Source organism: Pseudomonas sp. PA-1-6B, assembly GCF_021609545.1.
In the GTDB taxonomy this organism is placed as follows: domain Bacteria; phylum Pseudomonadota; class Gammaproteobacteria; order Pseudomonadales; family Pseudomonadaceae; genus Aquipseudomonas; species Aquipseudomonas fluorescens_BV.
The window spans coordinates 172386-370634 of the sequence record NZ_WJZM01000001.1; the positions used below are offsets into that span (position 1 = coordinate 172386).

General features: G+C 61.0%; 157 protein-coding genes, 2 tRNA genes, 1 pseudogene and 1 riboswitch (1 of these 161 cut by a window edge). Of the genes and pseudogenes, 92 read left to right on the plus strand and 68 right to left on the minus strand.

Features of this window, described 5'->3' with window-relative positions:
• From aroB to hemE, 5 genes are all read left to right on the plus strand, one after another.
• Positions 1 to 401, plus strand: the 3' portion of a protein-coding gene (gene aroB, locus GIV35_RS00780; protein WP_236264144.1) for a 3-dehydroquinate synthase. The gene continues 700 nt to the left of window position 1, outside the view; the window shows 401 of its 1101 coding nt (coding positions 701–1101); its start codon lies beyond the left edge, outside the window; its stop codon occupies positions 399 to 401.
• Between the two features lie 9 nt (positions 402 to 410).
• Complete coding sequence (locus tag GIV35_RS00785; protein ID WP_105225483.1) at positions 411 to 1982, plus strand: SPOR domain-containing protein; 1572 nt, start codon at positions 411 to 413, stop codon at positions 1980 to 1982.
• Positions 1983 to 2334: 352 nt separating this feature from the next.
• Positions 2335 to 6780, plus strand: a complete 4446-nt coding sequence (gltB, locus tag GIV35_RS00790) for a glutamate synthase large subunit (protein ID WP_186526760.1) — start codon at positions 2335 to 2337, stop codon at positions 6778 to 6780.
• Positions 6781 to 6812: 32 nt separating this feature from the next.
• Positions 6813 to 8231 (plus strand): FAD-dependent oxidoreductase, encoded by a 1419-nt coding sequence (locus tag GIV35_RS00795; protein ID WP_046070563.1) that lies wholly within the window; start codon positions 6813 to 6815, stop codon positions 8229 to 8231.
• A 226-nt stretch (positions 8232 to 8457) separates the two neighbouring features.
• Positions 8458 to 9525 carry a uroporphyrinogen decarboxylase gene (gene hemE / locus GIV35_RS00800; RefSeq protein WP_003187922.1) on the plus strand — a complete coding sequence of 356 codons (1068 nt, stop codon included), beginning with the start codon at positions 8458 to 8460 and terminating at the stop codon, positions 9523 to 9525.
• A 52-nt stretch (positions 9526 to 9577) separates the two neighbouring features.
• Here hemE and GIV35_RS00805 read toward each other — a convergent pair whose 3' ends face one another.
• From GIV35_RS00805 to GIV35_RS00815, 3 genes are all read right to left on the minus strand, one after another.
• Positions 9578 to 10222: a retron system putative HNH endonuclease gene (locus tag GIV35_RS00805; RefSeq protein WP_213153549.1), complete on the minus strand. Its 645-nt coding sequence runs from the start codon at positions 10220 to 10222 to the stop codon at positions 9578 to 9580.
• Entirely contained in the window at positions 10219 to 11487 is a 1269-nt protein-coding gene (locus tag GIV35_RS00810) for an AAA family ATPase (protein WP_054896208.1), read from the minus strand. Before GIV35_RS00810 ends, GIV35_RS00805 begins: the two co-directional genes overlap by 4 nt.
• 79 nt (positions 11488 to 11566) lie before the next feature.
• Positions 11567 to 12784: an MFS transporter gene (locus GIV35_RS00815; protein WP_419789581.1), complete on the minus strand. Its 1218-nt coding sequence runs from the start codon at positions 12782 to 12784 to the stop codon at positions 11567 to 11569.
• Between the two features lie 180 nt (positions 12785 to 12964).
• Between GIV35_RS00815 and GIV35_RS00820 the strand changes: the two genes are divergently transcribed.
• Positions 12965 to 13858 carry a LysR family transcriptional regulator gene (locus GIV35_RS00820; RefSeq protein WP_236264140.1) on the plus strand — a complete coding sequence of 298 codons (894 nt, stop codon included), beginning with the start codon at positions 12965 to 12967 and terminating at the stop codon, positions 13856 to 13858.
• Between the two features lie 102 nt (positions 13859 to 13960).
• Here GIV35_RS00820 and GIV35_RS00825 read toward each other — a convergent pair whose 3' ends face one another.
• The 20 genes from GIV35_RS00825 to GIV35_RS00920 form a co-directional block, all read right to left on the minus strand.
• Positions 13961 to 14380 (minus strand): hypothetical protein, encoded by a 420-nt coding sequence (locus GIV35_RS00825; RefSeq protein WP_105225496.1) that lies wholly within the window; start codon positions 14378 to 14380, stop codon positions 13961 to 13963.
• A gap of 26 nt (positions 14381 to 14406) precedes the next feature.
• A complete protein-coding gene (locus GIV35_RS00830; RefSeq protein WP_032893933.1) occupies positions 14407 to 15633 on the minus strand; it encodes a beta-ketoacyl-ACP synthase in 1227 nt (408 codons plus the stop codon).
• Positions 15633 to 16361 (minus strand): 3-oxoacyl-ACP reductase FabG, encoded by a 729-nt coding sequence (fabG, locus tag GIV35_RS00835; RefSeq protein WP_105225497.1) that lies wholly within the window; start codon positions 16359 to 16361, stop codon positions 15633 to 15635. The genes GIV35_RS00830 and fabG overlap by 1 nt, the downstream gene beginning before the upstream one ends.
• Positions 16358 to 16819, minus strand: a complete 462-nt coding sequence (locus GIV35_RS00840; protein ID WP_213153551.1) for a hotdog family protein — start codon at positions 16817 to 16819, stop codon at positions 16358 to 16360. Before GIV35_RS00840 ends, fabG begins: the two co-directional genes overlap by 4 nt.
• Positions 16816 to 17982: a beta-ketoacyl-[acyl-carrier-protein] synthase family protein gene (locus tag GIV35_RS00845; RefSeq protein WP_213153552.1), complete on the minus strand. Its 1167-nt coding sequence runs from the start codon at positions 17980 to 17982 to the stop codon at positions 16816 to 16818. The genes GIV35_RS00840 and GIV35_RS00845 overlap by 4 nt, the downstream gene beginning before the upstream one ends.
• On the minus strand, positions 17979 to 18461 hold the full coding sequence (locus GIV35_RS00850; RefSeq protein ID WP_223023726.1) for a hypothetical protein: 483 nt from the start codon (positions 18459 to 18461) through the stop codon (positions 17979 to 17981). Before GIV35_RS00850 ends, GIV35_RS00845 begins: the two co-directional genes overlap by 4 nt.
• Positions 18458 to 19207: a class I SAM-dependent methyltransferase gene (locus tag GIV35_RS00855; protein WP_236264139.1), complete on the minus strand. Its 750-nt coding sequence runs from the start codon at positions 19205 to 19207 to the stop codon at positions 18458 to 18460. Before GIV35_RS00855 ends, GIV35_RS00850 begins: the two co-directional genes overlap by 4 nt.
• Positions 19204 to 20451, minus strand: a complete 1248-nt coding sequence (locus GIV35_RS00860) for an NAD(P)/FAD-dependent oxidoreductase (protein ID WP_236264137.1) — start codon at positions 20449 to 20451, stop codon at positions 19204 to 19206. Before GIV35_RS00860 ends, GIV35_RS00855 begins: the two co-directional genes overlap by 4 nt.
• A gap of 33 nt (positions 20452 to 20484) precedes the next feature.
• On the minus strand, positions 20485 to 22815 hold the full coding sequence (locus GIV35_RS00865) for an MMPL family transporter (protein WP_223023728.1): 2331 nt from the start codon (positions 22813 to 22815) through the stop codon (positions 20485 to 20487).
• A complete protein-coding gene (locus GIV35_RS00870) occupies positions 22787 to 23470 on the minus strand; it encodes an outer membrane lipoprotein carrier protein LolA (RefSeq protein WP_232914379.1) in 684 nt (227 codons plus the stop codon). Before GIV35_RS00870 ends, GIV35_RS00865 begins: the two co-directional genes overlap by 29 nt.
• Positions 23467 to 23892, minus strand: a complete 426-nt coding sequence (locus GIV35_RS00875) for an acyl-CoA thioesterase (RefSeq protein WP_003187940.1) — start codon at positions 23890 to 23892, stop codon at positions 23467 to 23469. Before GIV35_RS00875 ends, GIV35_RS00870 begins: the two co-directional genes overlap by 4 nt.
• Positions 23885 to 25426, minus strand: a complete 1542-nt coding sequence (locus GIV35_RS00880; RefSeq protein WP_236264135.1) for an HAL/PAL/TAL family ammonia-lyase — start codon at positions 25424 to 25426, stop codon at positions 23885 to 23887. The genes GIV35_RS00875 and GIV35_RS00880 overlap by 8 nt, the downstream gene beginning before the upstream one ends.
• Positions 25410 to 26345 carry an LpxL/LpxP family acyltransferase gene (locus tag GIV35_RS00885; protein ID WP_236264133.1) on the minus strand — a complete coding sequence of 312 codons (936 nt, stop codon included), beginning with the start codon at positions 26343 to 26345 and terminating at the stop codon, positions 25410 to 25412. The genes GIV35_RS00880 and GIV35_RS00885 overlap by 17 nt, the downstream gene beginning before the upstream one ends.
• On the minus strand, positions 26342 to 27076 hold the full coding sequence (locus GIV35_RS00890; protein ID WP_236264131.1) for a glycosyltransferase family 2 protein: 735 nt from the start codon (positions 27074 to 27076) through the stop codon (positions 26342 to 26344). The genes GIV35_RS00885 and GIV35_RS00890 overlap by 4 nt, the downstream gene beginning before the upstream one ends.
• A 161-nt stretch (positions 27077 to 27237) precedes the next feature.
• Positions 27238 to 28908 carry an ApeI family dehydratase gene (locus GIV35_RS00895; RefSeq protein WP_236264130.1) on the minus strand — a complete coding sequence of 557 codons (1671 nt, stop codon included), beginning with the start codon at positions 28906 to 28908 and terminating at the stop codon, positions 27238 to 27240.
• Positions 28905 to 29450, minus strand: a complete 546-nt coding sequence (locus GIV35_RS00900; RefSeq protein ID WP_200648108.1) for a hypothetical protein — start codon at positions 29448 to 29450, stop codon at positions 28905 to 28907. Before GIV35_RS00900 ends, GIV35_RS00895 begins: the two co-directional genes overlap by 4 nt.
• Positions 29447 to 29701 (minus strand): acyl carrier protein, encoded by a 255-nt coding sequence (locus GIV35_RS00905; RefSeq protein ID WP_003187949.1) that lies wholly within the window; start codon positions 29699 to 29701, stop codon positions 29447 to 29449. Before GIV35_RS00905 ends, GIV35_RS00900 begins: the two co-directional genes overlap by 4 nt.
• Positions 29702 to 29710: 9 nt before the next feature.
• Positions 29711 to 29980 (minus strand): phosphopantetheine-binding protein, encoded by a 270-nt coding sequence (locus tag GIV35_RS00910; protein WP_105225508.1) that lies wholly within the window; start codon positions 29978 to 29980, stop codon positions 29711 to 29713.
• Positions 29958 to 30770, minus strand: a complete 813-nt coding sequence (locus tag GIV35_RS00915; RefSeq protein WP_223023731.1) for a lysophospholipid acyltransferase family protein — start codon at positions 30768 to 30770, stop codon at positions 29958 to 29960. Before GIV35_RS00915 ends, GIV35_RS00910 begins: the two co-directional genes overlap by 23 nt.
• Positions 30746 to 31465, minus strand: a complete 720-nt coding sequence (locus GIV35_RS00920) for a beta-ketoacyl synthase chain length factor (RefSeq protein WP_223023732.1) — start codon at positions 31463 to 31465, stop codon at positions 30746 to 30748. The genes GIV35_RS00915 and GIV35_RS00920 overlap by 25 nt, the downstream gene beginning before the upstream one ends.
• A gap of 316 nt (positions 31466 to 31781) precedes the next feature.
• Between GIV35_RS00920 and GIV35_RS00925 the strand changes: the two genes are divergently transcribed.
• Together GIV35_RS00925 and GIV35_RS00930 are read left to right on the plus strand one after the other, a co-directional pair.
• A complete protein-coding gene (locus tag GIV35_RS00925; RefSeq protein WP_020301660.1) occupies positions 31782 to 32552 on the plus strand; it encodes a ParA family protein in 771 nt (256 codons plus the stop codon).
• Positions 32553 to 32950: 398 nt separating this feature from the next.
• The gene (locus tag GIV35_RS00930) at positions 32951 to 33163 is read left to right on the plus strand and encodes a DUF6124 family protein (RefSeq protein WP_223023733.1); all 213 of its coding nucleotides are present in this window, start codon (positions 32951 to 32953) and stop codon (positions 33161 to 33163) included.
• 82 nt (positions 33164 to 33245) lie between these two features.
• Here the strand turns inward: GIV35_RS00930 and trxC are convergent, their stop codons facing one another.
• The gene (trxC, locus tag GIV35_RS00935; protein ID WP_105225511.1) at positions 33246 to 33680 is read right to left on the minus strand and encodes a thioredoxin TrxC; all 435 of its coding nucleotides are present in this window, start codon (positions 33678 to 33680) and stop codon (positions 33246 to 33248) included.
• 218 nt (positions 33681 to 33898) lie between these two features.
• Between trxC and GIV35_RS00940 the strand changes: the two genes are divergently transcribed.
• Both GIV35_RS00940 and GIV35_RS00945 read left to right on the plus strand, forming a co-directional pair.
• Entirely contained in the window at positions 33899 to 34195 is a 297-nt protein-coding gene (locus GIV35_RS00940) for a type II toxin-antitoxin system HigB family toxin (protein ID WP_003187960.1), read from the plus strand.
• Positions 34192 to 34593, plus strand: a complete 402-nt coding sequence (locus GIV35_RS00945) for a helix-turn-helix domain-containing protein (RefSeq protein ID WP_003187963.1) — start codon at positions 34192 to 34194, stop codon at positions 34591 to 34593. The genes GIV35_RS00940 and GIV35_RS00945 overlap by 4 nt, the downstream gene beginning before the upstream one ends.
• 4 nt (positions 34594 to 34597) lie before the next feature.
• On the opposite strand, the gene selO is transcribed toward GIV35_RS00945, so the two are convergent.
• The 5 genes and pseudogenes from selO to GIV35_RS27415 all read right to left on the minus strand — a co-directional run.
• A complete protein-coding gene (gene selO / locus GIV35_RS00950; RefSeq protein ID WP_236264128.1) occupies positions 34598 to 36061 on the minus strand; it encodes a protein adenylyltransferase SelO in 1464 nt (487 codons plus the stop codon).
• 48 nt (positions 36062 to 36109) lie between these two features.
• On the minus strand, positions 36110 to 39493 hold the full coding sequence (gene mscK, locus GIV35_RS00955) for a mechanosensitive channel MscK (protein WP_105225514.1): 3384 nt from the start codon (positions 39491 to 39493) through the stop codon (positions 36110 to 36112).
• Between the two features lie 50 nt (positions 39494 to 39543).
• Positions 39544 to 41286, minus strand: coding sequence for a potassium/proton antiporter (locus GIV35_RS00960; RefSeq protein WP_044270843.1), 1743 nt, complete (start codon positions 41284 to 41286; stop codon positions 39544 to 39546).
• 242 nt (positions 41287 to 41528) lie between these two features.
• Entirely contained in the window at positions 41529 to 42401 is an 873-nt protein-coding gene (locus GIV35_RS27410) for a methyl-accepting chemotaxis protein (RefSeq protein WP_371920465.1), read from the minus strand.
• Positions 42402 to 42431: 30 nt separating this feature from the next.
• A pseudogene (locus GIV35_RS27415) lies at positions 42432 to 43154 on the minus strand (MCP four helix bundle domain-containing protein); the annotation flags it as partial.
• 277 nt (positions 43155 to 43431) lie between these two features.
• Between GIV35_RS27415 and GIV35_RS00970 the strand changes: the two are divergent.
• Complete coding sequence (locus GIV35_RS00970; protein ID WP_003187970.1) at positions 43432 to 43662, plus strand: hypothetical protein; 231 nt, start codon at positions 43432 to 43434, stop codon at positions 43660 to 43662.
• Entirely contained in the window at positions 43659 to 43952 is a 294-nt protein-coding gene (locus GIV35_RS00975) for a cell division protein ZapA (RefSeq protein WP_003187971.1), read from the plus strand. The genes GIV35_RS00970 and GIV35_RS00975 overlap by 4 nt, the downstream gene beginning before the upstream one ends.
• Here GIV35_RS00975 and GIV35_RS00980 read toward each other — a convergent pair.
• Together GIV35_RS00980 and putA are read right to left on the minus strand one after the other, a co-directional pair.
• Positions 43949 to 45751 (minus strand): acyl-CoA dehydrogenase, encoded by a 1803-nt coding sequence (locus GIV35_RS00980; protein WP_223023736.1) that lies wholly within the window; start codon positions 45749 to 45751, stop codon positions 43949 to 43951. The two genes, GIV35_RS00975 and GIV35_RS00980, sit on opposite strands and share 4 nt — an antisense overlap.
• 226 nt (positions 45752 to 45977) lie before the next feature.
• On the minus strand, positions 45978 to 49931 hold the full coding sequence (gene putA, locus GIV35_RS00985; protein WP_105225517.1) for a trifunctional transcriptional regulator/proline dehydrogenase/L-glutamate gamma-semialdehyde dehydrogenase: 3954 nt from the start codon (positions 49929 to 49931) through the stop codon (positions 45978 to 45980).
• A 461-nt stretch (positions 49932 to 50392) separates the two neighbouring features.
• On the opposite strand from putA, the gene putP reads away from it, so the two are divergent.
• The 4 genes from putP (at position 50393) to GIV35_RS01005 (ending at position 55775) form a co-directional block, all read left to right on the plus strand.
• Positions 50393 to 51877 carry a sodium/proline symporter PutP gene (gene putP, locus GIV35_RS00990; protein WP_105225518.1) on the plus strand — a complete coding sequence of 495 codons (1485 nt, stop codon included), beginning with the start codon at positions 50393 to 50395 and terminating at the stop codon, positions 51875 to 51877.
• Between the two features lie 217 nt (positions 51878 to 52094).
• Entirely contained in the window at positions 52095 to 54116 is a 2022-nt protein-coding gene (locus GIV35_RS00995) for a type VI secretion system Vgr family protein (protein ID WP_223023737.1), read from the plus strand.
• Positions 54116 to 54841 (plus strand): DUF4123 domain-containing protein, encoded by a 726-nt coding sequence (locus GIV35_RS01000; RefSeq protein WP_236264126.1) that lies wholly within the window; start codon positions 54116 to 54118, stop codon positions 54839 to 54841. Before GIV35_RS00995 ends, GIV35_RS01000 begins: the two co-directional genes overlap by 1 nt.
• Positions 54842 to 54938: 97 nt before the next feature.
• Positions 54939 to 55775 carry a 23S rRNA (adenine(2030)-N(6))-methyltransferase RlmJ gene (locus GIV35_RS01005; RefSeq protein WP_032893901.1) on the plus strand — a complete coding sequence of 279 codons (837 nt, stop codon included), beginning with the start codon at positions 54939 to 54941 and terminating at the stop codon, positions 55773 to 55775.
• 133 nt (positions 55776 to 55908) lie between these two features.
• Here the strand turns inward: GIV35_RS01005 and msrA are convergent, their stop codons facing one another.
• The 4 genes from msrA to aceE form a co-directional block, all read right to left on the minus strand.
• Positions 55909 to 56556 (minus strand): peptide-methionine (S)-S-oxide reductase MsrA, encoded by a 648-nt coding sequence (gene msrA, locus GIV35_RS01010; protein ID WP_014716620.1) that lies wholly within the window; start codon positions 56554 to 56556, stop codon positions 55909 to 55911.
• A 72-nt stretch (positions 56557 to 56628) separates the two neighbouring features.
• Entirely contained in the window at positions 56629 to 59322 is a 2694-nt protein-coding gene (locus tag GIV35_RS01015; protein WP_236264125.1) for a putative bifunctional diguanylate cyclase/phosphodiesterase, read from the minus strand.
• Between the two features lie 416 nt (positions 59323 to 59738).
• Positions 59739 to 61379: a dihydrolipoyllysine-residue acetyltransferase gene (aceF, locus tag GIV35_RS01020; RefSeq protein WP_223023739.1), complete on the minus strand. Its 1641-nt coding sequence runs from the start codon at positions 61377 to 61379 to the stop codon at positions 59739 to 59741.
• Positions 61380 to 61390: 11 nt separating this feature from the next.
• A complete protein-coding gene (gene aceE, locus GIV35_RS01025; protein WP_003187985.1) occupies positions 61391 to 64036 on the minus strand; it encodes a pyruvate dehydrogenase (acetyl-transferring), homodimeric type in 2646 nt (881 codons plus the stop codon).
• A gap of 383 nt (positions 64037 to 64419) precedes the next feature.
• On the opposite strand from aceE, the gene glnE reads away from it, so the two are divergent.
• From glnE to GIV35_RS01065, 8 genes are all read left to right on the plus strand, one after another.
• A complete protein-coding gene (glnE, locus tag GIV35_RS01030; RefSeq protein WP_223023740.1) occupies positions 64420 to 67359 on the plus strand; it encodes a bifunctional [glutamate--ammonia ligase]-adenylyl-L-tyrosine phosphorylase/[glutamate--ammonia-ligase] adenylyltransferase in 2940 nt (979 codons plus the stop codon).
• 221 nt (positions 67360 to 67580) lie between these two features.
• A complete protein-coding gene (gene waaF, locus GIV35_RS01035) occupies positions 67581 to 68615 on the plus strand; it encodes a lipopolysaccharide heptosyltransferase II (RefSeq protein WP_060764898.1) in 1035 nt (344 codons plus the stop codon).
• A gap of 1 nt (position 68616) precedes the next feature.
• On the plus strand, positions 68617 to 69678 hold the full coding sequence (gene waaC / locus GIV35_RS01040) for a lipopolysaccharide heptosyltransferase I (protein WP_105225523.1): 1062 nt from the start codon (positions 68617 to 68619) through the stop codon (positions 69676 to 69678).
• The gene (locus GIV35_RS01045) at positions 69678 to 70802 is read left to right on the plus strand and encodes a glycosyltransferase family 4 protein (protein ID WP_105225524.1); all 1125 of its coding nucleotides are present in this window, start codon (positions 69678 to 69680) and stop codon (positions 70800 to 70802) included. Before waaC ends, GIV35_RS01045 begins: the two co-directional genes overlap by 1 nt.
• Positions 70799 to 71605, plus strand: coding sequence for a lipopolysaccharide core heptose(I) kinase RfaP (gene rfaP / locus GIV35_RS01050; RefSeq protein WP_200648118.1), 807 nt, complete (start codon positions 70799 to 70801; stop codon positions 71603 to 71605). Before GIV35_RS01045 ends, rfaP begins: the two co-directional genes overlap by 4 nt.
• A complete protein-coding gene (locus GIV35_RS01055; RefSeq protein WP_003187993.1) occupies positions 71605 to 72339 on the plus strand; it encodes a lipopolysaccharide kinase InaA family protein in 735 nt (244 codons plus the stop codon). Before rfaP ends, GIV35_RS01055 begins: the two co-directional genes overlap by 1 nt.
• A complete protein-coding gene (locus GIV35_RS01060) occupies positions 72336 to 73088 on the plus strand; it encodes a lipopolysaccharide kinase InaA family protein (protein ID WP_213153569.1) in 753 nt (250 codons plus the stop codon). Before GIV35_RS01055 ends, GIV35_RS01060 begins: the two co-directional genes overlap by 4 nt.
• Complete coding sequence (locus GIV35_RS01065; RefSeq protein WP_223023741.1) at positions 73088 to 74539, plus strand: lipopolysaccharide kinase InaA family protein; 1452 nt, start codon at positions 73088 to 73090, stop codon at positions 74537 to 74539. The genes GIV35_RS01060 and GIV35_RS01065 overlap by 1 nt, the downstream gene beginning before the upstream one ends.
• Before the next feature lie 98 nt (positions 74540 to 74637).
• On the opposite strand, the gene GIV35_RS01070 is transcribed toward GIV35_RS01065, so the two are convergent.
• On the minus strand, positions 74638 to 76719 hold the full coding sequence (locus GIV35_RS01070) for a TonB-dependent receptor family protein (RefSeq protein WP_105225527.1): 2082 nt from the start codon (positions 76717 to 76719) through the stop codon (positions 74638 to 74640).
• Positions 76720 to 76934: 215 nt separating this feature from the next.
• On the opposite strand from GIV35_RS01070, the gene GIV35_RS01075 reads away from it, so the two are divergent.
• The 6 genes from GIV35_RS01075 to GIV35_RS01100 all read left to right on the plus strand — a co-directional run bounded on the left by GIV35_RS01075 (position 76935) and on the right by GIV35_RS01100 (position 83579).
• On the plus strand, positions 76935 to 77270 hold the full coding sequence (locus tag GIV35_RS01075) for a YceK/YidQ family lipoprotein (protein ID WP_105225528.1): 336 nt from the start codon (positions 76935 to 76937) through the stop codon (positions 77268 to 77270).
• Between the two features lie 139 nt (positions 77271 to 77409).
• A complete protein-coding gene (locus GIV35_RS01080) occupies positions 77410 to 79167 on the plus strand; it encodes a carbamoyltransferase family protein (RefSeq protein ID WP_014716634.1) in 1758 nt (585 codons plus the stop codon).
• Positions 79168 to 80064, plus strand: a complete 897-nt coding sequence (locus GIV35_RS01085) for a GNAT family N-acetyltransferase (protein ID WP_105225529.1) — start codon at positions 79168 to 79170, stop codon at positions 80062 to 80064.
• Positions 80061 to 81467, plus strand: a complete 1407-nt coding sequence (locus GIV35_RS01090; RefSeq protein ID WP_223023743.1) for a PIG-L family deacetylase — start codon at positions 80061 to 80063, stop codon at positions 81465 to 81467. The genes GIV35_RS01085 and GIV35_RS01090 overlap by 4 nt, the downstream gene beginning before the upstream one ends.
• An 85-nt stretch (positions 81468 to 81552) precedes the next feature.
• Entirely contained in the window at positions 81553 to 82701 is a 1149-nt protein-coding gene (locus GIV35_RS01095; protein ID WP_197881077.1) for a glycosyltransferase family 4 protein, read from the plus strand.
• Positions 82698 to 83579, plus strand: a complete 882-nt coding sequence (locus tag GIV35_RS01100; RefSeq protein ID WP_034125626.1) for a glycosyltransferase — start codon at positions 82698 to 82700, stop codon at positions 83577 to 83579. Before GIV35_RS01095 ends, GIV35_RS01100 begins: the two co-directional genes overlap by 4 nt.
• 48 nt (positions 83580 to 83627) lie before the next feature.
• Here the strand turns inward: GIV35_RS01100 and GIV35_RS01105 are convergent, their stop codons facing one another.
• A complete protein-coding gene (locus GIV35_RS01105) occupies positions 83628 to 85469 on the minus strand; it encodes an O-antigen ligase family protein (RefSeq protein ID WP_202691004.1) in 1842 nt (613 codons plus the stop codon).
• Between the two features lie 158 nt (positions 85470 to 85627).
• Between GIV35_RS01105 and msbA the strand changes: the two genes are divergently transcribed.
• Together msbA and hldE are read left to right on the plus strand one after the other, a co-directional pair.
• Positions 85628 to 87433 (plus strand): lipid A export permease/ATP-binding protein MsbA, encoded by a 1806-nt coding sequence (gene msbA / locus GIV35_RS01110; RefSeq protein WP_014716640.1) that lies wholly within the window; start codon positions 85628 to 85630, stop codon positions 87431 to 87433.
• Between the two features lie 645 nt (positions 87434 to 88078).
• Positions 88079 to 89503: a bifunctional D-glycero-beta-D-manno-heptose-7-phosphate kinase/D-glycero-beta-D-manno-heptose 1-phosphate adenylyltransferase HldE gene (hldE, locus tag GIV35_RS01115; protein WP_198714734.1), complete on the plus strand. Its 1425-nt coding sequence runs from the start codon at positions 88079 to 88081 to the stop codon at positions 89501 to 89503.
• Between the two features lie 27 nt (positions 89504 to 89530).
• Here the strand turns inward: hldE and GIV35_RS01120 are convergent, their stop codons facing one another.
• The 4 genes from GIV35_RS01120 to GIV35_RS01135 are packed head-to-tail and all read right to left on the minus strand — an operon-like array spanning position 89531 to position 92907.
• Positions 89531 to 90490 (minus strand): metal ABC transporter ATPase, encoded by a 960-nt coding sequence (locus GIV35_RS01120; protein ID WP_198714733.1) that lies wholly within the window; start codon positions 90488 to 90490, stop codon positions 89531 to 89533.
• A gap of 41 nt (positions 90491 to 90531) precedes the next feature.
• Positions 90532 to 91344, minus strand: a complete 813-nt coding sequence (locus GIV35_RS01125) for an aldo/keto reductase (RefSeq protein ID WP_223023747.1) — start codon at positions 91342 to 91344, stop codon at positions 90532 to 90534.
• Entirely contained in the window at positions 91341 to 92516 is a 1176-nt protein-coding gene (locus GIV35_RS01130; protein ID WP_236264124.1) for an NAD(P)/FAD-dependent oxidoreductase, read from the minus strand. The genes GIV35_RS01125 and GIV35_RS01130 overlap by 4 nt, the downstream gene beginning before the upstream one ends.
• 55 nt (positions 92517 to 92571) lie before the next feature.
• The gene (locus GIV35_RS01135) at positions 92572 to 92907 is read right to left on the minus strand and encodes a DMT family transporter (protein WP_003188013.1); all 336 of its coding nucleotides are present in this window, start codon (positions 92905 to 92907) and stop codon (positions 92572 to 92574) included.
• A gap of 103 nt (positions 92908 to 93010) precedes the next feature.
• Between GIV35_RS01135 and GIV35_RS01140 the strand changes: the two genes are divergently transcribed.
• Both GIV35_RS01140 and waaA read left to right on the plus strand, forming a co-directional pair.
• Complete coding sequence (locus GIV35_RS01140; RefSeq protein WP_032893879.1) at positions 93011 to 93901, plus strand: LysR family transcriptional regulator; 891 nt, start codon at positions 93011 to 93013, stop codon at positions 93899 to 93901.
• Between the two features lie 23 nt (positions 93902 to 93924).
• On the plus strand, positions 93925 to 95202 hold the full coding sequence (waaA, locus tag GIV35_RS01145) for a lipid IV(A) 3-deoxy-D-manno-octulosonic acid transferase (RefSeq protein WP_213153576.1): 1278 nt from the start codon (positions 93925 to 93927) through the stop codon (positions 95200 to 95202).
• 118 nt (positions 95203 to 95320) lie between these two features.
• Here waaA and GIV35_RS01150 read toward each other — a convergent pair whose 3' ends face one another.
• A complete protein-coding gene (locus tag GIV35_RS01150) occupies positions 95321 to 96760 on the minus strand; it encodes a TolC family outer membrane protein (protein ID WP_032893875.1) in 1440 nt (479 codons plus the stop codon).
• Positions 96761 to 96956: 196 nt separating this feature from the next.
• Positions 96957 to 97062, plus strand: a riboswitch (TPP riboswitch).
• A 149-nt stretch (positions 97063 to 97211) separates the two neighbouring features.
• Between GIV35_RS01150 and thiC the strand changes: the two genes are divergently transcribed.
• Positions 97212 to 99101: a phosphomethylpyrimidine synthase ThiC gene (gene thiC, locus GIV35_RS01155; RefSeq protein WP_034125634.1), complete on the plus strand. Its 1890-nt coding sequence runs from the start codon at positions 97212 to 97214 to the stop codon at positions 99099 to 99101.
• Positions 99102 to 99283: 182 nt separating this feature from the next.
• On the opposite strand, the gene GIV35_RS01160 is transcribed toward thiC, so the two are convergent.
• Positions 99284 to 100030, minus strand: coding sequence for an RsiV family protein (locus GIV35_RS01160; RefSeq protein ID WP_054896254.1), 747 nt, complete (start codon positions 100028 to 100030; stop codon positions 99284 to 99286).
• Between the two features lie 193 nt (positions 100031 to 100223).
• Here GIV35_RS01160 and GIV35_RS01165 point away from each other — a divergent pair, with 193 nt between their 5' ends.
• The 9 genes from GIV35_RS01165 to GIV35_RS01205 all read left to right on the plus strand — a co-directional run bounded on the left by GIV35_RS01165 (position 100224) and on the right by GIV35_RS01205 (position 111879).
• A complete protein-coding gene (locus tag GIV35_RS01165) occupies positions 100224 to 100841 on the plus strand; it encodes an NUDIX domain-containing protein (protein WP_198714728.1) in 618 nt (205 codons plus the stop codon).
• Positions 100832 to 101281 (plus strand): DUF1249 domain-containing protein, encoded by a 450-nt coding sequence (locus GIV35_RS01170; protein ID WP_073524857.1) that lies wholly within the window; start codon positions 100832 to 100834, stop codon positions 101279 to 101281. The genes GIV35_RS01165 and GIV35_RS01170 overlap by 10 nt, the downstream gene beginning before the upstream one ends.
• Before the next feature lie 97 nt (positions 101282 to 101378).
• Entirely contained in the window at positions 101379 to 102191 is an 813-nt protein-coding gene (gene cpdA / locus GIV35_RS01175) for a 3',5'-cyclic-AMP phosphodiesterase (RefSeq protein ID WP_105225540.1), read from the plus strand.
• 178 nt (positions 102192 to 102369) lie between these two features.
• Positions 102370 to 102978 carry a YqiA/YcfP family alpha/beta fold hydrolase gene (locus tag GIV35_RS01180; protein ID WP_014716651.1) on the plus strand — a complete coding sequence of 203 codons (609 nt, stop codon included), beginning with the start codon at positions 102370 to 102372 and terminating at the stop codon, positions 102976 to 102978.
• Between the two features lie 46 nt (positions 102979 to 103024).
• Positions 103025 to 104929, plus strand: coding sequence for a DNA topoisomerase IV subunit B (parE, locus tag GIV35_RS01185; RefSeq protein ID WP_003188026.1), 1905 nt, complete (start codon positions 103025 to 103027; stop codon positions 104927 to 104929).
• A complete protein-coding gene (locus GIV35_RS01190; RefSeq protein ID WP_198714725.1) occupies positions 104929 to 105924 on the plus strand; it encodes an esterase-like activity of phytase family protein in 996 nt (331 codons plus the stop codon). The genes parE and GIV35_RS01190 overlap by 1 nt, the downstream gene beginning before the upstream one ends.
• 70 nt (positions 105925 to 105994) lie before the next feature.
• Positions 105995 to 108259, plus strand: coding sequence for a DNA topoisomerase IV subunit A (gene parC, locus GIV35_RS01195; RefSeq protein ID WP_020301636.1), 2265 nt, complete (start codon positions 105995 to 105997; stop codon positions 108257 to 108259).
• Positions 108260 to 108432: 173 nt separating this feature from the next.
• Positions 108433 to 109146, plus strand: a complete 714-nt coding sequence (locus GIV35_RS01200) for a PqiC family protein (RefSeq protein WP_032873461.1) — start codon at positions 108433 to 108435, stop codon at positions 109144 to 109146.
• Between the two features lie 162 nt (positions 109147 to 109308).
• Complete coding sequence (locus GIV35_RS01205; RefSeq protein WP_236264123.1) at positions 109309 to 111879, plus strand: hypothetical protein; 2571 nt, start codon at positions 109309 to 109311, stop codon at positions 111877 to 111879.
• A gap of 53 nt (positions 111880 to 111932) precedes the next feature.
• Here the strand turns inward: GIV35_RS01205 and GIV35_RS01210 are convergent, their stop codons facing one another.
• On the minus strand, positions 111933 to 113480 hold the full coding sequence (locus GIV35_RS01210; RefSeq protein ID WP_236264122.1) for a histidine kinase: 1548 nt from the start codon (positions 113478 to 113480) through the stop codon (positions 111933 to 111935).
• A 133-nt stretch (positions 113481 to 113613) separates the two neighbouring features.
• On the opposite strand from GIV35_RS01210, the gene serB reads away from it, so the two are divergent.
• Complete coding sequence (gene serB, locus GIV35_RS01215; protein WP_003188034.1) at positions 113614 to 114828, plus strand: phosphoserine phosphatase SerB; 1215 nt, start codon at positions 113614 to 113616, stop codon at positions 114826 to 114828.
• Positions 114829 to 114969: 141 nt separating this feature from the next.
• On the opposite strand, the gene asd is transcribed toward serB, so the two are convergent.
• The 3 genes from asd to GIV35_RS01230 are packed head-to-tail and all read right to left on the minus strand — an operon-like array spanning position 114970 to position 118254.
• Positions 114970 to 115830 carry an archaetidylserine decarboxylase gene (gene asd, locus GIV35_RS01220; protein ID WP_054896259.1) on the minus strand — a complete coding sequence of 287 codons (861 nt, stop codon included), beginning with the start codon at positions 115828 to 115830 and terminating at the stop codon, positions 114970 to 114972.
• Between the two features lie 15 nt (positions 115831 to 115845).
• Positions 115846 to 116661 carry a rhodanese-like domain-containing protein gene (locus GIV35_RS01225; protein ID WP_236264121.1) on the minus strand — a complete coding sequence of 272 codons (816 nt, stop codon included), beginning with the start codon at positions 116659 to 116661 and terminating at the stop codon, positions 115846 to 115848.
• A 57-nt stretch (positions 116662 to 116718) separates the two neighbouring features.
• Positions 116719 to 118254, minus strand: coding sequence for an HDOD domain-containing protein (locus GIV35_RS01230; protein WP_105225546.1), 1536 nt, complete (start codon positions 118252 to 118254; stop codon positions 116719 to 116721).
• A gap of 166 nt (positions 118255 to 118420) precedes the next feature.
• Here GIV35_RS01230 and motA point away from each other — a divergent pair, with 166 nt between their 5' ends.
• Together motA and motB are read left to right on the plus strand one after the other, a co-directional pair.
• Positions 118421 to 119272 (plus strand): flagellar motor stator protein MotA, encoded by an 852-nt coding sequence (motA, locus tag GIV35_RS01235; RefSeq protein ID WP_003188041.1) that lies wholly within the window; start codon positions 118421 to 118423, stop codon positions 119270 to 119272.
• Between the two features lie 3 nt (positions 119273 to 119275).
• Entirely contained in the window at positions 119276 to 120295 is a 1020-nt protein-coding gene (gene motB / locus GIV35_RS01240) for a flagellar motor protein MotB (protein ID WP_034134753.1), read from the plus strand.
• A gap of 58 nt (positions 120296 to 120353) precedes the next feature.
• Here motB and GIV35_RS01245 read toward each other — a convergent pair whose 3' ends face one another.
• Both GIV35_RS01245 and rsgA read right to left on the minus strand, forming a co-directional pair.
• Complete coding sequence (locus GIV35_RS01245; RefSeq protein WP_236264534.1) at positions 120354 to 120749, minus strand: type II toxin-antitoxin system PemK/MazF family toxin; 396 nt, start codon at positions 120747 to 120749, stop codon at positions 120354 to 120356.
• A gap of 286 nt (positions 120750 to 121035) precedes the next feature.
• Positions 121036 to 122067 carry a small ribosomal subunit biogenesis GTPase RsgA gene (gene rsgA, locus GIV35_RS01250; RefSeq protein ID WP_072434863.1) on the minus strand — a complete coding sequence of 344 codons (1032 nt, stop codon included), beginning with the start codon at positions 122065 to 122067 and terminating at the stop codon, positions 121036 to 121038.
• 108 nt (positions 122068 to 122175) lie between these two features.
• Between rsgA and orn the strand changes: the two genes are divergently transcribed.
• Entirely contained in the window at positions 122176 to 122718 is a 543-nt protein-coding gene (gene orn / locus GIV35_RS01255) for an oligoribonuclease (RefSeq protein ID WP_105225549.1), read from the plus strand.
• Between the two features lie 178 nt (positions 122719 to 122896).
• Positions 122897 to 123514: a trimeric intracellular cation channel family protein gene (locus tag GIV35_RS01260; RefSeq protein WP_169913170.1), complete on the plus strand. Its 618-nt coding sequence runs from the start codon at positions 122897 to 122899 to the stop codon at positions 123512 to 123514.
• On the opposite strand, the gene queG is transcribed toward GIV35_RS01260, so the two are convergent.
• On the minus strand, positions 123511 to 124575 hold the full coding sequence (gene queG, locus GIV35_RS01265; protein ID WP_105225550.1) for a tRNA epoxyqueuosine(34) reductase QueG: 1065 nt from the start codon (positions 124573 to 124575) through the stop codon (positions 123511 to 123513). The two genes, GIV35_RS01260 and queG, sit on opposite strands and share 4 nt — an antisense overlap.
• Positions 124576 to 124638: 63 nt before the next feature.
• Between queG and GIV35_RS01270 the strand changes: the two genes are divergently transcribed.
• The 12 genes from GIV35_RS01270 to GIV35_RS01325 all read left to right on the plus strand — a co-directional run bounded on the left by GIV35_RS01270 (position 124639) and on the right by GIV35_RS01325 (position 138987).
• On the plus strand, positions 124639 to 125499 hold the full coding sequence (locus GIV35_RS01270; protein WP_236264533.1) for an NAD(P)H-hydrate dehydratase: 861 nt from the start codon (positions 124639 to 124641) through the stop codon (positions 125497 to 125499).
• Positions 125487 to 125957: a tRNA (adenosine(37)-N6)-threonylcarbamoyltransferase complex ATPase subunit type 1 TsaE gene (gene tsaE, locus GIV35_RS01275; protein WP_014716665.1), complete on the plus strand. Its 471-nt coding sequence runs from the start codon at positions 125487 to 125489 to the stop codon at positions 125955 to 125957. The genes GIV35_RS01270 and tsaE overlap by 13 nt, the downstream gene beginning before the upstream one ends.
• A gap of 15 nt (positions 125958 to 125972) precedes the next feature.
• The gene (locus tag GIV35_RS01280) at positions 125973 to 127394 is read left to right on the plus strand and encodes an N-acetylmuramoyl-L-alanine amidase (RefSeq protein WP_003188054.1); all 1422 of its coding nucleotides are present in this window, start codon (positions 125973 to 125975) and stop codon (positions 127392 to 127394) included.
• Positions 127394 to 129310, plus strand: a complete 1917-nt coding sequence (mutL, locus tag GIV35_RS01285) for a DNA mismatch repair endonuclease MutL (RefSeq protein WP_105225552.1) — start codon at positions 127394 to 127396, stop codon at positions 129308 to 129310. The genes GIV35_RS01280 and mutL overlap by 1 nt, the downstream gene beginning before the upstream one ends.
• Positions 129310 to 130281 (plus strand): tRNA (adenosine(37)-N6)-dimethylallyltransferase MiaA, encoded by a 972-nt coding sequence (miaA, locus tag GIV35_RS01290; protein ID WP_054896266.1) that lies wholly within the window; start codon positions 129310 to 129312, stop codon positions 130279 to 130281. The genes mutL and miaA overlap by 1 nt, the downstream gene beginning before the upstream one ends.
• Positions 130282 to 130375: 94 nt before the next feature.
• Positions 130376 to 130636 carry an RNA chaperone Hfq gene (gene hfq, locus GIV35_RS01295; protein WP_003188059.1) on the plus strand — a complete coding sequence of 87 codons (261 nt, stop codon included), beginning with the start codon at positions 130376 to 130378 and terminating at the stop codon, positions 130634 to 130636.
• A 12-nt stretch (positions 130637 to 130648) separates the two neighbouring features.
• Positions 130649 to 131950, plus strand: a complete 1302-nt coding sequence (gene hflX, locus GIV35_RS01300; protein WP_003188061.1) for a ribosome rescue GTPase HflX — start codon at positions 130649 to 130651, stop codon at positions 131948 to 131950.
• A 96-nt stretch (positions 131951 to 132046) separates the two neighbouring features.
• The gene (gene hflK / locus GIV35_RS01305) at positions 132047 to 133222 is read left to right on the plus strand and encodes an FtsH protease activity modulator HflK (protein ID WP_213153583.1); all 1176 of its coding nucleotides are present in this window, start codon (positions 132047 to 132049) and stop codon (positions 133220 to 133222) included.
• Positions 133222 to 134088 carry a protease modulator HflC gene (gene hflC / locus GIV35_RS01310; protein ID WP_003188064.1) on the plus strand — a complete coding sequence of 289 codons (867 nt, stop codon included), beginning with the start codon at positions 133222 to 133224 and terminating at the stop codon, positions 134086 to 134088. Before hflK ends, hflC begins: the two co-directional genes overlap by 1 nt.
• Positions 134089 to 134381: 293 nt before the next feature.
• Positions 134382 to 135569 carry an ATP phosphoribosyltransferase regulatory subunit gene (locus tag GIV35_RS01315; RefSeq protein WP_034125649.1) on the plus strand — a complete coding sequence of 396 codons (1188 nt, stop codon included), beginning with the start codon at positions 134382 to 134384 and terminating at the stop codon, positions 135567 to 135569.
• 54 nt (positions 135570 to 135623) lie between these two features.
• Entirely contained in the window at positions 135624 to 136913 is a 1290-nt protein-coding gene (locus tag GIV35_RS01320; protein WP_014716669.1) for an adenylosuccinate synthase, read from the plus strand.
• A 139-nt stretch (positions 136914 to 137052) separates the two neighbouring features.
• Complete coding sequence (locus tag GIV35_RS01325) at positions 137053 to 138987, plus strand: methyl-accepting chemotaxis protein (protein ID WP_236264532.1); 1935 nt, start codon at positions 137053 to 137055, stop codon at positions 138985 to 138987.
• 108 nt (positions 138988 to 139095) lie between these two features.
• Here GIV35_RS01325 and GIV35_RS01330 read toward each other — a convergent pair whose 3' ends face one another.
• From GIV35_RS01330 to GIV35_RS01345, 4 genes are all read right to left on the minus strand, one after another.
• Complete coding sequence (locus GIV35_RS01330) at positions 139096 to 140649, minus strand: ABC transporter permease (RefSeq protein ID WP_236264531.1); 1554 nt, start codon at positions 140647 to 140649, stop codon at positions 139096 to 139098.
• Positions 140649 to 141674: an extracellular solute-binding protein gene (locus tag GIV35_RS01335; RefSeq protein WP_105225557.1), complete on the minus strand. Its 1026-nt coding sequence runs from the start codon at positions 141672 to 141674 to the stop codon at positions 140649 to 140651. Before GIV35_RS01335 ends, GIV35_RS01330 begins: the two co-directional genes overlap by 1 nt.
• A 143-nt stretch (positions 141675 to 141817) precedes the next feature.
• A tRNA-Leu gene (locus GIV35_RS01340) sits at positions 141818 to 141904 on the minus strand.
• Between the two features lie 154 nt (positions 141905 to 142058).
• Positions 142059 to 142145: transfer RNA gene (locus GIV35_RS01345), tRNA-Leu, on the minus strand.
• 224 nt (positions 142146 to 142369) lie between these two features.
• Here GIV35_RS01345 and rnr point away from each other — a divergent pair.
• The 15 genes from rnr to GIV35_RS01420 all read left to right on the plus strand — a co-directional run bounded on the left by rnr (position 142370) and on the right by GIV35_RS01420 (position 162283).
• Positions 142370 to 144997 (plus strand): ribonuclease R, encoded by a 2628-nt coding sequence (gene rnr / locus GIV35_RS01350; protein ID WP_060764587.1) that lies wholly within the window; start codon positions 142370 to 142372, stop codon positions 144995 to 144997.
• Positions 144994 to 145755, plus strand: coding sequence for a 23S rRNA (guanosine(2251)-2'-O)-methyltransferase RlmB (gene rlmB / locus GIV35_RS01355; protein ID WP_003188074.1), 762 nt, complete (start codon positions 144994 to 144996; stop codon positions 145753 to 145755). Before rnr ends, rlmB begins: the two co-directional genes overlap by 4 nt.
• A gap of 294 nt (positions 145756 to 146049) precedes the next feature.
• Positions 146050 to 146472 (plus strand): 30S ribosomal protein S6, encoded by a 423-nt coding sequence (gene rpsF / locus GIV35_RS01360; RefSeq protein ID WP_003236224.1) that lies wholly within the window; start codon positions 146050 to 146052, stop codon positions 146470 to 146472.
• Positions 146473 to 146500: 28 nt separating this feature from the next.
• Complete coding sequence (gene rpsR, locus GIV35_RS01365) at positions 146501 to 146731, plus strand: 30S ribosomal protein S18 (RefSeq protein ID WP_002551829.1); 231 nt, start codon at positions 146501 to 146503, stop codon at positions 146729 to 146731.
• 36 nt (positions 146732 to 146767) lie between these two features.
• Positions 146768 to 147661, plus strand: a complete 894-nt coding sequence (locus GIV35_RS01370; RefSeq protein WP_034125655.1) for a hypothetical protein — start codon at positions 146768 to 146770, stop codon at positions 147659 to 147661.
• An 18-nt stretch (positions 147662 to 147679) separates the two neighbouring features.
• The gene (rplI, locus tag GIV35_RS01375; RefSeq protein ID WP_003171376.1) at positions 147680 to 148126 is read left to right on the plus strand and encodes a 50S ribosomal protein L9; all 447 of its coding nucleotides are present in this window, start codon (positions 147680 to 147682) and stop codon (positions 148124 to 148126) included.
• Positions 148127 to 148236: 110 nt separating this feature from the next.
• Positions 148237 to 149634: a replicative DNA helicase gene (gene dnaB, locus GIV35_RS01380; protein WP_003188079.1), complete on the plus strand. Its 1398-nt coding sequence runs from the start codon at positions 148237 to 148239 to the stop codon at positions 149632 to 149634.
• Positions 149635 to 149818: 184 nt separating this feature from the next.
• Positions 149819 to 152122 carry a YgiQ family radical SAM protein gene (locus GIV35_RS01385; protein ID WP_200648741.1) on the plus strand — a complete coding sequence of 768 codons (2304 nt, stop codon included), beginning with the start codon at positions 149819 to 149821 and terminating at the stop codon, positions 152120 to 152122.
• A 201-nt stretch (positions 152123 to 152323) separates the two neighbouring features.
• Positions 152324 to 153256 (plus strand): hypothetical protein, encoded by a 933-nt coding sequence (locus tag GIV35_RS01390; protein WP_014716676.1) that lies wholly within the window; start codon positions 152324 to 152326, stop codon positions 153254 to 153256.
• On the plus strand, positions 153253 to 153702 hold the full coding sequence (locus GIV35_RS01395; RefSeq protein ID WP_213153585.1) for a hypothetical protein: 450 nt from the start codon (positions 153253 to 153255) through the stop codon (positions 153700 to 153702). The genes GIV35_RS01390 and GIV35_RS01395 overlap by 4 nt, the downstream gene beginning before the upstream one ends.
• A gap of 166 nt (positions 153703 to 153868) precedes the next feature.
• Complete coding sequence (locus GIV35_RS01400) at positions 153869 to 154789, plus strand: NAD synthetase (protein WP_105225562.1); 921 nt, start codon at positions 153869 to 153871, stop codon at positions 154787 to 154789.
• Positions 154786 to 155235 (plus strand): hypothetical protein, encoded by a 450-nt coding sequence (locus GIV35_RS01405; protein WP_105225563.1) that lies wholly within the window; start codon positions 154786 to 154788, stop codon positions 155233 to 155235. The genes GIV35_RS01400 and GIV35_RS01405 overlap by 4 nt, the downstream gene beginning before the upstream one ends.
• A gap of 187 nt (positions 155236 to 155422) precedes the next feature.
• On the plus strand, positions 155423 to 158713 hold the full coding sequence (locus GIV35_RS01410; RefSeq protein ID WP_236264530.1) for a transglutaminase family protein: 3291 nt from the start codon (positions 155423 to 155425) through the stop codon (positions 158711 to 158713).
• Between the two features lie 193 nt (positions 158714 to 158906).
• Positions 158907 to 161393: a circularly permuted type 2 ATP-grasp protein gene (locus GIV35_RS01415; RefSeq protein WP_105225565.1), complete on the plus strand. Its 2487-nt coding sequence runs from the start codon at positions 158907 to 158909 to the stop codon at positions 161391 to 161393.
• Positions 161393 to 162283 (plus strand): transglutaminase family protein, encoded by an 891-nt coding sequence (locus GIV35_RS01420; RefSeq protein WP_020301622.1) that lies wholly within the window; start codon positions 161393 to 161395, stop codon positions 162281 to 162283. Before GIV35_RS01415 ends, GIV35_RS01420 begins: the two co-directional genes overlap by 1 nt.
• A 127-nt stretch (positions 162284 to 162410) precedes the next feature.
• On the opposite strand, the gene GIV35_RS01425 is transcribed toward GIV35_RS01420, so the two are convergent.
• Positions 162411 to 162596 carry a hypothetical protein gene (locus tag GIV35_RS01425; protein ID WP_198714712.1) on the minus strand — a complete coding sequence of 62 codons (186 nt, stop codon included), beginning with the start codon at positions 162594 to 162596 and terminating at the stop codon, positions 162411 to 162413.
• 333 nt (positions 162597 to 162929) lie between these two features.
• Between GIV35_RS01425 and azu the strand changes: the two genes are divergently transcribed.
• On the plus strand, positions 162930 to 163376 hold the full coding sequence (gene azu / locus GIV35_RS01430) for an azurin (RefSeq protein WP_003188091.1): 447 nt from the start codon (positions 162930 to 162932) through the stop codon (positions 163374 to 163376).
• 121 nt (positions 163377 to 163497) lie between these two features.
• On the opposite strand, the gene nadE is transcribed toward azu, so the two are convergent.
• The 3 genes from nadE to GIV35_RS01445 form a co-directional block, all read right to left on the minus strand.
• Positions 163498 to 164325 (minus strand): ammonia-dependent NAD(+) synthetase, encoded by an 828-nt coding sequence (nadE, locus tag GIV35_RS01435; RefSeq protein ID WP_105225567.1) that lies wholly within the window; start codon positions 164323 to 164325, stop codon positions 163498 to 163500.
• A 3-nt stretch (positions 164326 to 164328) separates the two neighbouring features.
• Positions 164329 to 165543, minus strand: coding sequence for a nicotinate phosphoribosyltransferase (gene pncB / locus GIV35_RS01440; RefSeq protein WP_003188094.1), 1215 nt, complete (start codon positions 165541 to 165543; stop codon positions 164329 to 164331).
• A 208-nt stretch (positions 165544 to 165751) separates the two neighbouring features.
• On the minus strand, positions 165752 to 166642 hold the full coding sequence (locus GIV35_RS01445) for a LysR family transcriptional regulator (RefSeq protein WP_014716686.1): 891 nt from the start codon (positions 166640 to 166642) through the stop codon (positions 165752 to 165754).
• A gap of 152 nt (positions 166643 to 166794) precedes the next feature.
• Between GIV35_RS01445 and amaB the strand changes: the two genes are divergently transcribed.
• The 9 genes from amaB (at position 166795) to GIV35_RS01490 (ending at position 177947) form a co-directional block, all read left to right on the plus strand.
• Positions 166795 to 168285: an L-piperidine-6-carboxylate dehydrogenase gene (gene amaB / locus GIV35_RS01450; protein ID WP_073524902.1), complete on the plus strand. Its 1491-nt coding sequence runs from the start codon at positions 166795 to 166797 to the stop codon at positions 168283 to 168285.
• A 164-nt stretch (positions 168286 to 168449) separates the two neighbouring features.
• A complete protein-coding gene (amaA, locus tag GIV35_RS01455) occupies positions 168450 to 169733 on the plus strand; it encodes an L-pipecolate oxidase (protein WP_236264543.1) in 1284 nt (427 codons plus the stop codon).
• Positions 169734 to 170107: 374 nt separating this feature from the next.
• Positions 170108 to 171244: a branched-chain amino acid ABC transporter substrate-binding protein gene (locus tag GIV35_RS01460; RefSeq protein ID WP_236264544.1), complete on the plus strand. Its 1137-nt coding sequence runs from the start codon at positions 170108 to 170110 to the stop codon at positions 171242 to 171244.
• Between the two features lie 220 nt (positions 171245 to 171464).
• Positions 171465 to 172379 carry an ABC transporter permease subunit gene (locus tag GIV35_RS01465; RefSeq protein ID WP_034125666.1) on the plus strand — a complete coding sequence of 305 codons (915 nt, stop codon included), beginning with the start codon at positions 171465 to 171467 and terminating at the stop codon, positions 172377 to 172379.
• Positions 172380 to 172381: 2 nt separating this feature from the next.
• On the plus strand, positions 172382 to 173680 hold the full coding sequence (gene livM / locus GIV35_RS01470) for a high-affinity branched-chain amino acid ABC transporter permease LivM (RefSeq protein WP_197881814.1): 1299 nt from the start codon (positions 172382 to 172384) through the stop codon (positions 173678 to 173680).
• Positions 173673 to 174548 carry an ABC transporter ATP-binding protein gene (locus GIV35_RS01475; RefSeq protein ID WP_197881815.1) on the plus strand — a complete coding sequence of 292 codons (876 nt, stop codon included), beginning with the start codon at positions 173673 to 173675 and terminating at the stop codon, positions 174546 to 174548. The genes livM and GIV35_RS01475 overlap by 8 nt, the downstream gene beginning before the upstream one ends.
• The gene (locus tag GIV35_RS01480) at positions 174545 to 175261 is read left to right on the plus strand and encodes an ABC transporter ATP-binding protein (protein ID WP_005784287.1); all 717 of its coding nucleotides are present in this window, start codon (positions 174545 to 174547) and stop codon (positions 175259 to 175261) included. The genes GIV35_RS01475 and GIV35_RS01480 overlap by 4 nt, the downstream gene beginning before the upstream one ends.
• Positions 175262 to 176083: 822 nt before the next feature.
• Positions 176084 to 176851, plus strand: coding sequence for an SDR family oxidoreductase (locus tag GIV35_RS01485; protein ID WP_034125868.1), 768 nt, complete (start codon positions 176084 to 176086; stop codon positions 176849 to 176851).
• Between the two features lie 190 nt (positions 176852 to 177041).
• Positions 177042 to 177947 (plus strand): cation diffusion facilitator family transporter, encoded by a 906-nt coding sequence (locus GIV35_RS01490; protein ID WP_003188105.1) that lies wholly within the window; start codon positions 177042 to 177044, stop codon positions 177945 to 177947.
• Positions 177948 to 178056: 109 nt separating this feature from the next.
• On the opposite strand, the gene GIV35_RS01495 is transcribed toward GIV35_RS01490, so the two are convergent.
• The 5 genes from GIV35_RS01495 to ureE form a co-directional block, all read right to left on the minus strand.
• A complete protein-coding gene (locus tag GIV35_RS01495; protein WP_213153592.1) occupies positions 178057 to 179166 on the minus strand; it encodes an AGE family epimerase/isomerase in 1110 nt (369 codons plus the stop codon).
• 173 nt (positions 179167 to 179339) lie between these two features.
• Positions 179340 to 179912, minus strand: coding sequence for a HupE/UreJ family protein (locus GIV35_RS01500; protein ID WP_202691024.1), 573 nt, complete (start codon positions 179910 to 179912; stop codon positions 179340 to 179342).
• Between the two features lie 22 nt (positions 179913 to 179934).
• On the minus strand, positions 179935 to 180549 hold the full coding sequence (gene ureG, locus GIV35_RS01505) for an urease accessory protein UreG (RefSeq protein ID WP_003188109.1): 615 nt from the start codon (positions 180547 to 180549) through the stop codon (positions 179935 to 179937).
• 14 nt (positions 180550 to 180563) lie between these two features.
• A complete protein-coding gene (locus GIV35_RS01510; RefSeq protein ID WP_105225574.1) occupies positions 180564 to 181238 on the minus strand; it encodes an urease accessory protein UreF in 675 nt (224 codons plus the stop codon).
• A complete protein-coding gene (gene ureE, locus GIV35_RS01515) occupies positions 181235 to 181735 on the minus strand; it encodes an urease accessory protein UreE (protein ID WP_054896372.1) in 501 nt (166 codons plus the stop codon). Before ureE ends, GIV35_RS01510 begins: the two co-directional genes overlap by 4 nt.
• Before the next feature lie 340 nt (positions 181736 to 182075).
• On the opposite strand from ureE, the gene GIV35_RS01520 reads away from it, so the two are divergent.
• Entirely contained in the window at positions 182076 to 182582 is a 507-nt protein-coding gene (locus tag GIV35_RS01520) for a C40 family peptidase (RefSeq protein WP_034125672.1), read from the plus strand.
• A gap of 5 nt (positions 182583 to 182587) precedes the next feature.
• Here GIV35_RS01520 and GIV35_RS01525 read toward each other — a convergent pair whose 3' ends face one another.
• Complete coding sequence (locus GIV35_RS01525; RefSeq protein WP_003188114.1) at positions 182588 to 183220, minus strand: TetR family transcriptional regulator; 633 nt, start codon at positions 183218 to 183220, stop codon at positions 182588 to 182590.
• Positions 183221 to 183371: 151 nt separating this feature from the next.
• Positions 183372 to 183692 carry a hypothetical protein gene (locus tag GIV35_RS01530; protein WP_236264545.1) on the minus strand — a complete coding sequence of 107 codons (321 nt, stop codon included), beginning with the start codon at positions 183690 to 183692 and terminating at the stop codon, positions 183372 to 183374.
• Between the two features lie 357 nt (positions 183693 to 184049).
• Between GIV35_RS01530 and GIV35_RS01535 the strand changes: the two genes are divergently transcribed.
• Entirely contained in the window at positions 184050 to 186116 is a 2067-nt protein-coding gene (locus tag GIV35_RS01535; protein WP_034125673.1) for an AsmA family protein, read from the plus strand.
• Positions 186117 to 186229: 113 nt separating this feature from the next.
• On the opposite strand, the gene GIV35_RS01540 is transcribed toward GIV35_RS01535, so the two are convergent.
• Together GIV35_RS01540 and GIV35_RS01545 are read right to left on the minus strand one after the other, a co-directional pair.
• Positions 186230 to 186760 carry a ferritin-like domain-containing protein gene (locus GIV35_RS01540; protein ID WP_034125674.1) on the minus strand — a complete coding sequence of 177 codons (531 nt, stop codon included), beginning with the start codon at positions 186758 to 186760 and terminating at the stop codon, positions 186230 to 186232.
• A gap of 97 nt (positions 186761 to 186857) precedes the next feature.
• Complete coding sequence (locus GIV35_RS01545) at positions 186858 to 187748, minus strand: DMT family transporter (protein WP_034125675.1); 891 nt, start codon at positions 187746 to 187748, stop codon at positions 186858 to 186860.
• 98 nt (positions 187749 to 187846) lie between these two features.
• On the opposite strand from GIV35_RS01545, the gene GIV35_RS01550 reads away from it, so the two are divergent.
• The 3 genes from GIV35_RS01550 (at position 187847) to GIV35_RS01560 (ending at position 190225) form a co-directional block, all read left to right on the plus strand.
• A complete protein-coding gene (locus tag GIV35_RS01550; protein WP_105225576.1) occupies positions 187847 to 188635 on the plus strand; it encodes an AraC family transcriptional regulator in 789 nt (262 codons plus the stop codon).
• A gap of 71 nt (positions 188636 to 188706) precedes the next feature.
• Positions 188707 to 189006, plus strand: coding sequence for a PsiF family protein (locus GIV35_RS01555; protein WP_014716700.1), 300 nt, complete (start codon positions 188707 to 188709; stop codon positions 189004 to 189006).
• A 205-nt stretch (positions 189007 to 189211) separates the two neighbouring features.
• Complete coding sequence (locus tag GIV35_RS01560) at positions 189212 to 190225, plus strand: AI-2E family transporter (RefSeq protein WP_032893793.1); 1014 nt, start codon at positions 189212 to 189214, stop codon at positions 190223 to 190225.
• Between the two features lie 501 nt (positions 190226 to 190726).
• On the opposite strand, the gene GIV35_RS01565 is transcribed toward GIV35_RS01560, so the two are convergent.
• Positions 190727 to 191995, minus strand: coding sequence for an Hsp70 family protein (locus tag GIV35_RS01565; RefSeq protein ID WP_105225578.1), 1269 nt, complete (start codon positions 191993 to 191995; stop codon positions 190727 to 190729).
• Between the two features lie 158 nt (positions 191996 to 192153).
• On the opposite strand from GIV35_RS01565, the gene GIV35_RS01570 reads away from it, so the two are divergent.
• On the plus strand, positions 192154 to 198249 hold a 6096-nt coding region (locus tag GIV35_RS01570; protein WP_236491360.1), incomplete at its 3' end, for a dermonecrotic toxin domain-containing protein.

The following is a 198249-nucleotide window of genomic DNA, read 5'->3' on the forward strand; positions in this document are numbered from 1 at the left end:
AGTCCGGCGTGCGGGCCACGCTGAACCTGGGCCACACCTTCGGCCATGCGATCGAAACGCACATGGGCTATGGTGTGTGGTTGCATGGGGAGGCCGTGGCGGCTGGTACGGTGATGGCATTGGATATGTCGCAGCGCCTGGGCTGGATCAGCGCCCGAGAGCGCGATCGCGGTATCCGCCTGTTCCAGCGTGCCGGTTTGCCGGTCGTTCCGCCCACGGAGATGGCCGAGGCGGATTTCCTTGAACATATGGCGATAGACAAGAAAGTGATCGACGGTCGACTTCGACTGGTACTGCTGCGCCACATCGGCGAAGCCGTGGTGACCGACGATTATCCAAAAGAGATTCTACAGGCCACGCTGGGAGCGGATTACCGCGCCCTGGCCCAGCTCAAAGGTTAATAAGACCCGATGACTAGTTTGCATGCCGACGAGGCGTTCCTCGGCCATTATCACTTGAGCCACGACCCCTTCGCTCCACGGGTGCCGGGTTTCAAGTTCTTCCCCGCCCAGCGCAAGCCGGTACTGGGGCAGTTGCATCACCTCGCGCGCTACAGCCAGTTGCTGCTGGTGGTGACCGGCCCTCTGGGCAGCGGCAAGACCTTGCTGCGCCAGGCGCTGGTGGCCAGCACCAACAAACAATCGGTGCAGAGCGTGGTGGTATCGGCCCGCGGTGCCGGTGATGCGGCCGGCGTACTGCGCGAGGTGGCGCAAGCGTTGAACGTCTCCAACGCCGAGCCGAACGCGATTCTCAAGCAGGTGGTGCAATTGGGCCTGACCGGCCAGGAAGTCTACCTGCTGGTAGACGACGCCGAGCAGCTCGACGAATCGGCCCTGGAAGCCTTGCTGGCGCTGGCAGCGGGTACGCCGGAAGGTCGCCCGCATGTGTTCCTGTTCGGTGAGTCGTCGTTGATCGCCGATCTGGAGCAGATCAGCGGTGAGCAGGAGCTGTTTCACGTCATCGAGTTGCAGCCGTACGAAGAGGAAGAAACCCGCGAATACCTGGCACAACGTCTTGAAGGCGCCGGGGCGGGTATCGAACTTTTCACCGCTGCGCAGATCTCTGATATTCACGAAAGCTCCGATGGCTGGCCTGGAAACATCAACCAGGTTGCCCGCGATGCCATGATCGAAGCCATGATTGCCAGCCGCTCTGCGGTCAAGCGTCCAAAGATGGGGTTCACTATGCCTAAGAAGCACGTATTGGCTATTTCCGCCGTTGTCGTGGTCGCTGTTGCCGCCGCCTGGTTGATCCCGGGCCGCAACAAAGCACCGACAACCACTGGCGCGCCAACCGAACAGGCGCAGTTGCCACTGGGCAAGCCCACGCCAAACGTCGAATTTGCCAACTCCGGCCAACCGACCAACCTGCCGATGGTCGGCCAACCTGTGATGCGCGGCCCTCTGGCTGAAGAAGCCGGTGGCATCTCCGAAGGCGACGACGGTGTGCCGGTGGAAGGCTCCAGCGCCACGCCGCCGACCGTGACCACCACCGCGCCACCTGCAGGCGTACCGGCCGGTGTGCCAGCGACGCCGGTTGCTCCGGTCGCCAAGCCGACGCCGGCGCCCACCGTTGCTACCGCCAAGCCTGCTCCGGTGACCAAGCCTGTCGCACCAGCGCCAGCCGCCAAACCAGCCCCGGCCGCCAAGCCTGCGGAAAAACCAGCCGCCACCGTTGCCAAGGCCGGCGCTGCTGGCAGCAGCTGGTACAGCAGCCAGCCTACCGGTAACTTTGTGGTGCAGATCCTGGGCACCAGCTCCGAAGCCAACGCCCAGGCGTTCGTCAAAGAGCAGGGCGGCCAGTACCGTTATTTCAAGAAAGTGCTCAACGGCAAGCCTCTCTACGTGATCACCTACGGCAGCTTCCCAAGCCGCGCCGCAGCCGATTCTGCCATCAAGGCCTTGCCAGCGAAGGTTCAGGCTGGTAAACCTTGGCCTCGCACTGTTGCCAGCGTTCAACAAGAACTGGCAGCAACTCGCTGAAGATCCGGCGGCCTTACCCAGGCCGCCCTCCCGGCACCTCAAAAAAATCCGCAAGTGCGTGCAGTCTCCCGAGACCGCGCGCTTTGTGGTGTCTGCGTCACAGTGGCTTTTGAGTCGTAGCGGTCAGAATTAAAAAAGTTTTGACTAGCACAGCATATCGCTTTAAACCTTTCATAAATGCGACATAGATTTGCGACATTTCGTCGCTAAATTTGTGAGCGTCTGTGTCGGTGTGTACAATGACCTCCCTTTTGCCCCCGCTAAGCCGGCGTACGTTCGGCGTGGAAGGTAACCGGTTGAATTGAAAAGAAATTTGCCTCGGTAAAAGAGGCAGCCTGGTGAGAAAGTGTCTATGAAAGCAGGTCTGTACCAACCCGATGAATTCAAGGATAACTGCGGTTTCGGCCTGATAGCCCACATGCAGGGCGAACCCAGTCATACCCTTTTGCAAACGGCCATCGAGGCCCTGACCTGCATGACCCACCGCGGTGGGATCAACGCCGACGGCAAGACCGGTGACGGCTGTGGCTTGCTGATTCAAAAGCCCGACCAGTTCCTGCGCGCTGTCGCCAAAGAGCAATTCGCGGTCGAACTGCCCAAGCAGTACGCCGTGGGCATGGTGTTTTTCAACCAGGACCCGGTAAAAGCCGAAGCCGCCCGCGAGAACATGAACCGCGAGATCGCCGCCGCCGGCCTGCAAATCGTCGGATGGCGCAAAGTGCCCATCGACACCAGCGTACTCGGCCGCCTGGCCCTGGAGCGCCTGCCGCAGATCGAACAAGTGTTCATCGCAGGCGATGGCCTGAGCGACCAGGACATGGCGATCAAGCTGTTCACGTCCCGTCGTCGTTCGTCGGTGCTCAACGCCGCCGACACCGACCATTACATCTGCAGCTTTTCCCACAAGACCATCATTTATAAAGGCCTGATGATGCCGGCGGACCTCACCGCCTTCTATCCAGACCTGAGCGATGAGCGCCTGCAAACCGCAATCTGCGTGTTCCACCAGCGCTTCTCCACCAATACCCTGCCGAAATGGCCGCTGGCCCAGCCATTCCGCTTCCTCGCCCACAACGGCGAGATCAATACCATCACCGGCAACCGCAACTGGGCCCAGGCCCGTCGCACCAAGTTCGCCAACGATTTGATGGACCTCGAAGAGCTCGGCCCACTGGTCAATCGCGTGGGTTCCGACTCCTCCAGCATGGACAACATGCTCGAACTGATGGTCACCGGCGGCATCGACCTGTTCCGTGGCGTGCGCATGATCATTCCGCCAGCGTGGCAGAACGTCGAGACGATGGACCCGGACCTGCGTGCGTTCTACGAGTACAACTCGATGCACATGGAGCCGTGGGACGGCCCGGCCGGCGTGGTCATGACCGACGGCCGCTACGCGGTGTGCCTGCTCGACCGTAACGGCCTGCGCCCGGCGCGTTGGGTGACCACCACCAACGGTTTCATCACCCTCGCCTCGGAAATCGGCGTGTGGGACTACAAGCCTGAAGACGTGATTGCCAAAGGCCGTGTGGGCCCTGGCCAGATCCTGGCCGTGGACACCGAGACCGGGCAGATCCTCGACACCGACGCCATCGACAACCGCTTGAAGTCCCGTCACCCGTACAAGCAATGGCTGCGCAAGAACGCCCTGCGCATCCAGGCGACCATGGAAGACAACGACCACGGTTCGGCTTTCTATGACGTCGACCAGCTCAAGCAGTACATGAAGATGTACCAGGTCACGTTCGAAGAGCGCGACCAGGTGCTGCGTCCGCTCGGTGAGCAAGGCTACGAGGCCGTCGGCTCCATGGGCGATGACACGCCAATGGCCGTGCTGTCCCAGCGCGTGCGCACGCCGTACGACTATTTCCGCCAGCAGTTCGCCCAGGTGACCAACCCGCCGATCGACCCGCTGCGTGAAGCCATCGTGATGTCCCTGGAAGTGTGCCTCGGCGCCGAGCGCAACATCTTCCAGGAATCGCCTGAGCATGCCTCCCGCGTGATCCTCAGCTCGCCGGTCATTTCCCCGGCCAAGTGGCGCTCGCTGATGACCCTGGAGCGTCCGGGCTTCGATCGCCAGATCATCGACCTGAACTACGACGAGAGCCTGGGCCTTGAAGCCGCAGTGCGTAACGTTGCTGACCAGGCTGAAGAAGCCGTGCGTGCCGGTCGTACCCAGATCGTACTGACCGACCGCCATATCGCGCCTGGCAAGTTGCCGATCCACGCGTCCCTGGCGACCGGTGCGGTGCACCACCGCCTGACCGAAAAAGGCCTGCGCTGCGACTCCAACATCCTCGTGGAAACCGCCACCGCCCGCGACCCGCATCACTTTGCGGTGCTGATCGGTTTCGGCGCTTCGGCGGTGTACCCGTTCCTCGCGTACGAAGTGCTGGGTGACCTGATCCGTACCGGTGAAGTGCTGGGCGACCTCTATGAGGTGTTCAAGAACTACCGCAAGGGCATCACCAAGGGCTTGCTGAAGATTCTGTCGAAGATGGGTATCTCCACGGTCACCTCGTACCGTGGTGCTCAGTTGTTCGAAGCCATCGGTCTGTCCGAAGAAGTCTGCGAGCTGAGTTTCCGTGGCGTACCGAGCCGCATCAAGGGTGCGCGTTTCGTCGACATCGAAGCCGAGCAAAAAGCCCTGGCCGCCGAAGCCTGGAGCGCGCGTAAGCCGATCCAGCAAGGTGGCCTGCTCAAGTTCGTGCACGGTGGCGAATACCATGCCTACAACCCGGACGTGGTCAACACCCTGCAAGCCGCTGTGCAGCAGGGCGACTACGCCAAGTTCAAGGAGTACACGAGCCTGGTGGATAACCGCCCGGTGTCGATGATCCGCGACCTGTTCAAGGTGAAGACCCTGGACACGCCGATGGACATCGCCGAAGTCGAGCCGCTGGAGTCGATCCTCAAGCGCTTCGACTCCGCCGGTATTTCCCTGGGCGCCTTGTCGCCCGAGGCTCACGAAGCCCTGGCCGAAGCCATGAACCGCCTGGGTGCGCGTTCCAACTCCGGCGAAGGCGGTGAAGACCCGGCGCGCTACGGCACGCTCAAAAGCTCGAAGATCAAGCAGGTGGCCACCGGCCGTTTCGGGGTGACCCCGGAGTACCTGGTGAATGCCGAGGTGCTGCAGATCAAGGTGGCCCAAGGCGCCAAGCCGGGTGAGGGTGGGCAATTGCCAGGCGGCAAGGTCAACGGTCTGATCGCCAAGCTGCGTTACGCCGTACCGGGCGTGACCTTGATTTCGCCACCGCCGCACCACGACATCTACTCGATTGAAGACTTGTCGCAGTTGATCTTCGACCTCAAACAAGTCAACCCGCAGGCCCTGGTCTCGGTGAAACTGGTTGCGGAAGCCGGCGTCGGCACCATCGCCGCCGGTGTGGCCAAGGCCTATGCCGACCTGATCACCATCTCCGGCTACGACGGCGGCACCGGCGCTTCGCCGCTGACCTCGATCAAGTACGCCGGTGCGCCGTGGGAGCTCGGCCTGGCCGAAACCCACCAGACCCTGCGCGGCAACGACCTGCGCGGCAAGGTGCGAGTACAGACCGACGGCGGCCTGAAAACCGGCCTCGATGTGATCAAGGCCGCGATCCTCGGCGCCGAAAGTTTCGGCTTCGGCACTGCGCCCATGATCGCCCTGGGCTGCAAATACCTGCGTATCTGCCACCTGAACAACTGCGCCACCGGCGTGGCGACTCAGAACGAGAAACTGCGCAAGGATCACTACATCGGCACCGTCGACATGGTGGTGAATTTCTTCACCTACGTCGCCGAAGAAACCCGTGAGTGGCTGGCCAAATTGGGCGTGCGTTCGCTGGAAGAGCTGATCGGTCGCACCGACCTGTTGGACATCCTCGAAGGCCAGACCGCCAAGCAACAACATCTGGACCTCACCCCTCTGTTGGGCAGCGATCACATCCCGGCAGACAAGCCACAGTTCTGCCAGGTGGACCGCAACCCACCGTTCGACAAAGGCCTGTTGGCCGAGAAAATGGTCGAAATGGCCGGCTCCTCGATCAACGACGCCAGCGGTGGCGAATTCGCCTTGGATATCTGCAACTGCGACCGTTCCATCGGCGCACGCATCTCCGGCGAAATCGCGCGCAAGCACGGCAACCAGGGCATGGCGAAAGCGCCGATCACCTTCCGCTTCAAGGGCACTGCGGGCCAGAGCTTCGGCGTGTGGAACGCCGGCGGCCTGCACATGTACCTGGAAGGCGACGCCAACGACTACGTGGGCAAGGGCATGACTGGCGGCAAACTGGTCATCGTTCCGCCGGCTGGCAGCGTGTACAAGACCCAGGACAGTGCCATCATCGGCAACACCTGCCTGTACGGCGCCACCGGTGGCAAGCTGTTTGCCGCAGGTACTGCCGGTGAGCGTTTCGCCGTGCGTAACTCCGGTGCCCACACCGTGGTGGAAGGCACTGGCGATCATTGCTGCGAGTACATGACCGGAGGCTTTGTCGCGGTACTGGGCAAGACCGGTTACAACTTCGGTTCGGGCATGACCGGCGGTTTCGCCTACGTGCTCGACCAGGACAACACCTTCGTCGACAAGGTCAACCACGAGTTGGTCGAGATCCAGCGGATCAGCGGCGAAGCCATGGAATCCTACCGGAACCACTTGCAGCACGTGCTGGACGAGTACGTCGAGGAAACCGGCAGCGAATGGGGTCGTAACCTCGCCGAAAACCTCGATGATTACCTGCGTCGTTTCTGGCTGGTCAAGCCCAAGGCTGCCAACCTGAAATCGTTGCTTTCCAGCATCCGTGCCAACCCGCAGTGATATGCGCCTGAACAGTTTGATGAGGTTTTAACATGGCTGAACGTCTGAATAACGACTTCCAGTTCATCGATGTCGGGCGCAAAGATCCGAAGAAGAAACTGTTGCGTCAACGCAAGAAAGAGTTCGTGGAAATCTACGAACCCTTCAAACCCCAGCACTCGGCCGACCAGGCCCACCGCTGCCTGGGGTGCGGTAACCCGTATTGCGAATGGAAGTGCCCGGTGCACAACTTCATTCCCAACTGGCTCAAACTGGTGGCCGAGGGCAACATCCTCGCCGCCGCCGAGCTGTCGCACCAGACCAACACCCTGCCGGAAGTCTGCGGCCGGGTGTGCCCGCAAGACCGCTTGTGTGAAGGTGCCTGCACCCTCAACGACGGCTTCGGCGCGGTGACCATCGGTTCGGTGGAGAAGTACATCACCGACACCGCGTTCGCCATGGGCTGGCGCCCGGACATGTCCAAGGTCAAGCCGACCGGCAAGCGCGTCGCGATCATCGGCGCGGGCCCGGCGGGCCTGGGGTGTGCCGACGTGTTGGTGCGCGGCGGCGTGACCCCGGTGGTGTTCGACAAGAACCCGGAAATCGGTGGCCTGCTGACCTTCGGTATCCCCGAGTTCAAGCTGGAAAAAACCGTACTGAGCCACCGTCGTGAAGTGTTCACCGGCATGGGTATCGAGTTCCGCCTCAATACCGAAATCGGCAAAGACATCACCATGGAGCAACTGCTCGCCGAATACGATGCGGTGTTCATGGGCATGGGCACCTACACCTACATGAAGGGCGGCTTTGCCGGTGAGGACTTGCCCGGCGTGTATGACGCGCTCGACTTCCTGATCGCCAACGTCAACCGCAACCTGGGCTTTGAAAAGTCGCCGGAAGATTTCGTCGACATGAAGGGCAAGAAGGTCGTGGTGCTGGGCGGTGGTGACACCGCGATGGACTGCAACCGTACTTCGATCCGCCAGGGCGCCAAGTCGGTGACCTGCGCTTATCGCCGTGACGAAGCCAACATGCCCGGCTCGCGCAAAGAGGTGAAGAACGCCAAGGAAGAAGGCGTGAAATTCCTCTACAACCGCCAGCCGATCGCCATCGTCGGTGAAGACCGTGTGGAAGGTGTGAAGGTGGTCGAGACCCGTCTCGGCGAACCGGACGCCCGTGGCCGTCGCAGCCCCGAGCCGATCCCGGGTTCCGAAGAAATCATCCCGGCCGACGCCGTGGTCATCGCCTTCGGTTTCCGTCCAAGCCCGGCGTCGTGGTTCGAGCAGTTCGAAATCCAGACCGACAGTCAGGGCCGTGTCGTGGCCCCGGAACAAGGCCAGTACAAGCATCAGACCAGCAATCCGAAGATCTTCGCCGGTGGCGACATGGTGCGCGGGTCGGACCTGGTGGTCACCGCGATCTTCGAAGGCCGTAACGCCGCCGAAGGCATCCTGGACTACCTGCAAGTCTGATTTGAAACAGGGTCAACTGTGGGAGCTGGCTTGCCTGCGATGGCGGCGGTGAATTCACTATTGCTATCGCAGGCAAGCCAGCTCCCACATAAACCTCGTTTCACATTGAGATGTGTAATGCCAGCCGCCGCGACAAATTGACCCGATAGACAAAAGGCACGGTGCATTCCGTGCCTTTTGCGTCGCGCTCTGAGAAAATGCCCGCACTTTTTTTGCGGATGCCGACATGACTGCCCTCAAGAACGACCGTTTCCTTCGTGCCCTGCTCAAGCAACCCGTAGACGTCACTCCGGTGTGGATGATGCGTCAAGCCGGTCGCTATCTGCCGGAATACCGCGCCAGTCGCGCCAACGCCGGTGATTTCATGAGCCTGTGCATGAACCCGGAGTTCGCCTGCGAAGTCACGATGCAGCCGCTGGACCGCTACCCACAACTGGATGCGGCCATCCTCTTCTCCGATATCCTCACTATCCCGGACGCCATGGGCCAAGGCCTGTACTTCGAAACCGGCGAAGGCCCGCGCTTCAAGAAAGTCGTCAGCACCTTGGCCGATATCGAAGCCCTGCCGATCCCTGACCCACACAAAGACCTGGGCTACGTGATGGATGCTGTGAGCACCATCCGCCGCGAGCTCAACGGCCGCGTGCCGCTGATCGGTTTCTCCGGCAGCCCCTGGACCCTGGCCACCTACATGGTTGAAGGCGGCTCGTCGAAAGACTTCCGCAAGACCAAAGCCATGCTCTACGACAACCCGCAAGCCATGCACCTGTTGCTGGACAAGCTGGCGCAGTCGGTCACGTCCTACCTCAACGGCCAGATCATGGCGGGTGCCCAAGCGGTACAGATTTTCGACACCTGGGGTGGCAACCTGTCGGCGGCGGCGTACCAGGAGTTCTCCCTGGCCTACATGCGCAAGATCGTCAGCGGCCTGATCCGTGAGCACGAAGGCCGCAAGGTTCCGGTGATCATGTTCACCAAAGGCGGCGGCCTGTGGCTGGAAAGCATCGCTGACGCGGGCGCCGATGCATTGGGCCTGGACTGGACCTGCGACCTCGGCGAAGCGCGCCGTCGCGTCGGCAACCAGGTTGCCCTGCAAGGCAATATGGACCCGACCGTGCTCTACGCCAAGCCAGAAGCGATCCGCGCCGAAGTTGGACGCATCCTGGCCAGCTATGGCAAGGGCAGTGGCCATGTGTTCAACCTCGGCCACGGCATCACCCCGGAAGTGAACCCGGAGCACGCGGGTGCGTTCTTGCGCGCAGTGCACGAACTGTCGGCGCAGTACCACGAATGAACGCCACCAAATAAAAAACGCCCGGTTTATGCCGGGCGTTTTTACATTTGGATCATGTGTCTATTAATTGTTCTGCAAACCGAGCTATTACATGGTCGAATGCTTGTTGTTCACCTAAGGGTGTATAACGCAAAACCGCCATGAGAGTCTTGAAGTCTTCTACATTGGCTGCCTCAATGAATGAGGGGTCAAAGACGCGTTCAATCGCATCTTGGCGTCTGTTGTTTAAATAGGCGATATCTAGGGCGAGAACTTCGATCATTTTAGTCGCTGCTGAATCAGAGGTGCTCGCCGCCTGTATTTGTCCTGTGAGAAGATATCGAAAGCGCTGTTCACAATTTTCCTCTAAGGGAGAAATATGTTCGGCTTCGTCGAACCAGTTTTCTTTCGCGTGCCCACAGTGTAAGGGGGAGCCGGGTTTGGTTTCCCTGATACAAGAAGCATGAAGGTTTTGGTATGCCAGAGCGAGGTCGTCAAAAGTTTCTTGTGGTCGAAAGTGCTCGATATGACTGGATGTCGCATCAATGTCTCGGCCACAGTAGCAACAGAAATAACCTTGCTCCAGTAGTAGGCTATTGTGCAGGTCGCGTTTCTGAGGGTTCTGAAGAGTGGAATAGGTAGGCTCCCACTCTTCGTTGGTTGACGCCTTCCATTGGGTAAATGACGCTGGCTCGGATCCTTTGAATATTTGTTTCATTTTCCGAGGATCTCCTTGCGACGGATCAACGCTTGTGCTCCTGCGAACTCAGGAAGATCGGGCGCAACTTTCCTGAGCGCTTTGAGCTGGGCTTTGGCTTCTACCAGGTTGTTGTCTTCAATGGTGCTGAATAGTTCGCTGAGGAGCGTTTCCACTTCTGGCTCGCGCTCGGATACGCCCATGATCTCCTCGAGCACTCGGCTGGAATCTAGTCCGTAGGATACGCGCGGGTGTGAAGCATCTCCGTCGTTCAGAAGCATGATTTCATTTGGCATCAATCCACCGATTATCTGTGGAGAGTGACTTGCAGCTATGAACTGTATCTTTGGAAAAGCTTTTTTTAATGTCGAAACGATACTGCGCTGCCAACCTGGGTGTAAATGAATGTCCAGTTCGTCAATTACGATGATGCCGTTAGTCTTCTCTAAGACTTTGCTACCCATGTGGGGGTTAATAAGACACATCCGGCGTGCAATGTCGGCGATCAAAGAAAATAAACCACGCTGCCCATCACTCAAACTTGAAAATGGCAGGGTTTTGTTTTGATTTAGTTGAACTAGCAGAGTGCGAAGTCCGAGGTCGTATTCGATACCTTTTGAATCGGGTAATACGGATTTAAGTGCCAGATTGACCCAGAGCAACTCATCGTCGAAAGAGTTTTTAGCTTCTGATCGCGACATCCGTTGTAGGCGCTCCAGCGTTTTTCCAATAAACCAACTTTCAAAATTTGTAAGATTTATTGCGGCATCGGACCAGTTTGCGTAGGCATCCAGACGTGATGACTTTTGTGTGGCCGCGAACTCAGCGGTCACGTTCGGAGAAGCCCAACGGCGGTTGGCACGATAAAAAGCTATTATGGGAAGGTCCATCTGACCTTTGGAGTCTAAATTGTCGAGCTGCGTAGATACAGTTGTATGGACTACGTGATTGTAAGATTGCCCTTGGTCTTTTCGCTCTTTAAATATTTCCCAATTGTCAAGGCCGAAAGCTGAGCCTTTGGCATTAAGTTTTAAAGGGTATAAATGCTCGAATCTGTAGCGATCATCGTACTGCTGGATGGTAAATCGAACATCTTGATCAGTAATTTGAGCGTCTCTATTTCCCATTGCTGTGGAAAAGTTATAGAGGCTAGACGCAACTGCCTGCAATAATGAAGTTTTTCCACTCCCATTAACTCCCACCACCAGGTTAAATCCCGGCTGAAAGTCAAAAGTGGCATCCTCGTAACAACGAAAATTCTGAATATGAAGCTGGTCCAGGCGCATTCTGGCTTTCCTTTACCAAGACTGACGAATGCCAACAGTGTACCTTGGCCCGTCAGAACCGCCAGGGGCGTAGGTGTTACTAGCTTTGGAGCTGTCCTAGTGGCGGCAACTTCGCCAGCTTCAACGCCACCAGCAACGCGCCAATCAGCAGCGCGACGATAAAGCCGCCAATCCCGTTCCACCCGGCAAAGTGCCAGAAAAACCCACCCGCCGTCCCGGCAATGCTCGACCCCACGTAATAGCAGAACAGGTACAGCGACGACGCCTGCCCCTTGGCTTTCACTGCGCGGCGGCCGATCCAGCTGCTGGCCACGGAGTGGGCGCCAAAGAAGCCGAAGGTGAAGATCAGCATGCCCGGTACCACCAGCCACAAAGGCGTGAGCAGCGTCAGGGCCATGCCGGCGAGCATCAGCACGATGGTGCCCCATAGCACGCGGCGGCGGCCGAGGCGGTCGGCCAGTGAGCCGATCTTGGCCGAGCTGTAGATGCCCGAGAGGTACACCACTGACAGCAAACCGACCACCGCCTGGCTCAGATCGTAGGGGGAGGCCAGCAGGCGATAGCCGATGTAGTTGAACATCGTCACGAACGCGCCCATCAGCAGGAAGGCTTCGAGAAACAGCCACGGCAGGCCGGCGTCCTTGAAGTGCATGACAAAGCCGTCCACCAGGCTGCGTGGCTTGAGGCTGCTGGCGCGGAAGTTGCGCGATTCGGGGAGGATTTTCCAGAACACCGTGGCAGCGATCAACGCCAGGGCGCCGATGATCAGCATTGCGGTGTGCCAGCTGACGAAGTCGATCAACACGCCGATGATCAGGCGCCCGCTCATGCCCCCAATCGCGTTGCCGCCGATGTACAGGCCCATGGCCAAGCCGATGTGCTGCGGGTGGATCTCTTCGCTGAGGTAGGTCATGGCCACGGCGGCCAGGCCGCTCAAGGACAAGCCCACCAGTGCGCGCATCAACAGGATGCCCTCCCAGCTCGGCATCAGGCCGCTGGCGATGGTGGCCAGCGCCGCACAGAACAGCGCAGCGACCATCACCGGCTTGCGCCCCAGCCTGTCGGATATCGGCCCGGTGATCAGCAGGCCGCAGGCGAGCATCGCGGTCGCGACGGACAGAATCAGGCTGCTTTGCGCCGCATTGATGGAAAACTCGTGGGACAGCGCCGGCATCATCGGCTGCACGCAATACAACAGCGCAAAGGTGGCGAACCCGCCGGAGAACAGCGCCAGCACGGTGCGCATGAACATCGGCGTGCCTTTTTCGATGTACGCGTCGTTGAGCTGCGCCACCACATCATCAAGGGCGGTCGGCGCAGGTTGTTGGGCGAGTGGAGCAACAGCAGGATTCACGGGAACCTCGGGGGAGCAAGACTGCCAGGACCGACAATGCAAAAAAGAATATAGCTGGCTAATGATTCTTTCCAATATATTGTTCGACCTGTTTGATAGCTTTTACGACCTAATGAGGCTTGCATGGAATTCCGCCATTTGCGCTACTTCATCGCCGTTGCCGAAGAGCTGCACTTCGGCCGCGCCGCGCAGGTGCTGGGCATCTCGCAGCCGCCCCTGAGCCAGCAGATCCAGGCGCTGGAACACGAGCTGGGCGCACGCTTGTTCGAGCGCACCAATCGTCGGGTCGAGCTGAGCGAGGCCGGGCGCTTGTTCTTGCAAGAGGCACGGCTGGTGCTGGCCCAGGTCGACAAGGCGGCAGATGTGGCGCGGCGTGCGCAGTTGGGGGAACTGGGTGAATTGAAGATCGGTTTCACCTCGTCTGCGCCGTTCAACGCCAGCATTCCCCAGGCGATCTTTGCCTTCCGCCAGGCATTCCCGGCGGTGCATCTGAACCTGCAAGAAATGAGCAGCACCCAAGTAGCCGAGTCGCTGGTGGACGAGTCGATTCAGGTTGGGCTGATGCGGCCTTTGCCCTTGCCCGACTCACTGAACGTGATCGAGTTGATGCGCGAGCCATTAGTCGCGGTACTGAGCGCCGGCCACCCATTGGCCCAAGGCAGCGAGCGCGGCTTGCACCTGGAGCAATTGGCCGAGGAGCCTTTCGTGTTCTTCCCGCGCAGTTACGGCAGCGGCTTGTACGCGCAGTTGCTCAACCTGGCCCGCGACGCCGGGTTCAGCCCGCACTTTGCCCAGGAAGCAGGAGAGGCGATGACCATCATCGGGCTGGTGGCAGCGGGGTTGGGAGTGTCGGTGCTGCCGGCGTCTTACCAGCGCATCCGCATTGATGGCGTGGTCTATCGCACCTTGCTCGACCCACAGGCGGTGACGGCGGTGTGGCTGGTGCAGCGCCAGGGCGCGCAAACGCCGATGGCGAAGGGGTTTGTGGAGTTGTTGACGCGTAAGGCCGCTCAATAACCTGTGGCGAGGGAGCTTGCTCCCGCTGGGTCGCGTAGCGGCCCTAAAAAATGGGCCTGCTGCGCAGTCCAGCGGGAGCAAGCTCCCTCGCCACAAGGGGGGTCAGTTTTGGGGCGGAGTATTTGCTGCATTCACGCTGTAAGTACGCAACCCCGCCAGAATATCCCGATCCAGCATGCTCACCCAACGGTTGTAGTTGCGATGGATTTTGCCGTCCTTGTAGCCCAGGTCGCGGCTGTCGCGGTAGGTGATGGCGTAGCTGTTGCGGGTGTAGCGGATGTCGATGGCGGCGTAGAACTGGCCGCGCACGGTGATCTCCGCCTGCACCAGTTGCGGGCTCAGGCGTTGTACCGTCCACTCGCGTTTTTGCAGAGCGGCGACGATCACTTGCTTCATTTTTTCTTCGCTGACCTGGCTTGTGGCCGGCAACTCGTGCTGGGTGTTGAGCACCGGTTTGCTGGTGCATCCGGCAGTAGTCAGCAGGGCCAGGGTGATCAGGGTAGCGCGCAGCAGGGAAGACATTCCGTTTTCTCCAGTCGATTAAAAAGTCAGCTCCAGCGGCGGAAGATCAACGAGGTGTTGACGCCGCCGAAGGCAAAGTTGTTGTTCATCACGTAGTCGTTGTGCATCTGGCGAAAGCCACCTTGCAGGTAGTCCAGCTCGCCGCATTGCGGGTCGACCGCGTCCAGGTTGAAGGTGTGCACGTACTGGTCGCGGTTCATCATCTCGATGCTGAACCACGATTCCAGCGCGCCACAGGCACCCAGGGTGTGGCCGAGGAAACTCTTTTGCGAACTGATCGGCATGCGGCTGCCAAACAGGCTGCTGGTGGCCAGGGTTTCGGCGATGTCGCCCTGGTCGGTGGCCGTGCCGTGGCCGTTCACGTAGCCGATGGCGGACGGTTCAAGACCCGCGTCTTCCAGGGCCAGCTCCATGGCGCGGCGCATGGTTTTCTGTTCCGGGCGGGTGGTGTGCTGGCCGTCGGCGTTGCTGCCGAAGCCGACCAGCTCCGCATGAATATGCGCGCCTCGCGCGAGTGCGTGTTCCAACTCTTCGAGCACCAGCATGCCGCCACCTTCACCGATCACCAGGCCGTCGCGGCCGCTGTCATAGGGGCGCGGGCTGGTTTGCGGCGCATCGTTCTTCAGGCTGGTGGCGTAGAGCGCATCGAAGACCATGGCTTCGGTGGGGCACAGCTCTTCTGCGCCGCCCGCGAGCATCAACGGCAGGCGCCCGAACTTGATTGCCTCATAGGCGTAGCCGATGCCCTGGCTGCCGCTGGTGCAGGCGCTGGAGGTAGGAATCAGCCGGCCCGTGAGGCCAAAGAAGATACTGATATTTGCCGCCGTGGTGTGGGGCATCATGCGCACATAGGAATTGGCATTGAGCCCCTCGGCCACCGAATTGAGCAGCATATTGCCGAACGCCTTGATCTCATCGGTACTGCCGGTGGACGAGCCACAGGCCACGCCCATGCGTCCGTCCTTGATCGACTCGTCACCGAGCAAGCCGGCGTCCTGCAAGGCCTGCTCCGCCGCCCAAACCGCCAGGCGCGAGACGCGGCCCATGCTGCGCAGTTGCTTGCGGGTCCAGTGAGCGGGCACGACGAAATCATCGATAGGGCCGGCCAAGCGGGTGTTCAGTTCGGTGAAACGGTCCCACTCATCCATGCGCCGGATGCCGCTGCGGTTGGCGCGAAAGTTGGCGGCGATGGTGTCCCAGTCGCTGCCCAGGGAGGTCACGCCGGCCATGCCGGTGACGACAACGCGCTTCATCAGCACAGGCCCCCGTTCACGGCCAGCACCTGGCGCGTGATATAGCCGGCTTCGGCCGACATCAGGAAGTTCACTGCGCCGGCGACTTCTTCCGGCGTGCCCATGCGTTGGGCCGGGATCATTTTCATCAGTTCTTCTACCGGCACGTTTTCATCCAGCATCGCGGTGTCGATCAGGCCCGGCGCCACGCAGTTGACGGTGATCTTGCGCTTGCCCAGCTCGATGGCCAGCGCCTTGGCCGCGCCGATCAAGCCGGCTTTGGAGGCGCTGTAGTTGACCTGGCCGCGGTTGCCGATCAGCCCGGACACCGAGGTGATGCACACGATACGCCCGGCGGCGCGGCGCCGAATCATCGGCATCATCACCGGGTGCAGCACGTTGTAGAAACCATCCAGGTTGGTGCGCATCACCACATCCCAATCGTCTTCCGACAGCGCAGGAAAGGCGCCGTCGCGGGTCAGGCCGGCATTGAGCACCACGCCGTAGTAGGCGCCATGCTGCTCCACATCGGCCTCAAGGATCTCTTTGCACGCAGCGCGATCTGCCACGTCGAACTGCAGCACACGTGCCTCGCGCCCCAGGGCTTGGACCTCGAGCTGTACCGCGTTGGCTTCGGCACGACCGCTGCGGCAATGCAGCACAATGTCATGGCCGGCCTGGGCCAGGCGCAGGGCAATGGCGCGGCCGATGCCACGGCTGGAGCCGGTGACCAGTACGGATTCAGTCATGGCGTTTCGTCCTTCGATTCATCTAAATAGTTGGCCGCCTGGGGCGGTCGAAATACGTTCAAGCGCGCGCTGGCCTGGATACCATCGCCGGTGAGGTGGCATTCGAACACACCCATGCCGTTGTCGTCTTCCAGGGAGCGCAGGCCGTGGATATGCAGCTCGGCACCGGCCGGGAAGTGCTCCACGTTGCACTCGAACTTACGTGTACCCAACAGGAAACCGAGTTCCACGGCCTTGCCTTGCTGGCGTGCATGGCAACCGGCATACGCGGCGACGCTTTGCGCCATCAGCTCAATACCGACCCAGGCCGGCAGGCTGCCGTCAGCACGGTTGAACAGGCCGCCGGGCTTGACGGTGACGCGGGTGTGGATCTGCTCTTCATTGAACGACAGCACCTGGTCGATCAGGATCATGTCGCCCGCATGGGGCAGCAGTTCGGCAAGTGGCCAATCGATCATGGGGCCTCTGCGATTATCAGGCTGACATTGTTACCGCCGAAGGCAAACGAGTTGCTCATCAGGCAGGGTTTTTTCAAGCTGTCGCCGCTGCGCACCCACTGCAACGCGGGCAGCGCCGGGTCGGGGTGGCCGTCCCATACGTGGGGTGGCAGCAGGCGATGGGTCAGGCTCAGCCAGCAGAACGCGGCTTCCAGGGCCCCGGCAGCGCCGAGGGTGTGGCCGGTCATGGGTTTGGTCGATGAGCAGGCGACGCCGCCTGGAAACAGGCTGGCGACCGCCAGGCTTTCCATGGCGTCGTTGTGTTGGGTCGCGGTGCCGTGCAGGTTCAGGTAGCCGATCTGCTCGGGGGAAAGCTTTGCACTGGCCAGTGCCTTGCGCATGGCCAGCAACGCGCCCTTGCCGCTGGGCTCGGGCGCGGAGATATGGTGCGCGTCGCAACTGGCGCCGCTGCCCAGCAAGGCGATAGGGGCCGGCTCACGGCTCATCAGGAACAGCACCGCCGCTTCACCAATATTGATGCCGTTGCGGTTCACCGAGAACGGATTACAGCGCTCGGCAGACACTGCTTCCAGCGCGGTAAACCCGTTCAGCGTCAGCTTGCACAGGCTGTCTACGCCGCCGCAGATCACCGCATCGCACACCCTCAGGTCCAACAGGCGCTGGGCACTCATCAATGCACGGGCGCTGGAGGTGCAGGCGGTGGAAATCACATAGGCCGGGCCGCTCACGTTCAACCAGTCGGCGAGGAAGTTGGCCGGGGCGCTGAGTTCCTGTTGCTGGTAATCGTAGTCAGCGGGGAACTGCGTGTTCTGCAGGTAATGGGCAATACCACGGCTAGCTTCGTCAATGCCTGAGGTGCTGGTGCCCAGCACAACCCCGACCCGGCCAGGGCCGTAGGTCTGGATGGCCTGACGAATCTCATCTTCGATCTGCAGCGCCGCTTCCAGCAGCAACTGGTTATTGCGACTGCTTTGCTGGGCCAGTTCCGGGGGCAGGCTCGCCAGTTCACCGTGTACGGCGGCCACCGGCACTACGCGTTCCGGCACCCAGCCGCTTTCGGCACGCATGCCCGAGCAGTCGCCGGCAAACAGGTTGCGGCTGACTTGCGCCTGGCCACGGCCAAGGGCGCAGATCACGCCAAGGGCATTCAGGTAGGCGGTCATCGGCTCACACCCAGGGGGGTGATGCGATAACTCAACGGCGGGTCGGCCATGTTCACGCTGAACACCTCGGAAGACTGATAGACGATCTGCCAGTGGCCCGGCAGCGTGCGCGTCAGGTCCATGGCCTGGGCCGTGGGATACAGCGCCGGTACGTCACCGGGCGTGGTCAGGGCAAACAGCAGCGCGGCAAATAGCGTGCGCGCCTGAGGGTTGGGTGGCAGCAAGCCGTCTGCCTGCCACTGCCCATCAAGCAGTTTTTGCCGGGCCAGGGGAATGCCCAGCGGGTCCATCATCGACCAGCGAATCGCGCGGCCTTCGCGCTGGATCACCAGCAGCCAGTCCTGGCTCTGGCTGTCCGCCAGGCGCTGCACATGCAATTGCATCGGCAAGGCCAGGGCCGGCATTTTTTCCGGCAGCGGCGCCTGGCTGGCACAGGCGCCGAGCAGCAACAGGCAACTTATCAACAGCAGGCGCATCATGGGGCCGCATTCTCCACAGGTTTACGAGCCACGCAGTTGACCAGGGTTTCCTCGCGCTGGCCCACGGGCGGTGCCTTGCGCAGGCCCCAGCGTTCCAGCAGGCCGAAGTCACTGGAACGGCTCCACCACAAGTAAGGGTACGAAATGTTCTGTGCAGCGAACTCAAATCCCTGCGCGCGCAGCATCTCCAGGTACTCTTCGGCGCTCTTTTGCACATGCATCGGGTGGCGGAACAGCCAGCGAATCACCCAGGTGTCGATGTAGGCTTCGGTGGATTCGGCAAACAGCAAATAGCCGCCCGGCTTGAGCACCCGATAGAACTCCTTGAGTGCGCGATGTTGTTCCACCAGATGATGGAAGGTCTGGTGGCAGAACAGGATATCGACGCTGGCATCCGCTAGGTTGAGGGTCGCGCAGTCGCTGCCGATCAGCTCGACGTCCAGGCCCAGCCGCGCGGCTTCTTCGCGGCTCAGTGCCAGGCTGTGAGGGTCGGCATCCAGGCCGATCAGGCGCGAAGGCGCGAATACCTGATGCAGCAACTGGAAGGATTTGCCCTGGCCGCAACCGGCATCCAGCAACACCGGCGCCACCGGCAGCGGTTCGCTGAACAGGCTGCGCAGGTCATTGATCGCCACGCGCAATACGTGATGCTGCCAGGTATGGCTGCGCAGGAACCAGAAGCCGAACTTGGTTTCTTCGACGTAGTTTTGACTCAGGTAGTTTTTTTCAACGCCAGGGCTGCTCATACCTCTTCACTCGCACAAATATCCGACAACATCCGCAACCGCCGTTTCGGCTCGCTGACAAACGGGTTGCGTTCATCCCAGGCGTAACCGGCCAGGATCGAACTGATCATGCGGCGAATCTCCGGTGAACTGCCGTGGTGGAAAATCACATCCTGGAATGTGCCGGCATACCAGCCTTCGACGTAGCAGCGGAAGGTATCGACACCGCGCTTGAGCGGTGCGGCAAACTCGGTTTGCCAGTCCACCGTCTCGCCGCTTAATTGGCGGTGCAGCACCCCTGCGGCCATGCTGGCTGAGCGCATGGCGATGGTCACGCCGGAAGAAAACACCGGGTCGAGGAATTCCGCCGCATTGCCCAGTAGCGCAAAGCCTGGGCCGTGCAGGGTTTTGACGTTGGCCGAGTAGCCGCCGATGGTGCGCGCCGGGGTGTCCCAGACGGCATTTTGCAGCACGCCGGACAGGCTTGGGGTTTGCTCGATAAAGCCGCGCAGGCAGGCGTCGAGGTCGCTGTCGGCGCCCTCGAAATGCTCTTTGGCTGCGACCACGCCCACCGAGCAACGGCCGTTACTGAACGGGATGGTCCAGAACCAGATGTCGCGCTTGGTCGGGTGAGTGGTCACCAGGATTTTGCTGCGGTCAAAGCCTGGGTGTTCGATACGGTCTTCGACGTGGGTGAATACGGCCTGGCGCAGTGGGAAATTCGACGGTGCTTCCAGGTCCAGCAGGCGTGGCAACACACGGCCATAGCCACTGGCATCGAGCACGAACCTGGCCTTGAGGTGGTACTCGCTGCCATTCTGGCGGCGCACATGCAAATACCGGCTCTCGGCAGAAAAATCCACGCCGACAATGGTTTGGCCGTAGCGGATTTCCACGCCTTGCAACGCCGCCTGGTCGGCCAGCAATTTGTCGAACTCGCCGCGCTGCACCTGGAAGGTGGTGGGCTTGCCGTTGCTGAAGGTGTCGCTGAAATCAAAGGCACTGTAGCGCTCGCCCCAAGCGAATGCGGCGCCGGTTTTTACCTGGAAGCCTGCAGCTTGCACAGCGTCGAGCATGCCGGCTTCTTCGATAAAGTCGATGCAGTGCGACAGCAGGCTTTCGCCAATCGAGAAACGCGGGAAATGCTCGCGCTCGATGATCAATACATCATGCCCTTTGCGCTTTAACAGCGCGGCCGCGATAGCACCGGAAGGCCCGGCACCGATCACCACCACCTGGCGACGTTCCATTTCAACTGTGGGCACGAGGGCTCCTTGCCGCATGGGCGCTAATCACATTCATAAGGCGTGTTTCTGCCGGCCGGCCCAGGGCGCCAGCATAAAGCTGAACGCCAGGCCCAGGCTGACCGACAAGCCGAAATTGCTCACGGCCGGTGTACTGGAGACCGCCAGCAGGCCGAACGACAACCAAGTCGTCAGCGCCGCCAGCAGTGTTCCCAACAGGCTGACGGCAGGGCCGCCGATCTGCTCGCGCATCAAAATCGCATAGTCGACGCTGATGGCCGTGACCAGCAGCAGGCCAAACAGGCTGAACAAAGTCAGCGGCTGGCCCAGCCAACCGAGGCTGGCCAGGCTGCACAACGCCGCCAGCAGCGGCAGGGCGACGATACGCAAGGCGCCGCCAAAGCCGAAGGGCGCAATCAGCAATAGCACGATCAGCACGCAAGACAGCAACTTCAATTCGGCAGCGCTGATCTGCGTGTCGGCAAACACCCGGTTCAAGTCACCCAAGCGGTCCACCAACTGCACGCCGGGCAAGTCCAGTGCCTGCACCCGCAGCAGCGCCGGGTTGTTCAAGCCTTGCAGGCTGACCATGGCCGCCACGCCACCGTCCACCGGGCCCAGCCACAGCGTGCGCCAGGGCTCGGCCAGCGGGCCTTGCAGTGCGGCGTCGATGTCTGCGGTAGGCAGGGCCTGCAACTGCGCCACTTCGGCTTGCAGGGCGCTGAGGGGCACGCCGAGGTCCAGTAGTGGTTGCCAGTGTGGCGCCAGGTTGTTCAGCGCCTCGCGCAGCTGTTGTTGCTCGCCGGGGAGGTTGACCAGTTGATTGAGCGCCAGGTAGCCCTGGAGCTTGTCCATCTGCACCAACTGATCCAAGCGCTTGCCCAGGGCGGCCTGGCGCTCCAGCAACTGCTGCTGATTGTCTGCTCGCACCAGGAAAAACTGGCTGGTGGGCTGGAACCCGGTGATGCGCGCCACGGCCTGGGCTTCGTGCAGCAACTGCGGCGGCGCACCGATCCATTGGCGGATATCATTTTTAGTGTTCAGTTGCCACAGGCCCGCAGCGCAGAACAGCAGCACCCACACCAGCAGTACCGAACTGGGTACGCGTTTGAGCAGGGCCGTGCGCAGCTGCCATAGGCTTTGGGCGACACGCAGCGGCCATTGCGCCGGGCGCAGTTCCACGCCCTTGAGCAGCGCGGGCAACAGGCACACGGCACACAAATAGGCACCGACCAAACCGGCAGCCGAGAACACCGCAATCTGGGTCAGCGCCGGGAACGGCGTCCAGGCCAACGCCAGGTAGCCAATCGCGCTGGTGGCCAGGCTCAGGCTCAGCCCTGGCAGGGTCAGGCGCAACGCCGGCCAACTGCGCCACGGCTGCAGGCTCCAGCTTTTGGACAGGTAATGCAGCGGGTAATCCACTGCCACGCCGATCAGGCTGGAACCCAGCACCAGGGTCATCACATGCATATGCCCAAATAGCGCCACACATGCCACCGCGCCAAACAGCATGCCCACCAGTACCGGCACGAACGCCAGCAACACCCGCCAGCGTCGGAACGCCAGCAGCAGCAATAACAGGATGCCCAGGGTGGCGCCGCCGCCGACCCAGGTCATTTCCCGAGTGGCCTGCTGTTGCCCGTTGGCCGCATAGAGCAAACCGCTGGCGGCGAGCAGTTGCGCGCCGTGTGCGCTGGCTTGCTCGCGGCTGGCCTTCAGCAAGTCCGCCACTTGCAGCGGCAACTTCATGTCGAAGGCGTTGCCGGTAGTGCGGGCCCGCAGCAGCACCCAGCTTTTGCCGTCGGCATCGGCGATCAAGGCGCCGCTGCCGATGTCAATTTGCACCGCGCCCTGTTGCGGCTGGCTGTTCTGGATGCGCCCGGTCAGGCCGAGCCAATCGTCCTGGCTTGGCACCAGGCTGAAACCTGTGAAGGGGTCGAACAGCGATTGCACACGTTGCTGGATGAACGCCTCAGGCTGCTGGATCAGTTGTTCGCGGTCCTTGGCCGACAGCATCGACAGACGCCCACGCAGCAGTTGCTCGCGCAATGCTGGCAAGTCGGCTTGCAGGTTCCACTGCACCTTTTCAAACAGGCCGCTGGCCTGCCAGCGCTCACCCAGTTGCTGCGCCACGGCCACCGCTTGCTGGCGGTCGACATGCCCCACCAGTACCAGCATTTCGCGGTTGAGCGGCTCTTGCATGCGCTGTTCGGCTTGCAGTTCCAAGGCGTCCGGCGTGCTGCCGGGCACCAGTTCCATCAGGTTGGCCGACAACGGCGCGCCATTACGCCACTGCCAGCCTGCCAGGGCCAGCACGGCCACCAGCAAGGTCAGGAACAGGCGCGGCAGCAGGCGCTCACTGGGCAAAGTCGTGTTGCTCCGCATTGCTCAACGGCTGCTCGGCGGTACTGTCCTGCATGCGCAACAGCGTGCTGTCGCCTTGGGTTTCCAGCAGTTCAATGGTGTGCACCAGCGCGCCGCCGTCGATATTGATCTGGGTGAACACTTGCTTGAGCAGCAGCGAACGCGGGGTCAGCGTGAGCTTCCACTGTTGGGCCTCGCCTTGCAGTTGCAGGTCGAAGTCGCGCTGCAGGCCACTGCTGTCGCCCTGCAGTACTGCCAGGAACAAACGATTCTGTTCGGCGCCGGCACTCTTGTTTGGCAATAGTTGCCAGCCATTGGCATCGCGGCGGGCAATGCCTTGGGAGGTGATGCGGTAGTCCTGTTGCAGAGGGGTTTTCAACAGCCACAGCAGGCCGTGATCCTTGGCGAGCACGAAGGTGCCTTTGCTCACCAATGGCTGGGGCAGGGCACGCAGGTGTTTTTCCTGGGTGAAGTTGCCGTGGATCACGGAGGGTTTGGCAAGCTGATCGCTCAACTGCTGCAGGTCGAAGGCATGGGCGCTGAAGCTCAGCAACAACGCGATCAATGTGGGAGCGGGCTTGCCCGCGAAGAACCTGAGGGCGCTGCGCAGCGTCAGGCGACCTGCGTTATCGTTAACGTCCATCGCGGGCAAGCCCGCTCCCACAGGGGATCTCATTTCAAGGCTCTCTCTACGGCGTCGGTGAAGACTTTGGGCGAGGCCAGCTGCATCTCGCGGCTGGCGATTTCCACCGCCACTTGCACGGTGCTGGCGCGGGTCAAGCGCTCGCCGCTGGCCAGGTCGGTAATCAGGTAGTTCACCTTCAAACGGTTCTCCCATTCCACCAGGCTGGCGCGCACATTGATGGTCTGGCCGAAGGTCGCGCCGCGCACATAGCGTAGCTGCATGTCGATCACTGGCCAGGCGTAGCCGGCTTCGAGCATCGCCGTATAGTTATGGCCGATCTTGTCCAGCAACGCACAGCGCGCCACTTCCAGGTACTTCACGTAATGCCCGTGCCACACCACGTTCATGGTGTCGATGTCGAAAAACGGCACAAGGATTTCAGTGTCGCTGTGCAACACGCCGGGGCTACGCATGCAGCCTCCAGTGTTGCGCGGCGATACGTTGCAGGCACAGGCGCAGTTCGCCTTCCAGGGCGCGGTCTTCGATGACCGGCGCAAAGTCCTGGGCCAGTTCCGCGTGCATCGCGGCCAGTGCCGGTGGCAGTGGGCGGGCATCCTCGGCCTGGGCGCGCAGCCACACGCCCTGGTTGGCGGCGAGCAGGGACGCGGCGGCGACCTGTTCGGTCAACTCCAGCACGCGGATCGCATCGCGGGCAGCGATGGTGCCCATGCTCACCTTGTCCTGGTTATGGCACTCGGTGGAGCGCGAGAACACGCTGGCCGGCATGGTGTTTTTCAGCGCTTCGGCGGTCCAGGCGCTGGTGCCGATCTGCACGGCCTTGAAGCCGTGGTTGATCATGGCGCGGTCAGCCGGGGCGCCTGAGAGGTTGCTCGGCAGGCCATGGTTGTAACGCACGTCCACCAACAGTGCGAGCTGGCGGTCGAGCAGGTCGGCAACGTTGGCGACCAGGGTCTTGAGGCTGTCCATGGCGAAGGCGATATGCCCGCCGTAGAAGTGCCCGCCATGCAGCACACGTTCTTCTTCGGCGTCGATGATCGGGTTGTCGTTGGCGCTGTTCAGTTCGATCTCGATGAACGAGCGCAGCCAGTTCAGGCTGTCAGCCAATACGCCGAGCACGTGGGGCGCGCAGCGCAGCGAATAACGGTCTTGCAGGCGATGCAGGGGGGCGGTGGGCGCGTCGATGGCCAGGTCCTTGCGCAGCCACGCGGCGACTTGCATCTGCCCAGGGTGCGGCTTGGCGGCGAACAGGCGCTCGTCGAAGTGTTCCGGGTTGCCTTGCAGCGCCACCACGTTGAGCGCGGTGATGCGCGTGGCCAGTTGCAACAGGTAGTCGGCGCGGGCAAAGGCCAGGCAGGCCAGGCCCGTCATCACTGCGGTGCCGTTCATCAGTGCCAGGGCTTCCTTGGGCCGCAGTACCAGCGGCTCCCAGCCCAGCTCGCGGTGTGCGTCGGCCGCCGGGCGGCGTTCGCCACGGAACAGCACTTCACGTTCGCCGGACAAGGTCGCAGCCACATAGGACAGCGGCGTCAGATCACCACTGGCGCCCACCGAGCCTTCTTCCGGGATCAATGGCAACACATCGTTTTCGAGGAAGGCATGCAGGCGTTCCAGCAGTTCCACACGCACCCCGGACACGCCATGGCACAGCGACTGCAAACGCGCCGCCAGTACGGCGCGGGTGGCCTGGGCATCAAGCAATTTGCCCAGGCCGCAGCCGTGAAAGGTGTACAGATGACGCGGCAAGGCTTCGACGTGCTCCAGCGGCACCGGCACTACGCAGGAGTCGCCGTAGCCGGTGGTCACGCCGTAGATCACGCCTTCCTTGTCCAGCAGCGAGTCGAGGAACTGCGCGCCCTTGGCGATGCGTTGGCGGTACGCGGCATCGTCCTGCAGGCGAGTGGGCACCTGGCGGTTGGCCAGGGCCAGCACGTCTTCGATGCGCAGGGGGCGTTCACCAAAGGTGATGGGCTCAAGAGGCGTCGTCATCGGTCTTCCAGAAAGGGTAAAAGTTGAACCATTGTTGGGGCGCTTGCAGGCAGAACTGGCCCAGGCGTGCGGCGTAGCGGGCGGTCCACAGGGCGATGACCTGCTCGCGGGTGCTGCGCTTCCATTCGATCAAATCGGCAAAGGGCTCGATAGTCAGGCGATAGCGACTCTGGTGCTTGAGACACATCAGCAGATTGACCGGGCACTTGAGCAAGCCCGCCAGCAGCCATGGGCCTTGGGGAAATGCCGCCGTGTGTCCGAGGAAGTCCACGCGCACCGTGCGCCCGCCGTGCAGCGGGATGCGGTCGCCGGCAATCGCGAGCCACTCGCCATCGTCCAGGCGCTGGCTGAGTAGCAGCATGGTGGCCGGGTCCAGTTCGCTGACCTGGATCAGGCGCAAATGGGTCGCGCCGGCCTCGCCCAGCAGACGGTTGAAACGCTCGGCGTGCTTGGTGTGCACCAGCACATTCATGGTGACCTGCTCACCAATCTCCGCGAGGGCGCGGCACACTTCCAGGTTACCCAGGTGCGCACCCACCAGCATCTGCCCGCGCTCGCCACGCAGTTGACTGCGCAACTGCGCCGGGTCGTTGATCTCGATTTGCTCCAGGCGCAGCTTGCCGTTCCACACGTCCAGCTTGTCCAGCAGCGAATCGGCGAAGGCCATGAACTGGGCAAAGACTGTGCGGTGGCTCGGCAGCAAGTCATCGCGCCCGCTCCATTGCGCCAGCCGCTGCTGGTATTGCCAGGCGCTGTGGCGTGCGGTGCGGCCGAACAGGAAGAAGTAAAAGACGATGCTGTAGAGCAACGGGCTCAATAGGCGACGGCCGAGGACTTTGACCGCGACCGCGGTGAATTTCATCAGCCAGAAGCTGCCGCGTTCCTCGCGGTCGGCCCAATGCTTGGTGCTGTCGTTCATGCTTGCCACCGTCGCCACAGGATCATCGGCGCACGCACGAGCATGCCGAAGAACAACCGCGTGTGCATGGCGCTGATGCGCAGGTTGTCGCGCAACAAACGAAAGTGCGACAGGCCGTCGGCGGGGTAGTGCACCTGAGTGGGCAGCCAGCGCATAGGCTGGTTGCGCCAGGCCAGGCGCACCAGGATGTCCGAGTCGAAATCCATGTGCGTGCCGATGTAGGCCGAGTCCATCAGCGCCAGCGTCGGCGCCAGCGGGTACACGCGAAAGCCGCACATCGAGTCGCGAATCTCAAGCGACAGGGTGTTGATCCACACCCACACGTGGGTCAGGTAACGTGCGTACAGGCGACCCTTGGGCACGCTGTCGTCGTATTGGGGGTAGCCGCAGATGACGGCCTCGGGGTGCTGGCGTGAGGTGTGGATAAAGGTCTGGACTTCGCGCAGGTCGTGCTGGCCATCGGCGTCCACTTGCAGGGCGTGGGTATAGCCCAGGCGCGCTGCTTCGCGAAAACCGGCCATCACGGCGGCGCCCTTGCCCTGGTTGCAGGGCAGGGTCAGCAGGGTGACGTTGTCCAGCGTCGCCAACTGCGCCAGCACGGCTGCGCACGCGGCGCTGCTGCCATCGTCCACCAAGAGGCAGGGCAGGCCGCTCTTCAGCACACTGTGGACCACGGCCGGCACGGCGGCTTCGTGGTTGTACACCGGAATCAAAGCGCAGGGGTTATGCATATTCAACGCCTGCGCAAACCCCGTGGCGAGGGAGCTTGCTCCCGCTGGGCTGCGAAGCAGCCCCAATGGAGGCGACCGAGATCATCCTGGGAGTGGGTGATGCCTGGGTTGGGAGCGCTTCGCACTCCAGCGGGAGCAAGCTCCCTCGCCACGAGAACAGGTCATGCATGCGCGGCCTCCAGCACTATCCGCCCGCTTGAGCACGCCGCAACCCCATTGCGATAGGCGAAGTACAGCTTGCTACGCTCCCGATCAAAGCGCAGATGCAATTCGATGTGATCGCCCGGGCGCACCAGTTGCTGGAACTTGAGCACTTCCATGCCGGCGAACCGGGTTGGCAGGTCGAGCAATTGCTGGCCCAGGTTGAACGCCCATTCCACCTGCACCACCCCCGGCAATACCGGGGTGACCGGGAAGTGCCCGCTGAAATAGGCCAGGTCCGGCGGGATGCTCAGTTGCAAGGTCCATTCACCTTCGGTTTCGACTTGTGCCAACACCTCAGGCCCCTTGGGGCGAGGCGCCAGCAACAAGGCTTCGATATCGGCCTGGGGCAACTTGCCCTGGCTGTTCAGCGGCAGTTGGCGCAACAAGCGCCAGCGGCGTGGCAAGGCCAGGGCTTCGCAATGTTGGCTCAGGTGCTGGCGCAGGGTCTGGGTGAGCGTGCGGCGGCCCTGGTTGCGCAGGGCATGCAGCCCCGCGTCGGTGAGCACCACCACGGCACCCAGGGACGCACGGTTTTCCTGCACCACGCCCAGGCGGGTGTCGGCCACCCATTCATGGGTGATCAGCGCTTGTTCCAACATCGGCAGGGAGATGCGTTTTTCTTCCAGCTTGACGATACGGTCCAGGCGGCCCAGCAACTCAAAACGGCCATCGGCATGAATGCGTGCAGCGTCGGCAGTCTGTTCGATGTGCCCTTCGGGCAGGTATTTTGATGCGATACGCAGAGCGCCGTCGGCATCCTGGCTCAGTTGCACATCGGCAAACGGCTGCCAGGGTTGCGCGCCCTGGCGCCAGGCGATGCCACCGGTTTCCGAGCTGCCGAGGATTTCTGTCGGCCATTGCTGCAAACGGTCGTAGAGGCTGCCGGCCGCATCAACCGGCAACGCGCCACCGGAGGAAAATACCCGTGCAACCTGGCTCAGTGCCGGCCAGTCGAGGTTGCCGCCCATACGTTTGAGCAGCGCCGGGCTGGCCACCCAGGCGAATTGCGGGTGCTCACGGCTGGCGCGCTGCATGTCTTCGGGGAACGCCAGTTGCTTGCGCACAAAGGTGCGGCCGGCACACAGCGGCCACAGCACGCGAAACAACAAGCCGTAGATATGCTGGGTGGCGACACTGCCGATGATGCAGGCGTCCTTGAGGTCTTTGCCCCACAGGGCTTCCAGCGCCTCCACCTCATTGGCCAGCTGGCGCAGGGACTTGTCGATGCGCTTGGGCTCGCCGCTGGAGCCGGAGGTGCACAGGCTCAGTTGGCAGTTGTCCAGGTCGAGGGGGGCGGCGCTCAAGGGCGCTTGATACAGCGCGTCCAGGTCGCTGGCATCGACCAGCCAGGCGTCCACGGCAGTGGCCCAGCGTTGGCGCGTCTGGGGTTGCAGGTCGGCGGGCAGCAGCACGCTCGCACCGGCGCGCCAGGCGCCCAGCAGTGCAATCGCCAGCAGGCCGGCGTCTTCCAGGTGCACGGCCAGGCGCCGGATACCCCGGGCCTTGAGGCCTGCGGCGAGGCTCAGGGAGTGCTCGCACAGTTGCGCGTGATTCATGAGGGGCTCGGCGGTCACCCCGCGATCTTGCAGTGGCTCAAGCAGCAAGTGCTCAAGTTTCAACCCTTTCATACGCGGCCTCGAACCCTTTGTCGTACCAGCCATTCCACGGCAAACAACAGGCCCATCAACCCGTAGGCGATCAGGCCGTTGTACAACGTCCACCAGCTCAGCGGCGCCCACAGGGTGAGCGCGGCGGCGAGCAGGCCATTACAGAGAAAAAACACACTCCACACCAGGGTGACCCGGCGGGTATACACCACCGCGTGGGGCGGCAGGTACGGGTCGGTCATGCGTGCCAGGCGCTCGACTATCGGCGGGCCGTACTTCAGGCTCAGGCCGAACAGCGCCAGCATGAACCCGCTGACCAGGCTCGGGTACCAACGCAGCCACTGGGCGTTATCGAACCATGCCAGTGCCAGGCAAAACACGATCACCACCACCGCCATCCAACGGCTGCCCGGGCGCCGCGCAGCGGTGAGCGCGCGCAACAGCCACAGGCTGCCCAGCAGCAAGCCGAACTGCCAAGGTGCAAAGTGCTCGGTGCCGTAATACACCGCGAAGGGGTACAGCAGCCCCGCCAATAACAGGCCAAGGCCGATCAGCCGGCTCATGCGGCGGGCTGGACCAGACGGTACACCGCCTCTACCACGTCGTTCACCGTGCGTACCGCCTTGAACTCTTCGGCGGCGATTTTCTTGCCGGTCTGGCGCTTGATGTGGTCGATCAGGTCCACGGCGTCGATGCTGTCGATTTCCAGGTCCTGGTACAGATTGGCGTCGAGGGTGACGCGTTCCGGGGGCAGTTCAAACAGTTCCACCAAGGCGTCGCGCAGGGTGTTGAAGATATCGTCACGAGTTTGCATGGTACGGTCTCAAGCTGCCTGTCGGGCCGTGACGAATGCCGCAAGGCTGGCCACGTTGGTGAAGTGATTGCGGGTGTCCTTGGCGTCGGCATCGATTTTGATGCCGTAGGTTTTCTGGATCGCCAGGCCCAATTCCAGCGCATCGACCGAATCCAGGCCCAGGCCTTCGCCAAACAGGGTCTGGTCACTGCCAATGTCGTCGGGGCTGATGTCTTCCAGGCCCAGGGCCTCGATGATCAGCGTCTTTATGTCGTGCTCAAGGCGGTGTTGGTCGCTCATCTTCGGCGAGCTCCTTAATGAAATAGTGATGCAGGTGATCGTTGAGCTTGCGTGAAGCCTGGGGCGCGGGCCCGACTGCGGCAAACGCTTGTAGCTCTATATCGGCGCCCACGCGCAAACTGAAGTGAAATCGACGGTGGGGGATGCGATACCAGGGTTCGGCCTTGGTCAGGGTGGTGGGGCTGACCTTGATCACCACTGGCGTGATGATTGTCGCACCGCGCAGCGCAATGGCCGCACCGCCGCGATGAAAGGCCGGCGCCGCGCCCGGCGTGGTGCGGGTGCCTTCGGGAAAGATGATCAGCGTCTGGCCGGCGCGCAGAGCATCGGCTGCAGCATCGAGCATATCGGCACTGCCGTCGTTGCTGATATAGCCGGCATCGCGTACCGGGCTGCGGGTGAACGGGTTCTGGAACAGGCTCTGCTTGACCACGCAGTTGGTCTGGCGCATCAGGCCGATCAGGAACACCACGTCGATCAGCGACGGGTGGTTGGCGACGATCATCTGGCCAGGGCGGCCAAGCTTTTCGGCACCCTCGACGCTGAAGGTGAGAATGCCCAGGCCCTTCATCAGGCGAATGAAAAACCAGAACAGGCAACTGATGGTGTGGCGTGCGCGCCGTTGGTGCTGGCTGGCGTCGCCCGGCAGGCAACTGAGCAGCGGAAACACCAGCAAACGCAGGCACAGCCCGCCGATGCCGAACAGGCAAAAGCTGAGGGCCGTGGCGAACAGGCGCCAGTAGTAGGCCTGCCGTGGCTTGTGGGTCAGGGCTTGCGTTGCCAGTTCCATACTCGGTTCTTCCAGGCATGTTGGCAGGCGCCCTGTTCGGCCAGCAGGGTGCGCAGCAGGTTCAGGGCGTGGGGCCACTGGGTTTGAGTGAGTTGGACAGTGCCGGTGGTGAGTTCCAGTTGCCACTCGTCGCCCGGCGTGAGCAACAGGCCGAGGGCATAGGGGAAGGGCACATCCGTAATCCAGCTGGCGTAGGCGTGGGGCGGTTGTTCTTCGGTGATCACCAGCAATACGGCGGCGGCGCCTTCGTTGAGCAACGCGGCGGCTTCGAGCAGGCCATGTTCGAGGCCATCGCCAGCGGCGGCGAGGGCGGTCATCTCGCTGGTTTCATTGCGCAGGATCGACCACAGGCCAATTACCGCGTTATGCACCGACAGACTGAACTGAGTCGGCGACAGCGGCTGCTCGTTGGCCAGGTCGCTGAGGATGTCCAAGGTGCGCGGGGTTTCACCGTGGCGGGAAATAAACACCAGTGGCAGGTCTTCAAGGCCCTCGGCCAGCGGCCAGCCGACGCTGAACGCCATGCGCGCCAGCCGGCTCAGACGGCGGCGCTGCATGGCTGGCAAAAATGACACATCGGGGGACGCTTCGCTGACAGGCGGCAACACCGGGTCCCGGCACCAGGCGTACCAGTCGTCCGCACTCGCAAGGCCAGGAGCCCAGGCGCGCCATTGGGCGATGTTGAAGTTGATCACTGAGAAGTTATCCCGCCCCTGCGGGCTTCCATGTGCGGCCAATGGCCCCGGATTCCGGGACAGGGAGCAATGGCCGTATGGCGCGCATTATCCCGGTGCCGTGGGGTTCTAGCAAATAGTGGTGAAAGTTTGTTCACTATTGATCACAAATAAGTTGGAAGAATTTACAGATTAGCGGCGAGCGAAGGCCGGACTCGATCGGTGCGCGGTTTCCATTCATTTGTGAGCCAGGCAGCGCGTAAGGATGAACGAGGTAGCTAACCGGCGCTTTTGCGCTCTACACTCGGGGGATTCATTGATACACGGAGGTTTTTCCATGCGGCGCGTGGTGTTCAATCAAAAAGGCGGTGTGGGCAAGTCCAGCATCGCCTGCAACCTGGCGGCGGTCAGCGCCAGCGAAGGTTATCGAACCCTGTTGGTGGACCTCGATGCACAGGCCAACTCAACCCAGTACCTTACCGGGCTGACGGGCGACGACATCCCCATGGGAATCGCGGATTTTTTCAAGCAAACGTTGTCTTCCGGGCCGTTTTCGAAGAAGAACAAGGTGGATATCTACGAAACGCCGTTCGACAACCTGCACGTGATCACCGCCACCGCCGAGCTGGCAGACCTGCAGCCCAAACTTGAAGCCAAGCACAAGATCAACAAGCTGCGAAAGCTGCTGGATGAGTTGAGCGAGGATTACGACCGGATTTACCTCGACACCCCACCCGCGTTGAATTTTTACGCGGTTTCGGCGCTGATTGCCGCCGATCGCGTACTGATCCCCTTCGATTGCGACAGCTTTTCCCGCCAGGCCCTGTATGGCCTGCTGGCTGAGATCGAAGAATTGAAGGACGACCATAACGAAGGCCTGGAAGTGGAAGGCATCGTGGTCAACCAATTCCAGGCACGGGCGAGCCTGCCGCAACAGATTCTCGATGAGTTGATTGCCGAAGGGCTGCCGGTACTGCCGGTGTACCTGGCCAGCTCCGTGCGTATGCGCGAGTCGCACCAGGAGAGCAAGCCGCTGATCCACCTGGACCCACGGCATAAGCTGACGCAGCAGTTTGTGGAGTTGCATAACTTGCTGGAAAACGCCTGACCCAACAGGCAAGCCAGCTCCCACAGTTTTGATTGCATTTCGGCGGGTGAGTTGGATTTGTCTCACAGAGTCTGTAGGACTCCTCTGGTAATTGGGCTTGTGCCTTGTAACCTTGCCTACAGCTACGCCAGAATCCGCCGGCTTGTGCGTCTGGATGGGCGTCTCTAAGGTTTGCCGGTCGCTGAATGTTCAGTGATCGGGTTTAGTAGCCCACTCAGACGAAAGCATGTGCATCGCTCCAAAGCATGGCGTTTTTTGCCTATCTTATGGTGGCTGTGCGCAGGGCGCCTTAGGGTGCGCCGGGTTTTGCTTTCGTTCTACCGGTCTACTAACCTGCGTACAGCTGCCGCCCCTTGTTTAGTAGCAAGAAGGCGATGGCCCTGGCAGAGAACGAAAATATGAATTTATTCACCGTTACACCCAACCTCCCCACCGAAACCCTCGTGCTCAACAGCTACGAAACCTTCTCCTCGGTGCGCACCTTGCTGCTCAACCTGTCCAACGACCTCACCGGCGAACACCGCGACGTAGCGCTGGCCATCCACCAGCTAAGCGAACTGGGCGTCATGCTGGTCAGCCAGATGATGGACCGCGAAGCCCCGCTGTCCTGAAGCTGAAATGCATTCAATGTGGGAGCTGGCTTGAACTGTTCAAGCCAGCTCCCACATTGACCGAGTTGATTGAGGGGGACGTTTACACCCCCTGGCTGCTCAACCAACTCATCAACTGCGGCAACGGGAATGCCCCGCTCTGGCGCGCTACTTCGCGGCCGTTCTTGAACAGAATCAAACTGGGAATCGAGCGAATCCCCAATTGCGCCGACAGCTGCTGGTTAGCCTCGCTGTCCAGCTTCGCCAGCCGGCACTTGCCTTCCAACTGCCCGGCTGCTTGTTCGAATACCGGCGCAAACGACTTGCACGGCCCACACCAGTCGGCCCACACATCGACCAAAAGCGGCAGGTCGCCCTTGATCTGGCTGGCATAGTCGCCCTGTTTCAAATCAAAGGGTTTGTTCAGCAACACCGACTGCTTGCAGCGCCCGCACTTGGGCGCGTCACCCAGGCGTTCGCCGGGGATACGGTTGAGGCCGTTGCAATGAGGGCAGGGGATTACAAGAGGTTCGGACATTGGAGGCTCCTGGGGTTTGGCCAGTTGGGTATTTGGTGTCGAGACAGAGGTTTATCAAGGATATAGATACTTATTCGCTCACATTTTCGTCGCTCGCCAGCGTGAACGGTGTGGCTAGGCTTTTTGTTGTGCGCCACCGGTCTGTTTGCGGCTATAGCAAATTGCGATAGTTCGAATTCAGGTTTAACCTTCATAGCAAGATGCGATAAGGACGTTGCATGCGAGTCATCAGTGAAAGCAGGATCTGGGAAGCAAAAGGAAAATGGCCGCGCTCTGCAACAGCTCTGGATCAGTGGTATCGCGTGATCAAGCGCAACGCCCCCAAGGACTTTGCCGCAATGAAAGCCATGTTTCCCGCCACCGACAAGGTCGGTGAATTTCATGTATTTGATATTGGCGGTAACAAGCTGAGGTTGATTGCGTCGGTGCAGTATCGAATGCAGCGCGTTTACATCAAACACCTGCTTGACCACCGTGATTATGAGAAAAACAAATGGAAGGAAAAAATCAGATGAGCGCACTTATGCGAGTGGCGGCAGAGCACTGGCAGTTCGTTTCGCCTGTGCTGCGCAAGCCGGAAAACGACGCAGACTACGACGCACTGGTGTGCGGCTTGGATGAACTATTGAGTCTGGTGGGTGAAGACGAGGACAGCCCGCTAATGAGCCTGGTCGACATTCTGAGCGACTGGATCGAAGCTTATGATCGTGAGCATCGCCCAATGCCCGTCGCTAGCGGGGTCGATGTGCTGCGCTACATGATGCGCGAGCACAATCTTACCCAGAGTGACCTTCCTGGCGTTGGGGCGCAATCAGTTGTCTCGGAGATATTGAGCGGAAAGCGCCAGCTCAACGTGCGCCAGATTCGTTGGCTGGCCGAGCGTTTCGGGGTGTCGGTGGAGACCTTTATCTAAGGGGTCACGACGAACAACTAATCTCCAAATGCTTACCCCAATCCGGCGGCCGTTGCGCGTACTGCTCCATGCCCGCTTGTTCCTCAAACGGCCTGGTCAGCACGTCATGCAGCCGCCGCACTTCGCTGTAGTCGCCTGATTCGGCGGCGGTGATGGCGTTTTGGGCCAGGTAGTTGCGCAGGATGTACAGCGGGTTGACCGCATGCATGCGCTCACGGCGCTGTTCCTGGGTGTAATCCCCATCCCGTGCAACACGGGCCTTGTACCGCTCGGCCCAGGCATCAAACCCGGCCATGTCGACAAAGTCATCACGCAACCGCGCCACGGCTAACGTCGCCGATTCGTCGCCCAGGCGGCGCAAGAACAGCGTGTAGTCCACACCGCTGTTCTGCATCAGCTTGAGCAAACCCTCCACCAGCGTCTGGTCGTCTTCTTCGGCGGTGGTCAGCCCCAGCCGGCGGCGCATCAGGTCCAGGTAGTGCGCTTGATACAGCGGCAGGTACAGGCCGAGGGCTTCTTTCAGTGCCTCAACGCTGATGAACGGTGTAAGCGCCTGGGCCAAGGCGCTGAGGTTCCACTGCCCGATCGGCACCTGGTTGCTGAAGGAGTAGCGCCCTTCATGATCGGAATGGTTGCAGATGAAGTGCGCGTCAAAATCGTCGAGAAACGCGAAGGGCCCGAAGTCGAAGGTAATGCCCAGGATCGACATGTTGTCGGTGTTCATCACGCCGTGGCAAAAACCATAAGCCTGCCATTTAGCGATCATTTCGGCGTTGCGCTCGACGATCTCGCGGAACATCGCCAGGTAAGGCTCGGGTTGCTCGCGGCATTCGGGGTAGTGCAGGTTCAGCACGTGCTCGGCCAGTTCGGCCTGTTGCTCAGGCTTCTTGGTGTAATAGAAATATTCGAAGTGCCCGAAGCGAATATGGCTGTGGGCCAGGCGTAAAACCATCGCCCCGCGTTCCTGTTTCTCCCGCCATACCGGCGTGCTGGAGCCGATCACGCACAGGGCGCGGCTGGTGGGGATGCCTAGCGCATGCAGGGCCTCGGAGGCGAGGAATTCACGAATCGAAGAGCGCAACACGGCACGCCCGTCACCCATGCGCGAGTAAGGCGTCATCCCGGCGCCCTTGAGGTGTAAATCCCAATGCTCGCCGGCCTCGTTATAGGCCTCGCCCAACAATAACCCGCGGCCATCGCCCAACTGCGGGGTGTAGCCGCCGAATTGATGCCCGGAATACACCATCGCCCGTGGTTCTGCCTCGGCCCACAGCTTGTGGCCGCCGAACAGCTCGGCAAATACCGGGGTTTCGGCCACGGCCGGGTCGAGGTCAAGCAGGGCCATGGCGGCCTTGCTCGCGACCACCAGGCGCGGCTCGTCGAGGGGCTCGGGCAGTACGTGGGTCGAGAATGCGTCGCCCAGGCGTGCGAAGCGGTTGTCGAAGGTCAGTTCGTCGAGGGCTTTCACCGGCCATCTCCAGCAGAATGTCCGAGCATTCTGCTGGGGATAGGGCGTTTAGTCGAGTTTGCTGGGTGGCGGCTCCGGCGCATCCGCCACTTTGCCTGCGGGAGGCTCGGGGGCGTCGGGCTTGTCGAGGGGCTCGGCGATGGTCTTGCGCTCGTCTTCGGCCGGCACCAATTTGTATTCCTGGCCGTGAAGATTCTTCAGGTAGATTTCCATCTGCCGGAACGAGATGTTGATGTGCTGTTTCTTGAACTCACGATTGATGTAGCGGTTGACCTCGTCCAACACCGGGTTACGGTCGCCCAGGTCGCGAACATGCATGCGCAGTTCGTGGTCGAGGGTGCTTTCGCCGAAGTTGAGGAAGTACACATGAGGTTCCGGCTCTTTGAGTACCCGTGGGTTTTCTCGCGCCGCCTTGAGCAGCAATTCCTTCACCAGGTCCAGGTCGGAGCCATAGTCCACGCCCAGTTTCAGGGTGACACGGGTGATGGTGTCGGTCAGCGACCAGTTGATCAGTTGCCCGGTGATGAAGGTCTTGTTGGGGACGATGATGTCCTTGTTGTCGAAGTCGGTGATGGTGGTGGCACGAATGCGGATCTTGCTTACCGTACCCGACAGGTTGCCGATGGTAATGGTGTCGCCAATGCGCACCGGGCGTTCGAACAAAATCATGATGCCGGAGATGAAGTTGGCGAAGATCTCCTGCATGCCGAAACCCAGGCCCACCGACAGCGCGGCCACCAGCCATTGCAGTTTGTCCCAGCTCACACCGAGTGTGGAAAGGGTGGTGACAAAGCCCACGCCGGCAATGATATAGGACAGCAAGGTGGTGGTAGCGTAGGCGCTGCCCTGGGCCAGGTCGAGCTTGGACAGCACCAGGACTTCGAGCAGGCCGGGCAGGTTGCGCGCCAGGGCGAAGGTGATACCGATGATGATCGACGCACCCAGCAGGTCGCCGATGCTGATGGGCACCATGCTGATATTCGTACCTGTGCCGCTGGTGTATTCGTACAGGGTGACGTTGTCCAGGTAGGAAAATACCGAGATCAGGTCCGACCACACCCAATACAACGCCGCGATAAAGCCGCCGAGCAAGGCCAGGCGGATCAGGCGCATGGACTGTTCGTTGACCTGCTCGATGTCCAGGGTCGGCTCTTCGATCACCGCTTCGCCGTCACCGGCCTCCTTGGCTGCCTGGCGTTTGGCCAGGGCCCGGGCGTAGGCCAGGCGCCTTGCGGCAACACCCAGGCCGCGCACGAAGGTGGCTTCGATCACCAGCCAGAACATCAGCAGGTACAGGGTATTGATCAGCCGGTCGCTGAGTTTCAGCGCGGTGTAGTAATAGCCAAAGCACACGGCAATAAACAGTGCGATGGGCAGGGCGGTGAACACCACCCCGATAGCTTTGCGAAACAACGAGGCCTTTTCGTGGGTAGGGCTGTTCAGCAGCAGACGGCCCAGCAGCCAGGCCATCAGCCCGTAGCAGGTCAGTACCACGGCGATACCCAACACGTCGTCAGCCAGCGCCGCCGGTTGATGTTCGGCAATCGCGACCACGGCCACCAACGCCAGTACCACCAGCCCGAGCTTGCGTATCCAGCCTTGCAGGAATTCGACCTGGGGCCTTTCCCAGCGAAAGTGCAACTCCGCCACGCCGCCCGGCGCGAGGATGCGGTAGGCGGTGTAGAACACCAGCCAGGCCTGGGCGATCTGCAACAAGGCCGCGCCCAGGTTGGCGTTCTGCCCGCGGGCGTCGATCTGCAACGCGTAGCCGCACAGCGCCAGGCCCAGAGCCACGGGCATCGCCAGCAGAATGTTGATCAGGATGGCCTGCGGCGTATGCCACTGGCTGTCGCGCTTGAAGTGGCCGATGTCCTGGTGAACCTTTTTCAGGCGCACATACAGCGCATTGCGTCGCCACAACAGCGCGCCGATCAGCAACAGCAGCGGCAGGAACAGCAGTGGGCGTTGGGTCAGGCCGTCATACAGCTCGCTGACGCTGGACGCCCAGGGCAGGGTGGTGACCTGTTTGCTCAGATGCGCCGGTACGGTTTCCAGCCATTCGGTGTCCAGCGGCTTGTTGCTGGGGATCCAGAACATTTGCTCGTCGAGCGTGGCGCGCAGGGTGCTGGCGGTGCTGAGCAGTTGTTTCTGGTTCAGTTGCAGGGTGATGGATTCGTTCAGCAGCGCACTCAGCTCGCGGCTCAGGCGTTCCAGCAGATCGCTGCGGGTGAGCGCCACTTCCAGCAAGGTGCGGCGCAGTTGCGGGGTGACCTCATCCGGCGGCTGGTTGGCCAGCAGGTTGTCCACATAAGCGCTGGGAGAGGTGATCAGCTCACGCTGTTGGTTGACCTCGAACTGGTACAGGCGAATGTTGGCGATGTCGTCGGCCAGGTCTTTGTCCACGGTGAGACGCGGCAGGGCCTGCTTTTGTTTATAGAGAATCTTGGACAGCAGCAGGCTGCCCTTGAGCACGTTGATCTGCTCGTCCAGGGCCGAATCGCTTTGGGTCACGGTGTCCAGTTGCTGCTTGGTCTGCAGGTTTTTCTGGGTCAGGTCGTTGAGGCGGTCGGTGCTCTTGAGCAGGTAGTCGGACAGCTTCAGGTTGTCTGCGCTTTCCTTGGCCAGGATGCTACTGCCGCCGGCTTTCTGCGCTTCGATGGACTGTTGGGTCACCGTCTGCTGGGACTGGGCCAGGCGTTTCTGGTTGATCAGGGTTTGCAGGTCCTGGATTTCTTGCTCCAGGCGTGCGGTTTTTTCCTGGATCAGGTCGTGCTGGCTGTTGCCCAGGTCTTGCAGCTGACTGTTGCCGGCCAATTCCTGGCGGCGCAGGGGAATCAAGGCATTCAGGGCCGCCAGTTCGGCGTTGAGCTGGTTGCGCTGGTCGCCGCTGAGGGGTTTGCCATTGTCTTTGCCGAGCTTGAGCGTCGCGTTGATTTGCTGGATGCGTGTCTGGCTGCTGCTGATCTCGGTCTGGGCGCGCTCGGGGCGGGTCTGGGCGGCGATAGTCAGGCTGTTGGCGTCGGCCAGTTCTTTTTGCAGGTCGCCTTGCTGGGTGCTGCGTTGCACCAATAACTGCTCAAGCTGCGGCACCGGCAGGCTGGCGTAGCGTTGGGCCACCGGGATGATTTTGGTGGCCTTGAGGCGCGCCAGCTCACGCTGGTTCTCATTGGTCTGGCGCGGGGCCTCTTCCAGCTGGCGCTTGAGGTCGGCCAGGCGCTGCTCGTAGTCCTGCTGATTGCCCAGGTAGGTCAGGGTCTGTTGCAGGGTCGCCTGCAGTGCCTTCATGTCGGCGTCAGGCAGCTTGCGGTCGGGCAGTTTATCCAGGCTTTGCTGGACGGCTTCGGCGCTGGGCGGGTCGGCGGCGTATACGCTGCCAACACAAAGGGTCAGGCCCAGCAGGGCAGTGGCGAGAAAAGTACGCAGGGTTGGCATAGAGACCGGTCTTGCAAAGTGAAGAATCGGGGGCGTCGTTGTCCCGCAGTTTAGAGGAAGAGTCCGGGGCCCGGGCGACTTCCTTCGGGGAATCTGACGCCAACTTTGCCAATCTTGTTCCCGTCCATGACGGCGACAGTCCAGATGGTGTTGTTCCATTCCACCTGGTCGCCGACTACCGGTGCACCGCCAACCTTCTGGGTAATGAAGCGGCTCAATGGCATGTCCGGGTCGATACCTTCAAGTTTGAGCCCGTACAAGGCGGAAACCGCGCCCAGCTGGGCGTCGCCTTCGAGTACGAAGTCACCGAAGAAGCGCAAATCGAGGCCCCGTTGCGGTGCCTGGCTGAACAGTTTGCCCAGGGCCGGCAGGTTGTGTTCGTGGCCGATCACACAGAGCAGATCGCCGACTTCCAGCACCGTACTACCCGACGGATGGAGCAGTTGCTGGCCACGAAACAGCGCGGCGATGCGCGTGCCTTCGGGCATTTTCAGCTCGCGCAGGGCCGCGCCGATGCACCATTTTTCGGCGCCGAGGCGGTAGACGAACAACTCCCACTCGCTGGTAACGTGCACTTCCAGGGCCGCGCGGGAGATCGGCGCTGGGTCTGGCGGTACGGTGACTTTGAGCAACTTGGCCACCCACGGCAGGCTGGTGCCCTGCACCAACAGCGAGACCAGCACGATAAAGAATGCCAGGTTGAAGTACAGCTGCGCATGGGGCAGGCCGGCCATCAGCGGAAACACCGCGAGGATGATCGGTACCGCGCCGCGCAGGCCGACCCAGGCGATAAAGGCCTTTTCGCGCCCGTGGAACGCCTTGAATGGCAGCAGGCCAACCATCACCGACAGCGGCCGGGCAAACAGGATCATCCACAGCGCCAGGCCCAGGGCGGGCACGGCGATGGGCAGCAAATCGTGAGGCGTGACCAGCAGGCCCAGCACCAAAAACATCCCGATCTGCGCCAGCCAGGCCATGCCGTCAAGCATATGCAAAATGCCATGGCGGCTGCGCACCGGGCGGTTGCCGATCACCAGCCCGCACAGGTACACGGCGAGGAAGCCGCTGCCGTGCAGGGCGTTGGTCAGGGCGAAAACGAACAGGCCGCCGGCGATCACCAGGATCGGGTACAGGCCGTTGGCCAGGTTGATGCGGTTGACCAGTTGCAGCATCAGCCAGCCGCCGCCCAGGCCTACCAGGCCACCGATGCCGAATTCGCGGATCAGGTGCGTGAGCAAGCTCCAGTGCAGGCCGGTCTGGCCGCTGGCGAGCATGTCGATCAGGGTGACGGTGAGGAACACCGCCATCGGGTCGTTGCTGCCGGATTCGATTTCCAGGCTGGCGCTGACCCGTTCGTTGAGGCCCTTGCCACCCAGCAGCGAGAACACCGCTGCGGCATCCGTTGAGCCAACAATGGCGCCGATCAGCAAGCCTTGGATGATGTTGAGGTCGAACAGCCAGGCCGCCGCCATGCCCGTGAGGCCGGTGGTAATCAACACCCCCACCGTGGCCAGGGACAAGGCCGGCCACAGCGCCACGCGGAAACTCGCCACCCGGGTACGCAAACCGCCGTCGAGCAGGATCACGGCGAGGGCGAGGTTGCCCACCAGATAGGCGGTCGGGTAGTTATCGAAAATGATGCCACCGCCATCGACCCCGGCGGTCATGCCCACGGCCAGGATAATCACCAGGATAGGGATACCCAGGCGTGACGAAAGCGAACTCACCAGAATGCTCGCAGTCACCAGCAACGCGCCGATCAAGAACAGGCTGTTGATGGTCGTCGCATTCAAAGGCAGTACTCCAGGGCAGGGGGAAGACAGGACGCAAACTGACCATGCAGTCTGCGTGCCAGGGATTCTAACCTGTTGAATTGCTGCGCTGTCAAAAAGCTTTTGTGGCTGCACATCGCTCAAATGTGGGAGCTGGCTTGCCTGCGATTGCGGTGTGCCAGGCGCCATGGGCGTTAGCTGACAGATTGCTATCGCAGGCAAGCCAGCTTCCACAAGGTATGCGGTGTGAGCAAAGGCTTATTTCAGAGGCGGAACCTTCCGACCATCCCATTCAGATCCACCGCCAAGCGCGACAACTCACCGCTCGCCGCACTGGTCTGGCTGGCGCCGGTGGCCGATTGCACCGACAGGTCACGGATATTCACCAGGTTGCGGTCCACTTCCCGCGCCACCTGGGCCTGTTCTTCCGCCGCGCTGGCGATCACCAGGTTGCGCTCGTTGATCTCCACAATCGCCGTGTTGATGGTGTCCAGCGACAGGCCCGCGCCTCGGGCGATGTTGAGTGTCGATTCGGCGCGCTCGGTGCTGTTGCGCATCGAGTCCACCGCGTGTTCAGTGCCTGTCTGGATGCTGCCGATCATGCGCTCGATTTCGCTGGTGGACTGCTGGGTGCGATGGGCCAGCGCCCGCACTTCATCCGCCACCACGGCGAAACCACGCCCGGCTTCCCCGGCTCTAGCTGCTTCGATCGCGGCGTTCAGGGCCAGCAGGTTGGTCTGGTCAGCCAGGCCACGGATCACGTCCAGTACTTTGCCGATATCCCTCGATTCATTGGCCAGGTCGCCAATCAGGGAAGCGGTGGCCTGCACGTCGGTACTCATGCGTTCGATAGCGCTAACGGTTTCCTGCACCAGGTCGCGACCGTCACCGGCAGAGGTGGTGGCATTGCGCGAGGCTTCGGAGGTGCTCACCGCGTTGCGTGCGACTTCTTCCACCGCACTGGTCATCTCGTTGACGGCAGTGGCGGCCTGTTCGATTTCGTTGTTCTGCTGGGTCAGGCCACGGGCGCTTTCCTCGGTGACCGCATTCAGCTCTTCAGCGGCAGACGCCAGCTGGGTAGCGGAACCGGCGATCCGTTGCAGTGTGTCGCGCAGTTTGTGTTGCATCTTGGCCATGGCCGCGAGCAGGCGCCCGGCTTCGTCGTTGCCGTCCACGGTGATCGGGCGCGTCAGGTTGCCTTCGGCCACTTCTTCGGCGGCTTCTAGCGCCTGGGCGATGGGCAGGGTGATGCTGCGGGTCAGCAACCAGGCAAACAGCAAGGTCAGCGCCGTGGCAATCACCAGCAGGCCTACCACCAGGTCAAAGGCCATGTCGTATTGGTCTTTGGCGCGCTGGTTGGTGGCGTTGGCGTCGTCGTTATTGATATCCAGCAAGCGGGTCAAGACCGCATTGACCTGCTCGGAGTTGTCCAGCAACTCGGTGTTGAGCAGGCTGCGCAGCTCGTTGACCTGATTGGCGCGAGACAGGCTCTTCATGCGCTCTTCAATCTGGCGGTACTGGCCTAGCAAGCGGACGTACTCGTTATAAGCGTTGCGCTCTTCGGTGCTGGTGATCAGTTTTTCGTAGATGTCCTGGGCTGTGCGAATCTGCTGATTGCGCAGTTCAAAGGCTTCCAGGGTCTTTTGCTGTACATCCGGCTCGCGGTTGGTCAGCAAGCGGTACGACAGCACGCGCAGGCGCAGGGTCAGTTGAGTGAGTTCATCCACAGCGCGAATGCTGGGGACGCTGGCTGAGGTAATGTCTTCGGTGGCTGCACGAATTTTGCTCATCTGGTTCAGGGCGAACACACCGAGCAACAACATCAAGGCGCCAATAAATGCGAAGCCGAGGAAGGCCCTCGGGGCGATATTCATATTACGAAGAGACATGCTGGAGTCCTGGGGGAGGCGCTATCCATGCGGCCATGAGACGAGGTGTGCCCGCCTTATCGGCCATGCGACTAAAGTCTTAAAGGGGCGCGCGCTTTTGTCGCATCGGACCAGGGGGTGGGTGAGTTCAGGAACCAGATCGGGTAAATGCAGTCACTAAGGCTCGAAAGTGCGGCCCGGCCTTGCATCATCGGGCGGCGCGGCCAGGGATAACCCTGGCATCCGAGGTGAATTTTCTTTATCGTCACCGCCCTTTTTAAAAGCCCGAGAAATCAAAATGTTAGAAGCATCCCTCAGCCAATTGGAACAACTGGTCAGCGACCTCGTACAGCAGAATCAAGAATTGCTGGGCAGCAACGAATCCCTCAAGGCCGAGCTGGCCCGCGCCAAGGACGAAAACGACAGCCTGCAACTGAACCTGATGGAACAGGAAGAAAAGCACGGCGCCACCGCCGCCCGCATCCAGGCGCTGGTTGAGCGTGTAAGTGCAGGGCCCGTCAGCGCATGAGTGAGGGCATAAAGGTCGTTTCGATTCTCGGAGAGGATTACTCGATCAAGGCACCGGCCGGCGAAGATCAGACCCTGATGCATGCCGTGACCATGCTCAAGGCCTCACTGGCGGTTACCAAGAAAAAGTACCCGACCCTGATCGGTGACAAGCTATTGGTACTGGCCGCGCTGAACCTGTGCGCCGAGCAGATTGAAATGCAACAGGCTCACCAGCAGGAACTCGACCGTTACCAAGAGCAAGTCAGCGCCACGGTCGATGTGATTTCCAAGGTGATCGGTCAGCCTTAGAACCACTCGTCTTGCATGCCCAGGCACGTATCGTCGCGTGCCTCCAGAATCGCCAGTTCATGATGGCAGCTTGGTACTTCCCAGGTCAGGAAGTACCGGGCGGCCTGGAGCTTGCCCTTATAAAAGGCCGCGTCAGCCTCGTCACCCTTGGCCAGCCCTTCTTCGGCGCGGATCGCCTGTTCCAGCCAGCGCCAGCCAATCACCGTGTGCCCGAACACTTTCAAGTACAGCGCCGAGTTCGCCAGGCTGCTGTTGACCTTGCCTTGGGCGAGATCGGTCAGCAGGCCAATCGTGACGCTTTGCAGCCGGTTTACCAGTTGCTCCAGAGGCTCTCGCAGTGCCGTGAGTGAAGGGTGCTTTTGCGCCCGGGCTCCGGTTTCGGCGATCAGGCGGATCAATTGCTTCAAGCCGGCGCCGCCGTTCTGCGCCAATTTGCGCCCGAGCAGGTCCAGGGACTGGATGCCGTGGGTGCCTTCATGGATGGGGTTCAGACGGTTGTCGCGGTAGTACTGCTCCACCGGGTATTCGCGGGTGTAGCCGTGGCCGCCAAGAATCTGGATCGCCAGCTCGTTGGCCTTGAGGCAGAACTCCGACGGCCAGGATTTGACGATCGGCGTAAGCAGGTCCAGCAGTTCGTGGGCTTGCTTGCGCTCAGTGTCGGTTGCCAGGGTGGTGGTGTCGTCGAATAGCCGCGCCGCGTACAGGCCGAGGTCAAAGGCGCCTTCCACATAGGCTTTCTGGGTCAGTAGCATGCGCTTGATGTCGGCGTGCTGGATGATCGCCACCGGTGCGGTGCTCGGGTCTTTGCTATCAGGCAGGCGCCCCTGGGGCCGTTCGCGGGCGTAGTCCAGGGAGTAAAGGTAGCCGGCGTAACCGAGCATCACCGCGCCCATGCCCACGCCGATGCGTGCCTCGTTCATCATCTGGAACATGCAGCTCAGCCCCTGGTGCGGCTTGCCCACCAGATAGCCGACACAGTTGCCGTTATCGCCGAAGTTAAGCGCCGTGGACGTGGTGCCGCGCCAGCCCATCTTGTGGAACAGCCCCGCCAGCAGCACATCGTTGCGAGCGCCCAGGCTGCCGTCATCGTTGACCAGGAACTTGGGCACGATAAACAGCGAAATGCCCTTCACGCCTGCGGGAGCGTCCGGCAATTTGGCCAGCACCATGTGCACGATATTTTCCGACAGCGAATGGTCGCCACCGGAGATAAAGATCTTGTTGCCCTTGAGCCGATAACTGCCGTCAGCCGCGGGTTCTGCACGGGTCCGAATGTCCGACAGGGAGGAACCGGCATGGGGCTCGGTCAGGGCCATGGTGCCGAAGAAGCGCCCGTCGATCATTGGCTGCAGGAAGCGTTGTTTCTGCTCCTCGGTGCCGAAGCTCTCAATGAGGTTGGCGGCGCCCATGGTCAGGAACGGGTAGGACGTCGAGGCGGCGTTGGCCGATTGGAAGTGCGCGAAACAAGCTTGGGACAACAGGGTCGGCAGTTGCATGCCGCCTGCTTCAAAGCTGCGTGCTGCGTTGAGGAAGCCGGCTTCAAGGAAGGCGTCCACGGCGGGTTTGACCTCCGGAATCAGGATCGCCTGGCCGTTTTCATAGCGCGGTTCGTTTTCGTCGTTCTTGCGGTTGTGAGGGGCGAAGTACTTTTCTGCGATGTTACGCGCCGTGCTGATCGCGGCATCGAAGGTTTCGCGGTTGTGTTCGGCAAACCGCTCGCGCTGGGTCAGGCCCTCGGCATCGAGGACTTCGTACAGCTCGAAAGCCAGATTGCGGGAACTGAGCAGCGTCTCGGACATGGCGGCGTACCTTTGAAGGAATTGGCCTGAGTCTAAGTGCGCGAATGGAGAGTGGATAGCAAGATTGATTTAAGTGATAGAAGGGCAGAACGCTGGCGCGAGGTGGAGCGCGATCAGTGTGGGAGCTGGCTTGCCTGCGATGAGGCCGTGCCAGTCGACATCTATGTCACTGGCTCACCGCTATCGCAGGCAAGCCAGCTCCCACACTTTTGCCGCGTTGTATCAGTTAGCCGATGGTCATCAGGCTGGCGTTACCACCCGCTGCAGCAGTGTTAACGCTCAAAGCACGCTCGATCACCAGACGCTCCAGCGCAATCGCCGTTTCGCCTTGCGACATGCCATGTACCCCGACAATTGCCCCACCGCGCTGCGCCACTTGCTGGCACACCGCACGCAGTTGGTCGGAATCACCGTGATGCAGCACGGCGTCAAACACCACGTCGTCCTTGGTCCAGTCGGCCACGCGCTTGATCTTCGCCTGAATTTCTTTAGGCAGGCGTGGGAACAAGGTCTTGGTCAACTCGGTTTCCGGCCATACCGCCGAACCGCCGACGGCCAATACCGCCGCCAGTTGGGTCAGCAGGTCGCCTTCCACTTCGGCCAGGCACAGCACGTGCTCGCGCGGCAGGATGGCGTAGCTGTTGCGCTCGCCGGTCGGGCCGGCCAGTTGGCGGGTGATACCGCTTTGCGATTGCGCTGCGAACTGCGTGCACAGGGCGCTCAGTTCACTGAACTTATTGCCGTCGGCCCAGGTTTTCAGGGCGGTCAGCGATTGGCTCATGGCATCACGCAGGCGCACATCCGGCGCGGCCAGCTTGTCGCCCCGTACGAAGGATTGCTCGATCGCATCGGTAGGACGAGTCGACAACAAGCGATACAGGTACAGCGGGCCACCGGCTTTCGGGCCAGTGCCCGACAGGCCTTCGCCACCGAACGGCTGCACGCCGACCACGGCGCCAACAATGTTGCGGTTGACGTAGACGTTACCGGCATTGACGTTGTCGATCACCTTGGCGATGGTCTCGTCAATGCGCGTGTGCACGCCCAGGGTCAGGCCGTAACCGGAAGCGTTGATCTGGCCGATGAGCTGGTCGATCTCTTTGCGCTTGTAGCGCACCACGTGCAGCACCGGGCCGAAGATTTCGCGTTGCAGTTCGTCGAAGCTTTCCAGCTCGATCAGGGTCGGCATCACGAAGGTGCCGCGCTTGATCTCTTCACCGTCGGCAATCGCCACCTGGTAAACGTTGCGGCCTTTGTCGCGCATGGCCTGGATGTGTTTCTCGATGCCGGCCTTGGCTTCGGCGTCGATTACCGGGCCGATGTCGACCGACAGGCGTTCCGGGTTACCCAGGCGGCATTCAGCCATGGCGCCCTTGAGCATTTCGACCACACGGTCTGCCGAATCTTCCTGCAGGCACAGCACGCGCAGGGCCGAACAACGTTGACCGGCGCTGTCGAAGGCCGACGATACGACGTCGATCACCACTTGTTCGGTCAGCGCCGAGGAATCGACGATCATCGCGTTCTGGCCACCGGTTTCGGCGATCAGCGGAATCGGGCGACCCTGGGCATCCAGGCGACCGGCGACATTGCGTTGCAGCAGGCGCGCCACTTCGGTGGAACCGGTGAACATCACGCCTTTGACGCGATCATCACCCACCAGGCGGGCACCGACGCTTTCGCCCTGGCCTGGCAGCAATTGCAGCACACCTTCCGGAATACCGGCTTCAAGCAGGATGCGTACGGCCTGGGCAGCCACCAGCGGCGTCTGCTCGGCAGGCTTGGCCAGCACCGGGTTACCGGCAGCCAGCGCTGCAGCTACCTGGCCGCTGAAGATGGCGAGCGGGAAGTTCCACGGGCTGATGCACACCACCGGGCCCAATGGGCGGTGGGCGTCATTGGTAAAGTCGTTGCGCGCCTGCACTGCGTAGTAGCGCAGGAAGTCCACGGCTTCACGCACTTCCGCGATGGCGTTGGCGAAGGTCTTGCCGGCTTCACGGGCCAGCAGGCCCATCAGCGGCTGGATCTCGCCTTCCATCAGGTCGGCGGCGCGTTCCAGGATGGCAGCGCGTTCGGCGGGCGGCGTGGCCTGCCAGATCGGCGCGGCGCTGATGGCGCACTGGATGGCGTTGTCGACGTCTTCGACGGTGGCCTCCTGTACCTGGCCGACCACGTCACGCAGGTCGGATGGGTTCAGCACTGGTTGTGCCGCTTCATTGCTGGCGGCGCAACCGAGCATCGGTGCGGCCTTCCAGTTGTTGTGAGCGGTGGCCAGCAGGGCGCAGGACAGCGAGGCCAGGCGATGTTCGTTGGCCAGGTCGATACCCGCCGAGTTGGCGCGGTCGCTGCCGTACAGGTCACGCGGCAAAGGGATGCGCGGGTGCGGCAGGCCGAAACCGCCTTCCTGGGTTGCCATTTGCTCGATGCTGGCCACCGGGTCGGCTACCAATTCCTGGATCGAGATGGACTGGTCAGCGATACGGTTGACGAACGAGGTGTTGGCGCCGTTTTCCAGCAGGCGGCGTACCAGATAGGCCAGCAGTGTTTCGTGGGTACCAACCGGCGCGTATACACGGCACGGACGGTTCAACTTACCTTCGGAAACCTTGCCTACAACCTGTTCGTACAGCGGTTCACCCATGCCGTGCAGGCACTGGAACTCGTACTGGCCGGGGTAATAGTTCTGACCGGCAATATGGTAGATAGCCGACAAGGTGTGGGCGTTGTGCGTGGCGAACTGCGGGTAGATGACTTCCGGCACCGACAGCAGTTTGCGTGCGCAGGCAATGTAGGAAACGTCGGTGTACACCTTGCGGGTGTAGACCGGGTAGCCTTCCAGGCCTTCGACCTGGGCGCGCTTGATTTCGCTGTCCCAGTACGCGCCTTTTACCAGGCGGATCATCAGGCGATGGCGGCTGCGGCGGGCCAGGTCGATGACGTAGTCGATCACATACGGGCAACGCTTCTGGTACGCCTGGATCACAAAGCCGATGCCGTTCCAGCCGGTCAATTGCGGCTCGAAGCACAGGCGCTCGAGGAGGTCCAGGGACAGCTCCAGGCGGTCGGCTTCTTCGGCGTCGATGTTCAGGCCGATGTCGTACTGCTTGGCCAGCAAGGTCAGCGACAGCAGGCGCGGGTACAGCTCGTCCATTACACGCTCGTACTGCGCACGGCTGTAGCGCGGGTGCAGGGCGGAGAGCTTGATGGAGATGCCCGGGCCTTCATAGATCCCACGGCCATGGGAAGCTTTGCCGATGGAATGAATGGCTTGTTCGTACGAGGCCAGGTACTTCTGGGCGTCATGTTCGGTGAGTGCGGCTTCACCGAGCATGTCGTAGGAATAGCGGAAGCCCTTGGCTTCGAATTTGCTCGCATTGGCCAAGGCTTCGGCGATGGTTTCGCCGGTGACGAACTGCTCGCCCATCAGGCGCATGGCCATGTCGACGCCCTTGCGGATCATCGGCTCGCCGCTCTTGCCGATGATGCGGCTCAGGGACGAGGTCAGGCCTGCTTCGTTGTGGGTCGACACCAGCTTGCCAGTCAGCAGCAGGCCCCAGGTAGCGGCGTTGACGAACAGCGATGGGCTGTTGCCCAGGTGCGGCTGCCAGTTGCCGGTGCTGATCTTGTCGCGGATCAACGCATCGCGGGTGCCTTTGTCCGGGATACGCAGCAGCGCTTCGGCCAGGCACATCAGCGCCACGCCTTCCTGGGACGACAGGGAGAACTCTTGCAGCAGGCCCTGAACAATACCGGCACGGCCGCCGGCACTCTTCTGATTGCGCAGTTTTTCGGCAATGCTCGCGGCCAGCTTGTTGGTGGCTTCGGCCATCGGGGCCGGCAGGCGCGCCTGTTCGATCAGCATCGGTACCACTTCCGGCTCGGGGCGGCGGTAAGCGGCGGTGATTGCGGCACGCAATACCGATTGCGGCAGGATGCTCTCGGCGAACTCAAGGAAGCACTGGTGGGCGTGGTCGGCCTGGACCTCGCCGGCATCATCGGCCTCCTTGGTGCTCAAGCCATTGAGCTCGGACAGGGTTGCACCACCCTCAAGTTTCTCCAGGTAATTGAAAATCGCCTGCTTGATCAGCCAGTGCGGCGTGCGATCAATGGAGGTCGCGGCGGCCTTCAGGCGTTCGCGGGTCGGGTCGTCGAGTTTGACCCCAAGGGTGGTCGTTGCCATTTTTTTATCCTCATGGGTGCCACTACCGAGTGGCATCTGCTGGCGGCAAGATTAGCTTTGCCCATCCTGAGGTGCAACCGGGTGCAACCCTTTTGTTGGTTAAATGTTCGACGCTTGATCGGAAAAAAATAAACACACGACCGAATTAGCTCCACGCTGGTGCATTTGCTTCTGAGATCGGCTGTTCTTGCTCCGAAAAGGAGCAAAAAAAGCGCGTTTGTCCTAAAACATACTTGGGTGCAACTTAATCGGCAGAAACTGGTTGCACCTTATTTGCTTTGTTGAATAGCATTCGCGCACCAAGGTGCAACCAACCCTCAGGGTGGGTTCATCGGCTGGCGGCTTTCCTGGGGAAACGCCAGTCATAAATGCGCGGCATGCAGGTTCGTCTATCCGGTTATCCACGGGTGGCCGTCCCCATGACCGTCGCTACATAAAAACAAAGCCAGGGCGTCACTCCTATGAGCGTTAGTAATCCAACCCTGATCACGTTCGTGATCTACATCGCAGCAATGGTGCTGATCGGCCTGATGGCCTATCGCTCCACCAACAACCTTTCCGATTACATCCTGGGCGGCCGCAGCCTCGGTAGCGTGGTGACAGCCTTGTCCGCCGGTGCTTCCGACATGAGCGGCTGGCTGTTGATGGGCTTGCCGGGCGCGATCTACATGTCTGGTCTGTCGGAAAGCTGGATTGCCATCGGCCTGATCGTCGGTGCTTACCTCAACTGGTTGTTCGTGGCCGGCCGCCTGCGCGTGCAGACCGAACACAACGGCGACGCCCTGACCCTGCCGGATTACTTCTCCAGCCGCTTCGAAGATAAAAGCGGCCTGCTGCGGATCATCTCCGCCGTGGTGATCCTGGTGTTCTTCACCATCTACTGCGCCTCCGGCATCGTCGCCGGCGCCCGCCTGTTCGAAAGCACCTTCGGCATGTCCTACGAGACCGCGCTGTGGGCCGGTGCTGCAGCGACTATTGCCTACACCTTCATCGGTGGTTTCCTGGCAGTCAGCTGGACCGACACCGTGCAAGCCACGCTGATGATCTTCGCGCTGATCCTCACGCCGATCATCGTGCTGCTGGCCACCGGCGGCGTAGACACCACCTTCCTGGCCATTGAAGCCAAGGACCCGACCAGCTTCGACATGCTGAAAAACACCACCTTCATCGGCGTTATCTCGTTGATGGGCTGGGGCCTGGGCTATTTCGGCCAGCCGCACATCCTCGCGCGTTTCATGGCGGCGGACTCGGTTAAGTCGATCGCCAAGGCGCGTCGCATTTCCATGACCTGGATGATCCTGTGCCTGGGCGGCACCGTGGCGGTAGGCTTCTTCGGTATCGCTTACTTCTCGGCACACCCGGAAGTGGCAGGCCCGGTGACTGAAAACCCAGAGCGGGTGTTTATCGAACTGGCCAAAATCCTGTTCAACCCATGGGTTGCCGGTGTGTTGCTGTCGGCCATTCTGGCGGCTGTGATGAGCACCCTGAGCTGCCAACTGTTGGTGTGCTCCAGCGCCCTGACCGAAGACTTCTACAAGGCGTTCCTGCGCAAAGGCGCTTCCCAGCTTGAATTGGTATGGGTCGGGCGGCTGATGGTGCTGGTCGTGGCCTTGATCGCCATCGCCATGGCCGCCAACCCGGAAAACCGCGTTCTGGGCCTGGTCAGCTACGCCTGGGCCGGTTTCGGTGCAGCCTTCGGCCCTGTGGTACTGATCTCGGTCATCTGGAAACACATGACCCGCAACGGCGCACTGGCCGGCATCCTGGTCGGCGCGATCACCGTGATCGTGTGGAAGCACTTCGAATTGCTGGGCCTGTACGAAATCATCCCAGGCTTCATCTTCGCCAGCCTGGCGATCTACTTCGTGAGCAAGATGGGCGCACCGACGGTGGGCATGGTCGAGCGTTTTGATGCTGCGGAAAAAGATTACAACTTGAACAAGTAATTCGCTGGGCGTTTAACGCCTGCTGAACGAACAAGAAAGGCCCACGTCCGAAGGACGCTGGGCCTTTTTTTGTGTGGGCTGATTGGTGCAATTGCCGTCGATGCCTGTGGGTTCCAGCGGTGCTCACGTAGGACCTTACTTATTTGCCGAGGCAGCGCTCGGCCAGGCGAACGGCTGGTGCAGAATCGGCCGCCCACCCTTCGCAGAGAAACACCGGATGTTCGCTCCTGCCAACCAACCTGCATTTACCCTGGCCCTGGATGGGGCGCCGAGTGATTTCGAGGTGTTCGCGTTCGACGGCACCGAGGCCATCAGCCAGCCCTATCGTTTTGAACTTGAGCTGGTCAGCGAGCAGCCGGATATCGACCTGGAGGGCTTGCTGCATCGCCAGGTGTACTTGGGCTTCGACGATCAGGGGCATGGCGTTCACGGCCTGGTGTATCGGGTTGCCCAGGGCGACTCGGGCCGGCGCTTGACGCGTTACCAGCTCAGCCTTGCGCCGCATCTGGCGTATCTGGCGCACAGCAGTCACCAGCGTATTTTCCAGCATAAGACGGTGCCGCAGATTGTTGCCCAAGTGCTGGCCGGGCAGGGGATTCACAGTGACCGCTTCGAGTTCCGGTTGAGCGGTGATTACCCTGAGCGTGAATATTGCGTGCAGTTCGGCGAGAGCGACCTGGCGTTCATCCAGCGCCTGTGTGCCGAGCTGGGTATTCACTATCACTTCCAGCATTCCTCCGAAGGGCACCTGCTGGTGTTTGGCGATGATCAGACCGTATTTGCCCAGGCAGATCAGCCCACGCCGTACCGGCCTGGTTCGGGAATGGTCGCCGCTAGCCCTGCGATCAAGCGCTTCACCTTGCAATTGGCGACCTGCACCACAGCGTTGAATCTTCGCGATTACGACTTTCGCAAACCCCATGTCGAGCTGGAAAGCGCAGCCGTCGATGAGTCATTGCCCAAGCTTGAAGCACAGCGCTACCCCGGCAACTTTTCCGACCGAGCCCATGGCCGATACCTCGCCCAGCGTGGCTTGGAGCGGCACCGCAGCGACTATCGCAGTGCCCATGGCCAGGGCGATGAGCTGGCGTTGGCCAGTGGTCGGTTTTTACAGTTGCGCGAGCACCCCCGCGAGGACTGGAATGACTTGTGGTTAGTGACGCAGGTGCGCCATGAAGGCAAACAACCGCAGGTGCTGGAGGAGGCGGTTACCGAGGAGGAGGGTGGGGAGCTGCGCCAGGGGTATCGCAACACATTTGTCGCCGCGCCATGGGATGCGGTGTTTCGTCCGCCTTTGCCGGAGCAGCCGCGCCCGACGGTATCGGGGTATCAAAGCGCGGTGGTTACCGGCCCGGTTGACAGTGAGGTCCACTGTGACGAGTACGGCCGGGTCAAGGTGCAACTGGCCTGGGATCGTGTCGGTGAGCACAACGACCATTCCAGTTGCTGGCTGCGGGTAGCCAGCGGCTGGGCCCATGACCGTTATGGCGTGGTGCTGATCCCCCGGGTCGGTATGGAGGTGCTGGTGGGGTTCGTCAATGGCGACATGGACATGCCGCTGGTGGTGGGGTGCCTGCCCAACGCCGCCACGCCAGTGCCCCTCGACCTGCCCGCGGACAAGACCCGTAGTCTCTGGCGTAGCCAGAGCAGCCCTGGCGGTGGTGGCTACAATGAACTGCGTATCGAGGACCGCAAGGGTGCCGAGGAAATCTACTTGCGCGCCCAGCGGGACTGGACCCAACATGTGTTGCACGACCAGCAGGTACAGGTCGATAACCAGCGTCGCGTGCAGGTGGGCGGCGAGTCGCGCCATGAGCTGCGGGGCGAAGAGCAGCGCATCACCCACGGCAACCGTTTGACGCAGCTCGAGCAGGATGACCATCTAGTGGTTGGCGGTTCGCAGCACATGCGTGCCGGGCAAATCATTGCGCTGGGGGCCGGGCAAAGCATCATCATTGATGCGGGTGCCAGCGTGACGATCCAGGCGGGCGGGCAGTCGATCACGTTGTCAGGGGGCGGGATATTCAGCAGCGTGCCGATCCAGCTCGGCAGCGCGCCTGCCCCGACGCCGGCGCCGTTAATGCCCGGGTTGAAAGAGGCTGTATTGACAGCGATTCCCGCGCCGTTAAGCCGTGCACAAGTGGTCAGCCTGAAACGCAGCGCGCCGTTCTGCGAAGAATGCGAGCGCTGCAAGAACGGCCAGTGCGACATCGACGCCCATAGGCGGAGTGCGTCCTGATGCCCGCGCTCTTGACGCCCAATGCCTGGCTGGCGCACTACCCGTTGCAGCCTGATGAACAGCTGTACGCCGTGCTGGGCAATGCCAGCGACGCCAAGCCGCTCGCCGCCTGGCAAGCCACGGCCGCTGCAAAGATGCCGCATCCGATCTGGGCGGGCACGGCCTACGCTGACTGGGATGAGGTCATGCCCTACGTTGGCATCGTTGAGCCGAGCAGTGCTTTTCTCGATTGGATAGCCACCACCCAAGCGTCGGATTGGGGCTGGCTGGCGGTCTCATCCAGCCCGCTGGAGGTGGTGATCGCGCATTTGAAGGGTTTGACCCAGGTGTACCTGCCGGAAAGCCAACCGGTGTTTTTGCGTTTCTGGGACGGCGCGCACCTTTTGCCGATGTTGCAGCTATTAGGCGACGAGGCCGGGCGCGTATTGCCAGTGTTCCAGCGCTACTTGATCAACGGCCAGCCGCTGTCGGTGGCGGCCAAACCCGTCACTGCGGCCCCGGCCAGCCCCTGGTGGCAGGTACCGGCATCGTTGCTCAAGCATATGGCGCAACATTCACCAAAGGTGCTGGTCGACAATCTGCTGCAATGGCTCCAGAAGCAGCGCCCTGACCTCTATACCGCGTTTACGCCAGCGATCTTGCAGCACAAGATCATCTATTTCGCACGCAGGCCGCAAATCAGCCATGGGGCATTGGCTGATTACCTTGCCTCGCAGCTCAGTTGAGCCCCTGGCGATAGCGTGACGTCCGTGCCGCCCGCCATGCGGCCCTGCACCTTTGCGCCGGTAGAAGGTAAACTTCGCCCCCTGCGCAGGAGCAACCATGAATTATCGTCACGCCTTTCACGCCGGCAACCATGCCGATGTCTTCAAACACCTGACCTTGACCCGCCTCATCGCCCTGATGTCGCGCAAGGAACAGCCGTTCGCCTACCTCGACACTCACGCAGGCATTGGCTTGTACGACTTGCAGGGCGACCAGGCCAACCGCACCGGTGAGTACCTGGAAGGCATCGCCCGCCTGTGGGGCGCAAGCGACCTGCCGCCGCTTACCGCCGACTATATGCGCGTGTTGCACGAGATGAACCCGGACGGCCAGTTGCGCTACTACCCGGGCTCGCCGGAACTGGCGCGCCGCCTCACGCGGCCCCAGGACCGTGTGCTGCTCAACGAGAAGCACCCTGAAGATGGCGTGCTGCTCAAGGACAACATGAAGGGTGATCGCCGCGTCAAAGTGCACCTGGGCGAAGGCTGGCACGTGCCACGGGCCTTGCTGCCAGTGCCGGAAAAGCGCGCGCTGATGCTGATCGACCCACCGTTTGAAAAACTCGACGAAATGCAGCGTTGTGCGGCATCCCTCAAGGAGGCCGTCAGCCGTATGCGCCAGACGGTCGCGGCGATCTGGTACCCGGTGAAAGACCAGCGCATGTTGCGCCGTTTCTATCAGGACCTGGCCGGTACCGGTGCGCCGAAGCTGCTGCGTGTGGAGTTGCTGGTGCATCCGCTGGATACGCCCAATACCCTCACCGGCTCGGGCCTGGCGATTGCCAACCCGCCGTGGGGCCTGGAAGAGGAATTGCGTGAGTTGCTGCCGTGGTTGTCCAAGCAACTGGGCCAGACCCAGGGTGGCTGGCAGATGGATTGGTTGATCGCCGAGTAACCGCCTTTCCAGCCAAACACAACCCAATGTGGGAGGGGGCTTGCCCCCGATTGCTGAGTATCAGCCACTACATCCGTAACTGACACTCCGCTATCGGGGGCAAGCCCCCTCCCACATTTGGTTTATGTTGACCCTAGATCGGGCAGGTCACGCCTGTGCCGCCGATCCCGCAGTAACCCTGGGGATTCTTCGCCAGGTACTGCTGGTGATACGCCTCGGCGAAGTACACCGTCGGGGCCTCTTCGATTTCCGTGGTGATCTCACCCAGGCCGGCCTTGCTCAGCTCTTGCTGATACGCCTCAGCACTGGCCTTGGCCGCCGCCAGTTGCTCAGGCGTGGTGGCGTAGATCACCGAACGGTACTGGCTGCCGATGTCGTTGCCCTGGCGCATGCCCTGGGTCGGGTTGTGCAGTTCCCAGAACATTTTCAGCAGGTCTTCGTATTTCACCTTGGCCTGGTCATACACCACCAGCACCACTTCGCTATGGCCGGTCAGGCCCGAGCAGACTTCTTCATAAGTCGGGTTGGGCGTAAAGCCGCCGGCGTAGCCAACCACGGTGCTGACCACGCCGTCGCGCTGCCAGAACTTGCGTTCTGCGCCCCAGAAGCAGCCCAGGCCGAAGATCGCAAAGCCGACATCATCCAGGAACGGGCCCAGCAGTGGGTTGCCGTTGACGAAGTGCGTTTCGGGCAACTTCATCGGGGTTTCACGACCAGGCAACGCTTGTTCTTGAGTAGGCAGCACGTTTTTGTTCACCAGAATTTCCGAGCGCAAGACCATGATCAGTCCTCTCGTCAGGTTGAGTAACAGTAAATTGTCAGGCAGCCAGTGTGCCCGAGTGTTACAGCGCTGTCAGGCGATTGGCCCGCGCGGGTAGCGTTTAAGCCTCTGCATCAGCTCGGCACCCGGGATCGGGCGGTCGAACAGGTAGCCCTGGCCCACGTCGCAACGGTGCCGGCGCAGGAACGCCAACTGCTCAGCGGTTTCGACGCCTTCGGCCACGACCTTGAGTTTGAGGTTGTGGGCCATGGCGATCACCGCCGAGGTGATTTCCATGTCGTCCTGGTTGTCCGGGATTTCATGGATAAAGCTGCGATCAATCTTAATGATGTCGATGGGGAATTTTTTCAAGTAGCTCAGCGACGAGTAACCGGTACCGAAGTCGTCCATCGCCAGGGTCAGGCCGAAGCTCTTGAGCTGGTCCAGTTGCAGGCGCGTATCTTCAGTGGCTTCCAGCAGCAAACCTTCGGTCAGCTCCAGCTCCAGCAGGTTGGCCGGCAGCTGTTCCTCCTTGAGGATGGTGGCAATCGAGGCCACCAGGTCCGGATCGGAGAATTGCTTGGGCGACAGGTTGATGGCCACCTGCAAGTTGCCCAGGCCTGCGGCCGTCAATTGCCGGCTCATGCGGCAGGCCTGGCGCGCGATCCATTTGCCGATGGGGATAATCAGCCCGGTTTCTTCAGCCACGCTGATGAACTGATCGGGACGGATCATGCCTTTTTCCGGGTGGTTCCAGCGCAACAGCGCTTCCATGCCCAGCAGGCGGCCGCTGCGCAGGCATAGCTTGGGCTGGTAGAACACGTCCAGCTCGTTCTGGGTCAGGGCACGGCGCAGGTTGTTTTCCACGAATAGCTTGTAGCTGGCCTCGGCATTCAGCGCTTCGGTAAACACTTGCACCTGGTGCTTACCGTTGGCTTTGGCCTTGTGCAGGGCCAGGCCGGCGTTGCGCATCAGGGTCTGCGGGTCGCGGCCATGTAGCGGCGCGCAGGCCAGGCCCACGGAACCGGTGACGCTGATCAACTGGTTGTCGACGAACATCGGCTTGTCGAGGGTGGTCAGTAACTGGCTGGCCACCTGCTGGCCGGTCTCAAGGTCGGCATCGTCCAACAGCACCGCGAATTCGTTACTGGCAAAACGCGCCAGGCTGCCGCCGCTGCTCAAGCTGTTGCGCAGGCGGCGCGCCAGGCTGATCAGCAACTTGTCGCCAGTCTGGTGGCCGAGGCTGTCGTTGATGCGCTTGAAGTTGTCGATGTCCACCAACAGCAGGCTGATCGGGCTGTCGCTGTCGCGGGCAAAGCGCTCGTCGAGGTTGCGAATGAACGCCGGGCGATTGCCCAGGTTGGTCAGGTTGTCGGTGTAGGCCAGGCGTTCGATGCGCTGCTGCGCCAGCTTGGTCTGGGTGATGTCTTCGTAGATGCCGATGTAGTGGGTCAGCTCGCGGTTGTCGCCATACACCTTGGAAATCGACAGCTGGCCCCAGTAGGGTTCCAGGTTTTTGCGGCGGCTCTTGAACTCGCCTTGCCAGCTGTTGCTTTTGGCCAAGGCCGAAGGCGCGTCGAACAGCAATTCGCTGAGGTTCTCCAGAGCTGGCAGTTGGGCCAGGCGATGGCCGTGGACTTCTTCGGCGCTGTATTGGGTAATCGCGGTGAAGCTGGGGTTGACGTACTCCACCACGCCGTCGCAATTGACCAGCAAAAACGCGTTGGCGCTTTGCTCCACGGCGCGCTGGAACAAGTGCAGGGCGCTGGTGGCAGTGCGGCGGTTGTGGTTGTTGATGACTTGGGCGAACTGGTCTGCCAGCTCGCCGGCGAATGCGATCTCATCGGACTGCCAGGCGCGCGGGCTGCCACCTTGCTCCAGGCACAGCACGCCGACGACCTGGCCGTCGACACGGATGCTGGCGTCGAGCATCGCGTGGATGTCCTTGGCGCGCAGGCTTTCGGCCATTTCCCGGGTGCGTGGGTCGCGCAGGGCGTGGGTGGCGTCGATGGCGCGGCTGGAGTGCAGGGCCTCCAGATAATCCGGGAAGCCGCTGGCATCAATGGCTTCAGGCAGATGGTGTTGTTGATCGGCGCGGTGATAGGCGGAGATCGGTACCAGATGATGGCCTTCGAGGTTCCAGATGCTGGCGCAGTCGATCTGGTAGATGTCGCAGGCGCTGCGCGTGATCAGTTCAGCGGCTTCTTGCAGGGAGTTGGGCGTGGTATAGCGTTGGCGCGCCAGCAGCAGGATCAGTTCTTGCTGGGCGCGCACCCGTTCCAGGTGCTGCAACTGTTCCTGCTGCGCCCGCTGGTTGAGCTCCAGGGCGATCTGCAGGCGGCTGTTCTGGTTTTCCAGGTCGACGGTTGGGGCGGGCGCGCTGGTCTCGCTGAACAGTCCCTCAACCACCATCAGGTAGCCGCGCACCAAGTGGCGGTTATGTTGTTTGTAGGCCTCGCCCATCTCCAGCACGCTCAGCGGGCCATCATGGGTGTGCAGGTTGTAGCGCACCAGATAATGGGGGCTGTGGGCCAGTTGTTGCTGAATCGCATCGTGCAACTGGTAACGCGCCTGGGGTTCCATCAGGCTGGCGTAGGGCGTGCCGATCAAGGCGCAGAGTTCTACCGCCGGCAGGCCGAACTGGCGTTCGCAATTGGGATCGAGGTAGAGCAGGGCCCAGCTTGCCTCATTAAGCCGCTCGAAACGCAGCATACCGAGGCGCGAAGGCACCGGTAATTGCGTCACTACCTCGGCCGCCATACGGGCGACATCGGGTTGGCTTTTCATGGGGAAACTCGCTTGGGAAAATGCGCACTGCGCTGGGCTCACGCCCTCTTGACTGTCGACTGCGGCAAGGTTGCATCATGCAGGACGCAGTGACAAGAGAGGATGAAGGCTAAGTGCTATAAGCCTGTTATCGGCCGCGCGAGGGATTTCTGTAATTGGGGTGATCGGTGGTGCGTTGACGCAGGTAGGGTGCTTGCGTGTGGCGAGCAAGCTTGCTTGCGCTGGGCTGCGCAGCGGCCCCAAAATCTTGGGAGCGCTTCGCACTCCAGCGGGAGCAAGCTCCCTCGCCACAGCAAGCTCGCTCCTACAAAATACAGGCAAAAAAAGCCCCGCCAAGTGGCGGGGTTGAGGTGCGAGCGTGGCGCTCGGAAATCGGTGTGGCAAGGGCCTTCCAGGTAACGGGAAGGCCCTGCGACTTACAGCAGGATGGTGCGGATGTCGTTCAGCAACTGGCTCAGGCGCTGGGTGAAGCGCGCAGCCGCGGCGCCGTTGATCACACGGTGATCGTAGGACAGCGACAGTGGCAGCATCAGCTTGGGTTGGAACGCTTTACCGTCCCACACAGGCTGGATGGTGGCCTTGGACACACCCAGGATCGCCACTTCCGGCGCGTTGACGATTGGCGTGAAGCCAGTGCCGCCAATGTGGCCCAGGCTGGAGATGGTGAAGCAGGCGCCCTGCATGTCGTCCGGGGTGAGCTTCTTGTCGCGGGCCTTGGCAGCCAGCGCAGCCGCTTCGCCAGCGAGTTGCAGGAGGCTCTTCTGATCGACGTTCTTGATGACCGGTACCAGCAGGCCATCCGGGGTGTCGACCGCAAAGCCGATGTGCACGTACTTCTTGCGAATGATCGCTTTGCCGCTTGGCGCCAGCGAGCTGTTGAAGTCCGGCAGTTCCTTGAGCAGGTGTGCGCAGGCCTTGAGCAGCAGTGGCAGCACGGTCAGCTTTACGCCGGCCTTCTCGGCCACGGCTTTCTGCGCAACGCGGAACGCTTCCAGGTCGGTGATATCGGCCTGGTCGAATTGAGTCACGTGCGGAATGTTCAGCCAGCTGGCGTGCAGGCCTGCCGCGCCGATTTGCATCAGGCGGGTCATCGGCACTTCTTCGATTTCGCCGAAGCGGCTGAAATCTACGGTACGGATCGGCGGAATGCCCGAACCACCGGTAGCGCCGCCGGCAGCCGGAGCTTCCTTGGCTTTTTGCATCATGGCTTTGACGTAAACCTGCACGTCTTCCTTCAGCACACGGCCGTGAGGGCCGCTGGCCGCAACAGCGCTCAGCTCGACGCCAAATTCACGGGCCAGCTGACGCACGGCTGGGCCGGCGTGAACCTTGGCACCGCTTGGCGCAGGTGCGGCAGCCGCAGGGGCGGGCGCAGCTTCGGCTTTTGCGGCCGGTGCAGGGGCAGCAGCGGCAGGTGCCGCTTCAGCCTTGGCAGCCGGAGCAGCAGCCGGTGCTGGTGCGGCGGCTGGCGCAGCACCTTGTACTTTGAGCTTGAGGATGAAATCACCGGTGCCGACTTCGTCTTCCAGCTTGACCGCAATGCTTTCCACTACGCCTGCAGCCGGCGATGGGATCTCCATGGAGGCCTTGTCGGACTCCAGGGTGATCAGCGACTGGTCGGCTTCGACGGTGTCGCCGACCTTGACCAGCAGCTCGATGATCTTGGCCTTGCCCGACGAGCCGATGTCCGGGACGTGAATGTCCTGGACGGTCGCGGCGGCAGGTGCAGCGGCCGGGGCTGGAGCAGCCTCGGCAGCGGCAGGCTTTTCAGCAGCAGGTGCAGCGGCGGCCGGAGCCGCGGCCGCAGGGGCTGCATCAGCAGCGCCTTCGATTTCCAGCTCCAGCAGTTCGTCGCCTTCCTTCAGGCGGTCGCCCAGCTTCACTTTCAGGCTCTTGACCACGCCGGCCTTGGGAGCAGGGATTTCCATGCTCGCCTTGTCCGACTCCAGGGTCAGGATGCTCTGGTCGGCTTCGACGGTGTCGCCGACCTTCACAAACAGCTCGATTACTTCACCTTCACCGCTGCCGATGTCAGGTACGCGAATGAGTTCGCTCACAAAAAATCTCCTCAGCAGTCCAGTGGGTTGCGTTTTTCCGGGTTGATCCCGAACTTGACGATGGCGTCAGCCACCACCTTGGGTTCGATCTCACCACGGTCAGCCAAGGCTTCCAGGGCTGCCAACACCACGAAGTGACGGTCGACTTCGAAGAAGTGACGCAGCTTCTTGCGGCTGTCACTGCGGCCGAAACCATCGGTGCCCAGGACTTTGAATTCCTTGGACGGGACCCACTGGCGAATTTGTTCTGCAAACAGTTTCATGTAGTCGGTAGAGGCAATGACTGGACCCTTACGGCCGGCCAGGCACTCTTCGACGTAGCTCTTGGCTGGTTTCTGGCCAGGGTGCAGGCGGTTGCTGCGCTCCACGGCCAGGCCGTCGCGGCGCAGTTCGTTGAAGCTGGTAACGCTCCACACGTCGGCGCCGACGTTGAACTCGTCACGCAGGATCTTCGCCGCTTCACGTACTTCACGCAGGATGGTGCCGGAGCCCATCAGCTGTACGTGGTGCGCCGCTTCCTTGGTGTCTTCTTCGAGCAGGTACATGCCCTTGATGATGCCTTCTTCCACACCGGCCGGCATGGCTGGCTGCTGGTAGGACTCGTTCATCACGGTGATGTAGTAGAAAACGTCCTGCTGCTCTTCGGTCATCTTCTTCATGCCGTCCTGGATGATCACCGCCAGCTCATAGCCGTAGGTTGGATCAAAGGTGCGGCAGTTCGGGATGGTGGCAGCCAGGATGTGGCTGTGACCGTCTTCGTGTTGCAGGCCTTCGCCGTTCAGCGTGGTGCGGCCGGCGGTGCCGCCGATCAGGAAGCCACGGGTGCGGCTGTCGCCAGCGGCCCAGGCCAGGTCGCCGATACGCTGGAAGCCGAACATCGAGTAGAAGATGTAGAACGGCAGCATTGGCTGGTTGTGGCTGGAGTACGAAGTACCGGCAGCGATGAAGGAGCTCATGGCGCCCGCTTCGTTGATGCCTTCTTCGAGGATCTGGCCCTTCTTGTCTTCCTTGTAGAACATCACCTGGTCTTTATCGACTGGCTCGTAGAGCTGGCCGACGGAGGAGTAGATGCCCAACTGACGGAACATGCCTTCCATACCGAAGGTACGGGCTTCGTCCGGGATGATCGGGACGATGCGCGGGCCGATGTCCTTGTCCTTGACCAGCTGCGCCAGGATGCGCACGAAGGCCATGGTGGTGGAGATTTCACGGTCGCCCGAGCCGTCAAGGATAGCCTTGAGGGTGCTCAGGTCTGGCGTCGGTACGCTAAAGCTGTTGGCGCGGCGCTGTGGCACGAAACCGCCCAGTGCGCTGCGACGCTCGCTCAGGTAGCGGGCTTCGGCGCTGTTTGGCTCCGGCTTGAAGAACGGCAGGTTCTCCAGCTCTTCGTCCTTGACTGGGATGTCGAAGCGGTCGCGGAACAACTTCAGGCTGTCGACATCGACTTTCTTGGTGTTGTGCGCGGTGTTCTTCGCTTCGCCGGCACCGGTGCCATAACCCTTGATGGTCTTGGCCAGGATGACGGTGGGTTGTTCTTTGTGGTTGACCGCTTCGTGGTACGCCGCGTAGACCTTGTACGGGTCGTGGCCGCCACGGTTGAGCTTCCAGATCTCGTCGTCGGACAGGTCGGCAACCATGGCCTTGAGTTCAGGCGTGTTGAAGAAGTGCTCGCGGACGAACGCGCCGTCCTTGGCTTTGTAGTTCTGGTACTCGCCGTCGATGACTTCGTCCATGCGACGTTGCAGGATACCGTCGACGTCCTTGGCCAGCAGTGGGTCCCAGAAACGGCCCCAGATGACTTTGGTCACATTCCACTGAGCACCGCGGAACACGCCTTCGAGTTCCTGGATGATCTTGCCGTTGCCGCGAACCGGGCCGTCGAGGCGCTGCAGGTTGCAGTTGATGACGAAGATCAGGTTGTCGAGCTTCTCGCGGCCGGCCAGGGAGATGGCGCCCAGGGATTCCGGCTCGTCGCACTCGCCGTCGCCCAGGAAGCACCAGACTTTCTGCTTGCCTTCCGGAATGAAGCCGCGGGCTTCCAGGTACTTCATGAAACGTGCCTGGTAGATCGCCTGGATCGGGCCCAGACCCATGGAAACGGTCGGGAACTGCCAGAAATCAGGCATCAGCCAAGGGTGCGGGTAGGACGACAGGCCCTGACCGTCGACTTCCTGGCGGAAGTTGTTCATTTGTTCTTCGCTGATGCGACCTTCCATGAACGCACGGGCGTAGACGCCTGGCGAGGTGTGGCCCTGGAAGTAGATCAGGTCGCCGCCGTGTTCGTCGGTCGGGGCCTGGAAGAAGTAGTTGAAGCCGATGTCATACAGGGTTGCGCTGGAAGCGAAGCTGGAGATGTGACCGCCCAGGTCCGAATCTTTCAAGTTCGTGCGCATTACCATCGCCATGGCGTTCCAGCGTACCAGCGAGCGAATGCGGCGTTCCATGAACAGGTCGCCAGGCATGCGTGCTTCGTGGGTAACGGGGATGGTGTTGCGGTACGGCGTAGTGATGGCGTAAGGCAGTTGCGAGCCGCTGCGGGTCGCGAGTTCGCCCATACGGGTCATCAGGTAGTGAGCACGGTCTTCGCCTTCTTTGTCGAGAACCGATTCCAGGGCGTCCAGCCATTCCTGGGTTTCGACGGGATCGAGGTCTTGCATGGCTTGCTCCAGGGCGGAAAGGCTACCAGAATCGGTTGCCTGAAGTTTGCGACTGGCCTTGTGGGCAGACGACATAAATTCTTGGATGGCCGAAGGTTGCTTCGGCGTCCTGTAGTTTTACTACAAATCGTCGGCCATTTCAGCCTTTCGAATGTATATACGAGTAGTAAAACTACACAAGACTGAGCGTATGGCTCGGTCTTGCTGGTGAGCATAATCGTTATTGTTGGTCTATTGCGAACAAGAAAAGGTGAAACTTTGATGTTGCCTGCCAAGATTAATTTAATTTCAGCTATTTCTAACCTTTGTTCGACAGTCCTTCACCGAGCATGGCTCTTGCCTTCACAACTACACGCCATTTACACGCCGATCAAGGATAGACCATGAGCCTTCCAACGCTGGCCGAACTGCCGGCCATTCTGTTGCCTTACGCCAACCGGGCCGAGCAGTCATTTCGTGACGCGGTGGCCGCGCTGGATGACGATCATGGCCTTTCTGCGTGGACGCCGCAACGGTGGGCCGACTTCGCCCGCGTGTGCGCCGCCAGTGATTTCGTCATTGAACAGAGTGTTCGTGACCCTTTGATGTTGCTGGAGCTGGTGGCCTGGGGCGAGCTGGACCGCGGCTTTGCGCCTGGCGAGCTATGCAGCCAGATAGCCGGTGCCGTGCAACAGGCCGAAACAGAAGATGAACTAGGCCGTGTGCTGCGCCGCCAACGCACGCGCCAGCAGGTGCGCATCATCTGGCGCGACATCACACGCCAGGCCGACCTGGTGCAAACCTGTCGCGACCTGTCCGACATGGCCGACGCCTGCATCGACCAGGCCTATCAATGGCTGTACCAGCGCCACTGCGCCCAGTTCGGCACGCCGACCGGCGCACGCAGCGGCGAGGCACAGCACATGGTCATCCTCGGCATGGGCAAGCTCGGTGCAGTGGAGCTGAACCTGTCGTCGGATATCGACCTGATCTTCGCCTACCCCGAGGGCGGCGAGACGGTGGGCGTGAAGCGCGCCCTGGATAATCAGGAGTTCTTTATTCGCCTGGGTCAAAAACTGATCAAGGCCCTGGACCCGATGACCGTCGACGGTTTTGTCTTCCGCGTCGACATGCGCCTGCGTCCCTACGGTTCGGCCGGCGCCCTGGTGCTCAGCTTCAACGCGCTGGAGCAGTACTACCAGGACCAGGGCCGGGACTGGGAGCGCTACGCCATGATCAAGGCGCGGGTGGTGGCCGGCGACCAGGCGGCTGGCGCGCAACTGCTCGACATGCTGCGCCCGTTTGTCTATCGCCGTTATCTGGACTTCTCGGCCATCGAAGCGCTGCGCACCATGAAGCAACTGATCCAGCAGGAAGTACGGCGAAAGGGCATGGCCGACAATATCAAGCTGGGCGCGGGCGGCATTCGTGAGGTGGAATTTATCGCCCAGGCATTCCAACTGATCCATGGCGGCCGCGACCTCAGCCTGCAGCAACGCCCGCTGTTGAACGTGCTGGGCACGCTGGAAGGCCAGGGGTATTTGCCCGCGGCGGTGATCAGCGAGCTGCGCAGCGGTTACGAGTTCCTGCGCTACACCGAACATGCGATCCAGGCGATTGCCGACCGCCAGACGCAAATGCTGCCGGACAGCCCCGAAGACCAGGCACGCATTGCCTTTATGTTGGGCTTCAGTGACTGGGCCGTGTTCCATGAGCGCCTGATGTACTGGCGTGGCCGTGTGGACTGGCACTTTCGCCAAGTGATTGCCGACCCTGATGAAGAAGAGGGCGAAGAAAGCGAATTGGTGGTCGGTGGTGAATGGCTGCCGTTGTGGGAGGAGTCCCAGGATGACGACGCCGCGTGCCGCCAGTTGAGTGAAGGCGGTTTCACCGATGCCCCCAAGGCCCTCAAGGCCTTGGCCAGCCTGCGTGCCAGCCCGCAGTTGCGCGCCATGCAGCGCCTGGGGCGCGAGCGCCTGGATGCGTTCATCCCGCGCCTGCTGGCCCAGGCCGTTGAACATGCCAACCCCGACCTGGTGCTGGAACGCGTATTGCCGCTGGTAGAAGCCGTGGCCCGGCGTTCGGCCTACCTGGTGTTGCTGACCGAGAACCCCGACGCCTTGCGCCGCCTGTTGACCTTGTGCGCAGCCAGCCCGTGGATCGCCGAGCAGATCACCCGTTTCCCGCTGTTGCTGGATGAATTGCTCAACGAAGGCCGCTTGTTCAAGCCGCCGCTGGCGCCGGAACTGGCCGCTGAGTTGCGCGAGCGCCTCACGCGCATTCCCGAAGATGACCTTGAGCAACAAATGGAAGCCTTGCGCCATTTCAAGCTGGCGCACCGCCTGCGGGTGGCCGCCTCGGAAATCGCCGGCAGCCTGCCGTTGATGAAGGTCAGCGACTACCTCACCTGGCTGGCCGAAGCGATTCTTGAACAAGTGCTGGCCCTGGCCTGGCGCCAGACGGTCGCCCGTCACGGCTCGCCGCAGCGACTGGACGGCACCCTGTGCGATCCTGGGTTCATCATTGTCGGTTATGGAAAAGTGGGCGGCATCGAACTGGGGCATGGTTCGGACCTGGACCTGGTGTTTATCCATGACGGCGACCCCCAGGCCGAGACGGACGGTGCCAAGCCGATCGATGGCGCGCAATTCTTTACACGCCTGGGCCAGCGCATCATTCACCTGCTGACCACCCAGACCAACTCCGGCCAGTTGTATGAAGTGGACATGCGCCTGCGACCTTCCGGCGCATCCGGCTTGTTGGTGAGTTCCCTGGGGGCGTTTGATCGCTATCAACAAAATGAAGCCTGGACCTGGGAACATCAGGCCCTGATCCGCGCGCGGGTGCTGGTGGGCAGCCAGGACGTGGGCCAGGCGTTCGAGCAGGTACGGGCTAACGTGTTGGGGCGTGAGCGGGACTTGGAGAAGCTGCGCCAGGAGGTCAGCGAGATGCGTGCCAAGATGCGTGACAACCTGGGCACCAAGGCCACGACGGCCGGCAGGGGCGCCAATGCCTTCGAGGCCACGGCGCTGTTCGACCTCAAGCAGGACGCCGGAGGTATCGTCGATATTGAATTTATGGTGCAATACGCGGCTTTGGCGTGGTCTGCGCAACATCCATCGTTGCTGCGCTACACCGACAATATCCGCATTCTGGAGGGCCTGGAGCAGGTCGGGCTGATGCCCGCCGCCGATGCCCATTTGCTGCGTGAAGTGTACAAGGCCTACCGCTCAGCCGCGCACCGCCAGGCTTTGCAGAACGAGGCCGGTACGGTAGCCGGGGACCAGTTCGCCGACGAGCGGCGACAGGTGATGCGAATCTGGCAGGTGCTGGGCTTAAATTGAAATTCGACTGATTGGCGACGCCAATTTTTATATGGGGTGCGGATTAATGTGGGAGCCGGGCTTGCCCGCGATGCAGGCGCCTCGGTTTATCAGGGATACCGAGGTGATGCGATCGCAGGCAAGCCAACTCCCACATAAAGATGCTCCCTGGCGCACCGCGATCTACAGTCATTATCGAGGCGGGGAGGCATAGGCCTCCCCGCATCGTTTGTGGAAACTACATGAATATTCTGATCGTTGGGCCCAGTTGGGTCGGTGACATGGTGATGGCACAGACACTGTTTCAGTGCCTGCGCCTGCGCTATCCAGACTGCCAGATCGACGTGCTCGCCCCTGAGTGGAGCCGGCCGATCCTTGAGCGCATGCCCGAGGTGCGCAAGGCCTTGAGCTTCCCGCTCGGCCACGGTGCCCTGGAGTTGGCGACCCGCCGACGCATCGGCAAGTCCATGGCGGGCCAGTACGACCAGGCGATCCTGCTGCCTAACTCGCTGAAGTCGGCGCTGGTGCCGTACTTTGCCGGTATCCCCAAGCGCACCGGCTGGCGCGGCGAGTTTCGCTATGTGCTGCTCAATGACGTGCGCACCCTGGATAAAGCCCGTTACCCGTTGATGATCGAACGCTTTATGGCTTTGGCCTACGAGCCGGGCGCTGAACTGCCCAAGCCGTACCCGCGCCCCAGCTTGCAGATCGACCCGGTGACCCGTGACGCGGCGCTGGCCAAGTTCGGCCTCACTCTGGATCGGCCCGTATTGGCCTTGTGCCCGGGCGCCGAGTTTGGCGAGTCCAAGCGCTGGCCGTCGGAGCATTACGCCAAAGTCGCTGAAACCAAGATCCGCGAAGGCTGGCAGGTGTGGTTGTTCGGTTCCAAGAACGATCATTCGGTGGGTGAAGACATTCGCCAGCGCCTTATCCCCGGCCTGCGTGAAGAAGCGGTGAACCTCAGTGGCGACACGTCCCTGGCTGAGGCCATTGACCTGTTGTCGTGCGCCGACTCGGTGGTGTCAAACGACTCCGGCCTGATGCATGTGGCGGCGGCGCTGAACCGTCCGCTGGTGGCCGTGTACGGCTCCACATCCCCAGGCTTCACTCCGCCGTTGGCCGACAAGGTCGAAGTGGTGCGCCTGGGTCTGGATTGCAGCCCCTGTTTTGACCGCACCTGCCGCTTCGGCCACTACAACTGCCTGCGCCAGTTGCTGCCCCAGCCGGTAACCGATGCCTTGCAGCGTTTGCAGGGCGACGTGGTCGAGGTTCATTGAGTTGCGGGTTCTGGTAATCAAGACCTCATCCCTGGGCGACGTGATCCATGCCTTGCCGGCCCTCACCGACGCAGCGCGAGCAGTTCCCGGTATTCGGTTCGACTGGGTGGTGGAAGAAGGCTTTGCCGAAATCCCAACCTGGCACCCGGCGGTCGACAAGGTCATCCCGGTAGCGATTCGCCGCTGGCGCAAGAACCTCTGGCAAACCGTCAAGAGCGGCGAATGGCGGCGCTTCAAGCAGGCGGTGCAGTCGACCAAATATGACCTGGTGATCGACGCCCAGGGCTTGCTCAAAAGCGCCTGGCTGACCCGCTATGTGCGGGCGCCCATCGCTGGCTTCGACAAAGATTCTGCGCGTGAACCTCTGGCTGCGCGCTTTTATTCGCGGCGCCTGGCCGTGGCCCGTGGGCAGCATGCGGTGGAGCGTTTGCGCCAGCTGTTCGCCGTGGCGCTGGGCTACGACCTGCCCCAACGCCTGGGCGACTACGGCCTGAGCGTTGAAAAGCTGCTCGGCCTGCCGCCGAAAAAACCGTTCGTATTGCTGCTGCACGGTACTACCTGGGACACCAAGCACTGGCCCGAAGCCTATTGGCGCGAGCTGGCCGAACGCATGGGCCGCCTGGGCGTGGACGTAAAGCTGCCGTGGGGCAACGCCGCCGAAAAGGCGCGGGCCGAACGCCTGGCCCTCGGCCTGCCCAACGCCGAAGTGTTGCCCAAGCTCAACCTGGCGGGCGTTGCCCGTGTCTTGGCGAGCGCCCGTGCCTGCGTGGCCGTCGACACCGGCCTTGGCCACTTGGCGGCGGCATTGGACGTGCCGACCATTTCCCTGTTCGGCCCCACCAACCCAGGCCTCACCGGTGCCTACGGCAAGGGCCAGATTCACTTGGCCAGCGACTGGCCGTGTGCGCCTTGCCTGCAAAAACAGTGCACTTATCAACCCACTGCCGACGACCTGCGGCGGTTCGACATCGCACGCGAGTCGCCCCTGTGCTTCACGCGTCTGAACCCGGAGCGTGTCGCAAGCCGGCTGAGCACGTTGTTACTGGCCGAGGAGCAGCACTGATGCAACTGGCTTTTGTTCTGTACAAGTACTTTCCTTTCGGTGGCCTGCAGCGCGACTTCATGCGCATCGCCCTGGAATGCCAGCAGCGCGGCCACAGCATTCGGGTGTACACCCTGATCTGGGAAGGCGATATCCCGCCAGGCTTTGAGGTGCTGGTGGCGCCGGTCAAGGCCTTGGTCAACCACCGTCGCAACGAAAAGCTCTACGCCTGGATCCAGGCCGACCTGGCCAAGCGCCCGGTGGACCGCGTGGTGGGCTTCAACAAGATGCCGGGGTTGGACCTGTATTTTGCCGCCGACGGTGTGTTCGAGGACAAGGCCCAGACCCTGCGCAACCCGATGTATCGCTGGTTCGGGCGCTACAAGCACTTTGCCGAATACGAGCGCGCCGTGTTCGATAAAAACGCCAAGACGCAGATCATGGTGTTGTCCGAGCATCAGCAACAGTTGTTTACCCAGTATTACGGCACCCAGGCCGAGCGTTTTCACCTGTTGCCACCGGGTATTGCCCGCGACCGCCGCGCGCCGCCGAACGCCGCCGAGATCCGCGCCGATTTCCGCGCTGAATTCGGCTTGGCCGAGGATGATCTGCTGTTGGTGCAGATCGGTTCGGGGTTCAAGACCAAGGGGGTCGACCGCAGCCTCAAGGCGCTGGCCGCCCTGCCTTCGCGGCTGAAGAAACGCACCCGGCTATTTGTAATCGGCCAGGACGACCCCAAAGTATTCCAATTGCAGAGCGCGGCGCTGGGCCTGGGCGACCAGGTGCAGTTCTTCAAGGGCCGCAATGATATTCCGCGTTTCCTGCTGGGGGCGGACCTGTTGATTCACCCCGCGTACAACGAGGCGGCCGGCATGGTGCTGGTCGAAGCGGTGGTCGCCGGCCTCCCGGTACTGGTGAGCCAGGTGTGCGGCTACGCGTTCTACATCGACAAGGCCCAGAGCGGCCGGGTGTTGGACGAGCCGTTCGAGCAAACCCAGCTCAACCAGTATCTGGTCGATATGCTCGACGACCCACAAGCGCGTGCGACCTGGAGTCGCAATGGTCTGGCCTTCGCCGAGACGGCCGACCTCTTTAGCATGCCGCAGTACGCTGCGGACCTGATTCTGGCGGAGCCAAACCGATGAAGTTGATTCTAGCCGAACCCTTCAAGACCCTCTGGGCCGGACGCGATGCGTTTGCCGAGGTCGAGAAGCTGGAAGGCCAGGTGTTCCGCGAGCTGGCCGCTCGCCGTACGTTGCGTACGGTGGTCGAGGGCCAGCCTTATTTTGTGAAGATCCACCGTGGGATCGGCTGGGGCGAAATCCTCAAGAACCTGGTTACTGCCAAATTACCGGTGTTGGGCGCGGGCCAGGAGTGGGTGGCGATCCAGCGCTTGCAGGCGCTTGGCGTACCGACCATGACCGCCGTGGCGTTCGGTGAAAAAGGCAGCAACCCGGCCGACCAGCACTCGTTCATCATCACCCAGGAACTGACCCCCATCATCAGCCTGGAAGACCTGACCCTGGACTGGGTCAAGCAACCGCCCGTGCCGGCGATCAAGCATGCCTTGACCCTTGAGCTGGCGCGTACCGTGGGCGCGATGCACCGGGGCGGCGTCAACCACCGTGACTGCTACCTCTGCCATTTCCTGCTGCACACCGACCGGCCTATCAGCGTCGACAACCTCAAGCTGTCGGTGATCGACCTGCACCGTGCCCAGGTGCGTGCGACGATCCCCGTGCGCTGGCGCAACAAAGACTTGGCCGGCCTGTATTACTCCGCGTTGGAGATCGGCTTGACCCAGCGCGACAAGCTGCGTTTTCTCAAGGCCTACTTCCAGCAGCCGCTGCGCCAGATCCTGGCGGAGCAAACCGCGCTGTTGTCTGCGCTGCAACGCATGGCAGCAAAGCTGTATGCGCGTAAACAACGATACGGGGATGCGATCTGATGGCGGGTTGGAATCTGGAACCTGCCTACGCCGCCCTGGCGGATGACTTTGGAAGCCTGGACGCGGTGTTCGCCTTGCAAGGCGAGCGGCTGACCCGCGACCCGTTGTCGGAAGTGATTCGGGTGGAGCGTGGCGGGGTCAATTATTACGTCAAGCGCTACGTAGGTGCCGGCAAGGGCCTGCGTCGTTACCTGGGCAGGCCGCGGGTGAAATCCGAATGGCAGAACCTCAAGCGTTTCGCCAAGTGGGGCATCCCCACCGCCGACGTGGTGGCCTGGGGCCTGGACCGCAAGGGCCTGGCCTATAACCGTGGCGCCATGATCACCCGTGAGCTGCCCAAGACCGAAGATCTGTCGGTGCTGGCCGAGCGTCACGATGAGCGCCTCAAAGACCCCCGGTGGGTCGATGGCATCAGCCGCCAGCTCGCCGAATACACGCGCACCATGCACGATCACCGCTTCACCCATAACGACTTGAAGTGGCGCAACTTGCTGGTGGACGATCAGCGCACCCTGTACCTGATCGACTGCCCCAACGGTGATTTCTGGCGCGGCTTCTGGCTCAAGTACCGCATCACCAAGGACCTGGCCTGCCTGGACAAAGTCGCCAAGTATCACTTGTCGGCCACCCAGCGGCTGCGGTTCTACCTGCAATATCGCCAGCGCGCGCACCTGACCGCGTCGGACAAACAGCGAATTCGCCATGTGGTGAAGTTTTTCGAGGGACGCGAATGAGTGACTTCCTGGCGGCTGAAGACCGTGCTCTGCTTGAGCGCAACGGCCTGGCGACCTTCGACGCCCTGTGGGCCAAGCAACTGGATGCGGTGGATGAGCCGAACACCAGCGGCGACGGTTGGAGCAGCGTCTATCGCCTGGAGCTTGAGGGGCAGGGTTACTATCTCAAGCGCCAGAGCAACTACCTCACGCGCACCTTGCACCGCCCGTTTGGCGAGCCGAGTTTTGCCCGCGAGTTTCGCAACATCAGCCTGTATCGAAAGCTCGGCATCCCGGCCCTGCAAGCGGCGTTCTTCGGTGAGCGCAAGGTCAAGGGTGAGCGCCGGGCGATGCTGCTCACCCGTGCGCTGGATGGCTGGAATGACCTGGATTCGTTGCTGGAGCAGTGGGCGCAATTGAGCGCAGCCCAGCACAGTGCGATCCTGTTGGCGTGCGGCAAGCTGGCGCGTCATCTGCACAGCGTCGGGCAGGTGCATGGCTGTTTTTACCCCAAGCATATTTTCCTGCAGCCTGTCGGTGAGGGGTATGCCGCACAGTTGATCGACCTGGAGAAAACCCGCCCGCTGTTGTTCGGCTGGCGTGACCGGGTCAAGGACCTGGAACCTTTGCTGCGCCGCGCGCCGCAATGGTCGGATGCGCAGGTGCGCCAACTGCTGGCGGCGTACCTTGAGCAGCCCGAGGACAGTGCCCTGGTGTCGACTTGGCACCAGCGCCTGACCGCACGGCGCAGCCACAAGGAGAACCGCTGATGCGTTTATCCGAGCTGAAAACGGCTGGGCGTACCCCCAGCCTGCCACTGACCCTCGACCTGGCGGATGCCGCCGGCCCTGGGCAATTGCAATTGCTGAGCCTGCTACGGGTGTTGCCGGGGCAGCGCTACGTGGGTGCCGCTGTGTGGCGTGGGCGCCCGGTGTTGGCCAAGTTGTTGGTGGGCAGCAAGGCGGCGCGGCATTTTCAGCGTGAGCTCACGGGTGTGCGTCTGTTGGCTGAGCAAGGCCTGACCACGCCGTTGCTGCTGGCCGATGGCTTGCAGGACGGCGAGGGTGGTTGGCTGCTGTTTGAATTTATCGAGGGGGCCCAAAGCCTGTCCGACGCTTGGCTCGCCGTCGAAAACCTGCCGCCGTTGGCGGACGAACAAACCGCTGTGCTCGCCGAAGCGCTGGGCGCGATCGCCCAGATGCATGCCAAGGGTCTGTGGCAAGAAGACCTGCACCTGGACAACTTGTTGCGCAAGGATGGCAAGCTGTATCTGATCGATGGCGCCGGCATTCGTGTCGAAGAGGCGGGCAAGGCGCTGTCGCGCAATCGAGTGCTGGAGAACCTCGGTGTGTTCTTCGCCCAACTGCCGAAAAACCTCGAGCCTTTTACCGAAGAGTTGCTGGTGTATTACTTGCTGGCCAACGGCGAACACGCCTTGCCAATGCAAGCCCTGGAAAAACAGGTGCGTAAAGTCAGCGCCTGGCGCTTGAGAGACTACCTGGACAAGACCGGCCGCGAATGCACGCTGTTCAGTGTGGTGCGCGGCGCTTTTGGCTTGCGTGCGATCCGCCGCGAAGAAGAAGCCGCGATGGTGCCGGTGCTTGAGCAGGCCGATGCGTTGCTCGACCAGGGTCACCTGTACAAGACCGGTGGCGCGGCGAGCGTGGCCAAGGTCGACGTGGCCGGCCGGCCGCTGGTGATCAAGCGCTACAACATCAAGGGTTTTGCCCATTGGCTCAAGCGCTTCTGGCGCCCGAGCCGCGCCTGGCACTCCTGGCGCGAAGGCAACCGCCTGGCCTTCCTGGGCTTCGCCACACCCAAGCCGCTGGCGGTGCTGGAGAAACGATTCCTGTGGTTGCGCAGCCGCGCCTACCTGGTCACCGAATACCTGCCTGGGCCGGACATCATCGAGCGCTTTGCGCCGTATGTGGAGAGCGGCGAGGCGCCCGAGAGCGAGTTGCAGGCGCTGGACCAGTTGTTTGCCGACTTGATCCGCGAGCGCATCAGCCATGGGGATTTCAAAGGCCATAACCTGTTCTGGAACGACGGGCACTGGGCGATGATTGATCTGGATGCGATGTGTCAGCACTCTTCCGCTGCCAGCTTTGCGCCGGCCTATGCCAAAGACCGTGCAAGGTTTATGCGTAACTGGCCGCAAGACAGTGCGTTGTACCAAGTGATTGACCAGCGCTTGCCCAAAGAGGCGGGTGTCGGCAGTTAAACCTATCGCGGGCAAGCCCGCTCCCACACTTGATCTGTGAACGCGGTCAAAATGTGGGAGCGGGCTTGCCCGCGATGGCGCCCGTCCAGGCGCTGCATTCAGAACTGGTACTGCGCCCCAGCCCCCGCATACCACGAGCGCCCCGGCGCCGCTTCGTAGTAGCGGTTATTGCCATCCCCCACAATCACCGACCCTACGTACTGACGATCCAGCAGATTATCCAGGCGCAGGGTCTGGTGAAAGGTCCAGTGCTCTACCTTCTGCTCAAACCGTGCGCGCCAGTTGAAGACGCTGTAGGCCGGCGCGGCGTGTTGTTGGTTGGTGTCTTCTACGTAGACCTTGCTGCGGTACATGCCTTCGATGGCGGTGCTGACCCAGTCCCGTGGTTTCCAGTTCAGTTCGGCGAACAGGGTGGTTTGTGGCACGCCGGGGAGGTAGTTGCCTTTGTCGATGGTGTTGGTGCCGCTGGCAAAGTCGCTGTCGTAGGTTGCGTGCAGGCGTGTGTAGGCCAGGCTGGTGCTCCAGTGGTCGCTCAGCTGGCTTTCAACACCCAGTTCGAAGCCGCGGCGCAATGTGCGACCGGCGTTCTGGTAGCTGGTACGGCCACCGATGGATTGCTGCACCACCAGTTCGTCCTCGGTGGTGATCTGGAAAATGGCGGCGTTGATCCGCGTGTTGTTCAGTTGCGCTTTCACGCCCATTTCATATTGCGTGCTTTCAGACGGCTTCAAGCCGAAGTTGAAGCCCTCGGCGTTGCCCGGTGCATAGGCCAGCTCGGCCTGAGTCGGGGTTTCAAAGCCTTTGCCTGCGCTGATGTAGGCGTGCAAGTCGGGGGTGAACGCGTACATCACGCTCATCGAAGGGGTGTTTTTCTGGTAGGTCTTGTTGCCGCTGGCGTCGCCATTGCTCAGGAACTGATCGTCAACGTCCATCTGCATCGTGCTGTGGCGCACGCCGGCTTGCAGGGTCCAGCGGTCGAGGGCCCAGTTGGCTTGGATATACGGGTCGAGGCTGCGAGCCGTGTCGATTTCGTCGCGGCGTAGTTGGCCTTTCACGCCGAGGGCATTGCCGCTGTAGTTCTGATAGCCATGGCGGCTGTCTTCGCTTTGGTCGAAGTCCAGGCCGGTAATGATCATCAGCTCGCCAGGCGCGCTTTCGATGGGCTGCAGCCAGCGCACGCTGCCGCCGTAGAACTTTCGATCAAATTGCACCACGCCACCGCCGCGTTCGTTGGCGGGCGTGCCTTTGGGGATCGACAGGTACTGAATCACACTGCGCCGCCCGGTGTAGGCATTGACCTGCAAGGTCGCGCCACCGAAATACCGCTCGTAATTCATCCCCAATTGCTGATGATCGATACTTTTACGCGTGTTGTAGTTCAGCGCATTGGCGCTTACCGAGCGCGGGTCGGCCTTGTACGCTGCCCAGGTCTGCCCCAGTGGATCTTGCGTACCGTTCTGCTCCAGGCTGCTGTAGATCAATGCCAGCTTGCTGTCGTCATCGGGCTCGACATTGAGCTTGGCGAAGGTCTGGTCGCGGCGCGCGCTGCTGTGATCGCGGTAGCCGTTGGTGTCCATGCGCGAGGCGTCGAGCACAAACCCGGCGCCATTCGCCGTGCCCTCGGCGCTGAGGTGGTTCTTGTTCAGGCCGTCGCTGCCCACCAGGGTTTCGGCGCCGATACGCGGCGGGCCTTCACCGTCGCGGGAGAACATCTGGATCACGCCCCCGGCGTTGCTGCCATACAGCGTCGCCGCGGGGCCGCGCAGCACTTCGATGCGCTCGGCCGTGTCGAGGTTGAACGTCGCGGCCTGGCCCTGGCCATCCGGGGTACTGGCGGGGATGCCGTCGGCGATCAGCTTGATGCCGCGCACGCCGAATGCTGAACGGGCGCCGAAGCCTCGGGAAGAAATTTGCAGGTCCTGCGCATAGTTCTGGCGGTTCTGCACCACCAGGCCGGGCACGCGGGACAGGGCTTCGGAGGCGTTGATGCCGAGCTGGCCGTCACTGATCTGCTCGCGGTTGATGCCGTCCACGGAATAGGGCAAATCGAACGTCGGGCTGGCGCTGCGCGAGCCGGTGACCACGCTGGGGTCAAGTATCAGCGGCGTATCGTCGGCCTGGGCATTACTGCACAGGCCCAGCAAGAGCAGGGCAAGGCGGCAGGGAGTGGATGATGTCATGAGGGGGCCGGGTCTGTGGCGCAGCGCAACTGAATGGCGTAGGCGCAAATGCCGCCAGTTTAACGGCTCCCCTGGATTTTTTCCGAATTCACAACACTGGGCGGAACAGGAAGTTTCCCACGCGTTGCGACGGCGCCTGTAGGCTCCTGATTCGTTGGGTTAGCGAAGCGGGAGCTGCTAGATTTCGGTTCCTCCAAAAAAGAAGAGCCGAAAACATGCGCACAACGAGCATGAAGTTACTGGTGCTGGGGAGCATCGCATTAACCATGGCTGGCTGCGGAACTGTTACTACCGCGTTTCGCGAGGATGCCGCCACAGTTCGATCACTCAAGGCCAATAAAACCTATTGTCAGTCCGTTCCCCGTATTTACAGCGGGGTGACTTATAACCTGTGTATCTTGAATGGCCCGCCGAACTCCCGCGGCGATGTGGTAGTGAACAATGTGCCATGGACGCTCATTGATATCCCGCTCTCGGGCATCACGGACACGCTCCTGCTGCCCTACACGGTCTACCGGCAAAGCGCCGACGGTAGCATTGAACTCCAATAATCCGCTGAGCTTGCCGCTAACAGCTTCCCCCTGCTTTTAAGCTATAATCCCGCCCTTTAGCTGTTTCCCGCCCCGGCGGGAAACACACTTTTTTCAGGCGCGATGCGCCTGCATGCAGACTAAAAGAGGCTAGACCCCAGTGGCATTGACGATTCTTGGCCTGTCCGGCGCCCTTAGCCATGATCCTTCCGCAGCCCTGTATATCGACGGCAAGCTGATTGCGGCCGCCGAAGAAGAGCGCTTCGTACGCGACAAACATGCAAAGAACCGCATGCCCTACGAGTCGGCGAAGTTCTGCCTGGAGCAGGCTGGCATCAAGCCTTCGGACGTTGACGTGGTGGCGATCCCGTTCGCCCCGATCAGCCTGTTCGGCGAGGCGCGCTGGCACTACGCCAAGCGTTACTGGTACGCCCCGGACCGCGCCCTTGACGCGATCCTGATGGGCAACCGTCGCTACAAGCGCTATCGCAACAAGATCGTCTGGTGCCTGGAGCAACTGGGCTTCGATCCGAAGAAAATCAAGATTGAACCGGTAGAACACCACCTGGCTCACGCATCCAGCGCCTACCATTGCTCGGGCTTCCAGGAAAAAACCGCGATCCTGGGCATTGACGGCAAGGGCGAGTACGCCACTACCTTCTTTGGCTACGGCGAAAACGGCAAGATCCACAAGATCAAGGAATTCTACGATCCGGACTCCCTCGGCGGCCTGTACGGCGCAATCACCGAGTTCCTCGGTTTCGAAATGCTCGACGGTGAGTTCAAGGTCATGGGCATGGCGCCGTACGGCGATGCCAGCAAATACGACTTTTCGCGCCTGGCCTCCTTTGAAAACGGCGAACTGGTGATCAACACCGACTACGCCAACGTCATCGGCCTGCGCCGCTACAAAGAGAAGGGCAAGGGTTTCTACTTCTCGCCAAAACTGATCGAGTGGCTGGGGCCGAAACGCGAAGGCGACATCGCCGACGAACCGTACATCCACTATGCAGCCAGCATGCAGGCGCTGTTCGAAAAACTGGCCTTGCAGATGATCGACCACTACCTGGGCGACATCCTCAAGGACACCGGCAAGCTGGCCTTCGCCGGCGGCTGTGCGCTGAACGTCAAGCTGAACCAGAAAATCATTGCCCGTGACGACGTCAAAGAGCTGTTCGTACAGCCGGCTTCCGGCGATGCCGGCACCGCCGTCGGTGCGGCGGCCTACGTGTCCCATGCTCGTGGTGTACCGGTCGAGAAGATGGAACACGTCTACCTCGGCCCGTCCTACAGCAACGAAGACGTGATCGCCGCGTGCGCCAAGCACGAGAGCAAGCCGAACTGGCGCAAGATCGAGAACATGCCTAAGCGCATTGCCAAGATCATGGTCGACGGCAATCCGGTCGCCTGGTTCCAGGGCCGCATGGAGTTTGGCCCGCGTGCCTTGGGCGGTCGTTCGATCATCGGTTGCCCGAGTGCGACCGGCGTGGCGGATCGCATCAACCACCAGATCAAGTTCCGCGAGCGTTGGAGGCCTTTCTGCCCGTCGATGCTCGACACCGTTGCCCCGCAGATGATCAAGGTCGATCATCCGGCGCCGTTCATGACCTTCACCTTCGAAGTCGCCGAAGAGTGGAAGACTCGCGTACCGGAAGTGGTGCACGAAGACGGTACTTCCCGCGCCCAGGTGCTCAAGCGCGAATACAACCCGCGCTACTACGACATGATGAAAGAGCTGGAAGTGCTGACCGGTAACGGCGTGTCCCTGAACACCTCGCTCAACCGTCGTGGCGAAGCGATGATCTGCTCGCCGACCGACGCGCTGAACATGTTTTTCGGCTCGGACCTGCAGTACCTGATCATGGAAGACATCCTGGTGGTCAAGGATGGCGTGGACCCTTATGACGCCGTGGTTTAAATGCTGAACCGCTTCCAGGGCTGGCGTGAACGTGGCTGGGCGCCTGTCGAGGCCGAGGTTTACGCCCAGGCCTGGCAGCGTTACGGCGGCAGTGTGGCGACCCATCCCCAGGTGATCGAGCGGTTGGCCGGGCTGGCGCAGATACCTGTGCGCTACCTGGGCTGGGAGCACGGTGGTGAACTCAAGGGGGCGATCGCCACCTGGGGGCGCGACCTGGCGCTGTCCAAGGATGTGCTCAAGCGCAGTGGCAAGAAAGGCCTGTTTGACCTGGGCAACGCCGAGATCATCCTGCCGATTGCTGCCGATGCGCAGGTGCCGTTGCGGCATCGTGCGCGCTACCTGTCGACGCTCAATCAAGGGCGCGTGAGCACCCTCAAGCCCCAGGCCGAGCAATTGGCCATGGCGCGTACTCCCGAGGACCTGTCGAAGAAGTTTCGCTACAACCAGCGGCGTGAACTGCGCCTGTTGGAAGAGGCGGGCGGCGTGGTAAGGGCGGTCAGTGAGTTTTCCAGCGTAGAACTGGCGGCGATCTATTGCGACCTGTTCCAGCGTCGTTGGGGCTTCCCGGCGGCGGGCGCGGCGCGTCTGGCCGAGGTGCTGGAGTTGCTCAAGGAATTCCTGTTCGGCTCGGTGCTGTTTCTGAACGACGCGCCGATTGCAGTGCAATTGGTGTATCAGGTGCAGTCCAACGAGTGGTTCAGTGCCGAGTATGTCAATGGCGGCGTCGATCCTGAAACCCGTGCATTCAGCCCCGGCAGCGTGCTGAGTTTTCTCAATACCCAAAGTGCCTGGGAGCAGGCGCGGGCGGCGAACAAGTCGCTGCGCTTCTCCTTCGGGCGTTCCGACCGTGAATACAAGGAGCGCTGGTGCAACCCGGTGCCGGTCTTCAGTGTATGAGCCGTAAACAGCAACTGCTCAAGCGCCATCGGCGTAACAAGCGTATTGCGCTATTGATCGGCGTGCTGGTGTTGGTCGCCACCGGCGTACTGGTGGCCTGGTGGTTGCCGCTGATCCTTGCGGTGCTGCTGTGGGCCGCCCATGAAGCCTGGTTTGCCGATCACCTGTTTTACTCGCCCAAAGACAGCTATGAGTATGCCTTCCCGGCTGGCAGCGAACAGCCCGGCTTGCGCCTGGAGGCGGGCCGGCTGTTGCTGGATGCGCCGTTGGCGGCGGATGAAACCCTGATCGTCGGCATTGAGTTGAAAAGTACCTGGCTGGGGCGTTTCTTCGATCCTGCGGTAGACCTGTTGGGCCTGCAAAGTCCGGACCGGCAAGCCTTCGAGCGCGGCGTCGCTGGGCGGCGTTATCTGAACCTGACCGGCGCCGCCGAAGCCTTGGCCGCGGGCAAGCTCAAATTGAGCGGGCGTTTTTGCCGGATAAAGGGGCAGCCGACGCTGTGGCGCTTTCGCCAGCCGGACTATCGCCAGCAACGTGTGATGGTGATCGCACCCCATGCCGACGATGCCGAGCTGGCTGCGTTCAGCCTTTACAGCCAGGCGACTGAAAGCTGGATCGTCACGCTGACGGCCGGTGAAATCGAAGCTGAGCATTATCAGCACATGGGCCTGCCCAAGGCTGAAGCTGCGCGCCTCAAGGGCCGTTTGCGAGCCTGGGACAGCGTCGCCGTGCCCCGCTGGGCGGGCGTGCCCGAGGCGCAGTGCGTGCAGTTGGGGTACTTCTGCATGCAGTTGCAAGCCATGCAGGCCGCGCCGGATCAGCCTCAAGCCTCCCGCGAAGCCGATTTGGCCGATACGCGGCTGTTTCGCCAGTTCAATGGTTTTATCCTGCCTGGCGATGCTGATGGTGCCCCGACCTGGCATAACCTGATCGCCGACCTGCGGGCGCTGCTGCTCAAGGCGCGGCCCCAGGTCATCGTCTTGCCCACGCCGTTGCTGGACCCTCACGCCGACCATATCTGCGCCCACGCGGCAGTGCTGGAAGCTTTGCAGGGCCTGGAGTGGCAGCCCGACACATTGCTCGGCTACGCCAATCACCTGCATGATAACGACCGCTGGCCAATGGGCGATTCCGGCGCTGGCGTGGCGCTGCCGCCACGTTTCGATGGTGCTGTGGAACTGGTGCCGTGCAGTTTCGCTCTCGCCTTGAGCCAGCAGCAGGACAAGGCCATGGCCCTGGGCATGATGCACGACCTGCAGCCGCCAGCGCCGTTCAAGCGTCGAGTGCGTAGGTGGTTGCAGCAACTGCTGGCGGGCCGTAGTCCATCGCCCTATGGCGAGAACGAATTCTTCCGCAAGGCCGTGCGCCGTCACGAGCTGTTGTGGGTCCTGAAGCAGGACTGAGAGCCGATTGAAGGCAGGCCGTTATGCGCCTGTCGCCCTTTTTACCGGGCTGCGTGCCCGTAGCCAGATCGCTGCATGGAGAGTTATGAAGCCTCGTTTCAAGGTTTTGCAGTTACAGCCGGACTACAACGTCAAGACCCATGACTTCGCGGACTTGGGTGAGCAAATCGTCAAATCCCTGCCGGCTGAGCGCTTCGAGGTGACCTCCGGATTTCTCAGTGGGCGCCCGCTGCCCGGCCAGCCCCTGAGCGTGGCCGAGCACTCCCATTATTTCGAGCTGCCGGAGAAGTCCCTCAAGGGCATTCGCTTTGGCGCCATGTGGCAGATCTACAAGTACTGCCGCGAGCAGAAGTTCGACGTGGTCATCTGTAACCGCTTCAAGTCGGTGAACATGATGCTGTCGCTCAACCGCTGGTTGAAGATCCCGCTGTGCATCGGCATCTCCCACGGCTTTGGCGAGTACGCCCGTGGTTACCGTCGGCGTCAAACCCAGCGCTGGGTCAGCCCGGCGTGGCGCTTTGTCGGGGTGTCCGAAGCGGTCAAGGACTACCTGGTAGACCTCAACTGCGGATTCACCCGTGAGAACACCACGTACGTCACCAACGCTATCGACATTCCCCAGGCCGAGGCTTTGCAGCTGTCTCGTGAGGACGCGCGCAAGGCCCTGGGCCTGCCAATGGATGCACGGATGATCGGCGCCCTGGGCCGCCTCGTGCCGATCAAAGGCCATACCCATCTGCTGCAAGCCTTCGCCACGCTCAAGGACAAATACCCTGAGGCGCAGGTGGGGATTATTGGTTCTGGCCGTGCCGAAGCCGACCTGCGTGCCGACATCGAGCGCCTCGGCCTGACCGGCCGTGCGCATTTGCTGGGCTTTCGCGAAGACGGCATGAAGTACGTGCGCGGCTTCGATATCTGGACCATGCCGTCGCTGTTCGAAGGCCTGGGCCTGGCCTTGCTGGAAGGCATGAGCGGCCACCTTCCGGTGATCGCCTCCAACGGCCCGGCGATGCTGCCACTGGTGCAGGGCGCGGGCGGCTTGTCCCATGATCCGGGTAATGTCGAACAATTGGCTGCGGCCCTGGACACTTACCTGGCCATGAGCGATGAACAATTGCGCGCCAAGGGTGAGGAGGTGTTCCGCTATCTGGAGGCCAACCACACCCTCGACGAGTTCAAGCACAAGTATCTGACCCTGATTGAAACCGGTTTGCGTGAAGTAGGTAGAGCATGAATCAGCAACAACCCTTGGTCTCGGTGATCATCGCTTCCTACAACCATGGCCAGTACATCGAGCAAAGCATTCTTAGCGTGCTGGGGCAGACCTACCCCAATATCGAGCTGTTGGTAGTCGACGACGGCTCCAAGGATGACAGCGTCGAACGCATCCAGCGCTTGCAGGCCGAGCACGGCTTTGATTTCCAGGTGCAGCAGAACCAAGGGCTCAGCGCGACCTTGAACGGTGCGATTGCTCGCGCCAAGGGTAGCCTGATCGCACCGTTCGGTTCGGATGACATCATGTTGCCGGACCGTATTGCCACCCAGGTGGCGTATATGGACGGCAAGCCGAAGGTGGGCATGTGTGCTGGCAATATCGAGCTGATCGACGGGGATGGCAACCTGCACCCGGAGAAGAAACAGCGTCGCGACGTGCCGTTTCGACGTCTGGACTTCGATGACCTGTTCCTGGACCGCAAGCCGTTTCCACCGGCGCCTACCATGCTGATTCGCCGCGAAGTGCTGGAGGAGGTCGGTGGTTTCGACCCGCAGATTCCCCTGGAAGACTTGCTGATCCAACTGAAGATTACGGCGGCGGGCTACACCATTGACGCCCTTGACGTGGTGATGGCCAAGTATCGCCAGCACGCCAGCAACACCTACAAGAACCACCGCTACATGATCCAGAACATCCTCAAGACCTACGCCAAGTTCAGCGAGCATCCGGCCTATGACGCGGTTCGCTACAACTTCCTGAACTCGATGTTCCTCAAGACCGCCGACCGCGACCGCCCGTTGGCGCGGGAGGTTCTCAAGCAGATCCCTTTGAAGTTCTGGGGGCGCAAGACCTTGCGCGGGCTGGTGCGGTTGTATCTGGCGCCGCTCAAAAACTGAATCGCCACCGCACCCTGTAGGAGCGAGCAAGCTCGCTCCTACAGGTGTTTACAGGCTCTGGACCTGCTCGCGGATTTTCGCAGTGGCGGCTGGGCTCGCCTCCGAGGCGTAACCCTTGAGCAGTTGTTCGAAGTGCGTTTCGAACAGCCAGTTGCGATCCTGAGGATAACGTTGCATGTGGCGCAGGTTACGTTGGCGCAAGGCGTAGCGCAGTGAAGACGGGTAAATGCGCAGGTCAGCCACGTCGATCAGGGCGAACTCACCGTCGTCCATCAACAACACGTTACCCAAGTGCAGCGAGCGGAAGTACACGCCGCGCTCGTGCAGTTGCGCCATGAACCGTCCAAAGCGCTCAACCAGTGATTCACGCAGGCTGCTGTCCAGGCTTTGCAGCGCTTGGCGCAACGTCAGGCCGGGCAACGGCGTGTAGCGCACTGCGCTGCTGGCATCGCTCAGGCGGTAGAGCCCGAGGATGTGCGGCGTAGGAATGCCCAGGGTGCGCAGTTGCTCGCTGTTGCTGGCAAAGCGCTCGGAGTACGGGTTGAAGCTTCCGGAGGTGTACCAGCGGCGTGGGCGGAACAGCTTGAGGAAACTGCCGTCCTCCAGGCGCAGGACTTTGGGACCCAGGCCATCGGCCTCAATCACATGGGCGTTGCTGCACAGCTGTTCAAACGCTGCGGGCTTGAGGTTCTGCACCGGCATGCGCAGTAGGCTGCGATGGCGCTGGGCGAGGCTCAGGCCGGTGATAATTGCCAATGGAATCCACAGCAGGAACCAGTGTTCCTTAGGGCGCGACAGAATGCCTCCGCCTTCGGTCAGGCCCGCGCCGATGCCGTAGGCCAGCAGTGACGAAGCCAGGATGAACAGCGGCTGGGCGCGTTGCTGCAGGCCTTTGTATAAGCCCCAAACGAGCATGAAGGCCCATGGGATGAAACCGATGATGCCGACGTAATAGAGCACGCCGAGGGCGAAGCTGTGGGTTTCGCGTAGTTGAAGGCCATCCGACACTGTGAGAAACAGCTCCGAGTCGTAGCTATGCCCGATCCATGGGTGTTCGGCGATAAGCTGCAGAGACATGTTCCACAGTTCGAAGCGAAACGAGCTGCCGCGTGTGGTGATCAATTCGGGGTGGAACAACAGGAGTCCGGCAGCACCCAGGGCCATGCCGATAATGAGCAGTGCCGCACGGCGGTTGCGGCTTACGAAACTCATCCACAGGATGGCCAGCGTCAGCGCCACCAGTGGCGTGCGTGAGCCGGTCGCCAGCACCGCAGTGGTCATGACCGCCAGGGCCGGAACGCTGAACCACAGCACCTTGAGACGCTGGGTAGTCATGCAGACATACAGCCAGTACACCGTGAAAAAGCCAAACAGGTGCGAGCTGAGCAGTGGGTTGTCGAGGGCGCCCAGGCCGCCGATCATGCGCATGCCGGGCGAATAACCCTTGGCGAACGCCACCAGATTACCCAGGCTCACCACCAGCGCAATCACCGCAGCGCTGAAGAAGACTGGCTTGAAAAGTTCATTGCGATAATGAAGCAGCAGTGCGCAGCCACCAAACAGCATGAAGGTATTCAACGGCCGCTTGAACAGGTCGGTATCGGAACTGGGTTCAGGGCTCCAGAGCAGGCTGGTCAACGCCCAGGCGGAGAACGCCAGGAACGCGATCGCCAGGGGCTCGCGCAGCAGGTCCTTGAACTCCCGAGGGCGCATGCACAACAGAAACAAGGTCGGTACGCTGAACAGGATGTAGACAATGCGGTGCAGTACATTGCGATTGCCGACAAAGAACAGTGCACTCAGGAGCAGCAGCAAGCCAACAGGCAAAATCCATAGGACCAGGAAGTCGAAAACGCGATTTGAGCCATAGGTAAGGCGCTTGGAGTGCATACAGTAAAGCCATTCCAGAAAGAGAAAGCCGACCATCTTAAGCTAGTGGCTATGTAATGTCGCCGGTAGGATCCAACCGGGCCGCGGCTTACGCCGGGTGCAAGTACAACAGAGAAGCTGTGCTAAAGTCAGCCTCCTTTTTCAAAACGCCGCGTGATATGACCGACTCCAGTCCGAGCGCAAGCCCTTCGAGCTTGAAAATATACTTCCGCCTGCTCAGTTACGTTAAGCCCTATATGGGCTTGTTCGCGTTGAGTATCCTTGGATTTCTGATTTTCGCGTCGACCCAACCGATGCTGGGTTACATCCTCAAGTACTTTGTCGACGGTCTCTCCAATCCGGAAGCCGTGCTGTTCCCGACCGTGCCCTTCCTGCGCGACCTGCAATTGCTGCAGGCGGTACCGCTGCTGATCATCTTGATCGCGGCCTGGCAGGGCCTGGGCTCATTCCTGGGCAACTACCTGTTGGCCAAGGTCTCCCTGGGTCTGGTCCACGACTTGCGGGTGCAACTGTTCAACAACCTGCTGACGCTGCCCAACCGCTACTTCGATAATCACAACTCCGGGCATCTGATTTCCCGCATCACCTTCAACGTGACCATGGTCACGGGGGCTGCGACCGATGCTATCAAGGTGGTGATCCGTGAAGGCATGACGGTGATCTTCCTGTTCGCTTCCTTGCTGTACATGAACTGGCGCCTCACGTTGGTAATGATCGCGATCCTGCCGTTGATTGCCGTGATGGTCAGTACCGCCAGCAAGAAATTCCGCAAGCAGAGCAAGAAGATTCAGGTGGCCATGGGCGACGTGACCCACGTGGCCTCGGAGACCATCCAGGGCTACCGCGTGGTGCGCAGCTTCGGCGGCGAAGTCTACGAACAGAAGCGCTTCTTCAAGGCCAGCCAGAGCAACACCAACAAGCAACTGCGCATGACCCGCACTGGGGCGATCTACACCCCGGCGCTGCAATTGGTGATCTACTCCGCCATGGCCGTGTTGATGTTCCTGGTGCTGTACCTGCGTGGCGACGCCTCGGCGGGTGACATGGTGGCCTACATCACCCTGGCGGGCTTGCTGCCCAAGCCGATCCGCCAGCTCTCGGAGGTCAGTTCGACCATCCAGAAAGGTGTGGCAGGCGCCGAAAGTATCTTCGAACAGCTGGACGAAGACGTTGAGGTCGACCACGGCACTCTTGAACGCGACAAGGTCAGCGGTCGCCTGGAAGTGCGTCACCTGAATTTCACCTACCCTGGCACCGATCGCCATGTGCTCAAGGACATCAGCTTTACCGCCGAGCCTGGGCAGATGATTGCGCTGGTGGGGCGTTCGGGCAGTGGCAAGTCGACCCTGGCCAGCCTGATCCCGCGCTTTTACCATCATGAAAGCGGTGAAATCCTGCTCGATGGCATCGAAATTGAAGACTACAAGTTGCTCAACCTGCGCAAACACATTGCCCAGGTCACCCAGCATGTGACCCTGTTCAGCGACACTGTGACCAACAACATCGCCTACGGCGACCTGGCCGGTGCACCTCGTGCCGATGTGGAAGCGGCGGCGGCGGATGCCAACGCCAAGGACTTCATCGATCAGTTGCCCAAGGGCTTTGATACTCAGGTTGGCGAGAACGGTGTGTTGTTGTCCGGTGGCCAGCGTCAGCGTTTGGCGATTGCGCGTGCATTGCTCAAGAACGCGCCGTTGCTGATCCTCGACGAGGCCACCTCGGCCCTCGATACCGAGTCCGAGCGGCATATCCAGGCGGCACTCGATAAGGTCATGCAAGGCCGCACGACCCTGGTGATCGCGCACCGTTTGTCCACCATCGAGAAGGCTGACCTGATCCTGGTGATGGACGACGGGCGGATTGTCGAGCGTGGTACCCATGGCGAGTTGTTGGCGCAGAACGGTTACTACGCCCGCCTGCATGCCATGGGTCTGGATGCACCGGTGCAGGCTGATATCACCTGATCCAACAGGTGTACACAGCGCTGCTGTGGGGAGGGGGCTCTCTACCTGACCCCCCTCGATTCCAACTGTGGGAGCTGGCTTGCCTGCGATGGCGGCCTCCCAGCCGACACTTCTCTACCTGGCACCCCGCGATCCAACTGTGGGAGCGGGCTGGCAGTCAACGCCGTTGGATTGTGTACTTATCCATTCCTGCGGTAACGGCCACCTAGGGTTCCGCCCTGAGGGCGGCTCACTTTGCAAAAGCCGGGATGCCGGCCCAGGCCAAAGTAAGCAAAACGCTCTTGCCCCACCACTCGGCACCTCGCTTGGGCTCGGTGTGCCCGTAATCCGCCAGCGTGGTTCAACGGGGCGCCTAAGATCAAGAGCGGCTCGCTTCGCATCGTGGTTACCTTCGGTTATTACAAAACTGTTTGCATACCTATGGCCATCGCAGGCAAGCCAGCTCCCACATTTTGAGCTCGGTGCGTCAGGTAGATAAGCGTTGGCTGGAAGTCCGTGACCGGAGCAAGCTCCCTCGCCACAGGTCAGTTTCGCAAGCCCCTTCCATATTTGGTCTGTGGTGGATTCCGCGTCGTGCCAGTCGCAAGCCATCGCAAACCCTGTGCTAATATCGCGCCCCTGTTCATTTTGTATGTGGGTTGCTCCATGAAGTTGTCCATGCCGCGATTCAATCAAGCCGCTGTCTTGGTGGTCGGCGATGTCATGCTCGACCGTTACTGGCATGGTGGTACCTCACGGATTTCCCCTGAGGCTCCGGTGCCGGTCGTCAAGGTCGAGCAAATCGAAGACCGCCCAGGTGGCGCTGCCAACGTCGCGCTCAATATTGCCGCCCTCGGCGCCCCGGCCTCCCTGGTGGGTGTGACCGGCGACGACGAAGCGGCCGAAAGTCTGGCCAACAGCCTGCAGGGTGCCGGCGTGCATGCGTTGTTCCAGCGCATCGCTCATCAGCCGACGATCGTCAAGCTGCGGGTCATGAGCCGTCACCAGCAGTTGCTGCGTATCGATTTCGAAGAACCCTTCGCCACCGACGCTCTGGCCCTCGGCGACCAGGTCGAGGCGCTGCTCGAAGGTATCAAGGTGCTGGTGTTGTCCGACTACGGCAAAGGCGCCTTGCAGAATCACCAGGTATTGATCCAGGCCGCCAAGGCCCGCAACATTCCGGTGCTGGCCGATCCCAAGGGCAAGGACTTCTCGGTTTACCGAGGCGCCAGCCTGCTCACGCCCAACCTCAGTGAGTTCGAAACCATCGTCGGCGGTTGCGCTGATGAACACGAACTGGTGAGCAAGGGCGCGGCGCTGATGGCCGATCTCGACCTGGGCGCCTTGCTGGTGACCCGTGGCGAGCACGGCATGACCCTGTTGCGTCCGGGCCACCCGGCCATGCACCTGCCGGCGCGTGCCCGTGAAGTGTTTGACGTTACGGGCGCCGGTGACACGGTAATCTCTACTCTGGCTGCGTCTATCGCGGCTGGCGAGGAACTGCCCCACGCCGTGGCCCTGGCTAACCTGGCCGCGGGCATTGTGGTGGGCAAGCTGGGTACTGCAGCCATCAGCGCACCTGAGTTGCGCCGTGCGATCCAGCGTTCCGAAGGCTCGGAGCGTGGTGTGCTGGGCCTGGAGCAGTTGCTGCTGGCAATTGACGATGCCCGGGCTCATAACGAAAGCATTGTGTTCACCAACGGCTGCTTTGACATCCTGCACGCCGGGCACGTGACGTACCTGGAGCAGGCAAGCGCCCAAGGCGATCGCTTGATCGTTGCGGTCAACGATGACGCTTCGGTCAGCCGCTTGAAAGGTCCTGGCCGCCCGATCAACAGCGTTGACCGGCGCATGGCGGTACTCGCGGGCCTGGGCGCGGTGGACTGGGTGATCAGCTTCTCCGAAGGCACCCCGGAAAACCTGTTGGCCCAGGTCAAGCCCGACGTGCTGGTCAAGGGTGGTGACTACACTGTCGATCAGGTAGTCGGTGCGGACATCGTCAGCGCCTACGGCGGCACGGTCAAAGTGCTGGGGCTGGTTGAAAACAGCTCCACCACCGCGATTGTCGAGAAGATCCGCAACAACGAGTGATACCCCGTGGGGCGAGCCTGCTCGCCCCTAGCTTTTCTTCGGCACGATCTTGCGCAGCATCTGCCGTGCCTTGCCGGTCAAGCGCTTGAGCTTCGAGTCTTTTTCCGGTTCTGCCAGGCCCTGCTGCCTGAGCCAATCCTTCCAGCGTATCCGCTCATCGCGCACCAGCCAGCCCTCTTGCTGGGCAAAACTTTCCGCCAGATAGAGGCCGCGCGTGCTGGCCGGGTACAGCTGGTCTTTCTTGACCGTGTACAACTCTGCCAGTGGCTCGCCATCTTTGAGCGGCATCAAGTACAGGTCCGGGCGCTGACGGTCCAGGCGCGCCACCAGTTGGTCACCCTCCAAACGCTCATCCACATGAAACAAGCTGAGGGACTTGGCTTCCTTCGGCACTTCCAGGCGCAGGTCATAAATCAATTGCAGCGAGGCGGTCGGCAGGTGCACGTAGGCCCGTGGGCGCTCGATCAGTTGCATGGTGGCGCAGCGTACCGGGCGTGCGGCCCCAGACAAAGGGCTCAGGCGAAACGGCAGGGCTTCGCGGTAATGCAGGGCGGCGGAGTAGGGCGCCGGCAGCCAGGTGTCGTTGAAGCGCCCGCCGAGCCAGCCTTCGGGGGTTTCGAGCAGGCACTCTTCGGCAATTTCCTGGATGGCGGTGTGCAGCGGCAGGTTCAGTTCATGAGCTGGGACGTAGCCGGAGATCAGCTTGAGCACAACATCGCCACGGTCCTGGCGGCGTTGGCGCACCAGCACCCAGTAGTCCTTGTTTTGCCAGTGCAGGGTCAGGCGTACCGAGACGCCGAGGTTCGCCAGTTCCAGGGCGAAGCGCTCGGGATCTGGCACCTCGACCGGCTTGCGCCGTTGCAAGGTCTGGGCGAAGTTGAGCGGCATGCCGACGCTCTGGTAACTCAGGCCTTCGGGGGTGGCTTCGACGTGCAGCGGCAGTGTCTTGAAGTTGCTGGGGTTCTTTCTTATGAGCGTACGCGGCATGTCGGCTCCTTCTTGCGACGGGGTCGGCCGCGTGGGCGGCATCAGAGTTGACGAATGACCCGGGCAGCAGTTGCTACGTTATGGGCCAGGTGCAGCGGATTAATGGTCCCGACAATAGCACTGGCGACGCCCGTTTGCGCGAACAACAAGGTGAAACTGGCCTGAATTGGATCCATTCCCGGTTCCAGGCATACGTGGCCGCTGGCCAGGGCCTTTTTCACCAGGATGCCCTTGCCGTGGGCGGCCGCATAGTCGATCACGGCCTTCTCAGCCTGTTCGTTGAGGTTGTAGGTGACCATCGCACAGTCGCCCTGCTCCAGCGCTTTCACCCCGCCTTCGACGGTTTTGCCGGAGAAGCCGAAACCGCGGATCTTGCCGTCTTTCTTCAGCTGCGCCAGGGTCTGGTAAACCTCGCAATCATTGAGGATATGCAAGTCGTTGCCGTCGGAATGCACCAGCACCAGGTCGATAAAATCCGTTTCAAGTCGTTTCAGGCTGCGTTCAATCGACATCCGCGTATGGGCCGCGCTGAAATCGTGATGGGACACGCCATTGGCAAACTCTTCGCCAACCTTGCTGACGATGACCCAGTCCTTGCGCTGGTCACGCAGCAGCGGCCCCAGGCGCTCTTCGCTCATGCCGTAGGCCGGCGCGGTGTCGATCAGGTTGATGCCCAGCTCGCGGGCCTGGTGCAACAACATGCGGGCGTCGTCGTCGCCAGGGATCTGAAAGCCGTTGGGGTATTTCACCCCTTGGTCGCGGCCCAACTTGACGGTGCCCAGGCCCAGGGGCGACACCAGCAGGCCGGTGCTGCCCAGGGGGCGATGCAGGTCGTGCAGGGTTGGCAGGCTCATGGCAACAGTTGCTCCCAGGCGGGTTGGCCGATTGCCGGGGTTGGCAGTTCGGGCAGAGGGGCGCTGGCGCTGGGGCGTATGCCGTCGCGCTCCAGGGCGTGGAGTACGCGGTCGGCGAAGTCCGGCGCCAGGGCCAGTTTGGTGGGCCAGCCCACCAGCAGGCGGCCGTCTTCGGCAAGGAACGCGTTATCGGGACGGCTCAGCCCCGTTTGCAGCGGCTCGGCGCGATCCACCCGCAGGGTGGCCCACTGGGTCTGGCTCATGTCGATCCAGGGCAGCAGTTGCGCCAGCTCTTTCTGCGCGGTGGCGATCTGTTCTTGCGGCGTACGCCCCACACCGTCAGCCTCGGCGATATCACCGCCCATGTACCAAACCCAGTTGCCATCCGCGGCCGGGTGGGTGGTCACGGTGAGACGCGGCTTGGTGCCGCCGCCCAGGCAATGGGCGTACAGCGGCTTGAGGCCGGGGCCTTTGGCGATGATCATGTGCAGCGGGCGTTTTTGCATGGCCGGCTGGCTATGGCCCAGGGCGGCGAGCAAGTCTGCCGTGCCGCCGCCAGCGCTCAGGACTATGCGCTGGGCACGGATCTCACGGCCATCGACCTTCAAGCCCACCAGGGTGCCACCCTCCAGCAACGGTTCGATGTGCTGTCCAGCGAGCAGACCGTCACCGGCCAGTTGCGCCAGGCGGTTGATCAGGCTGGGCACGTCCACCACCAGCTCGGCCAGGCGATAGACCTTGCCTTTGAAGCGACGGTCCTGCAGCGCCAGGGGCAGTTCGTCGCCCTTGACCTGATCGACGCGGCCACGCACGGCCTTGCTGGCGAAAAAGCTGGTGAGGTTGCCGGCAATCGTGCCGGGCGACCATAAGTAATGCGCCTGGGACAGCACGCGCACACCGGACAGGTCCAGCTCGCCGCTGCCGGCCAGGGCTTCACGCCAGCGGCGCGGCATATCGGCAATGGCTTCGGAGGCGCCGGTGAGGGCGCCATGCAGGGCGTATTTCGCACCGCCGTGAATGATCCCCTGGGACTTCAGGCTTTGCCCGCCGCCCAGGGTGGCTTTTTCCACCAGTACCGTGGAGAACCCCTGGCCGCGCAGGCGCGCATTGAGCCAGAGGCCGGCAACCCCGGCGCCGACAATCAGAACGTCGGTGGAAATAACGGATGGCATCGGCGACCTCAGTGTTCAAGACAAGAGGCGCAGTATACAGGCTGTTGAGTGGCGGTCAGTGCCCGGCGGTTTTCGAGAACAGCTGAATCACCACCACGCCCAGCACAATCAGGCCCATCCCCAGCATCGCCGGCACATCCAGCTTCTGCCCATAGATGAACAACGCCGCGATGCTGACCATCACGATGCCCATCCCGGCCCACACCGCGTATGCCACGCCGACCGGCACGGTGCGTACCACTAGGGTCAGCATCCAGAACGCCACGCCGTAACCGACGATCACCAGCAGCAACGGTATAGGGGTGCTCCAGCCTTTGATGGCTTTCATGGAAACGGTGGCGATCACTTCCGAGCAGATGGCGATGGCCAAGTAGTAGTAGGCGGCATTCATGGGGCAATCCTCGAGGTGATGCGCATTTGATAAGGTCGGCATTCTAGAGGTTCGCCAGATGGGGTAAAGTCATTACCTATCTGGAATTGAGATGGGTTGAGCCATGAGCGTGCAATGGGATCTGGAGCAGATGCGGCTGTTTGTCAGCGTCGCCGAGCAGCGTTCGTTTTCTGCCGTGGCCCGTGGGCAGCGCAAGGCGCAATCGGCGGTCAGCAATGGCATTGCCCTGCTGGAGGCGGACTTGGGCGTTGTCCTGTTCGAACGTAGCAGCGGCCGGCAACCGCGCCTGACCGAGGCCGGCAGTGTGTTGTTGGAGGAAGCGCGTGAGGTGCTGCGCCAGTGTGAGCGCCTCACGGGCCGGGCCTTATCGTTGACCCGCGGCGAGGAAGCCTGCCTGCGCCTGGCTCAGGATGAGGCGATGTTGTTCCAGCCTGTGCTCGACAGCCTGGAGGCGCTGGCGGTGCACTACCCGCTGCTGGAGGTGCAGTTGTCCAGCGCAGCTCAGGGCGATGTGGCGCGCAAGCTGGTGGAGCGCAAGGCGGACCTGGGGCTGTTGTTCTATCACGACCAGATTCCCGAAGCCCTGGAGCGAAGGGTGGTGGGCAGTGTGGAAATGGTCACGGTGTGCGGAGTCAATCACCCGTTGGCCAAGGAGCAGTACGTGACGTGCCAACACCTGGCCCAGTTTCGGCAGTTGCTGATGTCGACCCAGACCAGCGTCTACCCCGGCAGCGAGGCGGCCAGCCCCTTGGTATGGCGTGCCGACAGCTTCTACGTATTGGCCGAATGGCTGATGAGTGGCCTGGGCTGGGCCTGGCTGCCTCGGCATATCGTGCAATACCCGACCTATCAGCAACAGATGGTCGAATTGGCCAGCGAATGGACCCCGCCCGCCCTGGTGGTGGAACTGGTGTGGCGCCGCGACGAGCACCTTGGGCCCGCTGCGCGCTTCTTGGCCAAACGTTTTGCTGAGTGCTTGCAGGCGATCGACTGAAAAAGCCGATAAACTCCGCCGCCATGAATAGAACTCTCTACAGCTGTCTGTTTTACCTGGCGCTGCCGTTGGTGGCTTTACGCTTGTGGTTGCGTGCACGCAAAGCGCCGGCCTATGCCAAGCGGGTGGGCGAGCGGTTTTCCTATGGCTTGCCGGTGATGCGGCCCGGCGGGATCTGGGTGCACGCGGTGTCGGTCGGCGAAAGCATTGCCGCCGCCCCGATGGTTCGCGGCTTGTTGGAGCGTTATCCACAGCTGCCGATTACCGTCACCTGCATGACGCCCACCGGTTCCGAGCGGATCCAGGCGTTGTTCGCCAACGAACCGCGCATCCAGCACTGCTACTTGCCGTACGACTTGCCCTGCGCCGCCAAGCGTTTTCTCGACCGCGTGCAGCCTACGCTGGCGGTGATCATGGAAACCGAGCTGTGGCCCAACCATATCCATGCCTGCGCCCAGCGCGGTATCCCGGTGGCGCTGGCCAATGCGCGGCTGTCGGCGCGTTCGGCCAAGGGGTATGCGCGATTTGCCAAGCTGACGGCGCCGATGCTGGCAGAAATGAGCTTGTTCGCGGTACAGACCGAGACAGAGGCTGAACGTTTCCGCAGCCTGGGTGCACGTCCTGAAACTGTGGAGGTGACCGGCTCGATCAAGTTCGACCTGAGCATCGACCCTCAGTTGACTGCCCGCGCCGCCGCCCTGCGTGAACAATGGGGCGCCAGCGAGCGTCCGGTCTGGATCGCCGCCAGTACCCACGAAGGTGAAGACGACGTGGTGCTGGCAGCTCATCGCCTGTTGCTGGCGAACTATCCCAATGCACTGCTGATTCTGGTGCCCCGTCATCAGGAGCGCTTTGGCCCGACGTTTGAGCGCTGCGTGCAGCAAGGGTTTGCCACCGTGCGTCGCTCCAGCGGTGAGCCGGTCACCGAGCAAACCTCGGTGCTGCTTGGCGACACCATGGGCGAATTGCTGTTTCTTTACGCCCTGGCCGACAGCGCATTTGTCGGCGGCAGCCTGGTGCCGACCGGCGGGCACAACCCGCTGGAACCGGCGGCGCTGGGTAAACCGGTGATCATGGGCCCGCATGTCTTCAACTTCCTCGACATCACCGCGATGATGCGCGACGCCGGGGCTTTGCGGGAGGTGGACGATGCCGATGGGCTGGCCGAGGCGGTGCGACAGTTGTTTGAGTTGCCCCAGGACGCACGCAAGATGGCGCAGGCGGGGCTCAAGGTGATGCAGGCCAATCAGGGCGCTTTAAAGCGTTTACTGGATGGCTTGGACAGACTGATCACTCGCTGACAACACCAACCCAATGTGGGAGCTGGCTTGCCTGCGATAGCATCACCTCGGTGTACCAGATATACCGAGGTGTCTGCATCGCAGGCAAGCCAGCTCCCACATGGGTTCGGCGGTGCGCTTAATAGCCGGGGCGGGCCTTGAGCTGTTCGGCAGCGGCTTTGGCCAGGTCCGGCGGCAGGAAGTCTTTGTCCGGGTTGTAGTCGGCCTTGAGATAGCGCGCCAGATCCTGCAAATCCCCCGGGTTGAGCGTGCCTGCCGCCTGCTTCAAGCGCAGGTTATCGAGGATGTAGTCGTAGCGGCTGTTGTTGTAGTTGCGCACTGACGCGTACAGCTGGCGCTGTGAGTCCAGCACGTCGACGATGTTGCGCGTGCCCACCTGATAGCCGATTTCCGTGGCTTCCACCGCGCTCTGGTTGGAGATGATCGACTGACGGCGTGCCTGTACCTGCTCCACATCGGTGTTGACTGCACGGTGCAGGTTGCGGGTGTTTTCCACTACCTGGCGGCGCAGGCCTTCGCGCTGTTGTTCGGTCTGGTCGAGGCGCGAATAGGATTCGCGCACTTGCGAACTGGTGAGGCCGCCGCTGTAGATCGGGATGTTCAAGCGCAGGCCGACGGTGCGTTGCGACACATCGCCACCGTACGGGATAGGCAACTGATTCGGGTTGCTGAAGCCCAGGGCGTCGTTGTCGCCTTTTTCGTATTGCGCAACCGCATCGAGCGTCGGCAAGTGGCCGGCTTTGCGCTGCCGAAGGGTTTCTTCAGCAGCGGTTACCGCGTAATTGCTGGCGAGCAGGTTGAGGTTCTGGCGCCCGGCGGTTTCGACCCAGGCCTTGGCATCGTTCGGCGCCGGCGGCAACACCGGCAGCGTATGGACGATGCCTTGGATCGAGTTGTATTGGCGGTTGGTCAGGGTGATCAGCGCTTCGAAAGCGTCGTCCACCTGGCGCTGGGCCAGGATGCGGTTGGCCCGGGCAGTGTCGTAGCTGGCCTGGGATTGCAGCACATCGGTCTTGTCCGACAGGCCCACATCGAAGCGTTCGTTGGACTGGTCGAGCTGGCGCTTGAAGGCATTTTCTTCGGCCTTGGTCGACGCCAGGTTGTCCTGGGCGCGCAGTACGGCGAAGTAGCTTTCGGCACTTTGCAAAATCAGGTTCTGCTCGGAGGCCGACAGTTGCAGCGAGGCTTGCTCGTTGACCGCTTGGGCGGCTTGCAGCTGGAACCAGCGGTCGGCACGGAACAGCGGCTGGCTCAGGGTGGCGCGCCAGGAGTGGGCGTCACGGTTGGCCGTGGCGGCCGGTTGGTCGATTTGGGTGCGCACGTTATTGCTGTCGGCACCGGCTGACAGGTTCGGCAGCAAACCTGCGCGGGCCTGGGGCACTACTTCTTTTTGCGCGCCGTACTGCGCACGGGCAGCGGCCAGGTCGGCGTTGTTGTTCGCCGCTTCCTGATAGACGCTGACCAGGTCGGTGTTGGCGGACAAGGGCGCTTCAGCTGCCCAGACCAGTCCGTTGGTCGCACAAGACACGGCAACAGCCAGTGAGAGTTTGCGCAGCATGAGGCGATCCCTAATTTTAATATTACGACTATAATTTAGCGCTCAAGGCTAAGGCTGGCCATGCCTGGCGTCAAGCCTTGAAGCAGTGCCCGAGTGTAGTGGCCGGACCTGCGCACAACAATCCCACGATCACGCCATTCATCACGCTGAATGCACCGCTATTGGCAATTTGCCCACGCCATGGTCTAGACTGGTCGCGTTCTTGTCGGGGTGCCTTGTTGGAAGGCTGAGATCGGTAAATACCGGATCCCGTTGAACCTGATCAGGTTAGCGCCTGCGTAGGGAACAAGATTTCTCGTCACCCGGCGAGTCCTCTTGTGCTTCGTCCGGGATGTTGTTCGACAATCGAACAGCCCTCGTGCGCCAAGCACAGCACTGGTTCCAGTGCGTCCGTCCGTCACAGGTTCGCTCCGACAAAAATCCACCGCCTGGATAAGTTGGAGAGCCTGTGATGAGTACAAAACTAAAAAATACCGTGCACCTGAGTGAATCGGCCAAGGTCGACTCCGGCTCCGTGCAGCCATTTACCCGCTCGCAAAAAATCTACGTGCAGGGCTCGCGCCCGGATATTCGCGTGCCGATGCGTGAAATCAGCCTGGACGTGACCCCCACTGAGTTTGGTGGCGAAATCAACGCCCCTGTAGTGGTCTACGATACCTCCGGCCCCTATACCGACCCCAATGTCATCATCGACGTGCGCAAAGGCTTGGCCGATGTGCGCTCGCCGTGGATCGAAGAGCGTGGTGACACCGAGCGGCTGGCCTGCTTGAGTTCACGCTACGGCCAGGAACGTCTGGATAACCCCGACCTGGCCTACCTGCGCTTTGCCCACCTGCAAAACCCGCGTCGGGCCAAGGCCGGCGCCAACGTCAGCCAGATGCACTACGCGCGCAAAGGCATCATCACGCCAGAAATGGAATACGTGGCCATCCGCGAAAACATGAAGCTTGAGGAAGCCCGCGCCAGCGGCCTGCTCAAGCAACAACATGCCGGGCACAGCTTCGGCGCCAGTATTCCGAAAATCATCACGCCCGAGTTCGTGCGCGAAGAAATCGCCCGCGGCCGCGCAATCATCCCGGCCAACATCAACCACACTGAGCTGGAACCGATGATTATCGGCCGTAACTTCCTGGTGAAGATCAACGGCAACATCGGCAACAGCGCCTTGGGTTCGTCCATTGAAGAAGAAGTGGCGAAGATGACCTGGGGCATTCGCTGGGGCTCGGACAACATCATGGACCTGTCCACTGGCAAGCATATCCATGAAACCCGCGAGTGGATCATCCGTAATTCGCCCGTGCCGATCGGCACCGTGCCTATCTATCAGGCCCTGGAAAAAGTCGACGGCGTTGCCGAAGACCTGACCTGGGAGCTGTTCCGCGACACCCTGATCGAACAGGCCGAGCAAGGCGTGGACTACTTCACCATTCACGCCGGCGTATTGCTGCGCTACGTGCCGCTGACCGCCAATCGCGTCACCGGCATTGTCAGCCGTGGCGGCGCGATCATGGCCAAGTGGTGCTTGGCCCATCACAAGGAAAACTTTGCCTACACGCATTTCGAAGAGATCTGCGAAATCATGAAGGCCTATGACGTCAGCTTCTCCCTGGGGGATGGCCTGCGCCCGGGGTCTGTGGCCGATGCCAACGACGCTGCGCAATTCGGTGAGCTGGAGACTCTGGGCGAGCTGACCAAGATCGCCTGGAAACACGACGTGCAAACCATGATCGAAGGCCCCGGCCATGTGCCGATGCAACTGATCAAAGAGAACATGGACAAGCAGTTGGAGTGCTGCGACGAGGCGCCGTTCTACACCCTCGGCCCGCTGACCACTGATATTGCGCCGGGCTACGACCACATCACCTCAGGCATTGGCGCGGCGATGATCGGTTGGTTCGGTTGCGCCATGCTCTGCTACGTCACGCCCAAGGAGCACTTGGGGCTGCCGAACAAGGATGACGTGAAGACCGGGATCATCACCTACAAGATTGCGGCCCACGCGGCCGACCTTGCCAAAGGCCACCCTGGCGCGCAGATTCGCGATAACGCCCTGAGCAAGGCGCGCTTCGAATTCCGCTGGGAAGACCAGTTCAACCTCGGCCTGGACCCGGACACCGCACGGGCATTCCACGACGAGACGTTGCCCAAGGAATCGGCCAAGGTCGCGCATTTCTGCTCCATGTGTGGGCCTAAATTCTGCTCGATGAAGGTCACCCATGAGGTGCGTGAGTACGCGGCCAACCAGCGCATTGATGCGGTGGATGTGGACGTGGCCAAGGGTTTGGCCGAGCAGGCTGAGCGGTTCAAGCAGGAAGGTAGCCAGCTCTACAAGAAGGTCTGATCCATAGACGGCGGTGTCCGCACCGCCCTCATCGCGGGCAAGCCCGGCTCCCACAGTTGGCCGAGTGGTACACAGATTTTGTGTTCACAAACGGTCCCCTGTGGGAGTCGGGCTTGCCCGCGATAGCGATCCGACAAACACCCAATCTCCCTCTGTAATAACACCCTTGAACCGTCAACCGATCAACGGCGTGCGGGCACCAGCTCAGGCTTGATCACACCGGTGAGGCGCGTATAGGGCAGGGTGATTTCGATCAGCCCCTGTGCGTAAGGGGCGATGGTGCTGACGTTGTACTTAAGCACCACACCGCCGCTGGTCAGGGCCACGTTCGGGGTTTTCTGGAACGGCCAGCTCTTCACGAACTCCGGATCGCGGTCCATCTTGGTGCTGATCAACCAACTGTTGTGGGCAACTTTCGCGGTGTTCCAGAAGGCCTGCTCCTGGCCGGGCAGCAGCATGTCGGCCAGGGTCAGTTCCTTATGCAGAATCCGTGAATAGTTGATAAACCCACGGCCTGGCTCGCCGTGGGCGACACCGGTGTCCAGGTAGCTGGACACTTCAACGATCACCAGTCCGTCATGCTGGTCACGTACCTTGGCTTGCAAGTACATGCCATGGCGGTCCGGCGACTCACGCAGGAAGGTGTTCCGGTAGGCGTTCAGGCTCGCCGGTACGCTGGCGCCAGGCGTGGTGCGGGTCATTTGCAGCAAACGCTGTTCCACCAGGCTGTCGAGTTGTGGCTCGGTGGGGAAATGCACGGTGTCGATGTTCACCAGCGGGCAGGCTGGACTGTCACAGCCGGGCTTGATCTGCTCCGATTTGTCGGTGGTAACGTCCAGCGGCTTGAGATAGGCGGGTTGGAACAGGCTCTGGCAAGCACCCAGGGTCAAGGCAATACAGGCCACGGAGGCGATTTTTAAAAGCGACATGTGTGTCCTTCGTAAATCGATGGAAAGCGAAAAGAGTAGCGCTTGGACTGCCAACGTGGCCGCCAGTTCGCCACTAAACTGATTGCAGCGAGTTTGACGCTCGCCGCCTCTCCCGGCAACCGCAAAGGGGCTGCATCAACGGGCGTCGGCGCGTTAGGATGGCGCCCATTGCACGAGCTTAACGAGGGACAGCATGACGGACATCGCGAAGTCGACGCCGAACAAGATCGAGATTGTTCAGCGTGACAATGCCTATAAAGGCTTCTACAAGCTCGATCGCGTGCAACTGCGCCACGAAAAATTCGACGGCGGCATGAGCCGGGTGATCAACCGCGAGGTGTTCGTGCGTCATGACGCCGTGTGCGTGCTGCCCTACGACCCGCTGCGCGATGAGGTGGTGTTGATCGAGCAGTTCCGCGTCGGCGTCATGGGCCGCGCCGACAACCCCTGGCTGGTGGAGATGGTCGCCGGCCTGATTGACAAGGATGAGCAACCCGAGGAGGTTGCACACCGCGAGGCCGAGGAGGAAGCTGGGCTGACATTCTCCGCGCTGTGGCCGATCACCAAGTATTTCCCGTCGCCGGGCGGCAGTACCGAATTTGTCCACCTGTACCTGGGCCGATGCGACAGCTCGGGCGCGGGTGGTGTCCATGGATTGGAAGAAGAAGCAGAAGACATCCGCGTCACCGTCTGGGCATTCGAAGATGCCTTGCAGGCGGTGCGCGATGGCAAGATTTCCAACGCAGCCAGCATTATCGCCCTGCAATGGCTTGCGCTTAATCGCGCGGAAGTGAGGGGGTTATGGCAGTAAAGGCACGGGAACGTTATCGAGTTGACCTGATCGGGCTGCAAGCGGCCTGCGAGGCCAACTATGCGCGGCTGATGCGCCTGCTCCCGGACATGCGTCACACTCCCCAGGCGCGGCGAATCGCCGTCACCCATGGCGACCAGATGCTTGGCGTGCTGACCCTGGAAGTCATTCTCACCTGCCCATACACCACCACCCTGCGGGTACGCCAGGAACACAGCCTGCCGTGGTTGCCGGTGCCGCAACTGGAAGTACAGGTGTACCACGACGCCCGTATGGCCGAAGTGATCAGCGCCGAGCACGCACGACGCTTTCGCAGCATCTACCCTTACCCGAATGTGTTCATGCACCAGCCCGATGAGAAAGCACAGCTCAATGTGTTCCTCGGCGAATGGCTCAGCCACTGCCTGGCCTTGGGCCATGAGTTTGAAGTGGTGCGGTAAATGTGAACTGTGCCTGCTTCCTTGGGTTTCCTCTTTGTGTCCTGCCCCAGCATAATCGCGCCAAATGTCCATTCCTGTAGTTGCCAGGGAGAGCGCCTTGCCGAGCGTATCCGCCGTGAATCCTGATGCCGTGTTGCTGGTGCAGTTGTCCGACAGCCATCTGTTTGCCGACGCTGACGCCACGCTGCTGGGCATGAATACCCGTGAAAGCCTGCAGCGGGTGGTCGAGCTGGCGCGCGCGCAACAGCCGACCATCGACCTGATACTGGCGACCGGCGACTTGTCTCAGGACGGCACGCTGGCGTCCTATCAGCAGTTTCGCGATTTGACCGCTCCCCTTGGCGCCCCGGCGCGCTGGATTCCCGGCAACCACGACGAACCGCAGGTCATGGCCCAGGCTGCCATGCACAGTGATTTGCTCGAACCGGTGGTGGATATCGGCAACTGGCGTATCACCCTGCTGGATTCGGCGGTACCCGGGTCGGTGCCGGGTTACTTGCAAGACGAGCAACTGCAAAGGCTGGCGCAGGCCTTGAGCGAAGCGCCGGACCGCCATCATCTAGTGTGTTTCCATCATCATCCGGTGCCCATCGGCTGTGCGTGGATGGAGCCGATCGGCCTGCGCAACCCCGAGGCGCTGTTTGCCGTGCTTGAGCGCTTCCCGCAGACCAAGGCATTGCTTTGGGGCCACGTGCATCAGGAGATCGACGGCGACCGCAACGGTGTGCGACTGCTGGCTTCGCCGTCCACCTGTATCCAGTTCGCGCCGGGAAGTGAGGATTTCCAGGTCAGCGAGCAGGCGCCGGGTTATCGCTGGTTGCGTTTGCATGGCGACGGACGGTTGGAGACGGGGGTAGAGCGTTTGGTGGGCTTCGCATTCACCGTCGATTACGGCAGCAACGGCTATTAAGACCTGCAAACACTGATCAAAGGGTGGGAGCTGGCTTGCCTGCGATGGCGGTGTACCTGGCGCTGACTCGTTGACTGAATCGCCGCCATCGCAGGCAAGCCAGCTCCCACATTGGGTCCGCTTCTGCCTGCATTCCCTGTAAACTGCGCCTCTTTGGCCCCAGCACGGAGAGCCCGGCATGTCCGCTTCGATCCTGTATATCCACGGTTTCAACAGTGCGCCGGCTTCCAACAAGGCCAGCCAGTTGACCACTGTGATGGGCACCCTCGGCCTGTCCGACCAGCTACGTGTACCGGCGCTGCATCACCACCCTCGTCAGGCGATTCTTCAATTGGAGCAAGCGATTGCGCAACTGGGCCGGCCACTGCTGGTCGGCAGCTCACTCGGCGGCTACTATGCAACCCATCTTGCAGAACGCCATGGTCTCAAGGCGTTGCTGGTCAACCCGGCGGTCAGTCCCCATCGGATGTTCGACGGTTACCTGGGCACCCAGAAGAACCTCTACACCGATGAGACCTGGGAATTGACACAGGACCACGTCACGGCCCTGGCCGAGCTGGAAGTACCGGCGCCCCAGGATGCCGCGCGTTATCAGGTGTGGTTGCAGACCGGGGACGAAACCCTGGATTATCGCCTGGCCCAACAGTATTACCGGGCCTGCGCCTTGCGCATCCAGGCCGGTGGCGACCATGGCTACCAGGGGTTCGCCCAGCAATTGCCGGCACTGTTGTGCTTTGCCGGCATTGGCGCAGATCAGTTTCAATCCTTCGATTTTTCGTCACTGTAGAAAATCGCAGGTCACTTTTTAATCGAACGACTCACGACGAGACCCCATGGCCACTCCCAGCGCTAGCTCTTATAACGCCGACGCCATCGAAGTCCTCTCGGGCCTCGACCCGGTGCGCAAACGCCCCGGCATGTATACCGACACCAGTCGGCCGAACCACCTTGCCCAGGAAGTCATCGACAACAGCGTCGACGAAGCCTTGGCCGGGCACGCCAAGTCGGTGCAAGTCATCCTTCACGCCGACCATTCCCTGGAAGTGTCCGACGATGGTCGTGGCATGCCGGTGGACATTCACCCCGAAGAGGGTGTGCCGGGCGTCGAGCTGATCCTTACCAAGCTCCATGCCGGCGGCAAGTTCTCCAACAAGAACTACCAGTTCTCCGGCGGTTTGCACGGCGTGGGTATTTCCGTGGTCAACGCGCTGTCGACCCTGGTGCGGGTCAAGGTCAAGCGCGATGGCAACGAGTACCAGATGACTTTCGCCGATGGCTACAAAGCCACCGACCTGGAAGTGATCGGCACCGTTGGCAAGCGCAACACCGGCACCAGCGTGTACTTTGCGCCGGACCCCAAGTATTTCGATTCGCCCAAATTCTCCATCAGCCGCCTCAAGCACGTGCTCAAGGCCAAGGCTGTGTTGTGCCCGGGCCTGCTGGTCAGCTTTGAAGACAAAGGCACCGGCGAGAAGGTCGAGTGGCACTACGAAGACGGCCTGCGTTCCTACCTGGAAGACTCGGTCAGCGACTTCGAACGCCTGCCCAACGAGCCGTTCTGCGGCAGCCTGTCGGGTAATAAAGAAGCGGTGGACTGGGCGCTGCTGTGGTTGCCCGAAGGTGGCGACAGCGTGCAGGAAAGCTACGTCAACCTGATCCCCACGGCCCAGGGCGGCACCCACGTCAACGGTTTGCGCCAAGGCTTGCTGGATGCCATGCGTGAGTTCTGCGAATACCGCAGCCTGTTGCCGCGTGGCGTCAAGCTGGCGCCGGAAGACGTGTGGGAGCGCATCGCGTTCGTGCTGTCGATGAAGATGCAGGAACCGCAATTTTCCGGCCAGACCAAAGAGCGCCTGTCGTCCCGCGAGGCGGCGGCGTTTGTCTCTGGTGTGGTCAAGGACGCGTTCAGCCTGTGGCTCAACGAGCATCCCGAGCTGGGCCTGGCCCTGGCGGAGCTGGCGATCAACAACGCCGGCCGGCGCTTGAAGGCCAGCAAAAAGGTCGAGCGCAAGCGCATCACCCAGGGCCCGGCACTGCCGGGCAAACTGGCCGATTGCGCCGGGCAAGACCCGATGCGTTCCGAGCTGTTCCTGGTCGAAGGTGACTCCGCCGGCGGTTCCGCCAAGCAAGCGCGGGACAAGGAGTTCCAGGCGATCCTGCCGCTGCGCGGCAAGATCCTCAACACCTGGGAAGTCGACGGCAGCGAAGTGCTGGCCAGCCAGGAAGTGCACAACATCGCCGTAGCCATCGGGGTCGACCCGGGTGCGGCGGACATGAGCCAGCTGCGCTATGGCAAGATCTGTATCCTCGCCGACGCCGACTCTGACGGCCTGCACATTGCTACCTTGCTGTGCGCGTTGTTCGTCCAGCATTTCCGCCCGTTGGTGGATGCCGGTCACGTCTACGTCGCCATGCCGCCGCTGTACCGCATCGACCTGGGCAAGGAAATTTTCTACGCCCTGGACGAAGCCGAGCGCGATGGCATCCTCGACCGCCTGGTGGCCGAGAAGAAACGCGGCAAGCCACAGGTCACGCGATTCAAGGGCCTGGGTGAAATGAACCCGCCGCAACTGCGCGAAACCACCATGGACCCGAACACCCGGCGCCTGGTGCAGTTGACCCTGGAAGACTTCGCTGCCACCTCGGAAATGATGGACATGCTGCTGGCGAAGAAACGCGCTGGCGACCGCAAGACCTGGCTTGAATCCAAAGGCAACCTGGCCGAGGTTCTGGGCTGATGCGCACAGGCTTCGCCCTGGCGATCCTGATGTTGAGCGGGCTGGCGGTCACCCAGGTGGCCGCAGCCAGCGTGGCAGAACTCAAGCTGGTCTCGGAACACCCGGTTGACGGCATGCACGGTGGGAACCTGTCGGGCCTGGCGTTGTGTGGCAACGAGCTGTGGACGGTTTCGGACCGCGATGACGACCAGATCTACCGCCTGGATACCCGTGCGCCGACGTGGAGCGCGCAAGCGCTGAAGATCGACGTGCCGCCCGTGCCCGAGTCCGGCCTGCCTTGGGGCTTGCGTTCGCGCACCAAGGCCGCTTCGTTCATACGTGGTGGTGACCTGGACTTTGAAGGCATCAGCTGTGATGCCGCAGGCAATCGTTATATTGTCAGCGAAGCCCATGCCGCAGTGTTGCAGGTGCCCGCGACGGGCGCGCCGGAGTGGTTGAAAATCGCGCCGGGCATGGTGCGTGAAGCCAGGGCCAGTGGCATGTTGCTGCACTTTAATGCCTTGTTCGAAGGCTTGGCGGTAAACCCTGAAGGCAATCAGATCTGGCTGGCTGCCGAGCGTGAACGCCGTGGCCTGGTCTCGATCAAGCGTGGGCAGAGCGTATGGGATTGCGATGGTCGTTGTGTATTGTTGAGCGAGGCCGGCCAGGAAGTGCAACCGGCGCAGTTCCCCAACGCCAAGGCCGTGTCCAAGGACTTTGCCGACTTGTCGCTGTTCAACGGCAAGCTGTTTACCCTGGAGCGCAATGCGTTCCAGATCTGCCGGCGCGACCCGCTCACGGCCAAGGTTGAGCTGTGCTGGTCGTTTGCCGACGAAACCCTGACGCCACAGCGACGTTACCCGCAGTCGTATGGCCTGGCTGAAGCCCTGTTGGTGGATGCCGACGGTGCCTGGGTCGGGATCGACAACAATTTTGGCCCGCGTGCCGATGGTGAAAAACGCCCGATCGTCTATCGTTTTGCCGCTCCGGATGGCGGCTGGAGTGCCCAGCCATGAATCGAGATTTTTTTGAATTGAATCAGCGCAGCGGCAGTTCCGCTGCGCCTTACCCCATGATGAGGCCCGCATGAGTGACATCCTCGCAGACAGCTTAGATGGCGTAGAACGCCGGTCGCTGGCTGAATTCACCGAAAATGCCTACCTCAACTACTCCATGTACGTGATCATGGACCGTGCCTTGCCGCATATCGGCGATGGCCTGAAGCCCGTGCAACGGCGCATCATCTACGCCATGAGTGAGTTGGGCCTGGACGCCGATTCCAAGCACAAGAAGTCGGCGCGTACCGTCGGTGACGTGCTCGGTAAGTTCCACCCCCACGGCGATTCGGCGTGCTATGAAGCGATGGTGCTGATGGCCCAGCCGTTCAGCTACCGCTATACCCTGGTGGACGGCCAGGGTAACTGGGGGGCACCGGATGACCCCAAATCCTTCGCCGCCATGCGTTACACCGAGGCGCGGCTGTCGCGTTATTCCGAAGTGCTGCTCAGCGAGCTGGGCCAGGGCACTGCCGACTGGGGGCCGAACTTTGACGGCACCCTCGACGAACCCCTGGTGTTGCCGGCGCGTTTGCCGAATATCCTGCTCAATGGCACCACCGGTATTGCGGTCGGCATGGCCACCGACGTGCCGCCGCACAACCTGCGCGAAGTCGCCACCGCCTGCGTGCGCTTGCTGGATGAGCCCAAGGCTACGGTCGAGCAGCTCTGCGAGCATATCCAGGGCCCGGATTACCCGACCGAAGCAGAGATCATCACGCCGCGCGCCGACCTGCTGAAGATGTACGAAACGGGCAAGGGCTCGGTGCGTATGCGTGCCGTGTACCACATTGAGGACGGCGACATTATTGTGACCGCGCTGCCGCACCAGGTATCGGGTGCCAAGGTGCTGGAGCAGATCGCCGCGTTGATGCAGGCCAAACCGTCGAAATTGCCGCAAGTGGCCGACCTGCGTGACGAGTCCGACCACGAGAACCCATGCCGCATCGTGATCATCCCGACCAACAGCCGGGTGGATCACGAAGTGCTGATGCAGCACTTGTTCGCCAGCACCGACCTGGAGTCCAGCTATCGGGTCAACGTCAATATCATCGGCCTGGACGGCAAGCCGCAGTTGAAGAACCTGCGCAATCTGCTGGTGGAGTGGCTGGAGTTCCGCGTACAAACCGTGCGCCGCCGCCTGCAATTCCGCCTCGACAAGGTTGAGCGCCGCTTGCACCTGTTGGACGGTTTGCTGATCGCCTACCTCAACCTGGATGAAGTGATCCATATCATCCGTACCGCCGAGCATCCGAAGGCCGAGCTGATCGCGCGTTTCGAGCTGAGCGAAATCCAGGCGGACTACATCCTCGACACCCGCTTGCGCCAGTTGGCACGCCTGGAAGAAATGAAGCTGCGCGACGAGCAGGATGCACTGCTCAAGGAACAAGCCAAGCTGCAAGCCCTGCTGGGCAGCGAAGCCAAGCTCAAGAAGCTGGTGCGCAGCGAACTGATCAAAGACGCCGAAACCTATGGCGATGACCGTCGCTCGCCTATCGTCGAGCGCGCTGAAGCCAAGGCCCTGACCGAAACCGAGCTGTTGCCCAACGAGAAAATTACCGTCGTTCTGTCGGAAAAGGGTTGGGTTCGCTCCGCCAAAGGGCATGATATTGACGCCACCGGCCTTTCGTACAAAGCCGGTGATGGCTTCAAGACCGCTGCCGCCGGGCGTTCCAATCAGTTCGCGGTGTTTATCGACTCGACCGGGCGCAGTTATTCGGTGCCGGCCCACACCCTGCCGTCTGCGCGGGGGCAGGGCGAGCCGTTGACCGGGCGCCTCACGCCGCCACCGGGGGCGAATTTCGAGTGCGTGCTGTTGCCGGACGATGATTCGCTGTATGTCATCGCCTCCGACGCCGGTTACGGTTTCGTGGTCAAGGGTGAAGACCTGCAGGCCAAGAACAAGGCGGGCAAGGCGCTGTTGAGCCTGCCGAACAACGCCAAGGTGATTCTGCCGAGGCCGGTGGAGGATCGTGAAAGCAACTGGCTGGCGTCGGTGACCACCGAAGGGCGTTTGCTGGTGTTCAAGATCAGCGACTTGCCGCAGTTGGGCAAGGGTAAAGGCAACAAGATCATCGGGATTCCCGGTGACCGGGTGGCCAGTCGTGAGGAGTATGTGACTGACATCGCCGTGGTCCCGGAAGGCTCTACCCTGGTGCTCCAGGCCGGCAAGCGCACGTTGTCATTGCGCCCTGACGACCTTGAACACTACAAGGGTGAGCGTGGCCGGCGAGGTAACAAACTGCCACGAGGCTTCCAGCGAGTGGATGCCTTGCTGGTCGAAACGCCGGTTTAAGCGGTACTAGAGGCCTCGATCTACGATTTAACGCGTAGATCGATGCTTTCGCGCTGGAGTCATGGCGCATATTCACGGATGATATGGCCTTTCCAGCGCCGGCGTGGCCGAGCGTGTTCAGGTTATTTTTAGTATTACATTGTGGTTCGCCTTGTGGCAGCCACTTGGATGGGATGATGACTGCTCCACGCCTTCCTCTATTTTTGATGCTCGCTGGCCTTTTGGGGTTGGCGGGTTGCAGCACACATCAACCGGTGTCGCTGTACCAGCTGGACAGCGGAAGTCCGGCTCAGCCAGCCCAAACCGCTGGCATGGCAGTATTGCTGGGGCCGGTAGTCGTTGCCGATTACCTGCAACGCGAAACCCTGCTTCAACGTCAGAACGACGGCAGCCTGCAAGGTTCCACAGATGGTCGTTGGGCCGGTAGCCTGTCGTCGGATATCAACCAGCTGATGTTGCGTCAGGTCGCCGGCCAGTTAGACAGCCAGCGAGTGGTCCTGGCGCCGGGACCCTCCGGGTTCACCCCGGATGTACAGGTGTTGCTGACCATTACGCGGCTGGATTCCGGCAAGTCGCAACCGGCGATCCTGGATGCACAGTGGCGCCTGATCGACCGTCGCGGGCAGGTGCGGGACAACCGCATTGTGCACCTGCAGGAAGAACACGCCGGCACCACTGCGTCCCAGGTCCAGGCCCAGGGTGTGCTGTTGCAGCACTTGGCACAGCAGTTGTCGGTGGCCCTCAAACCACTGGCCAACCAGCCGCCGATTGCCGAAGCGCAGCCGCGTAAACAGGCCCCCGCCCAGGCCAAGCCTGCGGCCCCGGAAAAACCGAAGATGCCGATGGCCACGCCGATTCGCACGGATCTGGAAGTGTTCAGGTTCTGATCTGAGATTTTTTTTGAAAAAGCCCGCCAAGCCCGCGGGCTTTTTCATGCCTGCTGTAAAACGCCAGCGCCTAATTCTGCGTACCTGTTAATTCTGACAGTATCCAGCTGCGCATAAGGTCTCTAGTGTGATTTCAGTCCTATCTCTTAAGGTACTGAGCTCATGAAAAAAATATCGATCTTCCTCGCTTGGTTTTTTTGTAGTGCATTAAGTGTTGCTCTCATGGGCTGTAGCCATGAAGTTAATCGTGAATTTGGCGGCCTTGAAAATGATGAACTTCCGCCAGCCGAAGGTGAACTGTCAAGCTTGAGTCAGATAATCCGCCCTGTGACGGGCACCAAGAGAATGTTGGTCACGGTAACCCATTGGCAGGGAGAGCGTGTGTTGGACAGGGATCAGGTGGAGTTGCATACGCTGTCTACTGATCCTAATTCATTACGCTCTTATATTCTGGCTGCGTCCGGTGGAAAGCTGAAGTTGGAGGGGCGGGTAGTGGAGGCGACGTCTGGACCGAAGCCTGAGGGATGCTCTATGTCCACGTCTATCGCGGAGGGTCGCAAGACTGCCGAAAAGAATGGCCTTAATCCCGATGATTTCGACTATGAAATTAACATCGTTAATTGTGGCGGTGGCGCCTTGGCCTATACCCCCGGTAGGCATGTTGGAGTGTTTGGCAAGGCAGGCTCACCGCATGTTTACAAGCACGAGCTTGGTCATAATTTAGGCTTTAGTCATGGGGGAAGCCTCATAGGCTGCCCCCGCAATGGCGCGTCTGTGAGTGCGCCTGTTGATTGCACTTACGTTGAGTATGGAGACACTGGTGACTCAGTGTCAGGTGGTGGCACGCTTTATCCTGCGGTCAGCCGCCGCTATGCCGGCTGGCTGGATGATGGCCAGGCGACGACTATCACGCGCACCGGCCTTTACAGTTTGAAGGTGTTGGGACGCGAAGGCCCGCAGCTGTACCTGATCAAGATCCCTGAAACCCATTCGCCCGGTGGGGCCTACTACCCGTTGTTGTCGCTGGAATACAGGAAACCTACGGTCTTTGATAACTTTCCGGAGAATGACAACCGGGTCAATGGCGTGTGGATGCGTTATGCGAGGGAGCAAGGCGTGCAGAATGTGCAGATTGATGCCACGCCAGAGACGCCAAGAACCAACGATCCTACGCTACTTGCGGGGCAGACATTTGAGGACTCTTCCCGCAAGGTTAAAGTGCTTGTGTGCAGCGCCGGGCCGGACGAGGCGATAGTCGCGGTCGCGCTTGATGGGGCGGGTTTTCCTTACTGTACAACCACGGTCCCCGCTCCCGTCATTGCGGTCCCCCTCGAGGGGGCCAGTACCGGTAAACAGCCAGTATTTGCCGGCACTGCCTGGCCTGGCGCACGTATTGAAATAGTAAATGCTTCCAAGCCTGCGGAAGTCGAGGGCACTGCCATTGCCGATGGCAACGGCAACTGGTCGGTGTACTCGCTGTCAGTGCATGATGTTGGCAGTTATTCCTATACCGCTCGACAAACTTTTGGGGGAAGAACCTCGGTGTTATCTGGCAATCGCAGCTTCAAGGTGGCTGAACTGAGCGTGCCTGCGGCAATAATCGAGACCCCCGCCCAAAATGTCGAAGTTGGCCGCCTGCCGCAAGTGTCAGGTACCGGTGTCCCTGGTGCTACTGTGGTGTTGCTTAAATCCTACGATCCTTACAATCCGCTGGCCACTACTAGGGTCGATGGCTATGGCCGCTGGTCAGTGCGCATAGAGCGCCCTCTACCGATAAGTCCACCCGCCTTTACCATGACCGGCTATCAAACCCTTGATGGAAAACGTTCGGGTTGGCTGGCGAACAGGACACTCAAGGTTGTTGATGTACCTGATCCGGCGATTATCCAAACGCCGGCCCAAAGCGTCAGAACGGGCCGCCGGCCTTTTGTGACCGGTACGGGTGTAGCAGGTGCTACTGTTGTGTTGATGCAGTCGTACAAACCTGAAAATATTTTAGCCACTACTACCGTCGATGGTTATGGGCGATGGGCCACGCAGGTTGATAATCGGCTGCCGATAAGCCCACCCGCCTTTACCATGACTGGATATCAGTCGATTGAGGGGAAAAGATCCGGTTGGTTGGCCAATAGAACTATCCAAGTTGTCGATGCTCCCGATCTGGCGATTATCGAAACCCCTGCACAAGGTGTGAAAACAGGACGACGGCCAGTTGTGTCAGGTAGTGGTATTGCGGGCGCGACCGTCGTGTTGCTCAAATCGGGTGACCCGTATAACGCCTTGGCGACCACCACTGTCGATGGCTATGGACGCTGGTCGGTGCAGGTTGATCAGCCTCTGCCGGTCACAAACTCCTTTGTCATGACGGGCTATCAGCAGCTTGACGGTAAAATCGCCCGCTGGTTGGCGAATAGGACCTTCCAGGTAGTGCAGGTTCCCGATGCTCCGGTTATCGAAACCCCTGCCGAAAATCAGACCGTTGGCCGCCAGCCTCTTGTAAAAGGCACTGGCGTTGTGGGGGCCGTGGTTGAGTTGAATCAGGAGAACAGGCCCGGAGTTCCACTTGGGTACGCGGTTGTCGATGGTTTTGGACAATGGTCTGTCCAGATAGAAAGGCCGCTACCCGTCGGATCCAACTTTAAAATGAGTGGGTATCAGCTTTTGGACCAGGTCAGGTCAGGCTGGATTCCACGCCGAACCATAAATGTCGTGGATAGCAAGAAAATCAAATAGTACTAGAAAGCCCGCAGGTGTTTGTTCTCTGCGGGCTTGTGATCATCAGTGCATTAGTCTTGGAGTCGACCCTTGTTGCGGGTCTCATGCATCCGCGCCAACTGCCGCTCCAGCATCGATGGATACGGCTCCATCAACCGCTCCACACAACTGGCCCCTTCAGGGCTGGCAATCGGGCGGATACGTGCGCGTTGGCGGATCAGCGTGTCTTCACTGATCTTGCGCTCCACCAACAGCAGGTTACGGCTGTGCTGGGACAAGGCCAGGGCATCCTGGGCGATTTCGGTCAGCAGCAGGTCGATCTGGCTGATGCCAAACAGGTCGTCACCCACGGTTAGACCCAACTGCAGTTGCAGGGTAATGCCGCTGTCCGCCACTTCGATCTGCAGGGCATGGCCCAGGGCGCGCAACAGCTCGCCGCAGCAGATGGCATTGGTCAGGTAGTCCTCGCCGCTGTCTTCGCTGTGGAACAGCATCAGCGTGCTGCCATCGTTCAGGGTGTGCAGTTCGCTCTGGTAGAGCGAAGCGGCCTGGTCGAGGCAGTCGCGGTAGCGTTCGAGCAGTTCGGTCAGGCGGGCACGGGGCAGGCGGCGCAGTTGATCCTGGGCACCCAATTGCACGGCGAGTACGGCGCTGTGCTGCGGCTCGGCGTTCTTGACCGCAACCGGTTTGGGCGCAGCGACTGGGGCGGCCGCCGAGGTGTCGCGCAGGTCGGCGAACGGGTCTTCGTCGTCCAACTCGTCTTCCTCGGCCTTGATCACATGGCGTGGCGCAGGCTTGAGGCCGGCCACCGGGGCGCTTTCGTCGAAGCCCGGGTCGCGCAGGTCGCGCACTTCAAACTCAGGCTCGTCGGCGTAGTCCTCGGCGTCGTCGTACTCAGGCTCGGGCTCGACTTCAGGCGCTTTTGGCTCCGGGGCAAAGCTGGCGTGGAGCTGGCGCGCGAGGTCGCCGATTTCGTCCTGGCGATCAGTGGCCGGGGTGTGTTCGTCGATATCCCGCAGCCAGATGCGCAGTTGCATCAACGGCGTGGAGATATGCCGGCCCAGGCGCAGGCTCAAGGCCAGGGCCAAAGCGAGCAGGATCGCGCTCAGAATGCCCATGCTTTGCAGGCTGATGGTCATCGGCTGCTGGAACTGTTGCATATCAAGGCTGATACGCAGTTGGCCGGCCTTCACGTCCTGGAACGTAATATTGCTCTGATACAGGCCTTCGGCCTCACCGAGCAGGCCGTTTTTCGGGCGTTGCCCGGCCTCGGCCATGATCCGGTTGTCCACGCTATAGATAGCGGCGTGGGCCACGAGCGGGTTCTTGGTCAGGTTGTTGAGCAACACGTTGAGGCTGAGGATGTCGTTGGACACCAGCAACTCAGTCGCCGAAGTGGCAGTCTGGGTTGTCAGGCTCGCGCCCAGGGCGTCAGCTTGCTCGTGCATGGCCTGCTTGAACTGCAAACCCATCACGCAGGCGTAGATCACCAGGGCCAGAGCGACCAGGATCACGTTATGGCTGGCGATGCGCAATGCAATCGGTACACGGCGATGGCGCAGTGCCCGGAAGATCAGCAGGAAGAAGTTATCGGTTTTTACTGGCGTGGGCCGGTTCACTTGCGCTCGGCTCTTGGTCCGTGAAGTTGACGCGCAGTATAGCGACAGGCCCATGGCCGGCAAAGCGCTGGCTGTGCCCGATGGTCACTGAAAGTGGGTAGAATGCGGTTTTTTTCCAGCCTGGGGGTGCGCTTTGCGCGAAATTGTCCTGATCAACATCACGGGTGAAGACCGGCCGGGTCTCACCGCAGCCATTACCGGCGTCCTGGCCCAGGGTGGTGTGAACATTCTCGACATCGGCCAGGCGGTGATCCACGACACCTTGTCGTTCGGCATCCTGGTGGAGATCCCCAGCACCGAACAGGCCTCCTCGGTACTCAAGGACATCCTGTTTACGGCGTATAAGCTCGATCAACAGGTACGTTTCACCCCGGTGTCCGAAGCTGACTACCAGCACTGGGTCGAAGGCCAGGGTAAAAAGCGCCATATCGTCACCCTGTTGACCCGCAAGGTAACGGCTGAGCAGTTGCAGCGCGTCAGTTCCATCACCGCGCAATACGGATTGAATATCGACCATATCGACCGTCTGTCGGGTCGCATGCCCTTGGACACTCCGGCTGACAAAGGCAAGGGCTGCATCGAGTTCTCCGTGCGCGGTGAACCGGCTGACGCGCAAGCGCTGCGCGCCGATTTCCTGAGCGTGGCCCAGGAACTGAATGTCGATATCGCCTTCCAGGAAGACTCCCTGTTCCGTCGCAACCGCCGCCTGGCGGTGTTCGACATGGACTCCACCTTGATCGAAGCCGAAGTCATCGACGAGCTGGCCAAGGCGGCCGGTGTGGGCGAGCAAGTCTCGGAGATTACCGAGCGCGCGATGGCCGGCGAGCTGGATTTTCGTGCCAGCTTCAAGGAGCGTCTGGCGCTGCTCAAAGGCTTGGACGTTGGCGTGCTGGACTCGATCGGCGCGTCGCTGCGCCTGACTGAAGGCGCCGAAACCCTGTTCGCCGAACTCAAGCGCCTGGGCTACAAGACCGCCATCCTGTCCGGCGGCTTCACTTACTTTGCCAAGCAGTTGCAGGCCAAGCTGGGCATTGACTATGTATTCGCCAACGAGCTGGAAGTGGTGGATGGCAAAGTGACTGGCGTCGCGGTGGAGCCGATTGTCGACGCCCAGCGCAAGGCCGACCTGCTCAAGGAATTGGCCCATAAGGAAGGCTTGCGCCTGGAGCAGACCATTGCGGTCGGCGACGGCGCCAATGACTTGCCGATGCTGGCGATTGCCGGGTTGGGCGTGGCCTTTCGCGCCAAACCCTTGGTCAAGCAGTCGGCCAAGCAGGCGATTTCGACCTTGGGGTTGGATGGCGTGCTGTATCTGCTGGGCTTGCGTGACCGCGACGGTCAGCTATAAGCCGATCTCACTGTAGAAATACAGGCAAAAATGCGGGAGCCGGGCTTGCCCGCGATGGCGGAGTGTCAGTCAACACATCATTGACTGAACTGCCGCTATCGCAAGCAAGCCCGGCTCCCACATAGGATCTCACCAGCAATATCAGGCTTTAGCAGCGGCGATACCCTGGCCCATCTGCACCGGCGTACCCGCTGCCAGTTCTTCAGCCCACTTCACCTGGTCCGGCCCGAACAACACGATGGCGGTCGATCCCAGTTTGAAGCGACCCAGTTCCGCACCTTTCTCCAGATGAATCGGCGCGCGGGCCGCTTCGTCGTAGCGGAAGGTTTTCAGCTCGCGTTTCGGCGGCGTCACCAAACCGGCCCACACGGTTTCAATCGACGCAACGATCATCGCACCTACCAACACCACGGCCATCGGGCCGCGTTCGGTGTCGAACAAGCAAACAACGCGCTCGTTACGGGCGAACAGTTCCGGCACGTTTTCGGCGGTGGTCTGGTTGACCGAGAAAATCCGTCCTGGCACATACACCATTTCGCGCAGGGTACCGGCCAGTGGCATATGTACCCGGTGGTAGTCCTTGGGCGACAGGTAAATAGTCGCGAAGTCGCCGCCCATGAACGGCGCAGCCATTGCCGCATCGCCACCGAGCAGTTCCAGCACGCTGAAGCTGTGGCCCTTGGCCTGAAAGATACGGCCATGTTCGATCGGGCCAAGCTGGCTGACCGCGCCATCGGCAGGGCTCAGCACTGCGCCTGGGGTTGGATCCAACGGGCGGGCGCCGTCTTTCAGCGCGCGGGTGAAGAAGGCGTTGAAGTGCTCGTAGGCGGTCAGGTCTTCCACCAGGGCCTGGGACATGTCCACCTGGTAGCGCTTGGCGAACCAGGCAGTAAAGGCGTTCTTGAACCAGCGCACGCGGCACTCGGCGATACAGCCGGCCAGGCGCGACAGCAAGTGGTGCGGCAGCAAGTACTGGCTGAGGATAAACAACTGCTTTTTCATAACTGTCCTTAAACCTTAAATCTCAACGGGGGTGTCGGGGTGGTTGCCCCATTCGCCCCAGGAACCGGCATAACCTTTGACTCGCGGATAACCGAGCGCCTTGGCCACCAGGTAGGTGAAGCCAGAGCGGTGGTGAGTCTGGCAGTGGGTGATGATTTCTTTGTCTTTGGTCAGCCCGAGGTCTTCGAGGATTTGCGGCATGTCACGGCGGATACGCAGGTTGCGCGCCTTGTCCATGCCGGCGGTCCATTCGAAGTTCACCGCGCCGGGAATGTGGCCGCCCTTGGCTGCGAGCACTTTCTCGCCGGAATACTCCAGCGGGCCACGAGCGTCCCAGATCCCCAGGTCGGCCGCGCCGAGGCGGCTTTGCAGGTATTCGCGGGTGGCTGTGGGGCCGTCGTGCAGCGTAAGGCTGACCGGGCCGCCGGCTGCTGGGGGCACATCGGTGGAAAGCGGGTGCCCTTCCTCCAGCCAAGCCAGCAGGCCGCCGTCGAGGTAGTGATATTTCTGGTGGCCGATCACGTCGAGCATCCAGATAAAACGCCCGGCCCAACCGCCGCCTTCGTCGTCATAGACCACATAGGTGGCGTCCGGGGTGTGGCCCAGTTCGCCGAACAGTTTTTCCAGGTCGGCCTTGCTCGGTAGCAAGCCAGGTGCCGGTGGCTGGCCCAGTTGGGTGCGCTTGGGGTCAACGAAATGCGCGCCGGGGATATGCCCTTCGGCGTAGCGGGCGATACTGGTGAGGTCCACCAGTATCAGGTGCTTGGAATCGAGGCGACCCAACAGGTCGGCGGATTCGATCACCAGCGGCAAGCCAGAGAAGTCAGGCATGTGAGGTCTCCTGGGCACAAATGTTGGCGATAAAGGCCGGTGATTGTAGCGCAAGCATCAGGCGCTGCGGTTGGTAAAGCTGTGCAGGGCTTTCTCGATGCATTGGGCGGTTTTGCCGAACGCCTGCACGGTGGTTTCCGAGAACGGCCCGCCGCCCTGGTCCGCCACGATCAGCATGACCACACGGCCGTTGCAGCTCAGTGAGCGCAGCAGCAGATGCTCGCCAATAAACAGACGACGCAGGATCGATGGCAGCAATGCGGAAAACTGCGCATGGTTGTCGGGGTTCAGGCGTACCTGGGCGGACTTTTCCAGCAGGCGTTGCAGTAACGTGCTGTTGACCACATCCAGGCTCAGGTGAGCCGCATCCTTGGGCAGGCCGTCGGCCTGGTGTACACGCAAGGTGCTCAAGGCGCGATCTGCCATGAATATCAGTACCCGCTGCATGCCACTGGCCACCAGGGCTTCCTTGGCGCAAGTGGTCAGGTGCATGGCGTTGGCAAAGCGGCTCGGCTCCACCAGCAACTCGGTGCAACGCGTGCGCCACACGGCCAAGGCTTCGGCAGTGGGCGGTGGTGCAGGCAGCAAGCCGCGATGGACTTTCTGTACGTGCCACGGCCAGATCAGCGACAGCGCCGGGTGCCAGAGGTCGGGCATCAAGGTGGTACGAGCACTGGTCACCGCTTGCTGGTGGGCTTGCTGTTGCACATCGCTCAACGGCGTTTGCAGGTACAGCGCCGTCAGGTATTGCCAGCGCTCGGTGTGCGGGCAGGTCCAGGATTCCTGGGCCGACATCGCCAGGCCGTTGGCCAGCAACACGGTGTTGGCCGGCTGGTTCAGCCAGCGTCGCAGGTTGGGCTCGGCATCGAGCAATTGCTGGTGGCGCAGGGCATCGTCTTGACGGGCAATGTGCAGCGCCTTGACCAGCAGGCGTTGCTCGGCCAACAGCAACTTGTAGCCCTGCGAAACCCAGATCGGCAGGTGCCAGGCTTCGGTCAAGCCCAGGCACAGGTCGAGCAAGCGCACGCCGAACAGCTGTTGCTCGACCTGGCGCGCCGATTGGCCTTTATGGATCACCCGTAACTCCCATTCCTCCAGGAGCTTGGGGTAGGCAACGGCCATCGGCCACAGTGGCGACAAAAACAGCAGGCTGCCCCAGTGGATGTCCTGCCACAGCCGCGCGAGGCGACTGCCGAACAAACCGTTGGCTTGCTGGGATGCGTGCTGGCTGATCAGCAACAGCTGACGCAAGGCCACGGGGATTTCCCGGGCGGGTACCGAAGGCAGGCGCGCCAACAACTCTTCGGCACGTTTGAGGCCAAGGCGGTTAAGCGCGACTTCCAGATTTTCCGCTGGTTCGGCCAGGCTGCCGTGGGCTTGGCTGTTGGCTTCGCGCATCACGCTCAGCACCAGGGCCGGACTGTTTTGCATCAGCTCAGCAATATCTCGCAATGAACTGCGGCTATCGCGAATGGCTTTACACACACGTTCATGGCTGGCCTGGGGCACGGGCAGCAGCACGTCGTCCAGGCACTTGATCCAAGCGGCGAGGGTAGTAGGGCGGTTTGTTGGGACTGTCGTTTCAATTGCCATGATTGGGGCGCGATCATCACTTGCGTTCAACACGCCCGGAACGGGCCGAATTGGCTTTTCGCCTTAACGGGCTATAGTCTGGCGCAGTTTTGCCGATAAGTAGAACAAGAGTTTTCTGCTGCACCCCATATGTCCATGAACCCGACGGCGCAAGTACCCCTCTCCTATGGCTAAAATTATCGGCATCATTGTCGTCATCGCAAGTGTGCTCGGAGGGTACGTCCTCTCCCACGGTAAAATCGCCGCACTGATCCAGCCTTTCGAAGTGCTGATTATCGGCGGTGCCGCGTTCGGCGCATTTTTGCAGGCCAACCCAGGCTATATGACCATGCACGTGGTCAAGAAGTCCCTGGGCATGTTCAGCTCGCGCTTCTCCCACACGTTTTATCTGGAAGTGCTGGGGCTGATCTACGAGATCCTCAACAAAAGCCGCCGTGAAGGCATGATGGCGATCGAAGGCGATATCGAAGACGCTGCGGCCAGCCCGATTTTTGCCAAGTACCCGGCCGTGCTTAAAGACGAGCGCATGACCGCGTATATCTGTGATTACCTGCGCATCATGTCCTCCGGCAACATGGCGCCTCACGAGCTGGAAGGCCTGTTCGACATGGAGTTGTTCAGCCTCAAGGAAGAGCTGGAGCATCCTTCCCACGCCGTGACCGGCATTGCCGACGGTATGCCCGGTTTTGGTATTGTCGCGGCGGTACTGGGGATCGTGGTGACCATGGCGTCCCTGGGCGAGGGCGATCAGGCGGCCATCGGCATGCACGTAGGTGCGGCGCTGGTGGGCACCTTCTTCGGTATTCTCGCCGCCTATGGTTTCTTCGGCCCGCTCGCCACCTCCCTGGCCCACGATGCCAAGGAAGAGATCAACCTCTACGAAGCGATCAAGGCGTGCCTGGTGGCATCGGCGTCGGGCATGCCGCCGTCGTTGGCCGTGGAGTTCGGGCGCAAGGTGTTGTACCCGAAACACCGCCCAAGTTTCTCCGAGCTGGAACAAGCGGTTCGCGGTCGCTAAGCCATGGAAAACAACCAGCCGATCATCATCAAGCGCGTCAAGCGCTTCGCTGCGGGGCACCATGGCGGTGCCTGGAAAATCGCTTTCGCCGACTTTGCCACGGCGATGATGGCGTTCTTTCTGGTGCTGTGGCTGATGTCCACCGCTACGCCAGAACAGAAGATCGCCATCGCCGGCTACTTCAAAGACCCGATTGGCTTTTCGGAAAGCGGTACGCCGTTTGTCATTGACCTGGGCGGCTCGCCGGAACTGGCGCCCGAGCGCACTATCAACCCGGAAGTGCAAACTGAATCGCCTCAGGAAAAAATCCCGATTGAGCGCGACACTGTTGAGTCCATGGCCGAGCAGGTCGAACAGGAGCGATTGGAACTGTTGCTGCAGGAATTGCAGAACAAGGTTGAAGAAAACCCACAGTTGCTGAAGTTCAAGGACCAGATTTCCTTCGAGATCACCCCCGAGGGGCTGCGCATCCAGATTACCGATGCGGCCAACCGGCCGATGTTCGACTCTGGCAGTGCGCGGTTGAAGCCGTACTTTGAAGACATCCTGCTAGCCATGGCTGACACCATCAAGGCGGTGCCGAACAAAATCAGCATCAGCGGGCATACCGACGCCAAGCCCTACGCGGGCCAGGGTGATTTCGGCAACTGGGAACTCTCGGCCAACCGCGCCAATGCCGCCCGGCGTGCGCTGGTGGCCGGCAGCTACCCGGACCCGCAAGTGGCTCGGGTGGTGGGTTTTGCCTCCTCGCAACTGTTTGATCCCAAAGACCCGTTCAACCCGGTCAACCGCCGTATCGACATCGTGGTGCTGACCAAAAAAGCCCAGCGTGCGATTGAAGGCGATCAACCACCGCCACCGGCACCGACCCAAGGCGACGGTGCGCCAGGCGAAGTGCCGGCCGACCCGAACGCGCTGCCACCAGAGCAGGAACCGCTGCCGGCCCATGAGCTGCGCCAGAAGCTGAACCTGTTTGATGATGGGGGCGTCAAGGATCCTACGGCGCCTGCACCGGGGTCATAGTTGATCTAAGTGCTGGAAACGTAAACGCCCCGATCATTCGGGGCGTTTTCATGTGTGTTCAAAGTGGGAGGTACGCTTTGACACCACTGACTACGCCTCGCATGTCGTCGGCGCACAGGCGTGGGACGAAGTACTCTCGACCTTTGGCGCGAGTCTTTTTATGCAACTTGTCGAGGCGCTCAAAGCTGACGGTATAAATCATGTCGCACTTCACCCATAGCTCTTTATAGCCATCGGACTGAAGTGGATTGGTGCGTAGCAAATGGTGCCAGTCGTATTGGGTCGCTGGTGCAGTAGAGGAGATTGGCACCACGGTGCAGAGCTTGCGACTGTGGGTCGCGGTAGGAGATATCACTACGACTTTGCGGATCTTCAGCATTTCCGGGGCGACAAAGCCTCGGGTGAAGTCACACAGCAAAACGTCGCCTTGTTTGGGGTGATAGTAGAGAGCCAAATGTTAATTCCCCACAAAAAGCAAAGCCGCCCGAAGGCGGCTTCATTCGACACGCAGCGGAGCTTGCTTCGCCCCTTCTGCGCCGCTGGATCAACTCCGAAAAGGATCCAGACTCCTGCCAGCTTTCGCTGGTGACGGAGCAATTATGAGCATCAGGAAATCCGAATACAAGCTGGCTTGTGCGTATCAGCCATCCAGTTGACTCGAATTCTTGATGCCTGCTCCTGTTAAATCAATGGGCTAGGGCTTTCAGCCCGCTGGTTTATGTGTATCAAGAAATTGACCGTCAATAATTGCTCTCAGGCAAGCTCGCAATAATCGACCGATAGCTGTTCATCCGCTGCTGCTGCACGCGCCCATCTTCCAGTGCCTTGAGCAACGCACAACCCGGTTCGCGGTCGTGTTTGCAGTCGCGGAAGCGGCAGGTGCCGATCAGGTCGTTGAACTCAATGAAGCCGGCTTCCACATCGCTACGGCTGACGTGGCCCAAGCCGAACTCACGAATACCGGGGGAGTCAATCAACTCGCCGCCGCCCGGGAAGTGGAACAACCGTGCGGTGGTGGTGGTGTGGGTGCCCTGGCCGGACAGCTCCGACAGCGGGCCCACACGGGTTTCGACTTCCGGCAACAGGCTGTTGACCAGCGACGACTTGCCCACGCCAGACTGGCCGACGAACACGCTGATCCGCCCGTCCAACTGCTGTTGCAGCTGTTCCATGCCGTTGCCGTGGTGAGCCGACACTTCCAGCACCGGGTAGCCCAAGGTGCGATAGACCGCCAGCAACGCATTGAGCGCCGGGGCGTTCTGCTCGTCGATCAGGTCGAATTTGTTCAACAGCAACAATGGGCGGATACCGGCATGCTCAGCCGCGACCAGGTAGCGGTCGATCAGGTTGGCATGGGGCTCGGGCAGCGGCGCGAACACGATCACGATCATGTCGACGTTGGCTGCCACCGGCTTGAGCTGCCCACGGCTGTCGGGGCGGCGCAGTTCGGTGCTGCGTGGCAACTGGGCGACGATGACGCCGATGCCCTGGTTGCCGGCACGCCACACCACCTTGTCGCCGGTGACCAGCGCGGGCAGGTTGGCGCGCAGGTGGCAACGGAACACCTGGCCTGCGAGTTCGCCTTCGAGCGCCTCGACTTCGACCTGCACGCCAAAGTGCGCGATCACCAGGCCCGTTTGTTCGGGCCCCAGGTCGCCGCCCTCGAGCGCTTCCACGGCGGAGGATTCACGTTTGGCGGCGCGGGCGGCGCGTTCACCTTGAATCTTTTCGATGCGCCAGTTTTGGCGACGGTTGAGCTGGCGTTTGGCCATTGGTGTTCCGTGTCGATAATGCAAAAGTTGGGTAAAACGGTCGCGAGTCTAGCACGCCCCCGCCTGCTAAACTGCCCGGCTACGCCAAGGTGCCAAGAGAATCAAGCCATGCAAAACCCACAGAACCTGATTTGGATCGATCTGGAAATGACCGGTCTGAACCCCGACACCGACGTCATCATCGAGATGGCGACCATTGTCACCGACAGCAACCTCAACACCTTGGCCGAAGGCCCGGTGATCGCCATCCACCACAGCGACGCCGTACTCGCCACCATGGACGAGTGGAACACCCGCACCCACGGTAACTCCGGGCTGACCCAGCGCGTGCGCGACAGCCGCATCAGCATGGCCCAAGCCGAGGCCGAAACTATCGCCTTCCTGGAAAAATGGGTGCCCAAGGGCAAGTCGCCAATCTGCGGCAATAGCATCTGCCAGGATCGTCGCTTCCTTTATACGCACATGAAGGGGCTGGAAAGTTACTTCCACTACCGCAACCTGGACGTGTCGACCTTGAAGGAACTGGCTGCGCGTTGGGCGCCGGAAGTCAAAGACAGCTTCCATAAAGGCAGCACGCACCTGGCGCTGGATGATATTCGCGAGTCGATTGCCGAGTTGCAGCATTACCGCAAGCATTTCATCAAGGCTTGATTCTGCGGCGCCAGTGAATGCGCCATCGCAGGCAGGCCAGCTCCCACATTTGACTGCATTCGCAAATTCAAAGTGTGGGAGCTGGCCTGCGATACAGGCGACGCGGTTTATCGCCAAGCGCCCCCTTTTGGTGCCTTCGGCAAATGATTAGACTGCCGGCCTCTCTGTCAGGATCGCCATCATGTTGCTGATGCTCTACCTCGTCGCCATCACCGCCGAAGCCATGACTGGCGCCCTGTCCGCGGGTCGGCGTGGCATGGACTGGTTTGGCGTGGTGCTGATCGCTTGCGTGACAGCCCTGGGCGGCGGTTCGGTGCGCGATGTGTTGCTCGGCCACTACCCGCTGACCTGGGTCAAACACCCGGAATACTTGGTGCTGACCTCTGTTGCAGCATTGGTGACGATCTTTATCGCGCCCTTGATGCGCCACCTGCGCTCGCTGTTCCTGGCGCTGGATGCGGTGGGGTTGGTGGCCTTCACCCTGATCGGCTGCATGACCGCCCTGGAAATGGGCCACGGTATGTTGGTGGCGTCGGTCAGCGGGGTCATCACTGGGGTATTCGGCGGCATCCTGCGGGATATCTTTTGTAACGACATCCCGCTGATCTTCCGCCGCGAGTTGTATGCCAGCGTGTCTTTCCTGGCGGCGTGGTTCTACCTGCTGTGCCTGTACCTGGAGCTGCCCAGCGAGCAAGCGATTCTGCTGACGCTCTTCAGTGGTTTCCTGTTGCGCCTGCTGGCGATCCGGTTTCACTGGGAAATGCCCAAGTTCGTCTACAACGACGACGTGCACTAGCGCACGGCGTGTTGCTCCAGCGCCCATTCCACGTGTTCGCGTACCAACTCCGACGGGTAGTCCCGCCGCGCCTTCAAGGCTTCCAGTACCGGAATGCTCGACGGCGCATTACCCAGGCCCACCGCCAGGTTGCGTAACCAGCGCTCGTAACCGGCGCGGCGCAGGGGCGAGCCCTCGGTGCTGCTGAGGAATTTATCCTCGTCCCACATAAACAATTCGGCCAGTTCTGCGTTATCCAGATTGTGCCGTGGCTTGAAATCGCTTTCGGCGGTAGGTCGAGCGAAACGATTCCACGGGCAAACGATCTGACAGTCATCGCAGCCAAATACCCGGTTACCAATCAGTGGGCGCAGGTCTTCGGGGATAGCGCTCTTGAGTTCGATGGTCAGGTACGAAATGCAGCGTCGCGCGTCCAGCACGTAAGGGCCGACGAAGGCGTTGGTGGGGCAGATGTCCAGACACGCCGTGCAGCGGCCGCAGTGTTCGGTGGCGTGGGGTGGGTCTACCGGCAACGGTAAATCGACAAACAGTTCGCTCAGGAAGAAATAACTGCCGGCCTTGCGGTTGAGAACCAGGGTGTTTTTACCGATCCAGCCCAGGCCCGCTTGCTCGGCAATGGCTTTTTCCAGGACGGGCGCGCTGTCGACGAAGGCGCGAAAGCCGAACGGCCCGATCTGCGCCTGGATGCGGTCGGCCAGTTGCTGCACGCGCTTGCGGATCAGCTTGTGGTAATCGCGGCCCAGGGCGTAGCGCGAGATGTAGGCTTTTTCTGGTTGGGCCAGCAATTGCGCCATCTGGGTGTCGCCGGGCAGGTAGTCCATGCGCAGTGACACCACGCGCAAAGTACCGGGCACCAGCTCCTCCGGGTGGGAGCGTTTGCTGCCGTGGGCGCCCATGTACTCCATCTCGCCGTGGTAACCCGCGTCGAGCCAGCGTTGCAGGTGCTGTTCATGCTCAGCCAGGTCGAGGCCGCTGATGCCCACTTGTTGAAAGCCCAGCTCGCGACCCCAGTCTTTGATCGATTGGGCGAGGGCGGGCAGATCGGAGGTAATAGCAGGCATGAGACACGGGAAACCACAGGTTAGATGCGTATAATTCTGCCAGACATCGGAGCTTGAAGACGCATGCCTCAGACAAAACACCCAATTACCGACGTTCAGCCGTTGTTGCCCGGCCATTTGCCGCAACTGGCTGCGCGTTCCCCGGACGCCCATAAGGGCCAGTTCGGCCACCTGCTGGTCATCGGTGGTGACCGTGGCTTTGGCGGCGCAGCGTTGCTGAGCACCGAAAGTGCCCTGCGCAGTGGCGCCGGCATGGTCTCGCTGGCGACGCGGCCGGAACACGTGCCGGCCGCTCTGGCTCGGCTGCCGGAGGTCATGGCCGTCGGCGTGAGCTCGGCCAACCAGTTGATGGGCCTGCTGGAAAAAATCTCGGTGATCGTCATTGGCCCAGGCCTGGGAGATGACGCCTGGGGCAAGAGCCTGTTGTCGGTCGCGGCCAATGCCAGCGTGCCGCAGGTGTGGGATGCCGACGCGCTCAATCAACTGGCCACTGGCAGCGTCGAGCTGCCGGCCAACTGTGTGATTACCCCGCATCCGGGCGAAGCTGCGCGTTTGTTGGGGCTATCGACAGCCGAGGTTCAGGCAGATCGCCTTAAGGTGGCGCGCGCGTTGAACCAGAAATTCAATGCAGTGGCTATCCTCAAGGGTGCTGGCAGTTTGATTGCAAGTCCGGATGGACGGCTTGCCCGTTGTGATCAAGGCCACCCGGCGATGGCGACGGCGGGGCTCGGTGATGTCTTGGCCGGTCTGGTCGGCGCGCTATTGGCTCAGGGGATGCCCGCGTACGAAGCGAGCTGCCTGGCCGTGTGGTTGCACGCGACCGCCGGAGACCGCCAGGGCAGTTTTGGTCGCGGCTTGGCTGCCAGCGACCTGATCCCCGCCATTCGTCAATTGCTGGAGGAGCAGTCGCCGTGCCTGAAGTAATTCTTTTCCTGGCAGATGAAGAGGCCATGGTCGCGTTGGGTCAGCGTATTTCACAGGTCACGCAAGGGGCCGGGTTGATCTTTCTCGAGGGCGATCTGGGCGCAGGCAAAACCACACTGTCCCGAGGGATTATTCGCGGCCTGGGCCACACGGGCGCGGTAAAAAGCCCGACCTTCACGTTGGTCGAGCCCTACGAGATCGGCGACGTGCGTGCTTTCCACTTCGACCTCTATCGCCTGGTCGATCCGGAAGAGTTGGAGTTCATGGGCATCCGTGATTACTTCGACGATGATGCGCTGTGCCTGATCGAGTGGCCAAATAAAGGCACAGGCTTTTTGCCAAAGCCGGACCTGACCATTACCATTACGCCGCATGAGCACGGACGTCAGCTGAAGTTGTTGCCCCAGAGCCCACGCGCTGAGTCGTGGTGTGCTGCTCTGGCATTGGAATTCAAATAATTGGTGGGGTTAGGTATGCGCTTTCGCGCGTTGGTTGCTGTCGTGGGGGTGTTGCTTGCGGCAATGACTGTCAATGCTCTGGCTGCTTCACAGGTGAAAAGTGTTCGCCTGTGGCGAGCGCCGGATAACACGCGACTGGTGTTCGACCTGTCTGGCCCGGTCCAGCACAGCGTCTTTACCTTGACGGCGCCTGATCGCCTGGTGATCGACATCAACGGTGCCAGCCTGGCCGCGCCGCTGAAAGTCTCCACCGCCAACACGCCCATTACCGCCATGCGCTCGGCCCAGCGTACGCCGACCGACCTGCGTGTGGTTATCGACCTGAAAAAGGCCGTGACCCCCAAAAGCTTCTCCCTGGCCCCCAACGCCCAGTACGGCAACCGCCTGGTGGTCGACCTGTTCGACAACCCCGCCGACGCCGCACCGCCGCCTGCGCCAACGCCGAGCGTGGCAACGGTGCCTGCGGTGCCGGTCAACCCTTCGCAACCCCAGGTCAAGCTGCCACCACCGCCGCCTGCACCGGCAGGCAAGCGTGACATTATCGTGGTGATCGACGCCGGCCACGGTGGCGAAGACCCGGGGGCTTCCGGCTCACGCGGCCAGCATGAGAAAGACGTGGTGCTCGCCATTGCGCGTGAACTGCAGCGCCAGGTCAACGGCATGAAAGGCTACCGCGCCGAGCTGACCCGTACCGGTGACTACTTCATTCCGTTGCGTGGCCGTACCGAAATTGCCCGTAAGAAGGGCGCGGACCTGTTCGTGTCCATTCACGCCGACGCTGCGCCTTCAACCGCTGCCTTTGGCGCCTCGGTATTTGCCCTGTCGGATCGCGGCGCTACCTCCGAGACTGCGCGCTGGCTGGCCGATAGTGAAAACCGTTCAGACTTGATCGGCGGGGCCGGCAACGTTTCCCTTGATGACAAGGACAAGATGCTTGCCGGGGTGCTGCTCGACCTGTCGATGACGGCCTCGCTGACTTCCAGCCTTAACGTCGGGCAGAAAGTGCTGAGTAATATCGGTCGCGTGACGTCGCTGCATAAACAGCGTGTGGAACAAGCCGGGTTCATGGTGTTGAAGTCGCCGGACATCCCGTCGATCCTGGTGGAAACCGGGTTTATCTCCAACGCCAACGAAGCGTCGAAACTGGCCAGCGCCAGCCACCAGCAAGCGCTGGCGCGCTCGATCAGCGCCGGTGTGCGCCAGTTCTTCCAGCAAAACCCGCCGCCGGGCACCTATATCGCCTGGCTGCGCGACTCCGGCAAAATCGCCCAGGGCCCGCGTGACCATCGTGTGCAACCCGGTGATACCGTTGCCATGCTGGCGGTCCGTTTCCAGGTCACGCCTGCAGCCTTGCGCAGCGCCAATAACCTGAAAACCGACGAGTTGAAGATCGGCCAGGTGTTGACCATTCCCGGCACCTCATTGGCGGCGCAGTGATGAGCGAATCCACCTTGAACAGCGGCTCGCGCATTGAATTGCTCAGCCCGCGCCTTGCCAACCAGATCGCCGCGGGTGAGGTGGTTGAACGCCCGGCGTCGGTAATCAAGGAGTTGCTGGAAAACAGCATCGACTCCGGTGCCAAACGCATTGATGTCGATGTGGAGCAGGGCGGCGTCAAGCTGTTGCGGGTACGTGACGATGGCAGCGGCATCTCTTCGGATGACCTGCCCCTGGCCCTGGCCCGTCACGCCACCAGCAAGATCCGCGACCTGGAAGACCTGGAGCGGGTCATGAGCCTGGGCTTTCGAGGCGAGGCCCTGGCCTCCATCAGCTCCGTGGCCCGCCTGACCCTGACCTCCCGCACCCGTAGCGCCGAGCAAGCCTGGCAGGTGGAAACCGAAGGCCGCGACATGGCGCCTCGGGTCCAGCCGGCGGCGCATCCGGTGGGCACTTCGGTGGAAGTGCGCGACCTGTTCTTCAATACCCCGGCGCGGCGCAAATTCCTCAAGGCCGAGAAAACCGAATTCGATCACCTGCAAGAAGTCATCAAGCGCCTGGCCTTGGCGCGTTTCGATGTGGCGTTTCACCTGCGCCACAATGGCAAGACCATCCTCAGCCTGCACGAAGCCAACGACGACGCCGCGCGTGCTCGGCGGGTGGCAGCGGTGTGTGGCAGCGGGTTCCTGGAACAGGCGCTGCCGATTGAGATCGAGCGCAATGGCTTGAGGTTGTGGGGCTGGGTCGGGTTGCCGACGTTCTCCCGCAGCCAGGCCGACTTGCAGTATTTCTTTGTGAACGGCCGGGCGGTACGCGACAAGCTGGTGGCCCACGCGGTGCGCCAGGCTTATCGCGATGTGCTGTTCAACGGGCGACACCCGACCTTTGTGCTGTTCTTTGAGGTTGACCCTTCGGTGGTCGACGTCAACGTGCACCCGACCAAACACGAGGTGCGCTTCCGTGACGGGCGCATGGTGCATGACTTCCTCTACGGCACGCTGCACCGCGCCTTGGGTGACGTGCGTCCGGATGATCAGTTGTCAGCGCCGATTGTCACGGCGGTGGTGCGGCCGAGCGGCCCGGAAGCCGGCGAGTTCGGCCCCCAGGGCGAGATGAGCCTGGCGGCCAACCTGCTGCAATCGCCGCAGGCGCAGCCAGCCTACACGGCGCCGAATTCGGGTGCCGGTGCGGGTTATCAGTATCAATACACACCGCGCCCGCAATCGACGGCGCCGGTGGCCGAGGCCCAGGCGGCGTACCGTGAGTTTTTCGCGCCGCTGCCGGGTGCCGAGTCGGGTGCTGCTGTGGCGTTGCCCGAAGGCGGCGGTGATATTCCGCCGCTGGGTTATGCCCTGGCGCAGCTCAAAGGCATTTATATCCTCGCCGAAAACGCCCATGGCCTGGTGCTGGTGGACATGCACGCTGCCCATGAGCGGATCATGTACGAGCGCCTGAAGATCGCCATGGCCAGCGAAGGCCTCAGCGGCCAGCCGCTGCTGGTGCCCGAATCCCTGGCGGTGAGCCAGCGTGAAGCCGACTGCGCAGAAGAACATCACGGTGTGTTCCAGAAGCTGGGTTTCGAGCTGCAACGCCTGGGCCCGGAAACCCTGGCGATCCGCCAGATTCCCGCGCTGCTCAAGCAGGCCGAGGCCAACCGCCTGGTGGCCGACGTGTTGGCAGACCTGATGGAGTACGGCACCAGCGACCGTATCCAGGCGCATATCAACGAATTGCTCGGCACCATGGCCTGCCACGGCGCCATCCGCGCCAACCGCCGCCTGGCCCTGCCGGAAATGAACGGCCTGCTGCGCGACATGGAAAACACCGAGCGCAGCGGCCAATGCAACCATGGCCGACCGACCTGGACCCAGATGGGCCTGGATGATCTGGACAAACTGTTCTTGCGCGGCCGCTGATGAGTGCCTTGCCCCCCGCCATTTTCCTGATGGGCCCCACGGCCGCCGGCAAGACCGACCTGGCCATCGAGCTGACCAAGGTGCTGCCCTGCGAGTTGATCAGCGTCGACTCTGCCCTGGTTTACCGGGACATGGATATCGGTACGGCCAAGCCGTCGAAGGCGCTGTTGGCCCAATATCCGCACAAGTTGATCGACATCATCGACCCCGCGCAGAGCTATTCGGCGGCGGACTTTCGCACCGACGCCCTGGCGGCCATGGCCGAGATCACCGCGCGCGGCAATATCCCGCTGCTGGTGGGCGGCACCATGCTCTATTACAAGGCGTTGCAGGAAGGCTTGGCCGATATGCCGCCTGCTGATGCCCAGGTGCGCGCCGAGCTTGAAGAAGAGGCTGCGCGCCTTGGCTGGCAGGCCCTTCACGACCAGTTGGCGGCGGTAGACCCGGTGTCTGCGGCACGTATTCATCCCAATGACCCCCAGCGGCTCACACGCGCCCTGGAAGTCTGGCGCGTCAGTGGCCAGACCATGACTGAACATCGCCTGAAACAAACTGCGCAAAGTACTGATGCAGGCGCATCTGGACAGTCACAATTGCCCTATACTGTGGCGAATCTGGCCATCGCTCCGGCAAACCGCCAGGTGTTGCATGAACGAATTGCACAAAGATTCACAATAATGTTGGAACAGGGGTTTGTGGACGAGGTCGTAGCATTGCGTTCAAGAGGCGACCTGCATGCAGGGCTGCCTTCGATACGTGCTGTAGGCTACCGCCAAGTCTGGGATCATCTGGATGGCAAGCTGACGTCCGCCGAAATGCAGGAGCGCGGCATCATTGCCACGCGCCAATTGGCGAAGCGCCAGTTCACCTGGCTGCGCAGCTGGAGCGATTTGCACTGGTTGGACAGCCTGGACAGCGACAATCTGTCACGCGCCTTGAAATACTTGGGAACGGTCTCCATATTGAGCTGAGTCCTTGCAATTGCCGTCTATCCTTGGGGGTGTGACGGCCATAAGCTATCTATTTTCCGATTTTTTATTATTGATCCTTAAAGGAGTGCGGCACATGTCAAAAGGGCATTCGCTACAAGACCCTTACTTGAATACTTTACGTAAAGAGAAAGTTGGGGTTTCCATCTATCTGGTCAACGGCATCAAGCTGCAAGGTACGATCGAGTCGTTCGACCAATTCGTTATCCTGCTGAAAAACACCGTCAGCCAGATGGTTTACAAGCACGCTATCTCGACAGTCGTTCCAGTTCGTCCAATCCGTCTGCCTAGCGCAGCAGGTGATGAACAGGGTGACGCTGAGCCAGGTAACGCCTGATAGGAGTCTCCTTTGTTCTTTGAGCGCCACGGTGGTGGTGAGCGAGTAATCCTCGTTCACTTGGATGGACAGGACCCTGAGGCGCGCGAAGATCCGCAGGAGTTTCAGGAGTTGGCAAATTCGGCCGGCGCCGAGACCGTTGCGTTTTTTAACGTGCCGCGTCATCGGCCAACCGCCAAATACCTGATTGGCAGCGGCAAGGTCGAGGAACTGCGCGACCTGGTTCATGCCGAAGAAGCCGATCTGGTGATCTTCAATCACACCCTCACGCCCAGTCAGGAACGTAACCTCGAACGTGTTTTCGAGTGTCGCGTGATCGACCGTACCGGTCTGATTCTCGATATTTTCGCCCAACGCGCCCGCACCCATGAAGGTAAGCTCCAGGTTGAACTGGCCCAGCTTGACCACATGAGCACGCGCCTGGTTCGCGGCTGGACTCACCTTGAGCGTCAGGGTGGCGGTATCGGCATGCGTGGCCCGGGTGAAACCCAGCTGGAAACCGACCGGCGTCTGCTGCGGGTTCGCCTGCGCCAGATCAAGGGCCGCCTCGAAAAAGTGCGCAGCCAGCGTGAACAGTCGCGACGTGGCCGTTCCCGTGCGGATATCCCGACCGTGTCCCTGGTGGGGTACACCAACGCCGGCAAGTCCACGTTGTTCAATAACGTGACCAAGTCGGATGTGTACGCGGCCGACCAACTGTTCGCCACCCTCGACCCGACCCTGCGGCGTCTGGACATCGACGACCTGGGGCCGATTGTGCTGGCCGATACTGTGGGTTTCATTCGTCACCTGCCCCACAAGCTCGTCGAGGCATTTCGGTCTACGCTCGAAGAGTCGAGCAATTCCGACCTGCTGTTGCACGTGATCGATGCGGCCGAACCGGATCGCATGTTGCAGATTGAACAGGTCATGGTGGTGCTGGGCGAGATTGGTGCCCAGGACTTGCCGATCCTCGAGGTCTATAACAAACTCGATTTGCTTGAGGGCGTTGAGCCACAGATCCAGCGCGACGAGAACGGCAAGCCCCAGCGGGTCTGGCTGTCGGCGCGAGATGGCAGTGGTTTGGAGCTGCTGGAACAAGCCATTGCCGAATTGCTCGGCAGCGATTTGTTCGTCGGCACCTTGCGCTTGCCGCAGCGTTTTGCTCGACTGCGTGCACAATTTTTCGAGTTGGGCGCGGTACAGAAAGAAGAGCACGACGAAGAAGGTGTCAGCTTGCTGGCTGTTCGATTGCCACGCTCGGAACTCAATCGGCTGGTCAGCCGAGAGGGTGTTGTACCGGCAGAGTTCATCGAACAACACACTTTGCAATAAAAGCCTGAGAAAGCGGTTGTGCCGCAGTAGCAGGCATTCTGTAGCATTGGTCGGCGCGCCGTGGGTGCGTCTTTGCTTTATCAGATGGAGAGCGCTATGGCTTGGAATGAGCCGGGTGGCAACTCGAATAATCAGGATCCTTGGGGTGGTAAGCGCCGCAATAATGGCGACCGCAAGGGGCCACCGGATCTCGACGAGGCCTTCCGAAAGCTGCAGGAAAGCCTGAATGGGTTGTTCGGTGGTGGAAAAAAACGTGGTGGTGACGACGGCGGTCGCACAAGCAAGGGCGGTGGCTATGGCCTGCTGGGCCTTGGTCTTGTCGTGCTCGCGGCTGTATGGCTGTACAGCGCGGTCTACGTGGTGGACGAGCAGGAGCAAGCCGTGGTGCTGCGCTTCGGCAAGTACTACGAGACTGTCGGGCCAGGCCTGAACATCTATTTCCCGCCGATCGACAAGAAGTACATGGAGAACGTGACGCGTGAGCGTGCGTACACCAAGCAGGGCCAGATGCTGACCGAAGACGAGAACATCGTCGAAGTGCCGCTGACCGTGCAGTACAAGATCAGCAACCTGCAAGACTTCGTGCTGAACGTTGATCAGCCGGAAATCAGCCTGCAACACGCAACCGAAAGTGCCCTGCGCCACGTGGTGGGTTCCACCGCCATGGACCAGGTGCTTACCGAAGGTCGTGAGTTGATGGCCAGCGAAATCAAGGAGCGTCTGCAACGCTTCCTCGACACTTACCGCACCGGTATCACCGTTACCCAGGTGAACGTACAGAGCGCAGCGGCACCGCGTGAAGTGCAGGAAGCCTTTGACGACGTGATCCGTGCACGTGAAGACGAGCAGCGTTCGCGCAACCAGGCTGAAACCTATGCCAACGGCGTTGTGCCGGAAGCCCGTGGTCAGGCCCAGCGCATCCTTGAAGATGCCAACGGTTACCGCGATGAAGTGGTCTCCCGCGCCAAGGGTGAGGCAGATCGTTTCACAAAACTGGTCGCCGAGTACCGCAAGGCTCCTGAAGTGACCCGCGAGCGTCTGTACCTGGACACCATGCAGGAAGTCTTCAGCAACACCAGCAAGGTTCTCGTGACCGGCAGCAAAGGTGGGCAGAACAACCTGTTGTACCTGCCGCTGGACAAGATGATCGAAGGTGGTCGCAGCGGCACCAGCGCACCGTCCACCGGTTCGAATGCCGCTGCCAACGAAGCGAGCGCCCGTGCGGCCGCTGACTTGCTGCAACAGCAAACACGTACCAGGGAGAGTCGTTGATGAGCAATAAATCGCTGACCGCCCTGATTGTGGGTGTCGTCGTGGTCATCGCTGCCTGGAACTGCTTCTACATCGTCGCTCAGACCGAGCGTGCGGTGCTGCTGCAATTCGGTCGCGTGGTCCAGGCGGATGTCCAGCCGGGCCTGCATGTGAAAGTCCCCTACGTCAACCAGGTGCGCAAGTTCGACGCCCGCCTGATGACCCTGGATGCACCGACACAGCGCTTCCTGACCCTGGAAAAGAAAGCCGTGATGGTTGACGCCTACGCCAAGTGGCGCGTCAAGGATGCCGAGCGCTTCTACACCGCGACTTCCGGCCTCAAGCAGATTGCCGACGAGCGTTTGTCCCGTCGTCTGGAATCGGGCCTGCGTGACCAGTTTGGTAAGCGCACCCTGCACGAGGTGGTATCCGGTGAGCGTGATGCGCTGATGGCTGACATCACTCGCTCGCTGAACACCATGGCGGAAAAAGAGCTGGGTATTGAAGTGGTCGACGTTCGCGTCAAGGCCATTGACTTGCCCAAGGAAGTAAACCGCAGCGTGTTCGAGCGTATGAGCACCGAGCGTGAGCGTGAAGCGCGTGAGCACCGCGCCAAGGGTAACGAGTTGGCTGAAGGTATCCGTGCCGATGCCGACCGTCAGCGTCGTGTACTGCTGGCAGAAGCCTATCGTGAGTCTGAAGAGGCTCGTGGTGACGGCGATGCTCAAGCCGCGGCGATCTACGCCAAGGCCTACGGCCAGGACCAGGAGTTCTACGCGTTCTACCGTAGCCTGCGCGCCTACCGTGAAAGCTTCGCGAACAAAACCGACGTACTGGTGTTGGACCCAAGCAGCGACTTCTTCCGCTACCTGGAAAAGTCCAAGTAACCAGCCTGTGATTCTGTAAGGCGCACTCCGTCGGGCGGCTAAAATGCCTGGCGGGGTGATCCTTTCAGAAAACGGGTGTATGATGCGGCAGCCGGGAAATTCCCGGCTTTTTTGCGTCTGCATGTTTGATTCGGCAGGCGTGACAGGTTTTTCGAGGAAAGTGCCCGACGAGGCCGTTTGCAGGCCGTTCGTCACGTCGCTCTTGCGCGTGGTTTATGCAAGGGGCGGGTATTTTCTGCTTCACTCAAGGCTCGGCCGAGGGCTGGCCGCCCGGATCAAAGGGGAATGGCGTAATGGCAACGGTAGACCGCTGGCTGCTGCCAGATGGCATCGAAGAAGTACTGCCACCAGAAGCTGCGCGCATTGAAGTAGCGCGTCGCCAGGTGTTGGATCTGTTCCAGAGCTGGGGTTACGAGTTTGTCGTGACTCCCCATATCGAGTACCTGGAATCCCTGCTGACCGGCGCGGGCCAGGACCTGGATCTGCGCACCTTCAAGGTCATCGACCCGCAATCGGGCCGGCAAATGGGGTTCCGTGCCGACATCACGCCACAAGTGGCGCGCATCGATGCGCACACCCTGCGTCGTGAAGGCCCGAGCCGCCTGTGCTACGCCGGCAGCGTACTTCATGCCCAGCCGCGCGCCTTGTCGTCTTCCCGTAGCCCGATCCAGTTGGGCGCCGAGTTGTACGGCGATGCCAGCCCGAGCAGCGATGTGGAAGTGATCAGCCTGATGCTGGCCATGCTGCAACTGGCGGATGTGCCGGACGTGCACATGGACCTGGGCCACGTCGGTATCTACCGTGGCCTGGCGCGTGCTGCCGGGTTGTCCGGTGAAGTGGAGCAACAGTTGTTCGATGCCCTGCAGCGTAAGGCGATCGATGAAGTGATCGCTCTCACCGAGGGTGTGCCTGCTGAGCTGGCTGGCATGCTGCGGGCGCTGGTAAATCTGTGCGGCGGCCGTGAAGTGCTGGTGGCTGCGCGTGAGCGCCTGGCCAATGCGCCGGCACCGGTATTGGCAGCACTGGACGATGTGCTGGCAATTGCCGAGCGCCTGTCGGCACGGTTCCCGGAGCTGCCGCTGTATTTTGATCTGGGTGAATTGCGCGGCTACCACTACCACACCGGTGTGGTGTTCGCGGTATTCGTCCCGGGTGTTGGCCAGGCCATCGCCCAAGGTGGTCGCTATGACGATATCGGCGCCGACTTCGGTCGTGCGCGTCCGGCCACTGGTTTTTCCACCGATTTGAAAACCCTGGTGACCCTGGGGCGTGCTGAGGTCGAGCTGCCGTCTGGTGGCATCTGGATGCCCGACAGTACGGACGCAGCGCTCTGGCAGCAGGTTTGCCAGTTACGCCGTGAGGGTCAGCGTGTAGTCCAGGCCTTGCCTGGGCAGCCATTGGCCGCCGCCCGTGAAGCGGACTGCGACCGGCAATTGATTCAGCAGAACGGGCTTTGGCAAGTATCGCCACTGGCTTCTTGAGTTTTCCTGCCGGCCATCGCCGGCACCAAGTTTGCGCGAATGAGGACAAGTGTTATGGGTAAGAATGTCGTAGTCCTGGGCACCCAATGGGGTGATGAGGGCAAAGGCAAGATCGTTGATCTGCTGACCGAACATGCTGCCGCCGTAGTGCGCTACCAAGGTGGCCACAACGCTGGCCACACCCTGGTCATCGATGGCGAAAAAACCGTCTTGCACCTGATCCCGTCGGGTGTCCTGCGCGAAGGCGTGCAGTGCCTGATCGGCAACGGCGTGGTGGTCGCGCCTGACGCCCTGCTGCGCGAGATCACCAAGCTGGAAGAAAAAGGCGTACCGGTGCGCGAGCGCCTGCGTATCAGCCCATCCTGCCCGCTGATCCTGTCCTTCCACGTTGCGCTGGACCAGGCCCGTGAAAAGGCGCGTGGCGAGCTGAAGATCGGCACCACCGGTCGCGGCATCGGCCCGGCCTACGAAGACAAGGTTGCACGTCGTGGCCTGCGTGTGGGCGACCTGCTCAACATGCCGCGCTTTGAAGACAAACTGCGTGAACTGGTGGATTACCACAACTTCATGCTGGTCGGTTACTACAAAGAGCCAGCCATCGAGTTTGAAAAGACCCTGGCCGAGTGCAAGGAATACGCTGAGCTGCTCAAGCCGCTGATGCTGGACGTGACGGCCGAGCTGCACGATCTGCGTCGCGCTGGCAAGGACATCATGTTCGAAGGTGCCCAGGGCTCGTTGCTGGACATCGACCACGGTACCTACCCGTACGTGACCAGCTCCAACACCACCGCTGGCGGCGTTGCGACCGGTTCTGGCGTTGGCCCGATGTTCCTGGACTACATCCTGGGTATCACCAAGGCCTACACCACTCGCGTAGGTTCGGGCCCGTTCCCGACTGAGCTGTTCGACGACGTCGGCGCGCACCTGGCCAAGCAAGGCCACGAATTCGGCGCCACCACTGGCCGTGCTCGTCGTTGCGGCTGGTTCGATGCCGTTATCCTGCGTCGCGCTATCGATGTGAACAGCATCTCGGGCATCTGCCTGACCAAGCTGGACGTACTCGACGGTCTGGAAGCCATCAACATCTGCGTCGGCTACAAAGACGCCCAAGGCAACGATGTTGCCCCGACTGACGCTGACAGCTACGTGGGCCTGCAGCCTGTGTACGAAGAAGTGCCAGGCTGGACCGAATCGACCGTGGGCGCCAAGACCCTGGAAGAACTGCCAGCCAATGCTCGCGCCTACATCAAGCGCGTGGAAGAGCTGATCGGTGCACCGATCGACATTATTTCGACCGGCCCGGACCGCAACGAGACCATCGTTCTGCGTCACCCGTTCGCGTAATAAGCTGTTGATGTAAAAAGCAAAGGGCTCCTTCGGGAGCCCTTTGTCGTTTCTGCCTGGCAAGCGGCACGACCCTTGCTGTTTTTCCCTCTTTCGAGGTGCTATCAAATTAATGGCACCCGTGGTGGAGGGATTTCCAGTGTCTGCCGTTCTCTCGTTGTTACAAAGCCGTCTGTTGCGGCCGGTGTTCGTTACCCTTGGTATCGCCCTTTTGGTGCAAGTGCTGGTGGCCGTCGCGCTGACGCGGAGCACGGTGACGGCGCTGGAAGCCGATTTGGGCAATCGCCTGGGCATTGATAGCCAGAAGTTGTCTGGCGAACTAGCCCAGGCTGGCAAGGAAGTCACGTCCAGCCTGGACAGTCTGTCCGCCAGCACGCGCCAGCGACTGACAGCCGGGCTTTCCACGCGCTTGCAGGAAGAGCAAAAGCAGTTGCGTGCGACGCTGGAAAAAGACCTGCAGGACTCCGCCAATGACATGGCGCAACTGCTGGCCTCGGTCGCGCCCCGTGCCATGTGGGACAGTGACGTGCCGACCCTTTCAGAGTTTGCCCGCCGGGCCCAGCGCAACCCCAATGTGCTGTTTGTGGTGTATGACGACGCTGCGGGCGAGCACTTGACCCGTTACCTGAATCGCGAAAACCCTATCAACCAGGCCCTGCTGGCGAAGGGGGCAGGGGAGCGTGCGCTGGACAAGGTGCTGGACGCGGCCAAGACAGACCCCTCCGTGTATTACGTCGAAGCCTCCATCAGCCCCAACGGCGTGGAAATCGGCAAGGTGCGCATGGGTGTGTCGACCGCGACGGTTGAGGCAAACCTGCAAGCGTTGGATAAGCGCTTTGCCGCGCTGATCGCCAGCGGTGATCAGCTGGTGGGTGATAGCCTCAAGGGAGCCGCAGCTGACAGCGCCAACGCCATGGGCGCCCGGCTGCAATCGGCGCAAGCCACTGCCACGCAAATGACGGCCAATACCGCCAGCGCCGTGCAAGACGCGGCGGGCACCCTGCGTTGGCGTATCGGGATGGGCCTGGCACTGGTGGGGCTTGGGGTATTGCTGCTGATCGCCATTGTGCTGGGGCGACGCGTGGTCAATCGCCTGAAGTTGCTGATTGCCGCGATGGATGATCTGGCGGCCGGCGAGGGCGACCTCACCAAGCGCGTGCAGATCAGCAGCAAGGATGAAATCGGCGATATGGCCTCGGCGGTCAATCGCTTTGTGGATAAGCTGCAGCCCATCGTACGGGAGGCAGGCGACGTGGCCCAGCGTACTGGCGTGGAAATCGGCGCCATGACGTTGCGCAATGCTGGCGCCGATGCGGCGGCGGGCTTGCAGCGTGATGAAGTGGCCGAGAGTTTGCGCGCTTTGTCGCAAATGGCCGACGAGGCCCAGGCCGAAAGCCACGCTATGCAGGCGGCCTTGCAGCAGGTGGTGGATATTCGCCAGGCCACGGATGAAAACTCACGAACCTCGGCTGAAGTCGGTAGCTTGATCGAGGCGTTGGCGGGGCAGGTGCAGGCCGGTTCCCAGGTGATCGAACGGCTGGCGCAGCAAAGCGAACAGATTGAAGTGGTGTTGACCGTGATTCATGGCATCGCCGAGCAAACCAACCTGCTCGCTCTCAACGCGGCCATCGAGGCGGCACGGGCTGGCGAGACTGGGCGCGGCTTTGCGGTGGTGGCCGATGAAGTGCGTGCGCTGGCGAGCAAGACCCAAAGCTCCACTGGCGATATCCAGGCGCATATCGTGGCATTGCAACAGGGCGCGCGTGAGGCGGTGGAAACCATCGGCAAGGCGGGGCGCCAGGCCAGTGAGGGCTTGCTGGTGCTGCGCGACAGCGTGCGCTTGCAGCAGACGGTGCAGGCTTCTGTGGAGCAGGTGCATGCGGCGATTGGCCTGGCGACGCGCGCGGCCGAGCATCAAGCCCAGGGCGCGCATGCGGTACGTGGGCGCGTGGAGGTGATCCATGCCCAGGCCGAGCGTGCGGCGCAAGCGGTGGTGGAGACGACGGCCAGTGGGAAGGTGCTGGATGGGTTGGCGGCGCAGTTGAAGGCGAGCTTGGGGCAGTTCAGGGCTTGAGGTTGTCTGGACGGGCCTCATCGCAGGCAAGCCAGCTCCCACATTCAACTGCATTCCAAAGTTGGAGCGCGGTCAACTGTGGGAGCTGGCTTGCCTGCGATAGCTGTTTCAGCGGCTCAAATACATCCGCGTCGTAAGTAGATACACCGGCAACCCCGACACCAGAATCAACAACGCTGCATACGGCGCCGCCGCCGCAAATTCCACATTCGAGGTATGCGCCCAGACGGCCGTCGCCAAGGTATTCAGCCCGGTCGGGCTCAACAGCAATGTCGCCGTCAATTCCTTCATCGCATCCAGGAACACCAAGGCAAACGCCGCCCCCAGCGCCGGAAAGATAATTGGCAGCGTCACCCGGCAAAACGCACTGAAGGACGATGCGCCTAACGTGCGCGCCGCCTCTTCCAACTGTGGCGCCGCCTTGTTCAGCGCTGTACGAATCGGCGCCTGCGCCAATGGCAAAAACAGCAGCGCATAAGCAATCAGCAGCAATGCCGAGGTCTGGTACAGCGCTGGCACGTAATGCAGGGCGAAATACACCAGGGTCAACGCAATCACCAGGCCGGGCAGGGCATGCAGCAAGTACGGCAAGCGTTCGGCCCATATCGCCAGTTGCCCTTTGTAGCGCACCACTAGCAAACCAACCGGTACTGCCAGTACCAGGCACAGTGCGGCGCCGCCCAGCGAGAGCGCCAGGGAAGACAGCAGCGCCTCACCGATCTCGGCCATCGGAAACGCTGCCGACGAACCGACTGCCAACCAATACCCGAGCATCCCCAGCGGAATGCCGCTGCCAATGATCGCTAGCGCCAGGCAATACACCTGGCCCAATGGCGTCCACTTGCCCAGTCGAACCTGCTCGGCGTGCCGCGCCGCGCCCTGGCCGATGCGCACGTGCCGGCCTTTGCCGCGTATGCGCAGTTCCAGCCATAGCAGGGTCAGGCACATCACCAGCAGCACTGCCGAGAGCATTGCCGCATTGGCATTGCTGAATTCCAGTTCGAACTGCTGGTAGATCGCGGTGGTGAAGGTCTGCAGGCCAATGATCGACAGCGCGCCGAATTCCACCAGCATGTGCAATGCGATCAATAGTGAGCCGGCCAGCAGCGATGGCCACAGCAGCGGCAGGGTGATGCGAAAGAACACGCCCCAGCGGTTGAGCCCCAGCGTGCGGGCCGATTCTTCCAGGGAGGGGTCAAGATTGCGTAGCGTTGCCGCCACCGGCAGAAATACCAGCGGGTATTTGGACAGGCTCATCACCAGGATCGCGCCGCCAAGCCCCTCGAACTGGGCGCTCAGCGACACCCAGGTAAAACTGCTGACGAACGCCGGCACCGCAAACGGCAGGCACAGGATCACGCCCCAGATGCGCCGCCCCGGCAGGTTGCTGCGTTCCAACAGCCAGGCCAGGGACAGGCCGATCACGCCGCAGGTCAGGGTCACGCCGACCATCAGCGCCAGGGTGTTGCGCAGCAGTCCGAACACATAAGGCCGCCACAGTAGATGCACCGCCTCCGTCCAGCCCGCCTGCCAGGCTTTGAACCCAACATAGGCGAGCGGCAACAGGCTCAGGCCAACCAGCAACAGCACGGGTAGCAGCAGCCAGATCGACGGGCGTTTGCGACGGGGGGTGAACCCCGCGACGGAAAGCGATGGGTTCATCAGTTCAGGCCAACGTCACGTTCCAGCTCCAGGGCTTCTTCGGCGTTGCCCAGGTCTGCGGGGGTGACTTTCGGCGGCTGCAGCTCGCTGAATGGCTTGAGGCCGCGGTTCGATTCCATGCCCTTGCGCAGCGGGTACTCGGCCGACGTGTTGGTGATCACGCGCTGGCCTTCTTCGCTGGTCATGAATGCCAGCAATTGCTGAGCTTCTTTGGGATGCTTGCTGGATTTGAGTGCGGCAGCGGAGGATACGGTGATCAGGCCGCCAGCATCACCATCGGTGAAGTAGTGCAGTTGGGAATCCAGATTGGTTTTTTCCTTTTTCAGGGCAAACCAGTAGTAGTTATTCACCAGCACGGTGGCCACTTCGCCTTTTTCCACGGCCTTGAGGGCGACCATATTGTTGCTGTACACCTTGCCGAAGGCGCGCAGGCCGGTCAGCCATTCTTCTGCGGCTTCGCGACCGTGCAGCTTGATGATCGCCACGGCTTGCTCCTGGAACGCGCCGCTGGTGGGGACGAAGCCGACTTTGCCTTGCCACTCGGGGCCGGCAAAATCCAGTACCGACTTGGGCAGGTCTTTTTCGGCAATCAGTTTGGGGTTGAAGGCTACGACGCGGGTGCGTGCGGTCACGCCCATCCAGTCGCCGTTTTTGCCCACGTAATCCTTGGGCAGTACATCGAGGGTGCTGGCATCGATTTTTGCCAACAGGCCTTGCTCGCCGAGTTTGTTCAGGGGCGGTGATTCTTCGGTGTAGATGACGTCGGCAGGGGAGCGCTCACCTTCTTCGACGACCTGGCTGGCCAGCTGGTTGCTGCTACCTTTGCGCACGTTGACGTGGATGCCGGTCTTGGCTTCGAAGGCCTTGGCGAGTTCATCGCCGACTTCTTTGTGTTGGCCGTTGTATAAGGTCAGGGAGACCTTGTCGGCAGAATGGGCGGCGGGCGAGAGCAGGGTCAGGCTGAGTAGGGTGAGGGTCAGGCCGCGCAGAAGGGATGTCTTGAGTCGGTTGTCACGGATCATCATCCGAAGTGTTCCTCGCTTATATGCAACAAATCATTGCAAGGATAAACGATAAATCTTCTCAAGTGCGGATGAGGGGAAAATCACTGGGGAGTTTTCAAACCCCGGAAACGAAAAAACCCGCTTTCGCGGGTTTGATCTGAATTTGGTGCCCAGGAGAAGACTCGAACTTCCACGACCTTGCGATCACCAGCACCTGAAGCTGGCGTGTCTACCAATTTCACCACCTGGGCATTATCTAACAACGTTGCCGCTGTTGATGGGGCGAACTATACGGCGGGGCTTTTGATCTGTAAACCCCTGATTCGAAAAATATAAATCAATTTTTCCGTTAAAAATCAGAGGCCTGAAACGAAAAAACCCGCTTTCGCGGGTTTGATCTGAATTTGGTGCCCAGGAGAAGACTCGAACTTCCACGACCTTGCGATCACCAGCACCTGAAGCTGGCGTGTCTACCAATTTCACCACCTGGGCAGCATCAACAACGTTGCCGTCGTCGATGGCGCGCACTATACGGAGCGATATTTGAGCTGTAAACCCCTGCCATGAAAAAAGCCTGGAAAATTTCGCCAGTGGTCGTGCAAGGTGCGCGCCGGGGGTCGCAAAGGGCTTTTAAACGCTTGTTGATACCTGAAATTTCCCGTTTCAATACGCGTATGCCAAACTAACCCGCATATAGACAAGGTGAAAACTCTCTAATGGCCGATTGGCAGTCCCTCGATCCCGAGGCCGCTCGTGAAGCGGAAAAATATGAAAACCCTATTCCTAGCCGCGAACTGATCCTGGCGCACCTCGCCGATCGTGGTTCGCCTGCTAGCCGTGAGCAACTGGTTGAAGAATTCGGTCTGACCACCGAAGACCAGCTTGAAGCCCTGCGCCGCCGTCTGCGTGCGATGGAGCGCGATGCTCAATTGATCTACACCCGTCGTGGCACTTACGCGCCGGTCGACAAGCTGGACCTGATCCTGGGCCGCATTGCCGGCCACCGTGACGGCTTCGGCTTCCTGATCCCGGACGATGGCAGCGACGACCTGTTCATGAGCCCGGCGCAAATGCGTCTGGTGTTCGATGGCGACCGTGCCCTGGCGCGGGTTTCTGGCCTCGACCGCCGTGGTCGTCGTGAAGGCGTGATCGTCGAAGTGGTGTCCCGTGCCCACGAATCCATCGTCGGTCGTTACTTCGAAGAAGGCGGCATCGGCTTCGTTGTGCCGGATAACCCGAAGGTCCAGCAGGAAGTGCTGATCACCCCGGGCCGTAATGGCGCCGCCAAGGTCGGCCAGTTCGTCGAGGTGAAAATCACCCACTGGCCAACGGCGCGCTTCCAGCCCCAGGGCGATATCGTTGAAGTGGTCGGCAACTACATGGCGCCGGGCATGGAAATCGACGTTGCCTTGCGCACCTACGATATCCCTCACGTCTGGCCTGAGGCCGTGCTCAAAGAAGCCGCCAAGCTCAAGCCGGAAGTCGAAGAGAAAGACAAAGAAAAACGCATCGACCTGCGTCATCTGCCGTTTGTCACCATTGACGGCGAAGATGCCCGCGACTTCGATGATGCGGTCTACTGCGAAGCCAAGCCTGGCAAGCTGCGCCTGTTCTCCGGCGGCTGGAAGTTGTACGTCGCGATTGCCGACGTGTCCAGCTACGTGAAGATCGGTTCGGCCCTGGATAACGAAGCCCAGGTGCGCGGCAACTCCGTGTACTTCCCAGAGCGCGTGATCCCGATGCTGCCCGAGCAGCTGTCCAACGGCCTGTGCTCCCTGAACCCGAAAGTCGACCGTTTGGCCATGGTGTGCGAGATGACCATCTCCAAAACCGGCGAAATGACCGACTACCAGTTCTACGAAGCGGTGATCCACTCCCAGGCACGCCTGACCTACAACAAGGTCAGCACCATCCTGGAAACGCCGAAGACCAGCGAAGCCAAGGCTCTGCGTACCGAATACGCTGGCGTGGTCCCGCACCTCAAGCAGTTGTACTCGCTGTACAAGGTGTTGCTGGGTGCCCGTCATACCCGTGGCGCGATCGATTTCGAAACCCAGGAAACCCGCATTGTCTTCGGCTCCGAGCGCAAGATTGCGGCGATCACCCCGACCACCCGTAACGACGCGCACAAGCTGATCGAGGAGTGCATGCTGGCGGCCAACGTGGCCACTGCCGAGTTCCTCAAGAAGCACGAAATTCCTGCGTTGTACCGTGTGCACGACGGCCCGCCGCCGGAGCGCCTGGAAAAACTTCGCGCCTTCCTCGGCGAACTCGGCCTGTCCCTGCACAAAGGCAAGGACGGTCCGACGCCGAAGGATTACCAGGCCCTGCTGGCCAGCATCAAGGACCGTCCGGATTACCACGTGATCCAGACCGTGATGCTGCGCTCGCTGAGCCAGGCGGTGTACAGCGCCGATAACCAGGGCCACTTCGGCCTGAATTACGAGGCGTACACCCACTTCACTTCGCCAATTCGCCGCTACCCGGACTTGCTCACGCACCGTGCGATCCGCAGCGTGATCCATTCCAAGCAGAACACCCCGCACGTCAAGCGCGCCGGTGCCATGACCATTCCGAAAGCACGGATCTACCCGTACGACGAAGCGGCCCTGGAACAACTGGGCGAGCAGTGCTCCATGAGCGAACGCCGCGCCGACGAAGCCACCCGCGACGTGGTGAACTGGCTCAAGTGCGAGTTCATGAAGGATCGCGTGGGCGAGTCGTTCCCGGGTGTGATCACCGCCGTGACCGGCTTTGGCCTGTTCGTCGAGCTGACCGACATCTACGTCGAGGGCCTGGTGCACGTCACCGCCTTGCCGGGTGATTACTACCACTTCGATCCTGTGCATCACCGCCTGGCGGGCGAGCGCACCGGTCGCAGCTTCCGCTTGGGCGATACCGTTGAAGTGCAGGTCATGCGTGTCGATCTCGACGAGCGCAAGATCGACTTCGGCATGCCTGACAAGCCGGCTGAGCCTGCGGGTCGTAAAAAGCGTGGTGAAACCACAGCGCCTGCGTCCAAAGGCAAAGCGGCCACCGCAAAAACCACGGCCGAGCCTGCACCTGCCAAGGCTGGTCGTCGTTCTTCCGCCAAGGACAAGGCCCCTGAAGCCTACCGCCCAAGCGACGCGGCGGCGAAAAACGCCGAGCTGCGCAAGAGCCGCGAGTTGAAGCAGCAGTTGCTCAACGAAGCCAAAAGCGGTGGTAAAGCGGCGTCTGGGGGAAAGTCCCACGGGGCGGAAAAGCCGTCGAGCAAGCCAAGTAAACACCGTAAAGGCCCGCCAAAAGCGGGTTCGGCTCCCGCAAAAAGCGGCGGGTCGCGCAAACCTAAGGCCAAGTCATGAGTCTGGAAAAAATCTACGGCGTACACGCCGTAGAAGCATTGCTGCGTCACCATCCCAAGCGCGTCAAGCAGGTGTGGTTGGCCGAAGGTCGCAGCGAGCCGCGCGTACAGGCGCTGGTCGAGTTGGCCACGCAGAATAAGGTTGCCATCGGCCAGGCCGAGCGTCGTGAAATGGACGTGTGGGTCGAAGGCGTTCACCAAGGCGTGGTGGCTGACGTCAGCCCGAGCCAGGTGTGGGGCGAGGCGATGCTCGACGAGCTGCTAGACCGTACCGAAGGTGCACCGTTGCTCTTGGTGCTGGACGGCGTGACCGACCCGCACAACCTCGGCGCCTGCCTGCGTTCGGCGGATGCTGCCGGTGCGCTGGCAGTGATCGTGCCCAAGGACAAGTCCGCGACCCTGACGCCGGTGGTGCGTAAGGTCGCCTGCGGTGCGGCGGAAGTGATTCCGCTGGTGGCCGTGACCAACCTGGCGCGTACCCTGGAGAAGCTCCAGCAGCGCGGCCTGTGGGTAGTGGGCACGGCGGGGGAGGCTGAGGTCAGCATTTATGACCAGGACCTTACCGGCCCTACCATCCTGATCATGGGCGCCGAAGGCAAAGGCATGCGCCGTCTGACCCGTGAGCATTGCGATTACCTGGTACACCTGCCGATGGCCGGTAGTGTCAGCAGCCTCAATGTGTCGGTGGCGACGGGTGTTTGCCTGTTTGAAGCCCAGCGTCAGCGTGGTGCGAAAGCCAAGGCCAAGCCCAAGAAGTGATAAAAATGTGGGAGCGGGCTTGCTCGCGATGACGGAGTGTCAGTCGGCAGAGATGTTGCCGGTGCCAGGGTCATCGCAGGCAAGCCAGCTCCCACATTGGTTTTGTGGTGTTTATTCAGGATTGTTCAAATAATCACCAATCACCTTGCGCCCGTTCTCCCCCTTCTCTACAATTGCGCCCCTTGCCTTCCTGGCAGGCGCCGATGTGCCTCCCCTGCGGCAAGATCCATAAGTGTCATTCACTCCTTGTCTGACCGTTTTTGAGCGGCAGGCTACAACCCGTAAGGAGCATTCATGCGTCATTACGAAATCATCTTTTTGGTCCACCCGGATCAAAGCGAGCAAGTCGGCGGCATGGTTGAGCGTTACACCAAGCTGATCGAAGAAGACGGCGGCAAAATCCACCGTCTGGAAGATTGGGGCCGTCGTCAACTGGCCTACGCAATCAACAATGTTCACAAGGCTCACTACGTGATGCTGAACGTTGAGTGCACTGGCAAGGCCCTGGCCGAGCTGGAAGACAACTTCCGCTACAACGATGCTGTGATCCGTAACCTGGTCATCCGTCGCGAAGAAGCCGTTACTGGCCAATCCGAGATGCTCAAGGCTGAAGAAAACCGCAGTGAGCGCCGTGAGCGTCGCGACCGTCCTGAGCACGAAGGCGCTGATAGCGCTGATAGTGATGACAGCGACAACAGCGATAACGCTGACGAGTAATCCACGGACCTTTTAAGGAGCCTATCAAATGGCACGTTTCTTCCGTCGTCGTAAATTCTGCCGCTTCACCGCTGAAGACGTGAAAGAGATCGATTACAAAGATCTCAACACTCTGAAAGCCTACGTATCCGAGACCGGCAAAATCGTTCCAAGCCGTATCACCGGTACCAAAGCACGTTATCAGCGTCAGCTGGCCACCGCTATCAAGCGCGCCCGCTTCCTGGCCCTGCTGGCCTACACCGACAGCCACGGCCGCTGAGACCGGGCAGTCGACAAGTAGTAAGGGATTGAATGCATGCGCGCCTTAGCTGAGTTCATCATGCGCGGTCGCGTGCAGGCCACTCTGGTAGTGGCTGGATGTGCGGCATTGCCGTTGCTTTATTGGTTGGGTGCTGCCGCAGGTTGCCTTGTGCTACTGCGGCGCGGTTTGAAGGACGCCCTTGGCGTTCTTGCCCTGGGTTTGTTGCCGGCCTTGATCTGGTGGCTGCAAATGGGTGATCCACGGGTACTTCTGGTACTGCTGGGGTCATCGAGCCTTGCGTTGGTTTTGCGCGCAAGTGAGTCCTGGGTCCGCACGCTGCTGGTCAGCGTGGCATTGGGGTTGGTGTACTCAGTGATGCTTGGCGCGGCTTTCCGCCCGCAGATCGAGGCGCTGGCGCAGGAGATCGTCAAGATCCTGCCGTTGGCCCTCGGGGATCTCTACCAGCATTTGTCGGTAGATGAGCGAGCGCGGTTTGCGTCACTGATTGCCCCGGTCCTGACCGGCCTGATTGCGGCTTTGTTGCAGGTCGTCAGCGTGCTGAGCCTGATTCTTGGGCGTTATTGGCAGGCGTTGTTGTACAACCCGGGTGGTTTTGGTCGCGAGTTTCGCAGTATCAGAATCCCAGCGGGGCCGGCGATGTTGCTGCTGGCGTGCATGGTTGTCGGGCCGAACTTCGGCCCACAGATGGCCTTGCTGGCGCCGATTTGCAGCGTACCGCTGGTGTTTGCCGGGCTGGCCCTGATTCATGGGCTTGCCGCGCAAAAGCGACTGGCCAGGTTTTGGCTGGTGGGGTTGTACGTCACGCTGTTGCTGTTCATGCAGCTGATCTATCCGTTACTCGTGGTCTTGGCCATTGTTGACAGCCTGATTGATTTTCGCGGTCGTCTGGCGTCGAAAGACGCCGATAACGCGAACGGTGAAGGTTAAAAGTTAGAGGATTTTCACATGCAACTGATCCTTCTGGAAAAAGTCGCCAACCTGGGCAACCTGGGCGACAAAGTGAACGTTAAGGCCGGCTACGGTCGTAACTACCTGCTGCCATACGGCAAAGCCACCGCTGCAACCGCTGCCAACCTGGCTGCGTTTGAAGAGCGTCGTGCTGAGCTGGAAAAAGCCGCAGCAGACAAAAAAGCGTCGGCCGAAACTCGCGCTGCCCAACTGGCTGAGCTGGAAGTGACTATCACTGCCACCGCTGGTGACGAAGGCAAGCTGTTCGGTTCGATCGGCACCCACGACATCGCTGATGCACTGACCGCCTCCGGCGTTGAAGTGCAGAAGAGCGAAGTTCGTCTGCCGAACGGCACCATCCGCAACGTAGGCGAATTCGACGTAGCCGTGCACCTGCACGCCGAAGTTGAAGCCACCGTACGCGTTGTCGTGGTAGCAGCTTAAGTCGCACCTAACTGACTGGCACCTCGCGTGCCAGCCGGTTAACATCGGGCACGATCCTGTTTACAGGTCGTGCCTTTTGTTTTTCTACACACCCCAAATTCCAAGTGGCCATGAACGAAATCTCTGCTCCTGAGCAATACGATCTGCAAACCGCTGCCCTGAAGGTGCCGCCGCATTCCATCGAGGCCGAACAGGCTGTGCTCGGTGGCTTGATGCTGGACAACAACGCCTGGGAACGCGTGCTGGATCAAGTCTCGGACGGTGACTTCTATCGTCATGACCACCGCCTGATCTTCCGCGCCATCGCCAAGCTGGCCGACCAGAACTCACCGATCGACGTGGTAACCCTGGCCGAGCAGTTGGACAAGGAAGGCCAGACCTCCCAAGTGGGTGGCCTGGGCTACCTCGGTGAGCTGGCAAAAAACACGCCGTCCGTCGCCAACATCAAGGCCTATGCCCAGATCGTCCGCGAGCGCGCCACGTTGCGCCAGTTGATCGGCATCAGCACCGAAATCGCCGACAGCGCCTTCAACCCCGAAGGCCGCACCGCTGCCGAGATCCTTGACGAAGCCGAGCGCCAGATCTTCCAGATCGCCGAGGCCCGGCCCAAAACCGGCGGCCCGGTCAGCGTCAACGACCTGCTGACCAAAGCCATCGACCGCATCGACACCCTGTTCAACACCGATGCCGCGATTACCGGTATTTCCACCGGTTACACCGACCTCGACGAAAAGACCAGCGGCCTGCAGCCGTCCGACTTGATCATCGTCGCCGGTCGTCCGTCCATGGGTAAGACCACCTTCGCGATGAACCTGGTGGAAAACGCCGTGTTACGCAGCGACAAGGCGGTGCTGGTGTACTCCCTCGAGATGCCAGGCGAATCGTTGATCATGCGTATGCTCTCGTCGCTGGGGCGTATCGACCAGACCAAGGTGCGTTCCGGCCAGCTTGAAGACGACGACTGGCCGCGCCTGACCTCGGCGGTCAACCTGCTCAACGACCGCAAGCTGTTCATCGATGACACCGCCGGTATCAGCCCGTCCGAAATGCGCGCGCGTACCCGGCGCCTGGTGCGCGAGCATGGCGATATCGCCCTGATCATGATCGACTACCTGCAGTTGATGCAGATCCCCGGTTCCAGTGGCGACAACCGTACCAACGAGATTTCTGAAATCTCTCGTTCCTTGAAGGCGCTGGCCAAGGAATTCAACTGCCCGGTGGTGGCGTTGTCCCAGCTCAACCGTTCCCTGGAACAACGTCCCAACAAGCGTCCGGTGAACTCCGACTTGCGGGAATCCGGAGCGATCGAGCAGGACGCCGACGTGATCATGTTCGTGTACCGCGACGAGGTGTACCACCCCGAGACGGAACACAAGGGCATTGCCGAAATCATCATCGGCAAACAGCGGAACGGCCCGATCGGGTTTATCCGGTTGGCGTTCATCGGCAAGTACACGCGTTTCGAGAACCTGGCGCCGGGTAGCTACAACTTCGACGACGACGAGTAGTTTCAAGCGCCTGTAAGGGCCTCATCGCAGGCAAGCCAGCTCCCACAGGGGAATGCATTCCAAATGTGGGAGCTGGCTTGCCTGCGATGGGGCCACCACAATTCCGACTACTACCGTCGGAATTGGTCAAAATTTGTGCTATATTCCGCGCCCGCGATTTTTCATCTTCACACCGGTCACCGTCATGCAAACAGCCAAGCCGTTATTTGACTATCCCAAGTACTGGGCCGAATGTTTCGGTCCTGCGCCATTCCTGCCGATGAGCAGGGAGGAGATGGATCAGCTTGGCTGGGATTCGTGCGACATCATCATCGTCACCGGTGATGCCTATGTTGACCACCCATCGTTCGGCATGGCGATCATCGGCCGGCTGCTGGAGTCCCAGGGCTTTCGCGTCGGGATCATCGCGCAACCGAACTGGCAGTCCAAAGACGACTTCATGAAGCTCGGCGAGCCGAACCTGTTCTTCGGCGTCGCGGCCGGCAACATGGACTCGATGATCAACCGCTACACCGCCGACAAGAAAATCCGCTCCGACGACGCCTATACCCCTGGCGGCATGGCCGGCAAACGTCCCGACCGTGCAAGCCTGGTGTACAGCCAGCGTTGCAAGGAAGCCTACAAGAACGTGCCGATCGTACTCGGCGGTATCGAAGCTTCCCTGCGTCGGATTGCTCACTACGACTACTGGCAGGACCGCGTGCGCAACTCGATCCTGATCGACGCCACCGCCGATATCCTGCTGTACGGCAACGCCGAGCGGGCCATCGTCGAAGTTGCCCAGCGTTTGTCGTGGGGCCACAAGATCGAAGACATCACCGATGTGCGCGGTACCGCGTTCATCCGCCGTGATACGCCGGTCGGTTGGTACGAAGTGGATTCCACGCGCATCGACCGTCCGGGCAAGATCGACAAGATCATCAACCCGTACGTCAACACCCAGGACACCCAGGCCTGCGCCATCGAGCAGGAAAAGGGGCCGGTGGATGATCCGGAAGAAGCCAAGGTTGTGCAGATCCTGGCCAGCCCGCGCATGACCCGTGACAAGACCGTGATTCGCCTGCCATCGGTGGAAAAAGTCCGCGGCGACGCGGTGCTCTATGCCCACGCCAACCGCGTGTTGCACCTGGAAACCAACCCAGGCAACGCCCGCGCCCTGGTGCAGAAGCACGGTGAAGTGGACGTATGGTTCAACCCGCCGCCCATTCCCATGACTACCGAAGAAATGGACTACGTGTTCGGCATGCCGTACGCCCGCGTACCGCACCCGGCCTATGGCAAGGAGAAGATCCCGGCCTACGACATGATCCGTTTCTCGGTGAATATCATGCGTGGCTGCTTCGGCGGCTGCACCTTCTGCTCGATCACCGAGCACGAAGGCCGCATCATCCAGAACCGTTCCGAAGAGTCGATCATTCGCGAGATCGAAGAGATCCGCGACAAAGTGCCGGGTTTCACCGGCGTGATCTCCGACCTCGGCGGCCCGACGGCGAACATGTACCGCATCGCCTGCAAAAGCCCGGAAATCGAATCCGCGTGCCGCAAACCGTCGTGCGTGTTCCCTGGCATCTGCCCGAACCTGAACACCGATCACTCGTCGTTGATCCAGCTGTACCGCAGCGCCCGTGCGTTGCCGGGTGTGAAGAAGATCCTGATCGCTTCCGGCCTGCGCTACGACCTGGCCGTCGAGTCGCCGGAATACGTCAAAGAGCTGGTCACCCACCACGTCGGTGGTTACCTCAAGATCGCCCCGGAACACACCGAGGAAGGTCCGCTCAACCAGATGATGAAGCCGGGCATTGGCAGCTATGACAAGTTCAAGCGCATGTTCGAGAAGTACACCAAGGAAGCGGGCAAGGAGCAGTATCTGATCCCGTACTTCATCGCCGCCCACCCGGGCACCACCGATGAAGACATGATGAACCTGGCCCTGTGGCTCAAGGGCAATGGCTTCCGTGCCGACCAGGTGCAGGCGTTCTACCCGTCGCCGATGGCCACCGCCACTGCGATGTATCACTCGGGCAAGAACCCGCTGCGCAAGGTCACCTACAAGAGTGACGCGGTGACCATCGTCAAGAGCGAGGAGCAGCGCCGCCTGCACAAGGCGTTCCTGCGGTACCACGACCCGAAGGGCTGGCCAATGCTGCGTGAAGCATTGACCCGCATGGGCCGTGCCGACCTGATCGGGTCGGGCAAGGACCAGTTGATCCCGCTGCACCAGCCGTCCACCGACAGCTACCAGAGCGCCCGGCGCAAGAACTCGACGCCGGCCGGCAGCCATAAGGTCGCCAAGGAAACCACCACCAGGATCCTCACCCAGCACACCGGCCTGCCACCCCGTGGCAGCGACGGCAGCAACCCGTGGGACAAGCGCGAGCAAGCCAAGGCTGCGGCCCAGGCGCGCAATAAGCAGGCGGCCAAAGAGCGCAGCGATGCGGCCAAGGGCAAGGGCAGCAAGCCTACGCGCAAGCCGGTGGTGCCGCGTTGATCGACGCCTGAAATGCAAAACGCCAGCCTCGTGCTGGCGTTTTGCTTTCTGGTCGCTGGTGAGCCTGTTTGGTAAGGTGGCGCCCATTAGATTGCTATCGCAGGCAAGCCAGCTCCCACAGGGGAATGTATTCAAGTGTGGAAGCTGGCTTGCCTGCGATGAGGCCGGTCTGGGCACTCTCGATTTCAAGGAAGAACACTTATGGGCAACCCCCTGCTCAACATTGGCATGGACTCCAACCGCTCCCAATTCATGGCGCGCCAGCGCATTGAGAGTCAGATCAACCTGCCGCGGCTGTTCGCCGTCATTGACGCCGACCCCAGCATCGTCGGCGCTGGCGTGGTGTACATCGACGCCGACTTCAACGTGATCACCCTGCGCGAATTCAAGCCCATCTGCAGCATCAAACCCAAGCGCGTCATTTTGCGCGAGGCGCAGAAGTACATCTCGCCGGCGCAGTTTGTCGAGCAGGTGAAGACCGACCCCCGTGAAGGGCGCCTCCAGAAGGAGGCCTTTGACATGGGGCTTTCCTGTGGGGCGGCGGTGATCGGTTGGATCGTGGTGTTCAGTGGCAGCGTCGCCGTACCGTTCACCGCCGGTGCCAGTGCTTTTGTGGTGGGTATCGGTGTCACGGCGGCGCTGGCCAGCAGCGCTCAGTGCGGGTTTGGCGTGGCCCGGACCTATAACGAGATCCTTGACCCAGATGCCAACGACCGCATGGACGACGCCCAGTGGTATGGCGCGGTGTCACCGATTCTCGATGCCGCGTCATTGGTAGGGATCGGAACGGGAGCCTTCACCACATTAAGGCTGCTCAAGGCCAAAAAAGCCGCTGCGTTGGGCAAGAGCTGGTATGAATTGCTCAAGGGCTTGAATCGCCAGGAGCGCAAGAAGTTGACCCAGGAATTGCTCAGTCTCAAAGACCCGAGCCTGACCCCCAAGTTGCTCAAGTTGCAGCAGCGCGCCGGCACGTTGCCCAAGCGCTACAGCTCCACGGAAATTCGTCATGCCACGCTCACACAGCTCAAGGACGCCTTGGGCGGCATGTTGGGTATCTGGGGCAGCTATCGAACCGGCCACGTCGGCTCGGCGTCGACGCTTGCCATTGGCCTGTATGAGGAATTGACGGAATGAAGGGGTTTCCCGATAGGCGCAGTTTCCTTGCGCGTTATTTTCCGGTGTTCATGGGCACCATCTTCATGGCGATTTTCTCTGGTTCGGTGGCTGTGTCCACGGCGGGCGTAACCTATTTGCGCGGGGTTGAACCGGCGCTCAAGGCCAACTACTCCGGGGCGGCAATCCTGATGCTGGTAGCGGTGCTGGTGTTTGGCAATGTGATGATTGCACGCGGGTACCCCTGGGCGACCCGGCTGGTGGCGGGCTATCTGGTGTGTTGCCTGCTGTTCGTGTTGCCGATGATTCAATATGGCCTCAATACCCTGGTGTACGGCTCGGCGGTGCTGTTTCCGCTGCTGGGTTTGTTGCTGCTCAACAGCAAGCGCCATCGTGAAATGCGCCAGCGGCTGCGCGAAATCCGCCATTTGCGCCAAGCGGCCATTGCGCAACGCAAAGCCCGTTGATTCTGTAGATTTATTGGCGGTGGGTGGCCTGTTTGTTAGGGTAGCGCCCATTAGATTGCTATCGCAGGCAAGCCAGCACCCACAGGGGAATGCATTTCAAGTGTGGGAGCTGGCTTGCCTGCGATGAGGCCGGTCGCGGCACTCTCAATTTCAAGGAAGAACACTTATGGGCAGCTCCTTGTTCAACATCGGCATGGATTCCAACCGCTCTCAATTTATGGCGCGCCAGCGTATCGAGAGCCTGATCAACCTGCCACGGCTGTTCGCCGCCATCGATGCCGACCCCGCCATTGTCGGTGCAGGTGTTGTGTATATCGATGCCGATTTCAACGTTGTCACCCTGCGCGAATTTCAGCCCATCTGCAGCATCGCACCCAAGCGTTTGATCCTGCGTGAGGCGCAGAAGTACATCGCGCCAACGCAATTCGCTCAGCAGGTGCAAGACAATCCGCGTGAGTCCCGATTGGTGGGCGAAGCGGTCAATACCACGCTATCGTGTGCCGGCGCGGTCATCGGTTGGATCGTGGTGCTCAGTGGTTCCGTCGCAGTTCCGTTTTCGGCGGGGGCCAGTTCGGTGGTCGTGGCGCTCGGCTATACGGCCGCGGCAGCCAGTTCTGTGCAGTGCTTTGCCAGCGGCTATCGCACCATCAATGAGATCCGCAACCCCGCGCGCAATGATCAGCTCGACAGTGAGGAGTGGTACCAATACACCATGATTGCCCTGGATGCGGCGTCGTTGGTTGGGGTGGGTTCATCGGCATTGGCAACGGTCAAGCTGGTGCGGCTGAATAAGGCCTCTACCGGGAAAAGTGTGAGAGAGGTGCTCAGGGGCCTGAATCGACAGGAGCGCGCCAAGTTGACCAAAGAGCTGCTGAGCATCAACGACCCACGCTTGACGTCCAAGATGATCAAGTTAAAGCAGTTGTCGGGCGAGTTGCCTAAGCGGTTCACGCCCACCGAGGTCAAGCATGCAACGGTCACGCAGATCAAGGACGCGTTGGGCGCAGCCATCGGTTTTACCGGTAGTGCGGTGTCAGGGAACGTACGCACAATTGCCATAGGTCTGTATGAGGAGGCCGAACAATGAACGAGCTGCCTAGCATTCGCAGTTTTCTGTCGACGTATTTCCCCGTCTTTATGGGGGCGATATTCGTCTGCATTTTCACCCTCGTGTTTGCGGTTCCGGTGTTCTTCGATAGCTATATGCCAAGCCTGTCCATGGCAGATAATGCCAAATACTCCTTCCTGGCGGGTATCGCACTCACGCTAGTCATTGTGCACTGCAATTTCATGATCGCACGCGGGCGTCCCCAATGGATGTGGCCGCTAGTGTTGCTGCTGGGGGTATGCTTTCTGGGTGTATTGCCAACACTCAATGATCAACCGAACGGGGTGGTATATGCCTTGAGCCTGGTGTTTCCATTAATTGGGTTATTGCTGTTCAACAGCAAACGCCACCGTGAAATGCGCCAGAAACTGGTCGAAGTCCGCTGCCTGCGCCAGGCCATGATTGCCCAACACAAACACCATTGATTGGGTAGATTCACCACCTGCCCTCAGCCCGGCGCTACAAATGTGTGCAGCGCCTGCACCATAGCCACAACGTTGGCGCCGTTTTGGTGCTGTACTGCACCGGGCCTGACGTTTTAGTGCAATGACTGCTGCTGTGGCATAAGTCTTGCGCGCGTTGTGCTTATGCCCTGGCTCGCAGGAGGCCGCCGTGTCGATTCATGTCGCGTTGCACCACGTTACGCATTACCGCTACGACCGTGCTGTTGAACTCGGCCCACAGATCGTTCGGCTACGCCCGGCGGCCCATAGCCGTACGCGGATTTTGTCCTACGCGCTGAAAGTGCTGCCGGAGCAGCATTTCATCAACTGGCAGCAAGACCCCCAGGGCAATTATCTGGCGCGCCTGGTGTTCCCGGAAAAGACTGACGAGTTGCGCATTGAAGTCGACCTGGTCGCCGAGATGGCGGTGTTCAACCCGTTCGATTTTTTCCTCGAACCCTACGCCGAAAATATCCCGTTCAGCTACGCCGCTGATGAGCAGCGCGAGCTGGCGCCGTACCTGGAAACCTTGCCGCTGACGCCAAGGCTTGCCGCCTACCTGGCCGGTATCGACCGCACGCCGCTGCCTGCTGTGGATTTCCTGGTCGGCCTCAACCAGCGCCTGGCCGCCGATATCGGTTACCTGATTCGCATGGAGCCGGGTGTGCAAACCCCGGAATTTACCCTGGAAAACGCGTCCGGCTCCTGCCGCGACTCGGCCTGGTTGTTGGTGCAATTGTTGCGCAACCTCGGGTTGGCGGCGCGATTTGTCTCTGGTTATCTGATTCAACTGACCGCCGACGTCAAAGCCCTCGACGGCCCGTCCGGTACCGAGGTGGACTTCACCGACCTGCACGCCTGGTGCGAAGTGTATCTGCCCGGCGCTGGCTGGATTGGCCTGGATGCCACGTCCGGGTTGTTCGCCGGTGAAGGGCATATCCCCTTGGCCTGCAGCCCCGACCCATCGTCCGCTGCGCCCATCAGCGGGTTGGTGGAGCCGTGCGAATGCGAGTTCACCCATGAGATGTCGGTGGAGCGCATCTGGGAAGCGCCACGGGTGACCAAGCCCTACACCGAAGAACAATGGTTGGCGATCCAGGCCCTGGGCCGGCAGATCGACGGCGACCTGCTCAAGGACGACGTACGCCTGACCATGGGCGGCGAGCCGACCTTCGTCTCTATTGACGACCCAGACGGCGCCGAATGGAACACCGCAGCCCTGGGCCCGGACAAGCGTCGCCTGTCGGCCGAGCTGTTCCAGCGCCTGCGCCAGCACTATGCGCCCAAGGGTCTGGTGCATTTCGGCCAAGGCAAGTGGTACCCCGGCGAGCAACTGCCGCGCTGGTCGCTCAATTGCTACTGGCGCCGCGACGGCGTGCCGATCTGGCACAACAGCGCACTGATCGCCGATGAGCAAGAAGACTACGGCGCCGATGGGGTGATGGCCGGGCGTTTCCTGGCCAGCGTCGCCGAGCGCCTGAAACTGCCGGCGCGCTTTGTGTTCCCGGCGTTCGAGGACAATTTCTACTACCTGTGGCGCGAAGGTACCCTGCCCCAGAACGTCACTGCCCAGGACCCACGCTTGAGCGACGACCTGGAGCGTGAGCGCCTGCGCAAAGTGTTCAGCCAGGGCCTGGATAAAGTCATCGGCCAGGTGCTGCCGCTGGCACGGACTGCGGCCAATGACCGCTGGCAGAGTGGGCGTTGGTACCTGCGCGACAACCATTGCCGGTTGGTGCCGGGTGATTCGCCGCTGGGTTACCGGCTGCCCTTGGCTTCCCAGCCCTGGGTGACGGCGGCTGAGTATCCGTTCATACACCCCACCGACCCGAACCAGGACCAGCCCGAGCTTCCCACGGCGGCGCAATTGCGCAGCCATGGCGAGCCGGCCCCGGACGACGAGCGTGTGCCCAAGGTCGACGAGTCCGCCGACTGGCTGACCCGTACCGCGCTGTGCGCCGAAGCACGAGAAGGCCGCCTGTACCTGTTTATGCCGCCGCTGGAGCGCATCGAGGATTACCTGGAGCTGGTGACTGCCATTGAGGCCACCGCCGAAGAGCTGCATTGCCCGGTACTGCTGGAGGGCTACGAGCCGCCAGCGGATACGCGCCTGAGCAATTTCCGGGTCACGCCAGATCCCGGTGTCATCGAGGTCAACGTACAGCCGTCCGCCACCTGGGACGAGTTGGTAGAACGCACCGAATTCCTCTACGAAGAGGCTCGGCAAACCCGCCTGACCACCGAGAAGTTCATGATCGATGGGCGCCATACCGGCACCGGTGGCGGTAACCACTTCGTACTGGGCGGTGCGACGCCCAAGGATTCGCCCTTCCTGCGCCGACCGGACCTGCTGCGCAGCCTGATCAGCTACTGGCATAACCACCCGTCGTTGTCCTATTTGTTCTCCGGCCTGTTTATCGGCCCCACCTCCCAGGCGCCCAGGGTAGATGAGGCGCGCAACGATGCGCTGTATGAACTGGAAATCGCCTTCGCGCAGATGCCGGCACCGGGCGAGGACTGCCCGCCATGGTTGGTGGATCGCCTGTTGCGCAACCTGCTGATCGACGTGACGGGCAATACCCATCGCGCCGAATTCTGTATCGACAAACTTTACTCAGCCGACGGCGCCACTGGCCGCCTGGGGCTGCTGGAACTGCGCGCCTTTGAAATGCCCCCCCATGCGCGCATGAGCCTGACCCAGCAGTTGTTGCTGCGGGCGCTGGTCGCGCGGTTCTGGCGCGAGCCCTATGCGCCGCCGAAGCTGGCGCGCTGGGGCACTGAACTGCATGACCGTTTCCTGTTGCCGCACTTTATCGAGCAGGACTTTGCCGACGTGATCGTCGAGCTGAACGCGGCCGGCTACCCGCTGCGTGCCGAATGGTTCGCGGCGCATCTGGAGTTTCGTTTCCCCAAGGTGGGCGACTACGCCGTCAGCGGTATCGAACTGGAACTGCGCCAGGCCTTGGAACCCTGGCACGTGCTGGGCGAGGAGGGCGCAGTGGGTGGCACGGTGCGGTATGTGGATTCGTCCCTGGAGCGCCTGCAAGTGAAGTTGAGCGGGTTGCCACCGCAACGCTACCTGCTGACCTGCAATGGCGTGCCGGTGCCGCTGCAACCAACCGGCCGCGTCGGCGAGTTCGTGGCGGGCGTGCGTTACCGCGCCTGGCAACCGGCCAACTGCTTGCAACCGACCATCCCCGTGCATGCGCCGCTGGTATTTGACCTGCTCGACACCTGGATGCAGCGTTCGTTGGGTGGCTGCCAATACCATGTGGCGCACCCGGGCGGGCGCAATTACGACAGCCTGCCGGTGAATGCCAATGAGGCGGAGAGCCGGCGCATGGCGCGTTTTTTCCGCTTGGGGCATAGCCCGGGCAAGCTGCCGGTGCCGAGTGTAACGGTAAACGATGAGTTGCCAATGACCCTGGATTTGCGGCGTTTCACAAAAAATAAGGAATGAACATGATCCAAGTGTGTGAGGGCTTTTGTGGCGAGGGAGCTTGCTCCCGCTGGGGTGCGAAGCGCCCCCAATAGCAGGCGACTGCTGCGCAGTCGAGCGGGAGCAAGCTCCCTCGCCACAACAAGCCAGCTCCCACATTGGATCGCAGTGAATTTGAGTTAACCTGACTTCCCTTGCCTCTGCCGAGCGTTCCATGTCCGACTTGCTCGACCGTTACCCGCTCACCGCGGGCACCTATCACGAATTGCTGGACGCCAGCGGCGCGGTGCGTGCCCATTGGCGACGCTTGTTCGATCACCTGCAACGCAGCACCCCCGCACAACTGGCCCAGCGCCAGGCGTTGTTGACGCGTCAGATCCAGGAAAACGGCGTCACCTATAACGTCTACGCCGACCCCAAGGGCGCCGACCGCCCCTGGGAACTGGACCTGCTGCCTCATGTGCTGGCGGCCGAGGAGTGGCAGCAACTGTCGGCCGGCATCGCCCAGCGTGCGCGCCTGCTCAATGCGGTGCTGGCCGACCTGTATGGCCCGCAGCGCCTGATCAAGGAAGGCTTGCTGCCGGCCGAACTGGTGTTCGGGCATAACAATTTTCTGTGGCCGTGCCAGGGTATCCAGCCGCCCGACGGTGCGTTCCTGCATCTGTACGCGGTCGACCTGGCACGCACGCCGGATGGCCGCTGGTGGGTCACCGCCGACCGTACCCAAGCCCCGTCGGGCGCCGGCTACGCCCTGGAAAACCGCACCATCGTGTCCCGCGCCTTCCCGGACCTGTACCGGGATATGCAGGTGCAGCACCTCACCGGTTTCTTTCGCACGCTGCAGGAAACCCTGGCGCGCCAGGCCCCTGGCGATGATCAGCCGCCGCTGATCGTGCTGCTCACGCCGGGGCGTTTCAACGAGAGCTATTTCGAACACCTGTACCTGGCGCGCCAGCTCGGCTACCCCTTGGTAGAGGGCGGCGACCTCACCGTGCGCGACAGCACCGTGTTCCTGAAAACCCTTAGCGGCCTGCGCCGGGTGCACGCGATCATGCGTCGCCTTGATGATGATTTCTGCGACCCGCTGGAGCTGCGCACCGACTCCGCGCTCGGCGTGCCGGGCCTGCTCGACGCCGTACGCCAAGGCAATGTGCTGGTGGCCAATGCCTTGGGCAGCGGCGTGCTGGAGTCCCCGGGGTTGCTGGGCTTTTTGCCCAAGATCAACGAGTTTTTGTTCGGTGAAGCCTTGATCCTGCCGTCGATTGCCACCTGGTGGTGCGGCGAAGCGCCGGTGCTTGCCGAAGCCTTGGAAAAACTCCCGGAGCTGCTGATCAAGCCGGCATTTCCTTCACAAAGTTTCGCCCCGGTGTTTGGTCGCGACCTTGACGATGAACAGCGCCAGGCCCTGGCTGAACGCATGCGTGCGCGGCCCTATGCCTATGTCGCCCAAGAGCTGGCGCAACTGTCTCAGGCGCCGGTATGGCACACCGTGGATGACCACCTGCAACACCGTGCCATTGGTATGCGTGTGTACGCCGTGGCCAGTGAAGACGGTTATCGGGTACTGCCCGGCGGCCTGACTCGCGTGGCGGCCGACGCCGATGCCGAGGTGGTGTCGATGCAGCGCGGCGGGGCGAGCAAGGACACCTGGGTACTTGGCGAGCGCGTGCCGGGTGGCGAGCAGTGGCGCGCCCAACGCACCATTGGCGCCTATGACCTGGTGCGCCGCGATCCTTACTTGCCCTCGCGCGTGGTGGAAAACCTGTTCTGGTTCGGTCGTTACTGCGAGCGCTGCGACGACAGTGCGCGCTGGCTGCGCATTGTGCTGGCGCGGTATGTCGATGGCGACGATCCGCTGGCGTTGCAGGCCGCCGTCGAACTCGGCGAAAGCCTGCGCCTGTTGCCGGAGGAGGGCGAGCTGCCTGAGCGCCTGCTCGCCGCCTTGCTGGGTGATGACTGGCCTTCAAGTCTGCGCGCCAACCTGCAGCGTCTGCAGTGGGCGGCGTCCCAGGTGCGCGGCAAGTTGTCCAGGGAAAACTGGCAGGCCCTGGTGGAGCTGCAACGCGAAGCCATGGAACTGGAAAGCGACACTGCAGACTTTGGCGAGCTGCTCGACTTTCTCAACCGCCTGGTGATGTCCCTGGCGGCACTGTCGGGGTTTGCCCTGGACGACATGACCCGCGATGAAGGCTGGCGCTTCTTGATGATGGGCCGGCGCATCGAGCGTCTGCAATTTCTGAGCAGCAGCCTTGCGGCGTTCCTGCGTGGCGTGGCGGTGTTTGATCAGGCCGGGTTGGAATGGTTGCTGGAGCTGGGCAACAGCAGCATCACCTACCGCTCGCGCTACCTGGCGGTGCCGCAGTTGATCCCGGTGCTCGACTTGCTGCTGCTCGACGAGCAGAACCCGCATGCGGTGCTGTTCCAGCTCAAGTTGGTGAGCCGCACCCTGCGCCGTCTCAATGATGATTTTGGCGTGCCCCGTGAAACCGGGCTGGCGCCTTTGGTCGAGTGCCTGGCGCGTTTTGACCTGGGCTGCCTGGAGAACGGCCTGTTTGGCGAAACCAGCGTGCGTGCCGCGCTGGACGGCCTGGCCGACTTGCTGCAAGCGGTGGCCGATGAAAGCGGGCAAGTGTCGGATCGCCTGGCGCTGCGCCATTTTGCCCACGTGGATGATGTCAGCCAGCAAACGGTGTCGGTGTAATGAGCGCGCGCTACCAGATTTTCCACGATACCCATTACCACTACGACAGCCCGGTGTCCCTGGCCCAGCAACTGGCGCACCTCTGGCCAAGGCCGTGCGCCTGGCAGAAGTGCACCTGGCAGCAGTTGGATATCAGCCCGGAACCCACCTCGCGCCGCGACGAACTGGACGTATTCGGCAACCCGATCACTCGCCTGGCGTTCGAACGGCCCCATGATGAATTGCTGGTGAACGCCGGGCTCACCGTGGAAGTGCTGGCGCGACCCGCTCTGGACTTCCAGCGGTCGCCGCCCTGGGACCACACCCGCGACAGCCTGACTTACAGCAGCCAGGCCTTGAGCGCCGAACTGATCGAAGCCTGTCGTTATCGCTTCGAGTCGCCCTATGTCCATCTGAAGAAAACCTTCGTCGAGTTCTCCGAAAGCTGCTTCCCGCCCGGCGAGCCTTTACTGCTGGGCACGCAGGCATTGATGGAGAAGATCTTCAGCGAATTTACCTTCGATGCCGAAGCCACCCAGGTCGCCACGCCGCTGGTTGAAGTGCTGGAGCGCCGTCGCGGCGTGTGCCAGGACTTCGCTCACCTGATGCTTGCCTGCCTGCGCTCGCGGGGCCTGGCGGCGCGCTATATCAGCGGCTACCTGCTGACCCAGCCACCGCCCGGCCAGCCACGGCTGATTGGCGCGGATGCGTCCCATGCGTGGGTCTCGGTGTTTTGCCCGGTATCAGGCTGGGTGGATTTTGACCCGACCAACAATGTGCAGCCGGCGCTGGAGCACATCACCCTGGCCTGGGGCCGGGATTTCTCTGATGTGTCGCCGTTGCGTGGGGTGATTCTGGGGGGAGGCAGCCACGACCCGGAGGTGCGGGTGACGGTGATGCCGCTGGAGTAGACGCGAGCTTGTGTGGGAGCTGGCTTGCCTGCGATGGCTGCAACTCGGTCTGGCTGATACGCCGATTCGCCTGCATCGCGGGCAAGCCCGGCTCCCACATTAAGCCGGGTAACGCAGTTACGGTTGTTCAGGCCTGAGGCGCAGTTTCAGTTTCGTCAGTCGCTACTTCACCTTCTTCACCTTCGGCATCCGGGTTCAGCGCGCCGGCTTCTTCCTCTGCAGCGGCTTTCTTGCGTTGCAGCTTTTCCTCTTTCTTCTGTTCCTTGGCCAAGTCTCTCTGACGTTTGGCGAAGGAGTAATTAGGTTTGGCCATGGGCGATCCTCTAGGGTCGAAGGTGAGGGTGGGCGGCGCGTAGCTGCCTCGGGTCGTCATGGTAGCAGCTTCGGGGGGGCCTTTGCTTTCACTTACCGCAGGCGTAGGCAGCCAGGAGGCCGTTGAACAGGTGATTAAGGTGCATGGCATGAACTCCCGTGAGTGATGGGCCGATCATAATCAGGGGGCGGCAGTTTGGCTGGTTGATTGTGTTGATGAAGCTGATAGCCTAAAGTTGTATACAATCTGTTGATTCAGATCATAAGAACTCAAGCCTGATTGATGCACCCTTACCGCAATCCGCGTTTTTAAAACCCTGCCTTGGAGATTCACATGTTTGCCAAACTCGTTGCTGTTTCCCTGCTGACTCTGGCGAGCGGCCAGTTGCTTGCTGCAGAGTGCAAGGTCACTGTCGACTCCACCGATCAAATGTCTTTCAACACCAAAGAAATCACCATCGACAAGAGCTGCAAGCAGTTCACTGTTGAGCTGACTCACTCGGGTAACCTGCCCAAGAACGTGATGGGCCATAACTGGGTGCTGACTACCGAAGCCAATATGCAACCGGTGGCAACCGACGGCATGGCTGCGGGGATCGACAAGGATTACCTGAAAGCCGGTGATGAGCGCATCATCGCCCACACCAAGATCATCGGTGCAGGCGAGAAAGACTCGGTGACCTTCGACGTCTCCAAGCTGAAGGCCGATGAGAAATACAGCTTCTTCTGCTCGTTCCCAGGCCACATCTCGATGATGAAAGGTGCTGTGGTTCTGAAGTAACACCGCGTTACCGTTCATCGCAGGCAAGCCAGCTCCCACAGGTTGGAATGCATTCCAAGTGTGGGAGCTGGCTTGCCTGCGATGGCGATCTGACAATCAATGCAAAACCATCGGTTTCACTTCAAGGCGCAAACGGCATCACCCGCTTGTGCTCAGTCTTGCGATAGGTCTCGCAGATAATCCTGAACGCCTCCTCACGCACCGGCTCCCCCTGCAGGAACGCATCGATCTCGGCATAGGTCACCCCATGTGACGCCTCGTCCGGCTTGCCCGGCGACAAGTCTTCGAGGTCGGCGGTCGGCACCTTCTCCACCAGCGATTCCGGCGCGCCAAAGTGGCGGGCAATGGCACGCACCTGATGCTTCACCAGCCCGCTCAAGGGCGCCAGGTCGCAAGCCCCGTCACCGAACTTGGTGAAAAAGCCCATCACCGCTTCCGCCGCATGGTCGGTGCCGATCACCAGGCCACCGGCCGCGCCGGCAATGGTGTACTGCGCCACCATGCGCATACGCGCCTTGGTGTTGCCCAGCACGAAATCGCGGGACACCGCCGCCTTGCCTTCAAACGCCGCCACTTCATTAGCCAGGGCCTTCACTGCCGGGCCGATGTTCACGGTGTGGCGCTCGTCCGGTTCGATAAAGTCCACCGAAGCCTGGGCGTCGTGTTCGTCGAACTGGGTTTCGTAGGGCAGGCGCACGGCGATAAAACGATAAGCTTCATCGCCGGTGCTGGCGCGCAGTTCCTGCATCGCACGTTGGGCCAACAGGCCTGCGGTCAGAGAGTCGACACCACCACTGATGCCGAGCACCAGGGTCTTGAGCCCGGAATTGCGCAGGCAGTCCTGGATAAAGGCCACGCGCCGGGCAACCTCGGCTTCGAGTGCGGCCTGGTCCTTGAACGGGGCTTGCACCTTGAGCTGTTGTGCAATCTCACGCTGTACGGCTTGCATGATTCACTCCTTGCTGGATAGGGCAGGTACTTTGAAAACGTGACGCAAATAGGCGACAAAATTCGGGTCGGTGCAATGGGTCTTGCCCGCTTCATCGGAGATCTTCGCGACGGGCTGACCATTGCAGGCGGTCATTTTAAGCACGATGCTCATCGGTTCCACCCCTGGAATATCACAGGTCAGGTTGGTGCCGATGCCAAAGCTCACATTAATGCGACCGCGCAACGCCCGGAATATTTCCAAGGCTTTGGGCAATGTCAGACTGTCGGAGAACACCAGGGTCTTGCTCATCGGTTCGATGCCCAGCTTGTGGTAGTGAGCGATGGCTTTTTCTGCCCACTGGATCGGATCACCGGAGTCATGGCGCAGGCCGTCGAACAGCTTGGCGAAGTACAAGTCGAAGTCGCCGAGGAACGCGTCGGTAGTGATGCAATCGGTGAGGGCGATACCCAACAGGCCACGGTACTCGCGCACCCAGCAATCAAGGGCGGCGATCTGGCTGTCGATCAGACGCGGGCCGAGTTGCTGGTGGGCCATGATCCACTCATGGGCCATGGTGCCCAGCGGCTTCATATCGAATTCGCGCGCCAGGTGCACGTTGCTGGTGCCGACAAAGCGCCCAGGGAAATCGTGCTTGAGCACGCTGACCACTTCCTCTTGCACCCGGTAGGAAAAACGCCGGCGCGTGCCGAAGTCTGCCACTTGCAGCTCCGACAGCTCATCGCTGCTGGCGTTGGCGGTCAACCAGTCGAACTTGCGATACAGCTGCTCGCGGGCCTGTTCAAGGATCACGGTCTGGTAGCGGTAGCGGTTACGCACCTCGCTGACGATGGCCAGCATTGGCACTTCAAACAGGATCACATGCAGCCACGGCCCGCGTAGGCGGATAAACAACTCGCCGTTTTCGATGCCGGTTTGCACATACCGCAGGTTGAAGCGAAACAGCCCGAGGAAGCGCAGAAAATCCGGCTTCATAAAGCTGATGCGTTCCAGGAACCCCAGTTGATCGGGGCTCAGGCTCAGCTCGGCGAGGCGCTCGATCTGGTAACGAATCTCCGCCAGGTAAGGGCGCAGGTCTTCACTGTTACGGCAACGAAACTCCCATTCAACTTCCACGTTCGGGTAGTTGTGCAGCACCGCCTGCATCATGGTCAGCTTGTAGAAGTCGGTGTCGAGCAGGTTCTGCACGATGCGATCGGCAAACACACTCTCGCTCATAACGGGAATCTCCAGACGGGTCGGCGATGGAGGCCGGCCTTTACGCACAATTGAGGAAGGGGGGTTAGTGGCGCATAGACTTGTGGGGTTTTGCCAGTGATTTTTTCAGTAAGGCCACTGGCGCCATCGCAGGCAAGCCAGCTCCCACATTTGAAGTGCATTCCAAACGGTGGGAGCTGGCTTGCCTGCGACGGCGATTCTCCAGGCGCTAAAGCACCTGCTCCATCATCCACTTCACAAACTCGCGCACCTTGGGCACCTCCGCCGAATGCTCAGGATACGCCAGGTAGTAAGCATCCTGGCTCGGCATCGCATGTTGCCAGGGGATCACCAACTTGCCCTCGGCCAATTCCTCCTCCACCAGAAAACGCGGCAACAGCGCCACGCCGCATCCCACCTGCGCCGCGCGAATACACATATAAAACGTGTCGAACCGCGGCCCATGGTAGCTGTGCTCGGTATGGAAGCCCTGGCTGGCGAACCAGTCATGCCAGCCCTGGGGCCTCGAAGCGTTTTGCAGTAGCACCAGGTCGCTCAGTTGCGTGGGGTCGGTGAAAGGCTGGGCGGGCAGGCTGTCGGGCGAACACACCGGTACCAGCTCTTCACTGAACAATTTCAGGCTCTCGGTGCCGGGGCGTGCGCCCTGGCCGAAATAGAACGCCATGTCGGCCTTGCCCTGCAGTAACTCGTCCGGGTCCTGTTCGTTGCACAGGTCCAGGTGGATCTGCGGGTGGCGCAAACGCCAACCCTTGAGGCGCGGCACCAGCCAGCGTGCGCCAAAAGTGTAGGGCGTGGACACGCGCAGCACTTCGGTTTCGCCGCCGTAGGAGCGCAGGTAGTGGGTGGACATTTCCACTTGGGTGAGGATCTTGCGCACTTCCACCAGGTACAGGTCGCCCGCCGGGGTCATCTGCAAGCGGCGGCGCACGCGGCGAAACAGCAAGTGTTGTAACAGCTCTTCCAGCTGCGCCACTTGTTTGCTAACCGCGCTTTGGGTGAGGTTCAGTTCCTCGGCGGCGCGGGTGAAGCTCAGGTGGCGGGTGGCCGCTTCGAAACACTGCAGGGCGGTGATCGAGGGCAAATGTCTTTTGTTCAGCACGGCATGCCTCTTTTTATTCTTTGCATGAATAAAGGGAATGATATCTCGCCTAATCGTCGTTTGTTGGCAAGTCTTGGGCCAGCTACAAATAGGCTCAGGATCGCCGTGCAAGCAGCGGCGCGATTTTCTACTCAGATTTGAAGGAGTGACCCATGGTTGCCGCATTGCTTGATCGTCTCGGGGTAAACCCGGCGCTGTACCAGGCTGGGAAACAACCTGTGCATTCACCGATTGATGGCAGCCGTATCGGCAGTGTCCATTGGGAAGGTGCCGCCGAGGTGGAGCAACAGGTCAGTCGCGCCGAGCATGCATTCGAAGCCTGGCGCAAAGTGCCGGCGCCGCGACGTGGCGAGCTGGTGCGCCAGTTTGGCGACGTATTGCGCGAGTACAAGGCCGACCTGGGTGAACTCGTTTCCTGGGAAGCCGGCAAGATCACCCAGGAAGGTTTGGGTGAAGTGCAGGAAATGATCGACATCTGCGACTTCGCCGTCGGCCTGTCGCGCCAGTTGTACGGCTTGACCATCGCCTCCGAGCGCCCCGGCCACCATATGCGTGAAACCTGGCACCCGCTGGGCGTGGTCGGCGTGATCAGCGCCTTCAACTTCCCCGTGGCCGTGTGGGCGTGGAACACCGCGCTGGCCTTGGTGTGCGGCAACGCGGTGATCTGGAAACCGTCGGAAAAGACCCCGCTCACTGCACTGGCCTGCCAGGCACTGTTCGAGCGCGTGTTGAAGACGTTCGACGGTGCCCCCGAGTACCTCAGCCAAGTGATCATCGGCGGCCGCGACGCCGGCGCTGCGCTGGTGGACGACCCGCGCGTCGCGCTGATCAGCGCCACCGGCAGCACGCGTATGGGTCGTGAAGTGGCACCCAAAGTCGCCGCGCGTTTCGCCCGCAGCATCCTTGAGTTGGGCGGCAACAACGCGATGATCCTCGGCCCAAGCGCCGACCTGGACATGGCCGTGCGCGCCATCCTCTTCAGCGCGGTGGGCACCGCCGGCCAACGCTGCACCACCCTGCGCCGGCTGATTGCCCATGAGTCGGTCAAGGAAGAAATCGTCACCCGCCTCAAGGCCGCCTATTCCAAAGTGCGCATCGGCCACCCACTGGAAGGCAACCTGATCGGCCCGCTGATCGACAAGCACAGTTTCGACAACATGCAGGACGCCCTTGAGCAAGCCTTGAGCGAAGGCGGCAAGGTGTTCGGCGGCAAGCGCCAACTGCAAGACAAATTCCCCAACGCCTACTACGTATCGCCGGCCATCGTGGAAATGCCCGAGCAAAGCGACGTAGTGTGCAGCGAAACCTTCGCGCCGATTCTTTACGTGGTCGGCTACACCGACTTCGCCGAAGCCCTGCGCCTGAACAACGCCGTGCCACAAGGCTTGTCATCCTGCATCTTCACCACTGACGTGCGTGAAGCCGAGCAGTTCATGTCGGCGGTGGGCAGCGACTGTGGTATTGCCAACGTCAACATCGGCCCGAGCGGCGCGGAGATCGGTGGCGCGTTCGGGGGTGAAAAAGAAACCGGCGGCGGGCGTGAGTCGGGCTCGGATGCGTGGCGCGGGTATATGCGCAGGCAGACCAATACCGTGAACTACTCGCTGGAACTGCCGTTGGCACAAGGCATTACCTTCGACTGATCTGGCACGGTCAATGTGGGAGCTGGCTTGCCTGCGATAGCGGTGGTTCAGTCGATAGTTTCGGTGACTGATACACCGCTATCGCAGGCAAGCCAGCTCCCACAGGTGATTGGGTTTCCCATTCAAAAGAGTATTTGTTTGTTAGGTCTCATCGGAGTCTGGCAATGGCACTGCGCGAAACATGTTTATGGGAACACCTCACTCCAGGCCGCCCGGACCGAGCCGCGCTCAAGGGTGCGGTCAAGGTGGATGTGTGCGTGATCGGTGCCGGCATTACCGGTTTGTCGGCGGCCATTCATTTGCTGGAACAGGGTAAAAGCGTCGCCGTACTGGAGGCCCATCGCACCGGCCACGGTGGTTCGGGGCGCAACGTCGGGCTGGTCAACGCCGGCCTGTGGATTCCACCGGACGAGATCGAGGCCGGTTTCGGCACGGCGGTGGGCAGCCAGCTCAACCGCATGTTGGGTGCGGCGCCGTCCCTGGTGTTCAGCCTGATCGACAAGTACAACATCGACTGCCAATTGCGCCGTGAAGGCACCTTGCACATGGCGCACAACGCCCGTGGCGAGGCGGACTTGCGCAGCCGTGAGGAGCAGTGGAAGCGCCGTGGCGCGCCGGTTGAGTTACTCACCGGCCAGGCCTGCGAGCAGGCCACCGGTACCCGGAAAATCGCCGCCGCGTTGCTCGATCGACGCGCCGGCACCTTGAACCCCATGGCCTACACCACTGGGTTGGCGAATGCCGCCGTGGGGCTGGACGGGCAATTGTTCGATCATTCGCCGGTCACCCAGCTTGAGCGCCAGGGCGCCGATTGGTCGGTGCAGACCGCCGAGGGTGCGGTGCAGGCCGCCCAGGTGGTGATCGCCTCCAACGCTTACACCGAAGGCGAATGGACTGAACTGCGGCGTAACTTCTTCCCCGGCTATTACTATCAGGTGGCCTCGGCGCCGCTGACCGATGACGCGGCCAAGCAGATCCTCCCCGGCGGCCAGGGTTCGTGGGACACGCGCCAGGTCCTGAGCAGTATTCGCCGCGATGCCGATGGGCGCCTGTTGCTGGGCAGCCTGGGTAACGGCAACCAGAAACCGGCGTGGTTCCTCAAGGCGTGGGCCGATCGGGTGCAGCAACACTACTTCCCGTACCTCAAACCGGTGCAATGGGAATTCACCTGGACCGGCTGCATCGCGTTTACCCCCGACCACTTGATGCGCCTGTTCGAACCGGCCCCCGGCCTGGTGGCGGTTACCGGTTATAACGGGCGCGGCGTGACCACCGGCAGCGTGGTGGGCAAGGCGTTTGCCGACTACCTGTGTCACCAGGACCCCCAAACCTTGCCGATCCCTTTTGCCCCTATGCAACCTCTGGCCGCTGTGGGCCTGCGCAGTTGCCTGTATGAAGCCGGCTTCTCGCTCTATCACGCCGGGCAATGCCTGAGGATCGTGATCTGATCAGCGAAATACCCTTCAGAAGCCTGCGTTTTCTTAGCAGGCTACCCATCTGTATTGGTGCAAGTCGTAGCAATCACGCACTGTAAATGTGCAGTTCCGTTACGCACATTGTTACAGCTGTAGGAACTGTCGTTTATGCCTGTGGTTGCAGGTGCGACCTGCCAGGGTTGTACTTTTCTGAAGTGTTGGTTGCACCTATAGACGCTAGACGGTTGCACGTCCTGGCAAAAGGCGTCGAAACGCCTGTAATAACAATGACACCGTGTCTTTTTGAAGAATAAAAAAGTAATGGCACGCGGCTTGCTCTGAGCTTTCGGTGAAAGGTTTGAATGCAAGTTGTCGTGCCAAAAATCAAAAATATCGGAGCACCACTCATGTCCCAGACGTTTTACAAGAAAGGTTTTCTGGCCCTCGCCGTTGCTGCGGCGCTGGGTGTTTCTACGTTTGTTCAAGCTGATGTGAAAATTGGTGTGGCAGGCCCGATGACGGGCGCCAACGCCGCTTTCGGTGAGCAGTACATGAAGGGTGCCCAGGCGGCAGCCGACGTTATCAACAAGGCCGGCGGCATCAACGGCGAGCAGATCAAGCTGGTGGCGGGCGATGACGCCTGCGAACCCAAACAAGCCGTGGCCGTGGCCAACCGCCTGGCCGACCAGGACAAAGTGATCGGCGTGGTCGGGCACTTCTGCTCATCCAACACCATCCCGGCGTCTGAGGTTTACGACGAAGCAGGCATCATCGCCATCACCCCAGGCTCCACCAACCCACAGGTCACCGAACGCGGCCTGGCCGCCATGTTCCGCATGTGCGGGCGTGACGACCAGCAAGGCATCGTCGCCGGCGACTACATCGTCGACGTGCTCAAGGGCAAGAAAGTCGCGGTGATCAACGACAAGGACACCTACGGCAAAGGCCTGGCCGACGCCACCGCTGCGCAGTTGTCCAAGCGCGGCGTCAAGCCGGTGCTGGAAGAGGGCCTGACCCGGGGCGAGAAAGACTTCAGCGCCCTGGTCACCAAGATCCGCTCCCTGGGCGCCGACGTTGTGTACTTCGGCGGCTTGCATCCGGAAGCCGGCCCACTGGTGCGCCAGATCCGCGAAGCGGGCCTCAAAGACGTCAAGTTCATGTCCGATGACGGCGTGGTCACCGACGAACTGGTAGCCACCGCCGGCGGCGCGCAGTACGTCGATGGCGTGTACATGACCTTCGGCGCCGACCCGCGCCTGCTGCCAGACAGCAAGACAGTCGTGGAAGAGTTCCGCAAGAACGGCACCGAGCCTGAAGGCTACACCCTGTACGCCTACGCCTCGATCCAGGCCCTGGCCGCCGGCTTCAACGGTGCCAAGTCCAACAAGGGCGAAGACGCTGCCAAGTGGCTCAAGGCCAACCCGGTTAAAACCGTCATGGGCGAAAAAGCCTGGGATGCCAAGGGCGACCTGAAAGTCTCTGACTACGTGGTTTACCAGTGGGACAAAGACGGCAAATACCATCAGCTGGAAAAGCAGAAGTAATAACGCGACGGCTTGAACACCTCGATCCCTGTGGGAGCCGGGCTTGCCCGCGATGGCGGCCTCAATACCAGCACCTGTGTTGAATGTGAAACCGCTATCGCAGGCAAGCCAGCTCCCACAGAGGGCGTGGTTGCCTGCTCCATTGCAACAAACCTGTCTTTTCCTCCAGAAGCGCCGCACACCCACCGGTGTGCAGGTGCTCACCGCGTGAGATTGCGTTATGGATGGTATTTTCCTGCAGCAACTGGTCAACGGCCTGACCCTCGGGTCGGTTTATGGCCTGATCGCCATCGGCTACACAATGGTCTATGGCATCATTGGCATGATCAACTTCGCCCACGGCGAGGTTTATATGATTTCCGCTTACCTCGCGGCGATCAGTCTGGCACTGCTGGCTTACTTCGGCATCGAATCCTTCCCGCTGCTCATTCTCGGTACCTTGATCTTCACCGTGGTCGTCACCGGCGTGTACGGTTGGGTGATTGAGCGTGTCGCCTACAAACCCCTGCGTAACTCCACCCGCCTGGCACCGCTGATCAGCGCCATCGGTATCTCCCTGATCCTGCAGAACTACGCGCAGATCGCCCAGGGCGCCAAGCAACAAGGCATTCCCACCCTGCTGGCCGGCGCCTGGCGTGTGGATATCGGCACCGGGTTCGTGCAACTGACCTACACCAAAGTGTTCATCCTGGTCGCCGCTTTTGCCGGCATGGCCTTGCTCACCTACATCATCAAATACACCAAGCTCGGCCGCATGTGCCGTGCTACCCAGCAAGACCGCAAGATGGCCTCGATCCTGGGCATCAACACCGACCGCGTGATCTCCTACGTGTTTGTCATCGGTGCCGCCATGGCCGCCCTGGCCGGCGTGCTCATCACCCTCAATTACGGCACCTTCGACTTCTATGCCGGCTTCATCATCGGCATCAAGGCGTTTACCGCAGCGGTACTCGGCGGCATCGGCTCCCTGCCTGGGGCGATGTTGGGCGGGATCATCCTCGGTATCTCCGAGTCGCTGTTCGCGGGGTTGATCAACTCTGACTACAAAGACGTGTTCAGTTTCTCGCTGCTGGTGGTGATTCTGATTTTCCGTCCCCAGGGCCTGCTTGGTCGCCCACTCGTGGCGAAGGTGTAAACATGTCTGCTGCCAAATCCATTGATATCAAGAAAAGTGTGGTCGATACGGTACTCGCGGGGCTGATTTCGCTGATCGTGTTCGGCCCGATTGTCGGCGTGGTGCTCGACGGCTACAGCTTCAACCTGGAACCTGCGCGGGTGGCCGTGCTGGTCGCCATCGTGATGGCCGGGCGCTTTGCCCTCAGCCTGTTCCTGCAAACCCCCAAGGGCGTGAAGATCCTGCAGGGGTTCGAGAGCAGCGGCTCAGGTGTGCACGTGCTGCCACCGGACTACAAGTCGCGGCTGCGCTGGATCATCCCGGCGCTGATCGTGATCGCCATCGTGTTCCCGATCTTTGCCAACAAGTACCTGCTCACCGTGGTGATCCTGGGGCTGATCTACGTGTTGCTCGGCCTGGGGTTGAACATCGTGGTGGGCCTGGCGGGCCTGCTCGACCTGGGTTACGTGGCCTTCTACGCCATCGGTGCCTACGGCCTGGCGCTGGGTTATCAATACCTGGGCCTGGGCTTCTGGACCGTGCTGCCACTGGCGGCCATCGCGGCGGCGCTGGCGGGGTGCATACTCGGCTTCCCGGTGCTGCGAATGCACGGTGACTACCTGGCCATCGTGACCCTGGGTTTTGGTGAAATCATTCGCCTGGTGCTCAACAACTGGCTGTCGTTCACCGGTGGCCCGAACGGTATGCCCGTGCCGTCACCGACCTTCCTGGGCCTGGAGTTCGGCAAGCGTGCGAAGGATGGCGGCATCCCGTTTCACGAGTTCTTCGGCATCGATTACAACCCCAACATCAAGTTCATGTTCATCTACATCGTGTTGTTTCTGGTGGTACTGGCCGTGCTGTACATCAAGCATCGCCTGACGCGCATGCCGGTCGGCCGCGCCTGGGAAGCCCTGCGCGAAGATGAAATCGCCTGCCGCTCCATGGGCCTGAACCATGTGCTGGTCAAACTATCAGCCTTCACCATCGGCGCGTCCACCGCCGGTTTGGCCGGGGTGTTCTTTGCCAGCTACCAGGGCTTCGTCAACCCGTCGTCGTTTACCTTCTTCGAGTCGGCGTTGATCCTCGCCATTGTGGTGTTGGGCGGCATGGGCTCGACGGTTGGCGTGGTGATCGCAGCGTTCGTGTTGACCGTGGCGCCGGAACTGCTGCGTAGTTTTTCCGAGTACCGCGTGCTGCTGTTTGGCGTGTTGATGGTGGTGATGATGATCTGGCGACCGCGTGGCTTGATTCGGATTAGCCGTACCGGTGTGACGCCACGCAAAGGTGCCATAGCGAATAGGGAGCCGCGCCATGAGTAAGGAAGTCGTGCTGGTAGTGGAACACCTGATGATGCACTTCGGTGGTATCAAAGCCTTGAGCGATGTAAGCCTCAAGGTTGAACGCAACTCGATCTTCGCCCTGATCGGCCCCAACGGCGCTGGCAAGACCACGGTGTTCAACTGCCTCACCGGCTTCTACAAAGCCAGTGGCGGCAAGATCGAGCTCAACGTGCGGGGCAAACAAACCAACGTGATCCAACTGCTCGGCGAGCGCTTTGAGGCCACCGACTTTGTCTCGCCCAAAAGCTTCCTCAGCCGCGTGTACTACAAGATGTTCGGCGGCACCCACCTGGTGAACCGTGCCGGGCTGGCGCGCACCTTCCAGAACATTCGCTTGTTCAAGGAAATGTCGGTGCTGGAAAACCTGCTGGTGGCCCAGCACATGTGGGTCAACCGCAACATGCTTGCCGGCATCCTCAATACCAAGGGCTACCGCAAGGCTGAAAGTGATGCGCTGGACTGTGCGTTCTATTGGCTGGAGGTGGTGGACCTGGTGGACTGTGCCAACCGCCTGGCTGGCGAACTCTCTTACGGCCAGCAGCGCCGCCTGGAGATCGCCCGCGCCATGTGCACGCGGCCGCAGATCATCTGCCTGGACGAACCGGCAGCGGGCCTCAACCCACAGGAAACCGAAGCCCTCAGCGCGATGATTCGCCTGCTGCGCGACGAACACGACCTTACGGTGGTGCTGATCGAACACGACATGGGCATGGTGATGAGTATTTCCGACCACATTGTGGTGCTGGACCACGGCAACGTGATCGCCGAAGGCGGCCCGGACGCAATCCGCAACGACCCGAAAGTGATCGCCGCCTACCTGGGCGCGGATGAAGAGGAGCTGGTATGAGTGCACCTATCCTCGAAATGAAGGACCTGGACGTGTTCTACGGCCCGATCCAGGCCCTGAAAAAAGTCTCGCTGCACATCAACGAAGGCGAAACCGTCAGCCTGATCGGCTCCAATGGCGCGGGTAAGTCCACGTTGCTGATGTCGATCTTCGGTCAGCCTCGGGCCGAGTCGGGGCAGATTCTGTACAACGGCGTCGACATTACTCACAAGTCGTCCCACTACATCGCTTCCAACGGCATTGCGCAGTCGCCGGAAGGGCGGCGGGTGTTCCCCGACATGACCGTCGAGGAAAACCTGCTGATGGGCACCATCCCCATTGGCGACAAGTTCGCCAGTGAGGACATGCAACGCATGTTCGAGCTGTTCCCCAGGCTCAAGGAGCGGCGCAACCAGCGGGCGATGACCATGTCCGGTGGTGAGCAACAAATGCTCGCCATCGCCCGTGCGCTGATGAGCCGGCCCAAGCTGTTGTTGCTCGATGAGCCAAGCCTGGGGTTGGCGCCGATTGTGGTGAAGCAGATCTTTTCCACCCTGCGCGAGCTGGCGTCCACCGGGATGACCATTTTCCTGGTGGAACAGAACGCCAACCATGCGCTGCGCCTGTCGGACCGGGCGTATGTGATGGTCAATGGTGAGATTCGCCTGACAGGCACCGGCAAGGAGTTGCTGGTGAACGAGGAAGTGCGCAACGCCTACCTGGGCGGTCACTGACCTAAGATCCAGGCGCATCAACCCTGTGGGAACCGGGCCTTATGTGGGAGCCGGGCTCGCCCGCGATAGCATCACCTCGGTTTAGCTGACATACCGAGGTGGCCGCATCGCAGGCAAGCCAGCGCCCACGCAAAGCCGGTTCCCACATTTGTTTTTGCGGTGTCAACAAGCCCTCCACCAAATTGTGGAAAACAAATCCAGCCCACCTCAAAAGCGCGACATATAACCGCCGCAAATCCCTGTTTTGTCACAGTTTTGACTTGTCCCCATCCACTGTGGAACCGGCTGTGGGTAACGTGGGAGTAGCTGGCTGAAAGCCTTTAACCACGTGGCTTGTAGCGTGTTGGTTATTTTTCGATCAGGGTGTTTTTCGCGACCGTCTCAAGGGTTTGTCAACCTGTTTAAAGACACAGGTATATGAACGAAATAAGTCCTTCCAGCCTGTGGATAAGTCTGTGACTAAACTCTGGAAAGACTTGCGCAGGGGCCGGAATGACTGGCCTGGAGCCATCGTTGTGTTTTTCTGCATTTGTCAGCGGCTACATAGGCGCTCGCCCAGGTCAAGCAAAAAACTTTATAAAACCGCCTGCAACCCTTGTACACAGCGGCTTTGAGCCGTTTGCACTTGCCCCCAAAGACTGTGGGCGCAGTTGTGGATAACCTGCGCGCATATGGCTGCAAGCTACGGTTTATAAGGCTTTGCTAGGATTGGTTAAAAAGTGATCAGTCAAGCATGCGTGCGTGTGCACAGCGGTTGCCGCAAACGCGGCGTAAGGGCATTCTGCTGGCTGTTTTTTTCCCGATGCCCGCAAGGAGAACCCCATGTCCGACACGCTGTTTATCACTGGCGCTACTTCAGGTTTCGGCGAAGCCTGTGCCCGTCGCTTTGCCGAGGCCGGTTGGAAACTGGTGCTCACTGGTCGCCGTGCCGAGCGCTTGAACGCCTTGGTCGAAGAGCTTTCCAAGCAGACCGAAGTGCATGGCCTGGTGGTGGATGTGCGCGACCGCAAAGGCATGGAGGAGGCCATCGCCAACCTGCCGGCGTCGTTCGCCACGCTGCGCGGCCTGATCAACAACGCCGGCCTGGCCGTGGGCACCGACCCTGCGCCCAAGTGCGACCTCGACGATTGGGAAACCATGGTCGATACCAACATCAAGGGCTTGCTGACCACCACTAACCTGCTGTTGCCGCGCCTGATTGCCCATGGCCGCGGTGCCGGGATCATCAACCTGGGTTCCATCGCCGGTAACTACCCGTACCCGGGCAGCCATGTATACGGCGGTTCCAAGGCGTTCGTGAAGCAGTTCTCGTTGAACCTGCGCTGCGACTTGCAAGGCACCGGCGTGCGCGTGACCAATATCGAGCCGGGCTTGTGTGAAAGCGAGTTCTCCCTGGTGCGCTTCGGCGGTGACCAGGCGCGTTATGACGCCACCTACGCAGGTGCCGAGCCGATCCAGCCGCAGGACATTGCCGATACGATTTTCTGGGTGATGAACACTCCGGCGCACGTGAACATCAACCGCCTGGAGCTGATGCCGGTGAGCCAGACCTGGGCTGGGTTTGCGATTGAGCGTGGGGCCAAGGGCTAAGACCGCGTCGCTGCCATCGCAGGCAAGCCAGCTCCCACACTCAACCGTATTCCAACATGGGAATGCGGTCGAATGTGGGAGCTGGCTTGCCTGCGATGGCGTCAAATCGGCCAAAACAGGACATAAGGTACACTGCCCGCCTGAAAACCCCACCGCACCCAGCGGTTCAAAGGTTTTGACAGGAGGCAATGTGAGTAACCGAGGTGAGCAGGCACTGCTCAAACAATCGACTATCCTGATGTTCGCAGTCGCGATCGCCGGGATTGTCACGGGTGTGATATCCGGCGCCCAATCCATTCTGTTCGACGGCTTTTTCTCGCTGATCGCCACCGCCATCAAGGTGCTGATGCTGATCACGGCCAAGCTGATCGCCAAGAAAAGCAATGAGCGTTTCCAATTCGGCTATTGGCACCTTGAGCCGATGGTGCTGCTGATAGAAGGCAGTTTCCTGCTGCTGATCGCCATCTACGCGTTCCTCAATGGCGTGTTCGGCATTATCAATGGCGGGCGCGAAATCGAGTTGGGGCTGGTGATCATTTATGCGGCGGTGTTTACCGTCGTGGAGTTCGCCTACTTCTTCTATGTGCGCTACCGCAATCGCACACTTAAATCGTCATTGATCCAGTTCGACAACATCAGCTGGCTGGTGGACGCGATGCTGTCGGTGGGCTTGCTGATCAGCTTCCTGGCGGCGCTGTTGCTCAAGTCCCAGGGCTATGGCGAGTGGGCGGTCTACGTGGACCCGTTGATCCTGATCCTGCTGGCCCTGAGCATGCTGGCGCCAGCATTCAAGATCCTGCGCCCGGCGCTGCGCGAAGTGTTGGGGATCGCGCCGGATCACTTGGACGACAAGGTCCGCGAAGTGATGGACGCGGCGCAGGCCAAGCATGGTTTCGACGACTACGTGTCCTATGTGCAGAAGCACGGGCGGGCGCGGTTTATCGAGATTCATGTGGTGCTGCCAGCGGATTACCCGGTGGATAACGTCGCCACCCTCGATGGGCTGCGTGAAGAGATATCCACAGGGCTGGGGGCGGCGGATGCGGCGCGGTGGTTGACTATCAGTTTTACGGGCGACCGCAAGTGGATTGCCTAAAGTCTGTTAGAGCGAGGTGAGGCTATCGCAGGCAAGCCAGCTCCCACATTTAAATGTGCGAACACAATCAACTGTGGGAGCTGGCTTGCCTGCGATGGAGCCCTGCAGGTCAGCCCAGATGCCGGACCAAACCCTGATAGCAAGTCGCCAAATGATAGGGCGTAGTCGAAGGCATATCCCGCCGGCTCACCTTACCCTCGGCATCCAGGCATTCATACCAACCCTTGGCATGCAAAAAGCGCTGTTGCAGCGCCCGCAACTGACGCTGCAGCATCGCCTCGCTGCCTGGCCGCAAAGTCAGTGCCCGCAGGTACTCCGCCTGAGCCCAGATACGTTGGGTACCGTCGCGCACCGTGCCATCCAACGCGAGCATGCCGCTGACTGCACCGCTTAACTTATCCACACCCTTTTGCTCGGCATAGGCAAATGCCCGTGTCAGCGACTCATGCAGTGCAGTGCCGCGCAGCACAGCTGAAGATTCCAGCAAAAAGAACCATTCGAACTGGTGCCCCGGCTCAAACCAGTTATCCACAGCGCCCAAAGGTTTCTCCATCATCACGCCGTGCTCGCGGTCGATGAAGCGTTGCTGCATGGCCGTCGCCAGTGCCAGCAGGGCCGCTTGTACCTGGGCGTCCTTACGCACCGCGAGGGTAGCCAGGAAGCCTTCGGCCAGGTGCATCAACGGGTTTTGCAACGGGCCGGAGTCGAGGGAGGCCCAATTGCGTTCCAGTACGGCCTCGTACAAACCGTCGCCGGTGGCAAAGCGTTGGGCGACGACTTCCAGGGCAGCGTTGAGCACCGACTCGACCAACGGCTCACGCACCTTGGCCCAGTAATGGGCGCAGGCAAAAATAATGAAGGCGTGGGTGTAGAGGTCTTTGCGCTTGTCCAGCGGCTGGCCGGCGGGGTCGATGCTATAGAACCAGCCACCGTGTTCGGCATCATGAAAGTGCCGTTGCAGGGAGCGAAACAGCGCCGCCGCACGTTCTTCGGCGAAAGCCGCGCCGGGTTCGCCGATCAGGCTGGCGAACAGGTACAACTGCCGGGCGCAGGCCATGGCGCGATAGCGCTGTGGGGGCAGTGGCTGGTGATCGGCGTCCAGTGCCTCAAAGGGCAGTGCCAGGCCGGCATTCCAGCCCGGGCCTTGCCAGAGGGGCACGATCAGGTCATGGAAGTGCGTGAGCACAGGCGTCAGGGAAGAGGGGGAAGCGATGGGCATTGGCTGGCGTCGTCACGGCAGGGGTGTTTGTCGCGCATGGTAGCAGGCTTGGGATCGGTGGTGTTTGTACTGGCGCTATCGCGGGCAAGCCCGCTCCCACATTTTTGAAGTGTGAACCGTCTCACATGTGGGAGCTGGCTTGCCTGCGATGAGGCCTTTACAGGCGCTGACGATCAGCCTGCCAGCAACCACACCCCAGTCGCCGCCGAAGCGGCCCCGGCCACGCGCACCAAGGGTGCCGCAGCTGCCGGCAAAAAGCGCACCACTGCATAACCCGCAGCGTGCAACACGGCTGTTGCCCCCACAAACCCAGCCGCATACGCCCAGGGGCTGGTCATATCCGGCAGTTCCAGGCCATGGGCCACGCCGTGAAACAGCGCAAACAACGCCGTGGCGCCCACGGCCACGAACAGCGGTGGCCGCACCGCCAACGCTACCGCCAGGCCCAAGGCCAGCACCGATGCAGCAATCCCGCTTTCCAGCGCCGGCAATTGCAGCCCTTCGAAACCCAACACCCCGCCGATCAGCATGGTGCCGACAAAGGTGCATGGCAGCGCCCAGCGCGCGGCGCCTTTTTGCTGGGCAGCCCAGAGGCCCACCGCAAGCATGGCCAACAAGTGATCGAGGCCGCCCAGGGGGTGGCTGATACCGGCCACCAGGCCATTGTCGCCATGGCCCGGATGGGCGAAGGCCAGGGTAGGGGCGAGCAGCAGCGCGGCGGCGGCGAAAAGTCTGTTGAGTCTCATGGACAGGTTCCTTATGGGTTGATCAGGCGGCGGTCAGCAGGCCCTGGCGTTCGATGAAGGCGACGATGTCGTCCAGGCCGACCCCGGTCTTCTGGTTGCTGAACACAAAGGGTTTGCCGTTGCGCATGCGCTGGGTGTCGCTGTTCATTAGCTCCAGCGAGGCGCCGACCAGCGGGGCCAGGTCGATCTTGTTGATCACCAGCAGGTCGGATTTGCAAATACCGGGCCCGCCTTTGCGCGGCAGCTTGTCGCCGGCGGAGACGTCGATCACATAGATGGTCAGGTCCGACAGCTCCGGGCTGAAGGTGGCCGACAGGTTGTCGCCGCCGGACTCCACCAGAATCAGGTCCAGGCCGGGAAAGCGGCGGTTGAGTTGGTCCACGGCCTCCAGGTTGATCGAGGCATCTTCGCGAATCGCCGTGTGTGGGCAGCCACCGGTTTCCACGCCGATGATGCGCTCCGGCGCCAGGGCCTGGTTACGCACCAGGAAGTCGGCGTCTTCACGGGTGTAGATGTCGTTGGTCACCACCGCCAGGTTGTAGCGATCACGCAGCGCCAGGCACAGGGCCAGGGTCAGGGCGGTCTTGCCCGAGCCTACCGGGCCGCCGATACCGACGCGCAGGGGTTGTGTGTTCATGTGCTTCTCCAGAATCAGGAACGGAACAGGCGGCTGTACTGGCGCTCGTGGGCCATGCACGCCAGGGACAGGCCAAAAGCGGCGCTGCCCAAATGGTTAGGGTTAATGCGTTCGGCATCCTGCTGTGCTTGTTGCAGCAGCGGCAGCAGTTCGCTGGTCAACCGCTGGGCCGCTTGCTGGCCCAATGGCAGGGTTTTCATCAGTACCGCCAGTTGGTTTTCCAGCCAGCTCCATAGCCAGGCGGCAAGCGCATCGCCGGGGTTGATGTGCCAGGCGCGCGCGGCCAAGGCCCAGCCAAGGGCCAGGTGCGGTTCGTCGCGTTGTGCAAGAAAATCACGGGCGCTGTCGTCCAGTTCCGGCAAGCCGTTGAGCAGTTGTTGCAGGGAATAGCCCATCTGGCGACTCTCCTGATACAGCTCCCGGGTCTCACGGCTGGCGCGATGCTCGTCGCACCACCGCGCCAATTGGGCCCAGTCCTGTTCGGCGGCTGCGCGGCAGTGGGCGAGCAGCAGCGGGGCTTCGAAACGCGCCAGGTTGAGCAGCAACTGGTCACTGATCCAGCGCCGGGCGCTCGCGGCATCCTGCACGCGGCCGTTGTCCACCGCCATTTCCAGGCCTTGGGAATAGCTGTAGCCGCCAATCGGCAGTTGCGGACTGGCCAGGCGCAGCAGCGCCCAGGCTGGGTTCATAGACGCACGCCGAACTGATGCAGCTTGGGCGCGTAGTTGAAGTCTTCATCACCATGCCGTGAATGATGATGGCCGCCGCCATAGGCGCCGTGCTCGGGTTGAAACGGCGCCTCGAGGGTCTGCGCATCGGCACCCAGTTGCTCGAGCATGGCCTTGAGCACGTAGTCATCGAGCAGGCGCAGCCAGCCGTCACCGACTTGCAGGGCCACATGGCGGTTGCCCAGGTGATAGGCGGCACGGGTGAGCTCGAAAGCGTTGCGGCAGGTGACGTGCAGCAGTTGTTCAGGGCGGGCGCATACCCGTACGACGCGTCCGTCTTCTGCCTGCAGGAATTCACCATCGTGCAAGGGCGGCTGGCCCCGCTCCAAAAACAGGCCGACGTCTTCACCGTCGGCACTGAAACAGCGCAGGCGGCTTTTGCTGCGGGCTTCGAAGTTGAGCAGCAACTCGGCGGCCCAGAGGGCTTGGGGGGCGATTCGGCGGTGTATCACCAGCATCAGAGAGCTTCCAACTGTGAGCGATGAAAGACCTAGAGCAAGGGGCTTGCCAATCACGGAATTGAGTAGGAATTCCCTGTAGTCAGGCAGGCATGCTGCTCAATAGGGCGTCGGATGATTTCCGTGCGTGTATCAATTTGGTGCGTGCCGAGGTTTATAGCACCGGGGAAGGGCGTTTTGCGTTGATGGTGGCGCTCAGCTTGATGAAATTTCTTTCATCTTTTTCTCTGTGGTTATTTTTTGGGATTTTTCCTACGAGCCATCAAGATTTGGAGCTCATGAGATTACCTGCGGGTTCTTTAGGCTATGCGGCCTGTTTAATTCCACCGCGACGTTCATCATGCTTCGATCAATTTTTTGTGTATGCCTTGTCAGCCTGACCTGCTTTATTTCATCGGCAAAGGCCAATTTCCAACCCCGCGCCACCTTCAGCTCTTCGCTGCAAAGCATCAAGCCGGCCTCTATCGACGATGTCATTGACCGCGCCCATGAGTTGCTGGGTACGCCCTATAAGTGGGGCGGCACATCGGCAGAGCAGGGCTTCGATTGCAGTAGCTTCCTGGTGTACTTGTTCAAGACCCAAGCCAATATCCAGCTACCCCGCACCACTGCCGCCATGCACCGTTCATCGGCGACAACCATCAAACGCAGTGCTTTAAAGCCAGGGGATGCAGTGTTTTTCAAAGGCAACGGGCGGGGCCAGGTCAGCCATGTCGGCCTTTATATCGGCCAGGGCAAATTCATCCATTCGCCGCGTACCGGCAAAACCATCCGTATCGATTCATTGAGCAATAGCTACTGGAACAAGCACTACACCACCGCCAAACGGTTCCACACGGCGGGTTGATTGACTTACTCGGTGCTGCCCAGCCCTTGCCAATGTTTAAGGCCGATAAAGATAAAGCGCAGTTGCTGGGTGATTTTCGCCTGGGGCGTAAGGTGGGCCGGCAAGGCGTGGGCCGGTGGGTCGATGATATCGGGCAGGGTGGCGAACACACTCTTGACGATCAGGTCGGCCATCACATGCAAACCTTCGGCATCCAAGTGCTGAAGTTTGGGCATCAGTGTCAGGTCGGCGGCCAGATCGCGAGTGATGTCTTCGCGCAGGGCGGCGATGGCTTGGCGCACGGCCAGGCAGCCGCCGTACTGTTCGCGAGCCAGGAACAGGAACTGAGAGCGGTTAGCCGAAACCACATCGAGAAAGATGCGCACCGAGGCATCAATGATGCCGCCCATCACGAATTCGTTGTGGCGCACCAGGCGGATCGTGGCGCGAAAGGTCTGGCCGACCTCGCTGACCAATACCAGCCCAAGTTGGTCCATGTCGGCGAAATGGCGATAGAAGCCGGTGGGCACGATACCCGCGGTCTTGGCCACTTCGCGCAAACTCAGGCTGCCAAACCCACGGCCACACTCCATCAGATGGCGGGCTGCGTCCATCAGGGCGAGGCGGGTTTGTTGCTTCTGTTCGGCGCGGGGCAGCATGAGCGGATGAGCTTTGTCGGCAAGTACAGCGACGCACTCTAGCAAAAGCGCTTTGCCGGCGTCGAACTTGGCAGGGGCGGGGCGTGACGCGTTCTATATAAAAGCAAAAGCCCGATCGGCAGATCGGGCTTTTTTCTGGGCCACCACAGGCTTAGCTCTGTGCTTGATGCAGTTCTTGCAGACGGTCGGCACCGCCTTCAGCAACGCCTTCGGTGTAGGCGCGTTTGTTGGCTTGTTCAGCACCGCCTTCGACCAGACCTTTCTCTTGCAGGCGGTTGTAGCCATTTTCAGCTACGGCGCCTTTGGCGTAATCACGGTTTTCGTCTTCTTGCGAACCGCTGCGAGCCACGGTTTGGCTGGTTTGCACGGCTTGAGCTTTGTTCTGCGGGGTGGCCTGTTCGGCAGATGGCAGGGCAAAAGCGCTGGAAGCCAGGACAGATAACAGAACGGTAGCGAGTAATTGGCGTTTCATGATGGTTGCTCCTAGGGAGGGCGATAAAGTGGGTACAGGGCTAATGTTACCCTTGATAAGTCGATATAAAAGTTCATAAACACAATGGTAATAATCAACAGAATTGATTGTTCTCGCCGGAGGCTCTAGATCGAGCCTCTCAAGCCCGCGGCTTTGCACCGATGTGGGTATTTTCGACACGAACCCGGGTAACAATGGTGCGTCGTCGATGGGGAAAATTGTCTGGTTGATCAGGAAAATCGCTTTTTTCGGTTAAATCCGCGGTTGCGTTAAACCCCCAGGCACTTTGCCAGTCGTAGTCCTATAAGCTGTTTAAAAGGCTGTTGCCCAGCCAGTCGTATTCAGGAGTCCTGTGCAATGACGCGCACTCGTAAAATTCTCGCTTGGAGCTGCGCCAGCTTCGTTCTGTTGATTGCCATCGTGGTACTGGTGTTGGTGTTCTTCGACTGGAACCGCATCAAGCCGCCCCTCAATGCCAAGGTCTCCGAAGAACTGCATCGTCCGTTCGCCATCAACGGCAACCTCGCCGTGGTGTGGCAGCGTGAGCCCGATGAAGGTGGCTGGCGTGCCTGGGTGCCGTGGCCCCATGTGATTGCCGAAGACCTGACCCTGGGTAACCCCGATTGGTCGAAACAACCGCAAATGGTCACGCTCAAGAAGGTTGAGCTGCGCATTTCGCCCCTGGCCTTGCTGGTGCAGCGTGTGGTGATCCCGCGCATCGACCTCACCGAACCCAGTGCCCAGTTGCAGCGCCTGGCTGATGGCCGCGCCAACTGGACGTTCAAGTTCGACCCCAAGGACCCCAACGCCGAACCGTCCAATTGGGTGGTGGATATTGGCGCCATCGGCTTCGACAAAGGCCATGTGACCCTTGACGATCAAAGCCTCAAGACCCAGTTGGATGTGATCATCGATCCGCTGGGCAAGCCGATTCCCTTCGGTGAAATCGTCGGCGATGCCGATGCCAAAAAGGCCCTGGAAAAAGGCTCGGCGCCCCAGGACTACGCGTTCGGCCTCAAGGTCAAAGGCCAGTACCATGGCCAGAAGCTCGCGGGCACGGGCAAGATCGGTGGCTTGCTGGCCTTGCAGGACGCGGCCAAGCCGTTCCCGCTGCAAGCCCAGGTCAAGATCGCGGACACCAGCATCGCCCTGGCCGGCACCCTGACCGACCCGCTGAACCTCGGTGCCCTGGACCTGCGCCTGAAGCTTTCGGGCAGCAGCCTGGGCAACCTGTATCCGCTGACCGGCGTGACCCTGCCGGATTCGCCGGCCTATTCCACCGACGGCCACCTGATCGCCAAACTGCATGAGGCCAGTGGCGCCTCCTTTCGCTACGAGAACTTCAACGGCAAGATCGGCAACAGCGACATCCACGGCGACCTGGCCTATGTTGCCAGCCAGCCACGGCCCAAGCTCAGCGGCGCGCTGGTGTCCAACCAACTGCTGATGGATGACCTGGCGCCGCTGATTGGCGCAGATTCCAATGCCGAGCAAAAAGCCCGTGGCGGTGAAAGCAAGCAACCGGCGACCAAAGTGCTGCCGGTTGAAGAGTTCCGCACCGAACGCTGGCGCGAGATGGATGCCGATGTGGAGTTCACCGGCAAGCGCATCGTGCACAGTGCCGACTTGCCCTTTACCGACCTCTACACCCACCTGGTGCTCAACGACGGCCAACTGAGCCTTGAACCCCTGCGCTTTGGCGTGGCCGGTGGGAAGCTCGATGCGCAGATTCGCTTGAACGGCCGCACTACGCCGATGGAGGGCCGCGCCAAGCTGACGGCGCGCAACTTCAAGCTCAAGCAGCTGTTCCCGACTTTCGAACCGATGAAGACCAGCTTCGGTGAACTCAACGGCGATGCCGATATTTCCGGGCGCGGCAACTCGGTGGCGGCACTGTTGGGCACGTCCAACGGTGACCTGAAGATGCTCATCAACGATGGCGCCATCAGCCGAAGCCTGATGGAAATCGCCGGGCTCAACGTGGGCAACTACGTGGTGGGCCGCCTGTTCGGCGACGAGGAAGTGAAGATCAACTGCGCAGCGGCGGATTTCGGCATCAAGACGGGCCTGGCGACCACGCGGCTATTTGTGTTCGATACCGAGAACGCGATCATCTACATCGACGGCACCGCGAATATGGCCACCGAGCAGTTGGACCTGACCATCACGCCGGAATCCAAGGGCTTTCGCCTGTTCTCCCTGCGTTCACCGCTCTACGTCAATGGGCCTTTCATCAAGCCCAATGCTGGCGTGAAAGCCATTCCGTTGGCGCTACGCGGTGCGGGCATGGTCGCCCTCGGCGTGATCGCCGGGCCTGCCGCTGGCTTGCTCGCCTTGGTTGCCCCAAGCGGTGGCGAGCCCAATGAGTGCGCACCGTTGCTGCAACAGATGAAGGAAGGCAAGGCGCCCAAGACCGTGAAGTAACTGTGGGAGCGGGCTTGCCCGCGATAGCGGAGTATCAGTCAATGATTTATCAACTGATCCCACGCTATCGCGGGCAAGCCCGCTCCCACAGGGGTATGTTGCGGTGTTAGTTATTACAGATCCTGCAGAATATCCGCCATATCGTCGGCGTGTTCTTCTTCCTGAGCCAGGATGTCTTCGAAGATGCGACGGGTAGTCGGGTCTTTGTCACCGATGTACTGGATGATCTCGCGGTAGCTGTCTACCGCGATCCGCTCGGCCACCAGGTCTTCGTAGACCATTTCCTTCAAGGTGTTGCCCGCCACGTATTGCGCATGGGAGTTTTTCGACAGCAGGTCGGGGTTGAACTCCGGCTCGCCGCCCAGTTGCACGATACGCTCGGCCAGTTTGTCAGCGTGCTCGGCTTCCTGGGTCGCATGTTCCAGGAACTCATCGGCAGCCACGCTGGCCTTGAGGCCGTTGGCCATGAAGTAGTGACGCTTGTAGCGCAACACGCAGACCAGTTCGGTGGCCAGCGACTCGTTGAGCAGGCGGATGATTTCTTCACGGTCGGCGTCATAGCCTTCGGTCACGGCGCCGTTTTCGACGTTCTGGCGGGCGCGGCTGCGCAGGGTTGCAACGTCAGTCAATCGTGCTTCAGTCATTTCAATCTCCTGGGGCTAATCCGGTTGTACGCCACGCTCTGCCGGCGTGATCGCTATTGGTTGTGAGTCCCGGGCCAGGCGAAAAGTTTTATCGGATTTAACAGGATGTGTCCTGAGGGCGTCTGACCGGTGTGGTCCAACGCTCTGACAGAATTACTCCACCCAGGGTCAGCAAGCCCCCCACCAGGTGATACAGCGCCAACTCTTCCTTCAGCACCACGGCTGCAATCAGCGCGGTAATCAACGGCAGCAGGTTGAAAAACAGTGTGGTACGGCTTGGCCCCAGGGTCTTGACCGAGTGCATCCACGCCAGCGGTGCCAGCATTGAAGCCAGCAGGCAGGCATATAGCACCAGCGGAATATTCGCCCAGCCCAAACCGGCCTTGGCCGAGAACAGATACAGCGGCAGCAGCACCACCACCGCGACCAGCACCTGCAAATACAGCAGCACCAACGGCGGCAGGCGCAGTTGCCATTTTTTCAGCAGGGTGCTGTAGACCGCATAAGCCAGGGTCGCCACCAGCATCATGCCGTCGCCCAGGTTGACTCCATGTTGCAGCAACGCGCCCAGGCTGCCGGCCGACACGACCACTACCACGCCTGCGAACGACAGCACCGCGCCGGTCAGCGCGCCAAAGGTCAGGCGTTGGCCGAGGCTGATAATCGCGGCGGTCAACGCCATCAGTGGCATCAGCGAGAGGATGATGCCCATGTTGGTGGCACTGGTCAGCGTTGCGGCGTAGTAGGCCAGGCTTTGATACACCGCCATGCCGAGTACGCCGAGGATAAAGATCTTGCCCAGGTTGGGGCGGATCTGCGGCCAGTGGGCGATCACCGGCTTGAGCATGAACGGCGTGAACAGCAACGCAGCGAACAGCCAGCGGTAAAAGCCGATTTCAGCCGGGAAGATAGAGCCCACGGCCAATTTGTTGACCACGGTGTTGCCGGCCCAGATAAAGATAGCCAGCAGCGGATACGCGTATTGCATTGAAAAGAAACCCAGTGTGTTGACGAGGCAGGATTATCCTCTGTCTGGATCGAAGCTTATACTGCGATCCAGACAACTGAGCGTTGAATCCAGACAATATGTCCCGACACACCGTACGCCTGCCCGATTTCGCCCGCCTGCCAAGCCCGGTGTACTTTCGGTATTCCGATTTTGCCCCGGACACCGAATGCACCCCGCACCAGCACACCTGGGGCTCGCTGGATTACTCGGCCAGCGGTGTGATGCGCATGGAAGTGGCGGGCAATCGCTTCATGTCGCCACCGCAATACGCGGTGTGGGTGCCGCCGCAAACCGAGCACAGCTCCTACAATGCCGAGGCGATTGTCTACCACTCCGTAGGGCTGGCGCCGCAGCTGTGCGAGCAGTTGCCGCAGCAGCCTTGCACCCTGGCGATCAGCGACATTCTCAAGGCGATCCTCAAGGATTTCGCCCTGCGCGATGTCAATGCACCGCGCACCGACGCCGACATCCGCCTGGCCCAGGTGCTGGTGGACCAGCTCAGGCAGGCGCCGGTCCACGACTGCTTCCTGCCCTACGCCCGCCACCCGGGATTGCTTGGGGTCTTGGAGGGCATGCAGGCAGAGCCGGGAGACAACCGGCCACTGGCGCAATGGGCCGAGCAGGTGCATGTGAGCGAGCGCACCCTGGCGCGCCAGTTTGTGCGCGAGCTGGGCATGAGCTTTGGCGAATGGCGCCAGCGCCTGCGCTACCTGGCGGCCATCGAGGCGCTGGACAGCGACCGCAGTGTGCAACACGTGGCGTTTGATCTGGGCTACAGCACCGCCTCGGCGTTTATCGCCATGTTCCAACGCCACGCCGGCTGCACGCCGGAGCAATACCGGCGGGCGAATATTCGTGGCCGGTGAAGTTGTAACAGGTTTTGACTACACTGCGCTGTAGGCCGTGCCCGTCGGCACGGTAACAGGGAGAAAACTCCATGAAGATGCTGCGTATTCCGTTGTTGATGATGGGCCTGCTGATGTGTGCCCAGGGTTTTGCCGCCACTGCCCAGCAGAACAAAATGACCACCTGCAATGCCGAGGCCACCACCAAGACGCTCAAGGGCGATGACCGTAAGGCCTTCATGAAGACCTGCCTGTCGGCACCTGCCGCCAATGACGCCAAGACCCTGACCCCGCAGCAGCAGAAGATGAAAGACTGCAATGCGTCGGCGAAAACCAAGGCGTTGACCGGTGATGCGCGTAAGACATTCATGAGCACCTGCCTCAAGGGCTGATCGCGAGTTCACGAATGCTGCAGAACCCCTGTGGGAGCTGGCTTGCCTGCGATTGCGTCGCCTCGGTATGACGGATACACCGAGGTGCACGCATCGCAGGCAAGCCAGCTCCCACACTTGATCGTATTCACAACACCCGCTCTCGCTTGATTCTTCCAAGGCTGGCAGACTGCCCATCCTTCAACGCCGTTTGTTTTGAGGCTGTATGCCAACGTTTTCTCAGCGTCATGTGTTGTTGCTGTCCAGCTACATCATCATTTTCGGCGGGTTGCTGCTGGTACTGCCGCTGAAATTGCTGCCCAGCCTGCTGGCCGGCCTGTTGGTCTATGAACTGGTCAACATGCTCACCCCTCAACTGCAACGCCTGATCGAAGGCCGGCGCGCGCGTTGGCTGGCGGTGGCTTTGCTGGGCACTCTGATCGTCAGCGTGTTGGCATTGATCTTCGCCGGCGCCATCAGCTTCCTGCTCCACGAAGCCGAAAACCCCGGGGCTTCGCTGGACAAGTTCATGGGTGTGGTTGATCGCGCGCGCGGCCAGTTGCCGCCGTTCATCGACGCCTATTTGCCCGCCAGCGCCGCGGAGTTTCGCGTGGCCATTGGCGATTGGCTGAGCAAGCACCTGAGCGAACTGCAACTGGTCGGCAAAGACGCCGCCCACATGTTCGTCACCTTGCTGATCGGCATGGTGCTGGGTGCGATCATCGCCTTGCAGCGCGTGCCCGACCTGACCAAGCGCAAACCCTTGGCCGCCGCGCTGTTCGACCGCCTGCACCTGCTGGTCCAGGCGTTTCGCAATATCGTGTTCGCCCAGATCAAGATCGCCGCGCTCAACACCGCCTTCACCGCGGTGTTCCTGGCAGTGGTGCTGCCGTTATGTGGCATTCACCTGCCGTTGACCAAGACCCTGATCGTGCTGACCTTCCTGCTCGGTCTGCTGCCAGTGATTGGCAACCTGATCTCCAACACGCTGATCACCATCGTGGCGCTGTCGCTGTCGATCTGGGTGGCGGTGGCGGCACTGGGGTATTTGATCGTGATCCACAAGGTCGAGTACTTCCTCAACGCGCGAATCGTCGGCGGGCAGATCAGTGCCAAGTCATGGGAGTTGTTGTTGGCGATGCTGGTGTTTGAGGCAGCGTTCGGCCTGCCGGGGGTGGTGGCGGGGCCGATCTACTATGCCTATCTGAAAAGCGAGCTGAAGCTGGGTGGGATGGTTTAAGCCTTGTGTCGCCTGGGCTGACGCCATCGCGGGCAAGCCCGCTCCCACATTGAAATGCGATCACCTGTGGGAGCTGGCTTGCCTGCGATGACGGCCTCACAGCCGCCCCCTATCTATCTGACGCCCCGCGATCAAACTGTGGGAGCGGGCTTGCTCGCGAAGGCGGCCTGACTGCCGACCGGGATGTTGGATTTGACCGCGTACATATCCGTTATTTAGGTAACGGCCACTTAGGGTTCCACCGGCGGCTCACTTTCGAAAAGCCGGAATGCCGGCCCAGACAAAAGTAAGCAAAACGCTCTTGCCCCACCACTCGGCACCTCGCTTGGGCTCGGTGTGCCCGTAATTCGCCAGTGATTTTGGGGGCCCCCAAATCCCTGTCGAATTCCGGCCAGCGTGGTTTAACGGGGCGCCTAAGATCAAAAGCAGATCAAGATCAAAAGCGGCTCGCTTCGCATCGTGGTTACCGTCAAGTGGGCGCGCCACGGTGTCAGCTACAACTCAGCAACCGTAGCGCTTGCTCGCCTCAATCGCCAAACCACTGCCAATACTGCCGAAGATATTGCCTTCCACATGCCGCGCATTCGGCAGCATTCCCGAGATGCTGTGGCGCAGCGCCGGGATGCCGCTGGAGCCGCCGGTAAAGAACACCGTGTCCACCTGCGCCACGCTCACCGAGGCGTCGTTGAGCAACTGCGTGACGCTGCCGCGTACACGTTCCAGCAAGCTGTCGATGGACGACTCGAACAGTGCGCGGCTCAGGTCTACGCTCAGGCCCGCTTCGATGCGGTCCAGCGGCACGTGGCGGCTGTCTTGATGGGTGAGCTGGATCTTGGTTTCTTCCACTTCCATGGCCAGCCAGTGCCCGGCACGCTGTTCGATCAGCTTGAAGAGGCGGTCGATGCCGCCAGTGTCTTCGATGTCGTAGCGCATGCTGCCCAGCGCCAGCTGGGATTTTTGCGAGTACACCGAGTTGATGGTGTGCCAGGTGGCCAGGTTCATGTGGTGGCTGGTGGGCATGTAGGCGCCGCTCTTCATGCGGCTGCCGTAGCCGAACAGCGGCATCATGCCTTGCAGGCTGAGCTGTTTGTCGAAGTCGGTACCGCCGATGTGCACGCCGCCGGTGGCGAGGATGTCGCTCTGGCGATTGTCGTTGTGACGACGAGCCGGCGACAGGCGCACCAGGGAGAAGTCGGAGGTACCACCGCCGATGTCGACGATCAACACCAGCTCTTCTTTCTCGATGGTCGACTCGTAGTCGAACGCCGCTGCAATCGGTTCGTACTGGAACGAGATGTCCTTGAAGCCGATTTTGCGCGCCACATCCACCAGGGTGTTTTCTGCTTCCTGGTCGGCCATCGGGTCGTCATCGACGAAGAATACCGGGCGGCCCAGTACCACTTCTTCGAATTCACGACCGGCGTTGGCTTCGGCGCGGCTCTTGAGTTGGCCGATAAACAGTGCCAGCAGGTCGGTGAAGGGCATGGCAGTGCCGAGCACGCTGGTGTCGTGCTTGATCAGCTTGGAACCCAGCAGGCTCTTGAGCGAGCGCATCAGGCGGCCTTCGTAGTTCTCCAGGTATTCGTGCAGCGCCAGGCGACCATATACCGGGCGGCGCTCCTCGAAGTTGAAGAACACCACTGACGGCAGGGTGATCTTGTCGTCCTCCAGCGCGATCAGCGTCTCCTCGCCGGGGCGGATCCAGCCGACGGTGGAGTTGGACGTGCCGAAGTCGATGCCGCAGGCACGGGCTGGAGATTCGTTTTTCATGTCTTACAGGTTCCGGGCAAAAAACGGCCGCGCAGTGTATGTCACTCGCGAGCGGATGCGTAGACCGGCGATCAGTAAATTCGCGCTATATAGCTACGTCTTGAACCGGCAGGGGCTTGGTTAGGCTCGGGTTTTACTACCCTCACGGACGAATCGCTATGCCTGATGCAACCTTCAACGCCGACCTGCGCGGCGTGCATTACGACTTTCTCAAACAACGCGTGCCGAACTGGTTCATGGAAGGCTCGCCGCAACGCCAGCAAGAGCTAGGCACGCACGAGATGGATATTCCTGCCTGGTACCTGGCCGCCACTCACCAAGACAAAACCACTCTGGCTGCCCGGCACACGCGCTTTCGCGAAACGCTCAATGCGATTGAAGAGCACCTCGGCCAGATCGAAGACGTCCTGGCCTTCGCCGAACAGCCGCTCAAAGAGGCGATCAAGAAAGAGTTCAACCTGGAACTGGATGTGCGCAATGTGTTTTTCGTGCGCAAATACGGCTCAAAAGGTGCTCGCGATGACTTCTACGGTGCCTTTGTTTTCGAGCAGCAAAACGACCCGTCACTGAGCTACAGGTATCGCGGCATTTCCCTGTTGGAAGCGGCCTTGGCCAATTTCGAGGCCGATGAAGAGCAGCCGTCGTCGTGCACCGATTGCCAACTGATCACCACCTTCAACCTAGAAAACCCCCACATCATTGCGACCTTCGCGGCCGTCCATGCACAGGCGGTGGCGATCACGCCCCATGCTTTCGCCAGGCTTTGCCGCACATTGGACCTTGGCGCGCTTTATCAGGCGCATATCAAGGCCATTGTAGAGCCCCAGGACGCGGATGAACGCCAGGCGCTTGAACAGCTGTTGGAAGAGCATCAACGCGAGCAGTTGGCACTGTGCATCGATATTGCCCGGTTGCAAAGTACCGGGCCGCTCAGTGCCGACGCCTGCCAAATGCTCCAAAATGTGGTCACGGGCTCCGCCACGCCGAAACTGGCCGGGAAGCCTGTGACATACACCGCGCTCAACGTGTTCGACTGCGTATTGGTGGGGCCGCTGCTGATCGGGCCTGATCGGCAAAACACCAACCGCCCCGAGCCTTTGGTGGTGTACATCCCCGGTGATCCGCAACAGCCCCTCAAGGAGTATGCGTCCAGTGGCGAATTCATGGCCGACTTGCGTACCCGTCTGCACAGCGCATCGTACCGGCGCTTTTTCAGCCGCTTTGTGCCGGTGCGCGAACAAGGCGGGTTCTTCACCCGGTTCAACCGTCTGTACCAGCCTGCCAATAACGGCAATGGCGGTGCGGACTACCCGCTGCGCACGCCGTTGGCGCGCTTGCCTATGCAAGAGTTCGCCCTTGCCGGTGAGCTGTGGCAGCGCAGTCGCCAAGCGCATATCAGCAAGATCCTGAGCGATGCACGCGCAGTGGCCGTGCCCACCGAAGACGAGGACCGCAAGGCCCGGCTCGAACGCCTGGAAGGCTTTTTCGAGGCGGCCGTCAGCGTATTCAATCTCGCCGCGTTTGTGGTGCCGGGGCTCGGCCCGATCATGTTGGCCGTGGGCGCATCGCAGATGTGCTACGAAGTGTTTGAAGGCATCGAGGCCTACGATCAAGGCGAGCCCCGGCAGATGTGGGCGCATTTTGCATCGGTAGCCCTGAACGTAGCGTTCATTGCCACGGGGTCCAAGGTGCTGCCCGCCGTCAAATGGCAAAGCGCAGTGGATCACCTCAAACCGGTGACGCTGCCCACGGGCAAGCAGGTGCTGTGGAACCCCGACCTCAGGCCCTATGCATCTGCCGTCAAGCCGGCGCCAGAGGTCAAGCCCAATGCGTTGGGCCTGTACGATCATGCGGGTCAGCAATGGGTGTCGTTCGAGGATACGCATTACCAGGTCAAGCAAGACCCGAGCGGCCAGTACCGTATTCAGCACCCGACTCGCCCCGACGCCTACGCGCCGGAATTGGAACACAACCATAACGGGGTGTGGACCCATGAGCTGGAAGAACCGCTGACCTGGGACGAGCCCACCTTGATCAAGCGCCTCGGGCTGGTCGAGCAGGCGGATCCGTTGCGTATCAGCGGCGTCGAAACTGACACTCTGCGCCAGGTTGCGGTCGATCATGAACCCTTGCCGCTGTTGCTTGACGACACCATCAAGCGCTTCGAGCTGCATCAGCAACTGACCACCTTTGTCGAGCAAATCAAAAGCAGCGACCCGCTGGTCTACCAGAAGGCCGAGCCGGCACTGCAATTTGACCTGCTTCAACGCCGTGGCCTGCTGCCTGATGGCGTAGCGCTGAAAGTCATCGGCCCAACAGGCGAGGTCGTGTGGGAAAGCGCCGATGCGTCGCCCTTATTGCCCAAGCGCGTGATGGTGTTGACCGAGACCGCCATGGCCCAGGGCCGTTTACTCAGGGAGTTGCTGTACACCTTGCAAGGCGTCGACCCGCAGCTCAAGGAATTCCCCGGCAGCCCCGAAGAGTCACTGGACGTTCGCGCCGCCAAGCTGCGCCAGTACCTTGGCGATGCCGTTGATAGCCTCAAAGGACCGCTGCTGGAGGAGCGTTACCGTGCGTTGAACCCAACGCCAGACGCCGATGTGCAACGCGTGCTGGATACCTACCCGGCCTTGCCGACGCTGGCCGCCGAGCGCTTGCTGCAAGGCGCCGCAGTGGATGAGCTGACCGCTTTTCGCAGCAGCGGGCGCCTGCCTGACCGGTTGGCCACCCAGGCTCAATGGTGCGCGCAGGAAACCCGCGTGGCGCGCGCCTACGAAGGGCTGCACCTGGACACTCAGACCCACCTCGACAGTCAGCGCCTGGCCTTGCGCACCCTGGAAACCCTGCCGGGCTGGCACCGTGGCTCGCGGGTGGAGTTGCGTCAGTACTCGGCCGAGGGCACGCTGATGGATGCCATCGGCTCCCCCGACTTCCCGCACAAGCGCAGCCTGATACTGCTGGACAGCGGTGAGTTCCAGGCAGCCATGCCCGGCGATTTCTACAGCGCCATTTGGGAGCAACTCGCGCCCGATGAGCGTCAGCGTCTCGGGTTGGGCAGCGCGCTCGAATTGAAGCAGGCGATACAACGCAACCCTCTTTCGCGCCAGGCGTTGCGCACGGTGCTGGAGGACTTCCCGCTGCGCAAGCCCGAGTACGATCCGATGGTCCGCTTGATGGGCGGCGCTCCGGGCTTTCGGCATATGGCAAGGGTGGCGGCTAACGTGCTTCGCTCTCCGGCAGAGCGGGTACGCCGGTTGTATCCATCATTCACTGAGGAGCAAGTCACGGCGTTTATTCAGTCGCTGGGCGAAGATGTCCCAGGCGGGTTGGCCAGTCGTGAGCTGGAATACCACCACCTGAAAAAATCCTTGAAAGCGTGGGCTCGCTCCAGAGGGCCACATGCCCTGGCGTACTACAGCGCCGAATGGCGTGTGAGTGATGCAATCAAACGCTGCTGGCGTCGCGAGACCGGAAGCCAGTTGAATATCCGTCGTTCAAAAGACGAAATTCGTTGGGTGGATTTGCCGCCGCTAAAGGCCGACTTCAGTCATGTCCAGGACGTGGCGTTATCGGGGCTCACATGGAAAGGGCATTCCAGCTCGTTGTTTCTCGAAAATTTCACGCATATCAAGAGCCTGAGCATGACTGACGCCGGGTTGACCGAACTGCCGGCGGTGATCGGCGATATGAAGCAGCTCACGTCGTTGAAACTGCCCTCCAATGAACTGAAACTGAGCGAGCGTAGCGCGGCAAGCTTGAGCGCTCTGGATGCCTTGCAAGTGCTGGATCTTTCGGAAAATCCGCTGGGTACATTGCCTGATTTCGGCGGTATGCCGCATTTAAGAGAGCTGAATCTATCGTTCACCCGAATCGAGCGTTGGCCTTCGGGGTTGAGGACGCAGACTGGGCTGGAGCGCGTCGACTTACGTCACAATCGACTGCAACAGGTACCGCAGGACAATCTTGTTCCGCCGGCAGATCAACTGGAAACGATCGTGCGGATCAATAACGTCACCTTGCTTGATGGCAATCGCTTCCCGCACGATTACTGGGAAACATTCGATAAGTATTGGCAGGACGTGAACCAGTCACGCCCCGACCTTGTGTCAGGCGCTCTCGATGGAGCCTTTGACAGCAGAAACCCACGCCTGGAAATGGTGCAGCAGATGTACCCCGAGTATTCCCTGCAAAAGGCCCGGGAGCTTGTCTGGAGCTGGGGCGAAGGCGCCGATACCGAGCTGGACCGGCGCTGGCAGGAGTTTTCTGTGCTGCTCAGGCAGTTGAACGCGTGGGCATTTTCAGGCGGCGGCGAGCGCCAGCGCTATGTGCGCGTGGGGGAGCGCGCCACCGATGCTGCGTCACTGCGTGATCGCAACCTGGCGCACAACCGCATCATGCGCTGCTGGCGCCGTGAAACCCCGCAACAGCTCACCAACGACGGCGAGCCCTTTGGCCTGGAGCTGGACCTCAGCGGCCTGACGCTGCCAAGCCTGCCCGACCTGGATGCGGACTTCAGCCACGTAGGCTCACTCAAGCTGAGCAACATGAACCTCAGGACTTCGCCTGAGGGGTTCCTCGCTCGCCATCAGGGCGTACGCTGGCTGGACATGTCACGCAACCAGTTGCGCGAGTTGCCGCCGGCGCTGGGGCAGATGCATGGCCTGACCCGGCTGTCGTTGCAAAATAACCAGATTCGCCTGAACCCGGAGTCGGCTGCGATGCTGGCGTCACGCAGCACCCTCAGAGCCTTGATCCTCAATTCAAACCCCCTTGATATCGCGCCGGATTTCAGCCAGATGACGGATTTGCGTTCGCTGGGGATGGGCAACACCCATATTGAAACCTTTCCCACTGGGCTGGGGGCGCAACCCAGCCTGGATGCGGTGTACCTGAGGGGCAGTCGGATTTCAACGCTGCCCGATGCGCTGATTGCCCCCTCGGACGAGGCGTTGGCGCAATCCCTGCGGGTAACCAGCGTCACTGACCTGGGCCTGAACCCCTTGTCCGCCGAAACTCAGGCGCGAATCGCCGATTACAACCGTCGGCTTACCGACCCGGAGCGAGCGGCCAACAGGTTGGTGCGCAGCACTCTGGAGGTGGCTGTGCCGCAGGCCGTTACTGGCGACTCAGCGCCGTTTCAGCGCTGGGCCAGAGGGTTGTCAACGCAGCTGCTTGCCCAACGCCGAAGCCAATGGTCCACCCTGCGTGCACTGCCAGGCGCGGACGGTTTTTTCGACATGCTCAGAGATCTGAAAGTGGCGTCCGCTGAATATGAAGATGTGCAGCGGCGGGTGTGGGAGGTGATCGACGCGATTGCCAGCCACAGCGCCGAGTCGGAGCAACTGCGCAAGGAAATGTTCGAGTGGGCGGGCCAGGCGACGTGTTGCGACCGTGCCGCCCTGACCTTCGGTAACCTGGAAATCCTGCTGATGACCAGCAATGCCAAGGCCCAGGCGTTGGATTCGACTCAGGGCGCCGCGCTGGTGAAGCTGTCCAGGGGCTTGTTCCGCCTGGAGGAAGTGGAAAAAATCGCCCTTACGGATATCGACCAGCGCCGGACTGCGATCAATAGCCGCGAAGATCTGACGGCGACGCAGAAGGCCGACGCTCTAAGGGCTCTGGAAGAAGTGGAAATCAGGCTGGCCTATCGTTACGGCCTTAAAGAGCGGCTTGACTTGCCGGGCCAGGCGCAGCAGACCAGGTTCATCCATTTCGGCAACGTCAGCCAGGCGATGCTGGATGCTGCGTACGATAAGGTGATCGGTCTGGATAATTCGGTGCATGAGTTTCAAGCCATGCTCGCCAGGGAATTCTGGCAAGACTACATCGCGAACAAATACCGCTCGCGATTCGAGGCGCAGAACCAACCCCATCACGAACAAATGAATGCGTTGTTGCGCGATTTCGAGTCCGGTGCAATCTCCAGGGCGGTGTTCGACAGTGAGGCCGAAGCACTGCAGGGGCAGTTTGCAATCGAAGAAGCACAGCTGATTCAAACCCTGTCCCGCGATGAAGTGGCGCAGGCGTTGATGCCGACCGCAAACCTTGAAGTGTTGGTGGAGGCTGTAGGTCAGGAGCTGCAACTCTCCGAGGCTCAAACCATCGAATTCAACGGCAAACAGTATTTTGTCGCGAGCATGCCGGATGCGGGGGATGGCGAGCATTACATTTTGCGGGTGCAGGCACCCCAGAACCCGTTGGCGCTGGTCAGCAGCGGGGTGGTAGCCAAGCCCGATATCCATGGGGTCTGGAAG

What these genes read in the sequence shown, in the direction of transcription:
- glnE (WP_223023740.1), top strand. Translation starts at nt 64,420, where the DNA reads ATGAGCCTTCCAACGCTGGCCGAACTGCCGGCCATTCTGTTGCCTTAC.
- GIV35_RS01315 (WP_034125649.1), top strand. Translation starts at nt 134,382, where the DNA reads ATGGCAACGGTAGACCGCTGGCTGCTGCCAGATGGCATCGAAGAAGTA.
- GIV35_RS01405 (WP_105225563.1), top strand. Translation starts at nt 154,786, where the DNA reads ATGAACGAGCTGCCTAGCATTCGCAGTTTTCTGTCGACGTATTTCCCC.
- GIV35_RS00795 (WP_046070563.1), top strand. Translation starts at nt 6,813, where the DNA reads ATGGCTGAACGTCTGAATAACGACTTCCAGTTCATCGATGTCGGGCGC.
- amaB (WP_073524902.1), top strand. Translation starts at nt 166,795, where the DNA reads ATGGTTGCCGCATTGCTTGATCGTCTCGGGGTAAACCCGGCGCTGTAC.
- GIV35_RS01120 (WP_198714733.1), bottom strand. Translation starts at nt 90,490, where the DNA reads ATGCCGCGTACGCTCATAAGAAAGAACCCCAGCAACTTCAAGACACTG.
- pncB (WP_003188094.1), bottom strand. Translation starts at nt 165,543, where the DNA reads ATGAGCGAGAGTGTGTTTGCCGATCGCATCGTGCAGAACCTGCTCGAC.
- hflK (WP_213153583.1), top strand. Translation starts at nt 132,047, where the DNA reads ATGGCTTGGAATGAGCCGGGTGGCAACTCGAATAATCAGGATCCTTGG.
- GIV35_RS00945 (WP_003187963.1), top strand. Translation starts at nt 34,192, where the DNA reads ATGAGCGCACTTATGCGAGTGGCGGCAGAGCACTGGCAGTTCGTTTCG.
- GIV35_RS01420 (WP_020301622.1), top strand. Translation starts at nt 161,393, where the DNA reads ATGAGCGCGCGCTACCAGATTTTCCACGATACCCATTACCACTACGAC.
- rnr (WP_060764587.1), top strand. Translation starts at nt 142,370, where the DNA reads ATGGCCGATTGGCAGTCCCTCGATCCCGAGGCCGCTCGTGAAGCGGAA.
- GIV35_RS01165 (WP_198714728.1), top strand. Translation starts at nt 100,224, where the DNA reads ATGACGGACATCGCGAAGTCGACGCCGAACAAGATCGAGATTGTTCAG.
- GIV35_RS01230 (WP_105225546.1), bottom strand. Translation starts at nt 118,254, where the DNA reads ATGGCAATTGAAACGACAGTCCCAACAAACCGCCCTACTACCCTCGCC.
- asd (WP_054896259.1), bottom strand. Translation starts at nt 115,830, where the DNA reads ATGAAAAAGCAGTTGTTTATCCTCAGCCAGTACTTGCTGCCGCACCAC.
- GIV35_RS01015 (WP_236264125.1), bottom strand. Translation starts at nt 59,322, where the DNA reads ATGAAAAGCCAACCCGATGTCGCCCGTATGGCGGCCGAGGTAGTGACG.
- rpsF (WP_003236224.1), top strand. Translation starts at nt 146,050, where the DNA reads ATGCGTCATTACGAAATCATCTTTTTGGTCCACCCGGATCAAAGCGAG.
- azu (WP_003188091.1), top strand. Translation starts at nt 162,930, where the DNA reads ATGTTTGCCAAACTCGTTGCTGTTTCCCTGCTGACTCTGGCGAGCGGC.
- GIV35_RS00855 (WP_236264139.1), bottom strand. Translation starts at nt 19,207, where the DNA reads ATGAGCAGCCCTGGCGTTGAAAAAAACTACCTGAGTCAAAACTACGTC.
- rpsR (WP_002551829.1), top strand. Translation starts at nt 146,501, where the DNA reads ATGGCACGTTTCTTCCGTCGTCGTAAATTCTGCCGCTTCACCGCTGAA.
- GIV35_RS00805 (WP_213153549.1), bottom strand. Translation starts at nt 10,222, where the DNA reads ATGAAACAAATATTCAAAGGATCCGAGCCAGCGTCATTTACCCAATGG.
- rfaP (WP_200648118.1), top strand. Translation starts at nt 70,799, where the DNA reads ATGAAGTTGATTCTAGCCGAACCCTTCAAGACCCTCTGGGCCGGACGC.
- hldE (WP_198714734.1), top strand. Translation starts at nt 88,079, where the DNA reads ATGAAGTTGTCCATGCCGCGATTCAATCAAGCCGCTGTCTTGGTGGTC.
- GIV35_RS00890 (WP_236264131.1), bottom strand. Translation starts at nt 27,076, where the DNA reads ATGCATAACCCCTGCGCTTTGATTCCGGTGTACAACCACGAAGCCGCC.
- GIV35_RS01130 (WP_236264124.1), bottom strand. Translation starts at nt 92,516, where the DNA reads ATGCCATCCGTTATTTCCACCGACGTTCTGATTGTCGGCGCCGGGGTT.
- GIV35_RS01270 (WP_236264533.1), top strand. Translation starts at nt 124,639, where the DNA reads ATGCCTCAGACAAAACACCCAATTACCGACGTTCAGCCGTTGTTGCCC.
- GIV35_RS00865 (WP_223023728.1), bottom strand. Translation starts at nt 22,815, where the DNA reads ATGCGGAGCAACACGACTTTGCCCAGTGAGCGCCTGCTGCCGCGCCTG.
- GIV35_RS01320 (WP_014716669.1), top strand. Translation starts at nt 135,624, where the DNA reads ATGGGTAAGAATGTCGTAGTCCTGGGCACCCAATGGGGTGATGAGGGC.
- GIV35_RS01045 (WP_105225524.1), top strand. Translation starts at nt 69,678, where the DNA reads ATGCAACTGGCTTTTGTTCTGTACAAGTACTTTCCTTTCGGTGGCCTG.
- GIV35_RS01190 (WP_198714725.1), top strand. Translation starts at nt 104,929, where the DNA reads ATGCGCACAGGCTTCGCCCTGGCGATCCTGATGTTGAGCGGGCTGGCG.
- GIV35_RS01070 (WP_105225527.1), bottom strand. Translation starts at nt 76,719, where the DNA reads ATGACATCATCCACTCCCTGCCGCCTTGCCCTGCTCTTGCTGGGCCTG.
- GIV35_RS01090 (WP_223023743.1), top strand. Translation starts at nt 80,061, where the DNA reads ATGAGCCGTAAACAGCAACTGCTCAAGCGCCATCGGCGTAACAAGCGT.
- GIV35_RS01460 (WP_236264544.1), top strand. Translation starts at nt 170,108, where the DNA reads ATGTCCCAGACGTTTTACAAGAAAGGTTTTCTGGCCCTCGCCGTTGCT.
- GIV35_RS01000 (WP_236264126.1), top strand. Translation starts at nt 54,116, where the DNA reads ATGCCCGCGCTCTTGACGCCCAATGCCTGGCTGGCGCACTACCCGTTG.
- parE (WP_003188026.1), top strand. Translation starts at nt 103,025, where the DNA reads ATGGCCACTCCCAGCGCTAGCTCTTATAACGCCGACGCCATCGAAGTC.
- GIV35_RS00840 (WP_213153551.1), bottom strand. Translation starts at nt 16,819, where the DNA reads ATGATCGATTGGCCACTTGCCGAACTGCTGCCCCATGCGGGCGACATG.
- GIV35_RS01500 (WP_202691024.1), bottom strand. Translation starts at nt 179,912, where the DNA reads ATGAGACTCAACAGACTTTTCGCCGCCGCCGCGCTGCTGCTCGCCCCT.
- GIV35_RS01370 (WP_034125655.1), top strand. Translation starts at nt 146,768, where the DNA reads ATGCGCGCCTTAGCTGAGTTCATCATGCGCGGTCGCGTGCAGGCCACT.
- GIV35_RS01390 (WP_014716676.1), top strand. Translation starts at nt 152,324, where the DNA reads ATGGGCAACCCCCTGCTCAACATTGGCATGGACTCCAACCGCTCCCAA.
- GIV35_RS00880 (WP_236264135.1), bottom strand. Translation starts at nt 25,426, where the DNA reads ATGACGACGCCTCTTGAGCCCATCACCTTTGGTGAACGCCCCCTGCGC.
- GIV35_RS01335 (WP_105225557.1), bottom strand. Translation starts at nt 141,674, where the DNA reads ATGATGATCCGTGACAACCGACTCAAGACATCCCTTCTGCGCGGCCTG.
- GIV35_RS01550 (WP_105225576.1), top strand. Translation starts at nt 187,847, where the DNA reads ATGTCCCGACACACCGTACGCCTGCCCGATTTCGCCCGCCTGCCAAGC.
- GIV35_RS00905 (WP_003187949.1), bottom strand. Translation starts at nt 29,701, where the DNA reads ATGCAAACTCGTGACGATATCTTCAACACCCTGCGCGACGCCTTGGTG.
- GIV35_RS00820 (WP_236264140.1), top strand. Translation starts at nt 12,965, where the DNA reads ATGGAATTCCGCCATTTGCGCTACTTCATCGCCGTTGCCGAAGAGCTG.
- ureG (WP_003188109.1), bottom strand. Translation starts at nt 180,549, where the DNA reads ATGAACACACAACCCCTGCGCGTCGGTATCGGCGGCCCGGTAGGCTCG.
- GIV35_RS01205 (WP_236264123.1), top strand. Translation starts at nt 109,309, where the DNA reads ATGAAAAAAATATCGATCTTCCTCGCTTGGTTTTTTTGTAGTGCATTA.
- GIV35_RS01395 (WP_213153585.1), top strand. Translation starts at nt 153,253, where the DNA reads ATGAAGGGGTTTCCCGATAGGCGCAGTTTCCTTGCGCGTTATTTTCCG.
- GIV35_RS01075 (WP_105225528.1), top strand. Translation starts at nt 76,935, where the DNA reads ATGCGCACAACGAGCATGAAGTTACTGGTGCTGGGGAGCATCGCATTA.
- GIV35_RS01160 (WP_054896254.1), bottom strand. Translation starts at nt 100,030, where the DNA reads ATGTCGCTTTTAAAAATCGCCTCCGTGGCCTGTATTGCCTTGACCCTG.
- GIV35_RS01525 (WP_003188114.1), bottom strand. Translation starts at nt 183,220, where the DNA reads ATGCTGCCCCGCGCCGAACAGAAGCAACAAACCCGCCTCGCCCTGATG.
- GIV35_RS01400 (WP_105225562.1), top strand. Translation starts at nt 153,869, where the DNA reads ATGGGCAGCTCCTTGTTCAACATCGGCATGGATTCCAACCGCTCTCAA.
- GIV35_RS00875 (WP_003187940.1), bottom strand. Translation starts at nt 23,892, where the DNA reads ATGCGTAGCCCCGGCGTGTTGCACAGCGACACTGAAATCCTTGTGCCG.
- GIV35_RS01150 (WP_032893875.1), bottom strand. Translation starts at nt 96,760, where the DNA reads ATGCTGCGCAAACTCTCACTGGCTGTTGCCGTGTCTTGTGCGACCAAC.
- GIV35_RS01510 (WP_105225574.1), bottom strand. Translation starts at nt 181,238, where the DNA reads ATGAACCCAGCCTGGGCGCTGCTGCGCCTGGCCAGTCCGCAACTGCCG.
- GIV35_RS01100 (WP_034125626.1), top strand. Translation starts at nt 82,698, where the DNA reads ATGAATCAGCAACAACCCTTGGTCTCGGTGATCATCGCTTCCTACAAC.
- GIV35_RS01465 (WP_034125666.1), top strand. Translation starts at nt 171,465, where the DNA reads ATGGATGGTATTTTCCTGCAGCAACTGGTCAACGGCCTGACCCTCGGG.
- orn (WP_105225549.1), top strand. Translation starts at nt 122,176, where the DNA reads ATGCAAAACCCACAGAACCTGATTTGGATCGATCTGGAAATGACCGGT.
- GIV35_RS01085 (WP_105225529.1), top strand. Translation starts at nt 79,168, where the DNA reads ATGCTGAACCGCTTCCAGGGCTGGCGTGAACGTGGCTGGGCGCCTGTC.
- GIV35_RS00925 (WP_020301660.1), top strand. Translation starts at nt 31,782, where the DNA reads ATGCGGCGCGTGGTGTTCAATCAAAAAGGCGGTGTGGGCAAGTCCAGC.
- motA (WP_003188041.1), top strand. Translation starts at nt 118,421, where the DNA reads ATGGCTAAAATTATCGGCATCATTGTCGTCATCGCAAGTGTGCTCGGA.
- putP (WP_105225518.1), top strand. Translation starts at nt 50,393, where the DNA reads ATGAGCGTTAGTAATCCAACCCTGATCACGTTCGTGATCTACATCGCA.
- GIV35_RS00850 (WP_223023726.1), bottom strand. Translation starts at nt 18,461, where the DNA reads ATGATGCGCCTGCTGTTGATAAGTTGCCTGTTGCTGCTCGGCGCCTGT.
- GIV35_RS01560 (WP_032893793.1), top strand. Translation starts at nt 189,212, where the DNA reads ATGCCAACGTTTTCTCAGCGTCATGTGTTGTTGCTGTCCAGCTACATC.
- GIV35_RS00970 (WP_003187970.1), top strand. Translation starts at nt 43,432, where the DNA reads ATGTTAGAAGCATCCCTCAGCCAATTGGAACAACTGGTCAGCGACCTC.
- GIV35_RS01425 (WP_198714712.1), bottom strand. Translation starts at nt 162,596, where the DNA reads ATGGCCAAACCTAATTACTCCTTCGCCAAACGTCAGAGAGACTTGGCC.
- GIV35_RS01105 (WP_202691004.1), bottom strand. Translation starts at nt 85,469, where the DNA reads ATGCACTCCAAGCGCCTTACCTATGGCTCAAATCGCGTTTTCGACTTC.
- GIV35_RS01225 (WP_236264121.1), bottom strand. Translation starts at nt 116,661, where the DNA reads ATGCCTGACTTCTCTGGCTTGCCGCTGGTGATCGAATCCGCCGACCTG.
- thiC (WP_034125634.1), top strand. Translation starts at nt 97,212, where the DNA reads ATGAGTACAAAACTAAAAAATACCGTGCACCTGAGTGAATCGGCCAAG.
- GIV35_RS01495 (WP_213153592.1), bottom strand. Translation starts at nt 179,166, where the DNA reads ATGCCCATCGCTTCCCCCTCTTCCCTGACGCCTGTGCTCACGCACTTC.
- GIV35_RS00940 (WP_003187960.1), top strand. Translation starts at nt 33,899, where the DNA reads ATGCGAGTCATCAGTGAAAGCAGGATCTGGGAAGCAAAAGGAAAATGG.
- GIV35_RS01095 (WP_197881077.1), top strand. Translation starts at nt 81,553, where the DNA reads ATGAAGCCTCGTTTCAAGGTTTTGCAGTTACAGCCGGACTACAACGTC.
- putA (WP_105225517.1), bottom strand. Translation starts at nt 49,931, where the DNA reads ATGGCAACGACCACCCTTGGGGTCAAACTCGACGACCCGACCCGCGAA.
- GIV35_RS01330 (WP_236264531.1), bottom strand. Translation starts at nt 140,649, where the DNA reads ATGAACCCATCGCTTTCCGTCGCGGGGTTCACCCCCCGTCGCAAACGC.
- motB (WP_034134753.1), top strand. Translation starts at nt 119,276, where the DNA reads ATGGAAAACAACCAGCCGATCATCATCAAGCGCGTCAAGCGCTTCGCT.
- mutL (WP_105225552.1), top strand. Translation starts at nt 127,394, where the DNA reads ATGAGCGAATCCACCTTGAACAGCGGCTCGCGCATTGAATTGCTCAGC.
- dnaB (WP_003188079.1), top strand. Translation starts at nt 148,237, where the DNA reads ATGAACGAAATCTCTGCTCCTGAGCAATACGATCTGCAAACCGCTGCC.
- GIV35_RS01535 (WP_034125673.1), top strand. Translation starts at nt 184,050, where the DNA reads ATGACGCGCACTCGTAAAATTCTCGCTTGGAGCTGCGCCAGCTTCGTT.
- aceE (WP_003187985.1), bottom strand. Translation starts at nt 64,036, where the DNA reads ATGCAAGACCTCGATCCCGTCGAAACCCAGGAATGGCTGGACGCCCTG.
- GIV35_RS01520 (WP_034125672.1), top strand. Translation starts at nt 182,076, where the DNA reads ATGCTTCGATCAATTTTTTGTGTATGCCTTGTCAGCCTGACCTGCTTT.
- waaF (WP_060764898.1), top strand. Translation starts at nt 67,581, where the DNA reads ATGAATATTCTGATCGTTGGGCCCAGTTGGGTCGGTGACATGGTGATG.
- parC (WP_020301636.1), top strand. Translation starts at nt 105,995, where the DNA reads ATGAGTGACATCCTCGCAGACAGCTTAGATGGCGTAGAACGCCGGTCG.
- GIV35_RS00885 (WP_236264133.1), bottom strand. Translation starts at nt 26,345, where the DNA reads ATGAACGACAGCACCAAGCATTGGGCCGACCGCGAGGAACGCGGCAGC.
- GIV35_RS01475 (WP_197881815.1), top strand. Translation starts at nt 173,673, where the DNA reads ATGAGTAAGGAAGTCGTGCTGGTAGTGGAACACCTGATGATGCACTTC.
- trxC (WP_105225511.1), bottom strand. Translation starts at nt 33,680, where the DNA reads ATGTCCGAACCTCTTGTAATCCCCTGCCCTCATTGCAACGGCCTCAAC.
- rplI (WP_003171376.1), top strand. Translation starts at nt 147,680, where the DNA reads ATGCAACTGATCCTTCTGGAAAAAGTCGCCAACCTGGGCAACCTGGGC.
- GIV35_RS01565 (WP_105225578.1), bottom strand. Translation starts at nt 191,995, where the DNA reads ATGAAAAACGAATCTCCAGCCCGTGCCTGCGGCATCGACTTCGGCACG.
- gltB (WP_186526760.1), top strand. Translation starts at nt 2,335, where the DNA reads ATGAAAGCAGGTCTGTACCAACCCGATGAATTCAAGGATAACTGCGGT.
- GIV35_RS00785 (WP_105225483.1), top strand. Translation starts at nt 411, where the DNA reads ATGACTAGTTTGCATGCCGACGAGGCGTTCCTCGGCCATTATCACTTG.
- GIV35_RS00845 (WP_213153552.1), bottom strand. Translation starts at nt 17,982, where the DNA reads ATGACCGCCTACCTGAATGCCCTTGGCGTGATCTGCGCCCTTGGCCGT.
- GIV35_RS00870 (WP_232914379.1), bottom strand. Translation starts at nt 23,470, where the DNA reads ATGAGATCCCCTGTGGGAGCGGGCTTGCCCGCGATGGACGTTAACGAT.
- mscK (WP_105225514.1), bottom strand. Translation starts at nt 39,493, where the DNA reads ATGCCAACCCTGCGTACTTTTCTCGCCACTGCCCTGCTGGGCCTGACC.
- GIV35_RS00895 (WP_236264130.1), bottom strand. Translation starts at nt 28,908, where the DNA reads ATGAAAGGGTTGAAACTTGAGCACTTGCTGCTTGAGCCACTGCAAGAT.
- GIV35_RS01135 (WP_003188013.1), bottom strand. Translation starts at nt 92,907, where the DNA reads ATGAATGCCGCCTACTACTACTTGGCCATCGCCATCTGCTCGGAAGTG.
- GIV35_RS00915 (WP_223023731.1), bottom strand. Translation starts at nt 30,770, where the DNA reads ATGGAACTGGCAACGCAAGCCCTGACCCACAAGCCACGGCAGGCCTAC.
- GIV35_RS00930 (WP_223023733.1), top strand. Translation starts at nt 32,951, where the DNA reads ATGAATTTATTCACCGTTACACCCAACCTCCCCACCGAAACCCTCGTG.
- GIV35_RS27410 (WP_371920465.1), bottom strand. Translation starts at nt 42,401, where the DNA reads ATGGCCAAGATGCAACACAAACTGCGCGACACACTGCAACGGATCGCC.
- GIV35_RS01480 (WP_005784287.1), top strand. Translation starts at nt 174,545, where the DNA reads ATGAGTGCACCTATCCTCGAAATGAAGGACCTGGACGTGTTCTACGGC.
- miaA (WP_054896266.1), top strand. Translation starts at nt 129,310, where the DNA reads ATGAGTGCCTTGCCCCCCGCCATTTTCCTGATGGGCCCCACGGCCGCC.
- GIV35_RS01005 (WP_032893901.1), top strand. Translation starts at nt 54,939, where the DNA reads ATGAATTATCGTCACGCCTTTCACGCCGGCAACCATGCCGATGTCTTC.
- GIV35_RS01555 (WP_014716700.1), top strand. Translation starts at nt 188,707, where the DNA reads ATGAAGATGCTGCGTATTCCGTTGTTGATGATGGGCCTGCTGATGTGT.
- GIV35_RS01485 (WP_034125868.1), top strand. Translation starts at nt 176,084, where the DNA reads ATGTCCGACACGCTGTTTATCACTGGCGCTACTTCAGGTTTCGGCGAA.
- GIV35_RS01540 (WP_034125674.1), bottom strand. Translation starts at nt 186,760, where the DNA reads ATGACTGAAGCACGATTGACTGACGTTGCAACCCTGCGCAGCCGCGCC.
- nadE (WP_105225567.1), bottom strand. Translation starts at nt 164,325, where the DNA reads ATGCAAGCCGTACAGCGTGAGATTGCACAACAGCTCAAGGTGCAAGCC.
- GIV35_RS00975 (WP_003187971.1), top strand. Translation starts at nt 43,659, where the DNA reads ATGAGTGAGGGCATAAAGGTCGTTTCGATTCTCGGAGAGGATTACTCG.
- GIV35_RS00995 (WP_223023737.1), top strand. Translation starts at nt 52,095, where the DNA reads ATGTTCGCTCCTGCCAACCAACCTGCATTTACCCTGGCCCTGGATGGG.
- GIV35_RS00810 (WP_054896208.1), bottom strand. Translation starts at nt 11,487, where the DNA reads ATGCGCCTGGACCAGCTTCATATTCAGAATTTTCGTTGTTACGAGGAT.
- hemE (WP_003187922.1), top strand. Translation starts at nt 8,458, where the DNA reads ATGACTGCCCTCAAGAACGACCGTTTCCTTCGTGCCCTGCTCAAGCAA.
- rlmB (WP_003188074.1), top strand. Translation starts at nt 144,994, where the DNA reads ATGAGTCTGGAAAAAATCTACGGCGTACACGCCGTAGAAGCATTGCTG.
- msbA (WP_014716640.1), top strand. Translation starts at nt 85,628, where the DNA reads ATGACCGACTCCAGTCCGAGCGCAAGCCCTTCGAGCTTGAAAATATAC.
- hflC (WP_003188064.1), top strand. Translation starts at nt 133,222, where the DNA reads ATGAGCAATAAATCGCTGACCGCCCTGATTGTGGGTGTCGTCGTGGTC.
- amaA (WP_236264543.1), top strand. Translation starts at nt 168,450, where the DNA reads ATGGCACTGCGCGAAACATGTTTATGGGAACACCTCACTCCAGGCCGC.
- GIV35_RS01415 (WP_105225565.1), top strand. Translation starts at nt 158,907, where the DNA reads ATGTCCGACTTGCTCGACCGTTACCCGCTCACCGCGGGCACCTATCAC.
- GIV35_RS01200 (WP_032873461.1), top strand. Translation starts at nt 108,433, where the DNA reads ATGATGACTGCTCCACGCCTTCCTCTATTTTTGATGCTCGCTGGCCTT.
- GIV35_RS01545 (WP_034125675.1), bottom strand. Translation starts at nt 187,748, where the DNA reads ATGCAATACGCGTATCCGCTGCTGGCTATCTTTATCTGGGCCGGCAAC.
- GIV35_RS01065 (WP_223023741.1), top strand. Translation starts at nt 73,088, where the DNA reads ATGCGTTTATCCGAGCTGAAAACGGCTGGGCGTACCCCCAGCCTGCCA.
- GIV35_RS01280 (WP_003188054.1), top strand. Translation starts at nt 125,973, where the DNA reads ATGCGCTTTCGCGCGTTGGTTGCTGTCGTGGGGGTGTTGCTTGCGGCA.
- GIV35_RS00900 (WP_200648108.1), bottom strand. Translation starts at nt 29,450, where the DNA reads ATGAGCCGGCTGATCGGCCTTGGCCTGTTATTGGCGGGGCTGCTGTAC.
- GIV35_RS00825 (WP_105225496.1), bottom strand. Translation starts at nt 14,380, where the DNA reads ATGTCTTCCCTGCTGCGCGCTACCCTGATCACCCTGGCCCTGCTGACT.
- hfq (WP_003188059.1), top strand. Translation starts at nt 130,376, where the DNA reads ATGTCAAAAGGGCATTCGCTACAAGACCCTTACTTGAATACTTTACGT.
- fabG (WP_105225497.1), bottom strand. Translation starts at nt 16,361, where the DNA reads ATGACTGAATCCGTACTGGTCACCGGCTCCAGCCGTGGCATCGGCCGC.
- GIV35_RS01385 (WP_200648741.1), top strand. Translation starts at nt 149,819, where the DNA reads ATGCAAACAGCCAAGCCGTTATTTGACTATCCCAAGTACTGGGCCGAA.
- GIV35_RS01060 (WP_213153569.1), top strand. Translation starts at nt 72,336, where the DNA reads ATGAGTGACTTCCTGGCGGCTGAAGACCGTGCTCTGCTTGAGCGCAAC.
- GIV35_RS01170 (WP_073524857.1), top strand. Translation starts at nt 100,832, where the DNA reads ATGGCAGTAAAGGCACGGGAACGTTATCGAGTTGACCTGATCGGGCTG.
- GIV35_RS01530 (WP_236264545.1), bottom strand. Translation starts at nt 183,692, where the DNA reads ATGAAACGCCAATTACTCGCTACCGTTCTGTTATCTGTCCTGGCTTCC.
- GIV35_RS01125 (WP_223023747.1), bottom strand. Translation starts at nt 91,344, where the DNA reads ATGAGCCTGCCAACCCTGCACGACCTGCATCGCCCCCTGGGCAGCACC.
- waaA (WP_213153576.1), top strand. Translation starts at nt 93,925, where the DNA reads ATGAATAGAACTCTCTACAGCTGTCTGTTTTACCTGGCGCTGCCGTTG.
- msrA (WP_014716620.1), bottom strand. Translation starts at nt 56,556, where the DNA reads ATGGTCTTGCGCTCGGAAATTCTGGTGAACAAAAACGTGCTGCCTACT.
- rsgA (WP_072434863.1), bottom strand. Translation starts at nt 122,067, where the DNA reads ATGGCCAAACGCCAGCTCAACCGTCGCCAAAACTGGCGCATCGAAAAG.
- GIV35_RS00980 (WP_223023736.1), bottom strand. Translation starts at nt 45,751, where the DNA reads ATGTCCGAGACGCTGCTCAGTTCCCGCAATCTGGCTTTCGAGCTGTAC.
- GIV35_RS01140 (WP_032893879.1), top strand. Translation starts at nt 93,011, where the DNA reads ATGAGCGTGCAATGGGATCTGGAGCAGATGCGGCTGTTTGTCAGCGTC.
- GIV35_RS01055 (WP_003187993.1), top strand. Translation starts at nt 71,605, where the DNA reads ATGGCGGGTTGGAATCTGGAACCTGCCTACGCCGCCCTGGCGGATGAC.
- GIV35_RS00910 (WP_105225508.1), bottom strand. Translation starts at nt 29,980, where the DNA reads ATGAGCGACCAACACCGCCTTGAGCACGACATAAAGACGCTGATCATC.
- ureE (WP_054896372.1), bottom strand. Translation starts at nt 181,735, where the DNA reads ATGCTGGTGATACACCGCCGAATCGCCCCCCAAGCCCTCTGGGCCGCC.
- livM (WP_197881814.1), top strand. Translation starts at nt 172,382, where the DNA reads ATGTCTGCTGCCAAATCCATTGATATCAAGAAAAGTGTGGTCGATACG.
- GIV35_RS00830 (WP_032893933.1), bottom strand. Translation starts at nt 15,633, where the DNA reads ATGAAGCGCGTTGTCGTCACCGGCATGGCCGGCGTGACCTCCCTGGGC.
- queG (WP_105225550.1), bottom strand. Translation starts at nt 124,575, where the DNA reads ATGCCTGCTATTACCTCCGATCTGCCCGCCCTCGCCCAATCGATCAAA.
- GIV35_RS01180 (WP_014716651.1), top strand. Translation starts at nt 102,370, where the DNA reads ATGTCCGCTTCGATCCTGTATATCCACGGTTTCAACAGTGCGCCGGCT.